General features: G+C 67.4%; 179 protein-coding genes and 1 pseudogene (1 of these 180 running past the window's edge). 85 read left to right on the forward strand and 95 right to left on the reverse strand.

Annotation, left to right across the window (positions count from 1 at the left end; all coding sequences use genetic code 11):
- Positions 1–357 carry the 3' portion of a pullulanase gene (locus EH231_RS32395; RefSeq protein ID WP_124714054.1) on the forward strand. The gene continues 135 nt to the left of window position 1, outside the view, so the window shows 357 of its 492 coding nt (coding positions 136–492); its start codon lies off the left edge, out of view; it ends in the stop codon at positions 355–357.
- Positions 358–367: 10 nt separating this feature from the next.
- On the opposite strand, the gene EH231_RS32400 is transcribed toward EH231_RS32395, so the two are convergent.
- The gene (locus EH231_RS32400) at positions 368–1,144 is read right to left on the reverse strand and encodes a TIGR03084 family metal-binding protein (protein ID WP_164481114.1); all 777 of its coding nucleotides are present in this window, start codon (positions 1,142–1,144) and stop codon (positions 368–370) included.
- Positions 1,145–1,167: 23 nt separating this feature from the next.
- Entirely contained in the window at positions 1,168–2,451 is a 1,284-nt protein-coding gene (locus EH231_RS32405; protein WP_164481115.1) for an MFS transporter, read from the reverse strand.
- An 89-nt stretch (positions 2,452–2,540) separates the two neighbouring features.
- Between EH231_RS32405 and EH231_RS32410 the strand changes: the two genes are divergently transcribed.
- Positions 2,541–3,146, forward strand: coding sequence for a YqgE/AlgH family protein (locus tag EH231_RS32410; protein ID WP_044514282.1), 606 nt, complete (start codon positions 2,541–2,543; stop codon positions 3,144–3,146).
- Positions 3,147–3,156: 10 nt separating this feature from the next.
- On the opposite strand, the gene EH231_RS32415 is transcribed toward EH231_RS32410, so the two are convergent.
- Positions 3,157–3,507 (reverse strand): hypothetical protein, encoded by a 351-nt coding sequence (locus EH231_RS32415; protein ID WP_044514280.1) that lies wholly within the window; start codon positions 3,505–3,507, stop codon positions 3,157–3,159.
- Between the two features lie 58 nt (positions 3,508–3,565).
- The gene (locus EH231_RS32420) at positions 3,566–4,477 is read right to left on the reverse strand and encodes an LpqN/LpqT family lipoprotein (protein ID WP_090430687.1); all 912 of its coding nucleotides are present in this window, start codon (positions 4,475–4,477) and stop codon (positions 3,566–3,568) included.
- A gap of 210 nt (positions 4,478–4,687) precedes the next feature.
- Between EH231_RS32420 and leuS the strand changes: the two genes are divergently transcribed.
- Entirely contained in the window at positions 4,688–7,552 is a 2,865-nt protein-coding gene (gene leuS, locus EH231_RS32425) for a leucine--tRNA ligase (RefSeq protein ID WP_420891941.1), read from the forward strand.
- Positions 7,553–7,600: 48 nt separating this feature from the next.
- Here the strand turns inward: leuS and EH231_RS32430 are convergent, their stop codons facing one another.
- Positions 7,601–8,293, reverse strand: coding sequence for an SDR family oxidoreductase (locus EH231_RS32430; RefSeq protein ID WP_124714055.1), 693 nt, complete (start codon positions 8,291–8,293; stop codon positions 7,601–7,603).
- A 77-nt stretch (positions 8,294–8,370) separates the two neighbouring features.
- Between EH231_RS32430 and ggh the strand changes: the two genes are divergently transcribed.
- Positions 8,371–9,711, forward strand: a complete 1,341-nt coding sequence (ggh, locus tag EH231_RS32435; protein ID WP_090429465.1) for a glucosylglycerate hydrolase — start codon at positions 8,371–8,373, stop codon at positions 9,709–9,711.
- A gap of 5 nt (positions 9,712–9,716) precedes the next feature.
- Here ggh and EH231_RS32440 read toward each other — a convergent pair whose 3' ends face one another.
- From EH231_RS32440 to EH231_RS32485, 10 genes are all read right to left on the reverse strand, one after another.
- Entirely contained in the window at positions 9,717–10,199 is a 483-nt protein-coding gene (locus tag EH231_RS32440; RefSeq protein WP_090429468.1) for a MarR family winged helix-turn-helix transcriptional regulator, read from the reverse strand.
- Positions 10,200–10,275: 76 nt separating this feature from the next.
- Positions 10,276–11,013, reverse strand: a complete 738-nt coding sequence (locus tag EH231_RS32445) for an amino acid ABC transporter ATP-binding protein (RefSeq protein WP_090429470.1) — start codon at positions 11,011–11,013, stop codon at positions 10,276–10,278.
- A complete protein-coding gene (locus EH231_RS32450; protein ID WP_090429472.1) occupies positions 11,013–12,785 on the reverse strand; it encodes an ABC transporter substrate-binding protein/permease in 1,773 nt (590 codons plus the stop codon). The genes EH231_RS32445 and EH231_RS32450 overlap by 1 nt, the downstream gene beginning before the upstream one ends.
- A gap of 45 nt (positions 12,786–12,830) precedes the next feature.
- Positions 12,831–13,496: a GntR family transcriptional regulator gene (locus EH231_RS32455; protein WP_090429474.1), complete on the reverse strand. Its 666-nt coding sequence runs from the start codon at positions 13,494–13,496 to the stop codon at positions 12,831–12,833.
- Between the two features lie 103 nt (positions 13,497–13,599).
- Positions 13,600–14,406 carry an LLM class F420-dependent oxidoreductase gene (locus tag EH231_RS32460; protein WP_090429476.1) on the reverse strand — a complete coding sequence of 269 codons (807 nt, stop codon included), beginning with the start codon at positions 14,404–14,406 and terminating at the stop codon, positions 13,600–13,602.
- A gap of 14 nt (positions 14,407–14,420) precedes the next feature.
- The gene (locus EH231_RS32465) at positions 14,421–15,989 is read right to left on the reverse strand and encodes a GMC family oxidoreductase (protein WP_090429478.1); all 1,569 of its coding nucleotides are present in this window, start codon (positions 15,987–15,989) and stop codon (positions 14,421–14,423) included.
- 23 nt (positions 15,990–16,012) lie between these two features.
- A complete protein-coding gene (locus tag EH231_RS32470; protein ID WP_090429480.1) occupies positions 16,013–16,912 on the reverse strand; it encodes an Rv0045c family esterase in 900 nt (299 codons plus the stop codon).
- A gap of 90 nt (positions 16,913–17,002) precedes the next feature.
- The gene (locus tag EH231_RS32475) at positions 17,003–18,094 is read right to left on the reverse strand and encodes an inositol-3-phosphate synthase (RefSeq protein WP_044514262.1); all 1,092 of its coding nucleotides are present in this window, start codon (positions 18,092–18,094) and stop codon (positions 17,003–17,005) included.
- 57 nt (positions 18,095–18,151) lie between these two features.
- Entirely contained in the window at positions 18,152–18,697 is a 546-nt protein-coding gene (locus EH231_RS32480; protein WP_044519009.1) for a PadR family transcriptional regulator, read from the reverse strand.
- Positions 18,698–18,916: 219 nt separating this feature from the next.
- On the reverse strand, positions 18,917–19,789 hold the full coding sequence (locus EH231_RS32485) for a DUF1707 SHOCT-like domain-containing protein (protein WP_090429481.1): 873 nt from the start codon (positions 19,787–19,789) through the stop codon (positions 18,917–18,919).
- A gap of 69 nt (positions 19,790–19,858) precedes the next feature.
- Between EH231_RS32485 and EH231_RS32490 the strand changes: the two genes are divergently transcribed.
- The 3 genes from EH231_RS32490 (at position 19,859) to EH231_RS32500 (ending at position 24,505) form a co-directional block, all read left to right on the forward strand.
- Positions 19,859–20,281: a DUF5318 domain-containing protein gene (locus EH231_RS32490; protein ID WP_036443617.1), complete on the forward strand. Its 423-nt coding sequence runs from the start codon at positions 19,859–19,861 to the stop codon at positions 20,279–20,281.
- Positions 20,282–20,516: 235 nt separating this feature from the next.
- Positions 20,517–22,856, forward strand: a complete 2,340-nt coding sequence (locus tag EH231_RS32495; RefSeq protein WP_090429483.1) for a transglycosylase domain-containing protein — start codon at positions 20,517–20,519, stop codon at positions 22,854–22,856.
- Positions 22,853–24,505: a glycosyltransferase family 87 protein gene (locus EH231_RS32500; RefSeq protein ID WP_206429624.1), complete on the forward strand. Its 1,653-nt coding sequence runs from the start codon at positions 22,853–22,855 to the stop codon at positions 24,503–24,505. Before EH231_RS32495 ends, EH231_RS32500 begins: the two co-directional genes overlap by 4 nt.
- Before the next feature lie 12 nt (positions 24,506–24,517).
- Here the strand turns inward: EH231_RS32500 and EH231_RS32505 are convergent, their stop codons facing one another.
- From EH231_RS32505 to EH231_RS32520, 4 genes are all read right to left on the reverse strand, one after another.
- Positions 24,518–25,126 (reverse strand): DUF3824 domain-containing protein, encoded by a 609-nt coding sequence (locus tag EH231_RS32505; RefSeq protein WP_090429485.1) that lies wholly within the window; start codon positions 25,124–25,126, stop codon positions 24,518–24,520.
- A 33-nt stretch (positions 25,127–25,159) separates the two neighbouring features.
- Positions 25,160–25,780: a hypothetical protein gene (locus tag EH231_RS32510; protein ID WP_090429487.1), complete on the reverse strand. Its 621-nt coding sequence runs from the start codon at positions 25,778–25,780 to the stop codon at positions 25,160–25,162.
- Positions 25,781–25,846: 66 nt separating this feature from the next.
- Entirely contained in the window at positions 25,847–26,458 is a 612-nt protein-coding gene (locus EH231_RS32515) for a hypothetical protein (protein ID WP_090429489.1), read from the reverse strand.
- Between the two features lie 88 nt (positions 26,459–26,546).
- Positions 26,547–27,245, reverse strand: coding sequence for a hypothetical protein (locus tag EH231_RS32520; protein ID WP_175538018.1), 699 nt, complete (start codon positions 27,243–27,245; stop codon positions 26,547–26,549).
- Positions 27,246–27,402: 157 nt separating this feature from the next.
- Between EH231_RS32520 and rpsF the strand changes: the two genes are divergently transcribed.
- From rpsF to dnaB, 5 genes are all read left to right on the forward strand, one after another.
- Positions 27,403–27,693, forward strand: a complete 291-nt coding sequence (gene rpsF, locus EH231_RS32525; RefSeq protein ID WP_090429491.1) for a 30S ribosomal protein S6 — start codon at positions 27,403–27,405, stop codon at positions 27,691–27,693.
- 69 nt (positions 27,694–27,762) lie between these two features.
- A complete protein-coding gene (locus EH231_RS32530) occupies positions 27,763–28,269 on the forward strand; it encodes a single-stranded DNA-binding protein (protein WP_044514252.1) in 507 nt (168 codons plus the stop codon).
- A gap of 35 nt (positions 28,270–28,304) precedes the next feature.
- Positions 28,305–28,565 (forward strand): 30S ribosomal protein S18, encoded by a 261-nt coding sequence (rpsR, locus tag EH231_RS32535; protein WP_003884147.1) that lies wholly within the window; start codon positions 28,305–28,307, stop codon positions 28,563–28,565.
- Positions 28,566–28,576: 11 nt separating this feature from the next.
- Positions 28,577–29,032, forward strand: coding sequence for a 50S ribosomal protein L9 (gene rplI, locus EH231_RS32540; RefSeq protein ID WP_090429493.1), 456 nt, complete (start codon positions 28,577–28,579; stop codon positions 29,030–29,032).
- 500 nt (positions 29,033–29,532) lie between these two features.
- Positions 29,533–32,169 (forward strand): replicative DNA helicase, encoded by a 2,637-nt coding sequence (gene dnaB, locus EH231_RS32550; RefSeq protein WP_124714056.1) that lies wholly within the window; start codon positions 29,533–29,535, stop codon positions 32,167–32,169.
- A gap of 81 nt (positions 32,170–32,250) precedes the next feature.
- Here the strand turns inward: dnaB and EH231_RS32555 are convergent, their stop codons facing one another.
- Positions 32,251–33,630 carry an NAD(P)/FAD-dependent oxidoreductase gene (locus EH231_RS32555; protein WP_164481117.1) on the reverse strand — a complete coding sequence of 460 codons (1,380 nt, stop codon included), beginning with the start codon at positions 33,628–33,630 and terminating at the stop codon, positions 32,251–32,253.
- A gap of 121 nt (positions 33,631–33,751) precedes the next feature.
- On the opposite strand from EH231_RS32555, the gene EH231_RS32560 reads away from it, so the two are divergent.
- Together EH231_RS32560 and EH231_RS32565 are read left to right on the forward strand one after the other, a co-directional pair.
- Positions 33,752–34,531 (forward strand): SDR family oxidoreductase, encoded by a 780-nt coding sequence (locus tag EH231_RS32560; protein ID WP_241177846.1) that lies wholly within the window; start codon positions 33,752–33,754, stop codon positions 34,529–34,531.
- A gap of 88 nt (positions 34,532–34,619) precedes the next feature.
- Positions 34,620–35,639, forward strand: coding sequence for a VldE C-terminal domain-containing protein (locus EH231_RS32565; RefSeq protein ID WP_124714447.1), 1,020 nt, complete (start codon positions 34,620–34,622; stop codon positions 35,637–35,639).
- A gap of 32 nt (positions 35,640–35,671) precedes the next feature.
- On the opposite strand, the gene EH231_RS32570 is transcribed toward EH231_RS32565, so the two are convergent.
- From EH231_RS32570 to EH231_RS32595, 7 genes are all read right to left on the reverse strand, one after another.
- Positions 35,672–36,589 carry a serine hydrolase gene (locus tag EH231_RS32570; protein WP_124714058.1) on the reverse strand — a complete coding sequence of 306 codons (918 nt, stop codon included), beginning with the start codon at positions 36,587–36,589 and terminating at the stop codon, positions 35,672–35,674.
- A 65-nt stretch (positions 36,590–36,654) separates the two neighbouring features.
- Entirely contained in the window at positions 36,655–37,365 is a 711-nt protein-coding gene (locus EH231_RS32575; protein WP_124714059.1) for a class I SAM-dependent methyltransferase, read from the reverse strand.
- An 80-nt stretch (positions 37,366–37,445) separates the two neighbouring features.
- Entirely contained in the window at positions 37,446–38,489 is a 1,044-nt protein-coding gene (locus EH231_RS32580) for an alpha/beta fold hydrolase (protein WP_124714060.1), read from the reverse strand.
- 39 nt (positions 38,490–38,528) lie between these two features.
- On the reverse strand, positions 38,529–39,293 hold the full coding sequence (locus EH231_RS32585) for a DUF1906 domain-containing protein (RefSeq protein WP_090429505.1): 765 nt from the start codon (positions 39,291–39,293) through the stop codon (positions 38,529–38,531).
- 128 nt (positions 39,294–39,421) lie between these two features.
- Positions 39,422–39,562 carry a hypothetical protein gene (locus tag EH231_RS34055; protein WP_164481118.1) on the reverse strand — a complete coding sequence of 47 codons (141 nt, stop codon included), beginning with the start codon at positions 39,560–39,562 and terminating at the stop codon, positions 39,422–39,424.
- Between the two features lie 28 nt (positions 39,563–39,590).
- Entirely contained in the window at positions 39,591–41,720 is a 2,130-nt protein-coding gene (locus EH231_RS32590; RefSeq protein WP_124714061.1) for a DNA gyrase subunit A, read from the reverse strand.
- Positions 41,721–41,741: 21 nt separating this feature from the next.
- Positions 41,742–43,775 carry a toprim domain-containing protein gene (locus tag EH231_RS32595; protein WP_124714062.1) on the reverse strand — a complete coding sequence of 678 codons (2,034 nt, stop codon included), beginning with the start codon at positions 43,773–43,775 and terminating at the stop codon, positions 41,742–41,744.
- 223 nt (positions 43,776–43,998) lie between these two features.
- Between EH231_RS32595 and abc-f the strand changes: the two genes are divergently transcribed.
- Entirely contained in the window at positions 43,999–45,642 is a 1,644-nt protein-coding gene (gene abc-f, locus EH231_RS32600) for a ribosomal protection-like ABC-F family protein (RefSeq protein WP_090429511.1), read from the forward strand.
- Positions 45,643–45,659: 17 nt separating this feature from the next.
- On the opposite strand, the gene EH231_RS32605 is transcribed toward abc-f, so the two are convergent.
- The 8 genes from EH231_RS32605 to EH231_RS32640 all read right to left on the reverse strand — a co-directional run bounded on the left by EH231_RS32605 (position 45,660) and on the right by EH231_RS32640 (position 53,161).
- Positions 45,660–46,226, reverse strand: a complete 567-nt coding sequence (locus EH231_RS32605) for a dihydrofolate reductase family protein (protein ID WP_124714063.1) — start codon at positions 46,224–46,226, stop codon at positions 45,660–45,662.
- Between the two features lie 83 nt (positions 46,227–46,309).
- Positions 46,310–46,957 (reverse strand): zf-HC2 domain-containing protein, encoded by a 648-nt coding sequence (locus EH231_RS32610; RefSeq protein WP_090429518.1) that lies wholly within the window; start codon positions 46,955–46,957, stop codon positions 46,310–46,312.
- Entirely contained in the window at positions 46,954–47,502 is a 549-nt protein-coding gene (locus EH231_RS32615) for a sigma-70 family RNA polymerase sigma factor (protein WP_090429519.1), read from the reverse strand. Before EH231_RS32615 ends, EH231_RS32610 begins: the two co-directional genes overlap by 4 nt.
- A 2-nt stretch (positions 47,503–47,504) precedes the next feature.
- On the reverse strand, positions 47,505–47,957 hold the full coding sequence (locus EH231_RS32620; RefSeq protein ID WP_164481119.1) for a COG4315 family predicted lipoprotein: 453 nt from the start codon (positions 47,955–47,957) through the stop codon (positions 47,505–47,507).
- A 19-nt stretch (positions 47,958–47,976) separates the two neighbouring features.
- Positions 47,977–48,552, reverse strand: coding sequence for a cytochrome b (locus EH231_RS32625; RefSeq protein ID WP_124714064.1), 576 nt, complete (start codon positions 48,550–48,552; stop codon positions 47,977–47,979).
- Positions 48,549–49,649, reverse strand: a complete 1,101-nt coding sequence (locus EH231_RS32630) for a catalase family peroxidase (protein WP_124714065.1) — start codon at positions 49,647–49,649, stop codon at positions 48,549–48,551. Before EH231_RS32630 ends, EH231_RS32625 begins: the two co-directional genes overlap by 4 nt.
- 87 nt (positions 49,650–49,736) lie before the next feature.
- Positions 49,737–51,092, reverse strand: coding sequence for an MFS transporter (locus EH231_RS32635; protein WP_124714066.1), 1,356 nt, complete (start codon positions 51,090–51,092; stop codon positions 49,737–49,739).
- On the reverse strand, positions 51,080–53,161 hold the full coding sequence (locus tag EH231_RS32640; protein WP_090429526.1) for an AMP-binding protein: 2,082 nt from the start codon (positions 53,159–53,161) through the stop codon (positions 51,080–51,082). The genes EH231_RS32635 and EH231_RS32640 overlap by 13 nt, the downstream gene beginning before the upstream one ends.
- A 163-nt stretch (positions 53,162–53,324) precedes the next feature.
- On the opposite strand from EH231_RS32640, the gene EH231_RS32645 reads away from it, so the two are divergent.
- From EH231_RS32645 to EH231_RS34060, 4 genes are all read left to right on the forward strand, one after another.
- Positions 53,325–54,167 carry a DUF1906 domain-containing protein gene (locus EH231_RS32645; RefSeq protein WP_420891942.1) on the forward strand — a complete coding sequence of 281 codons (843 nt, stop codon included), beginning with the start codon at positions 53,325–53,327 and terminating at the stop codon, positions 54,165–54,167.
- Positions 54,168–54,178: 11 nt separating this feature from the next.
- The gene (locus tag EH231_RS32650; protein ID WP_124714068.1) at positions 54,179–54,937 is read left to right on the forward strand and encodes an SCO6745 family protein; all 759 of its coding nucleotides are present in this window, start codon (positions 54,179–54,181) and stop codon (positions 54,935–54,937) included.
- 13 nt (positions 54,938–54,950) lie between these two features.
- Positions 54,951–55,607: a maleylpyruvate isomerase family mycothiol-dependent enzyme gene (locus EH231_RS32655; protein WP_090429532.1), complete on the forward strand. Its 657-nt coding sequence runs from the start codon at positions 54,951–54,953 to the stop codon at positions 55,605–55,607.
- Positions 55,608–55,841: 234 nt separating this feature from the next.
- A complete protein-coding gene (locus tag EH231_RS34060; RefSeq protein ID WP_164481120.1) occupies positions 55,842–55,985 on the forward strand; it encodes a hypothetical protein in 144 nt (47 codons plus the stop codon).
- Between the two features lie 15 nt (positions 55,986–56,000).
- Here EH231_RS34060 and EH231_RS32660 read toward each other — a convergent pair whose 3' ends face one another.
- Positions 56,001–57,023 carry a fused (3R)-hydroxyacyl-ACP dehydratase subunits HadA/HadB gene (locus EH231_RS32660; protein ID WP_090429536.1) on the reverse strand — a complete coding sequence of 341 codons (1,023 nt, stop codon included), beginning with the start codon at positions 57,021–57,023 and terminating at the stop codon, positions 56,001–56,003.
- Positions 57,024–57,138: 115 nt separating this feature from the next.
- Between EH231_RS32660 and EH231_RS32665 the strand changes: the two genes are divergently transcribed.
- Positions 57,139–58,356 (forward strand): serpin family protein, encoded by a 1,218-nt coding sequence (locus EH231_RS32665; protein ID WP_124714069.1) that lies wholly within the window; start codon positions 57,139–57,141, stop codon positions 58,354–58,356.
- Here the strand turns inward: EH231_RS32665 and EH231_RS32670 are convergent.
- Positions 58,313–58,888, reverse strand: a complete 576-nt coding sequence (locus EH231_RS32670) for a PadR family transcriptional regulator (protein ID WP_124714070.1) — start codon at positions 58,886–58,888, stop codon at positions 58,313–58,315. The genes EH231_RS32665 and EH231_RS32670 overlap by 44 nt on opposite strands.
- Positions 58,889–58,991: 103 nt before the next feature.
- Here EH231_RS32670 and EH231_RS32675 point away from each other — a divergent pair, with 103 nt between their 5' ends.
- Complete coding sequence (locus EH231_RS32675; RefSeq protein ID WP_044514205.1) at positions 58,992–59,408, forward strand: nuclear transport factor 2 family protein; 417 nt, start codon at positions 58,992–58,994, stop codon at positions 59,406–59,408.
- 114 nt (positions 59,409–59,522) lie between these two features.
- Here the strand turns inward: EH231_RS32675 and EH231_RS32680 are convergent, their stop codons facing one another.
- Positions 59,523–61,361, reverse strand: coding sequence for a hypothetical protein (locus EH231_RS32680; protein ID WP_124714071.1), 1,839 nt, complete (start codon positions 61,359–61,361; stop codon positions 59,523–59,525).
- Positions 61,362–61,519: 158 nt separating this feature from the next.
- On the opposite strand from EH231_RS32680, the gene EH231_RS32685 reads away from it, so the two are divergent.
- From EH231_RS32685 to EH231_RS32695, 3 genes are all read left to right on the forward strand, one after another.
- The gene (locus EH231_RS32685) at positions 61,520–61,942 is read left to right on the forward strand and encodes a hypothetical protein (protein ID WP_124714072.1); all 423 of its coding nucleotides are present in this window, start codon (positions 61,520–61,522) and stop codon (positions 61,940–61,942) included.
- Positions 61,943–62,046: 104 nt separating this feature from the next.
- Positions 62,047–62,385 (forward strand): ArsR/SmtB family transcription factor, encoded by a 339-nt coding sequence (locus EH231_RS32690; RefSeq protein WP_044519001.1) that lies wholly within the window; start codon positions 62,047–62,049, stop codon positions 62,383–62,385.
- A gap of 3 nt (positions 62,386–62,388) precedes the next feature.
- Positions 62,389–62,871 carry an SRPBCC family protein gene (locus tag EH231_RS32695; protein WP_090429544.1) on the forward strand — a complete coding sequence of 161 codons (483 nt, stop codon included), beginning with the start codon at positions 62,389–62,391 and terminating at the stop codon, positions 62,869–62,871.
- 84 nt (positions 62,872–62,955) lie between these two features.
- Here EH231_RS32695 and EH231_RS32700 read toward each other — a convergent pair whose 3' ends face one another.
- The 5 genes from EH231_RS32700 to EH231_RS32720 are packed head-to-tail and all read right to left on the reverse strand — an operon-like array spanning position 62,956 to position 67,755.
- Positions 62,956–63,741: an MHYT domain-containing protein gene (locus EH231_RS32700; protein ID WP_090429546.1), complete on the reverse strand. Its 786-nt coding sequence runs from the start codon at positions 63,739–63,741 to the stop codon at positions 62,956–62,958.
- 40 nt (positions 63,742–63,781) lie between these two features.
- Positions 63,782–64,366: a GTP-binding protein gene (locus EH231_RS32705; RefSeq protein ID WP_090429548.1), complete on the reverse strand. Its 585-nt coding sequence runs from the start codon at positions 64,364–64,366 to the stop codon at positions 63,782–63,784.
- Positions 64,347–64,724 (reverse strand): DUF742 domain-containing protein, encoded by a 378-nt coding sequence (locus EH231_RS32710; protein ID WP_090429550.1) that lies wholly within the window; start codon positions 64,722–64,724, stop codon positions 64,347–64,349. The genes EH231_RS32705 and EH231_RS32710 overlap by 20 nt, the downstream gene beginning before the upstream one ends.
- Complete coding sequence (locus tag EH231_RS32715) at positions 64,721–65,176, reverse strand: roadblock/LC7 domain-containing protein (RefSeq protein WP_234927341.1); 456 nt, start codon at positions 65,174–65,176, stop codon at positions 64,721–64,723. The genes EH231_RS32710 and EH231_RS32715 overlap by 4 nt, the downstream gene beginning before the upstream one ends.
- The gene (locus EH231_RS32720) at positions 65,173–67,755 is read right to left on the reverse strand and encodes a sensor histidine kinase (protein WP_124714073.1); all 2,583 of its coding nucleotides are present in this window, start codon (positions 67,753–67,755) and stop codon (positions 65,173–65,175) included. The genes EH231_RS32715 and EH231_RS32720 overlap by 4 nt, the downstream gene beginning before the upstream one ends.
- Before the next feature lie 540 nt (positions 67,756–68,295).
- Between EH231_RS32720 and EH231_RS32725 the strand changes: the two genes are divergently transcribed.
- Together EH231_RS32725 and EH231_RS32730 are read left to right on the forward strand one after the other, a co-directional pair.
- Positions 68,296–68,556 carry a hypothetical protein gene (locus tag EH231_RS32725; protein WP_090429554.1) on the forward strand — a complete coding sequence of 87 codons (261 nt, stop codon included), beginning with the start codon at positions 68,296–68,298 and terminating at the stop codon, positions 68,554–68,556.
- Between the two features lie 168 nt (positions 68,557–68,724).
- Positions 68,725–69,534 carry a L,D-transpeptidase gene (locus EH231_RS32730; protein ID WP_090429556.1) on the forward strand — a complete coding sequence of 270 codons (810 nt, stop codon included), beginning with the start codon at positions 68,725–68,727 and terminating at the stop codon, positions 69,532–69,534.
- Positions 69,535–69,770: 236 nt separating this feature from the next.
- Here the strand turns inward: EH231_RS32730 and EH231_RS32735 are convergent, their stop codons facing one another.
- A complete protein-coding gene (locus EH231_RS32735) occupies positions 69,771–70,271 on the reverse strand; it encodes a hypothetical protein (RefSeq protein WP_090429558.1) in 501 nt (166 codons plus the stop codon).
- Between the two features lie 232 nt (positions 70,272–70,503).
- Positions 70,504–71,367: a DUF732 domain-containing protein gene (locus EH231_RS32740; RefSeq protein WP_090429560.1), complete on the reverse strand. Its 864-nt coding sequence runs from the start codon at positions 71,365–71,367 to the stop codon at positions 70,504–70,506.
- Positions 71,368–71,569: 202 nt separating this feature from the next.
- On the opposite strand from EH231_RS32740, the gene EH231_RS32745 reads away from it, so the two are divergent.
- The 4 genes from EH231_RS32745 (at position 71,570) to EH231_RS32765 (ending at position 74,822) form a co-directional block, all read left to right on the forward strand.
- Positions 71,570–72,013 (forward strand): hypothetical protein, encoded by a 444-nt coding sequence (locus EH231_RS32745; RefSeq protein ID WP_124714074.1) that lies wholly within the window; start codon positions 71,570–71,572, stop codon positions 72,011–72,013.
- A gap of 66 nt (positions 72,014–72,079) precedes the next feature.
- A complete protein-coding gene (locus EH231_RS32750; RefSeq protein ID WP_124714075.1) occupies positions 72,080–72,919 on the forward strand; it encodes an SDR family oxidoreductase in 840 nt (279 codons plus the stop codon).
- Positions 72,920–73,209: 290 nt separating this feature from the next.
- Positions 73,210–74,355, forward strand: a complete 1,146-nt coding sequence (locus EH231_RS32760) for a glycoside hydrolase 5 family protein (RefSeq protein WP_090430699.1) — start codon at positions 73,210–73,212, stop codon at positions 74,353–74,355.
- 14 nt (positions 74,356–74,369) lie between these two features.
- On the forward strand, positions 74,370–74,822 hold the full coding sequence (locus EH231_RS32765) for a hypothetical protein (RefSeq protein WP_090429565.1): 453 nt from the start codon (positions 74,370–74,372) through the stop codon (positions 74,820–74,822).
- 8 nt (positions 74,823–74,830) lie between these two features.
- Here EH231_RS32765 and EH231_RS32770 read toward each other — a convergent pair whose 3' ends face one another.
- On the reverse strand, positions 74,831–75,901 hold the full coding sequence (locus EH231_RS32770; protein WP_124714076.1) for an alpha/beta fold hydrolase: 1,071 nt from the start codon (positions 75,899–75,901) through the stop codon (positions 74,831–74,833).
- A gap of 75 nt (positions 75,902–75,976) precedes the next feature.
- Between EH231_RS32770 and EH231_RS32775 the strand changes: the two genes are divergently transcribed.
- On the forward strand, positions 75,977–76,873 hold the full coding sequence (locus EH231_RS32775) for a LysR family transcriptional regulator (RefSeq protein WP_090429569.1): 897 nt from the start codon (positions 75,977–75,979) through the stop codon (positions 76,871–76,873).
- Here EH231_RS32775 and EH231_RS32780 read toward each other — a convergent pair.
- Entirely contained in the window at positions 76,870–77,223 is a 354-nt protein-coding gene (locus tag EH231_RS32780) for a VOC family protein (protein WP_124714077.1), read from the reverse strand. The two genes, EH231_RS32775 and EH231_RS32780, sit on opposite strands and share 4 nt — an antisense overlap.
- 97 nt (positions 77,224–77,320) lie before the next feature.
- Positions 77,321–78,241 carry a TIGR03619 family F420-dependent LLM class oxidoreductase gene (locus EH231_RS32785; RefSeq protein WP_163666245.1) on the reverse strand — a complete coding sequence of 307 codons (921 nt, stop codon included), beginning with the start codon at positions 78,239–78,241 and terminating at the stop codon, positions 77,321–77,323.
- A gap of 111 nt (positions 78,242–78,352) precedes the next feature.
- On the opposite strand from EH231_RS32785, the gene EH231_RS32790 reads away from it, so the two are divergent.
- Complete coding sequence (locus tag EH231_RS32790) at positions 78,353–79,132, forward strand: SDR family NAD(P)-dependent oxidoreductase (protein WP_090429571.1); 780 nt, start codon at positions 78,353–78,355, stop codon at positions 79,130–79,132.
- On the opposite strand, the gene EH231_RS32795 is transcribed toward EH231_RS32790, so the two are convergent.
- The 5 genes from EH231_RS32795 to EH231_RS32815 form a co-directional block, all read right to left on the reverse strand.
- Complete coding sequence (locus EH231_RS32795; protein ID WP_090429573.1) at positions 79,097–79,732, reverse strand: TetR/AcrR family transcriptional regulator; 636 nt, start codon at positions 79,730–79,732, stop codon at positions 79,097–79,099. The genes EH231_RS32790 and EH231_RS32795 overlap by 36 nt on opposite strands.
- Before the next feature lie 7 nt (positions 79,733–79,739).
- On the reverse strand, positions 79,740–80,945 hold the full coding sequence (locus EH231_RS32800) for an FAD-dependent oxidoreductase (RefSeq protein ID WP_090429575.1): 1,206 nt from the start codon (positions 80,943–80,945) through the stop codon (positions 79,740–79,742).
- On the reverse strand, positions 80,938–83,103 hold the full coding sequence (gene helR, locus EH231_RS32805) for an RNA polymerase recycling motor ATPase HelR (protein WP_090430703.1): 2,166 nt from the start codon (positions 83,101–83,103) through the stop codon (positions 80,938–80,940). Before helR ends, EH231_RS32800 begins: the two co-directional genes overlap by 8 nt.
- A 115-nt stretch (positions 83,104–83,218) precedes the next feature.
- Positions 83,219–85,765: a DEAD/DEAH box helicase gene (locus tag EH231_RS32810; protein WP_090429576.1), complete on the reverse strand. Its 2,547-nt coding sequence runs from the start codon at positions 85,763–85,765 to the stop codon at positions 83,219–83,221.
- 90 nt (positions 85,766–85,855) lie between these two features.
- The gene (locus EH231_RS32815) at positions 85,856–86,329 is read right to left on the reverse strand and encodes a carboxymuconolactone decarboxylase family protein (RefSeq protein WP_090430705.1); all 474 of its coding nucleotides are present in this window, start codon (positions 86,327–86,329) and stop codon (positions 85,856–85,858) included.
- Between the two features lie 86 nt (positions 86,330–86,415).
- Between EH231_RS32815 and EH231_RS32820 the strand changes: the two genes are divergently transcribed.
- Positions 86,416–87,270, forward strand: coding sequence for an adenylate/guanylate cyclase domain-containing protein (locus tag EH231_RS32820; protein ID WP_170856371.1), 855 nt, complete (start codon positions 86,416–86,418; stop codon positions 87,268–87,270).
- Here EH231_RS32820 and EH231_RS32825 read toward each other — a convergent pair.
- Positions 87,224–87,916, reverse strand: coding sequence for a cutinase family protein (locus EH231_RS32825; protein WP_164481122.1), 693 nt, complete (start codon positions 87,914–87,916; stop codon positions 87,224–87,226). The two genes, EH231_RS32820 and EH231_RS32825, sit on opposite strands and share 47 nt — an antisense overlap.
- A 90-nt stretch (positions 87,917–88,006) precedes the next feature.
- Between EH231_RS32825 and EH231_RS32830 the strand changes: the two genes are divergently transcribed.
- Together EH231_RS32830 and EH231_RS32835 are read left to right on the forward strand one after the other, a co-directional pair.
- Positions 88,007–88,417, forward strand: coding sequence for a nuclear transport factor 2 family protein (locus EH231_RS32830; protein WP_090429578.1), 411 nt, complete (start codon positions 88,007–88,009; stop codon positions 88,415–88,417).
- A 52-nt stretch (positions 88,418–88,469) separates the two neighbouring features.
- Positions 88,470–89,189, forward strand: coding sequence for an NUDIX hydrolase (locus EH231_RS32835; protein ID WP_090429580.1), 720 nt, complete (start codon positions 88,470–88,472; stop codon positions 89,187–89,189).
- 3 nt (positions 89,190–89,192) lie between these two features.
- Here the strand turns inward: EH231_RS32835 and EH231_RS32840 are convergent, their stop codons facing one another.
- On the reverse strand, positions 89,193–89,690 hold the full coding sequence (locus EH231_RS32840) for a flavin reductase family protein (protein ID WP_409543851.1): 498 nt from the start codon (positions 89,688–89,690) through the stop codon (positions 89,193–89,195).
- Positions 89,691–89,709: 19 nt separating this feature from the next.
- Positions 89,710–90,438: a TetR/AcrR family transcriptional regulator gene (locus EH231_RS32845; RefSeq protein WP_090429582.1), complete on the reverse strand. Its 729-nt coding sequence runs from the start codon at positions 90,436–90,438 to the stop codon at positions 89,710–89,712.
- Between the two features lie 102 nt (positions 90,439–90,540).
- Here EH231_RS32845 and EH231_RS32850 point away from each other — a divergent pair, with 102 nt between their 5' ends.
- The 17 genes from EH231_RS32850 (at position 90,541) to EH231_RS32925 (ending at position 105,817) form a co-directional block, all read left to right on the forward strand.
- Entirely contained in the window at positions 90,541–93,309 is a 2,769-nt protein-coding gene (locus tag EH231_RS32850; protein WP_241177847.1) for an MMPL/RND family transporter, read from the forward strand.
- 65 nt (positions 93,310–93,374) lie between these two features.
- Positions 93,375–94,376 carry an AAA family ATPase gene (locus EH231_RS32855; protein WP_090429586.1) on the forward strand — a complete coding sequence of 334 codons (1,002 nt, stop codon included), beginning with the start codon at positions 93,375–93,377 and terminating at the stop codon, positions 94,374–94,376.
- A 7-nt stretch (positions 94,377–94,383) separates the two neighbouring features.
- Positions 94,384–95,250 carry a DUF58 domain-containing protein gene (locus EH231_RS32860; protein WP_124714078.1) on the forward strand — a complete coding sequence of 289 codons (867 nt, stop codon included), beginning with the start codon at positions 94,384–94,386 and terminating at the stop codon, positions 95,248–95,250.
- Positions 95,240–95,713 (forward strand): hypothetical protein, encoded by a 474-nt coding sequence (locus EH231_RS32865; RefSeq protein ID WP_090429591.1) that lies wholly within the window; start codon positions 95,240–95,242, stop codon positions 95,711–95,713. The genes EH231_RS32860 and EH231_RS32865 overlap by 11 nt, the downstream gene beginning before the upstream one ends.
- The gene (locus tag EH231_RS32870; RefSeq protein WP_090429593.1) at positions 95,704–96,666 is read left to right on the forward strand and encodes a hypothetical protein; all 963 of its coding nucleotides are present in this window, start codon (positions 95,704–95,706) and stop codon (positions 96,664–96,666) included. The genes EH231_RS32865 and EH231_RS32870 overlap by 10 nt, the downstream gene beginning before the upstream one ends.
- Positions 96,663–97,589 (forward strand): vWA domain-containing protein, encoded by a 927-nt coding sequence (locus tag EH231_RS32875; protein WP_090430713.1) that lies wholly within the window; start codon positions 96,663–96,665, stop codon positions 97,587–97,589. Before EH231_RS32870 ends, EH231_RS32875 begins: the two co-directional genes overlap by 4 nt.
- Positions 97,586–98,272 (forward strand): hypothetical protein, encoded by a 687-nt coding sequence (locus EH231_RS32880; protein WP_090429595.1) that lies wholly within the window; start codon positions 97,586–97,588, stop codon positions 98,270–98,272. Before EH231_RS32875 ends, EH231_RS32880 begins: the two co-directional genes overlap by 4 nt.
- Positions 98,273–98,305: 33 nt before the next feature.
- Positions 98,306–98,905: a TetR/AcrR family transcriptional regulator gene (locus EH231_RS32885; protein ID WP_090429598.1), complete on the forward strand. Its 600-nt coding sequence runs from the start codon at positions 98,306–98,308 to the stop codon at positions 98,903–98,905.
- A gap of 125 nt (positions 98,906–99,030) precedes the next feature.
- Complete coding sequence (locus EH231_RS32890; RefSeq protein ID WP_090430715.1) at positions 99,031–99,705, forward strand: hypothetical protein; 675 nt, start codon at positions 99,031–99,033, stop codon at positions 99,703–99,705.
- Between the two features lie 154 nt (positions 99,706–99,859).
- Positions 99,860–101,383, forward strand: coding sequence for a nitric oxide reductase activation protein NorD (locus EH231_RS32895; protein ID WP_170856343.1), 1,524 nt, complete (start codon positions 99,860–99,862; stop codon positions 101,381–101,383).
- Between the two features lie 16 nt (positions 101,384–101,399).
- The gene (locus EH231_RS32900; RefSeq protein ID WP_124714079.1) at positions 101,400–102,209 is read left to right on the forward strand and encodes a CbbQ/NirQ/NorQ/GpvN family protein; all 810 of its coding nucleotides are present in this window, start codon (positions 101,400–101,402) and stop codon (positions 102,207–102,209) included.
- Positions 102,209–102,337: a hypothetical protein gene (locus EH231_RS34690; RefSeq protein ID WP_036430807.1), complete on the forward strand. Its 129-nt coding sequence runs from the start codon at positions 102,209–102,211 to the stop codon at positions 102,335–102,337. Before EH231_RS32900 ends, EH231_RS34690 begins: the two co-directional genes overlap by 1 nt.
- Complete coding sequence (locus tag EH231_RS32905; protein ID WP_234927338.1) at positions 102,334–103,029, forward strand: hypothetical protein; 696 nt, start codon at positions 102,334–102,336, stop codon at positions 103,027–103,029. The genes EH231_RS34690 and EH231_RS32905 overlap by 4 nt, the downstream gene beginning before the upstream one ends.
- Positions 103,030–103,051: 22 nt before the next feature.
- Positions 103,052–103,480 (forward strand): hypothetical protein, encoded by a 429-nt coding sequence (locus EH231_RS32910; RefSeq protein WP_090429603.1) that lies wholly within the window; start codon positions 103,052–103,054, stop codon positions 103,478–103,480.
- 9 nt (positions 103,481–103,489) lie between these two features.
- A complete protein-coding gene (locus EH231_RS32915; RefSeq protein ID WP_090429605.1) occupies positions 103,490–104,740 on the forward strand; it encodes a cytochrome P450 in 1,251 nt (416 codons plus the stop codon).
- Positions 104,741–104,780: 40 nt separating this feature from the next.
- Positions 104,781–105,320 (forward strand): hypothetical protein, encoded by a 540-nt coding sequence (locus tag EH231_RS32920; RefSeq protein WP_090429607.1) that lies wholly within the window; start codon positions 104,781–104,783, stop codon positions 105,318–105,320.
- 74 nt (positions 105,321–105,394) lie between these two features.
- The gene (locus EH231_RS32925) at positions 105,395–105,817 is read left to right on the forward strand and encodes a hypothetical protein (protein ID WP_090429609.1); all 423 of its coding nucleotides are present in this window, start codon (positions 105,395–105,397) and stop codon (positions 105,815–105,817) included.
- Here EH231_RS32925 and EH231_RS32930 read toward each other — a convergent pair.
- Positions 105,796–106,416, reverse strand: a complete 621-nt coding sequence (locus tag EH231_RS32930) for a TetR/AcrR family transcriptional regulator (RefSeq protein WP_090429611.1) — start codon at positions 106,414–106,416, stop codon at positions 105,796–105,798. The genes EH231_RS32925 and EH231_RS32930 overlap by 22 nt on opposite strands.
- 75 nt (positions 106,417–106,491) lie before the next feature.
- Here EH231_RS32930 and EH231_RS32935 point away from each other — a divergent pair.
- The 3 genes and pseudogenes from EH231_RS32935 to EH231_RS32945 all read left to right on the forward strand — a co-directional run.
- Positions 106,492–106,813: pseudogene (locus EH231_RS32935) on the forward strand (PPE domain-containing protein); the annotation flags it as partial.
- A 237-nt stretch (positions 106,814–107,050) separates the two neighbouring features.
- The gene (locus EH231_RS32940; protein WP_090430718.1) at positions 107,051–107,968 is read left to right on the forward strand and encodes an alpha/beta hydrolase; all 918 of its coding nucleotides are present in this window, start codon (positions 107,051–107,053) and stop codon (positions 107,966–107,968) included.
- A gap of 78 nt (positions 107,969–108,046) precedes the next feature.
- On the forward strand, positions 108,047–109,408 hold the full coding sequence (locus EH231_RS32945) for an FAD-dependent oxidoreductase (protein WP_090429612.1): 1,362 nt from the start codon (positions 108,047–108,049) through the stop codon (positions 109,406–109,408).
- Here EH231_RS32945 and EH231_RS32950 read toward each other — a convergent pair.
- The 3 genes from EH231_RS32950 to EH231_RS32960 are packed head-to-tail and all read right to left on the reverse strand — an operon-like array spanning position 109,405 to position 110,907.
- Positions 109,405–109,857: a 6,7-dimethyl-8-ribityllumazine synthase gene (locus tag EH231_RS32950; RefSeq protein ID WP_090429614.1), complete on the reverse strand. Its 453-nt coding sequence runs from the start codon at positions 109,855–109,857 to the stop codon at positions 109,405–109,407. The two genes, EH231_RS32945 and EH231_RS32950, sit on opposite strands and share 4 nt — an antisense overlap.
- A gap of 9 nt (positions 109,858–109,866) precedes the next feature.
- Positions 109,867–110,628 carry an alpha/beta hydrolase family protein gene (locus EH231_RS32955; protein WP_090429616.1) on the reverse strand — a complete coding sequence of 254 codons (762 nt, stop codon included), beginning with the start codon at positions 110,626–110,628 and terminating at the stop codon, positions 109,867–109,869.
- Positions 110,629–110,637: 9 nt separating this feature from the next.
- Positions 110,638–110,907, reverse strand: a complete 270-nt coding sequence (locus tag EH231_RS32960) for a hypothetical protein (protein ID WP_090429618.1) — start codon at positions 110,905–110,907, stop codon at positions 110,638–110,640.
- Positions 110,908–111,127: 220 nt separating this feature from the next.
- Here EH231_RS32960 and EH231_RS32965 point away from each other — a divergent pair, with 220 nt between their 5' ends.
- Together EH231_RS32965 and EH231_RS32970 are read left to right on the forward strand one after the other, a co-directional pair.
- The gene (locus EH231_RS32965) at positions 111,128–112,021 is read left to right on the forward strand and encodes a mycobacterial-type methylenetetrahydrofolate reductase (protein WP_090429620.1); all 894 of its coding nucleotides are present in this window, start codon (positions 111,128–111,130) and stop codon (positions 112,019–112,021) included.
- 336 nt (positions 112,022–112,357) lie between these two features.
- Entirely contained in the window at positions 112,358–114,880 is a 2,523-nt protein-coding gene (locus EH231_RS32970; RefSeq protein WP_241178217.1) for an AAA family ATPase, read from the forward strand.
- Positions 114,881–114,938: 58 nt separating this feature from the next.
- On the opposite strand, the gene EH231_RS32975 is transcribed toward EH231_RS32970, so the two are convergent.
- From EH231_RS32975 to EH231_RS32990, 4 genes are all read right to left on the reverse strand, one after another.
- Positions 114,939–115,754, reverse strand: a complete 816-nt coding sequence (locus EH231_RS32975) for an SDR family NAD(P)-dependent oxidoreductase (protein WP_124714081.1) — start codon at positions 115,752–115,754, stop codon at positions 114,939–114,941.
- A 10-nt stretch (positions 115,755–115,764) separates the two neighbouring features.
- The gene (locus EH231_RS32980; protein WP_124714082.1) at positions 115,765–116,169 is read right to left on the reverse strand and encodes a nuclear transport factor 2 family protein; all 405 of its coding nucleotides are present in this window, start codon (positions 116,167–116,169) and stop codon (positions 115,765–115,767) included.
- Between the two features lie 186 nt (positions 116,170–116,355).
- Positions 116,356–117,063, reverse strand: coding sequence for a fumarylacetoacetate hydrolase family protein (locus EH231_RS32985; protein WP_090430720.1), 708 nt, complete (start codon positions 117,061–117,063; stop codon positions 116,356–116,358).
- Between the two features lie 24 nt (positions 117,064–117,087).
- Complete coding sequence (locus EH231_RS32990; RefSeq protein WP_124714083.1) at positions 117,088–118,917, reverse strand: acyl-CoA dehydrogenase; 1,830 nt, start codon at positions 118,915–118,917, stop codon at positions 117,088–117,090.
- A 138-nt stretch (positions 118,918–119,055) separates the two neighbouring features.
- Between EH231_RS32990 and hrpA the strand changes: the two genes are divergently transcribed.
- On the forward strand, positions 119,056–122,973 hold the full coding sequence (hrpA, locus tag EH231_RS32995; protein WP_124714084.1) for an ATP-dependent RNA helicase HrpA: 3,918 nt from the start codon (positions 119,056–119,058) through the stop codon (positions 122,971–122,973).
- Here hrpA and EH231_RS33000 read toward each other — a convergent pair whose 3' ends face one another.
- Genes EH231_RS33000 through EH231_RS33015 form a run of 4 tightly spaced genes read right to left on the reverse strand, consistent with a single transcriptional unit; the run spans position 122,974 to position 127,161 of the window.
- Complete coding sequence (locus EH231_RS33000) at positions 122,974–123,879, reverse strand: fumarylacetoacetate hydrolase family protein (RefSeq protein WP_124714085.1); 906 nt, start codon at positions 123,877–123,879, stop codon at positions 122,974–122,976.
- Positions 123,876–124,724 carry an alpha/beta fold hydrolase gene (locus EH231_RS33005; RefSeq protein ID WP_124714086.1) on the reverse strand — a complete coding sequence of 283 codons (849 nt, stop codon included), beginning with the start codon at positions 124,722–124,724 and terminating at the stop codon, positions 123,876–123,878. Before EH231_RS33005 ends, EH231_RS33000 begins: the two co-directional genes overlap by 4 nt.
- A 48-nt stretch (positions 124,725–124,772) precedes the next feature.
- Entirely contained in the window at positions 124,773–125,996 is a 1,224-nt protein-coding gene (locus tag EH231_RS33010) for an acyl-CoA dehydrogenase family protein (protein ID WP_420891943.1), read from the reverse strand.
- A complete protein-coding gene (locus EH231_RS33015; RefSeq protein ID WP_124714088.1) occupies positions 125,959–127,161 on the reverse strand; it encodes an acyl-CoA dehydrogenase family protein in 1,203 nt (400 codons plus the stop codon). Before EH231_RS33015 ends, EH231_RS33010 begins: the two co-directional genes overlap by 38 nt.
- A gap of 59 nt (positions 127,162–127,220) precedes the next feature.
- On the opposite strand from EH231_RS33015, the gene EH231_RS33020 reads away from it, so the two are divergent.
- Positions 127,221–128,357 (forward strand): FAD-dependent oxidoreductase, encoded by a 1,137-nt coding sequence (locus EH231_RS33020; protein ID WP_090429640.1) that lies wholly within the window; start codon positions 127,221–127,223, stop codon positions 128,355–128,357.
- Here EH231_RS33020 and EH231_RS33025 read toward each other — a convergent pair.
- From EH231_RS33025 to EH231_RS33035, 3 genes are all read right to left on the reverse strand, one after another.
- Positions 128,333–128,749: a cupin domain-containing protein gene (locus EH231_RS33025; RefSeq protein WP_124714089.1), complete on the reverse strand. Its 417-nt coding sequence runs from the start codon at positions 128,747–128,749 to the stop codon at positions 128,333–128,335. The genes EH231_RS33020 and EH231_RS33025 overlap by 25 nt on opposite strands.
- A 101-nt stretch (positions 128,750–128,850) precedes the next feature.
- Positions 128,851–130,146 (reverse strand): esterase family protein, encoded by a 1,296-nt coding sequence (locus EH231_RS33030; RefSeq protein WP_420891944.1) that lies wholly within the window; start codon positions 130,144–130,146, stop codon positions 128,851–128,853.
- A gap of 65 nt (positions 130,147–130,211) precedes the next feature.
- Positions 130,212–131,090: a helix-turn-helix domain-containing protein gene (locus tag EH231_RS33035; protein ID WP_124714090.1), complete on the reverse strand. Its 879-nt coding sequence runs from the start codon at positions 131,088–131,090 to the stop codon at positions 130,212–130,214.
- Between the two features lie 74 nt (positions 131,091–131,164).
- Here EH231_RS33035 and EH231_RS33040 point away from each other — a divergent pair, with 74 nt between their 5' ends.
- The gene (locus EH231_RS33040; protein ID WP_420891945.1) at positions 131,165–131,758 is read left to right on the forward strand and encodes a class I SAM-dependent methyltransferase; all 594 of its coding nucleotides are present in this window, start codon (positions 131,165–131,167) and stop codon (positions 131,756–131,758) included.
- On the opposite strand, the gene EH231_RS33045 is transcribed toward EH231_RS33040, so the two are convergent.
- The 3 genes from EH231_RS33045 to EH231_RS33055 all read right to left on the reverse strand — a co-directional run bounded on the left by EH231_RS33045 (position 131,727) and on the right by EH231_RS33055 (position 134,881).
- A complete protein-coding gene (locus tag EH231_RS33045) occupies positions 131,727–133,676 on the reverse strand; it encodes a CocE/NonD family hydrolase (RefSeq protein WP_206429625.1) in 1,950 nt (649 codons plus the stop codon). The genes EH231_RS33040 and EH231_RS33045 overlap by 32 nt on opposite strands.
- Positions 133,677–133,741: 65 nt before the next feature.
- On the reverse strand, positions 133,742–134,140 hold the full coding sequence (locus tag EH231_RS33050; protein ID WP_124714092.1) for a heme-binding protein: 399 nt from the start codon (positions 134,138–134,140) through the stop codon (positions 133,742–133,744).
- Positions 134,141–134,443: 303 nt separating this feature from the next.
- Positions 134,444–134,881, reverse strand: coding sequence for a DUF4383 domain-containing protein (locus EH231_RS33055; RefSeq protein ID WP_124714450.1), 438 nt, complete (start codon positions 134,879–134,881; stop codon positions 134,444–134,446).
- A gap of 85 nt (positions 134,882–134,966) precedes the next feature.
- On the opposite strand from EH231_RS33055, the gene EH231_RS33060 reads away from it, so the two are divergent.
- A complete protein-coding gene (locus EH231_RS33060; RefSeq protein WP_090429651.1) occupies positions 134,967–135,452 on the forward strand; it encodes a GNAT family N-acetyltransferase in 486 nt (161 codons plus the stop codon).
- Positions 135,453–135,455: 3 nt separating this feature from the next.
- Here EH231_RS33060 and EH231_RS33065 read toward each other — a convergent pair whose 3' ends face one another.
- A complete protein-coding gene (locus tag EH231_RS33065; RefSeq protein ID WP_090429653.1) occupies positions 135,456–137,003 on the reverse strand; it encodes an acyl-CoA carboxylase subunit beta in 1,548 nt (515 codons plus the stop codon).
- 49 nt (positions 137,004–137,052) lie between these two features.
- Between EH231_RS33065 and EH231_RS33070 the strand changes: the two genes are divergently transcribed.
- A complete protein-coding gene (locus EH231_RS33070) occupies positions 137,053–137,493 on the forward strand; it encodes a PPOX class F420-dependent oxidoreductase (RefSeq protein WP_090429655.1) in 441 nt (146 codons plus the stop codon).
- 1 nt (position 137,494) lies between these two features.
- Here EH231_RS33070 and lipE read toward each other — a convergent pair whose 3' ends face one another.
- The 5 genes from lipE to EH231_RS33095 form a co-directional block, all read right to left on the reverse strand.
- A complete protein-coding gene (gene lipE / locus EH231_RS33075; RefSeq protein WP_090429657.1) occupies positions 137,495–138,739 on the reverse strand; it encodes a lipase LipE in 1,245 nt (414 codons plus the stop codon).
- On the reverse strand, positions 138,736–139,245 hold the full coding sequence (locus EH231_RS33080; RefSeq protein WP_420891946.1) for a peroxynitrite isomerase: 510 nt from the start codon (positions 139,243–139,245) through the stop codon (positions 138,736–138,738). The genes lipE and EH231_RS33080 overlap by 4 nt, the downstream gene beginning before the upstream one ends.
- 32 nt (positions 139,246–139,277) lie before the next feature.
- Complete coding sequence (locus EH231_RS33085) at positions 139,278–139,913, reverse strand: SRPBCC family protein (RefSeq protein WP_124714094.1); 636 nt, start codon at positions 139,911–139,913, stop codon at positions 139,278–139,280.
- Positions 139,910–140,263: an ArsR/SmtB family transcription factor gene (locus EH231_RS33090; RefSeq protein WP_090429662.1), complete on the reverse strand. Its 354-nt coding sequence runs from the start codon at positions 140,261–140,263 to the stop codon at positions 139,910–139,912. Before EH231_RS33090 ends, EH231_RS33085 begins: the two co-directional genes overlap by 4 nt.
- 140 nt (positions 140,264–140,403) lie before the next feature.
- On the reverse strand, positions 140,404–141,039 hold the full coding sequence (locus tag EH231_RS33095) for a class I SAM-dependent DNA methyltransferase (protein ID WP_124714095.1): 636 nt from the start codon (positions 141,037–141,039) through the stop codon (positions 140,404–140,406).
- A gap of 62 nt (positions 141,040–141,101) precedes the next feature.
- Between EH231_RS33095 and EH231_RS33100 the strand changes: the two genes are divergently transcribed.
- From EH231_RS33100 to EH231_RS33125, 5 genes are all read left to right on the forward strand, one after another.
- On the forward strand, positions 141,102–141,644 hold the full coding sequence (locus EH231_RS33100; protein WP_124714096.1) for a hypothetical protein: 543 nt from the start codon (positions 141,102–141,104) through the stop codon (positions 141,642–141,644).
- 108 nt (positions 141,645–141,752) lie between these two features.
- Positions 141,753–143,153 (forward strand): PepSY-associated TM helix domain-containing protein, encoded by a 1,401-nt coding sequence (locus tag EH231_RS33105; RefSeq protein ID WP_124714097.1) that lies wholly within the window; start codon positions 141,753–141,755, stop codon positions 143,151–143,153.
- Positions 143,146–143,652 (forward strand): copper chaperone PCu(A)C, encoded by a 507-nt coding sequence (locus EH231_RS33110; RefSeq protein ID WP_090429668.1) that lies wholly within the window; start codon positions 143,146–143,148, stop codon positions 143,650–143,652. Before EH231_RS33105 ends, EH231_RS33110 begins: the two co-directional genes overlap by 8 nt.
- The gene (locus EH231_RS33115; RefSeq protein ID WP_124714098.1) at positions 143,645–144,865 is read left to right on the forward strand and encodes a Dyp-type peroxidase; all 1,221 of its coding nucleotides are present in this window, start codon (positions 143,645–143,647) and stop codon (positions 144,863–144,865) included. Before EH231_RS33110 ends, EH231_RS33115 begins: the two co-directional genes overlap by 8 nt.
- A gap of 304 nt (positions 144,866–145,169) precedes the next feature.
- Positions 145,170–145,838: a GNAT family N-acetyltransferase gene (locus EH231_RS33125; protein WP_090429672.1), complete on the forward strand. Its 669-nt coding sequence runs from the start codon at positions 145,170–145,172 to the stop codon at positions 145,836–145,838.
- An 11-nt stretch (positions 145,839–145,849) separates the two neighbouring features.
- Here EH231_RS33125 and EH231_RS33130 read toward each other — a convergent pair whose 3' ends face one another.
- On the reverse strand, positions 145,850–146,440 hold the full coding sequence (locus EH231_RS33130) for a TetR/AcrR family transcriptional regulator (protein ID WP_090429674.1): 591 nt from the start codon (positions 146,438–146,440) through the stop codon (positions 145,850–145,852).
- A gap of 119 nt (positions 146,441–146,559) precedes the next feature.
- On the opposite strand from EH231_RS33130, the gene EH231_RS33135 reads away from it, so the two are divergent.
- The 5 genes from EH231_RS33135 (at position 146,560) to EH231_RS33155 (ending at position 151,810) form a co-directional block, all read left to right on the forward strand.
- Complete coding sequence (locus EH231_RS33135; RefSeq protein WP_124714099.1) at positions 146,560–147,567, forward strand: NAD-dependent epimerase/dehydratase family protein; 1,008 nt, start codon at positions 146,560–146,562, stop codon at positions 147,565–147,567.
- Positions 147,564–149,822 (forward strand): acyl-CoA dehydrogenase family protein, encoded by a 2,259-nt coding sequence (locus EH231_RS33140; RefSeq protein WP_124714100.1) that lies wholly within the window; start codon positions 147,564–147,566, stop codon positions 149,820–149,822. Before EH231_RS33135 ends, EH231_RS33140 begins: the two co-directional genes overlap by 4 nt.
- Before the next feature lie 79 nt (positions 149,823–149,901).
- The gene (locus EH231_RS33145; protein WP_164481291.1) at positions 149,902–151,053 is read left to right on the forward strand and encodes a thiolase family protein; all 1,152 of its coding nucleotides are present in this window, start codon (positions 149,902–149,904) and stop codon (positions 151,051–151,053) included.
- A 5-nt stretch (positions 151,054–151,058) separates the two neighbouring features.
- Positions 151,059–151,481: a Zn-ribbon domain-containing OB-fold protein gene (locus EH231_RS33150; RefSeq protein WP_090429682.1), complete on the forward strand. Its 423-nt coding sequence runs from the start codon at positions 151,059–151,061 to the stop codon at positions 151,479–151,481.
- A gap of 44 nt (positions 151,482–151,525) precedes the next feature.
- Complete coding sequence (locus tag EH231_RS33155; RefSeq protein ID WP_170856345.1) at positions 151,526–151,810, forward strand: hypothetical protein; 285 nt, start codon at positions 151,526–151,528, stop codon at positions 151,808–151,810.
- Between the two features lie 30 nt (positions 151,811–151,840).
- On the opposite strand, the gene EH231_RS33160 is transcribed toward EH231_RS33155, so the two are convergent.
- The 4 genes from EH231_RS33160 to EH231_RS33175 are packed head-to-tail and all read right to left on the reverse strand — an operon-like array spanning position 151,841 to position 156,646.
- Positions 151,841–153,031 (reverse strand): cytochrome P450, encoded by a 1,191-nt coding sequence (locus EH231_RS33160; RefSeq protein ID WP_090429686.1) that lies wholly within the window; start codon positions 153,029–153,031, stop codon positions 151,841–151,843.
- Positions 153,028–154,578 (reverse strand): bifunctional 3-(3-hydroxy-phenyl)propionate/3-hydroxycinnamic acid hydroxylase MhpA, encoded by a 1,551-nt coding sequence (mhpA, locus tag EH231_RS33165; protein WP_124714101.1) that lies wholly within the window; start codon positions 154,576–154,578, stop codon positions 153,028–153,030. Before mhpA ends, EH231_RS33160 begins: the two co-directional genes overlap by 4 nt.
- Complete coding sequence (locus EH231_RS33170; RefSeq protein ID WP_090429690.1) at positions 154,575–155,513, reverse strand: fumarylacetoacetate hydrolase family protein; 939 nt, start codon at positions 155,511–155,513, stop codon at positions 154,575–154,577. The genes mhpA and EH231_RS33170 overlap by 4 nt, the downstream gene beginning before the upstream one ends.
- Positions 155,510–156,646, reverse strand: coding sequence for a VOC family protein (locus EH231_RS33175; protein ID WP_090429692.1), 1,137 nt, complete (start codon positions 156,644–156,646; stop codon positions 155,510–155,512). Before EH231_RS33175 ends, EH231_RS33170 begins: the two co-directional genes overlap by 4 nt.
- A gap of 143 nt (positions 156,647–156,789) precedes the next feature.
- On the opposite strand from EH231_RS33175, the gene EH231_RS33180 reads away from it, so the two are divergent.
- On the forward strand, positions 156,790–157,464 hold the full coding sequence (locus EH231_RS33180) for a TetR/AcrR family transcriptional regulator (protein ID WP_090429694.1): 675 nt from the start codon (positions 156,790–156,792) through the stop codon (positions 157,462–157,464).
- Between the two features lie 4 nt (positions 157,465–157,468).
- Here the strand turns inward: EH231_RS33180 and EH231_RS33185 are convergent, their stop codons facing one another.
- Positions 157,469–158,125, reverse strand: a complete 657-nt coding sequence (locus tag EH231_RS33185) for an enoyl-CoA hydratase-related protein (RefSeq protein ID WP_090429696.1) — start codon at positions 158,123–158,125, stop codon at positions 157,469–157,471.
- Complete coding sequence (locus tag EH231_RS33190; RefSeq protein ID WP_090429698.1) at positions 158,122–158,754, reverse strand: TetR/AcrR family transcriptional regulator; 633 nt, start codon at positions 158,752–158,754, stop codon at positions 158,122–158,124. Before EH231_RS33190 ends, EH231_RS33185 begins: the two co-directional genes overlap by 4 nt.
- A gap of 102 nt (positions 158,755–158,856) precedes the next feature.
- On the opposite strand from EH231_RS33190, the gene EH231_RS33195 reads away from it, so the two are divergent.
- From EH231_RS33195 to EH231_RS33215, 5 genes are all read left to right on the forward strand, one after another.
- Complete coding sequence (locus tag EH231_RS33195) at positions 158,857–159,576, forward strand: TetR/AcrR family transcriptional regulator (RefSeq protein ID WP_090430728.1); 720 nt, start codon at positions 158,857–158,859, stop codon at positions 159,574–159,576.
- On the forward strand, positions 159,576–162,167 hold the full coding sequence (locus EH231_RS33200) for an ABC transporter ATP-binding protein/permease (protein WP_124714102.1): 2,592 nt from the start codon (positions 159,576–159,578) through the stop codon (positions 162,165–162,167). Before EH231_RS33195 ends, EH231_RS33200 begins: the two co-directional genes overlap by 1 nt.
- The gene (locus EH231_RS33205) at positions 162,164–163,900 is read left to right on the forward strand and encodes an ABC transporter ATP-binding protein (protein ID WP_090429702.1); all 1,737 of its coding nucleotides are present in this window, start codon (positions 162,164–162,166) and stop codon (positions 163,898–163,900) included. Before EH231_RS33200 ends, EH231_RS33205 begins: the two co-directional genes overlap by 4 nt.
- Before the next feature lie 119 nt (positions 163,901–164,019).
- Positions 164,020–165,228: a cytochrome P450 gene (locus tag EH231_RS33210; protein WP_124714103.1), complete on the forward strand. Its 1,209-nt coding sequence runs from the start codon at positions 164,020–164,022 to the stop codon at positions 165,226–165,228.
- On the forward strand, positions 165,225–165,728 hold the full coding sequence (locus tag EH231_RS33215) for a hypothetical protein (RefSeq protein ID WP_124714104.1): 504 nt from the start codon (positions 165,225–165,227) through the stop codon (positions 165,726–165,728). The genes EH231_RS33210 and EH231_RS33215 overlap by 4 nt, the downstream gene beginning before the upstream one ends.
- A gap of 4 nt (positions 165,729–165,732) precedes the next feature.
- On the opposite strand, the gene EH231_RS33220 is transcribed toward EH231_RS33215, so the two are convergent.
- Complete coding sequence (locus EH231_RS33220; protein WP_124714451.1) at positions 165,733–166,995, reverse strand: amidohydrolase family protein; 1,263 nt, start codon at positions 166,993–166,995, stop codon at positions 165,733–165,735.
- 86 nt (positions 166,996–167,081) lie between these two features.
- On the opposite strand from EH231_RS33220, the gene EH231_RS33225 reads away from it, so the two are divergent.
- Positions 167,082–167,900, forward strand: a complete 819-nt coding sequence (locus tag EH231_RS33225; protein ID WP_241177848.1) for an AraC family transcriptional regulator — start codon at positions 167,082–167,084, stop codon at positions 167,898–167,900.
- Here the strand turns inward: EH231_RS33225 and EH231_RS33230 are convergent.
- Together EH231_RS33230 and EH231_RS33235 are read right to left on the reverse strand one after the other, a co-directional pair.
- Positions 167,809–168,627: a DUF2127 domain-containing protein gene (locus tag EH231_RS33230; protein WP_090429709.1), complete on the reverse strand. Its 819-nt coding sequence runs from the start codon at positions 168,625–168,627 to the stop codon at positions 167,809–167,811. The genes EH231_RS33225 and EH231_RS33230 overlap by 92 nt on opposite strands.
- Before the next feature lie 27 nt (positions 168,628–168,654).
- Entirely contained in the window at positions 168,655–169,314 is a 660-nt protein-coding gene (locus tag EH231_RS33235; RefSeq protein WP_090429711.1) for an O-methyltransferase, read from the reverse strand.
- A gap of 29 nt (positions 169,315–169,343) precedes the next feature.
- Between EH231_RS33235 and EH231_RS33240 the strand changes: the two genes are divergently transcribed.
- From EH231_RS33240 to EH231_RS33250, 3 genes are all read left to right on the forward strand, one after another.
- Positions 169,344–170,036, forward strand: coding sequence for a histidine phosphatase family protein (locus EH231_RS33240; protein ID WP_090429713.1), 693 nt, complete (start codon positions 169,344–169,346; stop codon positions 170,034–170,036).
- Positions 170,037–170,154: 118 nt separating this feature from the next.
- Positions 170,155–170,442, forward strand: coding sequence for a hypothetical protein (locus EH231_RS33245; RefSeq protein WP_090429715.1), 288 nt, complete (start codon positions 170,155–170,157; stop codon positions 170,440–170,442).
- Between the two features lie 115 nt (positions 170,443–170,557).
- Positions 170,558–171,484, forward strand: coding sequence for a DMT family transporter (locus tag EH231_RS33250; RefSeq protein ID WP_124714105.1), 927 nt, complete (start codon positions 170,558–170,560; stop codon positions 171,482–171,484).
- 8 nt (positions 171,485–171,492) lie between these two features.
- Here EH231_RS33250 and EH231_RS33255 read toward each other — a convergent pair whose 3' ends face one another.
- From EH231_RS33255 to EH231_RS33265, 3 genes are all read right to left on the reverse strand, one after another.
- The gene (locus EH231_RS33255; RefSeq protein WP_090430732.1) at positions 171,493–172,644 is read right to left on the reverse strand and encodes an MCE family protein; all 1,152 of its coding nucleotides are present in this window, start codon (positions 172,642–172,644) and stop codon (positions 171,493–171,495) included.
- Positions 172,645–172,887: 243 nt separating this feature from the next.
- Positions 172,888–173,604, reverse strand: a complete 717-nt coding sequence (locus tag EH231_RS33260; protein ID WP_090429719.1) for an SDR family NAD(P)-dependent oxidoreductase — start codon at positions 173,602–173,604, stop codon at positions 172,888–172,890.
- Positions 173,605–173,647: 43 nt separating this feature from the next.
- On the reverse strand, positions 173,648–174,223 hold the full coding sequence (locus EH231_RS33265; protein WP_090429721.1) for a TetR/AcrR family transcriptional regulator: 576 nt from the start codon (positions 174,221–174,223) through the stop codon (positions 173,648–173,650).
- A 105-nt stretch (positions 174,224–174,328) separates the two neighbouring features.
- Here EH231_RS33265 and EH231_RS33270 point away from each other — a divergent pair, with 105 nt between their 5' ends.
- From EH231_RS33270 to EH231_RS33280, 3 genes are read left to right on the forward strand one after another with little or no spacing between them, the layout of a single operon-like run.
- Positions 174,329–174,889 carry a carboxymuconolactone decarboxylase family protein gene (locus EH231_RS33270; RefSeq protein WP_124714106.1) on the forward strand — a complete coding sequence of 187 codons (561 nt, stop codon included), beginning with the start codon at positions 174,329–174,331 and terminating at the stop codon, positions 174,887–174,889.
- 1 nt (position 174,890) lies between these two features.
- Positions 174,891–176,165, forward strand: coding sequence for a cytochrome P450 (locus EH231_RS33275; RefSeq protein ID WP_124714107.1), 1,275 nt, complete (start codon positions 174,891–174,893; stop codon positions 176,163–176,165).
- The gene (locus tag EH231_RS33280) at positions 176,162–176,350 is read left to right on the forward strand and encodes a ferredoxin (RefSeq protein ID WP_090429727.1); all 189 of its coding nucleotides are present in this window, start codon (positions 176,162–176,164) and stop codon (positions 176,348–176,350) included. The genes EH231_RS33275 and EH231_RS33280 overlap by 4 nt, the downstream gene beginning before the upstream one ends.
- Here the strand turns inward: EH231_RS33280 and EH231_RS33285 are convergent.
- Both EH231_RS33285 and EH231_RS33290 read right to left on the reverse strand, forming a co-directional pair.
- Entirely contained in the window at positions 176,347–178,509 is a 2,163-nt protein-coding gene (locus tag EH231_RS33285; RefSeq protein WP_090429729.1) for an elongation factor G-like protein EF-G2, read from the reverse strand. The genes EH231_RS33280 and EH231_RS33285 overlap by 4 nt on opposite strands.
- 105 nt (positions 178,510–178,614) lie before the next feature.
- The gene (locus tag EH231_RS33290) at positions 178,615–179,043 is read right to left on the reverse strand and encodes a TIGR03668 family PPOX class F420-dependent oxidoreductase (RefSeq protein ID WP_090429731.1); all 429 of its coding nucleotides are present in this window, start codon (positions 179,041–179,043) and stop codon (positions 178,615–178,617) included.
- Between the last annotated feature and the right edge of the window lie 115 nt (positions 179,044–179,158).

Here is a 179,158-nt window from a genome sequence, read left to right on the forward strand (position 1 = left end):
ATGGCCGATTTCGACGGCGACGGCATCGCCGAGCGGGCGGTGCTCGATGCCGACGACGACGGGCAGGCCGAAAGCTATTTCTCCGACGACGGTTCGGGCACCTGGGCGGTGCACGTGGACCGGTCCGGACAGGTGCGCTGGTTCGGTTTGGACGGGACCGAGGCGACCGGGGGACCGACGGTCGATTTCGACGGTGACGGTGCCGCCGACGACCTGTTGATCGACGTCGACGGTGACGGTCTGGCCGACCGGGTGCTGGCCGGGGGCCTGGCGTACGTCGACACCGACGGCGACGGGCGGTGGGACATGAAGCTGGCAGACACCGACGGGGACGGCCGCGCCGACGCCGTCTCCTGACTCCGAGCGCTCAGCCCCGCCCCGCCCCCGGCGGTCCGGCGAAGGCCTGCGCGATGGTCAGCCACTTGGCGGCGTCGTCGCCGACCGCGGTCACGTCCAGTTCGGCAGGTGCCCGGCGCTGGGTCACCAGCATGCAGAAGTCCTCCGCCGAACCCGTCACGCGCTGCTGCGCATCCTCGGGTCCCCACTCCCACAGCGTGCCGTCGGGCGCGCGCAGCTCGACCCGGAACGGTTCGGCGGGCGGGGTCAGTCCGTGCACGGTGAACGCGAAATCCCTTGTGCGCACCCCGATGTGGGCAATCGAGCGGAGCCGCTCGGTGGCGGGCCGGCGGACTCCGAGGGCGTCGGCCACGTCGAGGCCGTGCGCCCAGGTCTCCATCATGCGGGCGGTGGCCATGGACGTCGCGCTCATCGGCGGGCCGAACCACGGCAGCTTGCGACCCTCGGCCACGTTCACGAGTTCGGTGTGCAGCCTCACGCGCGTCTCACGCCAGTCCGCCAGTAGCCGCTCGGGTGGCGTCAGCGCGAGTTCCTCGGCCGCGGCGTCGACGAACCCGGTCGGGTTCTGCATCGCTTCGGCGAGGACGGCCTCGAAGCCGGACTGGTCGGTGATCGCGATGACCGAAACCCGATCGGTCCACAGCAGGTGGGCGATCTGGTGCGCGATGGTCCAGCCCTCGGCCGGGGTGGTCGTGGCCCAGCGCTCGGGCGGGAGGTCGGCCACCAGGGCATCGAGTGCGTCGCTCTCGGCGGACAGGTCGGCCACGATCGGCTCGGCGCTCACCATGGCGGTCAGCCTAGACCGGAGGGTCACACCCGCTTCGGGGATGCCACTGCGGCGTGCAGACCGAGTCCGACGAGGTAGGCAACGGCGCCGGCGACCACCAGGGCCGGGGAGTGCCCGTCGGCGGGGATCACCGCGGCCGCCGCGGAGATCGCCGCGACGAACGACATCCAGAACAGTGCGTCCTGCACCGTGAAGACGTGGCCGCGCAGCGCGTCGTCGACGTCGATCTGCATCGCCGAATCCGCGCACAGCTTCACCAATTGCCCCGCGGCACCGAGCAGCAGGCCGCAGGTCACCATCACCGGCACGTGCAGCCCGATCGCCGCCAGCTGAACCACCACGGCGAAACCGAGGGCGCCGTTGGCGGTGGCGTAACGCCCGAACCGGCCGATCACCGCGGGAGCGGCGACCGTGGCCGCGAACTGCCCGATACCGCCGGCGGCCATGAACAGCACCGCGGTACCCAGACCCAGCCCGGTCACATCGGGGTTGTCGCTGTGCCGGACGATCACCAGCACCAGCAGCGAGTTGATCCCGAACGCCATCCGGTGCGCGGCCAGCCCGGCCAGAGTGCCCGCGACGGGCGGCACCGCCCACACCGTGCGGGCACCGTGCACCCAGCCGGTGGCCACCGCATACGCCACCGAGCCGTGGATGGTGCGCTTGCTCTCGTGCGGGCCCAGCACATGCGGGCCGAAGCGCACCGACAACCAGAGCGCCAGCGCCACCGGGACCGCCACGATCAGCATGACCACCGAGGCACCGGTGTCGTCGGCGCCGAACACCTTGCGTGGCACCAGCATGAAGTCGGCTCCGAGGAACGCCGCCAGTGCGCCGACCGCGGTAGCCACCGAGTTCATCGTGATCACGCGGTCGGCCGGCACCACATCGGGCAGCGAGGCCGAAAGTCCGGATGAGACGAACCGGGTCAACCCGTTGACGATCAGCGCGCAGCACAGGATCGGCAGGTCGCCGGCACCGAAAGCCAGCAGAGCGGCCACGAGCACCACCACCAGCAGCCGGCCCAGGTTGGCACCGATCAGCACGAGGCGCCGGTCCCAGCGGTCCAGCAGGGCTCCGGCGAACGGGCCCAGCACCGAGTACGGCAGGAACATCACCGCGAACGCGGCGGCGATCTGCCACGGTTCGGCCTGGCGCTCCGGGTTGAACAGGATCGCGCCGGCCAGACCGGCCTGGAAGAGCCCGTCGCCGAACTGGCTGACCGCGCGCAACTCCAGGAGCCTGCGGAATTCGGTCATGCCGCGCAACGAGTGCCAGAGGGCACGGGGAGCACGCGCATGAATCACCCGATCAACAGTACAAAGCTGAGCCGAAATCCGACTCCGCCCGGCCTTGTTCGCCACCTCTGGGCAGTTACGGTGCCATGATGTAGGGCGTGGCGCACTCAGAAGATCCGGAGGATTTCATCGCGCCTGCGGCGCACCGGGTACGACCGGGCACGCTGCTGCTGGCCAATACCGATCTGCTGGAGCCGACGTTCCGGCGCAGCGTCATCTACATCGTCGAGCACAACGCCGGCGGAACCCTCGGTGTCGTGCTGAACCGGCCCAGTGAGACAGCGGTCTACAACGTGCTGCCGCAGTGGGCGAAGCTCACCCACAAACCCAAGACCATGTTCATCGGCGGTCCGGTCAAGCGGGACTCGGCGTTGTGCCTGGCGACGCTGCGGGTCGGTATGCAGGCCGAGGGTGTTCCCGGCCTGCGGCACGTGCAGGGCCGGGTGGTGATGGTCGATCTCGACGCCGACCCGGACACGCTGGCCCCGGTCATCGAAGGTGTGCGGATATTCGCCGGGTACTCCGGCTGGACCATCGGTCAGCTGGACGGCGAGATCGAACGGGACGACTGGATCGTGCTCTCGGCGCTGCCTTCGGATGTGCTGATCGAGCCGCGGATCGACCTGTGGGGCCGGGTACTGCGTCGTCAGCCGCTGCCGATGTCGCTACTGGCCACCCATCCGATCGACGTGAGCCGCAACTAGTCGGGGCTGGTCACTTACAAGACAACGTGCAGCTGGCACACGAGCCGGCGCAGCCCGCACCGGAAGCCGAACCGGCCTCCGCGGCCGCGACGGCCTTGGCGCTCTGCCAGCAGCCGGCGGCCACGGTCGCGACGGCCCCGATGATGCACACCATGACGACCATCAGGCCGGTGTGGGGCGCGGCGGCCAGGGCGGCGGCGCCACCGGCGGCGAGCATCACCGCGGCGGCCAGTTGGGTCGGGGCCACAGCCCTCAGGACCGAGCGCACGGGATCACCGGTACGAGGCCTGGTCAACAACCACAGCCCGAACACACCGACGATGACGGCGGCGCTCAGGCACAGCAGCGCGGCGATCAGCATGCGCCACACAATACGAGGCGCCGGACGGGAATGCGAGGTCGGGGAGGGCCCTGGTGATTCACCCCTGCAGGCCCAGGAGCTGGGGCAAACCCGGCGCCGGAGCCGGCGCGGGGGCGGCCGGGGTAGCTGGCGGCGGGGGGGCCGCCGGGGCCGGAGCGCTGACCTTGAAGCCGGACACGATCGCGTCGGCGGCGTCGGCAGCCGCGGAAACACCCTGGTTGGCGGCCGAGGAGTTCACCGACAGCGACACCAGATAGTGGTCGGGCCCCGCGGTGGCCAGGATGTGTCTGCGTGAGGTGTTGAGCACCTGGCTGCCCGACAGATAGCTACCTTCGATAAAAGCTGACGGGAAGCCGTTGAAGTCGCCCATGGCCATGTCGGTGGGGCGCCAGTTCTGCAACTGCTGGGTGTCGACGAAGCCGTGGCTCGCCGCTTCGACCGGATCGAAACTGCCGACGAGCTTGTAGACCACGACCTGTGCGTTGGGGGTGTACAGGTCGGTGCTGGATCGGTCGGCGATCACCGCGAAGGCGTCGGGCACGTTGGGGTCGGGCACCTTGGTCCAGCCCGAGGGCAGCGGCAGGACGATGCTCAGCGCCTTGAAATCGTGGCTGGTCTGCGGCTCCATCTTCACGCCCTTGCTCTTGAAGAACTCGGCGAAGGTGCCGGACGTGGCGGGGGTGATGGTCCGGGCCGGCGTGGCCGGTGCCGCGACAGCGGGTACGGCATTGGCTGCCGCACCCGGGGCGACGGCGCCACCCGGGACGCCGGGGGCGGCCGGCGCGGGAGCAATCGGAGCGGCGGCGGGGGCGACCGTGACGGTCTGGGTAACCGTCACCGGGCCGGGAACGCCAGGAGCCGGCACAAGGGGTTCGGCTGCCGCGGGCTGACCGGCAAGGCCGACAACCCCGGCCACGCCGACGGCCGTGCCTGCTGCCAGCACCCGCCACCGGCGGGCCAACTCGATCATCACTCGTTCCCTCCGCAAACCGTGCCCTCACCAGGGCAACCTTCACTAGGCGCCGAGACTATCCACGGGTCACCGCCCGCCACCAGCAACTCAACCGACCTGGAATCAACCCCTGACAGAGCCGCGACGCAACCGATACCAAGCTGTGGCCAACGGAAGCGTCAGACGGGTGGTGAGCTGCTCAAACCGTGGCCTTATACCCTGAACGTCGTGATCGAACCCGCCACCACGTCCCAGCCAGGGCCTTCAGAGGACACCCCGCAGCACCGCTACACCGCGGAACTGGCGGGCCAGATCGAACGCACCTGGCAGCAGACCTGGTCGGACCTCGGCACGTTCAACGTGGCCAATCCGGTGGGCTCGCTGGCACCGCAGGACGGCTCGGCAGTGCCCGCCGACAAGATGTTCGTCCAGGACATGTTCCCGTACCCGTCCGGTGACGGCCTGCACGTCGGGCACCCGCTGGGGTACATCGCCACCGACGTCTACGCCCGGTACTACCGGATGACCGGACGCAACGTGCTTCACGCGCTGGGCTTCGACGCGTTCGGCCTGCCTGCCGAGCAGTACGCCGTGCAGACCGGTACGCACCCGCGCACCCGGACCGAGGCCAACATCGTCAACTTCCGCAGGCAGTTGGGCCGTCTCGGCCTGGGCCACGACTCGCGGCGCAGCTTCGCCACCACCGATGTCGATTTCTACAAGTGGACGCAGTGGATCTTCCTGCAGATCTACAACGCCTGGTTCGATACCGCAGCCAAGAAGGCCCGGCCGATCACCGAGCTGGTCGCCGAATTCGAGTCCGGGGCAAGGTCTCTCGACGACGGCCGGGCGTGGGCCGAGCTGTCGGCCGCAGAGCGTGCCGATGTGGTGGACGGCTACCGGCTGGTGTACCGCGCCGACTCGATGGTGAACTGGTGCCCGGGCCTGGGCACTGTGCTGGCCAACGAGGAAGTCACCGCCGACGGCCGCAGTGACCGCGGTAACTTCCCGGTGTTCCGGAAGCGCCTGCGGCAGTGGATGATGCGTATCACCGCCTACTCGGACCGGCTGCTCGACGACCTGGAAGTGCTGGACTGGCCCGACAAGGTCAAGAGCATGCAGCGCAACTGGATTGGCCGGTCCACCGGTGCGTCAGTCGAATTCGGCACCGCGGCAGGCGATGTCGAGGTGTTCACCACCCGCCCGGACACGCTGTTCGGCGCCACCTACCTGGTGCTGGCTCCTGAACACGATCTGGTGGATGCGCTGGTCGGCGACGCCTGGCCCGAGGGCACCGATTCGCGGTGGACCTTCGGTGCGGCGACGCCGGCCGAGGCCGTCGCCTCCTACCGGGCCGGGATCGCTGCCAAGTCGGATCTGGAGCGTCAGGAGAACAAGACCAAGACCGGTGTGTTCCTCGGTGCCTACGCCACCAATCCCGTCAACGGACAGCAGGTTCCGGTGTTCATCGCCGATTACGTGCTGGCCGGTTACGGAACCGGCGCCATCATGGCGGTGCCCGGTGGCGACCAGCGGGACTGGGACTTCGCCACCGAGTTCGGCCTGCCCATCATCGAGGTGGTCGCCGGTGGCGACATCACCGAGGGGGCCTACAACGGTGACGGCACCATGGTGAACTCCGACTACCTGAACGGGTTGTCGGTGGCCGAGGCCAAGGATGTCGTGATCGGACACCTGGAGGCCGACGGCCGCGGCCGCGCCCGGATCGAGTACAGGCTGCGGGACTGGCTGTTCGCCCGGCAGCGGTACTGGGGCGAACCGTTCCCGATCGTCTACGACGCCGAGGGCCGCGCCCACGCGCTGCCGGAATCGGCTCTGCCGGTTGAACTTCCGGACATCCCGGACTACTCGCCGGTGTCCTTCGACCCCGACGACGCCGACAGTGAACCGTCGCCGCCGCTGGGCAAGGCCACCGAGTGGGTGCATGTCGAGCTGGATCTCGGTGACGGGCTGCAGACCTACACCCGCGACACCAACGTGATGCCGCAGTGGGCGGGCAGTTCCTGGTACGAGCTGCGCTACACCGACCCGCTCAACTCGGAAGAGCTGTGCGCCAAGGAGAACGAGGCCTACTGGATGGGCCCGCGCCCGGCCGAGCACGGGCCGAATGATCCGGGCGGCGTCGACTTGTACGTCGGCGGCGTCGAGCATGCGGTGCTGCACCTGCTGTACTCGCGGTTCTGGCACAAGGTGCTCTTCGACCTCGGCTTTGTCAGCTCGAGCGAGCCGTTCCGGCGCCTGGTCAATCAGGGCTACATCCAGGCCTTCGCCTACACCGACGCCCGCGGGAGCTATGTGCCCGCGGCCGAAGTCGTTGAGCGCAAGGGGAAGTTCTACTGGACCGGCCCGGACGGCGAGATCGAGGTCAATCAGGAGTTCGGCAAGATCGGCAAGAGCCTGAAGAACTCCGTCTCACCGGACGAGATCTGCGACGAGTACGGTGCGGACACCCTGCGGGTCTACGAGATGTCGATGGGCCCGATCGAGGCATCGCGTCCTTGGGCGCCCAAGGACGTCGTCGGTGCGTACCGGTTCCTACAGCGGGTGTGGCGTGCGGTCGTCGATGAGGAAACCGGCACCGAGCGCGTCGGCGCCCATGAGGCACTCGACATCGACACCTTGAAGATCCTGCACCGCACGATCGCCGGAGTGACCGAAGACTATGCGGCGCTTCGCAACAACACCGCCGCAGCCAAGCTGATCGAGTACACCAACCACCTGACCAAGGAGGGGGTGGCGGCCCGCGCCGCGATCGAACCGCTGGTGCTCATGGTGGCCCCGTTGGCCCCGCACCTGGCCGAAGAGCTGTGGAAGCGCTTGGGCCACGACACCTCGCTGGCACACGGGCCGTTCCCGGTGGCCGATCCGCAGTACCTGGTGGACGACACCATCGAGTTCCCGGTTCAGGTCAACGGCAAAGTGCGCGGCAAGATCACCGTCGCCGCCGATGCGGACAAGGCGGCGCTGGAGGCCGCGGCGCTGGCCGACGAGAAGGTGCAGGCATTCCTGGACGGCGCCACACCCAAGAAGGTGATCGTGGTGCCCGGCCGGCTGGTCAACCTCGTCGTCTAGTGATCTGTGCACCTCCGGTAACGCTCACCGTTACCAGAGGTGCACAAATCACCCTGGGCGGACCACGATTTCGTGTACGTGGCCGTCGGGCGGGGTGGTGACAGCCGTCGCCACCAGTCCGGCGACGGTCTCGGGCTTGAGGAATTTCGCCGGGTCGTAATCGCCGACGCCTTCGGTCCCGTCGCTTACTGCAGCCTCGTAGGCCACCAGGTCGCGTTGCATCTCGGTGTCGGTGCGTCCGGGGAAGATCGAGGTGACCCGCAACGACGGTTCGTCGGCGCGCAGCGAGTCGGCGAACGCCCGCAACGCGAACTTGCTTGCCGAGTAGGACGCCATCCCGGGTGAAACCTTCTGTCCGGCACCGGAGTTGATGAAGACGACATGTCCGCGCGCGGCCCGTAGTGCCGGCAGCAGGGCCAGGGTGAGCGCCACCGCGCCGGTGACGTTCACCTCGAAGGATGCCCGCCACTGTTCGGCGATGGATTCGCAGACCCGGCCGGGGTAGAGCACGCCTGCGTTGTGCACCAGCACATCGAGCTCGGCGAGCACCTCGGTGGCCGATTCGATCGAATCGGCATCGGTCAGGTCCAGCGGCCAGGTGGGCGCGCCGAGGCGTTCGGCGAGCGCATCGAGGCGGGCCGACGGGCGCCCGGCCAGAAACAGCGTGTGGGTGGGAGCAAGGGCGGCGGCGATGGCCGAACCGATGCCGCCAGCGGCTCCGGTGATCAATGCAGACGGCACGACTGCAACGTTACTGTGACGCTCAACAGCACGGGGCCGACCTGCGGACCGGGGCGCGGCGACGCATCATGGTAGGGATGCCACCGGACCCCAGCTTCGCCCCCACCCAGCTCGCCGCGCGGGCCGCGTACCTGTTACGCGGCAACGACCTGGGTGTGATGACCACTGCCGCGCCGTTGCTGTATCCGCACATGTGGAGCTGGGACGCGGCGTTCGTCTCGATCGGGCTCGCCCCGCTCAGCGTCGAGCGCGCTGTGGTGGAACTGGACACGCTGCTCTCGGCACAGTGGCGCAACGGGATGATTCCCCACATCGTGTTCGCGAACGGCGTCGACGGCTACTTTCCCGGCCCGGCCAGATGGGCCACGTCGGCCCTGGCGGCCAATGCGCCGCGGGTCCGCCACACCTCCGGCATCACGCAGCCGCCGGTGCACGCGATCGCGGTGCAGCGCATCCTCGACCACGCGCGCAGCCGTGGCCGGTCCACCCGGGCGGTGGCGGCGAGCTTCCTGGATCGGCGGTGGGCGGATCTGGTCCGCTGGCACCGCTGGCTGGCCGAGACGCGGGATCAGGACGGACGCGGCCGCATCACGCTGTATCACGGGTGGGAGTCCGGTATGGACAACTCACCGCGCTGGGACAGCGCCTACGCCAACGTGGTTCCCGGCAACGTGCCGGAGTATCAGCGCGAGGACAACGCGATCATCACCGACGCGACGCAGCGGCCCAGCGACCTCGAGTACGACCGGTATCTGTGGCTGCTCGAGGAGATGAAATCCGTTCGCTACGACGATGATCTGCTCCCCAAGGTGATGAGCTTCGCGGTCGAGGACGTGTTCGTCTCCGCGATCTTCTCGGTGGCCTGCCAGGTGCTCGCCGAGATCGGGGAGGATTACAAGCGCCCGCATGCCGATGTCCGCGATCTCTACTCCTGGGCGGAGCGCTTCCGGGTCGGGGTGGTCGAGACCACCGATGAACGTAGCGGTGCGGCAAGGGATTACGACGTCCGCGGGAACAAGTGGGTGGCCACGGAGACGGTCGCGCAGTTCGCACCGCTGCTGTGCGGCGGGCTGCCGCACGAGCGCGAACGCGCACTGCTGCGGCTGCTGGAAGGTCCACGCTTCTGTGGGCATCCGGACCTGCGGTATGCGCTCATCCCGTCGACCTCGCCGGTGTCGCGGGATTTCCGCTCGCGTGAGTACTGGCGTGGCCCGGTATGGCCGGTGATGACCTGGCTGTTCTCGTGGTGCTTCGCCCGGCGCGGCTGGGCCGAGCGCGCCTCGACGCTACGCCGGGAAGGCTTGCGTCAGGCCAGTGACGGGACTTTCGCCGAGTACTACGAGCCGTTCACCGGCGAGCCACTCGGCAGCATGCAGCAGTCGTGGACCGCCGCGGCGGTGTTGGACTGGTTGGGATAGCCCGGCTACTCCGACTTGGCGTGAGCGGGCTGGGTCTGCTCGTTCTGGCTGGCCAGCCGCTCCAGCGGGGCCAGTGCGGTGGCGAGGGTGGTGAGGTCCTCCGGGCTCAGGTTGGCTAACCGGGCGGCCAGGTCGGCCCGACGCGCGGCCAGCGATTCGCGGTGCTGCACCAGTCCGCGTGGGGTGACCTCGACGAGGACGGCACGCAGGTCGGAGGGGTCGCGAGACCGCTTGACCAGGCCGAGCTTCTCCAGCCGGCGGATCGCCACGGTGGTGGTCGGGGTGCGGACGCGCTCGCGGGCGGCCAGTTCGGTCATCCGGATCGGGCCCTGGTCGAGCAGGGTGAGCAGGATCGAGAGCTGGGCCAGCGTGAGCTCTCCGGCCGTGCCCTTGTTGGTATCGCCGCGGCGCAGCACCGAGAACACCTTGGAGAGAACGCGTTGCAGCTCCCCGGCCAGCTCTGTGACCTGTGAATCGGGCTCCACCATAATTCGCTAGTCTAACCTGTCTGAGGCTGCCAGGTCGGCAGCTTGTGGGGTTTGGCGCTGGGCTTTCCCGTTGCCCTCACAGGACCTGCGACAGGAAGCGGCGCAGGCGATCTGTCTCGGCCGCTTCGAAGATCTGGTCGGGGGCGCCCGACTCGACCACTTTGCCGTGATCCATGAACACCACCGCGTCGGCGGTGGAACGGGCGAATCCCATCTCGTGGGTGACCGCCAGGATCGTCATCCCCTCGGCGGCCAGCTCGGCGATCAACTCCAGGATTCCCTTGACGAGCTCGGGGTCCAGCGCCGAGGTGGCCTCGTCGAAGAACATCACCTCCGGAGCCATGGCGAGCGCCCGCGCGATCGCCACGCGCTGCTGCTGGCCGCCCGACAGCGTGATCGGACGCACATCGGCCTTGTGCCGCAGACCAACCCGCTCCAGTTGCTCGAGCCCCAGCGTGCGGGCGTGGTCGGCGCTGAGCCCCTTGAGCTTGCGCGGTCCCAGGGTGACGTTGTCGAGAACGGTCTTGTGCGGGAACAGGTTGAACTGTTGGAAGACCATGCCGATGCGCTGGCGCAGCCGGTCGGGATTGTCGGCCAGCACCGACCGGCCGTCGAGCAGGATGTCGCCGCTGTCGGGTTCGTACAGGCGGTTGAGGGTGCGCAGCAGCGTCGATTTCCCGGAGCCGGACGGGCCGATGATGGCCGTCGTGGTGCCGGCGGGCACGTCCAGATCCACCCCGCGCAGTACCGCATTCGGCCCGAACGACAGGTGGATGTCCTTGGCGGCCAGCGCGACTGGCTGTGGTGCCGACATCAGATCATCTCCTGGTTGGTCACCGCGGGCAGGGGATCTTCCTCAGCCGGCGGGCGACCTCTGCGCAGCCGGTTGTCGACGAAGTTCACCAGATGGGTCAGCGGGATGGTCAGCAGCAGATAGAACAGTCCGGCTGCCACCAGCGGTGACAGGTTTCCGGTCTGCGCGTTGAGATCTCGGCCCACCTGGAACAGTTCCCGCTGGCTGGCCACCAGGCCGAGGAAGTACACCAGCGACGAGGCTTTGAGCAGCGAGATGAACTGGTTCATGAGCGCCGGCAGCACCCGCCGGATGCCCTGTGGCACGACGACCAGCCGCATGGACGAGGCGTAGCTGAAGCCCAGGGCGCGTGAGGCTTCCAGCTGCCCGGGCTCCACGCTCTGGATGCCCGAGCGGAAGATCTCCCCGACGTAGGCCGCTGCCATCAGCCCGAGCGCCGCGATGCCGAGGGGGTAGGGGCTGTTGCCGGTGAGCGATCCGACCACGGGGCCGATGCCCAGGCCGATCAGCAGGATGATCACCACTTCGGGCAGTCCGCGGAAGATGTCGGTGTACACCCGGGCCGGCCAGCGCAGCCACCGGGACCGCGAGATACCCGCCACTGCCAGGACCATCCCGAGTACCAGCCCGATGACGCTGGCGCACACGGTCAGGATGAGCGTGTTGGGCAGGCCCGTGCGTAGCAGGTCGGGGATGGCCTGCTTGTAGAGATCCCAGTCCAGGAAGGAGTCCGCCAGTTGCGCCAGTGTCGATTTGGGCGCCACCGGGGCTCCGGCGGCGGGTTTCTCCTTGGCGGCGGCGATGGCGGCGAAATCAGGCAGCTGGGGAACCGGTGCGGCCTTGGAGCCGGGCTTCCAGCCGGGCGGCAGTGCGCGCGGCACCCAGTCGGAGTACAGCCGGGCCCAGGTGCCGTCGGCGATCACGGCGTCCAATCCGGAGTTGAGCGCGTCGATCAGCGGCTGGTTCTCCTTGGCCACCGCCCACGCCACGAAATTGTCCAGGCTGAAGGTGTTTTCGATGATCTGCGCCGGGTCACCGGGCTGCACCGTGCCCGAGGCCTGCTGCGACGGGGCCACCCAGGCGTCGATCTGGCGGGTCTTGAGGCTGGCGTAGACGGTGTTGTAGTCGGGGAACTTCACCGGCTGCAGGTGCAGCGTGTCGATGACGTAGGCCTCCTGCACCGTGCCCTGCACCACCCCGATGCGTTGTCCGGGGGCGAGCTGGCCGAATCCGGTGATCGGTGAGCCGGTCGGAACCACGAGCGAGAAGTAACCGAAGTCGTAGCCGTTGGTGAAGCCGACGGTGCGTCTGCGGGCGTCGGTGGTGGTGATCGACGAGGACGCCACGTCGAAGCGCCGGGAAGCGGTTTGGGCCAGCAGCCCCGAGAAGTCGGTGCCGACGAAGTTGATCCGCAGGCCGAGCTTGTCGGCGATGGCGCGCAGGAGCTCGTTGTCGAAACCGGTGAACTGTCCGGCCGAGTTGATGCAGATACTGGGCGGTGCGTCCGACAGCGTGCCGACGGTGAGCACCCCGGGGGTCCCCAGGCCGAGGTTCTCGGCCCGGGTCGTGTTCAGCGGGGCGACGGTGGCGGTCGTGTACTTGTCGGCGCCGGGCCCGGTGGCCGCGGCGGCAAGGTTGGTGGGCAGCGCACTGGCGCTGTCCACGCCGGGGGGAGCGCATTGGTCGACGTCCGCGCCCGCCGGCGCCGCCCACACCAGCCCGAGCAGGATCAGGACCGTGGTCAGCAGCGCGGCCGATCGTCTGGCGTCCATCTGTTGCAACCTAGTGGGCGGACGCCCGGCGATCAGGGATTCCGCTCAAGGGGACCGCAAGTCGCCGAGCACTCCGCGTCGGGTGAGCTCGGCGATCATGATCTCCGCCATCCGGTCGGCGCGCTCGGTGCAGGCCTTCCGGGCCGCCTCGGGGTCGCGGGCGTGAATGGCGGCGGTTTCCTCCTCGTAGCCGGCGAGAAACTCGGCCTTGGCCTTCGGGTAACTGATCCAGAACTCCGATGGCGCGAAGCTCTTGCCGGCGCGGATGGTGGCGTGCAGGCGAGGTCCCGCGTACTCGTCGTTGATCGAGTCGCGGAAGACCCAGCAGGCCTCCTGGAAGGTCTTGGTGTCCTTTGCTGAACGCATCACGCGCAACGTGTCATCGAGATGGGCGATGATGCGCGGGGTCGGGTTTGTGGCGCAGCGAGCCGAGGCGATGCCGTTGAGAATCCCGTACAACTCGTGGTGCTCCGCCACGGTCGCTTCGTCGAATCGGGAGACGAATGCGCCGCGGTGGTACCGCGTCGACAGGATTCCGTCGTGCTCGAGCTGGACCACCGCCTCCTGGATCGGGACGCGGCTCAGCCCGAGGTCACGGACGATCTCGTTGCGGTCGATGCGGTCCCCGGACCGCAGCTTGCCCGTCATCACCAGGTTGATGATGTGCGTGACAACCTGGTCCTTCTCCTTGACCCCGTAGTTTTTCGGCACCCTTGTTAGCTCCCCCTTTGAGTTGGGACGCACACCCCCCGTGCGTTGGCGATGCGCAAGTTTCTCACGGGTGGCTCCAAAGGGTGAAGCGAGTGGCCTCAGCTCATCCGCTGAACTTTGCGTGGCGCCCGTCGCGCCACCGGCAGAGCGCCTCGGCAGCGGTGAGGTCGTAGTCCGGTCCGTTGACGCCGACGGTGACGATGCTGACGCCCAGGTCGGCCAGTGCGTCGGCCTCGGCGAGCATGGTGTCGATCCCGCCGGTCTCCTGCACTCCGGCCGAGCGTTGCACGGTGGACGGATCGCGGCCGGTGGTGGCGCAGTGCTCGGCGAGCACCGCTGCCTTACCGGGGTAGGTGTTGCGGTCGACGAACGCATGCCAGATGTGGGCATGTTCTGCCACCAGGCGCAGTGTCTTGCGTTCGCCCTGGCCGCCGATCAGGATCGGGATCTCCCGGGTGGGAGCCGGGTTGAGCTTGGCCAGCCGCGCCTCGATGCGGGGCAGCGCTTGGGCCAGGTCGTCCAGGCGGCTGCCCGCGGTGCCGAATTCGTACCCGTACTCGTCGTAATCCTTTTGTTTCCAGCCACTTCCGATGCCCAGGATGAGCCGGCCATCGGAGATGTGATCGACGGTGCGGGCCATGTCGGCCAGCAGTTCGGGGTTGCGGTAGGAGTTGCAACTCACCAGCGCGCCAATCTCGATGCGCGAGGTCTGTTCGGCCCAGGCGCCCAGCATCGTCCAACATTCGTAGTGCGCGCCGTCGGGATCGCCGTAGAGCGGGAAGAAGTGGTCCCAGTTGAAGGCGATGTCGACGCCGATGTCCTCACAGCGGCGCACCGCATCGCGGATATGGCTGTACGTGGGGGAGTGCTGCGGCTGCAGTTGTACACCGATGCGGATGGGATGGCTCACATTTCCGAGCCTACTCACGCGGTCTGCTCGATGAACTCGGCACAGCGTTCGCCGATCATGATGGCCGGAGCGTTGGTGTTGGCCCGCGGGATGCGGGGCAGCGCGGAGGCGTCGGCTACCCGTAGTCCTGAAACGCCACGGACCCGCAACTTCTCGTCCAGCACGCTGTCGTCGCCCGGCCCCATGGCGGCCGTGCCCGCCGGGTGCCCTGTCACGCAGACGTTCCCGCGGATCCAGCGACGCAGTTCCTCGTTGCTGTGTACCTCGGGGCCCGGGTTGATCTCGGCGGCAACGGCCTCGGCGAGCGGTGCCGTCGAAACGATCTCACGGGTACGGCGTACCGCCCGCACGAAGGCCTCGAGATCGGCGGCATCGTCGAAGGTGTTGAGCCGGATGGCCGGAGCGGTACCGGGATCGGCGGAGCGGACCAATACGCTGCCGCGGCTGGCCGGTGTCCACAGGGACTGCAGGATGCTGATCGCAGGCCGCGGATGGCGGTCGACGTCGAATCCGCTCGCATACATCGGCGCGAAGATGAGCTGGAAGTCCGGGGCGCCGAGTTCCGGGGCGGTGCGGATGTGGGCGACGGCCTCCATCAGATTGCTGGCCAGCATGCCGGTGCGACGGAACAGCCACTGCAGCAGCCAGCGGGGATTCGCGGCGTCGGCCAGCCCGCGGAACCCGGGCGCCAACTCCCAGTTCATGAACGTCGCGGGGTGATCGGTGAGGTTGCCGCCGACATCCGGGCTGTCGACCAGCGGCTTGATCCCCACCGTGCGCAGGTGCTCGGCAGGTCCGATACCGGACAGCTGTAGTAGCTGTGGGGTACCGAATGCCCCTGCGCTGAGCACGATCTCGCGTCTGGCCCGGGCGAGGTGGTCACCACCGCGGCGGGTGTACTGCACGGCCACGGCCCGTCCGCCCTCGAGGACGATCCGCTGCACCAGCGTGCCGGTGAGCACCGTGAGGTTGGCCTGGTGCCGGGCCGGGTTCAGGTAGGCGCGGGCGGTGTTGAACCGCCGGCCCTGCCACACCGTCACCGGTGAGATCGCGGCGCCGTCCAGATCGGGGCCGCCGACGTCCTCGTTGGCGGCCACTCCGGTGGCCCGGGCCGCGGCCACGAACCGGGTCGAGGTCTCGTCGGGGTTGGCCGCGCGGGTGACGCGCACCGGGCCGTCGGTGCCGTGGTCGGGTCCGCCGAGATAGTGGGATTCGATGCGACGGAACACCGGGGCGACGTCATCCCAGGACCATCCGGGCAGCTGCCAATCGTCGTAGTCGGACCGGGTGCCGCGGACCCACACCATGGCGTTCATGGAACTGGTGCCGCCGAGGACGCGGCCACGCGGCTGGGGGATGGCCCGGTCCATGAGGTTCGGTTCCGGTTCGGCGACGAAACCCCAGTCGGTGGAGCCACCGATCTGAGATCCGTAGGCCAGCGGCGCCTGCACGGCCAGCTTGCGGTCGGAACCGCCTGCTTCCAGCAGCAGTACCGTGCGCTCCGGGAGTCGTTCGGCGAGGCGCGCTGCCACAGCGCATCCCGCCGAACCGGCTCCGATCACGATGAAGTCGTATTCCGTCATGCTGTTGTCCGCGCGGCTTCGGGTCAGCCCAGAAGACCGCGCAGTATCTCGACCAGCTTGGCCGGCTGATCGCCCTGTACGGAGTGCCCGGAGTCGGCCACGACGTGGGTGCGCTGGAAGCCGGGCGCGGAGCGGGCGAAGGTGTCGGCATCCTCGTCGTTGACGAAGAACGAGTTGGCGCCGCGGATCAGGGTGGTGGGCATGGTGATCGAGGGCACGTCGTCCCACAGGCCCTCAAACCCATCACCCTTGCGGAACGAGTCGTACCGCCATGTCCAGGTGCCGTCATCGAGTTGTTTGGAATTGTGGAAGACGCCGCGCCGCAACGACTTCGGATCCCGGTTGGGGGCGGCGGCGACGGTCAGGTCGAGCATGGCCTGGAACGTCGGGAAGGTGCGGTGCTCCTGTACCAGGGCGACGGTGCCCATCTGGGCTTTGGTCATCTCGTTGTGCCGCTCGGGTGCCGACGGGGTGACGTCGACGAGTGCGAGTTCGGGTACCAGTCGGGGTTCGGTCGCCGCGATCCGCAGCGCAGTCAGGCCGCCCAGCGACATGCCGACCACCAGTCGGGGATTGGGAGCGTGTGTCTCGAGCACCGGAATCAGGCTCGCCGCATTGAGTTTCGGGCCGTAGTCACCGTCCTCGCGCCAGGCAGAACGGCCATGGCCGGGCAGGTCGACGGCCAGGGCAGGCTCGCCGAGGCCCAGGATCACGGTGTCCCAGGTGTGGGCGTTCTGCCCGCCGCCGTGCAGGAACACGATCCGCGGGGCGTCGGTGCCGAACTTCAGCGCGCTGATCGGCCCGTGCTCGATGCGCTCGACCGGCGGGATCGCGGTTGCGCCGATCTGTTCGGCGTTCTCGTGCAGCAGGCCGAACTCGTCAAGCCCGAGTAGTTCGTCATCGGAGATCTGGGGGTTGGCCACACCGGGACCCTAACCCGTAAACGACTCTGCGCCCAGGGCGTAATCGTGCGAGAAGCACACGCCCTGAGCGCAGAGTGAAAGAGAAGAAAACTAGCCCTCGATGAAGGTCTCCAGCTCGACGCGCGCGACATCGTCGGCGATCTGCTTGGGCGGGCTCTTCATCAGATAGGCCGAGGCCGCCTCGATGGGGCCGCCGATGCCGCGGTCCTTGGCGATCTTGGCGGCGCGCACCGCGTCGATGATGACGCCGGCCGAGTTCGGCGAGTCCCACACCTCGAGCTTGTACTCCAGGTTCAGCGGCACGTCACCGAAGGCGCGGCCTTCCAGGCGCACGTAGGCCCACTTGCGGTCGTCGAGCCACGCGACGTGGTCGGACGGGCCGATGTGGACGTTCTTGTCCTCGACCTTGCCGGCCAGCGAGCCGGTCAGGTTGGAGGTGACGGCCTGGGTCTTGGAGACCTTCTTGGACTCCAGGCGCGAGCGCTCCAGCATGTTCAGGAAGTCCATGTTGCCGCCGACGTTGAGCTGGTAGGTGCGGTCCAGCGTGACGCCGCGATCCTCGAACAGCTTGGCCATGACGCGGTGGGTGATGGTGGCGCCGACCTGGCTCTTGATGTCGTCGCCGACGATCGGGACACCGGCGTCCTCGAACTTCTTGGCCCACACCGGATCGGAGGCGATGAACACCGGAAGCGCATTGACGAAGGCCACGCCCGCGTCGATGGCGCACTGGGCGTAGAACTTGTCGGCCTCTTCGGAGCCCACCGGCAGGTACGAGACCAGCACGTCGACCTTGGCGTCCTTGAGCGCCTTGACCACGTCGACGGGCTCGAAGTCGGAGATCTCGATGGTGTCGGCGTAGTACTTGCCGATGCCGTCGAGGGTCGGGCCGCGCTGCACCGTCACGTTGGTCGGCGGCACGTCGGCGATCTTGATGGTGTTGTTCTCGGAGGCGAAGATGGCCTCGGACAGGTCGAAGCCGACCTTCTTGGCGTCCACGTCGAACGCGGCCACGAACTTCACGTCACGAACGTGGTACGGGCCGAACTTCACGTGCATCAGGCCCGGCACAGTCGTGTTCTCGTCGGCGTTGTGGTAGTACTGCACGCCCTGGACCAGGGACGATGCGCAGTTACCGACGCCGACAATGGCGACCCGGATTTCTCCTGCGTGCTCAGACATGGACGATCTCCTTACTCGTTCTGTGTGCTCGGCCTGGGGCCATGTGCGGGGCAGTGCTCATGTGTTTTCCGAGCGTCCCTGCGCCGAACGTTCGGCTGCGATCAACTCGTTGAGCCATTTGACTTCTCGTTCACTGGACTCCAGGCCCAGCTGGTGCAGCTGACGGGTGTACCGGTCGAACGAACTGCTGGCCCGCGCCACGGCTTCACGCAGACCTTCCCGGCGTTCCTCCACCTGACGACGCCGCCCCTCCAGGATTCGCATCCTGGCCTCGGCCGGGGTGCGGTTGAAGAAGGCGAGGTGGACACCGAACCCGTCGTCGGAGAAGTTCTGTGGCCCCGTATCGGCGACCAACTCGGTGAATCGCTGCTTGCCGGCATCGGTCAGCTGGTAGACACGCCGAGCCCTGCGCACCTTGGTCGGTCCCAAGGGTGCGGCGTCCTCGACGATCAGGCCGTCAGCCTGCATGCGACGTAATGCCGGGTAGAGCGAGCCGTACGAGAACGCTCTGAACGCCCCCAACAGACCCGTCAATCGCTTGCGCAGCTCATAGCCGTGCATGGGTGACTCGAGCAAGAGACCCAGAACTGCGAGCTCAAGCATCAAGACCACCCCTTTCGACAGATCAGATGGAATTGATCGCTACGACGGATCAACACCTCGCCAAACTGTATCGCGCCGATATATTTGGCGCCAAGTGAATGCCGATGATCACGCTGGAGTGGTTGCCGGACGCGAGCGTCATGCCGGTATGGCAAAGGCAGCCTGAACAGCGCCTACGGTGGCCCGGAAGGGACGACGGCAGCTCAGGGCAGCGCCGGCTCAGCCGTTGTTGCGGTACATCCCCTTGACGGTGCCGTCGGGGTAGAGGTTGATGGTCCCGCCGCCGAAATCGCTGCTGACGATGACATCGATGTTGATGGCCTCAGGTGTCGACGGATCTTCGGACGGGGTCAGCCGCAGCCACGTGCTCTTCACGTCCGCGCGTTTGGTGTTGAGCGTGTCGGGCGCGCCGCGGAGAACGGCGAGCGCCTTCTCGTAGTCGAACGCCGAGAGGTCGACGAGGCGGTCGTGGCTGTCGACACTGCTGGGCGACGTGCTCGGATCACCCCAGCCGCCGGTGTACCGGTAGTAGACCTTCTGGCGGCTGTCCTGGGGATTCGGTCGGTAGAGCAAGGCCGAGTCCGGATCGATGTGCAGCTCGAAACCCATGGTGTTGCCGAACTTCTGGCGCATCTGCTCGAACAGTCCCTTGACCCCGTTGAGCGATTGCAGCTGTGTCGGTGGGGTCAGCACCACCGGGGCGATGCCGTCGGGCACCGCGCCCGGGTCGGGGTTGAAGCTCAGCGGCGAGGAGGTGTTTCCGTACACACCCCAGCCGATTCCCATGCCGAGCAGGACCAGCACGACGGCCGAGGCGAGCCGCAGCCCCCACCCGGGGCCGGAGGGTTTCCGGACGCGGGGCACGCGGGGCTTGACCAGCGTCGGCAACTGCACAGGTGCGTCCGCGTTCTGCAGATCTTCGACGAGGCGGGCGAGATCCCCCAGGGTCGTGGCGTTGGTGGCCGCCGACACCCGTTGGCGGTGCTCTTCCATGGACAACTGGCCCTCACCGAGCGCGTTGTCGAGCACCTTGCAGGTGTCGTTGCGATCGCTGTCTTTGGCCCGGGTCGTCGAGGTCTGCCGAGTTGCCACGCCGATGATCGTAAGAGGTGTGACGCGGTCGCGCCTCGGTGCGTAGGGGGTCGACGTACTCTGGTCATCGTGCGATTGCAGAGACAGGTGGTGGACTACGCGCTTCGGCGGCGGTCCCTGCTGGCTGAGGTCTATTCGGGGCGCACCGGCGTCTCGGAGGTCTGTGACGCCAACCCGTACCTGCTGCGCGCGGCAAAGTTTCACGGCAAGCAGAGTTCGGTGATGTGTCCGATCTGCCGTAAAGAGCAGCTCACGCTGGTGTCGTGGGTATTCGGTGATCATCTGGGCCCGGTGTCGGGCTCAGCGCGCACCGCGGAGGAGCTGGTGATGTTGGCAACTCGTTACGACGAGTTCGCAGTCCATGTGGTTGAGGTATGCCGCACCTGCAGTTGGAATCATTTGGTCAAGTCATACGTCCTGGGCGCGCCTCGGCCGCCGAAGGCACGTGGCACTCGAGGCACGCGCAAGTCGGCGCGTACGGCCAGTGAATAGCGAAGGGCGCCACAGCCGGTCAGCCAACGACATCCGTAATGCGGCTGATCGCCTCGGTGCGCGCGAAAATCGGCCGCCTGCACGGGAGAAGCCTCCGGTGCGGGAAAATCCGCCCGCGCGGGAGAAGCCCCCGATGCTGGAGAAGCCTCCGGTGCGGGAGAACCGCCCTCCGGCCCGCGAGAACGGCCCCACGGGACGGGAGAACGCTCCGACGGGACGTCCAGGTCGTCCGGCGGTGCCGCCCGACGATCGGCTGACCACGGTGCTGCCGCCGGTGCGTGACGGCGGGCCGGCGCCGCTCGATGTCGTCAGGGCGGCGATGGACGGCACTCCGCCGCCGAAACCGCAGCCACCCAAGTCTCCGCCTCCGCCGCCGGGAGGCGGCCGCGGATCGGGCCCCTCGGGTCCGTCGGGGCAGGGGCCCGAGCCGACTCGGCGGTTCCACATCAACTGGAAGCTGGTCCGGCGTCTGTCGATCGCCGCGGTGGTGGCGATGATCCTGCTTCCGCTGGTGACGTTCGGTATGGCGTACATGATCGTGGACGTCCCGCAGCCCGGCGATATCCGGACCAACCAGGTGTCGACGATCCTGGCCAGCGACGGCAGCGAGATCGCCAAGATCGTTCCGCCCGAAGGCAACCGGGTCGACGTCGGCATCGACAAGATCCCGGAGCACGTCCGCAACGCGGTGATGGCCGCAGAGGACCGCGATTTCTATACCAATCCGGGCTTCTCGTTCACCGCGCTGTTGCGCGCGATCAAGAACAACCTGGTCGGCGGTGATCTCCAGGGCGGATCGACCATCACCCAGCAGTACGTCAAGAACGCACTGGTAGGTGACGAGCGCTCGGGTATCGGCGGTTTGATCCGCAAGGCCAAGGAGTTGGTCATCTCGACCAAGATGGCCAGCGAGTGGTCCAAAGACGCTGTGATGCAGGCGTATCTGAACATGATCTATTTCGGTCGCGGCTCGTACGGGATCGCCGCGGCCGCCAAGGCGTACTTCGACAAGCCGGTCGAACAGCTCAACGTCGCAGAGGGCGCACTGATGGCCGCGCTGATCCAGAGGCCGTCGACGCTGGACCCCGCGGTGGATCCCGAGGGCGCCGCCGAGCGGTGGAACTGGGTGCTCGACGGCATGGTCGACATGGGCGCGCTGTCAGCCCAGGAACGTGCCGGGCAGGTGTTCCCGCCGACCGTGCCACCAGACCAGGCCCGCCAGCAGAACCAGACCTCCGGCCCGAACGGACTGATCGAGCGGCAGGTCACGAAGGAACTGCTCGATCTGTTCGACATCAGTGAGCAGGCACTGAACACCGAAGGTCTGCAGGTCACCACCACGATCGACCCGCAGGCCCAGCAGGCCGCGGAGAACGCGGTGACCAAGTACATGGACGGTCAGGACCCCGACATGCGGACCGCGGTGGTCTCCATCGATCCACGCGACGGCGCGGTCAAGGCCTACTACGGCGGATCGGATGCCAACGGCTTCGACTTCGCCCAGGCCGGGTTGCCGACCGGGTCGTCGTTCAAGGTGTTCGCGCTCGTCGCGGCCCTGCAACAGGGCATCGGCCTGGGCTACCAGGTCGACAGCGGGCCGGTCACGGTGAACGGCATCAAGATCACCAACGTCGAGGGTGAGGGCTGCGGGGTCTGCTCGATCGCCGAGGCGCTCAAGCGGTCGCTCAACACCAGCTACTACCGGCTGATGCTCAAGCTCGAGCACGGTCCCGAGGACGTGGCCAAGGCCGCGCACGATGCCGGCGTGGCGGAGAGCTTCCCCGGCGTCGAGCACACGCTGTCCGAGGACGGCAAGGGTGGCCCGCCGAACAACGGTGTGGTGCTGGGCCAGTACCAGTCCCGGGTGATCGACATGGCCTCGGCGTACGCAACGCTGGCGGCCTCCGGCGTCTATCACAAGCCGCACTTCGTGCAGAAGGTCGTGAACTCCTCGGGGCAGGTGTTGTTCGACGCATCCAGCCAGGACAACGGTGAACAGCGCATCGACAAGGCGGTCGCCGACAACGTCTCGGCGGCCATGCAGCCGATCGCCGGCTGGTCGCGCGGGCACAACCTGGCCGGCGGACGCGCCTCGGCCGCCAAGACGGGCACCAACCAGCTCGGCGACACCGGCGACAACCGCGACGCCTGGATGGTCGGATACACGCCGTCGCTTTCGACCGCGGTCTGGGTGGGTACCTCCGACGGCGTGAACCCGTTGAAGACACCAGGGGGCGGGCCGGTCTACGGATCCGGACTGCCGTCGGACATCTGGAAATCCACCATGGACGGTGCGCTGAAAGGTACCGACAACGAGACGTTCCCGAAGCCGACCGAGATCGGTGGCTACGCGGGTGTGCCGCAGGCCCCGCCGCCCCCGCCCGCTCCCGGTACACCGGGTGGCCCGCCGATCGCGGTGATGCCGTCGGAGACCGTGATTCAGCCGACCATCGAAGTGGCCCCGGGCATCACGATCCCGATCGGGCCTCCGACGACCGTGCCGATCGGCCCGCCGCCGGGAGCGCCCGTCGTGCCCGGCGCGCCGGGTGTCCCGGTGCCACCGCCGCCTCCGTGACGGACCGGGTATCGCCGGCTCCGCTCGCCGAGCTGAATTCGCCGGCTCCGCTGGCAGAAGACCAGCGGAGCGCCGACGACCGCGATCTGCCCAGCCGCAACGACCGGCTGGCCGAGGCGCTGTCGCAGACCGTGGGCGGACCCGTCGGCCGTCACGCGCTGATCGGCCGGGCGCGGTTCATGACCCCATTGCGGGTGATGTTCGTGATCGCAGTGGTGTTCCTGGCGTTGGGCTATACGACCAAGTCCGCCTGTCTGCAGACGACCGGCAGCGGCACCGCGGGCCAGCGGGTGGCCAACTGGGAGAACAACCGCGCCTACTACGAGCTGTGTTACTCCGACACGGTGCCGCTGTACACCGCAGAGTTGTTGAACCTGGGCAAGTTCCCCTACAAGTCCAGCTGGGTCGAGAACGACGCGACGGGCAAGCCGCGCATGCAGTACGACGGCAGCCCGGCGATCCGCTACATGGAGTATCCGGTGCTCACCGGGCTCTACCAGTACGTGTCGATGTCGCTGGCCAAGACCTACACCGCGGTGACCAAGCTGGTGTCGGTGCCGCTCATCGCCGAAGTGGTGATGTTCTTCAACATCTCGGCTTTCGGCCTGGCACTGGCCTGGTTGGCCACGGTCTGGGCCACCTCGCGATTGGCCGGCCGGCGGGTGTGGGATGCCGCGCTGGTGGCGGGCTCGCCGATCGTGATCTTCCAGGTGTTCACCAATTTCGACGCGCTGGCGACCGCTGCCGCCGCGGGCGCGATGCTGGCCTGGGCCCGCCGAAAACCGGTGTGGGCCGGGGCGCTGATCGGAATCGGTGTGGCGGCCAAGCTGTATCCGCTGTTGCTGTTCGTCCCGCTGCTGCTGCTCGGGCTGCGCACCGGGCGCCTGCGCGAGGTCGGTAAGGCCGCGCTGACCGCAGTCGTGACGTGGTTGCTGATCAATCTGCCGATCATGGTGCTCTTCCCACGGGGATGGTCAGAGTTCTTCCGGCTCAACACCCGTCGCGGCGATGACATGGACTCGCTGTACAACGTGGTGAAGTCGTTCAGCGACTGGCGCGGCTTCGATCCGGATCTCGGTTTCTGGCAGCCGCCGACGGTGCTCAACACCGTCACCGCGGTGTTGTTCGTGGCCTGCTGTATCGCGATCGGCTACATCGCGTTGACCGCACCGCAGCGGCCGCGGCTGGCGCAACTGGCATTCCTGGTGGTGGCCGCGTTCCTGCTGACCAACAAGGTGTGGAGCCCGCAGTTCTCGCTGTGGCTGGTGCCGCTGGCGGTGCTGGCGCTACCGCATCGCCGAATCCTGTTGGCGTGGATGACGATCGACGCCCTGGTATGGATACCGCGCATGCTCTATCTGTACGGCGAACAGAACAAAGGTCTGCCCGAACAGTGGTTCACCACCACGGTGTTGGTTCGCGATCTTGCGGTGATCGTGTTGTGTGCGTTGGTCATTCGCCAGATCCACCGTCCGCGGCTCGATCTGGTCCGGCACGGCGGCCGTATCGACGATCCCACCGGCGGGGTGTTCGACCGCGCGCCCGACGCTCCGCCGCGTTGGCTGCCGGACTGGTTGCGTCCCTCGGCGGACCGCGTCCGGATCGAGCCGAGGCCGGACCCCGAGCCGGAGCTGGCCGGTTCTCGGTAGACGCCCGCGATCTCAGCCCGGATAGGGCGGGTAGAACTGGGGCGCAATCGCATTCCGCTTCGCCCGGATCCACGCGGTCGTCGACGGCAGCATGGCCAGCACGAGCGTCAGGACGGGCACGACAATGCCCACGATGACGGCGACGCCGATGGAGACGGGCTCACGGCTGGGTTCGCCCGAGATGCCGATGACCATGTCGCCGATGGCGGCCATACCGAACAAGATGGCCACGGCGCATCCGCCCACGACGAGCCGGCGCCCGATCGTCTTGCGCCGAAACAGCAGTATCGCTCCGATGAAGAGTGCCAATGCGAAGGCGATGCCCAACAGACCGAAGACGGCGCCCGCGACGTCGAATTCACCGTCCATGATCATGATGATCACGGAGAGCACGGCGAAGCAGGTACCGACCAATCCGCCCACCAGTCCCAGGAGCCCGGCGATGATCCCCGTGGCACCGCTGGGACCGCCCGGCGGCTTCGGCTGATAGCCGCTCGGATAACCGGCAGGCGGATATCCGGGTTGGTGCGGCCACCCCGGTTGTTGCGGGTAGCCGGGCGGGCGGCCGTAGACCGGCTGTCCGGGGAACCCCTGCCCATGAGGTCCGTGCGGGTAGTTCATACATCCCTCTCGAAGGCACGATCAAAGCGCGGTTCAGCTTGAAAGGGTAGGGGGAGAAGGAGATACCCCCGGATTCGGCTTCACCTGGATCCAGGCCGCGGTCGACGGGAGCACGGCCAGCACGATCGTGGCAATCGGCAGCACGAGACTCAGGACTGCGAGCCCGCTGGTGCCGGGGGCGCCGTAGCGGGCTGCCGCGCCGAGACTGAGCCCCAGGCTAATGAGGCTGCCCAGGACGATCAGCACACAGCCGCTGACAATGAGCGTGCGGCCGATCATCTTGCGCTGCAGCAGCGTCACCGTTCCGGCCAAGAGCAGGAGTCCGCACACCACGCTGAGCAGGGTCGCGAGGACGGTCAGTGCGAGCACGCCGGGGGACCTCAAGGCCAACGTCCGCAGGCCCGCGTCGCCGGCGAGCGCGGCAAGTCCGATCAGCCCGACGATTCCGTTGCCGAGGGTCATCGCGGCGCCGAGCCCGGCCAGGACGGCTGTGAGGATCGCCGTGACCCGGCTCGGCGAGACCGCCGCCTCGGGCTGCGGTGCATCCGGCGGGGTGTCGCCCAGCGGATACTTGGGCTGTTGATGGCCGAGCTGCTCCGGATAACTGGGCTCGCCGGGATACTCCGGGCCCTGGGGCGCGTGGGGAGAGGTCACTGCTGCTCCGATCCTGGGTGATTGGCGGGTCCGCACAGAGGGATTCGCAGATCAGCCGGTGTCAGCTCAGCCCGGATAGGGCGGGTAGAACTGGGGTGCAACCGGATACTGTCTCGCCTTGATCCACGCCGTCGTCGACGGGAGCAGGACCAGAACGATCGTCGTGATCGCGAACATGACACCCACGAGGTCGGGCCCCACCCCGCGGTCGTACTCATAGTCCGCGATGAACGAGGGCAGCAACGTCAAGTTGATCAGGGTGCTCAGAATGGACACGGCACACCCCGCGACCACGAGCCAGCGGCCAACCATCTTGCGTAGCAACAGCGTCACCGTTCCGATCAGAAGCAGCAGCCCGGAGACGACGTTCAGCACGGTAATGGCGATGAGCCCGGTCCACGGGTTGTCGGTTGATCCGGTGGCATCGGTCGACGCGCCGATCATGATGGCGAGTCCGAAGGCCATGGCGATGCCGCCGACGAAGTTCGCCAGGCCGCCGAGCCCGGCAAGGACACCGGCGATGATGCCCGTGACCCCGCTGGGTTTCTGGGGCGCCGCGGCGAAGGGCTGCTGTGGAAAGCCTGGCTGCGGAAAGGGTTGCGGCGGAAAGCCCGGCTGCTGCGGCCCGCCGGATTGCGGTGGAAATCCCTGCCCATACGACCCGTACGGATAGCTCACGGACCCCCCTCGACGACACGATCACGAGGCCCGGCGAATCGACAGTGGTCGACCGCGTGCGGCACTCGTAGCTCGGGAAGTTACCAGCTCAGCCCGGATAGGGCGGGTAGAACTGGGGTGCAACCGGATTCGGTTTCGCTTTGATCCACGCGGTCGTCGACGGCAGCATGGCCAGCACGAGCGTCGCGACGGGGAAGACGAGACCGAACAGTGTGAACACACCGCCGCCGCCGTAGGAACCGTAGGCGGCGGATGTCGCGGCGGCAGCCACGCCGAAGCTGATCAGGCTGCTCAGGATCGCCAGGCCGCAGGCGCCGACCACGAGCCAGCGGCCGAGCATCCTTCGTTGGAACAGCAACACCGCTCCGACGGCGATGATCAGGCCGAAGACGAAGTTGAACAGGATCGCGACGATCAGCACCGCGTACACCCCGCCGGAAAGGCTGGCCTCGGTGCCTGCTGCGGCGAGGCCGATGGCCGCGAGCACTCCGCCGCCGAGGCCTGACACGGCGCCCAGGGCCGCGAGTACCGCGGCGATGATGCCCGTGACACCACTGGGTTCGGGCCCCGGCATCCCGTAAGGCTGGTGTTGGAAGCCACCCTGCTGCGGGTACCCGGGCGGCGGGAAGCCTGGCTGCTGGGGAAAGCCGGGTTGTTGTGGGTAGCCAGGCTGCTGTGGGTAGCCGGATTGCTGTGGGTAGCCGGCCTGCGGCGGGAAGCCTGGCTGCTGCGGTTGACCGGGTTGTCCCGGAACCCCCTGCCCGTAAGGCCCGTACGGATAGTTCACGCATCCCCCTCGACTCCAGGACCAAGGAGCTCACCCTATACGGATTTCGCAGATCAGGACGGTTTCGGGTAGCCTGGGCCGGTTGCCGACGCAGGCGACCCTCCTGCCACGGAATCCGCCGTGGCCGTACACGACCAGAGGAGGTGATGAGGTTCTAATGCGTCCATACGAAATCATGGTCATTCTCGACCCCACACTTGACGAGCGCACCGTAGCTCCATCGTTGGAGGCGTTCCTGAACGTCGTCCGCAAGGATGGCGGTTCTGTCGACAAGGTCGACATCTGGGGACGCCGCCGGCTGGCTTACGAGATTGCCAAGCACGCCGAGGGCATCTACGCCGTTGTCGACGTCAAGGCTGAACCGGCCACCGTGTCCGAGCTCGACCGTCAGCTCAACCTGAACGAGTCCGTGCTGCGGACCAAGGTGATGCGGACCGACAAGCACTAAAGGCTGTCAGTCGTCGGCGGGGCTACGTAGGCTTCGCGCAAACGGACATGCCTATCCCAGGAGGATCTCGTGGCTGGTGACACCACCATCACAGTTGTCGGAAACCTGACTGCTGACCCGGAACTGCGTTTCACTCCGTCTGGCGCAGCCGTCGCCAACTTCACCGTTGCCTCGACGCCGCGAATGTTCGATCGGCAGAGCAACGAGTGGAAGGACGGCGAGGCGCTGTTCCTGCGGTGCAACATCTGGCGTGAGGCGGCCGAGAACGTGGCCGAGAGCCTCACCCGGGGTTCGCGGGTGATCGTCACCGGTCGGCTCAAGCAGCGTTCGTTCGAAACCCGTGAGGGTGAGAAGCGCACCGTTGTCGAGGTCGAGGTCGACGAGATCGGTCCGTCCCTGCGCTACGCCACGGCCAAGGTCAACAAGGCCAGCCGTAGTGGCGGCGGCGGCGGTGGCGGCGGCTTCGGCGGTGGTGGCGGCGGTGGTTCGCGCCAGGCCGAGCCCAAGGACGATCCGTGGGGCAGTGCACCGGCGTCCGGCTCCTTCAGCGGGGCCGACGACGAGCCGCCGTTCTGATCAACAACGAAATTTTTGCAAGGAAGAGATAACCAATGGCCAAGTCCACAAAGCGACGGCCGGCACCGGAAAAGCCGGTCAAGACTCGTAAGTGCGTGTTCTGCTCCAAGAAGGGTAAGGGGCAGGTCATCGACTACAAGGACACTGCGCTGCTGCGCACCTACATCAGCGAGCGCGGCAAGATCCGTGCCCGCCGGGTGACCGGCAACTGCGTCCAGCACCAGCGCGATGTCGCCATCGCGGTGAAGAATGCCCGCGAGGTGGCTCTGCTGCCGTTCGGCTCGTCGACGCGGTAGGAGATACACCAATGAAGCTGATTCTCACCGCTGAGGTGGAACACCTGGGCGTCGCGGGCGACGCCGTCGAGGTCAAGGACGGCTACGGCCGTAACTACCTGCTGCCCCGTGGGCTGGCCATCGTGGCCTCCCGCGGTGCCGAGCGCCAGGCCGACGAGATCCGTCGGGCGCGCGATGCCAAGTCCATCCGTGGCGTCGAGCACGCCAACGAGCTCAAGACCGCGCTGGAGGGTCTGGGCGAGGTGTCGCTGCCGGTTCAGGCCGCTGCCGACACGGGCAAGCTGTTCGGCTCGGTCACCGCGGCCGATGTCGTGGCCGTGATCAAGAAGGCCGGCGGCCCCAACTTGGACAAGCGCACCGTGCAGCTGCCCAAGGCGCACATCAAGACGGTCGGCACGCATCCGGTCACCGTGAAGCTGCACACCGGGGTGGAAGCCAAGGTGTCGCTGAACGTCGTCGCGGAGTAATCCCGTAGCGGAGTAATTCCGCCAGCACTCGATCGCCCGGGTGGGAGCCTGCAGAGGTTTCCACCCGGGCGTTTGCTGTGGCTCTGGCGAACGCGTTGCGGAAAACTCTGGACAGCGAAGCTAACTCGGTGTTAACCCGCCAGGTCCCTGGGCGCAACACAACACGCCCGGGATGGCAACCCGGGACGACACGCCGAAGAACTTCCCATACACAATCACTGACAACCTCTATGGCACTCTGACCTGGGAAAACTATAGATTGCTCGGGAATGATCCACAGGTTCTCCCCAGAGGCTCAACACTGCGACCGAGACCTATCCACATGCCATCCACAGCTTGATTAACAGGGGTGGTTTCGGGAGGCGCCAGCAACGTCTAGCGTGATGCGTCGCAGCGCCGTCACAAAGCTTTGTCGGAGCCCTGTTTTACAGTTGCAGTACCGATTCGAATAAACGTTCGAGCCCGTTGTGAGGCGGGTCTCGGAAGGGGGTGGGGAGTCCGTGGCGGTGGTGGACGACCTGGGGCATCCGGATTCGGAGATGGATGGCCCTCCGCCTGGGGAGGACTTCGGCCGGCAGCCGCCGCAGGACATGGCGGCCGAGCAGGCGGTCCTCGGCGGCATGCTGTTGAGCAAGGATGCGATCGCCGACGTACTGGAGCGGTTGCGCCCTGGAGACTTCTACCGTCCGGCGCACCAGAACGTGTACGACGCAATCCTGGATCTCTATGGCCGGGGTGAACCGGCCGACGCCGTCACCGTCGCCGCCGAACTCGATCGCCGCAGCCTGTTGCGCCGGATCGGTGGTGCCCCCTATCTGCACACCCTGATCTCCACGGTGCCCACTGCGGCCAACGCCGGTTTCTATGCCGGCATCGTCGCCGAGAAGGCCCTGCTGCGTCGGTTGGTGGAGGCAGGGACCCGGGTGGTCCAGTACGGCTACGCCGGGGCCGACGGGGCCGATGTCACCGACGTGGTGGACCGGGCGCAGGCCGAGATCTACGACGTCACCGAGCGCCGCGCCTCGGAGGACTTCGTCGCGCTCGAAGACCTGCTGCAGCCCACGATGGACGAGATCGACGCGATCGCCTCACAGGGCGGTATCTCGCGCGGTGTGCCGACCGGGTTCACGGAGTTCGACGAGATCACCAACGGCCTGCACCCCGGGCAGATGATCATCATCGCGGCTCGTCCCGGTGTCGGGAAGGCGCTCGCGCTCGACACCCCACTGCCGACCCCTAGTGGCTGGACCACGATGGGTGACGTTGCGGTAGGTGACCACCTCATCGGCGCCGACGGTGAACCGACGCGGGTTGTGGCCGCCACCGAGGTCATGCTCGACCGCCCATGCTTCGAGGTCGAATTCTCCGATGGCACAGTGATTGTCGCCGATGCTCAGCATCAGTGGCTGACGGAGACACGGGCTTCGCGGCGGTCCGCACAGTCGGCGGCGACGGGCTACAATGGTTACAAGAATCAACGGACGTTTGCCGCCATCCGCACCACTGCGGAGATCGCGGACTCGTTGCGTTGTGAGACCGCGGACCATCGGCTGAATCATTCGGTGGTCAACGCTGCGCCCGTCCGGGGGGAGGAGCGCGACCTGCTTGTCCCGCCGTACACGTTGGGTGCGTGGTTGGGCGACGGGACATCAGCATCAGCACAAATTACGACGGCGGATCCGGAGATCATCGTCCGTATCGAGGCCGAAGGATTCATCGCACGAAAGTCGGATTCCTCGCCCTACCGCTACCAACTCCTGCTGGCCGACGAGCCTGGGCCGACGACACGATCCTGTGTGGTCTGCGGTACGGACTTCGTGCCGCAGACCAGCCAGGTCCGTACCTGCGGCCGCGCTTGTGGTGGACGTGCACGGTTCGTGTCAGAACCGGTGCCTGCTCCCCAGTGCCCGAGATGCGGTCAGCCATCGAGTGGGCTGCGGCTGTGCCAGACCTGCCGAAACGCCGTGGGGACGCTGCAGGCCCGCTTACGGACGATCGGCGTATTGGGCGCGAAACACATTCCCGCTGAGTACCTTCGAGCATCTGAAGCGCAGCGTCGCGCAGTCCTGGCAGGCCTATTGGACACGGATGGAACAGTTACCGCCGGAGGGGCGGTGCAGTTCGCTGTGACCGACCGTCGGCTTGCCGAAGACTTCGCCGAGCTCGTGGTGAGCCTGGGCTACCGATGCCAGACATCGACCAAGCGGGTCAAGGGTCGCAGCGAGTCCTCTTCGACGTCATTCACCATCACGTTCTCGACGTCCGATGAGGTCTTTGGCTTGCACCGGAAGACGTTGCTGCACAAGGAACGCCGACATGCCGTCAGCACGGCTCGGTCGAACTCGCGCTTCATCGTGGACGTACGCCGTGTCGACTCGGTCCCAGTGCGGTGCGTAGAGGTCGACAATGCGGCCCACATGTACCTCGCGAGTCGTTCGATGGTGCCGACGCACAACTCGACGCTCGGTCTCGATTTCATGCGGTCCTGCTCCATCAAGCACCGGATGGCCAGCGTCATCTTCTCGCTGGAAATGAGCAAGTCCGAGATCGTCATGCGACTGCTGTCGGCCGAGGCGAAGATCAAACTGGCCGATATGCGTTCGGGCCGGATGAGTGATGACGACTGGACGAAGCTGGCCCGCCGGATGAGCGAGATCAGTGAGGCCCCGCTCTACATCGACGACTCACCGAACCTGACCATGATGGAGATCCGGGCCAAAGGCCGGCGGCTGGCCCAGAAGGCGGACCTGAAGCTCGTGGTCGTCGACTACATGCAGCTGATGAGCTCGGGCAAGAAGTACGAGTCGCGCCAGCAGGAAGTCTCGGACTTCTCCCGAAGCCTGAAGCTGATGGCCAAAGAACTCGAAGTGCCGGTGATCGCGATCAGCCAGCTGAACCGTGGTCCGGAGCAGCGCACCGATAAGCGTCCGCAGGTCTCGGACCTTCGCGAATCGGGCTCGCTGGAACAGGATGCCGACATGGTCCTGCTGCTGCACCGCCCCGACGCGATCGACCGTGAAGATCCGCGTGGTGGTGAAGCTGACATCATCCTGGGCAAGCACCGTAACGGCCCGACGGCGAATATCACTGTGGCGCACCAGCTTCACTTCTCGCGGTTCACCAATATGGCGCGCTAGGCCCGTAAGAGTCACCGGACCTGAGCGCGTTTGAGCCGGCGCGACCGCACGACGCGAATACGGGCGTTGCGATATGACGCGTCAACTATGGGCTTTCGTCCTCAAGCACGACGCGGATAAGGGCAGAGCCTTGCGGAGGTGGTATGCGGCGACCCGGGCGAGTATGCGCGGTTCGAGGAGTCGCTGCGGTGGGTCGACCATGTTCACGATCCGGACGAGGCGCTCGGTGACGACGATGTCGTCAGCGGCTTCCAACATCTTGCGGAGGCTCCACTGGAACGCGCGCCGGCGGACCTTGTCCTTCACACCACGGTCGGAAGTGTGCCCGGGCGGCTGGTTGCTGGCCCATACCGGGGCGATCATCCGCGTCAGTGACTGGTAGAACCGTTGCGGGTCAACGCCTTTGCGCTCACGGAGATGGGTGCGCAGCGCCTGGGCGTGTCGTGCCGCCATGGTGATCCCTTGCCCGTGGATGGGGTCCAGGCAGCAGAGGGCGTCGCCGATGACGAGCAACCCGTCAGGGTTTCTGGCGCAGCGGTCATAGCGGTGCCAGGTGCCACCGGGGTAGCGGTAGACCTCGACGTCTGACAGCGGTACGGCCCGGCGGAGTGCCGGATGGATGTGCGATGGCGCGAACTTCACGGCGAGGGCGAGCATGTCGGCCAACGTTGTGGGTGGTGCCGAGCGCTCGTCTGCGTGCGTTGCGATGGTCAACGTCCAGGTGCCGTGTTCGCCGGCGGCCAGGCCACCGCGGCCGGCGCTGCCGGGCGGCACGACCAGGACAAGGCGTTCAGGGAAGGAGTCCTGATCGGGGATGGCTAGCTGTTGGCTGTAATACACGCCGCGCACCGTGAACGACTGCCGCGGTGCCCGGTCGTAGCCGAGCGTCTCCAATAGCCGGGGCGTGCGTGTTGCCCGCCCGGTGGCGTCGATGACCAGGTCGGCGTCGAGCGTCTTCATCGCACCGGTGCGGCGGTCGTTGATGGTGACACCGGTTATGCGGCCCGGCTTACCGGAGACGAGTTCGCCGATGTCGTGACCATCTTTGATGATGACGTTGGGCAGGGCAGCGACTCTATGGCGCAGGGCCCATTCCAGCAGAGGTCGTGTCACGAGGTAGGTGGCGAGTGCGGCTGGATCCGCGACCGGGTCGGTGCGGTTGAAGGCGTACGGGCCGTTCTGGATGTGCATGCGTGCACCCAGACGGGCGTCGTCGAGAACGTGGCCGCCGGCGGCGACCACGTCGTCGATCAGGCCTGGGACCAGCTCCTCGATGGTGTGCCAGCCCCGGGACAGCAGGCTGTGCAGGTGTGGCCCCTGCGGTATGCCGCGGCGCTGGGAGGGGTTGTCCGGCAGGCGGTCTCGTTCGACGACGGTCACGACGCGGCTGGTGTCGGCGAGCGCGGCCGCAGCCAGCAGGCCGGCGATACCCGCGCCGAGGACAACAGAGTGGTCAGTCATGTCGCGCACGCCTCCCCTGCGTGTCGAACTGAGCGATGTGGTCGACGCTAGCATGAAAATAAGAAAAATAAGGCTAAAATAAGACAATTCTAAGGCTCGGGATCTGCATGAGGAGGGGTCAGTGAACCGACGGGGTGCAGGAGTGGACGCGGGCGATGAGGTCGCCAACCGGGTCGCGCTGATCACGGGAGCCTCCCGTGGAATCGGTGCCGAGGTGGCCCGACTACTGGGTGCGGCAGGCCTCCATGTCCTGGTCAACTATCGCGAGAAGGCCGCGCGGGCGAACACTGTGGTCGACGCCATTCGCATGGCTGGGGGACACGCGTCGGCGGCCGGTGCCGATGTCTGCGACGAAGCGGCCGTCAAGGCGCTGCTGGCAGATGTCGGTGAGCGATTCGGCACGCTCGATGTGTTGGTACTCAACGCCTCTGGTGGTCTCGAGCGCGGAGCTGACCCGGGATACGCCATGCGCCTCAACCGCGATGCACAACTGCGTCTGGCCACGCTGGCCCTGCCGCTGATGCCGGCGGGGGCGCGGATTGTCTTCGTCACCAGTCATCAAGCGCACTTCTACCCGGCCAAACCGGTGCCCGATGGCTACGAACCCATCGCGCAAAGTAAACGTGCCGGCGAGGATGCGCTGCTCGCAGTGAAGCCTGCTCTCGCCGACCGCGGAATCGCGCTCAAGGTCGTATCCGGCGACATGATCGACGGGACCATCATCGTTCGACTGCTGCAGCGGCGTGACCCCGCCGCCGTCGACGCCCGCCGCAACCAGGCGGTACTGCCGACCGTCGATGAGTTCGCCGCCGCCATCGCCCAAGCGGCGTTGGATTCCGACCATCGCGACACGACCTACGTCGGCGGTGCGGACTATCTGATCGCAGTGGCGCATGAGTAGACATCGCCCGTGCCAGTTCGTAGCCTGTCCGGGACATACGTAGCCGGACCACGAGCGGTCCCCGCAGCGAAGGACCGTGACGATCCGAATGACCCGGGTACGCCATTCACTTCGGCGAGCGGCGTACGGTTCGGCAGCCGCGGTGCTGGTGTTGGGGATGTCGATGGGCGACGTGAAGGCGGACCCCGCGGCTGACGCACTGTCCAAGCTCAACGAGTTGTCGCGGCAGGCGGTGGAGAGTCGCGATGCCGTCACAACGGCCCAGCGCGACGCCGATGCCAGACTGGCTGCCCAGACAGCGGCCGAAGACCGCCACCGCGCCGATCTCACGGCCCTGGATGTCGCGAACGCCCAGCTGCAGCCCCATCAGGCCGCTGCCAACCGGGTGGCGGCAATGACGTACATGAGTGGTGGCACCGGACAAATGGCGGCGGTGCTGACCGCGGGCTCCCCGCAACAGCTGATAGGTCACCTGTCCCTGCGGCGGGTGGTGGCCACAGAGGCGACCGAGCAGATGAAGGCCTTTCAAGCAGGACGTGAGCGCGCGGCCGCCGCCGTCCGGGCCTCAGAGGTATCGGCCGCCGAGGCCCGCGCCGCAGCCGAGCAGTCGGCCGCGGTGCGCTCAGACCTGCAGGCGAAATGGAGTGAACTGCAGCGTCAGATCGCCGCCGCGGAGGCGCAGTATGCCGCGTTGACTCCAGGTCAGCGGGCGGTGATCGACAACGCGGCCGCGGCGCCGCCCGTCGATCTCCCGGAGTCGTTGCCCGTCGGCGTCGCGTCCGAGGCCGGGTTGCAGGCCAACACCATCGTGGCCGCCCGGGCCGTCAGCGCGAGGTTTCCCCAGATCGCCGACATCGATGGGGTGCGGCCGGATTCGAAGCCCTGGCATCCCAGCGGTCTGGCGATCGACATCATGATCCCCAACCCCAGCAGCCCCGAGGGCATCGCGCTCGGAGACGAGGTTCTCGCGTTCGCGATGAGCAACGCCGCCCGGTTCGGGCTACAGGATGTGATCTGGCGTGGCACCTACTACACGCCTTCGGGCCCGCAAGCATCTGGTTACGGCCACTACGACCACGTGCACATCACCACGACACCTCGCCACTGACCCGCGGCTCGGCAATCTCCCCGCAAAGGGGTCTAGATGTGCCCGCCGGGGAACATCGTCTTGACGGCCTGAGTCACGGTGTTGCGTGCGGAGGCGGCGTCGCCGGGTTCCAGGGAGCTGATCGCCATGACGTAGCGGCGTTCGGGTCCGATCGCGCCGGTGGACACGTGCAACTGGTTGGAGCCGTTCCAGCAGCAGAACCAGCCCTGCTTGACCGCGACCGGCTCGGCATAGAGCCCGTCGGGGATGCCGAAGCGCTGCGGGTAACCGTCGGTTCCCGTCGGCGTGGATTGCGCGAGGTTGCTCATGATCACGTCGGCCTGCTCGGGGGGCAGCCCGCCGCTGCCGTCCAACAGCATGTCGTAATAGCGGACCAGGTCGCTTGCGGTGCTCTGCGTGACGTCCCAGTGTCCGTTGTAGGGCGCCGTGGTGCCCTTCAATCCGTACCGCGCCACGATGCGCGAGATGACGGCGTTTCCTCCGCTGCGGTCCCAGAAGGTCTGGGCCGCGCCGTCATCGGAGGAGCGCAGCATGATGTCGAGCGACTTGCGGTCGGCGGGAGACAGTTTCGTCTCGCCCTTCGATTCCTGCAGCAGCAGGTCGTCGGCGATGAACAGCTTCACCACAGAGGCGATCGGGAACGGTTGGTTGGCGCCGTTGGAGATGATCTGGCCGGTGTCGCGGTCCAGCACGACAACCTCGATGTCGGCCCCGGACGTGGCCGCGTCCGCGGTGGCCCGACGGATGCGGACGTCGAGGTCGTCCAACTCGGCCGGCGGAGTCTGAGGAAACACGGCACGCGTGGCCAGCGGCGCGACACCTGTTGCCCGGGCGGTGTTCGCAGGGTTTGACGGCATGCTCGTGACCTGTGCCTGACAACCATTGACGAGCATCGCGGCGCCGAGGACCGCCATGCTCGTCATCGCCCGCTTGGACAGTCGCCGCCGCATACGTCTCCCGAAGATTCTGAGCCAGGTGAGCCGGGATGGACGCTGCGCCCACCGGTTATCCCAGCTTAACCGGGCATTGCACGGCCAGCGACACGGCCCGGATCAGCCGGTGTCGCGCGGCCGACTGCGAGTGGACGGACGATCGCCGGCATGCGGCGCCACGCGTCGTCTCGAGCCGCGACTTGGAAACCGCAGGCGCGCATGAACTCAACGGTGGCGCGGTTGCACCGGCAGCCGCAGGCGAAGCGGCGCCACGGCTCGTGCAACGTGTCTTGGCATGCCGCCAGTAGGCGGGAACTCGCCCGCACGTGTTCGATGAACAGCAACTGCCCCTCCGGGCGGAGTACGCGGGCAATCTCGCGCAGCGCTCGTTCGGGCTCGTCGACCGTGCACAGGGCGAGCGTCGAGACGACGGTGTCTACGGACGCGTCGGCGAGTGGCAGATGCTCAGCCGGCGCATCGACGATTCGCGCGGCGCAGTCATGCCGCGCGACACGACGCGAGAGTCTCCTGCGCATCCCGGGCTCCGGCTCGGTGAGCACCACCTCGGTCACTGCCTCCGGATAGTGCGGAATGTTCAACCCGGTCCCGGCGCCGATCTCGACGACGTTCCCGTAGGCGTGGCTCAGCAGAGTGCTACGCCGGCGGCGCATGCCGGCGATCTCACCCAGCCAGAGGAGCGAGTCGTACGCGAGGGCGAAGGTCCGCAGCCACGCGGCAGATGACGGACTCGGCTGGGATTGGGTTCCCGGTTGCGGGGCGGCGATCTCGGTCATGTCCCAAACGTAGGAACGGCCGCATGGTTCGCGCATCGCCCGATCCGGCCATCTTCTGCCGATGGCCCGTTGCGGCTATCTCACAAGAGGCCGAGCCGGCCGGCTTCCGCGACGGCAGCGGTTCGTGAGGTCCGGCCCAGCTTGCGGCGGATGTTCGCGACGTGGCGGTGCACGGTGTGTGGGCTGAGCACCAGGTGATCGGCGATCTCGCGGTCGCTGAGACCGCGTGCGACGCAAGCGAGGATCTCCTGCTCGCGACCGGACAGTACGACCTGTTCCGGCGCGCTCGTGTGGTGCGGTGGCGGCTGACCCGGAGCCAGAGCTTCGCGGCACGCGCGGACGACGGAATCGACGTCACCGTGCCAGGGGAAGTGAGCGCTCCCTGTCAACGGGATGAATGCCGCGTGCGGGATCGCGGCAGCCACCTCGCGCCCCAGCTGGTACGGCACGGCTCGGTCGTCCCGGCGATGCACCACCAGCGTCGGAGATCGGACGAGCGCAAGATGATCGCCGACGTCGAGGCGATACACCATGGCCAACAATGCGGCGGCGGTCTCGGCCGTCGCCGCCTCTCGCTGCAACCGCGCGAAGCGGTCCTGATCGTCGCCGTCGGCCCCGCTGAGGAAGATGTCGCTGAGCAGGCGCGAACCCAGTCCCCAATGTGCTTGTAACGCAGTCAATATCGCGTCCCCCACACCCGGCGCCGTAAGTGCCGTCCCATTCGGGTACGACCCGTACAACACCAAGCGCTCGACGCGTTCGGGGAACGCCGCGGCGAATGCCACAGCGGTGCAACTGCCGGATGAACCGCCGATGAGCGAAACCCGATCGAGCCCCAGCTCGTCGAGAACCGTACGCAGTGTCGAGACTTCGCAGTCGAGGTTCAGGTCGGATTCGAGGAGCGTGCGGTCCGACATGCCGACGCCGACCCGGTCGTAGCGGATCAAGGTGTATCCGTCGGCGACGCCATTCCAGAATCGCCGGTAGCCCGCATCCTGCCAGTCGAGTTCTAGGTGGCTCACCCACCATGCCGGGGCCACCAGCGGTGGTCCTTGCCCGCGCACCTCGTACGCGACGCGGCGTCCGCCGACGCGCAGAAACTGGATCCCGGACTTTTCCAGCACGCCCACGAGCGTAATCCGGTCCCTACCTCGACGGTGTCGTCACGGATGAAGGTTCCACTGGCCGACATCGGAGGCCAAGGCGTCGTTGACGTCGACTTCGAGCCCGCCGACCACGGGGCCCGGATTCGACGCGGTGCTCACCACGCGCTGGTAGAGAACAGCGGCAGGGTGGATCTGGCCGCGAGACCAGGACCGGGTCTGCCATGCCCACGCGCGGCCGGGCGAGCTCGACCTCCCGACAACGCCATCGGCAATGGCCCACTGGCACGGGTTGATACCCGCGTAGATGCCGGTGCGCTGCACGCCGATCACCGAGTTGATTCCGCGAAACCACTGCAGCGCGACGGTGTTCCAGGTGTTGCGGTCGATATCGTCGTCGACGCTGAAGAAGACCGGGGCGCTCTGGCCTCCACCTGCCGCGGTGTGCAGCTGCCAGGCGGTGCGAGCGTCGGCGACGCCGCCGGCGAACCCGCGCGTGAAGTCTGACGGTGCCGTCCCGCCCGGCTTGCCGTATTGGTAGTTGCTGACGATCACCAAACCGGCGGCGGTCAGCTCACGGGCGTAGGGCAGGGTGATCGGCTTGGCGCCCATGGAGGAGCCGGGCCGTGAAGTCGAGACGTAGTTGATCACCCCGGAGTGGCCGGCGGCCCGGATGTCCCGCGCCGGGATCTGGCGCATGGCGAAGTCGATCAGCGTGGGGGCGGCGGCCGATGCGACGGGCATAGCTGCCGATGCCACGCCGAGACCGGCCAGCGCTGAGGCCGCGGCGGCGTAGCGCAAGGCGTCACGCCTGGAAACCTGCACGGCGTGATGTTAACAAAGTGACTGCTGTGACTCGTGTTGCCTCACGCACCGGTTTCAGTTCGATGCCGCACTGTTATCCAGGTGGTGCTGTGCCCGTTCCGGCGCTCGGGACCGTCACGACGACAAGTTCACGACAACACGAAGGCCACCGCCGCGAGCAGCACTGCGGCAGCGACGAATGCCACCGCGACGGCTGTCCAGCGGTTGTTCTTGACCCAGATCCGTACCGACGGCACCGTGATGTAGATGTGTGGTTCCGCGCTGACCATGGAGCCCCCTCATGCTGTTAGCGCCAGGCTACGGCGCCGGTGTCACGTCCGTCCCGGCACCCTTGACAGACGCCTTCGCCCGATTCTCCGCACGTACCGATCTCTTGCCCCGGACGAACCCGGTCGGGGAGATCGATACCGACAGCAGTGCGTTCTCGCCGTTGACGAACGGGTGGAACCCGACGCCGGCGCCGCCGCGGCCCTTGACCGGGATGTCGGCGACTTCGGTGACCTTCCAACCTTTTTCGGAGATCGACAGCATCGCCTCGCCGTTCTGGCATGAAATCGGCAGCGCCGCGATCACTTCGTCGCCATCGCCTGCCAGCTTCACCCCGGCCACACCGTTGCCGGCCGCGCCTTGGGGATTCACCGCGGCGGGGTCGATCCGCAGGATCTTCCCGCGACGCGTCACCAGGGCCAGGTGGTAGCCCTCGGCGAGCACGCCGGAGCGCAGCAGCCCGGTGATGTCCGGCGCCACCGGGATATCGCGGATCTTGAACGGCAGGCCGTTGCCGGTGGTGAACTTCACCCGCCCGTCGGTCCACACGGCCCAACCGAGACCCGAGGTGAGCAGGTCGCCGTGGCTGTCGGAGAACACCCCGCGATCGTCGAGGCGCCATGCGGCGTTGACCTTGCGCTCGCGCGGCCCGTCCTCGTCGGCAGACGAGGTCACGGGTGTGGCCTCTGAGTCGAGCACGGTGCGGCGGTCGAACTCGGGCCCTTTGAACAGTTTGGCGGTCTCCACAAGTTCTTTGTCGATCACCACCCGGCGCGCGTCGGGGTTGGACACCAGCTCGGTCAGCTCGGCGAACTCCGCGTCCAGTTTGTCCGCCTCGGCCTGCAGCTCGATCACGTCGAGCTTGGTCAGCCGGCGAAGCTGCAGTGCCAGGACGTAATTGGCCTGCTCTTCGTCGATGTTGAAGTGTTCCTGCAGACCCTGGCGGGCGTCATCGACGGTGTCGGAACCGCGAATGACCGCGACGGCGGCGTCGATGTCGAGGTGGATCTTCATCAGGCCGGCCACCAGGTGCCGGCGGGCGGTGACCTTCTCCAGCCGGTACTCGCTGCGGTGCAGCACAACAGAATCGCGCAGGTGCAGGAAGGCACCGATCAGTTCGCGGACGTTCCACCAGCGAGGCACCCGGTCCTCGTCGAGAGCGACCAGGCTGGCGGCGAATGTCGACTCGAGCGGGGTCAGGGCCAGCAGCTGCTCGCGGATCTGCTCGGCGCTGTAGCCGCGTTTGGCGGTGACCAGGATGCGCAGTCCGTTGCGGCGGTCGGTCAGGTCCGACATATCGGCCACACCCGACATCTCGCCGGATTCGACAAGGGACCGGATCCTGTCCTGCACAGTGTTACTCGCGACGCCGGGCGGCAGCTCGGTGATGATGCAGTTCTTGCCGTCGACAGACACCGTGCCGCGTACGGTGAGCGCGCCGCGGCCGGTGGTGATGTACTCCCGCAGTCCGGCGGTGCCGACGACGGTGGCCCCGCATCCCCAGTCGGGGCCGGGGATGAGTTTCAGCAGCCTGTCGTCGGTCATGTTGGGGGTTTTCAGCAGCGCCCGGCACGCGGCCATGACCTCACGCGGATTGTGCGCGGGCACCTTGGTGGCCCAGCCCTCGGCGATGCCCATGGCGCCGTTGCACAGCAGCACCGGCCACTGCGCCGGCAGCATCGTCGGCTCGGTCCACTCGCCGTCGAACGTCTGCACCATCGGCACCGCGTGGTCGTTGAGTTCCGCGGTCAGCGCGGCTCCGGGTGCCGACAGCCGCATCTCGGTGTACCGGTCAGCCGCGGGAATGTCACCTTGGATACGCGGGAACGCACCTTGTCCGTCAATGACTTTCACACGCTGGAAGTCGGCGGCCATCAGGGCGGCGGCGCCGTACATCGACGCGCCACCGTGCGGGTGCAGGTTGCCGGTGACTGCCGAGCAGATCTTCGAGGACTTCTGCGGTTTGTTTCCGGGTTGCAGTCCGGAGTCGTGCATCTGGTAGAGCAGACGGCGCTGACCCGGCTTGAGCCCGTCGAATGCCGACGGGATGGCGCGGTCGCTGACGCTGTAGAGCGCGAAGGTCAGCTGGTAGTGGTTCCAGTAGTCGTCGGCGCTCTGGTCGAGGACCAGGTCGGGGTTCTGTTCGATAAGCGATGTCACGGCCGGTCTCTCCTACGTTCCCTAGCTCAAGTCCAGCGTGGAGGTGTCGACGCGGGCGGCGACATCGGCCATCCACGTACGTCGGCCCTCGGGTGGCCCGCCGAACAAGGTGTGGTGCAGTTTCTTCTCACCATCGTCGAGATGAACCCGAATCACTGTGCGGCGCTGTGGATCCAGCACGGTGTTCCAGAAGTCGTCGGCGTCCATCTCGCCGAGACCCTTGTTGCGCTGCACCTCCACCTTGCGCTTGGAGGTGGCTTTCAACTGGGCCACGGCGGTGTCACGCTCGGACTCGTCCTGGCAGTAGATCCGCTGTGTGCCGTCCTTGACCACGAACAGCGGCGGCAGCGTCACGTAGACCATCCCGGCCTCGACGAGCGGCCGGTAGAAATCGAGGAACATCGAGATCAGGCTGGAGTTGATGTTGCCGCCGTCGGGGTCGGCGTCGGAGGCGAACAGGATCCGGTCATACCGGCACAGTTCGGGGTCACAGCTGTCCCGGAGCCCGCAGCCCAGGATGCGTTCGATCGAGTCGAACTCGTCTTTGGCCCGCGCCTTGCTCAGGGCGAAGCCATAAACGTTGGGCGGCTTGCCTTTCAGTGGGAAGGCCGCCTGAAATGTGGCGTCGCGCGCCGCCTTGATGGTGCCCAGCGCCGAGTCGCCCTCACACAGGAACAGCTCGGCACCGGACCCACGGCCGGTCTCCCGGCTGGGCAGCAGTTTGGGCGGCAGCGACAGATTCGTGCCAAGCCCTTTGGCTTTCGACGCGGCACGAGAACGGGCCTTGGCGCCTTCGGCGCTGCGGCGGGCGCGGGCCGCTTCCAGTGCCAGCTTCGTCCACAGCGTGACGGCGTCGCCGTTTCCGGGGTTGGCCGCCCAGATGGTGACGCTGCGCGCCACATCCGGGGCCATCGCCACGTTCAGCGATCGTGATGACACCGCGGTCTTGGCCTGGGAGTCCCATGCCACGTCGGGTGCGCGGGTGTCGACGGCCAGTGCGGTGACGGCAGCGAAATCCTGTGCCTCGGGCCCGTCCTCGCCTTTGGCCAGCCCGAGGTCGCGGATCCGGGACGCACGGTCGGCCAGGGCTTCGGAGAATCCCTTCACCGCCGCGGTCAGGTGTGATCCGCCGTTCGGGGTGCGCACGGTGTTACAGAACGCGGCCACCGTCGCGGGTTCGGCCGGGCCCGCGGTCAATGACCAGCGGAACGGGGTGGGGCCGCGCCCGGTGGAGTATTCACCGCGGCCCTCCACCACCGCGCGCACGCCGGGCAGGGGAGTGCCTGCGGCGGTGCACATCAGGTCGAGCAGGGCATCGGTGCCCCAGGGGCCGCTGAACGGCTCGAGCAACGCGGGCGGGACGTCTCCGCCCGGCCAGCCTTCGTCGACGACGATCAGGTTCACCCCTGGCGACATCCGCGATGCGGCGTGCGCCCGCAGCAGCACCTCCCCGACATCCAGGCTGGAGTCGGGCACCACGGCCGGGTCGAACAGGATGCGCACCGTGGTCCCGTGTGCGTCGGGTTTGCGGTTGCCGGCGCCGCGCAGTTTCTGCGTGTCGGCACGGGTGAACTCCGCGTCCGGGTCGAACTCTTTCCCCTCGAAGACCCCGGGGTAACCGTGACCGAAGCTCTGCAAGTAGGTCTTTCCGGCGCGGCGCACCGTGACGTCGGTACGGGCGGAGATGAACACCGCTGCGGCGGCCCCGATCCCGTTCAATCCGGCACCCGTGCTGGTCGCGTCGCTGTGGGCGGAGAACTTGCCGCCGGCCCGAGCGGTGCCCAGTGTTTTGACGATGCCGTTCTTCCCGGTCACCGGGTCGGAGTCGACGGGAAGGCCGCGCCCGTCGTCGGCGACGCTGACAGATCCGTCGGCGTGCAAGGTGATGGTCACGGTGGACCCGCCGTGGCTGGGATCGGCGACCTCTTCGATCGCGTTGTCCACCAACTCGCGCAACGCGGTGTTGAGCACGTCGAGGCCCAAGTTCACCGCCGGCCGCAGGCGCGTGTGCTGGACATCATCGAGCTCGGTGATGTCTGCGGCGTTGTAACTCACTGCTGATCCTTTCCACCAGGGCCGATGTCGCAGCGATCGGGTCCCGTCGGAGTGTCACTCGCGCGCGGCGAGCTCGCTCCCGCCGTGCCAACCACCCCCGGATCCCGCGGGTGGCCTAAGCATTCTGCCTTGGTCCGCCGACGCCCGGTCTCACCGCCGCGGCTGAAACGGCGCTGAACCTGGCGATGCAGGCTGAGATCCCGGCAAATGCGACGATGAGGCCATGACCGCAACGCTTGTCGCGAAGAATGTGGCAGGCGGATTCGCCCACCGCACGCTCTTCGAGGGGCTGGACCTGACCGTGGCACCCGGCGACGTCGTCGGGGTCGTGGGGGTCAACGGTGCGGGCAAGAGCACACTACTGCGCATCCTTGCCGGAGATCTCAATCCGCTCGACGGTGTGGTCAATCTCGCTCCGGCCGACGGGTTCGTCGGGTGGCTGCCCCAGGAGCACGAGCGGGTACCGGGGGAGACCGTGGCCGCCTATATCGCGCGGCGTACAGGTTGCACCGCGGCCACCCTGGCGATGGAAGCCGCGGCCGAAGCCTTGGCGGATCCGGCGGCAGATGCCGACGCCTACTCCACCGCGCTGGACCACTGGCTCGCCACTGGTGCCGCCGACCTCGATGAACGGTTGCCCGCCGTGCTGGCCGATCTGGGGTTCGATGCTGCCGTGCGGCCGGAATCGACCCTGATGACCGCCCTGTCGGGCGGGCAGGCGGCGCGAGTCGGACTCGCGGCGCTGATGTTGTCGCGCTTCGACATCGTCCTGCTCGATGAGCCGACCAACGATCTGGACCTCGACGGACTGGCCCGGCTGGAGGATTTCGTCCGGGACCTCCGCGGCGGCGTGGTGCTGGTCAGTCATGACCGGGAGTTCCTGTCCCGCACCGTAACCCGCGTCTTGGAGCTGGACCTGGCGCAGAACAGAACCACCGTGTACGGCGGTGGGTACGAAAGCTATCTGGAAGAACGGGAAGTCGCCCGCCGGCACCGCCGCGAGGAATACGACGAGTTCGCGGAGAAGAAGGCCGATCTGGTGGCGCGGGCCCGAACCCAGCGGGAGTGGTCGAGCCAAGGTGTGCGCAACGCGATGCGCAAGGCGCCCGACAACGACAAGAACCGGCGCCGGGCGCAGTCCGAGTCCAGTGAGAAACAGGCGCAGAAGGTCCGGCAGATGGAGAGCCGGATCGCCCGGCTGGAGGAGGTCGAAGAGCCTCGGAAGGAATGGGAGCTGCAGTTCAGCATCGGGGCCGCGCCCCGGTCGAGTTCGGTGGTGGCGACCGTCGACAATGCTGTTGTGCGGCAGGGCGATTTCGTCCTGGGACCGGTCTCGTTACAGGTGAATGCCGGCGAGCGGATCGGGATCACCGGTCCCAACGGGGCCGGCAAGTCGACGTTGCTGCGGCTGCTCCTCGGCCGCAGGCAACCTGACGACGGGCGGGCGAGCATGGGTGCGAACGTCGCCATCGGCGAAATCGACCAGGTCCGTTCTGTTTTCACCGGGCCGGATCGACTCGTCGATCGGTTCGAGCGGCATGTGCCGGAATGGCCGACGGCCGATGTCCGGACCCTGCTCGCGAAGTTCGGGCTCAAGGCCGACCACGTGGAACGTGCGGTGGACGATCTCTCGCCCGGTGAGCGCACCCGCGCCGGCCTCGCGTTGTTGCAGGCCTGTGGCACGAATGTGCTGGTGCTCGACGAGCCGACCAACCATCTCGACCTTCCCGCCATCGAGCAGCTAGAGCAGGCGCTCGAAAGCTATGACGGTGCCCTGCTTCTGGTTACGCATGACCGCCGAATGCTGCAGAACGTCCGGCTGGATCGTTCGTGGTCCGTCGAAAACGGCCAGGTAGCGGAGTTGTAATCGAAGCAGACGAGTGTTCAGCGCCTCGTCTCGTACCTGGTCAGCACCACGCCGCCGGGGAACGTCCGCGTCTCGACCATGTTCAGGTTCACCCAGCTGTCCAGCGCGGTGAACAGCGGCGTGCCTGCGCCCACCAGGACCGGGTAGGTGGCCAGCATGTACTCGTCGATCAGCCCGGCTCGCATGGCGGCTCCGGCGAGCGTTGCGCCGCCGATGCTCATCGGGCCGTCGTCTTCGGCCTTGAGCCGGGTGATCTCGGAAACCGCATCGCCGGTGACCAGGCGGGTGTTCCAATCGACCTTCTCGATCGTGGAGGAGAACACCACTTTCGGTGTATCCCGCCAGTTGCGGGCGAATTCGATCTCCGCCGGGGTTGCGTCGGGTTGCTGGTCGCCGGTCGGCCAGTAGGAGCTCATCGTCTCCCAGAGCTTGCGGCCGTACAGTGCCACGCTGCTGGCGCGGTCCTGGTCCAGCCACCACTGGAACAGTTCGTCGCTCGGTGGCCCGCCCCATGCGATGTCGTCGCCGGGCGCGGCGATGTAGCCGTCCAGAGTCACGTTCATGCCGTAGCGCAGCTTGCGCATGGTGTCAGCCTCCCGGGTGTTGCTCTCAGGCGTAATGACCGGTGCCGTGCGGGAAACTCATCGATGCGCGGGGCAGGCCGTGACTAGCGTTCCACGGTGGCCAGGACGGTGTTGTTCGCATCGACGATGTTGAGCTTGCGCAGCTTCGGCATCGGGATGGATGTCGCCCCTTGCACGACCCCTTTCCCGGTCGGCATCGCCGCCCAGGTGGCCGCGGGCTGCATCTGCCCGCTGTCGTCCATCGTCCGCAGCGTGAACACACCTTCGGCGGGCAACTGCTTCAGGTCGAGCACGATGGCGGTCCCCCACGGCTTGGGCGTCAGGGTCACCGACCCGGAGGCGCCGGTGGCCGCGACCGAATGCATCGCGAAGGTGCCCGTGCCCGGCGGGGTGGTATCGCCGCGCGGGATGACCAACACCAGTGCGACGGCGGCGAGCACCGCGGCGCACGCCCCCAGCGCCACCCGGCGGCGAACGCGGCGCTTAGCTGCCGTACGTCGGGTGGCGAGCATGTCGCGCAGGATCAGTTCCGACTCGCCACCGTCGGTGGGTCCGGTTTCCAGGTCAGCCGGGTCGACCTTGCTCAGGAGCGCCGGCAGCGGCGCGAAATCGGCGGCTTGGGCGCGGCATTGGGCACAATCTTTGAGGTGCGCCTCGAAGCGTCCGCGTTCCTCGGCGTCGAGGCCGCCGAGGATGTAGGCGCCCAGAAGGACATGAGGTTCGTCGATCACAGCAGCCCCATCTCGTCGAACACCGCCCGCAGTGCGCGCACTGCGTAGTAACTGCGTGACTTCACGGTACCCACAGCAACATTGAGCCTATCGGCTGCTTCGGCAAGGGTGAGGTCATCGAAGTACAGCGCCTTGACCACCTCGCGATGTTCGGGGGACAACCGTTGCAGGGATTCACCGATGACGATCCGCTCCAGGGACTTGTTGACGGCATCGGCACTGGGCAGTGCGACATCGGTGTCGACAAGCACCTCGCCCCGCCGTGACCTCCGCCGCCATTGATCGACGATGACGTTGCGGGCAACCGTGAACAGGAACGATCTGGGATTGCCTTCGGCCGCGTCGATCTGGTCGATGTTCTTCCATGCCCGCGCGAACGTCTCCTGCACGACGTCCTCACGGTGCTGCACATCGACGACGTGGCCGGCGACGAATCGCCGGACGGCATCGCCGTGGACGGTGTACAGCGCGGTCAACAGCCGGTCGTCGGCCGCACGACCACGCTGTGCGGCCGACGATCTGCGACGTCGTGGACGGTTCGGCACGGTCAGTACCGCGGGAGCCCGTCAGATTGCATGACCCCCCACTTGGAGTTGCTCAACTGCTTACCCACGCCGTTGTGCTGCCCGGCCGCCTTGTCTTGGACGAACGTGTAGAGCGGGTGCGAATTCAAGGTCAGCTGGCGGGTGCCATCCGGACGTAGGTACACACCCAATACTCCCTCAACGCCCGCCACCTGTGCCGGCAGCGGGTCGGGGGCGAGCACGGCGGGCCACTTCTGCAGGCAGTCCTCGCCGCATCCACTGCTCGCGGGAGTATCGCCCTGGAACGCGTACACCGTCATTCCTTCAGCGTCGACGATGATCTCGCCAAGGTCCGACGCGTGTTTTGCGAGGACCGGTTGCGGCGTGACCGGCTCGTCGGCGTTCGCATGACCCGGCGCGGCGAGTCCGGCCACCAGGCCGGCGGTAAACAGCGCTGCACCAACAGTTCTTCTCATCCGATTGATATCCACGGCCTTACGTACGCCGGCGGAGTTCGAGAGGTTCATCGTTCCCGAAACTCATCCGGCGCAGCATGCCGTCGCGCAAGGTCAGTGTGTGCAGCAGCACCGCTGACACGTGTGCGGCGATCATCGCGACCAGGGCATAGGCCACAACCGAGTGGCTGTTGCGAAGCAGGCCGTACAGCTCGGCGTCCACGGGCGCGATCGGTGGCAGCCGAAGCGCGCCGCCCAACCCGACCGGAACCCCACTCGCCGACACCATCGCCCACCCCAGCAGCGGTTGCGCCAACAGCAGCACGTACATGGCGAGTTCGGAGCCGATCACCGCGATGCGCTCAGCCCGGCCGACCGTGGCGGGCAGGGCGGGCCCGCGATCGGTGAGTCTGTTGACGACGCGGATCACGAACACCACGAACACCAGTGCGCCCAGAACCTTGTGCACGCTGAGGAGTACCGCGTAGTCCGCAAGCGAGTTGGCGAGGAAGAACCCGACGAGCAGCGTGCTGAACACGAGCGCTGCGGCAGACCAATGCAGGACGCGGGTGCCGAGGGCATAGCGGGAGCCGGAGCGGGTGACCGACGCGATCATCGCGCGACCTCCCCGGCATCGACCTGCGGGGCGGCTCCGGTGACGCCGGCACGTCGGCGAAACGACGCCGCGTACACCGCCGAGCGGGCGGGCAGTAGCGGGTCCTCCGAGGGCTCGATCCCGTCCGGCAGCACCATGGGGTCGAAATTGACGTCGCGGGCGTTCCCGGCCGACTCCGTCGCGATGGAGTCGAGCACCACGGTCCCGGTGTCGATCGTGCGCCGGTCGGCCGGCCACGCGATGGTCGCGTCACGCACATCGTCCTCCGGTTCGCCCATCGTCACGAGCAGCCGCCAGCGCAACGGCCTCGACCTGATATCGCGAACGACGTTGTCGAACAGCCAGTTCGGTCCGGCCGGCGATGTGGGTGGCGGCTTCACCTCCCGCATCGGGCTCAGTGACCATCGCACCGGTGTACGCTCGCCGGCCGCGTTGACGAAGTAGAAGGCGTTGAGCCCCCGAAAGGTGCTGTCGGCGAAACCGGAGGTGGGCGGTTGCTGCTTGATCGCCGACATGGCGACGGCGGTTTCGGGATGGGCGGCCAGAAAACGTGCCATGGCCGTGGGATCGGGCTTGCCGGTGCCGGGCACCGGTTTGGATGCCAGCAGCCGGTCGTAGAAACCCTGCACCGAATTGTCCTGGAACACGGGCAGGTTCAGCATCGCGGTGCGCCATTGCCCTGCGCCGGGATATCCGATCGCCAGGCCCAGGCCGCGCGGGGCGCCAGTGGTGTCCGAAACGGTGGGATTACCCCCGGGCAGCGAGAACCGGCCGACGAGAGGGGAGCGGCCGGCGCGGAAGGCTGCGGCCTTGGTCACTTCGGCGCCCGCACCGTTGCTGTCGAAGTAGCCGCTGACCGCAACCCCTTTGGCATGGTTGAGGCGGTAGCCGGGATGGATCCCGGCAACCGCGTGAAAGGCGTCGACGAATGCCTGTGGCGTCAACCGCCGTTGCGATCCGAGCGGACCACGTCCATACAGCACCGCGCCGACGTCGGCGGCCAGGAAGGCGCCGACGGCCGCGATGCCGATGACGACGCTGCGACGGTTGGCTGAAGCGCTGCGCCACGATGGGGGAACGATCGATCTGCGGTCCATGAGCGACCTTCCAAACTTGTGCCGGGATGGGGTTACCCGGGGCATACGCCCGTGGGGGAGAAAAAGTTCACCGCGGCCGAGGGCCAGCTAGCCCACCGGACTGCGCCGGGCCCTGATCCAGACGGCCAACCCGGCGACCGCCAACGCCAAGGCGATGGCGGTCAAGATCGCGTTGATGCCCGCGCCGGTCCCCATCCCGCCGAGTTGGAGCACCTCCAGGACGGTGCCGGACACGGCGACGCCGACGCCGGCCAGCGTCACCAGCGCGGTCAGGGTGACCCCGGCCGCCTCACCGGCCCGCGCCGGCGCGACCACCGCTTGAGTGGCGACAGTGGTGAACGCGTAGACGAATCCCATGGTGAAGCCGCACGCCGTGAGCGCGATCGCGTACCCCACCCATCCACCGGAAACAGTCAGTGCGGCAAGGGAAACCGCGGCTGCGATACATCCGGTCGCCATCACGCGGACCGGAGAGGACGCCGACGGCAGCCGGCCGGAGAGCGTGCCTCCCAGCGCGGCGCCGGCCGACGGCCCCAGGAACACCACGCCCGCCATCAGTGGATCGAGACCGCGGACCTGTTGCAGATTCAGCGTGGTCAGGAAGACCGTGACCACGTACGCGATATTGGCGACGGTGCCGGCAACGACAAGCACCGCGAAGCCCGGGTTGCCGAACAACCCGAGATCGACCAGCGGGTGGCGCGTTCGTCGTTCGACTGCCACGAACGCCGTGAGCAGGACAACCGCGGCGATTCCGGCACCGATGGTCGCCGGCGACAGCCAACCCCAGGTGGGCGCACGATCGAAAGCCAGGGTGAACAGGCCGATGCCCACCGTGATCAGCGCCAACCCACTCAGATCGATTCGGCGCGGGGCGGTTTCGTCGAAACTCTCGGGGATCACGCGCGCACCGATGACCAGCGAGATGAGGGTGAAGGGTACCAGCAGCCAGAACACCGCGCGCCAGCCAACCGTTTCGGTCAGCACGCCGCCTACCAACGGACCGGCAGCGTTCCCCAGCCCGGCGATGCCGTAGGCCGTGCCGATGGCCCTGCTCGCACTGGCCGCGGGGTAGGCATTGGTCAGGACGCTCACCGAGACCGGAAAGATCATCGCCGCGCCGATACCCTGCAGCGCGCGGAATCCGACTATCGCGGCCGGCGTCGGAGCCACGGCGCACAGCACCGACGCCACCGCGAACAGCGCGATGCCGGACAGCAGCACACGTCGTCGGCCGAAGATGTCTGCGATGCGACCCGCGGGCACCATGAAGGCGCCCAGCGTCAGCATGTAGATGCTCACCACCCACTGCAGGTCGGTGGTGCTGCTGTGCAGATCCGCCGCCATCCGGGGCAGCGCCAGGTTCACCGCGAAGTAGTCGATCTGCACGCAGAACAGCGCGATGGAGATCGCCGCGAGTATCCAGCGAGTCAGCCCGGCCACCCCATCTCCAGGGGAAACTGGCCCTCGATCAAATGACGTTTCAGGACCTTCCCCGTGGCGGTGCGTGGCAGCTGGTCGACGAATGTGACGTCCCGCGGAATCGAGAAGCGGCTCAGGCGGTTTCGGACATAGTTCTTGACGGTGTCCGCGTCGAGCGACGACCCCTCGGTGCGGACGACGAACGCCGCCAGACGCTGGCCGAACTCCGGATCCGGAACGCCGACCACCGCCACGTCGGCGACCTGTGGCAGCACGGCGATGGCTTCTTCGACGGGCCGCGGAAAAACGTTCTCGCCGCCGGAGATGATCATGTCGTCGTCGCGTCCGGCGACGAAGAGACGCCCGCTGCCGTCGAGGTAGCCTAGATCGCCGGTGTCCATCAGCCTGTCCTCGACGGCAGGCGACGCCGCATTCGTGTAACCGTCGAAGAGCATGTCGTTGCCGACGAAGATGCGACCCACGGCGCCGGCCGGCGCGATGGCGCCCGCGTCATCGAGGATGGCGATGCGGGTGCCCAGGGGTGGCCGGCCCGCCGTGGTCGGGGCGACGCGCAGGTCGGCGGGATCGGCGATCGTCGCCCAGGACACCTCGGTGGATCCGTAGAAGTTGTAGAGAACGTCGCCGAAGATCTCCATGAACTTGGTGACGGCTGCGCCCGGAATCGGTGACCCGCTGCTGGCGACCACCTTCAGCGACGAGGTGTCGTAGCGGTTGACCACGGCGGCGGGCAACTCGAGAATGCGCTGCAACATCACCGGAACCAGGATCACCACCGTGCAGCGATGGCGCTCAATGGCTTTGAGGCATTCTTCGGCGTCGAACCGGTCCATCAGCACCACCGTTGCCAGCAGCGGCGTGCTCACTTGCAGTGCGGCCAGACCCCAGGTGTGGAACATCGGTGCGCACATCAGCATGACCTCGCCGTGACGCAGCGGCATGCGCGACAACATCGCGGCGATGGCGCCGAAGCCGGGTGGCGTGGGCCGTCGGGCTCCCTTGGGCGTGCCGGTGGTGCCCGAGGTGAGCGCCACCAGCTTGCCGGGTTGTTTCGGTGGTGCCACCGGTGCGGCGCCGGTGCCGGTGGAAATGAGATCGTCGATCGAACGCCGATGCCGCGTAGCCGAATTGGCGTGGATCGAGATTCGCGGGATGTCCGCGGAGACGTACCGCACCTCCGGTTCGAAGTCGCCGTCGAGGAATATGGCGTCGACGTCGTGGCGTTTGACGATCTCTTCGATCGCGCGGGCGGCGAGGCCGGTGTTGAGCAATACCAGGTCCGCACCCAACTTGCTCGCGGCCACCATGCACTCGACCATCGCCGAATGGTTGCGGGCGAGAACCGCGAACGTGCTGTCACTGCTGAAACCGATTACCGCAAGGCCCGATGCCAAGCGGTTGGTGCGCTCGGCCACGTCCGCGTAGGTCGAGGTCCCGTACCGGTCGATCGACGCGATTGTGCGCGGTGAGCGCGCGGCGGCAGCAGCAAGTCCGCCCGCGAGCGTGAATCCCCATTTGGCGAGCGAATTGAGCTGGCGAAGTCCACGATCGGGTCGAGACGCGCGCACCACACCGCTGGTGATCATGGTCTTCAAGACGTTGAGTTGCAGGGAACGCCCGTCGCCCATGTTGACCAGTTGTGAGGACGGTTTATCCGCGAGGGAGTCCGAGATTCGCTGGAGCCCTTCGCGGATCCAGCTCTCGACGACGCTGTCGCTGGCTTTCGCGATGTCGGGGTGGAGCGTGCCGACCGCGAAGATCCGCAATGCGATCCGGGCGCCGGCCCCTTCGGGAGTCAGGCGAATCGAGGCGAAACAGCGACCCGTCTGCGTCGCGTCGAGGCGCAACTCCATGCCCGACAGGCGGATGGTCCGGCGCATCTCCTGCACGACGACGGCACCGCGGGAGGTGGACAGACGCACCTCGAAGAGATGCGGGTCGCCGGCGACGTGTTCGCACGAACCGAGGCCACGAAAGAACCGTGGGTACAGCTCCGGCGCCTCCAGGATGGACCAGATGTCCGGACATGGGTGATCGAGCGTCGTGTCGACGGCGATCACGTCTCGGGCCACTGTGGTTTCTGCCAGGGTGTCGGTAGTTAGCTGCGACTAGCCATTGTGGTTCATCTTTCCCTGGCACGGGCCTGTTTCGCCGACGAACGCAGATGTAACCGTTTCCCTGAGCAAAGTTCGGCGCCCGGCGGATCCCGGGGATTCCGCTGGTAGGCGTTGGACCATGGAAATTTCCGATATCAGGCGGGGGTGGAGTTGCGCCAGATCCGCGGATACGCTTCGGTCCGTGACGCGATCCGCTTCGCGGCGTGAAGTCCTCAGGTATGCAGCGCTGTTTGCCCCGGCGTTGGCAGTCCCAGGTGCGCTGGCCGCGTCGGTCGGCACCCAGACCGCATCGGCCGACGGACTGCAGCTCGTCGATTTCGCCGACCGGCTGGTCCAGCCCGAACAGATCAAGTCCGCGGGCTTCGGTGGCGCACTGGTCTACGTTTCCGAATTGCGGCCGGGGGCCACGTTCGATTTCAAGCCCGTGACCCGCGACTACGCCGACCGGCTCCGGTCGGCAGGGCTGCAGGTCGTCAGCTGCTACCAGTTCGGCAAACCCGGATGGCCGACGCCGTCGGACTTCACCCGCGGCTACGACGGGGGAGTGGCCGACGCCCAGACGGCACTGAGCCTGCACACCGCGGCCGGGGGGCCGGCGTCGGCGCCGATCTTCTTCAGCGTCGACGAGGACATCGATGCCAAGACATGGAAAAGTCTGGCAGTCCAATGGTTTCGGGGAATCCACTCGGTGCTGGGAGTTGGCCGCACCGGAATCTACGGGGGCCGTAACCAATGCGGTTGGGCCATCGCCGACGGTGTCGTCGGGGCATCGACCAGTCCGGGTCACCGGTGGGCGTGGCAGACCAAGGCATGGTCGCGGGGGGAGCGGGAACCGGCCGCCGTACTGTTCCAGAGGGAAGTCGTCACCGCGTCCGATCCGGGCTTCGTGATCGACGGCATCCATGTTGACGTGAACGACGTTCTCGCAGCCGATTACGGCCAGTGGGATCTCGCCAGATAGGAGTCACTGTCATGAGCAACACCGACATGCTGGACGCTGCCGCCACCACGGGAACGGCGATGGAGCAGGCCGTCGCGGTCTTCATGCTGCACCCGGAGAACTTCGGTGCCAGCGTCGCCGCCGGGTATGAGAACCCGTTGGCCGGTTATGTCGCCGGCCGTGGCGGAGTGCTCGGTGAGGCCTCCGGCGCCACCGTCAGCGCTGTCTTCGCGGTGTTCGAGCCCAACGGGCTCGCGGCGATGTGGGACGAGGGCGTCGCGGTGCGTGGTGCTGCCGGTGCGGCGCAACAGTATTGGGAGCAGGCAGCCGAGTTCGGGCACAAGTACCTGTCGGATGCCCAGGGTCTGGATCGGATCGCCGCGCTGGGGGAGAAGATGATCGCCGCGACGCCGATCGCGGGCCTGCCGTTGTTCGCCGGCTGGCGTGCGATGCCGCTGGCCGACGATGCCGCCGCGCGCGCGTTGCAGGTGATGTTCGTGCTCCGCGAGCTGCGCGCCGGGGTGCATTTCAATGCGTTGACGATTTCCGGGATCGCCCCGGTGGAGGCGCACATGCTCAACAAGGGGCCGCAGTACACCACGATGTTCGGTTGGCCCGAGCCGTTCGCCGACGGTGCGGACAAGAAGGACCGCTACACCGAGATCGAGCAGGCGACCAACCGGCGAATGGCGGAGATCTTCGCGGCCGCTCTCGATCCGGCCGAGGCCGAGGAGCTGGCCAAGTTGAGCACAGCGGCACTGGAGACGTTGAAGGCGAACGTCCCGCGCTGAGCGGGTCGATCCGATGCGGCTGAGCCCGGAGGAACGCGAGCGGGTGTTCGCCGCGGTCGCCGACGAGCGGCGGTCGATCGCCACCCTGGTCGAAGGGCTCGATGCGGACCAATTGGCCACGCCGAGCCTGTGCGCCGGATGGGACGTCAAAACCGTTGCGGCACATCTGGTCAGCGATTTCACCGACGGGTTCTGGGGCTTTATGGCCAGCGGTGTCCGCCACGGCAGCATCGACCGCGGAATCGACGCGCTGGCCCGTCGCCGGGCGCGAGCGTCGGCCGCCGAGATCGCCGAGACGCTGCGCAGCCGGGCCGATCATCGGCTGAGCCCGCCCATCACCGGTCCGCTGTCAGGCCTGACCGACGTGTTGGTACACGGCGCCGATATGCGGATGCCACTGGGGCTTCCGCATCACCCGGATCCACAGCATGTCGCGCGGGTGCTCGATTTCCTCACCAGCCGAACGCAGCTCGGCTTCTTCCCGCACCGGCGCCTGCGCGGTATCGCGTTGCACGACGCGGATACCGGGCGGATATGGGGTCACGGCCGGGCCATTGCCGGCCCGGGCGTCGCGCTGATGCTGGCGGCGTGCGGACGCACCGTCGCGTTCGACAGTCTCGCGGGCCCGGGACTTCCCGTACTGCGCTCGCGCCTGCACCTGCCGGATTGAGCTCTCTACCACGCATTTCGTTGCGTTTTCATCCGGCAGCAGAGGTTTGCTCCTTAAGCTGACCACGACCACCAAATCCTGTGGCCATTCGGAACGTCGAAGGGCCTGGACGATGACAGCTGCCAATAGGTTTCCGACACGTGTGCCGCGGTCACGTGTTCGATGGCCTTGGAAAAAGGGCCGGGTCGTCGGGTGGCCGAAGGTTGCATTCGTCAACTTCGGGAGGCAGCGGCGATGACAAAAGTGTTCCGGAAGACACCGTCCATCGCCACCCTGCTCGGACGGTGGTTCTGGTGGCCCCAGCGGGTGCGTCCCCGCCCGCCGCGCTCGCCGTGGCCCCAGCCCATCCAGCGCGATCCGGCCGAGGTGGCGTCGTGACGCGGCGTCAGCGGGTCAGCTGAAGCGGATGTTCATCGTCGCCAGGCCGAAGATCTTCTTGCCGTCGGCCTTGGCGGCGACGATGACGACACCGGTGCGGGTCTCCGGGTCCAGCGACTTGATCTTGCCGCTGAACTCGATGTCAGCGCCTTCCTTGGCGGACACGATCGCGGGCTGGGACAGCCGCACGGCGTAGCGGGTGACGGCCCCAGGATCGCCCGACCAGGTGGAGACGAATCCGGCACCCAGGCCCATGGTGAGCATTCCGTGCGCGATCACGTCGGGCAGGCCGGCCAGCTTGGCGATGTCCTCGTCCCAGTGGATCGGGTTGGCATCGCCGGCCACGCCGGCGTAGTTCACCAGGTCGCCGCGGGACAGCCGGGTGTGGTGCACGCCGATCTCGTCGCCGACCTTCAGGTCATCGAAGGACGGGGTGCCCGGCGTCCGGGTGGTGTCCTCGGCGATCCGGATCTCGCCCTCGGGGCGGACGGTCTTCTCGTACTCGTCGTCGCTGATGCCGAAGATGTCGACGTCGTGCATCATCGCCCGCTGCACGGCGGTCTTGATCTCCGGATTGAGATCTTCGGCGGTGACGCCGACGACGGTGGTGTGCAGGGTGTGCACGCGCTCGCCGGCCCGGTCCGTGAAGGTGTTGGTCACGGTGATCATGTCCCGACCGGCGATCCTGCGGACCGACGTCAGCTCGACGTCGACGTGCAGTTCGTCGCCGGCCACGATCGGGCGGTGCTGCTCGAAGACCTCTTCGGTCTGCAGGTAGGTGTCATAACCGACGACGATCGACTCGAACATGCGCCGGTTGCAGGCCATGGCCGGGGTCGAGGTGAAGGTCAGCGGCGCGACCAGGCCCGAGTAGCCCAGCTTCGCGGCGGCGTCGACGTCCCAGTGTGCGGGGTTGTAGTCCTGCACGGCACGGGCGTACTCGCGGACCTTCTCGCGGCCGACCAGATAGAGGCCGTCTGCCTCGTAGTAGTGGCCTACGCGGGCTTCGAGCGCCGATGCTTCTGGTGCTGCGGTCATGAATTTGCTCAACTTTTCTATCGGCCTGTTCGCTGAAGCCGACGAAAGCACAGTAACGTCTGGCCGCCATTACGCGTACAACCGGCAACGTTCGATCAGCAGATATGGTGCGGCCATGCCCGGCCTCAGTAACCCCGAGATCGTGTCTGCCTACGCTGCCCCGTTCAACCAGTCAGTGCTCAAAGGGCACACGGTGGCCTCGCCGCTGGGTCTGTGGCTGCTGTTGGCGTTGGTGGGGCCGGCGACCGCGGGAGAGCCGCGCCGCGGTCTCGAAGCGGTCCTCGGCACGACGGTCGACGACGCTGCCGCGCGGGCCGGCGCCCTGCTGCGTGACCCGCACCCGGCGGTGTCGGCACTGGCCGCGGTGTGGGACCGCAAGCTGGGGCCGGCGTTCGACGAATGGGCGCAGACCCTGCCCGACGTGGTGGAGCGGGGAGCGGTCCCGGATCAGGCGCAGGCCGATGCCTGGGCGCGGTCCCGGACGAACGGGTTGATCGACCGCTTCCCGCTGCAGCTCGATGAATTGACCAGGCTGGTACTCGCGTCCGCGCTCGCCACCGACATCAGCTGGGCGGAGCCGCTCGGCACCACGGACGAACTGGGCGGGTCGTTCGGCGAACAGATACGCACGGCGTTGACGTTCCGGGACGGAATTCATCTGGTGGTCGACACCGATGCCGCGGGTCTGGTCGCGGTGGCCGCACCGCCTTCGTCGTCGGCGCTCGACGTCTTCACCGTCATCGCGGAGCCCGGCGTAGCGCCCCACGATGTCGACACCGCGGCACATCAGGTGGCGGCGCTGCTGCGCGGCGATGACCGCGCCGCCCGCCGGACCCCGATCGAAGAGCTGACCGACGGGCACGCGTGGACTGTGACGGAGCGACGGGAACGCCGGCTCGGTGGACCGGGCGTACACGCCGAGTGGCGCAGCTACCTGCCGGCCTGGTCGGCGACCAGCGACCATGATCTCGACAACGCACCCGGGGTGGCCCCGGTGTTCGAGACGATCACCGGCTTCGTTCGAGACGAGGAGCAGCCGGCCGGCTTCGATGCGAAGCAGGCGGCCGTGGCCTCCTATTCGAGGACTGGGTTCAAGGCCGCGGCCGTGACCGCGATGGGTATCCGCGCGGCGGGAATGCCGTCCTTCCATGAGGTGCTCGTCCGCCGGATCGACGTGCGGTTCAACCGCCCGTTCGCGGTACTGGCGTGTGCGGGCCGCTACGACGGGCCGGAGCCGTGGCGCGGGGTGCCCATATTCAGCGCGTGGGTCACCGAGCCACAGGAGACGGTCATCGAAGCCGCCGGGCCGCCGCGCCCAGTCGCTGTTCGATGACGGCCAGTGCCCGGGCCGCCCAGTCGATGTTCTCCTCCTCGAACCGGATTCCGCGCAGCAGCGTGAGATACGGACCGATGCGCTCGGACTCGGCCAGGTAGGCAGCTTCGGTGCGGCCGGCCAGCAGGTGTTCCTGCATGCGGCGGTAGCGCGCGAGTTTGGCGGTGGCCCATTGCCGGCGTTCGGTGAGCGCGTCGCGGACCGACTCGATGTTGCCCGAATCCACCGCCTGGACCTGGACCAGGAGATCTTCGCGGATCGCGCCGGGCTTCGGCGGCACCTCGGTGAACTCGAGCAGGGCGTGTCTGCCTTGTTCGGTCAGGGAGTACAGGCGCTTGTTGGGGCGCCGGTCCTGTTCGACGAGCCGCGCGGCGATGAGTCCCTCCGAAGCCATGCGATCCAGTTCGCGGTAGAGCTGTTGGGGCGTGGCCATCCAGAAGTTGGCGACCGACGCGTCGAACCCTTTCGCCAGGTCATAGCCCGATGCCTCGCCGTCGAGGAGCGCGGCCAGGACTGCGTCGCGTAACGCCATGAGCAGATGTTAGCAGCGAAGTGATTATTCAAAATGTTGACTATTGAAAGGGGTCGCGCCTAGCATCGCCGCTAGTTGACGAATCGGGTATTGGAGGTGGCATATGCATCCGTTCAGGAAGGCAGTCGAGGCCCGCGACGAGGTCGCGATCGAGGCGCTGTTGGCCGACGACGTGGTGTTCACCAGCCCGGTGGCATTCAAGCCGTACCCGGGCAAGCCCATCACGGCAGCGATCCTGCGCGCCGTCATGCGGGTCTTCGAGGACTTCCGGTACGTCCGGGAAATCGCGGACGCGTCGGGGCAGGATCACGCGCTGGTTTTCGAGGCCACGGTGGACGGCAAGAAGATCACCGGATGCGACTTCCTGCATCACGACGCCGACGGCAAGATCGACGACTTCATGGTGATGGTCCGGCCGCTGTCGGGTGCGACCGCCCTTTCCGAGGCCATGGCCGCGCAGTTCGAGCGGATCAAACAAGAAGCCGCAGAACAGATTCAGCGAGAGTCCGCTCAGGCCTGATCAGCGGCCTGCCGCTACGGCCTGATCAGCGGCCTGCCGCTACGGCCTGATCAGCGGCCTGCCGCTACGGCCTGATCAGCGGCCTGCCGCTACGGCCTGATCAGCGGCCTGCCGCTACGGCCTGATCAGCGTCCCCGCGTCCGACGCCGCCTTCTGCAGCTCCGGGATCGTCATGTCGGCGTAGTCGGCGTTGACCGGACCCGACGCGTTCCCCAGCCACGGCACCACCCCGGGGTCCGGGGTGACGCCCAGGTGATAGGCCTGGACGCCGGGCAGGTGGTACTGGAGGAAGTTGACCAGGATGTCGACGACGAAGATGGCGCCTCCGATCGGTCCGGTGCTCAACAGCGCTGCCGAGTTCATCAGCGGGATGGCGGCGTCGGGATTGCCGATCATCACGATCGAACCGTAGTGCGGCTTGCTGCCTCCGCCGGGCACGTACTCGGGCATGAACGGCTGCAGTCCGGGCAGGTCCGTGGAGAAGTAGGCCGCGGTGTCCCCGTAGGTCAGGACGTTGACGAATCCGGAGTCGGCACCGTTGCCCGGCACCGTGGTGTTGAGGCCGGGGCTCTCGAAACCGATGCCGCCCACGCCCGTCTGCTGTGCCACGTATGCGGCTTCCCATCCGCCGAGTGAGTGGCCGGTGACAAAGATGTCTTCCTTGCGGTAGCCCTGCGCGATGGCGGCGGCCTCCACCTCTTGCTCGAAGTCCACTGCGTCGAAGAAGGCCTGGGGCGGTGTGTCGGTAAAGATCACCTGGGTGTCCGCGATCACCTGGGAGATCGCGATCAGCGGGTTGTGCAGTAGGTTCGTGCCACCCGTCGTGCCCTGGTAGGCGATGATGATCTGGCCTTCCGGCGTGACCCACGCCTTGCCGGACATGCCGGTCAGCACATTGGTGGATTCCATCTGCTTGCCGTTGACCACGAACGGTTTCAGGTCGCCCGGGGCGCCGCCCCACACGTACGCGGCCGTCGCGGCGTTGAGGAACTGCGACACCGTCGGGGTCTTGCCGGTGGTGGGCCCGTTGTACGTCATCGTCGGCGGTACCGGTTGTACGGCAGGCGTTTTGGTCAGCCCCAGCTGGCCTTCGATCTCACGGAACGCCGCGAAGAGGGCGTCGTTGACCGGTGCGAAATTGATCGGGCTCTTCGGGCCGTTGGCGGACACCGTGATGTCCAGCACCTGCAGCACCGTGTTGACGATGCGCCCGGGCAGCTCGGCGATCTTGGCGATCGGCGACAGCGGCTCCGGAGGGTTCGGAGTCGTCTTGGTCGTGGTGGTTACCGCGGCGACCTTCGCGGTCAGGGGGATCGCGTTCGCGGCTGTCTTCGGAGCGGCTTGGATGACCGCCGTGATGTCCGGCAGTGCTGCCTTGCGTTCCGGGGTGAGTGCGGGCGCCGACGATACCGCGGAGCGGATCTCCTCGCGGTCGGGAACTGCCGACGGGGAGAGCGCCGCCAGGCGCTTCGCGGTCGCGCCGGGCGAGAAGTCGGACTTGGCCAGACGCGTGCCGCCGGCCCGGGCCGGGATGGAGGGCTTGATGTCGCGGAGCTTTTCGCGAACGATGTCGGCGATCGACTCCTGCTGCAGCGGTGTCGAATTCGGCTGTGTCTCGGGGGAGCTGTCGTCGTTCGACGCCGTCGCGTCGGGAGCCGTGGTGTCAGTGCCCGAGTCGTGGGTCTTCGCGGACGTCGAAGGCCGGTTCGGACGTGTGCCACGCCGGTCGGCCGGCTTCTTGGGCCCGCGCCCGGTTCCCGCACTCGATTGGCTCGACGACTGGCCCGATGAGGCCGACGAGCCGGATGAACCGGTGGTGCCGGGGGCAGCCCACGCCACCGGATGCCCGCTCGCGCCCGCGATGCCGATGCCGACACCGATGGCCATGATCGACAGGCCATACCGCAGCGGCATGCGTCTGGCGTTCTCCGGGCAGCACGAATTCTTCACCATTACCGATGTCCCCCTTGACATTCCGCGATGGTGTCCGGATCTGCCGGTGACGGGAATGCCAGCCGCCGCGAACACACGCCGGCCCAATATATGACAACGTGTGATGCCAGTCTTGGTTTTGGCGGCCAATGTGGCAGGCAGTCGTCGTAGTCTCGGGTATGCGTCGGTTCAGAGGCTTTTCCTGGCTGGGTATCGGTGTTGCGTTGGCCGCTGCGGCGGCCACCGGATGCACCACGACCACGGGAACACCCGTGGCGAAGACGACGAGTGCCACGGTGTCCGAGTCGCCGAAGGCGGCCGAGCCGACCGGTGCGCCCGTGGGCACCGCGGTCATGAAGGTGATCGGGGGCAGTGCCCCGGTGACCATCCGCTACCGGATCAATGGCGGTGCGGAGCAGACCGAGACGAATGTGACGCTTCCGTGGGAGAAGCAGTACTCCGTCTACGACGAACTCAAATCGGAGGTCGCGGCGGACGGCGGGAGCGCCGCGCTGACCTGCACGATCACGATGGATGGCGACAAGCTCGTTTCGTTCAAGACGGAAGTGAAGCCCGTGTGCAGCTTTTCCTACTGGGGTTAGCGCTCAATCGAAAGGCCCAGTGCCACAGTTTCGTTGCCTGTAGGCGCCGAGGAGATGCGCAAACCCCTTGACAACATACAACCGATTGGTTGTATGTTGGTGTGGTGACCGAGAGCGACGAGGACAAGGCCGATGCCCTGTTCCACGCGCTCGCCGACCGGACCAGGCGGGACATCATGCGCCGGGTTCTGGCGGGGGAGCACTCGGTCTCGGTGCTCGCGGCGAAGTACGACATGAGCTTTGCCGCAGTGCAAAAGCACGTCGCCGTGCTGGAGAAGGCCGGGCTGATCACCAAGCGACGCAACGGTCGTGAGCAGCTGGCCAGCGGTGACGTGGAGGCGGTGCGGTCGGTGGCGTCCATGTTGACTGAGCTGGAACAGGTTTGGCGTGGCCGCATCGCACGCATCGATGAACTGATCGCATCCGATCCCATGGAGGACTGAGCCATGCCCGTTACCGATGTCCAACACGACCTCGACAATCTGACCCTGACGATCACCGCCGAATTCGCTGCGCCGGTGCAGCGCATCTGGCAGGTCTACGCCGACCCGCGTCAGCTGGAGAAGGTGTGGGGGCCACCGACCTACCCGGCGACCGTGGTCGACCACAGCCTCACTCCCGGTGGCCGCGTCACCTACTTCATGACCAGCCCGGAGGGCGACAAGTACGCGGGGTACTGGGTGGTCACGGCCGTCGATGAGCCGACGAGCTTCTCGTTCGACGACGGATTCGCCGACCAGGACTTCAACCCGAACCCGGAGATGCCGGTATCGAAGAACGTCTACACCTTCGCCGAACACAACGGTGGCACGCGTGCGATCTACGTGAGCACCTACGAGTCCGCCGATGCGCTTCAACAGGTGTTGGACATGGGCGTGGTCGAGGGTGCTTCGTCGGCGATCAACCAGATCGACGAACTGATCGCCTAGCCCCCGCGAGCAGACGTGGATGTGCCCGAAAACGGTGAAATACGGGTACTTTCGCGTCTGCTCGCCGGGTGAAGGGTGCCGCGTCTAGCGGTGCCGCCCGGCCGTCGCCGCCACGGGGCGTGACTCGGCCGCGGCCTCCTCGGCGTCGCGATCGGGTGCCAGCATCACGGCGGTGATCGGGACGCCGAGTGCGAGCAGGCCGATCACGAAGACCGGGAACAGAAACGAGAACACTTCGGGCCCACCGGGAACCGGCATCGTGTGATCGACATTCACCCGCACCGCGGCCATGCCGGTGTAGTGCATGCCGACGACGGCGACACCCATCACCAGGCCGGCCACGAAACGCAGTCCGCGTGATTCGAGGACGAGCGTGAACCACAGCGCCGCGGTGGCCGCGACCACGGCGATCACGAAGGACAGGACGACGAGAGTGGTGTCGTAGGTCATCGTGCCCTGCATTTGGACCGCCCACATGCCGGTGTAGTGCATCACCGCGACCGCCAGACCGGTGATCACGCCGCCGGCCAGCAGCCGGCGCAGATCGAAGTCCCGGCCGATGGTGATCAGCCCGACGAACACCGCGGCGATCGCGATCACGGCCGAAGCGACCGTCCAGCCGAGGTTGTACCGCACCATGCTGCTGGGGATCGCGAAGCCGAGCATCGCGATGAAGTGCATGAGCCAGATGCCGACGCCGCCGATGGCGATCGAGGCCATGAGCAGCCAGCGGAGCCGGTCGCGTCCACTGGTTGCGGTGGCGCCGCAACGAGTGCAGGCCAGGCCGACGACCGAGCCGGTCACCGAGACGATGTATGCCAGGAACAGCAGCCAGAGGCCCATGTCGAAGTGATGTACTTGGTGGTTCATGACGGGTTCCTCGAGACTGTGAGACTGACGGGCGGTGGATCTAGAAGGCTGTCGACGGAAGGCGTTCCAGCGCGAACGAGGTGATGGCGATCAACGCGTTCTTCGCCGAATCACGGTCCCGTGCATCGACGTTGATGATCGGGACGTTGGGGGACACCGACATCGCTTCGCGCAGCTCTTCGATGCTGTGGGTCGGGGAGTCGTCGAACTCGTTGACGGCGATCAGGAACGGCAGGCTGCGGGCCTCGAAGAAGTCGACGGCCGCGAAGCTGTCCTCGAGCCTGCGGGTGTCGACGAGCACCACCGCGCCGATGGCGCCGTGGACCAGGTCGTCCCACATGAACCAGAACCGCCGTTGCCCGGGTGTCCCGAACAGGTACAGCACGAGGTCGTCCGCGATCGTGATACGGCCGAAATCCATGGCGACCGTGGTGGTCTCCTTGCCGGGGATCGCCTCCAGGTCGTCATGGCCCTGCGACGCGTTCGTGACGAGGGCCTCGGTGCGCAACGGCACGATCTCCGACACGGCGCCGACGAACGTGGTCTTGCCGACGCCGAAGCCGCCGGCTATCACGATCTTCGTCGACGACACCGTGGGGCCGGAGTCAGAGTGCGCGTAATCCACTGAGGGTCCTTTCGATCAGTAGGCGCCGTTCTGCAACGGTCGAGCGGTCGGTCAGGGTGGCGTGAACACGAAGGTGGCCGCTGTCCACCAGGTCGCTCACCAGCACCCGGGTCACCCCGATGGGCAGACCGGCATGCGCCGAGATCTCGGCGATGGACGGTCGGCTGCCGCACAGCCGAACGATGACGGCGGGGATATCGCCTGGCGCGCAGTCGAGCTCACCGGCTGACAGCAGGGCCTCCACCGGAGCTTCGATCGGCACCTCGACCCGTGCGCGGGTCCGCCCGCCGGTCAGGGTGTATGGCCGCGCGCGACTGGCGGACTGTTTCTGCTCAGGCCTGTCCATACTCAGGGTCATCGAGCCCCATGTGTGGCGCGCGGTGTCGCCTCGACGGTCTTGCCGACCCGGTCGACGAGCAGCGCCATCTCGTACCCGACCTGCCCGATGTCGCACGAGATCGACGCCAGGGTGGCCAGATACGAGCCGTTGCCGACGCCCATCAACAGCAGGAACCCGTCGTCCATCTCGACGATCGACTGGCGCACGTTCCCGGCCTCGAACAGCCGGGCCGCACCGGCCGACAAGCTCGCCAATCCGGATGTGACAGCGGCCAATTGCTCGGCACGATCGGCCGGGAGGTGGGAGTTCGAAGCCATCAGCAGACCGTCGGCCGACACCAGAATCGCGTGTGACACACCCGGTACGTCACGCACGAAGTTGGACACGAACCAGTCGAGGGTTCCGGAGGTCCCTGACGGCGTTGCAGCAGAGCCCGCGGACCGGTCATGTGGTTGCGTGCCGGTGTTCATCGATCTCCTTCGATTCGGCTTTGTGCTGCGTCGGTTTCAGCCCGGCCCCTGCGTACGCCCGCCAACTGTCGGCTGAGGATGTCTCGGATCGCCGCGGGATCGTTCCCGCCGTCGGGCCTGGCTTGGGCTTCCGATCTTGCCTCATCCGGCACCAAGCGCGCTCCGCGTTCGCGAATCGGCAGTCCGGATGCGGTGTGCCGCTTGGGTTCCTGCTCGGCGGCCTTTGCGGCGGCGGCCCAGCCGGCGTCGGCGGCGCTGGCCCAGACGCGGTTGCGGGATTCCGGCGTCGTCGGGTCCATCAGCCACTCCGAGGCCATCCGCTCGAAGATGGGCGCACTCTCCAAACTCTCCGTCTCGATATCCACCCAACTGGATTTCTTGGCCGGTGCGGGTTCCGGGCTCGGCGGTTTCGAATTGCCCGGGTCGGAATTGCCCGAGGTGAAATAGGAAAGCGGATTTCCTCGCTGCTGGGGTTCGGGTTCCTCGGGGACGGCGGCCTGAGCGGGAGCCGGGACGGTCGCCGGATGTCCATTGACGCCGCTGGCACCGGGCGATCGTTTCGGCAGCCCGCTGGCGGTCGCCTTCGCTGGGGTGTCCGATCCACGTTCCGGCTGCGACGTGGTCTGCGAACCGTTCGGCTCGGGGAGTGCCGCAAGACCTGCGCCGGTGCGCGCACCGAGGACGGCTGCGGCGGCTCGCGGTCGTGATTCGGAAAACGAACCGGTCCGCAGATCGTCGAGCGTTTCACCCATACCGATGGGCGAGACCAGCGTGCCCGGAAGGTGCACGCTCGCCGTCACGCCGGGCCGCTCGGTCAACGCCGAGGTGGTACGCAGCCGCACCGTGGCCTCATGGCGTCGAGCCAACCGGCCGACCACGAAAAGACCCATCCGCTTGGCGGTTTCGGAGGTCACCTCGCCGCCGAGCGCGAGGCGTTCGTTCGCGGCGGTCAAGTCTTCCTTGGACATGCCGAGTCCCCGGTCGGCAACCTCGACCAGCAGGCCGGCGTCGACTGCGCGGCCGACCGTCACCATCACCGGCGAGTCCGGCGGCGAGTATCGGAGGGCGTTGTCGAGGAGCTCGGCGATCAGGTGGCCGATATCGCTTGCGGCCGAGCCGGCGATCGAGACGTCGGCTACGTGTCCGACCTGGACCCGGCGGTACTCCTCGACCTCGGACATCGCGGCACGCAGCATGTCGGGCAGTGCGACGGGTGCTGACGCGCGGTGACGTTCCACAGTGTCGGCGAGGACCAGGAGGTTGTCGCCGTTGCGGCGCATGCGCGTCGCGAGGTGGTCGAGGCGGAAGAGGTGATCGAGCCGGACCGGATCTTCCTCGTCCAGCTCGAGCGTCTCGATGAGTGCCAGCTGCTCTTCGACGAGTGAGCGGCTCCGGCGGGACAGGGTTTCGAACATGTCGCCGATCTGCAGACGGACACCGTGCTCACTGGCCAGGCGCACCGCCTGGGAGTGGATGTCGTCGATCGCGCGCGCGAGCTGCCCGACCTCTTCATTGGTACGGAACGGCAGCGTGTGGATCTCCGGCATGCCGCCGCCCTTGCTGAGGCGTTCGATCTCCTCGGGCAGCTCGACCTGCGCGACCTGCAGCGCGCCCTGGCGCAGCCGGCCGATCGACCGGATGAGGGAGCGGCCGACCGCGAGTGCGAAGACGAGGGCGGCCAGCACGGCGCCGAGGATGATCGCGGTGTCACGCAGAGCATCGGACCGCAATGCGTTGGCCCGATGGTGCAGCGTGCCGTCGAGGTCGGAGGACAGGCGCTGTGTCATGGCGCGGTACTGCTCGACGCTCGTGCGCATCGCGTCGGTGAACGCGGGCGTCTGCACGCTGTCGCCGGACGGCTGCGTGTAGCTGTCGCGTCGAACGTCGGATTCCTTGGACAGGGCCGCGACGTCGTCCGTGGGCGTCAGCCGGTTGAGCCGATCGATGGCGGCCGCCTCCGCGCCCGCGGCGTCGGCCGTCTCGGTACGCAGCTCGTCGGAATCGGCGAAGTCGGGTGCCGCGATCAGTACCCGCTGCGTCGTCAACGCTCGCTGGGCCGCGAGCGCGTCCACGAGTTGGTCCGCGAGCGGGCGCACGGTGCGGTCGTCGACGGTTTTGGTGGTCGTGGCGATCGCGGAGACGACACCGGACGCGACGGTGGATGCTCGATCGGCGATCACCCGCTGCGGCAATGGGCCCGATGTGATGTCGTCGCGCAAGGTCTTGGCGGTCGAGGATGCGGTTGTCAGCTGTGCGGCCACGGCCGGGTCGAACTCGGCGGACGTGATCAACGAGTCCAGGGCCTTCGCGCTCTCGTCGAACTGTGCGAGCGGTTCGTCGAGCGGCGCGCCCGAAGCGGCGGCATAGGCCAGCCCGTCGAGCCGGTCGACCAGCTCCACCGCCGGTACGACGATCACGGCGTTGTCTGACGCGAGGTTCAACCGCGATGCGGCCGACAGTTCGTTGTAGATGCGGACCGCGCCGAACGTCGCCGCGAGCAGGATCGGCAACACCAGGGTCGCGGCGACCTTCCACCGCAGCGGCCAGCTCTCGATAGACGTGCGAGACGTCCGAATCACGGTCGGATGCCCATGTTCTCCGACGCTCGGATCATGTGCATCCACAGCCGTACCACCCTTCACCGAGCTAATTGACGTTCCAGCAGGGATGCTCGGCCACGGGACAGGGTAAATGACGGGTAACGATTCTGCATCGACGGGGCTAATGGCGGCGCGTTCGCTGGCGCCCGTCCTTAATTTGTGCGTGCCGCCTACGTGCGGGTTTCTTGCGAATGTAAGAAACTGCCGCGATTGTGGCAGCCCCGACAGGCGGGGGTTCGAGGTTCTGGCCCGACTTCGGTAGCTGGCACCGCCGGTGGCGATGATCTTTATCGCTCGATCGCCCAAGCCCGGTTGCCGGGGGTAGCAAACAAGCGGACGAAAAAAAGTCAAATCCGGGAGTGTGAATTACGTCTCTGTGAGGCTCTTTCTAGTGTGTAAACGCCGTTTAAGAGCGATCCTTAATGTGTCCACGGCCAACTCAGTGCATCGTCTCAGCTTGGCCGAGCACTCTTGCCACTGTGTAGAAGTGTCGTGAAGCTCCGCTGGAGGTCATTGAAGATGGCGACAAAAGCTGCCGGCTCGACGGTCATCGAGTTGGCGACGCATCCGCTCTGGTGTTCGTCGCAGCGGTACTCGCGTGAGCTGGCCGCGGCCAAGCGCAGGCACCCCTCGTCCTATCGGCTTGAGGAAGACGACGACACCCTCGAATCTCAGCGGCTGCCTCAGTCGGGCCTGCGGACCAACGCTCTCGTGACCCCGCTCTCGTGCGCTCGGGTCCTCAAGCTGAACGCCGCCCGCGAGGAGGCCGTCGCGGACTGACGCTTCGGGAGATCGGAGCGTTCAGAACGTGCGACGGCTCGGCGCCGTGGCCGAAACGTGACGAACGCTTGACCGAATTGTCTACGTGTGACTGCACATTCGGGCCGCTGCGGACCAATACCATGACATCGTTCAAGATCATGGGGGCATCGCAGAGGGATCGAATTGATGCGCGCGGTTGTTCAGGGTGTTCTCGTTGTGGTCGTGGTTGCCATGACCTTCTTTTCCGGCGGTACGAATAGCGTCGACACGGCCGCGGTCAGCATGCCGTTGACGTCGACGATCGAATCGATCGCGCCCGCCGGAGGTGCCGTCGTCGGTGTGGGCCATCCGGTGGTGGTGACGTTCAAGAATCCGGTCTCGAACCGGCCTGTCGTCGAACGCGCCCTCGGGATGAAGTCGACGCCGGCACGCACGGGTACGTACGAGTGGCTCGACGCAAACACCGTGTCCTGGACCCCGGCTCAGTTCTGGCCGGCGCACAGCACGATGACGCTGTCGGTTGGTGGTTTGCGGACGGAATTCCAAACCGGCCCAGCCGTTATCGGTGTCGCCGACATATCCGACCACACCTTCACCGTGACCATCGACGGGTTGGGTGAAGACCCGCCGATCGCTCTGCCGGCGCCGCATCATCTGCCGCACGCCGGTGAACCGGGTGTGCTGCTGGCCTCCATGGGGCGTCCGGATTACCCGACCCCGGTCGGTACCTACACCGTGTTGGGGAAAGACCGCACGGTGAAGATGGATTCGAGCAGCGTCGGCATTCCCGTCGACGCCCCTGACGGCTATCTCCTCGATGTGGACTATGCGGTTCGCTTCACCCACCGTGGCCTGTTCGTGCATTCCGCGCCGTGGGCTGTCCCGTCGATGGGGCTGGACAACACCAGCCACGGCTGCATCAGCCTGATCCCGGCGGCCGCCGAGTGGTACTTCAACACGGTCAACATCGGCGACCCGGTGATCGTGCAGGAGTAGCGAATCCTGCTGGCGGCCAGTTGAACCGGCACACACCAGCCGCGCCGGTGACGACGGCAACGCAGCCGCCCGCGGGCAACCCTTGGCCTGTCTCGGCGCTCAGCGCCTCGGATTGCAGTCACTATCAGGCAGTGATCCGCGGCGTTGATGGTTGACAGAGGCGAACACCGAGGCACAGAAAAGGCGCCTGGCTCGCGGGCCAGGCGCCTTTTGTGACGCTGCGTTGTGGGGTTGGGCTAGCCGGCAGGGGATTCGTCCGCCGGACCGGGCAGCGTGGGCGTTCCGGCGACCGGTCCGCCCCCGGGCGAAACGGTCGGCACGCCCTTTCCGGTGCCTGCCGCGATGGCCACCGGGGCAGCGATGGGTGCCGCGGCGGGGACGGGGGCGGCGGCCGGTACGACTGGCACAGGGGGCGCCAGGGGTACCGGAGGGACCACCGGCGGCGGTACGAGAGGCACCGGCGGGACGGCCACTGGTGGCGGCGCGATGGGCACGGGCGGGACGGCTACCGGCGCCGCGGGAACGACGCCTGCGGCTTCCACTGCTGCGGCCGCACACGGTGCGGCCGGCGCCGCCCCAGCTGCCCCGGCGGCGGCGTCAAGGCATTTGTAGCCGCCGGTCTTGAGTTGGAGTGCCGCTGCCGCGTGCGGGCTCAGCGCTAGTGCGGCCCCGACTGCGGTCGCGCACAATCCGGCGCTGACAATAGTTTTGACCGTGATGTGAGCAAAGGTGGCCATCCCCGATCAGCTCCCTTGGGTCGTGCGGAAAATTACATCGATGAAAATTGTGACGAGCTGAACCGTAGAACTACCTGAAACCCGTGTCCAGGCAAGTTCTCAGATGGTTGCGGGGTCGACATGTGAGCGAGCCGTAGTCGTGACCGCATCGTGTCCGACCGGCGGCGTGCGCCGTGATAAGCAAGCGCGCATCAACAGCGAAATGCGTGGCACGGTGCGGATTTCGCAAACGTCAATGGCCGAGCTGCATGAGGATCCCTTTGGCTACAAGCTGTTCGAAGCTGTAGCTGAATTCGCCACGACGTCCGACGGACAGAACGTAGCGGTCCTCGCCTTCGGTCAGTGACACGGTGAAGGAGAACGTGCAGTTGGATTCGCCGCTCTTGCCCGGTCCCAGGGTGGTGCTCGCCAGGACAGCGCCCTTGCCGTTCTTGACGGTGACGAGGGTGCCGGAATTGACATCGGAGTATCCGTTGGCGCCCTGGCATGTTGTTCCGTCGGAGGTGATGCCCTCCACGCCGGCGTTGTCGGAGAGGACGAAAGTGCCATTCACCGTAGCTTTTTCGAGTACGCGGAAACCTTTGGAGAAATGCGGGCAGAACGTGTCGACCGCGATCTTGTCGGCCAGCAGGCCCTGTTGCGGTTCGCCGTCTTCCAGCCGGCGGCACACCTGCCGCCCGTGGGCGACGGCATTGGCGTCGGAATTGAACTGATCGCTGAGCCCGGCATCCCGCAGTGCTGCAAGGTATCCGGCTTCCGGCGGGGGTGGCGGCCTGCGGCCCGCCACGAGCAGGACCCACACCACCGCGGCGGTCATCACGATGATCACCGCCGCCGCGGTGGTTCCCAGCCAGGTCGACCGGATGCCCGCGGTCTTCAACTCCAGGTAATCGGGCAGCATCCGGCCGCCGGCTGGGTCGGTCGATACGGTCCGGCCGTCGCGGACCCGATTCGTGGGATGTCCGGTGACGAAGTAGCGACCTTCGTGGCGAGCCGTGGGGTCCGGGCGCCAGCCGGTCGACCTGGACCGGACCTGGCCACAGCGGCTGCAGGTGTCGCTGTCATCGAGTGGCGATCCGCAATACGGGCAGGTCATAGCGCGCGATCCGCCGCGGACAATCGACAACGGTTCGCCGGCGTCATCGTTGGGCCATCTGTCATCACTACCCGTTATATGCCGGTCGGTCCGCCTGCACAGCGCGCCGCTCAGATTTGGTTGCCGGGAAAATCGCAGGCGCCGCGTATTCGGGTAGCGCAGTACTCGCGATTGGGCGCGCATTCTGCCGAAAACTTCACCTATGGCCGAAGTCGAGCTCGTAGCACTTGTCGCTGTGGACGTGGCCGTAGCCGTGGCCGCGCCGGTCACGGCTGCCGCGCTGTCCACGTACTGCCCGCTTCAGATCGGGGCTGCCCTGGTCGGAGTATGGACTTTCCTGATGGTCTGGCGGATTCAGCACGGCAATTCCGAGCGGGAGAGGAAGCGTACGGCAGTGCGGGATGCGATCGTCTCGGCCTTCGTGGCGAGCTATCTGGTCATTGTCGGCTGGAGTCTGTTCGCACGGACGGACTCCGGGCATCTTGCGGGAAACCTCGACCCGCTCGCTCAAACTCTGCTGGCCCATTTCACTTACCTGACCGGGATAGTGGTCGCTGCCCATGTCGGTGCTGGTGCGGTGGAGGCGGTGGGTGCCAGGCGCTCGGGCACCCAACCCGATGTCGTAAGCGAAGGCACCCAGGAGTGACGCTGCTGAGCAGTCGCACGACCCCCTGAAGCTTGGCCGCGGATCTGCGGTATTACCGTGCTAGCCATGACACAGGTGACGGTGATCACTGGCGGCGCGGGTGGCATGGGTCTGGCGACGGCCAAGGTGGTAGGCCGCGACCGGGCGGTTGTGCTGTGCGATGTACGGCAGGATCGCCTCGACGACGCGGCTACCGCCCTGGGTGACCTGGGTATCCCGGCCACCATCGCCAACGCCGACGTCACCGATCGCGACGCCGTCGACCGGTTGTTCGAGACCGCGGCCGGGCTCGGCACCGTCAGCGCCGTCGTTCACGCGGCCGGGGTCAGTCCCAGCATGGGCGACGCCGAGTACGTCATGAGAACCAATGCGCTGGGCACGCTGCATGTCAACGAGTCCTTCTTCGCGTCCGCGCCCGAGGGCGCGGCGATCGTCAACGTGGCGTCGATGGCGGCACACCTGTTGCCCGAGGAAGTCATTCCCGCTCAGCAGTTTCCGCTGGCACTGCAGGATCAGGACCGATTCCTCGGCGAAATGCTGGCGGCGTGCGGCATGGCTCCGGAAGACATGAGATCGGGGTTTTCCTACGCCATCAGCAAGGCCTTCGTGAAGTGGTACAGCTGGTCGCAGGCCGAGCGATTCAATGGTCGCGGCCTCCGCATCGTGTCGGTTTCCCCGGGCTCCATCGATACCGAGATGGGCCGGCTGGAGGAGCAGGCCGGGGCAGGAGCGATGGTCGCCGATGCCGCGGTGCCGCGGTGGGGCAAGCCAGAGGAGATGGCGGACCTGCTGGCCTACTGCGTGAGTGAGCGGGCCGGTTACCTCACCGGCACGGACATCCTCAACGACGGCGGAGTCGTCGCCTCGATGCGGGAACGCGCGCGCTTGGCCGCTGCCGGCAGTTAGTCGGCCGCACACCGGCCGCACGGTCGTGGGATCATCGATGACGGCATGGGGGTGCCGGGCCTGAGCGGCCCGGTCGTTCAGCGTCAGCAGTTCGGTTTCCGAACGCCGGTCGGGGGGCTTGGCGTCGAACTTGTCGGGACATTGCCGGCGGACGCGTAGTCGATAACTCGCTGTGGAGTTGGGATCGCGGGTGCGACGGGTACCCCCTTTGATGCCGCCAGTGTTCGCACAGGGAGAAGCGTTTTATTCGTAAAGTGATGCAGGTCAACAGGAAAGACGACGGTGCCGGTATGGGCCGTCGTGCCGCGTTCAAGCTCTCGCTGCTCATGACCGCAGGGTTGTCGGTGACCAGGGCGCCGGGGGCCCATGCGCAGATCGACGGGCACGGGTCCCGCTGGTCACCTGAGCGGGCGCAACGCTGGTACGCCGCGCAGGGCTGGCTGGTCGGCGCCAATTTCATTCCGTCCAACGCGGGCAATCAGCTCGAGATGTTCCAGCCGGAAACCTATGACCCGCAGCGGATCGACAATGAGCTGCGCATCGCCAGGCTGGCCGGGTTCAACACGGTGCGGGTGTTCCTGCATGACCAGCTGTGGGCCCAGGGCCGCTCGGGCTTTCAGAACCGACTGGCCCAGTTCGTTGCTCTGGCATCCAGCCACGGCATCAAGCCGCTGTTCGTGCTGTTCGATTCCTGCTGGGATCCGTTTCCCCGGTTGGGGCGCCAGCGCCGGCCACGGCCCGGGATCCACAACTCGGTATGGGTCCAGAGCCCGGGTGCGCAGAACCTCGACGATCACCGCTACCGGCGAATGTTGCGCGAGTACGTCGTCGGCGTGATCAGCCAGTTCCGCCATGATGATCGGGTGTTGGGGTGGGACCTGTGGAATGAACCGGACAACCCCGCGGCCAACTACCGCGAGGTGGAACGGCAGGACAAGGTCGGCCTGATCGAGAAGCTGTTGCCGGAGGTTTTCGGCTGGGCCCGTTCGGTCGACCCCGTGCAGCCGTTGACCAGCGGTGTCTGGGACGGGGCCTGGGCCGACCCGCTGCAGCGCAGCGCGATGGCGACGATCCAACTCGACCTCTCGGATGTGCTGACCTTTCACAGCTACGACGACCCGGCCGGATTCGAGGCGCGGATCGGTGAGCTGGCACCGATGGGACGTCCGATCCTGTGCACCGAATATCTGGCCCGAGGTGAGGGCAGCACGGTCGAGGGTGTGTTGCCGATCGCCAAACGGCACAACGTCGGTGCCTACAGCTGGGGCCTGGTGGCGGGTAAGACGCAGACCTATCTGCCGTGGGATTCCTGGGATCATCCGTACAAGACGCCCCCACCGGTGTGGTTCCATGACTTGTTCCATGCGGATGGACGGCCCTATCGGGACGGTGAGATCCGCACGATCCGGAAACTGACCGGGCGGCCGTATCCCTGACGACGGGACTGTCCATGACGGGTGAGAAACGCCGTGCGACGGCGCTGTGGTTGCTGGCCGCAATCCTGCTGTTCACGACCGGGTGTGGTCCGGGACAGAGCAGGCCGGGCACGCAGGTCTCACCGGATACCGCAGCGCAATTCGGCGACGTGGTTGTCCCACCGGGTGTCGAGGTGCTGGCGGTCGACTCGGATTCGGGTATCGACACCCGGTACCGATTGGCGTTGCGGACCACGGATGCCCACTTGCCGGCATTGGTGTCGCAGTTCACCGCACAACCGCAGCCCTCGCAGATTCCGCGCACCACGCCGGTGATCGCCGGGCCGGAGTTGTCCACCGCGCCGAATCCCCTGTACGCCCAGGACCGGGTCACGACCAAGGCGGGCCGCAAGGTCCACCGCGAGATCATCGTCGACGAGCGGTCACCGGATGAGGTGTACGTGCACCTGGCGATGTACACCACCTGAGCCTGAGGTCAGCGGCCACCCATCCGGCTGACGTCGGTGATCGCGGCGACGAACTGCTCGGGCGCCTCCTGGGGCACGTTGTGTCCGATGCCGTTGAGGATGCGGTGTTCGTAGGGCCCGGTGTAGAGCGCGCGGTAGCCGGCGCCGTCCTTGGCCGCGCCGTCGAAGTCGGACCCGATCGTGATGGTCGGCACGGTGACGGGCGGCTTGGCGGCCAGCCGTGCCTCGTCGGCGTCGAAGCGGGCTTCACCGGGGGCCAGGCTGAGCCGCCACCGGTAGTTGTGCACGACGATGGCGACGTGATCGGGGTTGTCGAACGCCGCGGCGGACAGGGCATAGGCGGCGTCGTCGAAGTGCCACAGCGGTGAGGCCTTCGTCCAGATCAACCGGTTGAACTCCTTGGTGTTCTCGCGGTAGCCGAGTTCACCGCGCGGGGTGGCGAAGTAGTACTGGTACCACCAACCCAACTCGGCTTCCGGCGCCAGCGGCTTCAAGTTGGCGGCCAGGTTGACGGTGATGTAGCCGCTGACCGCGACCAGTCCCGCGCAGCGCTGCGGCCACAGGGCGGCGACGTTGTTGGCAGTGCGTCCGCCCCAGTCGTATCCACCGAGCACCGCCTCGGGGATGTTCAGGGCGTCCATCAGCGCGATGACGTCGTGCGCCAGTGCGGCCTGCTGCCCGTTGCGCACGGTATCGGCGGAGCGGAACCGGGTGGACCCGAAGCCGCGCAGGTGGGGCACGATGACGCGGAAGCCCTGATCGGCGAGCAGAGCCGAGGCGTCGGCATAGCTGTGGATGTCGTAGGGCCAGCCGTGCAGCAGGATCACCGGCTGTCCGTCCGCCGGACCGGCCTCGGTGTAGCCGACGTTGAGTTCGCCGGCGTCGATCTGCTTGACCGGGTTCATGGTGTGCGACGGCTTCGATGGGGCCCCAGTCGGCGGCCCCGGCGACGGCGCGGGTGAGGTGCCGCAGGCGGCGAGCGTGGCCGCCCCGGCGGCGGCCGCCGTGAGGAAGCCGAAGTTCCTTCTGCTCAAACCATTCACCGTTGCTGCTCCTTCTCGCGGGGTCTCGGTGTCCATCTCACCCGTCCGGACACATCAAGTCCAACGATTGAATGTGATGAGGCCCATCGACAGGATAGATAGGCTGACGCCGTGGAGTTACGACAGATCGAACACTTCATCGCCGTGGCCGGCGAGATGAGTTTCACCCGCGCCGCCGAGCGGGCGCATGTCGTGCAGTCGGCGTTGTCGACCTCGATTGCGAAGCTGGAACGTGAACTCGGCGTGGAGCTGTTCGACCGGTCGCGGCAACGGATCAGCCTGACCGCCGCGGGGGAGGCCTTCCGGTCGCATGCCTACGAGGTGCTGCACGCGGCCCGTGCGGCGGCCGAATCTGCCGGTCAGTTCCGCGGGTCTCTCATGGGAACAGTCGAATTCGGCTCGTTGATCTCGTATGGGCCGGTCGATGTCGGCGGTGCCCTCGGCGACTTCCACCGTGCCCACCCGTTCGTCAGGCTGCGGTTGAGGCTGAGCCAATCGGGTGCCTCGGCCTATCTGGCAGCACTCCTGGAGGGCTCGCTGGATCTGGCCCTGGTCTCGCTGCCCAACCGGTTCCCGGCGCAGCTGGACATGAAGCTGCTGTTCGAGGAGCCGATGGTGTTCGTCTGCCGCGACGACCACGCCCTGGCGCGTCGTCGCCGTCTGGAGCTGGGGGACCTGGCCGGCGAGGAGCTCGTCGGCTTCCCACCGGAGTTCGGGCTGCGACGCCTGATGGACGAGGCGTTTCACCGTGCCGGTGTGCAACCGCAGACGCAGTACGAGGTTCCGGCCGGGTTCGCCGCGATCGCCGAACTGGTCGGCAACGGACTGGGCACCGCCTTCATGCCGGCGTCCGAGGCGCGCCGCTACGGCGATCTGGGGACCGTTGTGCTGCGCGACCCGCCGGTATGGCAGGTCTATCTCGCCGCGCCGCCGGTCGAGCGGATGACACCGGCCGCGGCGCGGCTGGCCGAAACCCTGCTCGACGCCGCGGCTTCCGTGTCCGGCTAACGGGCCAGCGGGCTGTAGAACACCAGGCCGTTGCCCTTGTTGTCGTAGACCACGGCCCGGCGCTCGTGGGCATCGTCGTACGGGTGCTTGATGATTCCGCCGCCGCTCTCCTCGATGGCCTTGGCCGCACCGTCCACATCGGCGGTCTTGATCCCGACGACGACCTGCCCGGGGATCGGGTGATCCGCCGAAGTGGCCAGAGCGAGAGTCAGCGATCCACCGTCGAGCGCGGCGAAGTGGGCGCCATCGCGGAACTTCAGCGGCATTCCCAGCGTCTCGGTGTAGAAGCGGATCGACTCATCCAGGTCGTCGGTCGAGAGAATGATCATCCGCACGTCGTGGTCGCTCATCAGTGCCCTCCTATGGCTGAACGGTTTCAGGTTAGGGGCTGCACGGGTGCGGACATAGAGTCCTTGGTCCATCCGGGTCCCTTGACCACTACCAGTTCTACGGAACCTTCGGTTTGATCTCCTCTATCACCCACTGGGCATAGTCGAGATATTCGGCGACACCGCTGACGGCGGGCAGCGGCACGGCGCTGACCGTGACTCCCTGTTCCCCGAGCCAACACAACCGGTCGACGATTTCCTGCGCGCTCATCCCGGACCGGGCATCGGGGTCCTCGCGTACGGCATGCCCCTCGCCGACGCGCCTGGTCGCCATCCCGTGTACGACGTCGAAGTCCCGTCCGTCGTAATCCGGTTGGGACTTGATGAACTCGATCCGCTCGGCCAGTTGTTCCGGAGGGGTGAGAAACGACCACCATCCGGTGGCATGCTTCGCGGCGCGCCGTAGCGCCCCGTCGGCGTCCCCCCCGATCCACACCGGAAGGTGCGGTTTCTGAATCGGTTTGGGCTCGAAAGCGATGTCGTCGAAGGCCACGTATCGGCCTTCGAACCGTGGGGTTTCGCTGGTCCAGAGTTCGATGATGGCAGCCAGGTACTCGTCGGCAATCCGTCCCCGTTCGTGAAAAGGAACGCCGAGTAGTTCGAATTCCCGCTGCAGCCAACCGACTCCGAAAGTGACCATCATCCGCCCACTGCTCATCCAGTCGGCGGTTGCCAGTGACTTGGCGAGGACGAGCGGATGCTGGAGTGGCAGCACCGTGATGCAGGAGTTGAGCCGTATCCGTGAGGTGGCACCCGCGAGGTAGGCCTGCGCGGCGGTGGACTGCAGATAGTGCGGTCCGGACAACTCGACGTGTTCGCGCGGGATGGCGAAATGTTCGGGCACGGCGATCATGTCGTAGCCCAGCTCGTCGGCCCGCTTCGCCATGCGGGTCTGATCGGCGCCGGTGACTTCGGCCTCCCATGGCTGCATCGTCGCCTTGAGTCGCAGTGTGTGCGGCAGGTTGAAGATGAATTTCACCTGGTCTCCGTTCCGTCTTGCCGGGGCCGACGTGCAGGACTCTACATATATAGAGACTTTGTGGGGTAGGTTGTTCCAGATCAGGCCAACCACGGGAGACCTCGCCAAACGATGACGCTGCAATTCGATCTGTCGAACCGCCGGGTGTTGATCACCGGTGCCGGACAGGGTGTCGGCCGGGGACTTGCCGATGCTTTCGCCGCGGCCGGTGCCACTGTGCTGGTCAATGACCTCCGAGGCGAGCGGGCCGAGGCTGTGGCCACAGAGCTGCGGGACGCGGGCGGCGATGCGCTGGCGGTGCCGTTCGACGTCACCGACTACGAAGCGGTCACGCAGGCGATCACGAAGGCCGGGCCCGCCGACATCCTGGTCAACAACGCGGGCAACGCCGGGGCCGACGGATTCGCCGCCCGGATGCCTTTCGCGGACACCACCCCTGCGGATTGGGACCCGTTCCTGCAGGTGAATCTGTATGGGGTACTGCACTGCACGCGGGCAGCGTTGCCGACGATGGTGGAGCGGCAATGGGGCCGGGTCGTGACGATCGTGTCGGATGCCGGACGGACCGGAGATGCCAGCGGTGCGGTGTACGCGGCGGCCAAGGCCGGAGCCGCGGGACTGACGCGGTCGATCGCCTTGGAGAACGGCCGCTACGGCATCACCGCCAACAACATCGCGTTGGGCACCATGCGCACACCGCTGACCGAACCGCTGTGGGCTGAGATGGGCGACTCCCCGCAGGCCAAGGCGATCCTGTCGCGCTACCCGATCCGCAGGCCCGGCCTGCCCGAGGACGTCGCCTACCTCGCGGTGCTGCTGGCCAGCGACCACGGCTCCTGGATCACCGGCCAGACGCTACCGGTCAACGGCGGCTACTCCTTCGCGATGTGAGGCGGCCGGTGCCGCCGCGACGATCGCGGTGATGATGCCGTGCAATTCCTCGTCGGAGTTGATCGTGCGGTCGCCGCGAGCCAGGGCCAGCATCAGTCCGCTGATGAAAGTCAGCAGTACATAGGACTTTTCATCGATCAGGCCCGGGTCGGTATCGGACGGGCAGAGTGCGACCACCACGTTTCGGTGCAGCTCGAAGAACCGCTGCTGGTTGTGGCTGAACGCCTCGGCCAGGCCGGCGTCCCGGCTGGACGGCATCACCAGCTCGTAGCGGGCCTTGCTCCGCACCAGGCGCGCACCGGTTCCGGAGCGGATGACCAGGCGGGCCAGCCCGACCGCTGGTGACGGGCCGTCGCCGCCGTTGTCCGATCGGGTGGCCGCGGTGAGATCGGCCAGGTCGAGATCGGCGATGCGGTTGGCGGCCGCACGGATCAACGCCGAACTGGTGCGGAAGTAGAACGACGTGGTCCCGTCGGCAACCCCGGCCTTGCGGTCGACCTTCAGGTGGGTGACACCCTTGATGCCCTCACGGGCGAGCAGAGCGATTGCCGCATCGCACAATTCGCGTCGACGTTGCTCGGGGTTCTGTTTACCTCCCATGCTGGACCTAACGGCGGGCCGGCTCGGGCACGTGTTCCGGACGGACCCCGGTGCCCACCAGGTAGGCGGGGATCGCGGTGAGCTGGGGGAACCGGCGCACGATGCTCACCAGTGCCCCGGGTGGGGTGACCTCGGCGCCCGCCATCACCGGCGCCATCACCTGACGATGCAGGATCCGTTGAAAGCCCTGGGTAACGGCGGTCGGCAGGGTGCGCTGGCGCTGCACGGCGGCCAGGTCGGACTCGGTCACCCGGTGCTCGCGCAGCGGCTGGTACAGCAGGCGGGCGGCCGCGGCGGCGTCCTGGATCGCGACGTTGATACCGACCCCACCCACGGGCGACATGGCATGTGCGGCATCGCCGATGCACAGCACACCGTCGCGATGCCACCGCGGCAGGCGGTTGAGCTGGACGTCGAGATGTTTGACGTCGTCCCACGAGGTGAGTGTGTCCACGTCGGCCTCGGGGATCAGCCCGGCCAGCTCCGCGCGGAACGCGTCCAGCCCACGGGCCCGCAGCCCGGCGTCGCTGCCCTTCGGGATCAGGTAGGCGACCTGGAAGTAGCCCGTGCGGGGAATCATGATCAGCGCGCGTCCGGGTGCCGTGCGCGGGATCAGCGAGTACTGGCCGTCCTCGGTGCGCGGCAACCGGAACCACCACACGTCGAAGGGCACCGGGTAGTCCCGGGTGGTCAGCCCGGCCTCCCGCCTGACCACCGACGTACGGCCGTCGCAGGCCACGGTGAGCTCGGCGCGCAGCTCACCGTCGCCGTCGGGACCGGTGTAGCGCACCCCGGTGATCCGCTCGCCCTCGCGCAGCAGCCCGGTCACCTCGGTCCGCATGAGCAGCGTGAAGTTGGGTTCACCGCGGCCCGCATCGGCCAGCAGGTCGAGGAAGTCCCACTGCGGCACCATCGCCACGTACGGGTGAGGCTGGCGCAGCCGCCGGAAGTCGACGAGCGTCACCGGCTGACCGCCGACCGGGAACTGGGCCTTCTCCACCTTGCTGTAGCCGATCTTGCTGAACTCGCCGAAGAGCCCCAGCTCATCGAGCATGCGCATGGTGCTCGGATGCACTGTGTCACCGCGGAAATCGCGCAGGAAGTCGGCGTGCTTCTCCATGACGGTGACCGCCACCCCGCACCGCGCCAGGATCAGGCCGAGCATCATCCCGGCGGGACCGCCGCCGACGATCGCACATGTGGTGTCAGACATGGGCCAGACCGTTCAGCGCGTCGGGCAGGGGTTCGGTGTGCAGCACACCGAGGCGTTGCGTCGCGCGGGTGAGCGCGACGTACAACTCGGCGGCACCGCGGTCACCATCGGCCAGGATGTGTGCGGGTTCCACGACGAGTACCGCGTCGAACTCAAGGCCCTTGGTTTCCGAAGGGGCCACCGCGCCGGGCACCCCGGGCGGGCCGATCACCACAAAGGTGCCCTCGCGGGTGGCTTCATCTCGTGTGAATTCCTCGACAGCGGAAGGGATTTCGTCGGCAGTCAGCTGCTTCGACCACGGCTGCACGCCACACGCCCGCACCGACTCCGGAGGCTGAACCCCGGGTGCGAACTCGGCCAGCAGTGCTCCGGCCACCGTCATGATCTCGGCCGGGGTGCGGTAGTTCACCGACAGCGTCCGGTAGATCCACCGGCCCGGCACATACGGCTCGAGCATCCTGTCCCAGGACCGGGCGCCGGCGGCGGAGCGGCGCTGGGCCAGATCGCCGACGACCGTGAAGGACCGGCGTGGGCAACGGCGCATCAGGATCCGCCAGTCCATCTCGGACAGTTCCTGGGCTTCGTCGACCACAACATGACCGTAGGTCCAATCCCGGTCGGCCGCAGCACGTTCAGCGAGTTCCCGGGTATCGCGCTCGAGGAACCGGTCGGCCAGGTCCTCGGCGTCGATGAGGTCGCTGGCCAGCAGGTGATCCTCGTCGTCCATCAGATCCTCGCGGGCGATCATCAGGTCGAGCACCCCTGCGGCGTAGGCCGCTTCCTCCCGTCGTTCGCGTTCCGCGGCTTCGTCGGCCGCCTTGTCCCGGCCCAGCAGGTCGACCAACTCGTCGAGCAACGGCACGTCCGAGATGGTCCAGGCGCTGCCGTCGGCACGGAGCAGCCGGGGATCGGCGCCGGCCGCGGACAGCCGATCGGGTGACGAGTACAGCGGGGTCAGCAGGGATTCCGGGGTCAGGATCGGCCACAGCCGATCGAGTGCCTCGGCGAACGCGGCGTTCTCGTCGAGTTCGCTGACCACACTCGCCCGGAGCTCCTCCCATGCTGCCTTGTCCGCGCGGCTGAGCCATCCCTTGCCGATGCGGGCCACGGCGCGTTCGGTGAGGACGTAGGTGACGATGTCGCGGAACGTCGCGCGGGCCTCGTTGTGCGGCAGCCCGGTCTCGCGGGCCTCCTCGATGGCCCACTGCGCGATTTCGGCGTCGATGCGCACCGTGACGTCGGGCAGTTCGATGAAGATCGGCTCGGCGGGCACCTCCTGGCGGTCGGCCACCGCGGCGGCCAACACGTCGAGGATCTGCAGCGAGCCCTTGATCGCGGCCACCTCGGGCGCGTCTTCGGCGGTGACGTGCAGGCCGGGGACCAGGTCGCCGGGTGTCATGAACACCGCATCGGACTCACCCAGCGAGGGCAGCACCCGGCCGATGTGGTCCAGGAACGCCTCATTGGGCCCGACGACCAGAACGCCGTGGCGTTCGATCCGCTCGCGATGGGTGTAGAGCAGGTAGGCCACGCGGTGCAGTGCCACCACGGTCTTGCCGGTGCCCGGGCCGCCCTCCACCACGAGCACTCCGGTGTGTTCGTTGCGGATGACCTCGTCCTGTTCGGCCTGGATCGTCGCGACGATGTCGCGCATGCCCTCGCCGCGCGGGGCGTTCACCGCAGCCAGCAGTGCGGCATCACCTTCATCACCCTCGGTGGGCCGGCCCAGCACCTCGTCGGTGAAATCGAGCACGCGACGCCCAAGCGTGCGGAACTGGCGGCGCCGGCGCATGTTCTCGGGGTTGGCCCCGGTCGCGGTGTAGAACGGCCGGGCCAGCGGTGCCCGCCAGTCCAGCAGCAACGGTTCGTAGTCGTCCTCACGGTCGAAGAGACCCAGGCGGCCGACGTAGAGATGTTCTCCGGCAAGGGTTTCCAGCCGCCCGAAGCACAGGCCGTTGTCGGCCACGTCGAGCCGGTTGGCTTCCTTGGCCAGCGCCCGTACCTCGGCGTCGCGTTCCACCGCGGAACCGCCGTGCTCGCGCAGCGCGGTGCGGTACCGGTCACGTACCCGGATGCGCTCGGCGTCCAAGCGGGAGTAGAGCCCGTCGACATAGGTCTGTTCGGTCTGTACTTCGATGTCGTGCTCGTCAGTTGGCACGTTCCCCACAGTTACCTCGCTTATCCGTGGTTTGGTTCGGCCAGCGATTGTGCGCCATCACCGGGGCCTTGCCGCAAGGCCCGGGGTCCGCGATAAAATGGGGTTCAGCAACCGCTCACCCCATCCGGCCCACGTCCACGATACGCAGCACCGCGGCACCCTCCTCATCGCTGGCAGCCAGGTCGACTTCCACGTCGAAGCCCCAATCGTGATCTCCGGCAGGATCTTCGAGGATCTGTCGAATTCGCCACACCTGCGCCTGCCGGTCGAAGATCAGCAACGCCGGGCCACGGGCGTCGGCTCCGGTACCCACCTCCGCGTGCTCGTCGAAGTACGCCTCGCCCGCGTCGGCCCAGCGCTCGGCCGTCCAGCCGGACGCGGCGTCAAGCGCCCCGAGCTCGTCCCAGCGGGACCGGGCGAACAACTCGACCCGGCGGAACAACGCGTTGCGGACCATCGCGGTGAAAGCCCGCTCGTTGCCGGTCAGCGGGCGTGGCCGGGCCGGCACCGCGCGGATTTCTTGCACGGGAACGCCCGCCTCTTGGTCCGGGCTCGTCAGCTGCTCCCACTCGTCGAGCAGGCTGGAATCGACCTGGCGCACCAGCTCGCCGAGCCATTCGACGATGTCGGCGAGCTGCTCGGTGCGGGCGGCCGTCGGCACGCCCGAGCGCAGCGCCTTGAACGCGTCGGACAGGTAGCGCAGCACGGCGCCTTCGGAGCGGGTCAGCCCGTAGACGCTGATGTACTCGCGGAAGGTCAGGGCCCGCTCCCACATCTCGCGAACCACCGACTTGGGGGACAGGTGTCCGTCGGCGGCCCACGGGTTGGTCTGCCGGTACACCTCGTAGGTGTGTTCCAGCAGTTCTTGCAGCGGCTTGGGATAGGTGACCTCGTCGAGCAGCTCGATGCGTTCGTCGTACTCGATCCCGTCGGCCTTCATCTGCGCCACCGCCTCACCCCTGGCCTTGTTCAGCTGGGCGGCCAGGATCTGGCGAGGGTCTTCCAGGGTGGCCTCGATCACCGAAACCACGTCCAGCGCATAGGTTTCCGAGTCGGGATCCAGGACGTCGACCGCCGCCAGCGCGAAGGTCGACAGCGGCTGGTTGAGCGCGAAGTCGTCCGGTAGGTCGACGGTCAGCCGGTACCGGCGGCCGTCAGGTTCGGGTGTGTCGAGGCGCTCGATGACTCCGGCCTGCAGCAACGAGCGGGCGATCCCGACCGCCTCCCGGATGTGCTTGAGCTGACGCTTGCGGGGTTCGTGATTGTCGGTGAGGAGCCGTCGCATCGCCGCGAACGGGTCGCCCGGGCGGTCGACCACGTCGAGGATCATCGCCGTGGAGACCCGCATGTTGCTGGTCAACGGTTCGGGCGCGGCGTCGATCAGCCGGTTCATGGTGGCCTCGCCCCACGGCACCATGCCCTCAGGTGCCTTGCGCCGCACCAACTTCCGGCGCTTCTTGGGGTCGTCGGCCACCTTGGCGAACTGCTTGAGGTTCTCCACCTCGTGGTCGGGTGCCTGCACCACCACGGTGCCTGCGGTGTCGTATCCCGCGCGCCCGGCCCGCCCGGCGATCTGGTGGAACTCACGGGCGTTGAGCAACCGCATGCGGGTGCCGTCGTACTTGGACAGGGCGGAGAACACCACGGTGCGGATCGGGACGTTGATGCCGACCCCGAGGGTGTCGGTGCCGCAGATCACCTTGAGCAGTCCGGCCTGGGCCAGTTGTTCCACCAGCCGCCGGTACTTGGGCAGCATGCCGGCGTGGTGGACGCCGATGCCGTGCCGCACCAGTCGCGACAGGGTGGTGCCGAAGGTCGTCGAGAAACGGAAGCCGCCGATCATCTCGGCGATGGCGGCCTTCTCCTCCTTGGTGCAGACGTTGACGCTCATCAACGCCTGGGCCCGCTCGAGGGCGGAGGCCTGGGTGAAGTGCACGACGTAGATCGGCGCCTGTTTGGTGTCGAGCAGATCGGCGATGGTCTCGTGCATCGGCGTGGTGGCGTACGAGAAGAACAGTGGCACCGGCCTTTCCGCCCCTGCGACCAGCGCGGTCGGACGTCCCGTGCGGCGGGTGAGGTCCTCACGCAGGAACGTGACGTCGCCCAGCGTCGCCGACATCAGCAGGAACTGGGCCCTGGGGAGTTCGAGCAGCGGGACCTGCCACGCCCAGCCGCGATCCGGGTCGCCGTAGAAGTGGAACTCGTCCATCACCACCAGGCCGATGTCCGCTTCGGCCCCTTCGCGCAGCGCGAGGTTGGCCAGGATCTCGGCGGTACACGCGATGATCGGCGCGTCGGCGTTGACCGACGCGTCCCCGGTGAGCATGCCGACGTTGTCGGCCCCGAACACATCGCACAGCGCGAAGAACTTCTCACTGACCAATGCCTTGATCGGGGCGGTGTAGAAACTGACGCGGTCCGCGGCGAGCGCCGCATAGATCGCCCCGGTGGCCACCAGGGATTTGCCGGAACCGGTCGGCGTCGCGAGGATCACGTTCGCTCCGCTGACCAGTTCGATCAGCGCCTCCTCCTGCGCGGGATAGAGCGTGGTGCCGTTGGCCTCGGCCCAGCCGGCGAAGTCGGTGAACAGGGTGTCGGCATCGTTGCCCTTGGCATGCAGCGCCGACAGGTCGCTCGGGTCATCGAGGAGGGGAGTGGTCATGTTGATGACCAGCGTGCCAGTTCGCCCGTGCCGCCGTTCGCCCCGGTCGGCACCCCATACGGTGCGCCGACCGGGACTGCTTGAGCGCCGTTATCCGAACTGGCCGGGCTGGTAGTCGCCGGCGGGCTGCTGAATGATCACGTTCAAGCGGTTGACGGTGTTCATGAAGGCGATCAGGCAGACGAGCGCGGCCAGTTGATCCTCGTCGTAGTACTTGACCGCATTCGCCCACACCTCGTCACTGACCCCGCCCGCCGCGTCGGCGATCCGGGTGCCCTGCTCGGTCAGTTCCAGGGCCGCGCGTTCGGCCTCGGTGAACACCGTTGCCTCCCGCCACACCGCGACCAGATTGAGGCGCTGCTGGGTCTCCCCGGCGAGAGCGGCGTCCTTGGTGTGCATGTCGGTGCAGAAGCCGCAGCCGTTGATCTGGCTGGCGCGCAGTGCCACCAGTTGGTGCGTGGTGTCTGGAAGCGCCGAGTCGGTGATCACCTTGCCCGCCGAGGTGACGTACTTCAGCATCTTCACGGCGGTCGGGTTCTCGAACAGGTTCAAACGAGCATCCATGGTGCACTCCTGGTTGATGGTGACTACACCCTCAAGACACCGCGACTCGACGGAATGTGACATGCGGCGATAATCAGCGGGTGCAGATGCCGACCACCCTTGAGTCCGTCTTGTTGGTGGTGGTCGTCGTGCTGTTCGCGGCGTTCGTCACGTTCCTGGTGCTGTTCATCGTGAGCCGGCGGCAGCTCGCGAACGCCAGGCGTGAGATCGAGCGCATGAAGCTCGAGGACGATGACCGCAGGCGGAAGCGTCGTCGGGGTGTGGCGCCGTTGGCCATCAAGACGGTGTTTCAGACCGCGGACATGCTGATCAACAAAGGGCTGGGCGCTACGGTCCGCAACTCGATCGAGGACCTGGCCGGATGGGCCCAGGTGGAACGGCCGGATCTGGCTCGGCTGACCGCTGACGGCCGCGTCGTCATCGTCTTCTCCGACATCGAGGGCTCGACCGAGTACAACGCCGCGATGGGTGACCGGGCCTGGGTGAAGCTGCTGGAGAAGCACAACAAGCTCGTTCAGGCGCGCGTCGTCAAGCACGGCGGCCACGTGGTCAAGAGCCAGGGCGACGGATTCATGATCGCGTTCGCCGACCCGGAGAACGCGGTGCGGTTCGCCACGGACGTGCAGAGCGCGCTCGCGGAGAATCCCCAGCGGTGGCAGGCGATCCGGGTGCGGATCGGAGTGCACATGGGGACGTCGGTGCGCCGTGGTGACGACCTGTTCGGCCTCGACGTCGCGATGGCGGCCCGGGTCGCCGGTCAGGCCGACGGCGGCGAGATTCTGGTCAGCGAACCGGTCGGGGAGGCGGTCAGGCACCTCGATGACATCGTCCTGGGTGCGGCCCGCGAAGTGGAACTGAAGGGCCTTCCCGGGACCCACCGGCTCTATCCGGTGCTCACCGTCGAGCAGCGGGCGCTGGAGGCGGCTGGACGTGACGCGTGACCCATTGCGCGGCGAGCTTGATCAGGCCCGATTTCGGGTAGGTGATGTGCGCGTTCCAGTCCTGGCCGAGCGAACAGATGGGGTCGTTGGTGTTGCACAGGTCCGCGGTCCTGGCGCCGAAGTCCGGGCTCATCCGCGTCAGCGGCTGGCCGAGGCGCGCCGACGGGTTGCCGAAAACCACGACCGAGGCGACGCGCGGGACGACCGCGGCAGGAAGCGGCGCGCTGTAGCCGAGGCCGGCGACGGGGGAGGTGGCGACGACGTCGACCACCGCCGCGCCCTGTGAGTAACCGCCCATCACGATCTTGGTCTTGGGGCAGCGCGCCGCGGTGGCCTGGATGCGCTTGCTCATGTCGGTGGCCCCGGCGGCGGCCTTCATGAAGTCCCACGACGCGGGGTACTGCACCGCGTAGGTGTCGACAGTCGAGCCTTTGACCATGGGGCGCAGCGTGTCGACGAACGCCTTGCCGACATTGCCGATACCGGCGGGTTCGTCGGTGCCGCGCGCGAACACGACCTCGATGTCGGGACACTTCGGCGCGGCCGAAGACAGGGGAGCTGCGATCGGGCACACCGCGGCGGCGGCACCTGCCGCCGCAACTCCGGCCCGGCGGCCCGCGCGCCGGGCCCACCTGCCGAAAGGCATGCCTCTCCTCGAAGTGGACCTGTCCGATACCGGATGAACCGTTATCCCCAGTTATCACTTCTACCACTGTTTTAACAGCGGCGCCCAGACATGGCGGGGTCGCGCAGTGGGTACTCGATCACCGTGACCAGTCCAGTACTCGACGAACTTCTGCACATCGAACGGGCAGGGTGGGACTCGCTGTGCGAGTCGTCCGGCGCCGATTTCTACGGCGAACTGATGCTGCCCGACGCCGTCATGGTTCTCGCCAACGGCATGGTGATGGACCGCAATACCGTCGTCAGCGCGCTGGCGCAATCCCCGCCGTGGCGTGCCTATGAGATCAGCGGAGTTCGGCTGATCGCGCTCGACGACGACAACGCCGCTCTGGTCTACACGGGTACGGCCTACCGCGACGGGGATGAGCCCGCGTTCGTCGGTGCCATGTCCAGCGTCTATCACCGGGTCGACGGGGTGTGGAAGCTCACGCTGTATCAGCAGACCCGCAAGCCGGACCAGTAAGCGGGCGTGACCTCGCCGGTCGCGTCGTCTGTGTCCCGCATATGGTCGAGCGGTGACCATCGCCTATGACGAAGCCCTGCGGGAACGCATCGGTGTGCATCTGGCGGGCCACGACCGCCGCGCCGTGATCGACCCGAGCAAGCGGCACGCGGCCGTCGCGGTGGTCCTGGTCGATTCCGAACTCGGCGAGGACCGGGTGGATCCGGCTCCGGTCGACGAATGGATAGACGGTCGGCCCATGCCGGAGCCCGGACTCGACGGACGCATGGTCGATGTCTCCGGCGGGGCCGCTTTCCTGTTGTGCCGCAGGACTTCCCGGCTCTCTTCCCACGCCGCACAGTGGGCGCTACCCGGCGGCCGGCTGGATCCCGGTGAAACGGCGATCGAGGCCGCGCTGCGCGAACTGGACGAGGAGGTCGGGGTCAACCTGCCCGACTCGGCGGTGCTGGGCCTGCTCGACGACTATCCGACCCGCTCGGGATACGTCATCACGCCTGTGGTGGTCTGGGGCGGCGGCCGGCTGGATCTGCGCCCCTCGCCCGACGAGGTGGTGGCGGCATACCGGGTGGGACTGCATCAACTGCAGCGCGAGGATTCGCCGCGGTTCATCACGATTCCCGAGAGCCCGCGCCCGGTGGTGCAGATTCCGTTGGGCAACGATCTGATCCACGCACCGACCGGCGCGGTGCTGCTGCAGTTGCGGTGGCTGGCCCTGGAGGGACGCGCCGATCCGGTGGATGAACTCGAACAACCGGTTTTCGCCTGGAAGTAGGGCTCAGGCGTCGTGTCCGGGCTTGAGGTCGGCCACGTCGGTGAGGCTGACCCAGGGCCGCGTCTCGTCGGGCGCCAGGCCGTCAACCGGATTCAACAGGTAGCCGACGTGGTCACCGAGATCGAATCGGTCGAGGACGACGCCGACGAACCAGGCCGGGGCGGCATCGAGAATCGGTGTACCGGCGGGGCCGGCGTGCCAGCTGCACGCGGCGAACTTGTCGACCTCGTCACCGGTCTGCCCGCCGAACCAGCGGGCCAGCTCGAGGTCGTCACGGGCCAGCAGGTGCACACCCAGATGGGTGGCCGCTGCCGCGACGGTAAAGGTGTGGTTCTTCTTCGAAATCCCGACCAGGAACCGGGGTGGATCGATGCTGGCCTGCGTGGTGAACCCGACCAGACAACCTGCCGTCTCGTTCCCGGCCCGTGCCGTCACGACGAACATCGGGTAGTCGATGAGTTCGGTGAACCCGTCGAAGCCTTCCCAGCTCTGCGTCACCACATCATTGTGGGCCACCGCGCTAGCTGCGGGTCCGGCGCCCGCGGCGCACGGTCGCGGTGGCGGGTGCTGTCGGGTGCGGCGTCGACGGCGGGTCCAAGCGCTGAAAGGACTGCTGGATACGGTCCCGGTCACCGCCCAGGCCGACCAGCAGATTGGTGATGTGCGGGGCGAGCACCCACGAGACGCCCGCGCCGTCGGTGCCGAAGACGCCGATGATTTCGGCCAGCACGTAGCCGTGCATCATGGTCCAGATCTGCGCGGCGACGGCCACCGGATCGCCCTCGTCGATGGCGCCGATGTCCATGCAGCGCCGCACGAATACGGGGATCTGGGCGTAGACCGAGTTGATCTCGGACAGGGCTGCCGGGTTGCCGTCGACGGTGACGTCGCGGCCGATCGGCAGCGCGATGGACGGCGAGGTGATTCCGAACATCAGCCGGTAGCGCTGCGGATAGGTGAGCGCGTACTCGCGGTAGGCCAGTCCGGAGGCGAGCAGGTCGGCCACCGGATCGTCGGTGTCCGGACGCCGACGCAGGTGTTCGCCGAACCGGACGAATGACTCCCGGACGAGCGCCTCGTAGAGGCCGGGCATGCCGTCGAAGTGCGTATAGACCGCCATGGTGGAGGCGCCGATCCGCTTGGCCAGCATGCGCGCACTGAGTGCCTCCGGCCCGCTCTCCTCGAGCACCTGGAGGCTCTCCTCGATCAGGCTTTCGCGAATTCCCATGGTGGACATCGTCCTGGACATGCTGCCATAACAATGTTATACCTGCCAATAACATTGTTATGGACGGGGTGGGGAGCGGTGTTGGCGAGCATTGCGCGATGGGCGAGCAGGTACGCGGTCCTGGTGACAGCCGCATGGATGCTGCTGGCCGGCGCCGGCAACATCGCGGTACCCCAGCTCGAACACGTTGTGAAGGAACAGTCCCGGGCCTTCTTCCCGACCGACTCCGGCGCGACTCAGGCCGCACAGCGGATGGGGACCCTGTTCGGGGATTCCGACAGCAACAACATCGCCTACGTCGTCCTCGAAGCCGACCGGACACTGGGGGAATCCGACCGCGGCTACTACCGCGCGCTGGCCGACCGGCTGCGCAACGGCACCCCCGGCGTCGAATCAGTCATGGACCTGTGGGACGACCCCGCCGCTGCCGCCGTATTCGAAAGCCAGGACCACAAGGCGTCCTATCTGATGGCACGGCTCTCCGGTCAACTGGGCAGCAGCACCGCCACCGATGCCGTGGCCGCACTGCGCGCAGCGGTGGACGCCTCCGGCGCACCGGAGGGACTGCGCACGCATGTCACCGGACCGGGGCCCAGCCTGGTCGATGAATTCGATGCTCTGGATGCACAATTGGCGCGAATCACGGTGCTCACGGTCGCGATGATCGCCGCACTTCTGCTCTTCGTGTACCGATCGCTGATCGCGGCCGCCGTCCCGCTGGCCTCGGTGGGGCTGTCCCTGGCGGTCGCGCGTCCGTTGGTCGCGCTGCTCGGCGAGCACGGCGTGATCGAGGTGTCGGTGTTCTCGGTCGCATTGATGTCGGCGATGGTGCTGGGCGCCGGGACCGACTACGGCATCTTCCTGCTCGGCCGCTACCACGAGAACCGGCGGGCGGGCATGGCGCCGCCGGATGCCTTGGCCGACGCCTACCGCCGGGTTGCGCCGGTGATCGCCGGGTCGTCCGCGACCATCGCCACCGCGCTGTTCTGCCTGACCTTCGCCAAGGTGAATTTCCTGCGCAGTGCCGGAATACCCAGTGGGATAGGTGTTCTCGCGGCGATGCTGGGTGCACTGACATTGACGCCGGCTCTGATCGGCTTGTTCAGCAGGCGCGGTTGGGTCGAGCCGCGGGCGGCACGGATCAGCCGCCGGTGGCGCAAGATCGGCACGGCGGTTGCCCGCTGGCCGGGGCCGATCCTGGTGGTGGCCGCGGGCGCACTGATCGTCTGCACGGTGCCGCTGCTCGGCGCCAAGATCAGCTTCGCGGAGTTGTCCGCACAGCCGGCGAGCACCGACTCCAGCCGCGGATACCAGGCCGTCCACGGCCGGTTCCCGGACAACCGGCTGTTGCCGGAGATCGTCTCGATCCAGGCGGACCGGGACCTGCGGACGCCGGCCGGCCTGATCACAATCGAACGCGTCACCAGGAAGGTCCTTGAGGTGCGCGGGGTGCGCACCGTGCAATCGGCCAGCCGCCCCGCCGGAACCCCGGTGCGCCAGGGCACGCTGACCTACCAGGCCGGCCAGATCGGTGAACAACTCGACGGCACAGCGCAATCCGCGCTCAACGGGATGAACTCCGTGGACACCGTCACGGCAACCATCGGTCAACTCGATGCCGCTCTCGACGGTATGCAACGCGGGTTGACCGGTGCCGTCGACGGCCTGAACCGGGTCGGGGCCGGCTCGCAGGACATCGGTGCGGGCATGACCGGGTTGCAGGGCAACCTGCAGTCGGTGTCCGGCTATGCCGATCCGTTGCGCCAATTCGTCAACAGCAACCCCGACTGTGCGGCCAACCCGATCTGCGCGGCAGTACAGAAAATCGTCACACCCCTCGATGACGCGGTCAGCGCGACGGGCACCCTCGCCGGCGGGGCGGGCGCGCTCGAGGAGGGCGCGGCCAGCGCCACCAGCTCACTCGGCGGGGCGGCCAAGGGTGTGGCGACGATGCGCACGGCGCTGACCCAGCTACGCGGTCTCACCTCCACCTTGCGCTCCAGCCTGGGCAGTGTCGGGCCGCAGATGCAGCAGATGACCGGTTACCTGTCGCAGCTGAGCACCGATTTCGACGGCAGCTCCGAAGGGGGGTTCTACCTGCCTCCACGGACTTTCGACGATCCGGAGTACCGCCGGGTGATGGACATGATGTTCTCGCCCGACGGCCACGCCACCCGGCTTCTGGTCTACGGCGACGGCGAATCCTGGGGGCGTGACGGTGCGGACCGGTCTGCCGAGATCCGCGTTGCCGCCGCCGAGGCACTCAAGGACACCCCGCTGGCGGTCAGCGGCGTCATCGACCTCACGGGAGTCGGAACGGCGACCGCGGAACTCATCGAGTATGTGCAACACGACTTCGCCCTGCTCGTGATCGTCACGCTCATCTTGATTTTCGTGATCGTGGCCGGCATGCTGCGCAGCCCGGTCGCCGGGATCGTGGTGCTGGCCACCGTCACGATCTCCTACGCATCGGCGCTCGGGGCCAGCGCCGCCATCTGGCAGTTTCTGGTCGGCCAACCGCTGCACTGGGCGGTGCCCGCACTGGCGTTCATCGCCCTGGTCGCCGTCGGCGCGGATTACAACCTGCTGCTGGCGATGCGATTGCGCGACGAGGCCCGGGCCGGAGTGCGCACCGCGACTATCCGGGCATTCGCCGGAACCGGCAGCGTCGTCACCGTCGCGGGGATCGTGTTCGGACTGACCATGTTCGCGATGCTCGGTGCCAGTGTGGTGACGATCGCCCAGGTGGGTTCCACGATCGGCATCGGATTGCTGATCGACACCATGGTGGTGCGGACCTTCGTGGTGCCGCCCATCGCGGTGCTGCTCGGCCGCTGGTTCTGGTGGCCGCGTCGGGTGCCGGCGACGCCGGGCCCAGACAGCGGGGCATGAGATCGGCGAAGTCTGGGTACATCGTCTGGGTCTGGGGAAGGGGGACGACCGACCGGAGAGGATCCATGACGGCACCGCGATTGCAGGTTGACCAGCGCGACGCCGCCGAAGCCCAGCGCATCGCGGCCGCGGTGAGCTCGGCATTCGCCACCCGGGTGGTCGGCCAGGACCATCTGCGCGAATCGATGTTGGTCGCGCTCCTCGCCGGCGGGCACCTGCTCCTCGAGAGCGTCCCCGGGCTGGCCAAGACCACGGCGGCACGGGTGGTCGCCGAGTCCATCGACGGCAGCTTCCGGCGTATCCAATGCACGCCCGACCTGCTGCCCAGCGACATCATCGGCACCCAGATCTACGAGGCGGCCCGCAACACGTTCGCCACCCAGCTGGGCCCCGTGCATGCCAATATCGTGCTGCTCGACGAGATCAACCGCTCCAGCGCCAAGACCCAGAGCGCGATGCTGGAGGCGATGGAGGAACGGCAGACCACGATCGCCGGCGTCGAATATCCCATCCCCGAACCGTTTCTCGTCATCGCCACCCAGAACCCCGTCGATCAGGAAGGCACCTATCCGCTGTCGGAGGCCCAGACCGACCGGTTCATGCTCAAGGAGATCGTGGGTTATCCGTCGATCGAGGACGAGGTCGAGATCGCCGCCCGGATGGACGCCGGCCTCTATGACCGGGGCCACCGTGCCGCCCCGGTCGTCACCATCGACGACGTGCATCGCGCCCAGGACATCGTGCGCGCGGTGTATCTGGACCGCGCACTGGTCGAGTACGCCAGCCGGCTCGTCGCCGTCACCCGCGAACCCGGGCACCACCTGCCGGCCAATCTGGCCCGGGTGATCGAGTACGGGGCCAGCCCGCGGGCCACCCTCGCGTTCTGCCGGACGGCGCGCGCCCTGGCGGTGCTGCGTGGCCGCGACCATGTGGTGCCCGACGACATCGCCCGGCTCGCCCATCGCGTGCTGCGACACCGGTTGATCCTCGGCTTCGAAGCTGCCACCGCCCGAATCACCCCCGACGTCGTCGTCGATGCGGTGCTGCGCGCGGTGCAGGTCCCGTGAGGCCGGGATGGGTAGATACCTGGACTCCGCCAAGGCGTATGCCGGCCGCGACGTCGGCGGGCTACTCGAAGGTGGCCGCTACGCCCTGGTGCACACCCGCAGCCTGGAATTCGACGAACTGCGCCCCTACGTCCCCGGAGACGACGTCGGCGACATCGACTGGAAGGCCACCGCGCGCTCCGGGCACACCCTGGCCAAGCGGTTCGTCTCCGAAAAACACCACAAGGTCCTGGTAGTCGCCGACGCCGGACGCAACAGCTGCGCGCTCGCACCGTCGGGCGAGTTCAAAAGAACTGTGGCACTGCACACCATCGGCGCGATCGGCTTGATGACGCTGCCCCGGTCCGACGAGATCGCCATGGTGCTCGGCGATCGCCGCGGCAATGTCGACGTCCGGCTGCGCCGCGGCGAGACCCACATCGAAAGCATGCTGCACCGGTACGACCACCACACCACCGACCGCCCCGGCCCGAGTGACATCCGGGTTCAGCTCGAGTGGGTCGCCCGGCACTACCGGCACCGGCTGCTGATCTTCGTGGTCTCCGACGAACCGGAGGTCAGCGACGAGTTGGCCGAGGTGCTCGGCTCCCTGACGGCCCGCCACGACGTGTTGTGGGCCCTGCTCAGCGATATGCCCGCGGTGAGCGCGCGCCGGAACAGCGGTCGCAGCTACGAGGTCGCCGACGGCCGGCAGATCCTGACCGGGCTGGACCCTGACGTCGTCGAGGCCTACCGGCGCGCGGAAGCGGAACGGCGCGAACAACTTTCCGAATTCCTGACCCTGCAGCGGATACCGCACGCGCGGGTCACCGGGAGCGTTCGGATCAGGGCGGCATTGACCGCGATGACCGGGGTGTACGCCCGTGCCGGATGATCTGCTGCACCACGTGATCGGCCCGACGCCCTACTCGCCGCTGTGGCTGTGGACCGCGATCGGCCTGATCGCGGTCCTGTGTGCCTGGTATGCGGCCGTGTTCGTGCTGACCTCCCGGCGACGTCCGGTGCGGGAGCTGCCCGTCCTCGGCGCCGCACGGGCCGAACTGTTGCGGCGGCGGTCTGCCCGTGCCGTCCGCGCCATCGGAAACCGTTATCGGGCCGGCGATCTCACGGCGGCGGGGGCAGGTGCGGCACTGAGCGGCGAACTTCGCACCTTCCTGCACGCCGCGACCGGGGTGCAGGCCCAGTACATGCAGGTCGATGCCATCGCGGACAGTGCGGCCGCGCGGGCCGCACCGATCCTGGCCGAGCTCACCGATATTCAGTTCAATCACCGCTCGGCACTCGACGCCGCCACGGCCAGCGCCACCGCGGAGGAGTTGATCCGCGGATGGACCTGATCTGGTGGGCGGTGGCGATCGCCGGCTGCCTCGCACTCGCCGGGTGCGTGGCGTCGGCCCTGCTCCTGAAGCCGTCGGCCGCCCCGGACGAATTCACGCCGCTGGCCAATACCGGCAGGCTCACCCGGCTGCCCGAGTATGCCAGGGCCGCGCGACGACGGACCATGGCGGCCGTGGTCGCCATGGTCACACTGACGGTCGCGTTCGTGGCGTCGGCTCTGGTCGCGGCACGCCCCACCGGCCTTCCGTCGTGGAATCGCGCCACCCACGTCGCGACCCCGGAGGACATCATGGTGTGCGTCGGCGGCCCGCTGACCGATCCCGCGGTCAGCGCCACACTGCAGTACTTCGCAGATCGGGTCGGCTCGTTCGGCACCGAACGGGTCGGGCTGACCTCGGCCAACCGCCGGGTCATCCCGCTCACCCGTGACTACCAGTACACCGCAGCGCAATTCGCCGCATTCGGTCGGCAGGAAGGTGCCCGGCCGTTCGTCGCGCCGGTGTCCTACGTCGATTACGCAGCCAGCGTCGAAGACGTGCTGGCCCTGTGTCTGACCGGATTCCCGTCGTTCTTGGAGCGGTCCGCACAACGACGGTCGGTGATCTACGTCGGACCTGAATCCCTGCCCCGCCCCGGTGAAGTCACACCGTTGTTCGGTCCGGACCGGCTGCGCGACCTGGCGATGACGGCAGGTGTCCAGGTCAACGCCATCACGCCCGGGCCCGGTGACGGGATTGCGGCGGACCTGACCCGAAGCACCGGCGGGCGGTGGTTTCCTGATTCGGCCGACGTGGCCGCGCATCTGGCGGAGATCCGGGATAACCCACCGCAGGCGGGGTCGACCGGCGAGACCGCCGACGTCCGATCCGCCGAAGCTCCAGGGGTTCCCGTGTTGCTGGCATTGCTGGCGGTGGCAGTGCTGTGGTGGTGGCCGGTGGTGATGCGGCGATGAGGCTCGAACCGGTACTTCCGCCATTGCTCGTCGCAGTGCTCGCGGTGGCGCTCGTCGTGGCTCGTGCGATCACCTTCGGGCGGGTTCGGGCGCAAGGCGGCGGCTGGTCGGTGGTCTGGCGGTGGTCGTCACTCACCACGGCGGGATTCCTGCTGCTCGTGGCCGCCCTCGGTCCCGTCGCCGGCGGGACCGATGACCTCGTGCCCCGGCCGGCCGGCGATCGCGACCCCAACATCTTTGTGATCCTTGACCGTTCGCCGGACATGTCGGGGCCGGATCCCGACGGCCGTTCCCGGATCTCGGCGGCGCGGGGCGACATCGCGGCCCTGATCGAACGCCATCCACAGGCCCGCTTCGCGCTGATCGGCTTCGCCGACCGGCCGTCCGTGGACTGGCCGCTGTCCGCCGATACCTGGAGCCTGCGCCCGGTGGTGGCTGCGACGAATGCGCGCCCCGCGACGGCGGATGCCCCGGATCCCAACGTCGGCGCAGCCGCCAGCATCCTGCGCTACCAGCTGATCAGCGCGGTGCAGCAGTTTCCGAGGGCACAGAACCTCGTCTTCTATCTCGGGGCTGGCGCCCCGGAATCGCAAGCACCGCAACGCGAATTCCAGCTGCCCGAGAATGCCGTGGACGGTGGCGCGGTACTGGGGTACGACGACGCCGGGGCGCAGGCACTTCGCGGGGTCGCCGAACAGATCGGGGTGCCGTTCGTCCCGCGCACCGACGCGACACCGTTGGATGAGGCACTCCCCGATGACGACACGCGAAGTCAGGCACCTGCGGCCGTAGCGGTGGCCGCCGCCGTCGAGCTGTACTGGGTCTTCGCCGGGGTGGCGGCCCTGCTCATCCTGGTCGAGCTCTATCTGGTGCTGCGCGAATTCCGCCGCACCCAGCCGATCGACGTGGAGCCGCGGTCATGAGCACGGTCCGTCGTCGGCTTCTGGTGTACTCGGCCCCGGTGGCGCTGGTGCTGGTCATCGCGGTCGTCAAACTGCTGTCGGTCGTGGTGATCGGTAACTCGGCAGCCGCCAGTTTCGCCGACCGTGACACCGAGGCACTGGCGGGCGAGGTCGCGCGACTTCAGGTGCTCAACGTCGTCCAACCCGGCAAGGCGAACTTCGCCGCGGGCGCGCTGGCAGTTCTGGAGGACCGGCTGGCCGATGCCGATCAGGACTTCGCCGTGGCGGTCGAGCGGCTCGACACAGCTGAATCATGTTCGGCCAGGGTGAATCTGGAATTGGTCCGGGAGACCCTCGGCGACCGTGCGGCCGCGGCGTCCAACAGCCGGATGGCACTGACCCATTACCTCGCCGCACGAGATGTGGTGGACCGGGCGCCCGTCGGGTGCTTTGTCGGCAATGCCGACCCCGATCCGGATCGGCGCACCGTGCGCAACGATGCGCCGGCGCGGTTGAGCAGCAAGATCGATGGGGCCGGCGTCATCCTGCCGCCGAACTCGCCACCGCCACCACCGGCAGCACAGGCCCCGCCGCCGGGGCCGGCCGGCGCGGCGACCACGCCGCCGGGCAACCGGCTCGACCCCAAGGCCGGCGATCCGCTGGACCGGCTGCAACAGATCCTGCGGGATGCGGCCAGAGGCTAGATTCGGGGAGTCGGATCCGAGCGAAGGAACGGAATGGCTGTGGCAGACGGGTTGTCTGCGCGTGAGGCGAAGCGCCTGCAGACGCGTGAGCGGTTGATGGGTGCGGCGATCGCGGAGTTCAAGCGTGCGGGGATGGCCGAAGCGGACGTGGGCGCGATCGTGACCGCCGCCGGCGTCGCACACGGCACGTTCTTCTTCCATTTCCCCACCAAGGAGCACGTGCTCCTGGAACTGGAACAGCGCGAGGAGCAGCGGATCGCCAAGCAGTACACCCAGTTCCTCAAGAAGCCGCACAGCCTGGAGGAAGGGCTGCGCGAGGCCATGCGGCTGGTGGTCGGCCTGGAGCGCAGACTCGGTGGGGTGTTGTTCAAAGACTTTCTGGCCCTGCACTTCTCACAGACCCGGCCACCTGCCCAGGACAGCCAGGAGCACCCGGTGATCTCCGGGGTGGCCCGCGAGATCGAGCTGGCCCAGCAGCAGGGTGAGGTCGCCGCCGACGTCAACTCGTGGAACAGCGCGGTGTTCTTCCTGCTCGGTTTCTATGCGCTGCTGATCACCACCAACGATTGGCCGACCCGCGACGCCCTGCTGGAGGACTACGTGGTCAGAACCATGCGGAGCCTGTCCCCCTAGACCCACCGGGGTCCCTGTCCAGCCGGCGAATCGTTGACTATAGTCAGTCAACAGTTCGGGACCGGCTAGCAGGAGGACCCTTGAATCTGCCGACCATCAGACCGCGCCGCACGGTCGCGGCAGGTGTGCGCGCGCCGTCGATCGATGACCACGACGAGCAGTCCCGGCTGGCTCAGCGCCAGGCGGACAAGTGGCTGATCGCCGGATCGCTACTGATCGGCAGCGCCGTCCTCGGCATCTTCGGGCTGCCCGTCTTCCTGCGCGGCGTGTGGTTGCTCCGGCAGGCCCAGCGGGACGGTTTATCGGTGCGGCCGATGATGGTCACGCTGCTCGGCTATCTCGTCATCATCGATGCGGCGATCAACGCGATGGGTTGGTCGCTGGACCTGATCGGCAACCACTCCTTGCTGGCCAGGGTCCTTTTGACCGGCTGGGGCAACATGTTTGACGCCGGCTACTTCTGGCATTTCAACGAGCTCTGGGTGGGCGGTGCGGGTGGTCCGGGGGAGAAGGCCTGGGAGGTCGCCCTCATCCTCACGGTGTTCACCATGCGCATCGCCGCCGGCATCGGGTTCCTGCAGATGAAGCGCTGGGGACAGCAGTGGATGATCGTCACCTGCTGGATGGGCGTGGTGATCTGGTGCGGCTACGTCTTCAACATGACGATGTTCGCCGACGTCCGCTACGCCGGGGTGATCTTCCCGGTGATCGGCTGGTGGCTCTACGACATCTTCTACATCACCCCGTTCCTGGCGATCCCGTACCTGCACACGGTCAACCGGGAGATCTTCACCGATTAAGGCTCTCAAATATTGACTTAAGTCAGAAATGTGACCATGAAGGAGAACGCATGTTCTGGGAAATCTGCCGCTACATCGGCGCGTGGGGCGGCACCGCCCTGATCATCTGGTTCTGGTACTGGATGTTCTCCAACATCGGAACCTTCTGACTTCGATGGCCGATCACGACGCGATCGCCGTCGAACGCAGCTGTGCCCTGACCGCCGTCGCGCTGAGCGGCGGGCGGCGCGACGGGGCGCGGCTGGTCACCGGCGAGCAGCGTGGTTTCGGGTTGACCGCGGCGCTCGACCTCGTGCTCGTGCCTTACCCGGCCGGGGTTCCCGGCTGGACCCGGCGCTCGTTGACCTGCGGGGTGGCGCTGCAGTGCGCACCGTCGAAGGAGCGGCTCCTGGAGTACCGGCTGGGCGAGCTGTCCGGCCGGGAGCTGCGTGCCCTCAGCGTGGTGGAGGCCGGGGTGGCGCTGGGCTGGATCACTGCCCGGTGGCCCGGCCTGGTCGGCGAAATCCGAAGACTCCTACCGGAACTGGTGCATGCCGATGGCGATACGCCGGCCACCGAGATGCTGCGCCAGGCGGTTGAACTGGCGCGCAGCAACAGGTCCCTCGATGTCGATCCGCTGCTGGGCCGGCTGCCCGTGGCCCACACCGCCCCGGCCGGCCTGGCCGACGGGCTGCGCCGCAGATTCGGCCGGATGCCGTGGACCAGTACCCAAAAGCGCATGCCCAGGCCCTATTCCGTACCGGTCGGCGGGGACGGCGGAGTACGCAACCCCAACCTCCCGCCGCCGAGCCGGCCACAGGACAACGACCTCGACGTCACCCCGCAGCACCGCCCCGGGATTCCCTACCCGGAATGGAACACGTGGACCGACAGCTTCCTGCGCGATCACGTCGCCGTCGTCGAGCATCCGAAGCCGCCGCGCGGCCGCCAGTCGGTGCCGGTGTCGGCCGATCTGCGCGCCTGGTTCGCCGAACACACCCACCGCGCGATGACCGACGGCCTGGAGGACGGATCCGATCTGGACGTGGATTCCTATGTGCGCCATCACATCGACCTGGCCACGGGCGAGGCGGGCGAACCCCGGGTGTTCCGGGAGCTCTTGCCCGGCAACCGGGACGTGTCCACGGCGCTGCTGCTCGACGGCAGCTCGTCGCTGGGGGTGCACGGCGGCCGGATCTTCCGGCTTGAGCTGGCCTGCGCCGATGCGCTGTCGCGGGCGATGACCCAGGCTCGTGAACGCCACGGCATCTTCGTGTTCACCGGGAACACCCGTCACCGGGTGGAAGTCCAGTGCCTCAAGGACTTCGAGGACCGGCGGTTCGTCCCGCCGAGTGCGGCCGGCCTGGTCACCGGGGGATACACCCGCCTGGGCGCGCCGCTGCGACATCTGACCAGTCGCCTGCTGGCCCAACCCTCGGAGCGGCGGCTGCTCATCGTCATCGGCGACGGCCTGATCTCCGATGAGGGCTATGAGGGCCGCTACGCCTGGGCGGACACCGCGCATGCGGTCGAGGAGGCCAATGACGCCGGGGTCGCCGTGTACTACGTCGGCGTCGGGCCGACCCGCGTCGACCCGTTGCCCGAGGTGTTCGGACCACGGCGGTCCCAGCGGATCCGCCGGGTGGAGGAGCTGCCGCGCGTGCTGGCGCACGTGCACCGCGAGCTGGTTTCGGCCTGAGGACGGAAGGAACACCGTGAACACAGATGTCTATTACTCCAACGGCAACGAGATTCAGCTGTTCGAGCAGGCGTACGCCCGCCGGATCCCGGTGATGCTGACCGGGCCGACCGGCTGCGGCAAGACCCGGCTGGTCGAGCACATGGGCTCGTTGTTGCAGCGCCCGGTGGTGACGATCAGCTGCCACGACGACCTCACCAGCTCGGATCTGGTGGGCCGGTTCATGGTCACCGGCGGCGACGTGGTGTGGACCGACGGGCCACTGACCCGGGCGGTCAAGGCCGGCGCCATCTGCTATCTCGACGAGGTCGTCGAGGCCCGCCACGATTCGCTGGCCATCCTGCATTCGCTCACCGACCACCGCCGTGCGCTCTATCTGGACCGGGCCGGCGAGGTGGTGCGGGCACCGGAGACCTTCATGCTGGTGTGCTCCTACAACCCGGCCTATCGCAGTTCTCTCAAGGAGCTGAAACCGTCCTTCCGGCAACGGTTTGCCACGCTGCCGATGACCTACCTGCCGCCCGATCGCGAGGCCGAGGTGATCGTCGCGGAGACCGGCGTGGGCCGCGACACCGCGCGGCGCCTGGTGGCCTGCGCGACGGCGATCCGCAGCGCGGACGCCGCCTTCCATTTCGAGCCGCCATCGACCCGGGTGCTGGTCACCACGGCGCAGCTGGTTGCCGAAGGCGCCACCGAACTGGATGCCGCACAGGCCTGCGTGCTCGCACCGCTGAGCACCGACGGCGCGATCAGCGACGGGCTGCGCGAGGTCGCGGCGGCCGGCCTGCTCGACGGCACGACCCGGAACCGAGGAAAGGAAGTCTGATGAACGAACAGGAGCGAAAGCGCAAGCGGGCGTTGATCGTTCTGCAGGTGGTCATCTACGGCTACCTGTTCGCGATGTTCTGCATCCAGCTGTACATGTCGTTCGCCCGAGGCTGGTGGGATCTGTGAACCTGCCGTTGGCCCAGCCGGATTCGGTGTCGCTCGAAGATCATCACGAGCAGTCCCGGCTGGCTCAGCGCCGGGCCGACAAGTGGATGATCGTCGGGGCGCTGCTGATGGGCATGTGGATTCCCGGGCTGATCGGCTTCCCGATCTTCATGCGCGGGGTATGGCTGCAGCGGCAGGCCCAGCGCGACGGATTGTCGGTGCGGCCGATGATCGTCACGCTGATCGGCTACCTGGTGCTGATCGACGGCGCGCTCAACAGCCTGGGCTGGGCACTGGACCTGGTGGCCAACCACACCCTGATCAACCGCGTGCTGATGGTCGGCTGGGGCAACATGTTCGACGCCGGCTACTTCTGGCACTACAACGAACTGTGGGTCGGCGGTTCGGCCGGGCCGGGTGAGAAGTCGATGGTCTTCGGCATGATCATCACGGTCTTCGCGATGCGCTGCGCCGCCGCCATCGGATTCCTGCAGATGAAACGCTGGGGCCACCAGTGGATGATCGTCACCTGCTGGATGGGCGTGCTCATCTGGTGCGTCTACGTCTTCAACATGACGATGTTCGCCGACGTCCGCTACGCCGGGGTGATCTTCCCGGTGATCGGCTGGTGGCTCTACGACATCTTCTACATCACCCCGTTCCTGGCGATCCCGTACCTGCACACGGTCAACCGCGAAATCTTCTCCGACTGAACAACTTCGAAAGGAGCGCATTGTGTCGATCCCCGCAGAAAGTACTGAGACAGAACGAGACCCGGCCCAGGATCTGCCGCCGGGCACCACCCCGTACTACGCGAACATGCACAAATGGATCAAGCGGGCCGTGCTGGTGTGCCTGGTCGCCCTGGTCGTCGAAGGCGCGTTCACGTTGCCGTTCATGGCCGTCTACTACGGCTACCCGACGCTGAGCATGACCGAGATCTGCAGTGAACTGCTCAAGGTCCGCTACTCCGACGACACGCTCGAGTGCAAGCACCCGTACCCGATGTTCGGTCCCCCGGAAGGGGCTGAGGGCAAGGACACCGCCCGCGACGAGTGGGGTATCCAGCCCACGCCGAAGTACGACCGGTTGGGCTTTCGCGAACTGGTGCGCCGTCACGAGGAACGGCTGGCCCGCCAGGCTCAAGAACAGCAGCCAAGGTAGGGACCGGCCGTGCCCAAATCGCCTGAAGAGCATGCCGACAACTGGGATCTGCGTCACGAGGACTTCAACGATCACGACCTGCTCTACGAGGTGTATTCGGTGATGCGCCGGCGGGCACCGATCGCGCACACCGAGTCACCGTTCTTCCCGACCGACGACGCCTGGGTCGCGGTGGGTTACGACGAGTGCTACCAGATCGCGCAGGACTGGCAGCACTTCTCCAGCAACCCGACACCCGAGGGTGCCCTGCAGGCCGGCGGTGATCTGGTGATCACCCTCGACCCGCCGCGACAGCAGAAGTTCCGAAAGGTGCTCAACCCGTACTTCTCTCCGGCCCGGATGAAGGCGCTGGCACCGCAGATCCGGGCCGAAACCGACGAGCTGATCGATGCATTCATCGAGCACGGCTCGGGGGACCTGGCTCAGGTCGCCTGGCAGCAGCCCGGCGTCGTGTTCTTCAAATATCTGCTCGGCATGCCTGTCGGCGATGTCCCGTTGTGCATCGAGCTGGTCGACACCGCGCTCAACGGCGGCACCGAGCAGGCCCGCATGCTGGCCTGGGGCGGGTTGTATCAGCATCTGCACGATGCGGTGTCGGCCCGGACCACGGGACCGGCCCGCGACGACATGATCGACGTGCTGCTGCACGCCGAGATCGACGGGGAACCGTTGCCGTTCAACGACATCGTCGCCAATGCGATCCTGCTGGTCCAGGCCGGGCTCGAAACCACGGCCAGTGCAATGTCTTTCGCATTCCACTACCTGGCCACCCACCCCGGCGAGCGTGACCGGCTGATCGCTGAGCCCGAGATCCTGCCCAGGGCGGTCGAGGAGTTCATCCGCTTCGCCGGGTCGATCCACAGCCTGCCCCGCACCGTGGCCAAGGACGCCGAGCTGGGCGGGCAGCGGTTCTGCCCTGGCGATTCGATTCTGATCAACTACGCGGCGGCCAACCGGGATGCCAACCAGTTCCCCGACCCGGATCGCTGTGTGCTGGACCGCTCGGCGAACCGGCACCTCGGCTTCGGGGCCGGTGTGCACCGGTGCCTCGGCTCCAATCTGGCGCGCCTGGAGTTCGCCGTCGGACTCGAGCAGGTGCTCGCCCGGATGCCCGATCTCGCCTTGGATCCCGGGGCCACGGCGGTGTTCCACGGCAACTCCGTGACGCGTGGCTACCGACGGATTCCGGTCGTGTTCACCGCGGGCGAGCGGTCGACTGTATTGCGGGGACCTAACGATTCGGTGGTCTCTCGGGGTTGACGCTCGTGTAGGCAGCAAAGCCGTGGTTCAGTGGTAACCGATGTCTGGTACCTGGTCCCCGCGTCGCCTTATCACCGCTGCGGTGACGGCGGGTATTACGTTGCTCGCGGTGGGGATTCCATCGGCCACGGCCGCCCCGGCCAATGATGCGCGGGGATATGTGGATTCGACGGCGCGGTGCGACAGTGCGGACGCGACCGTGTTGTTCGGCAGCACCGACGCCTCCCGGGTGGCGATCTGTTCGGTGCCGGGCGGCAAGTACGAGTACCGCGGTGTGCGGTTGCGCGACGGTGCCAAGCTGATCGTGCCGGCGACGCGCAACGACGACGGTGCGTTCCGCGTGGAGAACGCCGGGATCGAATACCTGGTGACCTCGAAGTCGCTGGTGCTCAGCGTGGGGGAGAAGGTGATCCGCGAGGAGGCGATGACCGACTTCCACCGTCCGGGGGCACCCGCCGCTGCGGACTCGCCGAAGTCTCCGGGCGCGGCCCCGGCTCCGGCGACGGCGGCGCCCACGCCGACGACCCCGCTGCCGCCGCCGCTGGCGGCCGAAGTCGGTGGCGGCGGCGCCCGTCGCTGACCATTTAGCTCGCTGACCTGCGCCATTGCTCGTGCCGTTGAACGGGGGCAATGAAAATGATAATCATTAACGGTATGCGTGAGTGCTCGTCGTACCTGCAGGCACCGGATCTGGACCACCTCCGACCCGGAACGATCTGTCTGACGGTTCCGCTCGTCGACGACGTCATCCAGGTGGGTATCGGCGGCGACTATCCGACCACCGTCGTCGCCGTCTCGGTGACCGCATCATCGGTGCGGGTGCGCCGGCTCGATGGCCGGCGTCTGCAGGTGCACATCGTCGAGGACTGGCGGGGTGCGAACCACCCGGGGACGGCGACCCCGGTATTCGGCGAGCCGGTCGAGGCGCTGGTGCTCGAGCGCCGCGGCGAGCGCTGGGTTCCCGGCCCGGCCCTGTGCCGTCGGGTCGTCGACCTCGATCGGTTTGTCGGCACGCTCGCCCGATTCGCCCTGGCGAAGCAGGAACGGACCGCCGATCAGGCGGTGGGCGCGGCGTAGGCCTGCAGATACTGGGTCAGTGCCCGTTCACCCTCGGTGAGGATCGCGCGGTCCTGTCCCGGGCCGGCGTGGAAGGCCATCTCCAGCAGGCGATCACCCATCTCCACCGCGACCATCGTCACCAGGGGGTCGGTGCCCTCGCGCAGCAGACCCCAGTGCATCAGTCCGGCGTGCAGGGCGTTGGCGAACTGGGCCCGGCGCGCACGCGGATCGGCCAGCAGCCCGCTGGCCAGGCTGGTGTAGTGCAGGTTGACCAGGTGCGGGTGGTTGCGAAGGTGCTCGTAGTGGAATTCGAAGATGCCGTGGGCAACCTCGGCCAGGCTGGTGGGGGCCAGGGCTGCCAGGATGGCCGCGCCTTCGGCGTCGCGCCGGTCGAGGTGGTCGGCGACGATCTCCTGCAGGATCGCGTCGCGGTTGGGGAAGAACTGATAGACGGTCGCGACCGGGACTTCGGCCCGATGGGCGATGGCGCGGGTGGTGACGGCGTCTACGCCTTGGGTTTCGAGGAGTTCGAGTGCGGCAGCCCGGATTCGTTCGACCCGTCGTCTGCTGCGCTCCTGCACCGGCTGTCGTCGCCGTAGTGGCTTGTGGGTGACCACCTACAAATCGTCGCACATAGTTAACATGAACCCGATTCATGTTAACGATTGTCCGAATGGCCCAGGAGTGGCCAGATGACCGCACCGACCTGGTTCGCCGCGCCGCCCGAGGTGCACTCCGCGCTGCCGGCCAGTGGTCCAGGGCCTGGATCGCCGCTGGTCACCGCGGGCGCCTGGCATGACCTGGCCACCGAGCACGCATCGGCGGCGTCCGAGCCGACCGCAGTGCTCGGTGTCGTGCGGGCCGGCGCATGGGCGGGGCCCAGCGCCGAGCGCTATGCCGCGGCACACGGTCGCCACCTCGCGTGGTTGAACTCACAGAGCGCGAGCAGTGTCGGCGACCGACTTCTTCGGCATCAACGCCATCCCGATCGCCCTCAACGAAGCGGACTACGTCTGGACCCGGCGACACCGGGCCTGCCGTCACCGTGCCGCAGCTCGTCGAGGCATCTGACGGTGGCTTCGGAAAGCGGGGTGCGGCAGGGGGATTCGCCGGGACGCGGCACCCCGCCGGGGTTGCCGACGCCGAGGGCTGGTGACGCTGGTGTGCGACCCACTTCGCGGCGGCCCGACCAACCCGCTGCTGCCCGGAAGCCGGCGCGAGGGATGACTGGGCATTGGTAGCGTGGAGGCGGTGTCGATACTGTCCACGCCGATTTTGGCGGATGCCCTGGCCCGTCTGTTCTCGGTCGGGGTGAGACCGGGGCCCATGCGTGGCGTCCGCTTCCCCGAAATCCCCGGTCGCACAACGCTTGTGCAGATCCCGACCCGTCACGGTGAGGTTGCCGCGACGGTGTATCACCCGCCCTCGGGTGAGGAAGAGCCCGCGGTATATGTGAACGTGCACGGTGGGGGTTTCGTCGTCGGGCACCGCGAACAGGACGATCCGTGGTGCCGGTTCCTGGCCCAACACGCGAATGTCGTTGTGGTCAACGTCGATTACCTGTTGGCCCCGGGGCACCGGTTCCCCACGCCGGTCGAGCAGATCTATGACGTGCTCGGCTGGGCCGCGGCGCCCGAGCGGGATTGGGACGGCACCCGGCTGTGCGTCGGAGGCCAGAGTGCGGGTGGCAGCCTGTCCGCGGGGGCCGCCCGGCTTGCGTTGGAGAACGGCACAGCGAACGGCGGGCCGAAGATCGCATTGCAGGTTCTGCACTACCCACCGCTGGACCTGGTCACCACAACCAAGGACAAGCATTCCCCGATCGGCGCCAAGGCGGTGTTGAAGCCGTGGATGGGCGAGGTGTTCGACACCGCGTACGTCCCCGATCGCGCGCAGCGCACCGACCGTTTGGTCTCCCCGGTCTGGGGGACCAACGCCGACGGCCTCGACGGGATCGCCCCGGCGCTGATCGTCACCGCCGAGTACGACCGGCTGCGCGACGAGGCGTGGCGGTACGCGCAGAAGCTCGATGCGGTGGGTGCCCTGGCCGAGTATCACGAGGTGCCCGATGTCGATCACGGCTACAACATCATGAGCAGTGCGGCCGAGGTCACCCGGCGCGTCTACGAGCGGATCGCCGGGCACGTCCGCCGCGCCACCGCACCGTGACGCGGATCTCGTTGGGGAGGTCTTGCGGGAAACCGCCCTGTATTTAGGCTTGCCTTACCTAAATATGTAAGGGCGGTCATGAGGAAGATCCAGGTAGCAGTCATCGGCGCGGGCCCGGCAGGCATCTACGCCGCCGACATTCTGACCAAGGAGTACGAGCACGCGCGCGTCGACGTATTCGACCGGCTGCCTGCGCCTTACGGGCTCGTGCGCTACGGCGTGGCCCCGGATCATCCGCGGATCAAGGAGATCATCAAGGCGTTGCGCCGGGTGCTCTCCCGTGACGAGAACGCCGTGCGATTCATCGGCAACGTCCACTACGGGACCGATCTGACCCTGGCCGATCTGCGCCGTCACTACGACGCGGTGATCTTCTCCACCGGGGCGCGAGCGGACCGGGCCCTCGACATCCCCGGCATCGACCTACCGGGCAGCTACGGCGCGGCCGACTTCGTGTCCTGGTACGACGGACATCCCGACGTGCCGCGCACCTGGCCGCTCACCGCGAAGCACGTCGCGGTACTCGGTGCGGGAAACGTCGCACTCGACGTCGCCCGGATGCTCGCCAAGCCGGCCGACGAGCAACTCGGCACCGAGATCCCCGGCAACGTCTACCAGGGCCTTGCCGCCAATCAGGCCACCGACGTCCACGTGTTCGCCCGCCGCGGGCCGGCGCAGATCAAGTTCAGCCCCATGGAGTTCCGTGAGCTGTCACACTCGCCGAGCGTCGACGTCATCGTGCATCCCGAGGGTTTCGAGATCGACGAGGCCAGCCAGCACGCCATCAACACGAGCAAGTCGACCCGACTCGTGGTGGACACGATGATGAAGTATCTGCAGCGTGAGCCGACTGGCGCGCCGCACCGGATCCATCTCCACCTGTGCCAGGCGCCCGTGGCGGTGCTGGGCACCGACCGGGTCGAGGGGCTCCGTACCGAACGAACAGAGCTCTGCGGGGACGGAAATGTCCGGGGGACCGGCGAATTCACCGATTGGCCGGTCGAAGCCGTGTACCGAGCCGTCGGTTACCTGTCCACCCATCTGGCGAACCTGCCGTTCGATCACCATGCCGGGGTGGTGCCGAACGACGCGGGCCGGGTGCTCGACATCGACGGCGGGTTGATCGATGCGGCCTACGTGACGGGATGGATCAAACGTGGACCGATCGGCTTGATCGGGCACACCAAGTCCGACGCGGCCGAAACCGTCACGAGTCTGCTCAATGACCTACCGGGCCTGCGGGCCCCCGAAACCGCCGACCCCGACGCGATACTCGCGCATCTGGCAGCCGGCGGTGTCGACTACACCACCTGGGCCGAGTGGGAGCGCCTCGACGCCCACGAGGTGTCGCTGGGCGAGGTGCAGGGCCGTGAACGCGTGAAGGTGGTGCCGCGCGAGGACATGGTCCAGGCGGGCCGCGACGCACTCGTGCGCGACTAGTTCAGTGAGCTGTGCAGGGCCAGGGTGGCCGCGACGGCGTTGGCCGCCTCGGCGCCCTTCTTGACGAAGTGCTTCGTGAAGTAGTCGACGTGCTCGTCGTGCTCGTGGAAATGGTGCGGGGTGAGCACGACCGAGAACACCGGCACGTCGGTGTCGAGTTGTACGCGCATCAGCCCGTCGATCACCGCGGTGGCCACGAAATCGTGGCGGTAGATGCCGCCGTCGACCACGAGTCCGGCCGCGACGACCGCCCGGTAACGCCCGGTGAGCGCCAGACGCTTTGCGGTGAGCGGAATCTCGAAGGCGCCGGGAACCTCGAAGAACTCGAGGGCCGCGGCGTCGAAACCGTGGGTGCCGATCTGCTCGGTGAATCCCTCGCGGGCCTTGTCGACGATGTTGCGATGCCAGGTGGCTTGCACGAACGCGATCTGAGTGGCTGCGTCAGACATGTAGCGACGCTATCGCACGCCGAGGTAGGCGTCCGCCCAGGCGCCGATGATCCGGCCGGCGCGTTTGGCCTGCCCGGGCCCGGTCAGCAGGTGCTCGGAACCTTCCAGGGAGACGAAGCTGCGCGGATGGCGGGCGGCCCAGAAGATGTCGCTGGCGTTCTGGATGCTGACGGTGTTGTCGGTCGGGGAGTGCAGGATGAGCAACGGCATCTTGAGGGCCTCGATCTTGTCGCGCAGTTCGGCGGCCCGGACATCTTCGACGAACGACCGCTTGAGGGTCAGCGTCTTGCCTCCGACCATCCACTGGCCGCTGCCCTCGGCGAACACCTGCTCCAGGCACGCGTCGTATTGGTGTTCGACGTGCCCGACGTCGAACGGCGCGCCAACGGTCACTACGGCCCGCACGCCGGGGGATTGCCGGGCCGCGGCGATCACCGCTGAACCGCCCCACGAATGCCCGATCAAGATCTCTGCGGGCGTACCGCGTTCGGCCATGAACGTGCAGGCCTTGATCACGTCGTTGACTTTCACGGTGAACGAACCGTCGCCCCAGTCGCCCCCGGAGTCACCCAGGCCCAGCGCGTCGAAGCGCAACATCCCGATGCCGTCGGCGGCCAGCTGCTTGCAGATGCGCGAGGAGGCCGGAGAGTCCTTGCCGAGCGTGAAACCGTGCGAGAACACCCCCCATCCCCGCACCGGCCCGTCGGGCCGATCGATCACACCGGCCAGCGTCGGGCCGGTCGAACCCGCGAACGTGACGCGCTCACCCATGACGGTGGTCTACCACGGGGCGAGCAGCGCCGCGACAACGCCACGGAGCTCGTCGGCATCCAGTTCGGTGCCGCCCAGTCCGTGCAGGATCAACCGAGACAGCAGATCGTCACCGATGCGCCGGCACCGGTCGGCGATCATCACATCGATGTAGGTGTCGAGCGCGTCGCGCACGTGGGGGTCCCGCGGAGCGTCTGCCCAGCGGGTCATCTGGGGCCAGTCGTGGCGCGGTATCCCGAGTGCGGCGTAGATATCGGGCTGAGTCGCTGAAGTCGTCATGTCCGGACCATTCTCCCGGCCCGGTGCGGCGACCACCCGCCTGGCACGTAGTTAGCCTGGCACCGTATGTAGCCCGAAATGCGGCGTTGAGTGGAGGTACCCGCGCGGTTGCCAGCCCGGCTCCGTAATGTGGAGTCTCCGGCGGAATGCGGGCATCGGTCCGTGACGGGCAATGTGGCCCGCCCGCCGGGTAGGTATGTCGTCAGATGTGGAGCAATAGGTGCCCCTGAACACCATCGCGCTGGAACTCGTCCCGCCGAACCTGGAACGCGGCGTGCAGTACCCGGTCGACGAGGCGCGGAAAGTGCTCGCCCTGGCTGCCGAAACCGGCATCGAAGGCCGGATACAGCACGTCATGATCCCCGGGATGATCGACGAGGACGACGACCGTCCGATCGAGATGAAGCCGCGGATGGATGTCCTGGACTACTGGAACATCCTGCGCCCCGAGCTGCCGGGCCTGCGCGGCCTGTGCACGCAGGTCACCTCGTTCCTGGATCAGGAGTCGCTGGGCAAGCGCCTGACCGACCTCAGCGGGGCCGGTTTCGACGGCATCGCCTTCGTCGGCGTGCCCCGCACCATGAAGGACGGCGAAGGTGAGGGCGTCGCCCCTACCGATGCCCTGTCGATCTATGAGGAGCTGGTGCCCAACCGTGGCGCCATCCTGATCCCGACCCGTGACGGCGAGCAGGGCCGGTTCAACTTCAAGTGCGAGCAGGGCGCCACGTACGGCATGACCCAGCTGCTGTACTCCGACGCGATCGTCGGATACCTGACCGAGTTCGCCAAGGCCACCGATCACCGGCCCGAGATCCTGCTGTCGTTCGGTTTCGTGCCGAAGATGGAGACCAAGGTCGGTCTGATCAACTGGCTCATCCAGGACCCCGGCAATCAGGCGGTGGCCGCCGAGCAGGAGTTCGTCAGCCGGTTGGCCGAACTCGACCCGGCCGACAAGCGCACGGCGATGGTCGACCTCTACAAGCGGGTGATCGACGGGGTGGCCGAGCTCGGCTTCCCGCTGAGCATCCACTTCGAGGCGGCCTACGGGGTGTCGAAGCCGGCCTTCGAGACCTTCGCCGAGATGCTCGCGTACTGGGCCCCGGACCGGGTTTAGTTCTCGGTTGGCGGCCGGCTATGCCAGCCGCTCTCAACACACAGCGGAGCTATTACTTCGCGATGGTGGCGGCCTTGTGTGGGGCAGGTCCGAGAATCTCGCCTTGAGGTACATCGCTCGGCGACTGTCTTGTGGGGCGCGCATGATCCAACAAACCGCGACAAGCGAGAACGCTATCCACGCTGGGACGTGCAGATTGTGTCTTGCGTGTCGGCGTGGCGTCAGCGAGATCATCTACGTTGGGGTAAATATCGATCACCTGATCCCCAAGCGCATTGAGGTGCTGATTTGAATCAACCCGGTGGTGGCACGTCGTCGGTAGTTACCGATCCACGGGTGCTCTTGGCCGAGTGGGCGAACCAGAACGATGAATGGGTACGATTTCTGGTCGCCGAAGTGATCAGCACCGGTCGAGCTATAAGCGACTCAACGATCGAAATGGCCTACCAACTGTTTCGTCAGGAAAAGTCGATCGACAGGCGGGAATTGCCCCCTGTTGGGCTTCTGAGCACCGAAGCTCGACGCGATGAGGCCGTCCCTCCGCTGCTCTTGAAGAAGCTCGGCAATGTGCGTGGCGTGAATGCGCTCGTTGCTGGTGCGGTGATTGAGCCGCATGAAGGACTGACGATCCTGTACGGAGAGAACGGAACTGGCAAGACTGGTTACTCGCGCATTTTTAAGGCGCTGGCAGACAGTCGGACTGCGGACGCAATTCTCGGAAATATCGAGGCAGAGGCCGAGGAAGATCGATCGGCAACGCTCGAGTACACCCTAGGCTCTGCTGCGGAGGTGCTGCAGTGGACTGGTGAACAGGGAGTATCTCCGTTCACTCGGATGTCAATCTTCGACACGCCAGCAGTAAGCACACACGTTGATGAGGACTTGGCTTACGTCTACGTGCCGGCGTCACTCGCCATCTTCAACCACATGGTTGCTGCTATCCAAGCTGTCGTTGCGCGCCTTGATGCTGCGGCGAAATTGCTTCAACCGGGTAACTCCGGTCTGCTAAACCGATTTCAGCGTGGCTCGGCGATATATCCACTCATCGAAACCCTTGGTGCATCGACCGACCTGTCAGATTTGAGGTCTCGGGCCGCCAGTGACGATAGCGTCGAAGGGCGGATTGAAAGCCTGACGCAAGCCGTTGCAGCTCTGAGCGCCAATACAATCAGCGTGCAGATCAACTTGAAGAAACGGGATCGACGGGTCCTTGAAGAAGCTCTGCGGGCAGCAGAATCGCTGCTGCTCTTCGACACAACGGTTTTCAACAATGAGCTGTCCAAGCGGGCGCGGCTTATTGCCGACTACGAGACATTCCGAAGCCAGTTGTTTGCTGCAGCAGATTTGCCGGCGGAGCCGGACGACACGTGGAGCCGGTTTGTAGACGCAGGGGAGGCATATCGGCAGCACCTCGTGGGGCTCGGCGTCCATGACGCCAGCCGTTGTCTGTATTGCCGCCAGCCGATGGGCACGGCGGCGCAGGAGCTGATTTCCCGGTATGCGAGCTACCTCGAGGACAAGATTTCGGCAGACATCCGTGATTCGGATGGCGTGCTGGGCCGACTGGCAAACGCCGTCACGTCGATCCAATCCAATGAGATTGTCAGCTTCATAAAGGAATTCGAGGATCGTGACGACAAGCCCGCGTTCTTCACCTCAATAACGGTGCTGGACGAGCTCAGACGCGCCCTCTTGTCAGCCACTAGTGCAGGCCATCCGGTTGACGCCGATGTTCGGCAGGTAGCGACTGCTGCGAAGACTGTGGTCGTTGCCGCACTCGGAGCGTGTGTTGATGACATCGAGGCGCTCGAGCTTCAGTCTCAGAACCGCGTGCAGGCCCTATCCGACAAGCAGCGGGAATTGCTTGAGTTGAAGGACAGCGCGGAGCTGGCCAAATCATGGCCCCTGATTGAGACGGCCGTGAACAACGCCAAGGAAGTCGATCGGCTTGGCGCACTAAAACGTCCGCTACCGGCGCTTGCGCGAGCTGTCACAGCATTGGCTAAGACGGCCAGCGACGAGTTGATCAACCAGAGCTTCGACACACTTTTTCTGGAAGAGTGTGAGGCGCTGCGCGCCCCAACACTCAAGGTCCAGTTCGTCGGGCGTGAGGGAAAGGCCCAGCGACGCAAGGTGCTAAGCGGCCGTCATAAGCCGTCAAAGGTCCTGTCGGAGGGCGAACAGAAAGTACTTGCGATTGCGGACTTTCTAGCTGAAGCGCGGCTCGCGGGCATCACTGCGCCGATCATCTTCGATGATCCCGTGTCAAGTCTGGACCACCGGCGAGTAAATGAAGTTGCGCAGCGTATAGCGCGCCTTGCTGAGAACAATCAGGTCATCGTATTCACGCACGACGTACTCTTCGCTACTACGTTGCTAGCGCTGTTCGAGACTACGAAACGTTGCGTGTACTACCAAATCACCGATGAGGATGGTAAAGGGAAGGTTACCCACGCGACGGGCCCGCGTTGGGACACGCTGAGCGGGATCAGAGGGAAGATCAATTCAATTATTCAAGCGGCCAAGGGGCAAGATGGCGAGGCGCGTGACGCGCTTGTTAGGGCTGGTTACGGCTGGCTCCGATCATGGTGCGAGGTGTTTACCGAGACTGAGCTTCTGCAGGGTGTCACGCAGCGATACCAGCCTAATGTCGGGATGACCCGCCTGCCGAAGATCAACACCAGCAAGCTCGGCACGATCGTCCCTGTGCTGACTGAAGTTTTCGAGGAAGCGTGTCGCTATATCGACGGCCACTCGCAACCTTTGCCAACGCTAGGTGTCAGTCCGACCGTCGGAGGGCTGGAGCAACATTGGGCGCAGCTTCAAGATTTGAAGAAACAAAACGACGGACGAACGTGAGAGAAAGTCGAGCGCAGTTGTCGGGTTTCTGACGGCATCAATACAGAAAGGTCATTCGTTAGTTCTCACCCATCGCCGCGGTGACCGCCTGTGCGATGAACCGCACGGCGTCGTTGCGACTGACCGAGGCCATCAGTTGTGCGGCGGCCTGGGTCTCGGGGCCGACCAGACACGTCGGTCCCTCAGCGAGGTTGGCGAACGCGGCCGCCACCACGTCGTCGGCGGCGGCTGCCCCTGATGGGGTGCGGTCCGTGGATTCGATCCGGCCTCGTTCGTGCTCGAGCCTGCGCAGTGCGGGGGTGTCGGTCTTGCCGAGGATCAGCCCGAGCACATCGACGCCCTCGTCGTGCAGTTCGGTCCACAACGCCTCGGCGAACACCATGTCGAAGGCCTTGCTCGCACCGTAGGCCACCATGTTCGGGCCGCCGGCGAATCCGGCGCCCGACCCGAAGATGATGATGCCGCCGCGGCCCCGGTCCACCATCGGCTGTGCGTAGTGGTGGCACAGCTGCATCGGCACCATGCAGTTGCGCTGCACCAGTGATTTGGCGTCCGAGAGCGGCCCGGACAAGAACGGTGCGAACTTGGGATCGGCGCCCGCGCAGTACACCAGGAAGCCGATGTCCAGATCCGCGGTCGCCGAGATCACCTCGTCGGAGGCCCCGGGTGCGGCCAGATCGATTGCCAGCGTGCGGGTTCGCACCCCGGTGCGGGCCGCGATGCCTGCCGCGACGTCATCGAGGACGGCCTGGCGCCGGGCCAGCAGTGCCACGTTGAGGCCGCGCCGGGCCAGCTCCTCGGCCATCGCCGAGCCTACCCCGTCGGAGGCCCCGGCCACGAGTGCCCACGGCCCGTACTTGTCCGCGAACTGCATTGACATCTCCCTAGACAGCTGTGACTCGGACCGGGGTGAACTGCCGTCGTGCGATGCGCCAACCGTCGGCGGTGCGCACCAGTTCGTCATCGTAGAAACCGACTGCGTTGACGCCGGAGTTGTTGTCGGCAGCCATGATCAGTCCATCGACATAGGTCCGCGCCGTGGCCGCATCGCCATCGACGGCGACGGTGTGGTTGCTCAGCCGGTGCATGGTGTGCCCGGCGATCGCGTGGGATCGATCCATGAATTCGGTGACCGCGTCCACTCCGTTCCATGCGCCGATCTGGCCGTAGTCCAGCACGCAGTCATCGGTGAACACGGTCCGGAACAACGGCCAGTCCCGCCGGTCGATACCGGTCGCGTAGCGGATCAGCACGTCGACGATGTCCAGGCGGTCTTCGTGGTTGGTCATGCGTGATCTCCGTTCGGATGCGCAATGATTCGGGCCAGACGCCGACCGTAGAAGTGTTCAGGCTGCCGACGGTCCGCGGCAGCGGCGTGCGTACCGTGGTCGGCGAGAGCGACCAGTGCACGCAGGTGGCGCACACTCGACCTCCATACCTGGAGCGTATCGGGCTTCGCCGGTGCAAACGGTGGGTCAGGCGTGCCGCCGATCGGCTGAGCCGACCGTGAAGCTGAACTCCGCAACCCCGTCGACGCCACCGGACACCACATCGCCGGGTTGCATCGGACCGACCCCGGCCGGGGTTCCGCTGTAGATCAGGTCTCCGGGAGCCAGGTCGACGGCAGCCGAGATCGCGCTGATGACCTCCGGCACCGACCAGATCAGGTCCTTGAGGTCACCGTGCTGCTTGAGCTCGCCGTTGACCCGCAGCCAGATCTCGCCGCTGTCGGGGTGACCGACTTCGCCGACCGGATGGATCGGGGTGCACGGGGCCGATGCGTCGAACCCCTTGGCCCAATCCCAGGGCCGGCTGAGTTTCTTGGCCTCGTCCTGCAGATCGCGCCGGGTCAGGTCGACGCCGACACCGTAACCCCAGACCAGGCCCAGCGCGTCGTCCGGTGCCACGTCGCGGCCACCGGCACCCAGCGCCACCACGAGTTCGATCTCGTGGTGAAACGACGAGGTCAGCGACGGATAGGGGACCGTGCCCTCCGCATCGATCACGGCGTCGGCCGGCTTCATGAAGAAGAACGGCCGGCGGCCGGGGTCCTTGCCCATCTCACGCGCGTGGGCCGCGTAATTGCGTCCGACACAGAACACCCGTCGCACCGGGAAGCGTTCAGGCCCGGTGCTCACCGGGAGCGAAGCCTGCGGTGGGAGTGGGATCACGAAGTCGGCCATGGGAACCATCTTCCCCGGCCGGTGTCAGAACGCGTCGTTGTCCAGTCGCATGACCTCGTCGTCGACCGACTCGACAACCTCGCGAACAGCTGTCAGCAGCGGCAACATGTTGTGCGCGAAGAACTTCGCCACCGCGATCTTGCCTTCGTAGAACGGCCGGTCGCGGTCGGTCGCGGTCGCCAGCGCGGTCTGGGCGACCTGCGCGCCGACCAGCAGGCGCCAGCCGATGAGCAGATCGCCCACCGCCAGCAGGAACCGCACCGAGCCGAGGCCGACCTTGTACAGCTGCTCGGGCTGTTCCTGAGCGGCCATCAGGTAGCCGGTGAGCGTGGCCGCCATCGACTGCACATCGGCCAGCGCAGTGGCCAGCCGCGCGATCTCGGGTTGAAGCCCATCAGTGTTGGCCTCGATCGTCCCCGAGATCTGGGCCGCGAGGTGAGCCAGCGCTCCGCCCTGGTCGCGGACGATCTTGCGGAAGAAGAAGTCCAGCGCCTGGATCGCGGTGGTGCCTTCGTAGAGCGAATCGATCTTGGCGTCGCGGATGTACTGCTCGACCGGGTAGTCCTGCAGGTACCCGGACCCGCCGAGGGTCTGCAGCGATTCGGTCAGGATCTCGTAGGCCCGCTCGGAGCCGACACCCTTCACGATCGGCAGCAGCAGATCGTTGACGCGGTGCTCCAGGCCGGCATCGGCGCCCGAGACATGTTGCGCCACCACGGAATCCTGGTGCGCGGCGGTGTAGAGGTACACCGACCGCAGGCCCTCGGCGTAGGCCTTTTGCGTAAGCAGGCTGCGTCGCACATCGGGGTGCTCGATGATCGCGACCCGCGGTGCGGTCTTGTCGGTCATCTGGAGCATGTCCGAACCCTGGATGCGGTCCTTGGCGTACGCCAGCGCGTTGAGGTAGCCCGTGGACAGGGTGCCCGCGGACTTCACGCCCACGGTCATGCGGGCGTTCTCGATCACGCGGAACATCTGCGCGATGCCGTTGTGCACGTCGCCGACGAGATAGCCGACGGCCGGGGTGCCGTGCGCGCCGAAGGTGACCTCGCACGTCGGCGACGACTTGATACCCATCTTGTGCTCGACCCCGGTGACGAACACGCCGTTGCGCTCCCCGAGTTCGAGGGTCTCCGGGTCGAAGTGGAACTTCGGGACGTAGAACAGGCTCAGCCCCTTGGTGCCCGGCCCGGCGCCCTCGGGGCGGGCCAGCACGAGGTGGAAGACGTTCTCGGCGGTGTCGCCGACCTCGCCGCCCGAGATGAAGCGCTTCACCCCGTGGATGTGCCAGGTGCCGTCGGGCTGCGAGATGGCCTTCGTGCGCCCGGCGCCGACATCGGATCCGGCATCGGGCTCGGTCAGCACCATGGTGCCGGCCCAGCCCTTGTCCATGCTCATGCGCGCCCAGCGCTGCTGCTGTTCGGTGCCGACCTCGGCCAGGGTGTGCGCCATTGCCGGGCCCAGACCGTAGAAGAACATCGCCGACGGGTTGGCGCACATGATCATTTCCTGGATGGCCCACACCAACGACGCGGGCGCCGCTGTGCCGCCTGCGTTCTCGGCGAGGCCGATGCGCCACCACTCGGCGTCCTTGACGGCCTGCACGGTCTTGGCGAGCGGTCCGGGCACCGTGATCTCGTGGGTGGCGGGATCGAACTCGGGCGGGTTGCGGTCGCCGTCGGCGAACGATTCTGCGACGACACCTTCGGCAAAGCGGGCGACCTCGTCGAGCATGGTCTGTGCGGTCTCGGTGTCGAGGTCACCGAAGGCGCCCGAGTCGAGGACCGGACCCAAGCCGAGAACCTGGAAGAGATTGAATTCGATATCGCGGACATTGGCGATGTAGTGAGCCACGATGGGCAAGCGTCGACGAGGCCCGATGGGGTACGCAAGCGTAGGTTGCAGCAACCTACGGCTACGGAACCGGAGGTTGCCAGCTCCGCGCGGGATGTGAGCTACATCACATTTGCTCGTGCACCTATCCTTGACCGAGTGTCCGAACCGTCAGTCGCCGAGCTGCGCTCCCGTCTCGACGACCTGACCATCCGCGACGCGGACCGGCTGCGCCGGCGCCTGCGCAATCTCCGCGGCACCGAGCCGGCCCAGATCGAGAAGATCGCCGAGCAGGTCGCGGCAGCGGAAGGCCTCGTGCTCACCCGTCAGGCCGCCGTCCCGGTCATCACCTATCCGGACCTCCCGGTCAGCCAGCACCGCGATGAGCTGGCCAAAGCCATCAGCGAGAACCAGGTGGTCGTGGTCGCCGGTGCGACGGGCTCGGGCAAGACCACGCAGCTGCCCAAGATCTGCCTGGACCTCGGTCGCGGGATCCGCGGCACCATCGGCCACACCCAGCCCCGCCGGCTCGCGGCGCGCACGGTCGCGCAGCGCATCGCCGACGAACTCGGCACCCCGCTCGGCGACGCAGTCGGCTACACCGTGCGCTTCACCGATCAGGCCAGCGATTCGACCCTGATCAAGCTGATGACCGACGGCATTCTGCTCGCCGAGATTCAAAGAGACCGCCGGCTGCTGCGCTACGACACATTGATCCTCGACGAGGCGCACGAGCGCAGCCTCAACATCGACTTCCTGCTCGGCTACCTGCGCGAGTTGTTGCCCCGCCGTCCCGACCTCAAGGTCATCGTCACCTCGGCCACCATCGAGCCGGAACGGTTCGCGGCACACTTCGGCGGTGCCGAAAATGGGCTCAGGGGCGATGCTCCGATCGTCGAGGTGTCGGGGCGGACCTATCCCGTCGAGATCCGGTACCGGCCCCTGGAAGTCACGGTCAGCAGTGAGGACGACGCCGAGGATCCCGACGACCCCGACCACGAGATCGTCCGCACCGAGGTCCGCGACCCGACCGAGGCCATCGTCGACGCGGTCCGTGAACTGGAAGCCGAACCGCCCGGTGACGTGCTGGTGTTCCTGTCCGGTGAACGCGAAATCCGGGACACCGCAGAGGCATTGAAGGACCTGCGGAACACCGAGGTGCTGCCGCTGTATGCCCGACTGCCCACCGCCGAACAGCAGAAGGTCTTCCAGCCGAGTCGCAACGGCCGGCGAATCGTGCTGGCCACCAACGTGGCCGAGACCTCACTCACCGTGCCGGGCATCCGCTATGTCGTCGACCCGGGCACCGCGCGGATCTCCCGCTACAGCCGTCGCACCAAGGTGCAGCGCCTGCCGATCGAGCCGATCTCGCAGGCCTCAGCCGCCCAGCGGGCGGGCCGCTCCGGGCGTACCGCGCCCGGCGTCTGCATCCGGCTGTACTCGGAGCAGGATTTCGAATCCCGGCCCCGCTACACCGATCCGGAGATCCTGCGGACCAACCTGGCCGCCGTCATCCTGCAGATGGCTGCCCTGCAACTCGGTGACATCGCCGAGTTTCCGTTCCTCGACCCGCCGGATGCCCGCAGCGTCCGCGACGGTGTGCAGTTGCTGCAGGAACTCGGCGCGTTCGACAACGCCGGCGCACTGACCGACGTCGGACGACGGCTGGCCCGGCTGCCGCTCGACCCGCGGGTCGGGCGGATGATCCTGCAGGCCGACACCGAGGGCTGCGTGCGTGAGGTGCTGGTGCTGGCGGCCGCGCTGTCGATCCCCGATCCGCGCGAGCGCCCGGCTGACCGGGAGGACGCGGCGCGGCAGAAGCACGCGCGGTTCGCCGATGCGCATTCGGATTTCATCTCATACCTCAACCTGTGGAACTACCTGCGGGAGCAGCGAAACCAGCGTTCCGGCAGTGCTTTCCGGCGGATGTGCCGAGAGGAGTTCCTGCACTACCTGCGGATCCGGGAGTGGCAGGACCTGACCGGCCAGCTGCGCAGCATCGCCCGCGACATCGGGATCCGCGAGGGTGACGAGCCTGCCGAGCCGGCCAGCATCCACGCCGCGCTGACCGCGGGCCTGCTGTCCCACGTCGGGCTGCGTGAAGGGGAGTCCCGTGACTACGCGGGCGCGCGCAACTCCAAGTTCGTGCTCGCGCCGGGCTCGGTGCTGACGAAGAAGCCGCCGCGCTGGATCGTGGTGGCCGACCTGGTCGAGACCAGCCGGCTGTTCGGCCGCATCGCCGCAAAGGTCGAACCCGAGGCGATCGAGCGGGTGGCCGGACATCTGGTGCAACGCAACTACAGCGAGCCGCACTGGGAGGCCAAGCGGGGCGCCGTGGTGGCGCTCGAGCGGGTCACGCTCTACGGGCTGCCTCTGGTTCCGCGCCGGAAGATCGGATACACCGAGATCGATCCAGAGCTGTGCCGGGAGTTGTTCATCCGGCATGCGCTGGTGGAGGGGGACTGGCAGACCCGGCACCACTTCTTCCGCGACAATGCCCGGCTGCGGGCCGAACTCGAGGAGATCGAGGAACGGGCCCGTCGGCGTGACCTGCTGGTCGGCGACGACGACATCTACGCCCTCTATGACGCCCGCATCCCGGCCGGCATCGTGTCCGCCCGTCACTTCGACGCGTGGTGGAAGAAGCAGCGGCACAAGACACCTGACCTGCTCACCTTCACCCGTGACGACCTGCTGCGATCCGAGGACGGTGCGGACAATCCCGACACCTGGCAGACCGGCGATCTCGAACTGCCGCTGACCTACCGGTTCGAGCCGGGGGCCGCCGACGACGGCGTCACCGTGCACGTGCCCGTCGGCGTGCTGGCCCGGCTCGGCGGTGACGGCTTCGCCTGGCAGGTACCGGCTTTGCGGGAGGAACTGGTCACCGCCCTGATCAAGTCACTGCCCAAGGATCTACGGCGCAACTTCGTCCCGGCTCCCGACACCGCGCGCGCCATCCTGGGTGACATCGATCCGTCCGCGGGGTCCCTGCTGGACGAGATCCAGCGAGAACTGCGCAGGCGCAGCGGCATTCTGGTGCCGATCGACGCGTTCGATCTCAGCAAGGTCCCTGACCATCTGAGGATGACGTTCGCCGTGGAGTCGGCCGACGGCAAAGAGGTGGCCCGCGGCAAGAACATCGACGCGCTGCGCGAGCAGCTGGCCGTGCCCGTTGCCCAGGCCGTGGCCGAGGCGCTGGGCGGCGACCTGGAACGCACCGGTTTGCGGGCTTGGCCCGAGGACCTCGACGAGCTGCCGCGCACAGTGGAGAACGTCAGCGGCGGGCACACCGTGCGCGGATACCCGGCCTTCGTGGATACCGGAAAGGCCGTCGACATCAAGGTGTTCGCGAACCCGGCCGATCAAGCCGCGGCGATGCGCCCCGGTCTTCGCCGGTTGTTGCGGCTGACCGCGCCGTCCCCGGTCAAGGCGATCGAACGGGGACTGAGCACCCGGACCCGCCTGGCGCTCAACGCCAATCCCGACGGCACTCTGGCGGCGCTGCTCGATGATTGCGCCGATGCGGCCGCTGATGTGCTGGTTCCCAAACCGGTGTGGACGAAGGCCGAGTTCGCCGGCGTCCTGGCCAGGGCCGGCAAGGAACTCGGCCCCACCACGCAAGCCGGGGTGAGCCGGGTCGAGAAGGTGCTGGCCGCCGCGCACGAAGTGCAGGTCGCGCTGCCTGACAAGCCGTCACCCGCCCAGGCCGATGCGGTCGCCGATATCCGGTCGCAACTGGACCGCCTGTTGCCCAAGGGTTTTGTCACAGCGACCGGCATCGCGCGACTGAACGACCTGACCAGATACGTCACCGCGATCACCCGCCGGTTGGAACGGTTGCCGCAGGCACTCGGTGCCGATCGGGAGCGGATGTCGCGTGTGCACGCCGTCGAGGATGCCTATGACGAACTGGTGCAGGCGCTTTCGCCGGGCCGCGCGGCGGCTGCTGACATCCGGGACATCGCGTGGCAGATCGAGGAGCTACGGGTCAGCCTGTGGGCCCAGCAGCTCGGCACGCCACGGCCGGTCAGCGAGCAGCGCATCTACAAGGTGATCGACGCTGTCGTCAAGTAGTCAGGCGATGGTGTGTTCGATGCGGCCGATGTCGTCCAGGGTCAGAGTGAGGGTGTCCCCGGGGCGCAGCCAGTGCCCCGTCTCCATACCGCTTCCACCGGGGAGTGTCCCGGTGCCGAAAAGTTCACCGGGATAGAGCGGTTCGCTGCGTGACGCGTGCGCCAGCACCTCACCCAGGCTGTGCTGCATCCCGGCGCTGTCGACCGTGCTGACCACCGCCCCGTTGAGCGCGACGGAACCGGTGAGGGAATTGATCCGGAGCAGGATCTCATCGGCGGTGACCGCGGTGTCCGACATCGAGCTCGCGAAATGCTTGGACTTCTGCGGCCCGAAGCCGCTGAGCATCTCCGGGCGCTGCACGTCGCGGGCGCTGAAGTCATTGAGTACCACGAATGCGCCGATGGCCCCGGCCGCTTCCTCAGGTGTCGCGTTGAACAACGGTGCGGCGAGGACGAATCCGATCTCCAGCTCGAAGTCGAGTGCCTGCGAATAGTCCGGTATCGCAACCGGCGTGCCGGTCGGGACGAAGGTCTGAGCGTTGGACATGTAGTAGATCGGCTGCTGGTAGAACAGCGGCTTGGGCTTGAACTGCGGCACCGGGCGGCCGGTCACGCGCTCGTACAGCGACTTCACCCGGTACAGGCCGGGATGGAAGCGCCTGACCAGCCCGCGGGCGGCGTCGACGTTGTGCTGTTCGTACAGCATGAAGTCGCGGAACGACAGCGGCTGGAACGGCAGCAGATGGTCGCTGTGCTGCAGTTGACGGTCGGCCGAGGCAGCGAGCCACGCGTCGTCGAATACCCGGCCGCCGAGCGGTGTGAGGTCGGAATGCGCAGTCCAATTGCCATCGGAATCAAGCGTTTCCACGCTCAGTCCGGTGGCCGTGCGGACACGACGCAGCTTCACTGGGCACATCCGAGTTGCCTGCGCAGGAACGCGGTGAGGTACCGTGCCACCACGTCGGGTTGCTCGAGCCAGGGCCAATGGCCGGTCCCGGGAATCGGCTGCACCTCACAGTTCCGGAAGATCCGGCGGTAGTCGTCGGTTTGTGCGAACGGCACGTAGCGGTCATCGGCACCCCACACCACCAGGACGTCGCCTGAGTATTCGGCGAGCCGATCGACATAGGGCGCGAGGGCATTCGGGCCAGTGGACCGGTACAGCTTCAAGACCGCATCGGGTGTACCACGGGCGAACATGTGCTCGGCGATCGATTCCAGCGCATCGGCCGGCAGCCCCGGGTCCCGCATGGCGAGCACGCGACGTAGGACGGCCGGGTTGCCGATCCGCGACAGGGCCTCGGCCAGCACGGGTGTCCGCCACAGCTTGGCGGCGAAGTGGTTGATCACCACCGGGGCGTTGATCAACGTGATGCTGGCGACCGAGTCGAGATGGTCGGCGGCCCACGCGAGTGCCCAGGGCCCGCCGAAGTCATGCGCGACCAGATGCACGCGTTCGACGCCGAGCTGGTCGAGGATCGCGTCGAGGTGCGCCGCGTAGGCAGCCACGGTGTACGGCCACTGGGCCGGCTTGTCGGCCGCGCCGAATCCCGGCATCTCCGGAGCGATCACCCGCGCGAAACCGGCGACCGGCGTCAGCAACCGGTCCCACTTGGCCCCGGCATTGTTGCCGTGCACGAACACCACTGCTTCTGGTGCTTGTTGCTGGTCGGGGCCTGATGGACCGGCAACAAGCACCGGCGACCGCACCCCGTCGACAGCCAGCGTGCGGAGTTCGGCAGCGCTGTCCATCAGCGGGATTTTACGGTCGCGCAACGCTTGCCGCGCGTTTTCAACCGATCATGGCGTACCCGTGGCCACCCACGGCACGCGCTCGGCCTCCACGTCGTCGAGCACCAGTTCGGCCACCCGCGACCGGTGGGCCTCCGCACTGCCCAACAGTGCGGCATCGGTGGTGGCCCGCTTGAAGTACAGATGCGCCTGGTGCTCCCAGGTGAATCCGATCCCGCCGTGCACCTGGATGGTGTCGGCAGCAATCTTCGCGAACGCCGCCGATGCGGTGGCCTGGGCGATGCTGGCCGCCAGCGCCGGGTCGTCGGTGCCGTCGGTCAGTGCCCACGCCGCGTGATAGGTCGCCGAGCGGGCGTGCTCGAGATCCACCAGGCAGTCCGCCAGCCGGTGTTTGACGGCCTGGAAGGAGCCGATCTGCCTGCCGAACTGCAGCCTCGATTTCGCGTATTCCACCGACAGATCCAGCAGATGCTGTGCGGCGCCGACCTGTTCGGCGGCCAGCAGTGCCGAGGCCACCTGGAATGCGTGGGCGATGACGCGATCGGCCTCGTCCGTGCCGGCCACCAGTTGGGCGGGCGCAGCGGTCAAGACGATGGTGGCCTGCGGCCGGGTGAGGTCGAGCGTGGTCAGCGGGTTGCGCTGCACGCCAGGGCCCGTCGCCTCGACGGTGTACAGAGCCACGCCGTCGGGTCCCGTGGCCGCCACCAGCAACACGTCGGCGGCATCGCCGTCCACGACGCGCTCGACCGTGCCGGTGAGTGTCCCGTCCTCGGCGACAGTGACATTCACCGCCGCGGGATCGAATGCGCCGGCCCGATCCGGGACCGCGAACGCCGCGGTGCGGGTGCCTTCGGCGAGTGAGCCGAGGAGTTCGCCGCGCACCGGACCGGCCGAGGAGGCGACCAGCGCCGGGATCGAGAGCAACACGGTGCCGAACACCGGGCCGCACGCCAATGCCGCGCCGAGTTCCTCGACCGCGATGGCCTGGTCGACGAGCGTGCCGCCGGCTCCGCCGTCGGCCTCGGGAACCGCCAGACCGAGCACGCCGAGCTCGGCGCCCAACCGCGCCCACACCGACGGATCGAACCGGGGTTCGGACTCCATCAGGGTCCGCACGGTCTGCTCGTCGAAGTTCTCGGCACAGAACTTGCGGACCGCCGTCCGCAGCTGGGCCTGTTCGTCGGTGAACCTGAACTCAGAATCAGCCACATCTCTGGGTTGATCCGCAAGCTTCTCAACCACGCGGGATCTCCTTCCACGGCATACCGGCATCGGCCCGCAGATCGCCGGGCAGCCCGAGGATCCGTTCGCCGAGAATGTTGCGCATCACCTCTGAGGTGCCGCCTTCGATGGTGTTGGCCTTGCTCCGCAGGAAGCGCTGCTGGATGGGGCCGCGCCAATCGGTGCTTTTCTCGTCGTCATCTCGATCGCCCGTCCCGTACCCGTGATACAGGATCCCTTCGGGCCCAAGAAGATCCATGCACCACTGGTAGATGTGCTGGTTGAGCTCGGCGCCGACGAGCTTTCCGATCGACCCTTCGGGACCCGGCCCACCGACGGTGGCGGCCGCACGCGAACGCTCTGCGGTCAGGCGCTGAGCCTCGGAGCGCAGCCATAGCCGGGTCAGCCGATCCCGCAGCACCGGGGTGCGCAGATCCGGGCGTGATGCCCACAGTGCCACGGCATCCGAGATGGTCCCGGCGCCGCGACGGTTGCCGCTGCCGCCGAGCGCGCTGCGCTCGTTCATCAGCGTTGTCATCGCGACGTTCCAGCCGTTGCCGACCTCCCCGAGCCGATGAGCATCGGGGATACGGGCGTCGGTGATGTACACCTCGTTGAACTCGGCCTGGCCGGTCATCTGCCGCAGCGGCCTGGTCTCGACGCCCGGCCCGTGCATGTCCAGCACGAAGTACGTGAGGCCTTTGTGTTTGGGCACATCGGGATTCGAGCGGGCCAGCAGCAGACCCCAGCGCGCCCGGTGCGCCAGGCTGGTCCACACCTTCTGACCGTTCAGCACCCACTCGTCACCGTCGCGAACCGCGGACGTGGCCAGCCCGGCCAGGTCCGATCCCGCACCCGGCTCGGAGAACAGCTGGCACCAGATGTGCTCGGTACTCGCCAGCGGGCGCAGCCACGACTTCTTGAGCTCGTCGGACTGAGCGTGTTCACGCACCGTCGGTGCGGCCATGCCGTAGCCCATCGGATTGAGGCCCAACGGTATGGGGCCGCCGGCGCCCTGCAGGATGCGGTCGGCCACGACCTGCAGACCGCGCGACACCCCGAGACCGCCGAGGCCCTCGGGGAAGTGGACCCAGGACAGGCCCGCGTCGTAACAGGCGGCCAGGTACTCGGGGATCGGGACTTTCTTGGGGTCGTGGTCGGCCACGACCCGGCGGGCGAGGTCGGAGACCCGGTCCGCATCAGCGACGCTGCTCATCCAGCCACGATAGGGAAAGGGATTCAGCGGCCCGCGCGCGGGCGGTAGCGTCACCGGACATGGACCGAAAGCGCGTGGTGATCGCCGGCCTCGGTGACACCGGCGTGCTCACCGCGATCCGGTTGGCACGCCGGTTCGACGTCGTCGGTATCTCGGTGAACCCCGGACTGGTCAGCGGTCAGGAGCTCGGCACGCGGCTGGCCCGGCCCGATGACTGGGCACGCGATTACTGGATCGGCTTCGACCGGTTCCGCGAACTCGATCGCGTCCGCACCGTGCACGGCGCGCTCACCGGCGCCGACTTCTCGGCCCGCACGGTCAGTGTCCGTGAGGCCGACGGCAACGAGCGGGTGGAACCCTACGACGCGCTGGTCATCTCCACCGGTGTGACCAACGGCTTCTGGCGACGAGCCGTGCTGCAGTCCGTGGGGGATGTCGATACCGGGCTGCGGACCGCGCACGAGCGGTTGGGCTCGGCAGGGTCGGTCGCCGTCATCGGCGGCGGCGCGGCGGCGGCCAGCAGCGCGGCCAACATCGCCCTCCGGTGGCCGGCCACCCGGGTAGGCCTTTACTATCCGGGCGAACACCTTCTGCCACAGCATCATTGGCGGGCCCGCAAGCGGGTCGAAGACAGGTTGGCCGCGGCGGGCGTGACACTGCACCCCGGACATCGAGCGGTGGTGCCCGAGGGCTTCGACTGCGCGGCCATCACCTCCGAACCCGTTCACTTCAGCGGCGGCCAGGCTCCGGTGCAGGCGGATGCCGTGCTGTGGGCCATCGGCCGGGTACGGCCCAACACGGCCTGGCTGCCCGCGGACATCCTCGATGAGCGCGGGTTCGTGCGGGTGACACCGGAACTGCGGGTGCCGGGGCACGACAGTGTCTTCGCCGTCGGCGACGTGGCTGCGACCGACCCGCTGCGCTCCTCGGCCCGCAACCGGGCCGACGGGCTGTTGGCCCGGAACGTGAGCGCCTACTTCACCGGCGGCCGCATGCGCGGTTACCGTCCGCCGGCCAGCCGGTGGGGATCGGTACTGGGTGTGCTGCCCGACGGGCTGGAAGTGTTCGCACCCAACGGGTTTGCGTTCCGATTCCCGTCCTGGTCGATCGACCGGGTGCTGCAGCCATGGATCGTCCGCCGCGGCATCTACCGTGGCGTGCGGTCCGACGATCAGTACATCGTCACCAACGGCTGATCGACGGGCACCACGTAGGTGGACAGCATCAGGGTCCGCACGGTGCCGACGTTGTGTGCGTTGTGGACGACGCCGGGCGGGATGAGGAACGGGTCTCCCGAATGCAGGTGCTGGGTCGGCCGATCGTCGAACACCATGTCCACGTCTCCCTGGACGATATAGCCCACTTCCGGCCCCGGATGACTGTGGCGGCCGGACTCCTTGCCGACCGGGATCTCGAACCTGGTCTGGACGATCTCGAATCCCGGCGTGGGAGCGGCGGAACGCTGGAGCTCGGTGCGCGATACGCCCGCGGTCGGGTCATCGGCGAGCGCGGCCGGGGCGGTGATCAGAGCTCCGGTCGCGGCGGTGCTCACGGCGAAGGCGGCCAGGACGAGACGTGTGCGTGTCATGCCTCCATGGCACCCGTCTCAGCTCATCGAGTCCAACGATGCTTTTCGATGACAGTCATCTGTATCGGTGATGACTCCCGCACGTGTTAATACGCGATCCGCTACCGCGGCAGTGCGACGGGCACCGTCTGCAGGCCGGGATATACCGGGGCGGGCGCAGCCGGTGCCGGAACCACACCCGGTACCCCCGCCACTCGGGGCACCCCGGCCACTCCGGGGACCTGGCCGGGTACGGCCGGTGCCGCGGGGGCTGCCGCAACTCCGGGGACCTGGCCGGGCACCGGAGCGAGCTGGCCCGGCACGGCTGGAATTGCGGGGGCTGCCGCAACGCCCGGTACCTGGCCGGGCACCGGCGCGACCTGTCCGGGCACTCCTGGTGCCGGAGCCGCTGGTGCAGGCGGAGCAGCCGCCGCTGCCGCGTTCTGGCTGAGCACCCGCAGCAGGTCAGGTTTCATCTGCTGCAGCTGCGATCCCCAGTAGTTCCAGTTGTGGGTGCCGTTCGGCGGGAAGTCGAACTTCGCGTTGCGCCCACCCGCGGCCACGTACTTCTGCTGGAACTCCTTGTTGGAGTTGATGGTGATGTTCTCCAGGAACTGTGCGCTGTACAGGGTGCCGAAGTTGCCGCCGGAACCGTCCAGTTCGGAGGGAACGCCGTTGCCGCAGTACACCCAGATCGCGGTGTTGTTGGCCACCAGCCGGTTGATGTTGACCATCGGGTCGTTGCGACGCCAGGCGGGGTCGTTGGAGATGCCCCACATGTCGGTCGAGTTGTAGCCGCCGGCATCCTTCATCGCGAAGCCGATCATGGTGGGCCACAGGCCTTGTGACGGATTCAGGAACCCGGACAGGGCACCGGCGAAGATGAACTGGGCGGGATGCCAGATCGCCAGGGTCAGCGCCGCGCCGCCGGACATCGACAGTCCGACGACGGCGTTTCCGGTCGGCGCCACGTCGCGCTTGGCGGCCAGGTAGGCCGGGAGTTCCTGGGTCAGAAAGGTTTCCCACTTGTAGGTGGTGGTGCCCGCGCTGCCGGCCGCAGGCCGGTACCAGTCGCTGTAGAAGCTGGACTGCCCGCCCACCGGCATGACGACCGAGATGCCTGAGTTGTAGAACCACTCGAACGCGGCGGTGTTGATGTCCCAGCCGTTGTCGTCGTCCTGGGCGCGCAACCCGTCGAGCAGGTACAACGCGTGTGGACCGCCGCCCTGGAACTGCACCGTGATATCGCGGCCCATCGCGGCTGAAGGGACCTGCAGGCGTTCCACCGGTAGCCCGTCGCGCGAATACGCCGCAGCGGTCGGAGCCGGTCCGGCCATCACCAGTGCCGGCAACATCAACCCTGCCATCGTCGCGGCTGCCACGCGGCGCGACATCCGACCGAACATTCTCAGTCTCACACCGGCACGCTAACAACGCCTGAGCAGCGCCTACTGGGGCCGCGCCTGGCGTAACCCCTCCGTTATCAAGGTGATTCGGTTCCGATGCCGGAGGGGCCGGATCGGCGCCACTCGCGCGGTGACCGGCCGTGCGTCCGCCGGAACTGGCGGCTGAAGTACCCAGGGTCGAGCATCCCCACCCGTGCGGCGACCTCGGCCACTGAGAGGTCGGTATCGCCGAGCAGGGCACGAGCCCGACTCATCCGGCGCTCGTTGATCCACTCGCCGACCGTGCGCCCGGTCCGTCGGCGCACCAACGTGGTGAGATGACCCGCTGTCATTCCGACCTCGTCGGCGACGTCGCGCAACGACAGCGGCTCCGACAACCTGCGGTCGATCGCCGAGAACACCTCGGCCAGTAGCGGCTCTCCACTGCGCCGTAGGCCGCTGACCACATCGTCGGCGAGACGCGCCAGGTCGATGAGCAACAGGGTCAGATGGGCCAGCGTGGCTTGGCGATAGCCCTCGCACCGGCCGGTCAGCTCCGCCTCGATCGATCGGATCGTGCTGTCCCAGAGCGGCTGCCGATCGGCGGGTATGTGCAATTGCAGTAATCCGCCGGACTTCCCGTGGATGAACGGGAACAGCAGGGGGTGGGCCTGCCAGGTGGGCCATGGCGCGCCGGTGTCGTCGCCCAGCGCGGTGGGGTCGAAGTACACGCCGATCCCGTCGGACTCGGTGGTCAGTGGACGGGGGTCGATCACCTCGCCCGCTGACACCACGTAGACCACCCCTTCGGTCGCCACGTACCAGAGCACCGGGAAGTCGTGGATGTGCGGACGGTGCTCGGGGATGTCGGCGCGGCGGCCCCGGGTCACCGAAACCGGCGGCGCGTCGCGGTCCGTCCAGTACCGGTAGACGGGGACGCCATCGCGGTGGCGGACCAGTCGAGACACGTCGGACATGAAACCAAAGATAATCCTGATTTGCCCAATCTTCGCCCAACTATCCTTGCGACAACCGATGGATCATGGAATTCATGACCGAACATCGTCCACATCGTCTGAAGAACCGGCACGACTACGTGCCTGCCGCGGGTCATGACGCGTTCCTGCCCGGCTACGACCTCCTGACGCGGGTCCTGGGGATGAATCCCGCCTACCGCGACCTGGTCGCGCAGGCCGGACTCGCAGACGGCCAGCGGATCGTCGAAATAGGTTGTGGAACAGGAAACCTCACTGTCCGCGCCAAGAAGGCATGTCCCGGCGCCGACATCGTCGGGACAGACCCTGATCCCCGGGCGCTGCAGCGGGCAGAACGAAAAGCCAAGGGCATGACCGGTATCGGATTCACAAGGGCCTACGCCCAGGAACTGCCGTTCGGCGGCGGCGAATTCGACCGGGCGCTGTCGTCGATGATGCTGCACCACCTCGACGAAGCGACCAAGCTCGCGGCCGCCCGCGAGCTGTTCCGGGTGCTGCGGCCGGGCGGCAGCTTGCACGTCGTCGACGTGCGCGGCGACGCCCTCTACGGGCTGTTCGAGGACGCCGGATTCGATTGCGCGGTGGTGGGATCCGGGCACATCCGGCTGGCCGGAAGGCTTACGTACCTCCGCGCGACTCGTCCGGCGTGAACGCCGCGGGATCGGCCAGCGGGATGAGCAGACTCGACGGCGCGTCTCCGCCCTGACGGATCCGGTAGGTGCCGCCGGCCAGCGCCTGCCGGGCCGGCTCGGTGGGCACCAGGTGGGGGAAGTCGTAGGTGGTCAGGGTCAGCCGTAGCCGATGGCCCGGTTCGATCAGCGCCGCGGTGGGGAAGACCTCCAGGTCGTAGCGGGTCAGCTCACCGGGCACCACCGGCTCGGCGGCGGCGCGGGTGCTGACGTGATGCGGCCGTAGCACTGTTCCGTCCGGCTGATACCAGGTCTTCTCCGGATCCAGCGCCCGGTGCGATCCGAGCAGCGCACCCTGGGTCAGCGGTCGGCTGGCCCCGTCCGGCGCCACGTCGTCGAGGTGTGCCACCCACAGGGTCTCGGAGCTGTCGGCCGTCGCCTGCACGGTCAAAACGACTGGGCCGGCGATCAGTTGGGCCTCGGTGAACTCGGCCGTGGTGTAGGTCAGGGCCTCTCGCTGAAGCCGGCGGTTGTCCAGGTCGTAGCGGATGCGCCGGCCCGCCTGAGCGGCCATGAAGCTGCCCATCCCCAGGGTCCACTGTTCGAGGCTGCGACCGGATATCGGACCACGCACCGCGTAGCGCAGGATGGCCTCGGTCTGCTCAGCGGCTGGTTCGGCGGCGAGGTGCCCGCCCGCGGCCAGATACAGCCGCGTCGGCATGGCCTCGGGGAACGGATAGTCCTGCGCCTGGAACCACGACTGGCTGCCGATGGCCTGGAAGCGGATCGGAGCACCGGTCACCTCGGCATCGGTGTCGTCCTTGAGCCACCGGTCGAACCAGCGAAGCTGCAAGGCATGGACATGCAGCCCGTCCATGTCCGAGACGTGATACCAGGGGCCCATGATCAACTGCACCCGGTCCGAGAGCGGCTGGCCGGGCGCCATCGGAGCATTGGGTGGCCGGCCGGTGTAGGCGTTCTGAAGCGCGGCGTAATTCAGTGGCGCGCCGCGCTGGAAGGCGTCGTGCCAGCCGCCGATCAGAAACACGGCGACCTTGTTCTTCGCGATCTCCGGCAGTACGTCCGAGGCCCGCATGGTGTCCCAGAACGGCCCGTCGAAGGCGGTGTCCCCGCCGGCTGTGGCGTCGCCGATCATGGTGCGGAAGTACTGGCGCTGGGCACGCCCGCGTTGGCGGACCGCAGCCAGGCCACCGGCCCGGGGCCGCTCATGAGCGCCGCGCTTGGCGAACTCCAGCGCCGGGTTGACCACGTTGAGCAGCGAGTAGACCGCGCCGTAGGCGCGCACCGTACGCATGTGCGGTACCCCGCCCATGGTGACCACGTCGCGGTAGAAATCGTTGGCGGCCATCACCGGGAAGATCGCCTTCAGTGGTGAGTCGGGGCCGACCGCGGCGGCGGTGAGAAGCTGGTTGATGGCCAGGTAGGAGATCCCGAACATCCCGACCCGGCCGTTGGAATTCGGCAGCCGCGCAGCCCAATTCACCAAGTCGACGCCGTCTTGGACCTGTACGGCGCTCAGCATCTCGAACGATCCGCCCGAGACGCCGGTACCCCGTACGTCCGCCATCACCTCGATGTAACCCCGCCGGATCAGGTACGGGGTGGCTCCGCCGCCGATCTGGGCGGCCGGCGGCGGTGCCTTCTTGCCGTAGGGCGTGATGGACAGCAGCACCGGGAACGGTCCGACCGCCGGCGCGCCCGTCTCGGGGACCGTCGGATAGTGGATGTCGGCACGGAGGACGGTGCCGTCGGACGCGCGGACCGCCACGTTGTGGTGGACTCCGACACCGTAGCGCGCAGGCGGGGGAGTCCAGACCGGTTCGAGCGGCGACGGGTTGCGCTTACGGACGCGCGTCGCCGATCGTCCGGCCACCTTGTTGCCGCGGTTGCCTCGGACCGTCTGCCACTGGTTCGCCATCCGTCCTCCTTGACGTGTCGGCCTGGCTCCACGGTATCCAGTGGGCCGAACATCGTGCCGACGGACTACCCGGCCATGAACTCCGAGTAGGCCGATGCCAGTTCGGGTGACAGTCCCGTCACGTTGCACGCGCGCTGGGTGTCCCCGATGGGTGCCAGGATGCCGCGCAGGTCGTAGTACTCCTGCGGGTTGGCGGTGAAGTAACCGCGCAGCGTGGCCGCGGCCTGCGGACGCGGTTGGGCGAATGCGGCGGTCACGGCCTGGTTGGCGCCCGGGTGGCTGTCCAGATAGGCGCGCGCGGCGCCGGTGGTGCTGCTGACCGTGCCGGCCACCCCGCTGGCGCTGCAGTCGGGTGCGGCGGACGCCGCCGGCGCGCCGATCATCGCGGCGGCCACCCCGCCGAGCAGGCCGGCGGCGCAAGCGCCGGCAATTCCACGGCGCGCGGTGATATCAGTGAACTTCATGATCAATTTCCTTCGGGATTGTGGGATTCTCATTGGTTCGCGATTCGTGATCGCTGATGTCCCCGGCCCGAACTCGAAAGTAACCGCGACGCGGTCGAGCAAACATCTGCGCTGTGAAACGGCTGTGACGGGTGTGGTGGTGTTACCGCTGCCACCGTGAATTACGCCTCAATGTCGTCGAATTGCGGCCATTGATCTTGAAATGTCTCAGAGACCGGTCGCCATTCTTAATTGATCGTGATCTGTGGCGCCCGATGTAGTGACCGAATTGTTATCCGGAAGACGTCCAGCTAACCGATCCGTTCATCGCTTGAGAGTTAGCCCGGACAAGGAGTTGCGCAGCCCGCCATCGCGGTAGATCTGCACACCTGCCACGGCCAGCATCACCGCGGCGGTTGCCATGTGCACGACGGCGTCGGTGATGTTGTTGGGAAAGGCGAATACGTAGGCCACCTGGTTGGAGAAGAACGCCCAGATTCCCGGCAGGGCCCCGGCCACCGCGGCCAGGAGGAGATAGAGCACGGCCCAGGATTTCCGCCAGCACAACACCAGGCCGGGGCCGAACAAAGCCAGGCCGGCCACTGCATGCCAGCCGTTGTAGTCCATGCCCAGAATCGGGGCGGTCGGTGCATCAGGGCCGATCGCGAAACTCGGCTCGGCAATGAAACCGATGATTGCCTGCACCACATGGAACAGCGAGATGATCAGCAGTCCCCACTGGGCGAAACTCCACCTCTGCACCCGCACGCGAGGAGGACGAGTAGGCACAGTCGGACGTTACGTCTACTACAGCGTGTAGTCAACGGTCCGGCCGTATGGTCGGGACGTGGAGATCCGTACCGCCAGGGCCGATGACATAGCCGACATCGCGCCGTTCTTCCGGGCCATCGTCGCCGACGGCGAAAGCTACACGTACCCCGATGACCTGACCGACGGGCAGATCCAAGAACTCTGGCCGGCTCCCGCACCCGGTCACACCATCGTCGCCGTGGTCGACGGGGCCATCGTCGGCACCGCGCGGATGGGGCCCAACAAGCCCGGCCGCGGTGATCATGTCGGCACCGCGAGTTTCATGGTCGATCCGGCGTCGTCGGCGCGCGGCACCGGGCGGGCCATGGCGCGGTGGGTGATCGATTGGCACCGGGAAAACGGTTACCGGGCAATCCAGTTCAATGCGGTGGTGGAGACGAACGTACGGGCCGTGGCGCTCTGGCAGGACCTGGGCTTCCGGATCATCGGCACCGTGCCGAAGGCCTACCGGTCCCGGACCCAGGGCCTGGTCGGGTTGCACATCATGTACCTGGAGCTGTGAACGTCACCAGGTGTCGACGAACCGTGACCGGGCCGCGGGACGCTCGTGCACCGCGGCCGCGGCCAGCGTGGCGGCGATCAACCCCCGGGTCTCCGCCGGGTCGATGACGTCGTCGATCTCGAACAGCGAGGCGGAGTTGAGTGCCCGCGCGTTCTGCTCGGCCGCCGCGGTGGCGGCCCGCACGGCCTGCTCGCGTTCGTCGTCGTCGGCGATGGCCTCCAATTCCTTCCGCAGGCCCAGGCGGACCGCTCCCTCCAGGCCCATCGGGCCCAGGTGAGCACCGGGCCAGGCCACCGTGAGCAGGGGCTCGTGCAGGCTGCCCCCGCACATCGCCTGTGCCCCAAGGCCGTAACCCCGCCGCAGGATCACCGCGACCAGTGGCACCGTGAGCGCCGCTCCGGCGACCAGCAGCCGTGAACCGCGCCGCACCAGGGCTTCGGCCTCTGCCGCCGGGCCGACCATGTAGCCGGGGCAGTCGACCAGGGAGACGACCGGCAGGCCGAAGGCGTTGCACAGCTGCAGGAACCGGGCGGCCTTGTCGGACGCCGCGGCCGTGATGGCACCGGCCATCACCATCGTGTTGTTGGCGATGATGCCCACCGGCCTGCCGTCGATGCGGGCCAGGGCCGTCACCATCTCCGGGGCGAACTTCTCCCGCAGGACGGTGACCGAGCCGGTGTCGGCGAGCGTCTCGATGATCGGCGCGACCGGGTAGGCGCGCCGGGCGCGTTCGGGAACCATTGTGCGCAGGACGGTTTGGCCGGCAACGGGGCCGGGTTCGGTCGGCCCGGTGAAGTAGCCCATCAAGGTCCGGGTGGTCGCGACCGCCTCCGCCTCGTCGGCCACCACGACATCGACCACACCGTTGGGCGCCTGCACCGAGATCGGGCCGACGTCGTCGGGCGCGACATCCCCGAGGCCGCCGCCGGCGATCATCGCGGGCCCACCCATCCCGATGGAGCTGTCCTGGGTGGCGACGATCAGGTCGGCCGCACCGGCGATCACCGCATTGCCCGCGAAACACCTGCCCTTGACCACGGCGATCCGTGGCACCACGCCAGACAACCCAGCCCACAACGCGAATGCGCGGATCTCCAGGGACGAGACCGTCGGAATGTCGGTGTCGCCGGGGCGTCCGCCACCACCCTCGGCGAAGAACACCGTCGGTAGTTTCAGCCGTTCGATGATCTCGAACAGCCGGTCCTTCTTGCGGTGGCCCAGAGCGCCCTGGGTGCCGGCCAGCACGGTGTAGTCGTAGGACAGCACCGCACACGCCGCGCCGCCGATCCGTGCGGTTCCGGCCAGCAGACCGTCGGCGGGCGTGCGTTCGATGAGATCGTCGAGGGCGCGACGTTGCCGCTGAGCCGCGATCGCGAACCGCCCGTACTCGACGAACGATCCATCGTCGACCAGGTCTGCGATGTTCTCCCGGGCGGTGCGGCCCCCTGCCGCGTGCCGGCGCGCGACCGCGTCGGGCCGGCCCGCATCCTGCGTCAACGCCCTTCGGCGCAGCAGTTCGGCGAGATCGTCGCGGAGCGGTTCGTCGGGCATCGGCAGGCTCCTGGAATAGCGGGCGTGCGGTCGGAGGTTGCGCACACATGTGACCGCCACCTCATCTAACCCGTTCGATCCGCACGAACTCTTGGCCGAGGCCCGGTTGGGCGTGTTGGCCACCATCAAGGCCTCCGGGATCCCGCAACTGTCACCGGTGACACCGTTCTACGACCGGGCCGCCGGCGTCATCTACGTCTCGATGACCGAAGGCCGCGCCAAGACGGTCAACCTGCGCCGCGATCCCCGCGCGGCGCTGGAGGTGACCAGCGCCGACGGCTGGGCCTGGGCCACCGCCGAAGGGCCGGTGACGTTGACCGGCCCGGGTACCGATCCGCATGGCCCCGAGGTCGAGGCGCTGGTCGACTACTACCGCCGCGCAGCGGGTGAGCACCCGGATTGGGATGAGTACCGGTCGGTGATGGTGTCCGATCGCCGGGTGCTGATGCGGCTGACCGTCGAACGGGCGTACGGGGAGAAGCTGCGCTGACTCAGCCGACCGGAATCTCGGCCGCGATCCGGTCCAGCACCGCGGGATAGCGGTTGGCCTCCCGGTGTGCCCCGGGCTTGCCACTGCTGACGATCGCCGCCGACAGGCTGCGTTGCGGGTCGGCCCACACCGCGATGTCGACCAACCCGGTGTGCCCGAATGCCGAAGGGGTGTTGCGGCCGAACGGCCCGAAACGCTTCCCGCCGAGCATGTAGCCGGTGCCCCAGCGCATCGGCTTGAGGCCGGTCGCCACGTCCGGGCGCATGCGCCGGCACGGCGCCGTCGCGGCCTGCAACGTCTCCGGTTTCATGATCCGGACTCCGTCGAGTTCTCCTCCGCGGCGCAGGATTTCGGCGAACCGCGACAGCTCGTCGGCGTTGGATACGGTGGTCGACGACGGGATGACACTGGTCAGGAACAATGGGGTGTTGCTGAGCGGGATGATGCGGTCCAGCGTCCCGCCCACTGCGGCCCGGAACGCCGCGGCGATCGGCGCGGGCAACGGCTTGCCCGTGACGTGGCTGGGTGCCACCAGCGGAACCTCTTCTGCGGCAACGCCGTAATTGGTCCACCGGAACCCCAGCGGGTCGAGAATCTCGTCGGCCAGGATGTCGCGGATGTTGCGGCCCGTGGCTGCCGAGACGATCTCACGGACCAGCGGACCCCAGGTCAGGCCGTGATAGATGTGCACGAGGCCGGGCCGGTAGACCGGTTTGAGCAGGGCGAGTTGCTCACGGGTGTACTCGCTGTCGTCCACGCGGGTGACGTCAGGTCGCGGTCCGGTGTGGATCGGCACGCCGGCGCTGTGGGTGATCACGTGCCGGATCGTGGTGCGGTCCTTGCCGTGGCTGGTGTAGCTGGGCAGGTAGTCGCAGACCCGGTCGTCGAGGGAAAAGTGTCCCTGCTCGACGAGCATGTGGACCACGGTCGTACTGATCGCCTTGGCCGCCGAGTAGACGCAGAACGGGGTCGCGGTCGTGACGGGGATCTTTTCGGCGTCCGGCGCATCGTCAGGGCCGTTGCCCCAGCCGTGCCCGATCGCGCGGTTCAGCACGGTTTTTCCGTTGCGCCGCAAGCACACCTGGATGGCCGGGTGCAGGCCGGATCCGTACCAGTACCGGACGGATTCCCAGATCCGCTCGACGGCCGCCGGGTCGATCTCCGAATGGTCCTCGTCGCCGATGTCGGTGACGGCGTCCAGGTCGGAGGGGAGGGCGATCTTGCCGGTCGGCGCTTGTTGGCTCATTCGCTCTTCCTGGTCAGGGTCGCGGAAAGGTGGTGCTGGAGTGGCTGTCCGACGGCGCCCATCCGCAGGTTGTACGTCAGTTGGTCTCCGACGACCTGGACGGAACGCGACAGTGCCGCAACATTTTTGGCTGACGCGGTCAGCCCGATGGTGGTCGCGGCCAGCTCCAGGTCGATGCGTCCGTCGACGGCGCGCACCGTGCCCTCCTGGATCTCGGTGATGCCGGTGGGATGCGCGAGAACCCACTCGACCCGGCCGGGTGCCGGGACCCGGAGGTATCCGGTCTCGGCGTGCAGCGGCCGGCCGTCGTCACGTGCCCTGGTGCGCTGGCTGTAGGTCAGGAACGGTTTGCCGACGTGGCCGAAGGTGATCTCTTCGAGGTACTCGAACGATTCGATCGTCGGATACTCACCGGCGCCGGGACCGGCCCAGGTACCGAGCAGCGGAGCCAGCACGGTCAGGTTCGGATGGAGGTCGGGCACAACGACAGGGTACGGCGGCGGCATGGTGGGGCCCCATCGCGTCGCGTCGGCCCAGGTCAGCTCGCGGTGTAGGCCTCGGCGGTGCGATCTGCCGCAGCGCGGGCCTGTGCCGGATCCTCGCCGGCCGCCAGGTCCGCCTGGTACCAGAGTTCACTCGCCGTGGTCATGAAGCCGCGGCCCTCCTCGCCGGCCGCCCAGGCCGCGCCCTCCTCCGGCGTGATGCGCTCACCGCCACTGAGGTATCCGGCCAGACCGAGAAGTGCCGAGTCCCAACCGACTCCGACCGCTCCCGGTCCGAACTGCAGCCAGAACTCGTCGTCGTCACCGGAGTGCATGATGTGGTCCAGCGTGAAGGTGGCCCGGTCCTCACCCGCGGCCGTGATGGTGACCTCCACCCAGCTGGTCGCCCCCATGGCCTCCCATGTGGTGGTGAACGACCGCGGCGGATCGCAGCTCAGCACCTCGCCGGACGCGTTCCCTTCCAGCTGGAAACGGCCTCCCAGCTGCAGGTCGCCCGTGACCGGCAGGAACCAGCGGGGGATCCGTTCGATGCTGGTGCAGGCATCCCACAGATCGGCGGCGTCGGTGTCGTAGGTCTGGCTGACGCTCACGACGCGCGCTTCACGGGCCTCGAACGTCTTGCGGCCCACGCTGCGCCGGACTGCGTTGAGCTGGTGTTGGACGTCGATCACGGGGAAGCCTCCTTGTTCGTCGTTCTTCTTCGTTCACGTTTGCCGCGCGCGATCTCGGTTGCCAGGGCATCCAGATGCGGTGTCCAGTTGTGCCGGAACCGCTCCAGCCACTGGTCGACCTCGCGCAGCGGCGCGGTGTCGACGCTGTACAGCCGGCGGGTGCCTTCTGCCCGCACGCTGGCGAAACCGTTGTCCCGCAACACCTTGAGGTGTTGTGAGACCGCGGGCTGGCTGATCTCGAACTCGGCTCGGATCACGTCGGTGATGGCACCGGATGACATCTCACCCGTCTGGATGAGCTCGAGGATCCGCCTGCGCACCGGGTCTCCGAGGATGTCGAAGGCGTGCACGTGACCCAGAGTAAAAGCTGTGACTTATATAAGTCAAGACTGAACCTTGCACCGCGACCGACCGTGTCTGTACGCAACACGCCGCGAAACAGCGACATTTTGGGGTCGCTCGCGGTGCAACCGACTGCGCACCGGCCTGGTTACGACGTGTGCGCGATGACCATGGCCTGGGCCGTGGGTTCATCCAGTTGCGCCTGACGCGCCCGCTTGGTCGTCGCGTACACGGTGAAGCCCGATGCCTCCAGCGCCGCGGATACCGCGGTGACGTCGTGTCGCAGGAACGTCAGCGCCACGTCCCGGCCGAACGCGTGGTCGTAGACCGCCGTCTCGCCGTCGGTCTGGAATCCCAACAGCAACCAGCCCGGATCGGTCAGGACCCGGCGGAACGCGGAGAACAGCTCGGGCAGTGCCTCGGCGGGGGTGTGGATGATCGAGTACCAGGCGCACACCGCATCGAAGGTCCCCGCCTCATACGGGAGGTCGAACATGTCGGCGGTGTGAAACCGCACCTCCGGCCACTGTTGCCTGGCGAGGGCGATCATCGCGGCCGAGCCGTCGACCCCCTCGGTCCGCAGACCGCAGTCGGCAAGCTCGGCGGCGGCCTCCCCGGGCCCGCATCCCGCATCGAGGGCTCTCGTGCCGCCGGACCGCACTGCCAGGTCTGCGAAGGACCGCAGGACAGCGCGATCGAAGGGGCGGGATTCGAACTCGCCGGCGAACGTCCGGGCGTACTCGTCTGCGATCACGTCGTACTGCTCATATGCCCGGCCACCCACTGCGCCAACTCTAGGGCCCGACGCCGGAAGCCCAGCTCAGGCCGCACGGTAAGGTTCCGCAGGTGAGCACCTCAGCCAAGCATGCCGCGCGTCTGCGCGGTGGTCTGGTCGGCGCGTGCTCGGCACTCACCGCAACGGTCGCGCACACCGCGGCCGGCGGGATGACCCCGACGAGCAGCCCGCTGATCGTGCTGTTGCTGCTGTGCGCGGCGCTCGGTGCCGCCGTCGGTGGCCTGAACCCGCAGACGCGCCCGGTCAAGACCGGCCTGCTCATCGCGGGCCTGGGCGCCGGACAGCTACTCGGTCACTTCGCACTGGCGATGTCCGGTGGGCACCATCACGCGGCATCGCTTCTCACCGCACCCATGATCGGGATGCACGCCGCGGCCGCGGTGGGTCTCGGGCTGGTGATCGGCATGGCCGAGTACCTGTTCGTGGTCGGCGCCTCGGTGCTGTCCTGGTTGCGGATCTTCGCCACCGCCCGGATCCGCCCGTTGGTGCGTGAGCTCTGGTGGCCTTCGAATGTGGTTGTGGCGCGGCCTGTTCTGCTGCACGCCGGCCTGGGGATGCGAGCGCCGCCAGCGGTGTCCGGCATGGGCGGCTGACGCCCACCCCTTCATTCTGAGCCCGTCGAACTGACGGGCTGTTACCCGTTTGTGCGCCCGCGCGCACTGTTCCGGTGTTCTCAAGATCTTTTCCGCGAAGGCATTTCCATGACCATCACCCCTGACGATCAACTACGGGACGCATCCCCTCCTCCCGTCAAGTCCAACTCCGTCCGTCCCCTTCTGGTGCGGCTGCACTTCTACGCCGGCGTATTCGTCGGTCCGTTCATCCTGATCGCGGCCGTCACCGGTCTGCTCTACGCGCTGATCCCGCAGATCGACACCTTCGTCTACCGACACGAGCTGACGGTCGCGCAGGTCGGGACCGAACGGCTGCCGCTGGCCGATCAGCTGGCCGCGGCGCGCCATGCCCATCCCGAAGGCACGGTGGAGAGCATCCGCCCGCCCGCAGCCCCCGACGAGACCACCCAGATCAGCCTGCTGGTGGGGCCGGAATTCAAGGACGTTCCGCCGGACTACTCGCGCACGGTGTTCGTCGACCCCTACACCGGCGAGGTGCGCGGGGCGCTGACCACCTACGGGCAGTGGATGCCGATGCGGGCCTGGTTCGACGAGCTGCACCGCAACCTGCATCTCGGGGCGTTCGGCCGCAACTACAGCGAGCTGGCCGCCAGCTGGATGTGGGTGATCGCACTGGCCGGGCTGGCCCTGTGGGTCATGCGGCGCCGGGAGAACCGAACGGTGCGCGATCTGGTTCTGCCCGACCGGACGGCCTCGGGCCGTCGACGCACGCTGTCCTGGCACGGCGCGGTGGGCGTGTGGATCGTGGCGGTCCTGTTGGCGCTGTCGGTGTCGGGCATCACCTGGTCGCGTTACGCGGGGGAGACGGTCAACGGCATTCAGGCACGGCTGAACACCACGGCGCCTGCCGTGGACACCTCGTTGTCCGGGGCCCCGGTGCCTGAGGCGGCACACCACGGGCAGCACGGCGGCCAGGCCGAGTTGCGCGGCGCCGATACCGTGCTGCGGGCCGCCGAGCAGGCCGGACTGCGTGGCCCGATGTGGCTGTACCCGCCTGCCGAAGCCGGTGAGGCCTGGAAAGTTGCCGAGCGCAAACGTGATTGGCCCACCCGTGCCGACGCGATCGCGGTCGACCCTGAAACCGGGGCGGTGACCGATCGGGTGAACCTGGCGCAGTGGCCCTTGCTGGCCAAGCTCACGGACTGGACGATCGATGCCCATATGGGCCTGCTGTTCGGCATTGCCAACCAGATCGTGCTGGCGATCGCCATGGTTGGACTGATCACCGTCATCGTGCGCGGCTACCGAATGTGGTGGCAGCGCAGGCCCACGCGCGGTTCGGCCTGGGCCGTGGGCCGCGCGCCGCTGCGCGGGGCGCTGCGGCAGTTGCCGCCTTGGGGCAGCGTGGCGATCGTCGCCGTCGCGGCCGTCATCGGGTGGTCCCTCCCGCTGTTCGGGTTGAGTCTGGTGGCTTTTCTGCTGGTCGATGTCGCTGTGGCGTGGTGGAAGGAAAGATCAAATGTCTAAGGTCGCAGCTGTTCTGACGGGGACCGCGCTGGCGTTGGCGGTAGGACTGGGCGCCTGCACCGAGCAACATCACGACGAGAAGATGGCCGAGACGGTGCAGGTCAGTGAGCAATGGGCCAGCGCCGCTGATACCGGGATGACCGCTGTCTTCGGCACGCTCAAGAACACCGGCCACCATGATGTGCGCATCGTGTCGGCGACCTCCCCGGCTGCAGGCATGGTGGAAGTGCACGAGGTGGTCAGCGATGGCGGCGGGTCGAAAACCATGCGGCCCAAGGAAGGTGGTCTCACCATCGCGGCCGGTGGCACCCATGAACTGGTCCCCGGCGGGGATCACCTGATGTTGATGGACCTGAAGGCGCCACTGCAGCCCGGCGCCGACGTTCCGGTCTCGCTGATGTTCGACGACGGGTCGTCATTGCCGGTCACGGCCCAGGTGCGGGATTTCGCCGGCGGTAACGAGAACTATCAGCCCCCATCCCCGCGCGGACATGGCTGAGCCGTCCCGCCTCGCGGTCAGCCGGAGGCGTCTCCTCACCGGGGGCGCTGCCGCGCTGGCCGGCGGCGCGGTGCTGAATCAGTCCGGCGCGGCCCATTCCGCCACTGTGCAAAGCGGTTTCGGTGTCGATGTAGAGCCGTTCCACGGACCGCACCAGGGCGGGATCGCCACCGCGCCGCAGTCGCACGGGCTGTTCGTGGCATTCGATCTGAACGAAGGCGCAAAGGCCGACGCACGCCGCACGGAACGGGAAACCGTCGCCGCGATCCTGCGATTGTGGACGGCCGACGCCGCCCGCCTGACCCGCGGCGCTCCTGCGCTGGCCGACACCGAACCCGAACTCGCCACCCGCCCAGCCAGGTTGACGATCACCGTCGGCCTGGGAGTCGAGTTGTTCGACCGGATCGGACCGGCGGGATCCCGGCCGCGGTCGGCCCGTGAGCTGCCGGTGTTCGACGTGGACCGGCTCGAAGACAGATGGTCCGGCGGTGATCTGGTGCTGCAGATCTGTGCCGACGATCCGGTGACGGTGGCCCACGCCAACCGCGTGCTGACCAAGAACGTCCGGTCCATGGCGACCCCGCGCTGGCGGCAGGCCGGGTTCCGCAATGCCCGCGGCGCCGACGCGAGCGGCACCACCATGCGCAATCTGATGGGACAGGTCGACGGCACCGCGAACCTCACCGCCGCCGACTTCGATGATCTGGTCTGGATGTCCGGCCCGGTGCACCCGGGTCTGGCCGGCGGCACGCTGATGGTCATCCGGCGGATCGCCATGCACCTGGACACCTGGGACGAGCTGGACCGTCAGAGCAAGGAGTTCACCGTCGGCCGGACCCTGGATTCCGGGGCGCCACTGACCGGTAGCCGTGAGGCGGACGAACCGGACTTCTCCTTGATGCACAACGGAATTCCGGTCATTCCGCAGAACTCGCACGTCGCGCTGGCGCACCATCGCGGCACGCGGGAACGCTTTCTGCGCAGGCCCTACAACTACGACGATCCGCCGGGACCTGGTCAGGCCTCGAACACCGGGTTGATCTTCGCGACCTTCCAACGCGATATCGACGAGCAGTTCCTGCCGGTGCAGCGCCGCCTCGCCAAGTTCGATGCGCTCAACCAGTGGACCACGGCCATCGGGTCGTCGGTGTTCGTGGTGCCCGGCGGGGTGCGGACACCCGACGGTTATCTGGGGCAGGAGTTGATCGGCTGAACTCAGGCCACCGTCGGCGACGTGTTTGGGGCCGGCGCCGTGGGCGACGCGCAGTGCGATGTCGGCCTCGGTACGGGTCAGGTGGTACAGGCGTTGCGGGAGTGCCGTGCTGGGTTCGGGCTCATGGGCAGGGTCGACCAGTATCACCAGCGCCCGCCGCCGGTCCGGCTCCTGGCGGCCATCCCCTTGAGTGCGGATCGAGGTTGGTCTATTTCGAGTGGTCGGAGATGGCGTGCGAAATGGACCGACGCTGAGCTGACGATTGCTCTGCACAGACCGCACACTGCTGATCTACTCTCGCGGTATGACCGATCACGACAAAGCCGCGGCCCGGCGCGAAATTGCCGACGCTCTGCTCAACGCCCTCAACCGGCGCCACGAAGTGCTCGACGTGATCGTGGACGCCGACGATCGCCCGGCGGCCATCGAAGCGGTTGCTGGTCTGCTCGGCACCTCGCACGCCGCCGCCGAAGCCGTGGTGGGGTTGTCGTTCGCGCAGATCACCAAGGACTCGCGGCGCGCCATCGCGGCCGAGCTCGACGACCTCAACTCCCAGCTCAGCTTCACGGTGTTGGAGCGTCCGGCGGCCTCGGGTGAATCCCTGGATCTGCGGCCGTTCGCCGCCGAAACCGACCGCGACATCTTCGTCGCCCGGACCACCGACGTCGGTGCTTCCGGCGACGGGTCGGGTGCGCCCGCGGCCGATGTCGACGACGAGATCCGCGCGGCGCTGGGCCGGGTGGACGCCGAAGAGGCTGCCTGGTTCGTGGCGTTGGAGGGCGACCAGAAGGTCGGCATGGTGTTCGGCGAACTGAGCCACGGCGAGGTCAACGTCCGGATCTGGATCCACCCGGACTTCCGTAAGCGCGGCTACGGCACCGCCGCCCTGCGTAAGTGTCGCTCCGAGATGGCGACGTACTTTCCCGCCGTGCCGATGGTGGTGCGTGCCCCGGGGGCCCTTCCCCGGTCGTAACGCGCCTGCGTTCAGCCGGTCTGGCTGTGCAGGCTCGCGACGATGATGCGGGCCAGACCTTCGGCGCGTTGCCGGGAGTAGTTCCGCCCCTCCGACAGGACCGGATAGACCACACCGCCGAGCAGGGCGTCGGCCGCGGCTGATGCCAGGTCGGCGTCGATGTGATCGGCCAGCAGCCGGTCGCGCACGGAATCGACCAGCGGGCGGCTGAAGCCCGCACGCAATCGTGCGGCGGTGTCCTCGTGCTCGAGTGAGGCCGCCGTCAGAATGCGCAGCATGGCATTGCCGCGCTTCGTGGTCAGGGCCGAGGCCAGGGTTCCGGCCCAGGAGGCCAGGTCCGCGGTGACATCGTCGGTGTGCGGCATGGTGGCCAGAATCTTGTCGGCGTCCTCCAAGAGGACATCGGCGACCAGTGCGGGCCGGCTCGGCCACCAGCGGTAGATGGTCTGCTTGCCGACCCCGGCTCGTGCGGCGACGGCCTCGATGCTCAGCCCGTCGAAGCCCCGCTCCAGCAGTAGTGCGCGGGTGGCCTCGATGATGGCCACTCGCGACTTCTCGCTGCGTCGCCGCGGAGGCGTCACCTCATCGGTAGTGGGGATCATCGGTACGTCCTCGTCGGTCCTCTGAACGGATCTTTACACGGCAAGCTACCCACCGTAGTCTCCCACAAGACGAGACGTAGCGTCTCGTGAATACCGGAGAACGACGGACGCAAGGGCGCATGGCAACAAAGAAACTGGTCATCGGGGCCAGCGGATTCCTCGGTTCGCATGTCGCCAGGCGGCTGGTGGAGCGTGGAGAGGACGTACGGGTGCTCATCCGCAGCACCAGTTCCACCCGTGGGATAGACGACCTCGACGTGGAGCGGGTCTACGGCGACATCTTCGACGCCGACTCCGTGCGTGCCGCGATGGACGACTGTGACGTCGTGTACTACTGCGTCGTCGACGCCCGGGCGTGGCTGAGCGACCCGGCCCCGCTGTGGAGGACCAACATCGAAGGGCTGCAAGAGGTCCTGGATGTCGCGGTCGAGGCGGGGCTGAGCAAGTTCGTCTTCACCAGCTCGATCGCCACCATCGGCATCGCCGAATCCGGCCTTGCCACTGAGGATCTGCCACACAACTGGCTCGACGTGGGCGGTGACTACGTGCACACCAGGGTGCTCGCCGAACAGATGGTGCTGCGGTACGCGCGTGAGCACGGATTGCCCGCGGTGGCGATGTGTGTGTCCAACACCTACGGCCCCGGCGACTGGCTGCCGACACCGCACGGGGGCCTGGTCGCTGCCGCGGTGCGCGGCAGGATGCCGTTCTACGTCGACGGCGCGGCCGCCGAGACCGTCGGCATCGCCGATGCCGCCGAGGCGTTGATCCTGGCCGGCGAGCGAGGCCGGGTCGGTGAGCGCTACATCGTGTCCGAGCGTTTCATGACCGCCCGGGAGATCTACCGAACCGCCTGTGCGGCTGTCGGTGTCGAGGCGCCTCGGCGCGGGGTCCCGATCCGGCTGCTGGCAGCGGCCGGCGCGGTGGTCGATCCCTTGGCCCGGCTGCGCAAGAAGGAGAACCAGCTCAGCCCGCTGACCGTGCGGCTGATGCATGTGATGTCGCCGATGGATCACGGCAAGGCGGTCCGCGAACTCGGATGGCAACCGGGACCGACGACCGAGGCCATCGCCGAGGGCGCACGATTCTTCACCTCCAGTCCCTTCGCATCCAGGCGGCGCGCATGACCACCCACATCTCCATCGCACTGACACCCGAACAGCAACAGCTGAGCCAGGCCGTCGAGCAGTTCGCGGGACGGCACGCACCGATCGACGTGACCCGGGCAGGACTCGACGACCTGGCCGCAGGGCGACTGCCGTCCTGGTGGAGCGCACTGGTGGACAACGGCTTTCATGCCGTGCACCTGCCCGAAGCGGTGGGTGGGCAGGGCGGCGGGCTGGAAGACATGGCCTGCGTGCTGGAGGCCGCGGGATCGACGCTGCTGCCGGGTCCGCTGCTCACCACGGCGGTCGCCGGGGCCGCCCTGGCCTCGCTGCAGGGCTCCGATGCCGAGCTTTTGCTCAAGGAGATCGCCGCAGGTGCCACCGCCGTCGTGGTGTCCAGCGAGCAGTCCGGCATCGCGGGCCGCCGTGACGGGGATGGCTGGCGCCTCGCCGGTTCGACCGGGCTGACCCTGGGCATGTGCTCGGCGCAGCGCGTCGTGGTGCCTTTCGCCGACGAGGGCGGTGCGCTGCGATGGGCGGCGTTGAGTCCTGCTGAGGGGCAGGTCGACTCCCGCCGCGGAACCGACCTGACCACGGATCTGGGTCTGCTGCACCTGCACGATCACGCGGTGCCGGCCACTGCGGTGCTGACCGGGTTGGACACCGGTCTGGTCACCGGGCTGACCGTTGCGTTCACCGCCTCGGTGGCCACCGGCATCACCCAGTGGTGTGTGGACGCCGTCACCGAACATCTACGCACGCGTGAACAATTCGGCAAGCCGATCGGGACGTTCCAGGCGTTGCAGCACAAGGCGGCGATGCTGCTGGTGAACAGCGCGTTGGCGACCGCGGCGGCCTGGGATGCGGTGCGCGCCCTCGGCGGCTCGACGGACACCGACCAGCACCGGCTGACCGTCTGCTCGGCCGCGGTGAGAGCGGTCATGCCGGTTCCCGGCCTGGTGCTCGAGGCGCTGACCATGCTCGGAGCGATCGGATTCACATGGGAACACGACCTGCACCTCTACTGGCGCCGGGCCATCAGCCTGGCCGCCTCGATCGGCCCGGTGTCGCGCTGGACCCGCGACCTCGGCGAGCTGTCGGCGACCGCCACGCGGGACGTGACGGTGAACCTCGGCGAGTCCGACGCCGATTTCCGGGCCCGGGTCGGCGAAATCCTGGACCATGCACTCACTTTGTCCGACAACGGTTTCGGACGACAGGGGGACTATCCGGAGTTCGCGACCGGCGCGCGGCGTGAACTACTGGCCGATGCCGGGCTGATCGCCCCGCACTGGCCCCCGCCCTGGGGATGCGACGCGACCGTGCGCCAGCAGCTCATCGTGGACGAGGAGTTCGGTAAGCGATCCGGCCTGGTGCGGCCGTCGGTCGGCATTGCCGAATGGATTCTGCCCAGCGTCATGGCGGCCGGATCCCCGGAACTGCAAGAACGTTTCGTGCCCGCCACGCTGCGTGGGGAACTGTCCTGGTGCCAGCTGTTCAGTGAACCTGGTGCGGGGTCCGACCTGGCGTCCCTGAGTACCCGGGCCGTGCGCGTCGAGGGTGGATGGCAGATCAACGGACACAAGATCTGGACGTCGCTGGCGCATCGAGCCGATTTCGGCGCGCTGCTGGCGCGTACCGATCCGGACGCTCCCAAACACCGGGGCATCGGTTACTTCATTCTCGACATGCGTTCACCCGGTGTCGAGTTCCGGCAGATCACCCAGTCCAGCGGGCGGGCCGAGTTCAACGAGGTGTTCCTCACCGACGTTTTCATTCCCGATGACATGGTGCTGGGCGAACCGGCGTCGGGCTGGCAGTTGGCCATCAGCACCATGGCTCACGAGCGGGTCGCGATCAGCGGCTACGTCAACATCGACCGGATGGGCGCACTGCGCGAACTCGTCGCGAATCCGAATTTGCTCCGCACGTGCGCGGCGAGCTCCGACCCCGATCCGGTGTTGCACGCCATCGGCGAGATCGACGCCTACACAAACGCTCTCAAGGCGCTTGGGGTGCGGGAGACCCTGCGTCTGCTCGACGGGCAGGCCCCGGGGCCGGCGTCCAGCATCGCCAAGGTGGCCACCAACGTGATGTTGCGCCGGGCGGCAGAGCTCACCCTGGGTCTCACCGGACCACTGGCCCTGGAACAGGACAGCCAACCCGCCGTGGTGGCGCCGTACCTGGATCTGCCTGCCGAACTGATCGGCGGCGGCACCACCGAGATCCAGCTCAACATCATCGCCCAGATGATTCTGGGTCTGCCCCGAAAGTAAGGAGACGACATTGGGATCGCGCAGGGGACTACGGGGCGAGGCCGCGATCGTCGGCTACGTCGAACTGCCGCCGGAGAAGATGAATAGGGCGGGTCCGGCACCGTTCACCCTGGAACAGTGGGCCCTGCTGGCCGCCGCCGCTTTGGAGGACGCCGGCCTGTCGGCCGAGCAGGTCGATGGCATCGTCACCTCGCACCTGGGTGAGTCGGAGATCTTCGTCCCGTCCACAGTGGCCGAATACCTGGGCGTACGAGCTAACTTCGCCGAGTTGCTCGACCTCGGCGGGGCCAGTGCGGCGGGCATGGTGTGGCGGGCGGCCGCCGCGATCGAACTCGGCCTGTGCGACGTGGTGCTGTGCGCCCTACCTGCCCGTTACATCACCCCGAGCTCGGAATTGAAGCCGAAGACGCTGACCGACGCGGTGTTCTTCGGTTCGTCGAGCAACCAATTCGGTTCGCCGCAGGCCGAATTCGAGATTCCCTACGGCAACCTCGGCCAGAACGGCCCCTACGGGCAGGTCGCCCAGCGCTACGCCTACGAGTACGGCTACGACGAGCGGGCGATGGCCAAGATCGTGGTGGACCAGCGGGTCAACGCCAACCACACCGACGGTGCCATCTGGAAAGACACTCCGCTGAGCGTCGAGGATGTGCTGGCCAGCCCGGTGATCGCCGATCCGCTGCACATGCTGGAGATCGTGATGCCGTGCGTCGGCGGGGCCGCCGTCGTCGTGGCCAGCGCCGAAGTCGCCGCCCGGGCCCGCAACCGGCCGGTGTGGGTCAAGGGTTTTGGTGAGCACGTGCCCTTCAAGACACCCACGTACGCCGAGGACTTGCTGGACACCCCGATTCGCAAGGCGGCTGATACCGCGTTCGGAATGACGGGGCTGACCCGCGATCAGATGGACATGGTGTCGATCTACGACTGCTACACCATCACGGTGCTGCTCAGCCTGGAGGACGCCGGGTTCTGCGAGAAGGGTAAGGGGATGTCGTTCATCTCCGATCATGACCTCACTTTCCGCGGCGATTTCCCGCTGAACACCGCCGGCGGCCAACTCGGTTTCGGGCAAGCAGGTTTGGCCGGCGGCATGCATCACGTTTGCGATGCCACGCGCCAGATCATGGGCCGCGCCGGCGCGGCCCAGGTCGCCGAGTGCAACCGCGCGTTCGTGTCGGGCAACGGGGGCATCCTGTCCGAGCAAACCACTCTGATCCTGGAAGGCGACTGAGACCGATGACCGGATTCGCCCGGCCGATGCCGGTGAAAACCCCTACCAGCGCACCGTTCTGGGATGCGTTGGCACAGCATCGCATCGTCATCCAGTACTCGCCGTCGACGCAGGCCTACGTGTTCTACCCCCGCGTATTGGCGCCCCGGACCCTGGCCGCTGACCTCGAATGGCGGGAGATCTCGGGAATGGGCACGCTCTACTCGTTCACCGTGGCGCGCCGCCCGGTGGGCCCGCACTTCGCCGACGCGGTTCCGCAAATGCCGGCGATCGTGGAATGGGATGAGGGGCCACGGTTCTCCACCGAGATCGTGGACGTCGCACCGGAGGATCTCAGCGTCGGTATGCGGGTGAAACCTGTGTTCTGCGATTACCCTGCTGCGTCTGCTGGGGCTGGTGTGACAATGCTGCGCTACACGCGGGCTTGATCACATCACTTGGCAGGAGGCTCACAGGAGAGGAATATGGAGTCATGCTAACCATACGAAAACTCTTGGGGTCAGTGTTCGTAGCGGGAGCCGCAGCGGTGATTGCAGCAGGACCTGCCGCCGCTCTCATCACCGACGCACCTGCTTCGACAACGACAATCAGTGCTCAGCCCAGCGGCGGCGGTGACGCCGGCGGTGGCGGTGGCTGTGACAGCGGGCCCGGCTGGAACGGCTGTGGCGGCTGGAACCCGGCCCAGGGTGGCTGGGGCCACGGCTGCCTCAACGGCATCTGCGGTGGCTGGGACGGCCAGCGCGGCTGGGGCAACTGACCTGTACCGCTGACCCCGTCGGCGACGGGGTCAGGCAGGGGTCAGCTTGACCGGCAGCGATGAATGCCGCCGGATGATGTTGTTGAGCGCCCAGACTGGGGTTGCCGTCAGTTCGATGCGGTCCACCCGCTCGATGAGTGCGCGCAGCATCGCCTGGGTCTCCAGGCGCGCCAGCCCCTGCCCGGCGCAGGCGTGGGCGCCATTGCCGAAGCCGAGCTGACGGCCCGCGTCGTTGCGGATGTCGAACGCGTCTGGGTCCGCCCATTCGAGTTCGTCACGGTTCGCGGATGCGTAGATCACCAGCACCCTCGCGCCGCCCGGCACGGTGGCACCGCCGATCTCGATGTCGTGGCGTGCCTTTCGGGTGAACGCGCGCAGCGGAGACGAATACCGGATGATCTCGTTGACCGCATTCGGGAGTAGCTCGGGCTGACTCTTGAGTAGCTCGAACTGTTCGGGGTGGGTGGCCAGCAGGTGTACCGCGTTGGCGATCGCGCTGATGGTGGTGTCCAGCGACGGGACGATGTAGTCGATCATCAGCGATGCGCAGTCGGCGTCGGAGAGTTCACCGTTGTCGGCAGCGAGCAGGAGGTCGTGTCCGAGGCTGCCGTCGAGGACGGCGCGGTTGTTGACGACGCGGCGGGCGAAGCGCAGCATCCTCGCGGAGTCCGGGATGGCCCGCGCAGCCCGCCGGTTGAGGGGCCCGAGCAGGTCAAAAGTGGCTCCGCCCCAGGCCATCAGGTCGGCTCGTTGGTCCCGCGGCCAGCCGACCAGGTCGGGGACGATGGCCAGCGGTAGCGCCGATGCGAGGTCGTCGATACCGTCCACCGAACCCTTCGCGACAGCCCGGTCGACGATGTCGGCGGCCCGTCGGTCGATGTCGTCGGCCATCGCGCGCAGCGCCCGCGGGAGCAGACGGTGGGCGACGAGCTTACGGCGCGCGTCGTGTGTCGCGCCGTCGCTGGTGAGGGTGGTGCCCCTGGACAAGGTATTCGGAATCGGGTTCAGCCCGACCCCGTCGCCGGAGATGAAGGTCTTGTCGTCGCGCAGGATCGCCTTGCATTCGGCGTAGCGGGGGATCGCATAGACCCGATGCCGGGTGAGTCGCACCACGGGGCCGAGTGCCCGGAGCCGGGCGTAGTGCGGGTAGGGGTCGATGATTGCCGCGGTGGAGTAGATGTCGGAGCGGTAGGTGGGAATGGCGGTGCGTGTCAGCGTCATTGGGGTGGAATCGCTTTCCGGATAGCGCCGCTGCAAGAACTGGGCAGCGAGTCGAACAGAACCGCCAGATCCCGGCCCGCGCGCATCACGGTGCGGTCGGGCCGGATGATGGCCGCGTCGGCGCGACCACGGCACAGCCAGGTCGCGAGTTCGGAATCTGGTGCGGCGACATGGACGACGGCGCCCCGCTTCTCGGCGAGGGCGCACTCGGTGGCACTTGGCGCGGTGCGGGTGATGACGGCGAAGCCATCTCCCAGGGCGGCGTCAAGCCGTGTCCCATCCGCCACCAATGGATTCGGGCAGAGCTTTCCGGCCAGTTGCCGGGGCCTCCTGGGCTTCCGGACGAGCGCCGAACGTTGCAACGCCGGTGTCTCGCTGTCGACGAGATTGGTGCTCAGGCCCGGCAACCAGTGCAGTCGTGGTACCACCATTCGACGGATGATGTTCCCGAACTCACCGCCTGCCGTCATCGCCCGGCCGACTGCGAGGGCCAGCCGGATCATGTGCCGCGCATGTGGCTTCCGTTCCTGCTCATAGGTTTCCAGGACATCGCTGGGCAAGGTCTCACTCAGCACACCGGCGAGTTTCCAGGCCAGGTTCATCGCGTCGCGCAGTCCGGCGCCCATGCCTTGGCCGATGAACGGCGGGGTGAGATGGGCGGCGTCGCCGAGCAGGAAGATCCTGCCCCGATGCCAACGGTCGGCAAGCTGGGCGCGGAAGGTGTACTCGGCCACGCGCACCAGGCGCAGCTCGGCACCCGAAACGTGTTGGACCCAGGGGCGAATCAGTGGGCCGAGGGCGTCGAGAGTGGCGAAGTCCGCCGCGGTCTCGCCATCCTGGAGTTGGAATTCCCACCGGTAGCGCGTCGCGCCGATCCGCATGTACGTACCGGCCCGCTCTGGGTCGCAGACCTGATCGACGCCCTCCCAGTTGGCGAGTTCGGCGGTGGTGGCGACGTCGACGACCAGCCAGCGTTGCTCGAATCCGAGATCTTCCATGCGGGAGCCGATCCGGGACCGCACGATGCTGTTGGCTCCGTCGCAGCCCAGCACGTAGTCCGCCTCGACGACATGTTCGCCGCCGTCGGTACGGTCGGCGTAGGTGACACGGACCCGGCCGCGGGCATCCTCGGCGACGTCGGTGACCTCGACGTCCCCGCGTAATTCTGCGGCATGCGAGTGGCGGGCCAGGTTGGTCCGTAACACGGCCTCGAATTCGGGCTGGTCGAACATGTTGGCCTGGGGAAAACCGTTGCGGCCCAGCGCGGCATCACGTCTGAACTCGGCGAGCACATGCATCGAGCTGTCGAGCAACCGAAGCCCCATGGTGGGACGCGAGATCGCGGCGAACTCGTCGGCGATGCCGAGACGGGCCACGATGCGGAAGATCTCGTCGTCCAGGTGCACAGCCCGCGGTTGCGGATACACCCGCGCCCAGCGGTCCAGGACCAGGCAGTCGATGCCGCACCGCGCGAGCAGGGTGGCCGCGGTTACCCCGGTGGGCCCCGCCCCGATGACGACGACGGGGACGTGCGGCACCGCTGTCATGCGTAGCGAACCACCGCGCGCTGGGTGCCCAGGTCGATCGTCTTGTCGTCGGTTGCCACGCTGGTCTCGACGATGTCGCCGTCGCGCAGGTACTTGGTGTTTCTGGCCTGGGCCTTGAAGAAGGCCTTCCACTTGAGTGCAGGTGGCAATAGCGCGCCGATCATCTCGATCGGCTTGGGCGGTGCACTCAACGCGGTCCCGACAGGCGTGCCGGTCAAGAGCAGATCACCGACGTCCATCCGCTGGAATCGCGTCAGTTCCTGAAGGGCGCGCAGCGGGAGGTAGATCATGTCGCCGGCCACCCTGGCGTCCTGACGAAGTTCGCCGTTGACCCGCAATTGGAGGCGCAGCTCGCCGAAGCGCTTGAGCTCATCGGCATCGAGCAGCACCAGCGCCGGTCCGACGGGCGTGAACGTCGGATACGACTTGGCTTCGTAGAACTGGGTTTTCGGCAGCTGAACGTCGCGCCCCGACACGTCATTGGTGACCACCAGCCCGGCGATGTAGTCGGGGAGATCCGCTTCGGTGAGGTGGGTGCCGACCGGGAGTGGGCGCCCGAAGACCAGGCCGATCTCGACCTCGTAGTCCAAGAGCTTGACGTGCTCGGGCTTGACGATGTCGTCGGTCGGCCCGTTGATCGACCCGGATGCCTTACGGAAGAAAGCCAGTGGGAGTGTCTTGGGGTCCAGGCCCGCGTCCTTGGCGTGGGATGCGAAGTTGGCCATCTGGGCGACGACTCGGCACGGTGCGGTCACCGGTGAGACGAGGTCGAGGGTGTCGACCGGGAGCGAGTCCGAGCCGGTGGTGGCCGCCTCGATGGCGGCCCGGTCGCCGAGCAGTTCGGCGGTGGTGGTTGCCGAGGTGTCGATCTTCACCGCGCCGCGGTCGGTCTGGACGTACCAGGCGTCGGCAGTGCGGAGGACGGTGGTGGTCATGAACTGGCTACTTTCAGCAGGCCGCGCAGGCGGGCGAGGGTGAATTCGTTGTCGTGGTCTCTGATGGCGGCGAGCATTGAGCGCAGTTCGTCGATCGACTCTCGACCGGGAGCGATCCCGAGGAAGTCCTTGGTGACGGGCGGCCCCCACTGGGCCAGCCCGGACGCGGTGAACGGCGCCCACCCGGGCTCGAGGGTGTTGTCGAACATGTCGCCGTCGGCGAAGTGTTCGACGAGGAAGCCGTCTGGGTCGCGCCAGTAGTCGAACAGTTGGCTGCCCTGCACGTGGCGGCCGATGCCCCACGATCGGTGATAGCCGCGCTCGCGCAGGTATTCGCCGCCGGCGGCCAGCGCATCGAGGTCGGCCACCTGGTAGGCGGAGTGCACGTAGCGGTTGCGCGGGCCGAGGGTCATCGCCAGCGTGTGGTGATCGGTGGGTACGTCGCCGCGGTCGCAGCGGATGAAGCTCATCGTCGGGCCGCGGTCGCGCTGGCCGGGGAAGTACTGGAAGTCGCTGACGATCATCCCGAGGTTGTCCAGATACCAGTTCAGCGTCTCGATGTACTTGGTGCTTTGCAGCACGACGTGGCCGAGGCGTCGCACGGCGGCGGGAACCCGCGGCGGACGCTGGGTTGCGTTGGTACGTCGCAGATCATGTCCGACGTTCAGGACCAGCGGGCTCTGCCCCGGCAGGGGCGCCAAGTCCCGGGTGCCGGCGATGACGTGGACCGGGACACCGCTCGGGTCGATCAGGTCGACGGTGAGTCCGCCGATGCACTCGGGCAGTGCGCGGGTCGGTGCGCCCGTTGCCTCGGCCAGCCGATGCACGTCGAGTTCGTCGCGGGCGGCGAAGGCCACGCCGGCGAATCTCGACCTGGGACCCCGGCGCACGATCAGGCACGGTGCTCCCGCGTCGGTGCCACGCAGGTGCAGTTGGTCGGATGTCTTTGCCGCCGTGGCGAAGCCGAATGCCCGCGCGAAGGCCTCGGCGCGGACGAGGTCTGGCTTCTCGAACTCCAGCCAAGCGATGTCGCGCACCTTGATCACCGGATTGCGGCACCGGCCCGGGTGCTCGCCTCGGCGCGCGCCCTGGTCGCTGTGCAGGTCGTGATGGGTGCCTGCGGTGTCGGTCATGGCCGCCTCCCGTTAATTCTGACGAAATCGTCACATACGCCGGGATCGTCAGTCAAGGTGTACTGACGAAATCCTCAGAATTGATGAGACGGATAGAATCAGCGAAATCCCGGAAGGATCTGCGCAGGGAAGGGGCCATCGCGATGACGACGCAGCCGGCTGATGGGCCTGGCGACCAGCCGAACCGATTGGCTCGGCGCAAACAGCGCACCCGCGCGGCCCTGATCGCGGCGGCGCAATCATTCATCGCGGCGGGCAAGCTCAACGTGCCGGTTCTGGAGATCACCCAGGCCGCCGACGTCGGCATGGGGTCGTTCTACAACCACTTCGACAGCAAGGAAGAGTTGTTCGAAGCGGCCCTCACCGATGTGCTCGACGTGCATGCGGACTTGTTGGACGCGTACACCAAGTCGCTCGACGACCCGGCCGAGGCGTTCGCCTGCAGCTTCCGCCTGACCGGGCGGATGTTCCGTCGGCGCCCTCAAGAAAGCCGGGTACTGCTGTCCAGCGGACTGTCACTCTTGTCCTCGGACAAGGGCCTGGCACCGCGGGCCCGGCGCGATATCAGCGCCGCCGTCGAGGCCGGCCGATTCCACGTCACAGATTTCAGCCTGGCCCTGGCCGTGGTCGGAGGGGCGCTGCTCGGGTTGGGCCAGCTACTCCACGACGAACCGGATCGCGACGACGCGCAGGCCGCGGACACGGTGACACAGAACCTGCTCGTGCTGCTCGGCATGCCGGCCGACGAGGCCGGCCGGCTCTGCCGGCAGCCGCTGCCCGATCTCAGCGCGATCGATCAATCGGGCCCGGTTGCGTGAGGGTCTAGACGGAGTGCAGCGCTTGGACCGCCGGTCCGAACATGCCCTGCTTGATCGCGCCCAGGGTGCCGGAGTCCTTGCCGGCCAACGGGCGCAGCAGCTCGGTGGCTGTCGTGGTCACCGAACCTTCGGGCGCGGTGGCGTCGACCAGTCCATAGGCCTTGGCATCGACGCCGCCGAACCGGCGGCCGGTGGTCATGGATGCGACCGCCGCCTGTGGGGTCAGCTTGGCCTGGATCAGGGCGGCCATTCCCGGGGTGAACGGGATCCGGATATCGACCTCGGGGAAGCAGAAGAAGCCGCGGTCGTCACGCATGACCCGGAAGTCGTGGGCGGTGGCGAGCATCGCGCCGGCGCCGAAGGCGTGTCCGACCACCGCGGCGGCCGTCGGGACCGGCAGCGTCAGCACCCGCGCCAACAAGCCCTGCACCCGGCCGACATACCAATCGCCCTGATCGCTGTGGGCGCCGAGCCAATCCAGATCCAGGCCGTTGGAGTAGAACTTGCTGTCGGCTGTGGTCACCAAACCGTGCGCGCCCTTGGCCAGGACGGCGTCGAGGTGTGCGTCGACCGTATCGAGGAACTCGGGGGAGAACCGGTTCTCGTCGTCGCCCAGGTCGAGGATGGCGATCTCGCCGTCGTAATCGAGGGTGGGGGTCATGAGATTCCTTTCTTGATGGGGAGTTTCGGCGTATGCCTGGGGCCTGGTCCCACCGCCAGCACAGCCGCCACCGCCGCATTGAGGTGATCGCGGGCGGTGGGGTCGTCTAGGCGGTTGCGGTGCAGCAGGATGGCCGTGGGCAGGTCCACGATGCACGTCGTCACGGTGTCCACGGCGGCCCGGTCGCGCCGGTCCCACGCAGCCACCGCGAGTTCGATCATCAAGTCCACCAACTGCTTTTCCAGCGCACGCGCCTGCTCGGCCAGTTCGGTCGGCAGATCGTGGCCGAGCACCTGCTCGCGCCGGACCTGCAGCAGTAGCCGCGCCGAGGCCGGGTGGCGCTCGGCGAAGATCACCGGAGCGTAGGCGGCCGCGGCGATCCCGTCGGCACCCTGTTGCGCCGCCTCGACCAGTTCACGCTGCAGGGCCAGGAACCGCCGCCCGGCACGAAGCCAGACCTGACCGAGCAGGCCGGCCCGCGAGCCGAACGAGTGGTACAGCGCGCCGTTGGACAGCCCGACGGCATCGCTGATGGCCCGGATGGTCACCGATGCCGGTCCCGAGTGCACGGCCAGGGATTCCGCGGCGTCGAGGACCGCATCCGGGTCGTAGACGCGAGGACGTGGCACTTGGCCACGATAACAGAGCAATCGCTCTGTTATCCACGGAGTGGTTGACGGGGACTAAGGTGACCCTTAGTTTGTGGGGGTAACTTTCCTGCGGAGGTGGTCGTGGCCGGATCCGGTGTCCCCGCGCGCGTGGCGCGCGTGGGTGGGCGCCCGCCGCTCATCGCGGTGTCCGACATCGTCGCCGCGGGACGCGACCTCGGCATGCGCAACCTGAGCGTCAACGCGGTGGCCGCCCGCCTCGGGGTGTCGGCGACCGCGCTGTACCGCCACATAAGCGGGCGCTGGGAGCTCGAACGCCTGGTCGGAGAGAGCCTGCTGGCCGAGCTTGAGTTCGTCGACGATCCGGCCAGATCCGTCGAGGACCATCTGCTGGCCTTCGGGGTCAGCCTGCACCGCTACACCCTGAACAATCCCGGCCTGGCCACCTACATGCAGGTGCTGTTCCCGCGCGGGGAAGCCGGTGCCCGGCTGCTGGCCGACGAGATCGCCGCGCTGGGCAAGCGCGGCTACACCGCCGAGGGCGCGGCGCTGCTGAGCAGCTCGGTGGCTGTGCTGGCCATCGGGCTGGCGGCCCAGCACGAGCTCAAGGCCGAGGCCAGCGGTGGCGACGAATTCGCCGTTGAGCGGGATGCCGCCGCCGAGCGCCTGGCCGGTGACGCCGCCCTGGGCCCGGTGCACACCGCGGGCATGCAACTGAGCAGTCCGCAGTATCTGGAACTTCTGATGACCGCGCTGATCCGGGGGCTGCTGACGTCCGTGGCACCCGGCAGGCCGATTACCGACATCGTGGCGGATCTGACCGCCAGGGGAGGGGACCGCTGATGGCACGTGGATTTCAGGGAGTGATGATGCGCGGCTTCGGCGCGCGCGATCACCAGGCAACCGTGGTCGAGACCATCTACCTGACGCCGAACATGCTGCGCCTGCGCATGGTGTCGCCGACGGTGTTCGAGGACGCCGTCGCCGAGCCGACGTCGTACCTGCGGTTCTGGGTTCCCGACCCTGACGGCTCGAAGACCGAGTACCAGCGCGGCTACACCATGTCCGAGATGGATCCCGAGACCGGGCATTTCGCGGTCGACGTGGTGCTGCACGAACCGTCCGGCCCGGCGTCCAAGTGGGCCAGGACCGCCAAACCGGGCGACACCATCCCGGTGATGAGCCTCGGTTCGCCGGGATTCACCGTGCCCGACGACCTGCCAGCCGGCTATCTGCTGATCGGTGACGCGGCGGCCATACCGGCGGTAAACGGGATCATCGGCGCGCTGCCACAGGACATTCCGATCGAGGTGTATCTCGAGAAGCACGACGAGAACGACCTGCTGATCCCCATCGCCGAGCATCCGCGACTGCGCGTGCACTGGGTAGAGCGTCGCGACACGACGTCGCTGGCCGCCGCGATCGAAGCCCGTGACTGGTCGGACTGGTACTGCTGGGTGACGCCGGAAGCCGGCTCGCTGAAGCATCTGCGTACGCGGTTGAAGGAGGAGTTCGGCTTTCCCAAGTCCGAGCTGCACGCCCAGGCCTATTGGACCGAGGGCCGGGCGATGGGCACCGATCGCACCGAAGCCAACGCCGAAGCCGCCCCGGAAGTCGCTGTGGCCGAATCCGCCGCGGCCCAACCTGTTCCCGCACCGGCCGCCGCCGCGCCGGCACGCGGAACCTGGCGGGCGCAGGGCGCGGGACGGTTGTTGTCCCCGCTGAAAACCCCGCTGATCGTGTCGGGTGTACTGCAGGCGATCATCACCCTGATCCAGCTCGCCCCGTTCGTGCTGCTGGTCGAGCTGGCGCGGCTGTTGCTGGCCGGTTCCGAGGAATCCCGGTTGTGGACACTGGGATTGACCGCGGTCTGGCTACTGGGCCTCGGTGCACTGCTGGGTGCCGGGCTCACCCTGTGGCTGCATCGCCTCGACGCGCGGTTCGCCCGTGAGCTGCGGACCAGGCTGTTGACCAAGATGTCGCGGTTGCCGCTGGGCTGGTTCACCGCACGTGGGTCGGGTTCGATCAAACAGCTGGTGCAGGACGACACCCTGTCGCTGCACTACCTGGTCACCCACGCGATCCCGGATGCCGTGGCCGCGGTGATCGCGCCGGTGGCCGTGCTGGTCTACCTGTTCACCGTCGACTGGCGGCTGGCCCTGGTCCTGTTCATCCCGGTGCTCACCTACCTGGTGCTGATGTCGGTGATGACCATCCAGTCCGGTGCCAAGATCGGTCAGGCGCAACGCTGGGCCGACCGGATGAGTGGGGAGGCCGGAGCCTATCTCGAAGGCCAGCCCGTCGTCCGGGTGTTCGGCGGTGCCGCTTCGTCGAGTTTCCGTCGCCGCCTCGATGAGTACATCGGCTTCCTGGTCGGCTGGCAGCGTCCCTTCACCGGCAAGAAGTCGCTGATGGACCTCGTCACCCGGCCCGGCACCTTCCTGTGGTTGATCGCCGCGGTCGGCACCCCGATGATCATCGGCGGCTCGATGGATCCGGTCGACCTGCTGCCGTTCCTGTTGCTGGGCACCACATTCGGGGTCCGGCTGCTGGGTGTGGGCTACGGGCTGGGCGGAATCCGCGGCGGCATGCTGGCTGCCCGCCGCATCCAGAACGCCCTCGACGAGGCGGACCTCGCCCTGCTGGAGAACGAGGGCGAACCGGGTGCCCCGGGCGCCGTGGTGTTCGACCGGGTGACCTTCGGGTACCGGCCGAGTGTCCCGGTGATCAAGGACGTGTCGCTGACCTTGCGCCCGGGCACGGTGACCGCGCTGGTCGGTCCGTCCGGATCGGGGAAGTCCACGCTCGCCGCGCTGCTCGCCCGGTTCCACGACGTCGACTCGGGGTCGATCCGGTTGGACGGCAAAGACATCCGGTCGTTGTCCGCCGACGAGTTGTACCGCCGCGTCGGCTTCGTGCTGCAGGAAACCCAGCTCGTGGCGGGCACGGTCGCCGAGAACATCGCACTGGCCGACCCGGAGGCCGACCCCGCACGGATCGAGCAGGCCGCCCGCGACGCCCAGATCCACGAACGCGTGTCGCGGCTGCCCGAGGGGTATCAAACGGTGCTCGGCGCGTCGTCGGCGTTGTCCGGCGGTGAACGGCAGCGGCTCACCATCGCCAGGGCCATCCTGGCCGACACCCCCGTGCTGATCCTGGACGAGGCCACGGCCTTCGCCGATCCCGAATCGGAATACCTTGTGCAGCAGGCACTCAACCGGCTGACCAAGGACCGAACGGTTCTGGTGATCGCCCACCGGCTGCACACCATCACCCACGCCGACCAGATCGTGGTGCTCGACGACGGACACATCGCCGAAACCGGCACGCATGAAGAACTGCTGGCCGCAGGCGGGCGCTACCACCAGCTCTGGCAGACCGGGCAGTCGCTGCACCCCGGCGACGCCGTCACGGCAGGAGAGGCCGCACGATGATCCGCACCCTGATCGCCCTCATCCCGGCCAACCGCCGCGGCAAGGTCGGCATCTACACCGCGCTCACGCTGGTCTCCGTGGTGATCCGTGCGGCGGGCACGGTGCTGCTGATTCCCCTCGTGGCAGCGTTGTTCAGCGACGCGCCGCGCGACGCGCTGCCGTGGCTGGGCTGGCTCACCGCCGCGACCGTCATCGGCTGGATCGTCGACACCGCGACCTCGCGGCTCGGATTCGACCTCGGCTTCGCGCTGCTCGATCACACCCAGCACGACGTGGCCGACCGGCTGCCCAGCATCCGGATGGACTGGCTGGGTGGCGACGGCGGCGCGAACACCGCCAATGCCCGCCAGGCCATCGCAGCCACCGGACCCGAACTGGTCGGCATGGTGGTCAACCTGCTGACCCCGCTGATCGGCGCGATTCTGCTGCCAGCGGCCATCGCGCTTGCCCTGCTGGTCATCTCGGTCCCGCTCGGGCTGGCCGCACTGGCCGGCGTGGTGATCCTGCTCGGGGCGTTCTGGGCCTCGGGCCGGCTGAGCCGCAAGGCAGACGCGGTGGCCGACGAGACCAACCGGGCATTCACCGAACGCATCATCGAGTTCGCCCGCACCCAGCAGGCGCTGCGCGCGGCCCGACGGGTCGAGCCGGCCCGCAGCATGGTCGGCGACGCCTTGGCCGCGCAGCACGGTGCCGGCATGCGACTGCTGCTGATGCAGGTGCCGGGACAGCTGCTGTTCAGTCTGGCCAGCCAGCTGGCCCTGCTGATCCTGGCCGGGACGGCCACCTTCCTGACGGTGCGCGGCACCCTCGGTGTGCCCGAGGCGATCGCGATGATCGTCGTCGCCGCGCGCTACCTCGAGCCGTTCACGTCACTGTCGGAACTGGCCCCGGCGATCGAATCCACCCGGGCCACACTCGACCGGATCCGCGCGGTGCTGGACGCCCCGGTGATGGTCACCGGCACGGCCACGTTGACCGCGAACAGCGCGCCCCGGATCGAATTCGATGGTGTCACTTTCGGTTACGGAACCACCCCGGTGCTGCAGGACATCAGCTTCGTCCTGGAGCCCGGTGGCACCACCGCGATCGTCGGGCCGTCCGGCTCGGGGAAGAGCACCATCCTGTCGCTCATCGCGGGTTTGCACCAACCGAGCGTCGGTCGGGTGTTGATCGACGGCGTCGACACGGCCCAGATGGACACCGAAACCCGCAGGGCGGCAACGAGTGTGGTGTTCCAGCATCCCTATCTGTTCGACGGGACGATCCGGGACAACATCCTGGTCGGCGATCCGGATGCCGATGCCGGGCAACTCGCCACCGCGGCGCGGCTGGCTCGCGTGGACGAGTTGACCGGGCGGTTGCCCGACGGGGACGGCACCAAGGTGGGTGAGGCCGGCACGGCGCTGTCGGGCGGTGAGCGGCAGCGGGTCAGCATCGCCCGTGCCCTGGTCAAGCCGGCGCCCGTGCTGCTGGTGGACGAGGCGACCAGTGCCCTGGACACCGAGAACGAGGCGGCGGTGGTCGATGCCCTGACCGCCGATGAGCGGTCGCGGACCCGGGTGATCGTCGCGCATCGGCTGGCAAGTATCCGGCACGCGGACCGGGTGCTGTTCCTCGACGGCGGACAGATCGTCGAGGACGGCAGCATCGAGGAACTGCTGGCCGCGCACGGACGCTTTGACGAGTTCTGGAACCAGCAGCGCGAGGCCGCGGACTGGCAGATCACGCACTAGGGCGCCGCGACGCCGACCGCGTACTAGCCGATCGGATAGTTGAACTGAACCTACTGTAACCATTACAGTTGGGCGTCCCAGAATGACATCGGGGCAGGTTGCCTATCCGGCCGGAGGTCATGTTGACGACGTCGCAGGTGGTGTTCGACCCGTTCTCGGCGGACTTCTTCAACGGTCCGTACGAGACGTATCGGCGCATGCGGGAGGAAGCGCCGGTCTATTACAGCGCCGAGTACGACTTCTACGCGCTGACCAGGCATGCCGATGTGGCCTTCGCGTTCAAGGACTTCGAGACGTACTCGTCGGCGTACGGCGTCGATCTCGCCATGGTGCGGACCGGGCAGAAAGTGCCGGCGAAGATGATCATCTCGATGGATCCGCCCGAGCACCGGCACATGCGCAGCCTGGTCAACAAGGTGTTCACACCGAGGGCCATCGGTGCCCTGCGGGGCATGGTGTCGCAGCAGATCGACCGCTATCTCGCGGGCGTCGATCCACAGGAATTCGATGTGGTCGCCGACTTTTCGGCGTTCTTCCCGGTCGAGGTCATCACCGCGATGCTCGGGGTCCCCGCGGAGCTACGCCAGCAGGTGCGGCTGTGGATCGACGAGCAGCTGCACCGCGAGCCGGGTCAGATCGAGGTGTCCGAGGCCGGCGTCGAGGCGATGGCCCAGACCTGGCTGATGTACTACGACCTGATCAAACAGCGCCGTGCCGAGCCGCGTGACGACATGATCAGCCGGTTGATCTCCGCCGAGATCGAGCGTGAGGACGGTGAGCTGACCCGCCTGCGCAATTCCGAGATCGCCGGCTTCGCCACCCTTCTCGGCGGTGCCGGAGCGGAGACCGTGACCAAGCTGGTCGGCGCGGCCGTGGTGATGTTCGCCCGCCACCCCGAACAATGGCAGCGCCTGCGCGAGGACCGCGGCAAGATCCCGGCCGCGATCGAGGAGCTGCTTCGCTACGAGGCCCCGGCCCAGTACAACGTGCGTCGCTCGCAGCGGGAGATTCACCTGCACGGCGTGACGATTCCCGAGGGCAAACCGGTGTTCCTGGTCGGCGGCTCGGCCAACCGTGACCCCGAGGCGTGGACGGACCCCGACACTTTCGACATCGACAGGGACCGCACCGAAGCCCAGAACCTCGGATTCGGATACGGGATCCACAGCTGCCTCGGCGCGGCGCTGGCGAGGCTGGAATGCAGTATCGCCCTGGACCGGCTCCTCGACTTCATGCCCCGCTACGAGGTGGCCTGGGACCGGTGCGAACGGGTGAGCATGCAGAACGTCGCCGGATGGGCACATGTGCCGGTGCGGGTGCTGCGATGAGAGGCGAGAAGAGCTGCGGCGCCGTGGGATACCGCATGCACGTGATGGCTCGCGATGCCGCGGAACTGGCCGTCAACGCCGGGGGACTGATCGTCGACCGGATGATGAGTGGCTGGCGGGTCAGCGTGCAGCTCCTCGACAACGCCGACGCGCCCGGGGACACTCGCCCGGTCCAGATCCTCGGCGCCGAGCTCGTCGATGCGGCGACATCACGGGGGCTCCCCGAGGAGGAACAGTGTGTCCTGGTCATGGGTGCCGACGCGTACGCGCGCGCGATTTCCGGTGACGGCCAACAGCTTCCGGCCGGGTACGTGGAGGCACTGGTCTGGGGAGAATCACCGGATCCGGCCCACCTGTTCGGGCACAGCCTGAGCGCGGCCGCACAGGCCTTCAAAACCCTGGCCGTCACCGCTGCCTGCCTCTCTGCCGACGAGGTGTCCGCCGCCGAGGCCTTCACGTCGGTGAACGCACAGGGCGGCGGCGTACCTCTTCGCGCCTGACGGGTCAGGCCTTGGTGAGCTGCTTCTGCTCGTAGAGGCGGGCCCACTCCGCGCGCGGACGGATCGAGGTGTCGACGTCGGTCGCCTTGGCGCGCAATGCGCCGACGGAGGCCTGATCACGCGCGGTGTGCTTGAACGGATCCCAGCTGAAGAACCGCGCCGAGTTCTCCCAGGTGATCTTGTTGATGTCGGAATCGCTCGCGCCCGCGGCATTCAGCTCGGCCAGCACCTGCTCGGGCGCATCAGGCCAGAAGCAGTCGCTGTGCGGGTAGTCGCACTCCCAGGCGATGATGTCGATGCCGATCTCGTGGCGCAGCTTCAGCGAGGTCTTGTCGGTCACGTAGCAGGCCAGCGAGTGCTCGCGGAACACGTCGGACGGCAGCTTGTCGCCGAAGTCGCGGCGCAGCCACTTCTGGTTGGTGTAGTGGCGGTCGCTGCGGTCCAGATAGAAAGGAATCCAACCGATTCCGCCCTCGGAGAAGGCGAACTTGAGGTCGGGGTAGTTGCGCATCGCCGGTCCCCACAACAGGTCCTGGGCGCACATCGCCGAGACCTGGGTGGCCAGGATGATCAGATTGTCGATCGGCGCGTCCTTGGCCATCGAGATCGCGCCGAAGCCGGTCCCGATGTGCAGGCACATCACCACGTTCTCCTCGGACAGGGTCCGGAAGACCGGGCCCCAGTAGTCCTCGTCGAAGTAGCTCGGAAGTCCTTCCAGGTGGGGCAGTTCCGGCATGGTGACTGCCCGGCAGCCCTTGGCGGCGACCCGGCGGATCTCGCGGCACATGGCCTCGGGGTTCCACGTCGGCAGGATCGCGATCGGGATGAACCGGCCCGGGTACGACCCGGCCCACTCGTCGATGTGCCAGTCGTTGTAGGCCGACACCATCACCAGCGTCGCCTCTTCGCGGTGCATGTTGAGGTGGCGTGCGGAGAACCCTGTGAAGGTCGGGAAACACATCGAGGCCAGGATGCCGTTGCGGTTCATGTCGCGGACCCGCTCGTGCACGTCGTACACGCCCGGGCGCATCTCGGCGAACCCGGCCGGGTCGCGACCCCACTCCTCGGCCGGCCAGGACACCACGGCGTTCAGGCCCGACACCCCCTGCGGGCGGCCCTGATACATCCACTGGTCGACGCCCTTGTCGTCGGTCACCACGATGGGTGCCTCAGGCTTGTACTTTGCCGGCACGTGGTTGAGGAACATGTCGGGCGGCTCGACGACGTGGTCGTCGATGCTGATGAGGATCAGGTCGTCAGGGCGCATGGTTTCGCTCATAAAAACAAGTAGTACCGTCTAGCGGTGTGACCGTCTCTGCACTTTCGGACAGAGGTTTGACTCAATCGGCCAACATGCCCAGGCCGGTCATCGAGCTGCGCCGGGGCGGTCGTGCGCTGGCCGGCAGCTACCTCTACGAGGGCGACGGGCTGATCACGGGCTGGCACTCCCACGAGGTACACCAGATCGAATACGCACTGCACGGCGTGGTCGAGGTGGAGACCGACGCCGCGCACTATCTGCTGCCGCCGCAGCAGGCCGCCTGGATTCCGGCCGGCCTGCAACACCAGGCGGTGATGAACCCCGACGTCAAAACCGTCGCGGTGATGTTCGATCCGCAGTTGATCGCCGATCCGGGGGACCGGGCCAGAATCATCGCGGTCTCTCCGCTGATCCGCGAGATGATGATCTACGGGCTGCGCTGGCCGGTCGACCGTGCGCACGGCGACGACACGTCCGATACGTTCTTCCGGACCCTGGCCAACCTCGTCGCCGACGCGCTCGATCACGAGGCGCCGCTGAGTCTGCCGACCACCGAGCACCCGATCGTGGCCGCCGCGCTGGCCCACACCAAGGAACACCTCGCCTCGGTGACCGCCGAGGATGTCAGCCGGGCCGTTGCGGTATCCGAGCGGACGTTGCGGCGCTTGTTCACCGAGACGATCGGAATCTCTTGGCGGACATACCTTCTGCATGCGCGGATGCTGCGGGCCATGGCGCTGCTGGCCGGGCCGGATCAGTCGGTGCAGGCCACTGCCACAGCCGTGGGATTCGAGAACCTCAGCTCGTTCACCCGATGCTTCAGTCAGTTCTGCGGGGAGACTCCGTCGGCGTATCGGTCTCGCGCCCGTGAGGAACACCTGGAGCGGCCAACCCGGCCCGCTCGACACTGAGCAGGCTCTCGGTGTGATGCTCGGCGCGGTAGGCCACGCCGCCGCCGTTGATCCCGAAAAGCCTTTTGCTCCAGAGCAACCAGATCACCGCGGCCAGGTTGATCACCAGCGCACCGAGGCGCAGTACGGTCACCTTCTCGGTGAGCTCATAGATCTCCAGCGGCAGGAACACGCCGGTGGCGATCACCGCGAAGTACTCGCCCCACCGTTTCATCAGCCACAGCCCCACGGCCTCGGTGAACTCGATCAGGGCATAGGCGGCCACACCGGCGGCGATCCACAGCAGGGTGGTCGACGACAGGGTGAACGCCTCGCCGATGTGTCGCACGATCTTGGAATCGTCGATGTTCCAGCCGATTTGATCGGCCAGCGGCCGCATCAGCGGAACGTCCTTCTCGAACGCGTCCTGCAGCTGACTCCGTGACTCACGGACTTTCAGGATGCCGACTGCCAGCAGTACGAAGACGATGCCGCGGACAGCCCGCTCGGTGGCGAGCAGCCGCATGATGGTGCGGTCGCGCAGCAGCCGGCCGCGGGGGATCTCCGGTGCGGTGTCGGCAGGCCCGTGACCGCGGGGAGGACCGACCACAAACGTCTCGCACCGCAGGCAACGCCACGCCTCTCCGACGGGCGTGTCCACCCGTAACCGTTCGCGCAGTTCCGGTTCATCGGGGGCGAACGTCGCGTGCCCGCGCAGCCCGCATGACCGCAGGGCGAAATCCACCATGCCAGCACCGTAGCGGTGCTGAACCGGCTAAGTGCGGCAGCTGAGCTCCATGCTGTCGCTGTCGCGGGCCAGGAAGTTCACGCTGACATACCCGTTGGCGGGCTCACGAACATGGTCCAGATAGGGCTGGGTGTCGGCCATCGACGTGTTGTCCGCGACCAGCAGCGCGCCCGTGGTGAGCTGAGGCTCCAGGAGCTTGAGCACCGGCAGGTAGAGCTCCTTCCAGCCGTCGAGCAGGACGAAGCCGATGTCGCCGGTCACCGACTTCAGTGTCTCCAGCGCATCGCCTTCGAGCACGGTGATGACGTCGTCGAGGCCGGTCTCGGCGAAGGTCTGCTTGGCCGCGGCGATCTTGGCGGCGCTGAGCTCGGTGGTGAAAACCCGCCCAGTTCCGTTGTCCCGCACAGCAGATGCCAGGTGCAGCGCCGAGAGACCGAACGACATCCCGAACTCGACCACGACCGCGGGCTTGGTGGCACGCACCAGCGAGTACAACAGGCGGCCGGCCTCCGGCGTGACCGGCATGTAGATGTCGCTGAGCGCATCGGCACGTTCCTGGGCGGTGGCATTGGAGAGGTCGGCGAACCGGCGGGACCCGTCCTCACGCATTTTCTTGAACTGTTCGGCGGATGCGGTGTACATCCGCTCCAGGGCCCGTGCGACCCTGTCATCGTTAAGGGTAGTCATGCTAATGAAACTACGCGGAGAGGCTGAGAATGGGTCGGCTACACATCCTGGGCGCGGTGATTGCGCTCGTCTTCGCGACCCTGCTGGCGCCGACGGCGGCCGCGGGCGGCTATCGGACGATCACCCTGACCTTCGTCCGGCACGCCCAGTCGGCGGGCAATGCCTCGGGACTGATCGACAGCTCCACCCCGGGCCCGTCGCTCACGGACCTGGGCCGGACCCAGGCCGTCGCCAGCGCACAGCGGCTCGCGTCCCACCACTACGACGGCATCTTCGCCTCGACCATGGTCCGGACCCAGCAGACCGCCCAGCCCATGGCGGACACCCTCCACGAGCCGATCACCGTGCTGCCCGGGCTCCATGAGGTCGAGGCAGGCGTCTACGAGGGTCAACCCGAGGCGAGCGCGGTCCAGACGTACTTCGCGGCACCGGAGCAGTGGTTGCGCGGGGATCGAAGCGCCCGGATACCCGGTTCGATCGACGGCAACGAGTTCGACGCCCGGTTCGACGGGGCGGTGCAACAGATCTACGACAGCGGCGACGACAACCCCGTCGCGTACTCGCACGGCGCCGCGATCATGTTGTGGGTCCAGATGAACGTCGGCAATCCCAATCCCCAACTGCTGATGCAACACCCGCTGGACAACACCGGCTACGTCGTCATCAAGGGCAATCCGACCGACGGCTGGACCCTGACCGACTGGGACGGGGCCGGAAGCTAGCTGCCGATGTGACCTGCCGGTCATAGACTCCCGGAATGCGGCGCCGGTCACGTCTGGTTCGAACCACGGCCGGGCGCGGATACTGTGTGCCAAGGCAATCGCAGATGGGAGCGGGGCTATGAGGTTTCGGTTGTTGCCATACGTGACCGTCGAGGTCGACGACCGAGTACGGCTGCGGGCACGCAGGGCCGGCGAGCGTCTCCGGGTCAACCTCAGGGCCTACCTGCGCAGTGCCGCCGACGAGGTCGAGACCGCCAGCGGCCGGGTCCGCGACCTGTGCGACAACGCGGTGAACCGCGTCGACCTGGCAGTCGCCAACGTCAACGACAAGATCGCCCCAGAGCCGCCTGCCGATCCCGCAAAATCCTCCGACGAGCCCCCGAAGCGGCATCTGCAGGTTGTCTAGATCCCGGTCCAACCCCGGGCGGCGCGCCAACCGTCAGCGCTCTACGGTTGGAGGGCACTGGCCTTCTCCCCTCTAGAGCGGGCCGACATACTGGCCCGAAAGGGGTTGACGAGGCTTGCTCGGCAACAGTCTTGCGGTGCTCTTCGCCCTGTGCGCAGCGGTCTTCGCGGCTGTCGGCATTGTGGTGCGACAGCGCGCCACCATGGACGTTCCGCCCGAGAAGGGTGTCAGCACAGTCATGCTGCGCACGCTGCTGCGCCGCAGGTTGTGGTGGGCGGGAACCGCGTCCGCGGTGGCCGGGTACGCGTTCCAGGCGCTGGCGCTCGGATTCGGCTCGCTGCTGCTCGTCCAACCGGTGCTCGTATCGGCGTTGTTGTTCGCGCTTCCGCTCAGCGCCCGGCTGGCCCACCGCCGGGTCAGCCGTGCCGAATGGCTGTGGGCCCTGCTGCTGACCGGGGCTCTGACCGTGTTCGTCGCGCTGGCCAGGGCCAGCACCGGAACCTATGGGGTGTCGGTGGCCACCACGGTCACCGTCGTCGTGGTGTGCGCGGCCGCGGTCGGCCTGTGTGTCCTGGCCGCCACGCGGAGCTCCGACTGGCGCCGCGCGGTGCTGCTGGCACTCGCGGTCGGCGTGATGTTCGGCGTCGTCGCGGTGCTGACCAAGATCGTGATGCACACGATCGCCGTGGACGGTGTCCTCGCCGTGCTGACCACGCCCGCCCTGTACCTGGTGGTGACACTCGGGGTCGTCGCGACGCTGCTGCAGCAGTCGGCATTTCACGCCGGATCGCTGCAAACCTCGGTGCCGACCATGCTGGTACTCGAGCCCGTGGTGGCGGTGGTGCTCGGCTCTGTCGTATTGGGTGAGCACCTGTCGATCACCGGTTGGGAACCGGTGGCCCTGTCGGTGGCGATCGGTGCGATGGCCGCAGCGACCATCGCACTGGGCCGTGACGAGGGCGCCTACGAGGAGAAGCTCGAGGCCGAGCTGGAGACCAAGACGGCCGGGCAGCACGTCCAGACGGCAGGCGAGGACCGCTAGGCGTACCGCTACGGGTTGATCGTGTTCTCGCCGATCTGGCGGCCCCACACATACTCGGACACCAGCGGCTGGCCGAGTTCGAAGTGGTTGTACGGCGCGATCGAGGCACCGATGTCCATGACCAGATACGGGGCCGGCCAGAGGTCCTTGGTGACGGGCTGCCAGCAGCCGGGCCGCCCCTCGGGACCACCGGTGGCGTTGACCCGGGGCAGGTTGTCCGGATACACCCACGCGTTGGGGGCGCCGACCAGGAAGTCCTGCAGCTCGAACCCGTAGCCGTTGCGGGTCTGCTGGGCGAACTTCGGGGCGGCCTCGGCGTAGTTGTGGATCATGCAGTACAGCGCCGGGCTGTTGCGGTCGAGCATCGCGCTGACCGGCAGCAGGTCCTGGGCGCCGCGGACCAGATAGGGGCCGCCGCGCTCGAAGATGTCGCCGCCGGTGTTGCCGAAGCCGACCGCCGCCACCAGGGCCTGGTCCAGGTTCCCGCGCTGCTGGTTGAGGGTGCGGGCGGTGGTGACCGCGTTGGTCAGGCCGTCGAACAGGTCGGGGGCCGCGTTGGCGTAGACCTCGCCCAGGTCGGCCAGTCCGGAGATGTCGCGGCGGATCTGGGGCATGCGCGGGTTGAGGTCGGCCAGGATGTCGTTGCCGTTGACGATCGACTGGCCGAACTTGTCACCCAGGCCGTCGAGGGCTTGGGCGGTGGCGGTCAGGGTCTCGTTGAGCTTGATCGGGTCGATCTGCTCGGAGATCGCGGTGATGGTCTCGAAAAGGGTGTTGAACTCCGTGGTCACACCCGCGGCCCGGATCGGGGTGGACGGGGAGACCCGCTGCGGCGACGGATTGTCCGGGGCGACGAACGAGATGTACTTGTTGCCGAACACCGTCGTGGCCTTCAGCTCGGCGGTCACGTTCTCCGGGATCAGCTTCAGGTACTTGGGCTTGATGTCCAGGGTCAATTTGGCCTGCTGCTCGCCGTCGACCTCGGCCACGTCCACGGCGGTCAGCCGGCCGATGGGCACCCCGTTGAAGGTGACCTTCGAGCCCGGGTCCATCGACAGACCGGATCGGTTGGACAGCACGGTGAGCTGCGTCTTCTCCTCGAACGCACCCCGGAACTGCATCCACGTCAACGCCAGCACCGCGACCAGCAGAATGGCCATGCCCGCGCACGCGGTCTTGTACGGCGGGTCGTACCGCCAGTGCTTGACCCGCTGTTGGAAGCGGTCCCGCAGTGTCGCGGTGGATGAGGCCACGCGCAAACCTCCGAATTATTGACGCAGCCAAAAAACTAAGTTCGGCAAACTGTCCCAAAAAACCAGAGATAAGTGCAACTACTGAGGCCCCGGTGCGTCGAAGATCAAACTCCCGGTACCGGGAGACCCCCGTCACAGCGTAGGCGCTGATCAGGTATTGCGACCGCCGTTCACGCCGACGATCTGGCCGGTGATATAGCCGGCTTCTTCTGAGATCAAGAATGAACACGTGGCGGCAATGTCCTCGGGCTTGCCCATTCGGCGCACCGGCGTGGCCTTGATGGTGTCGCGAATGTCGCCGAGTTCGCCCCGGGATTCCGCGGCGCGCAGCATCGGCGTGTCGATGAAACCCGGCGGTACGGCGTTGACTGTGATCCCGGCCGGACCGAATTCCAGCGCCAGCGACTTGGTCAGCCCGTTGACGGCGGACTTGGCGGCCACGTAGTCGGACATGTACGGGACACCGGAGTGCGTGCTCGACGACGAGATGTTGACGATGCGGCCCCAGCCGGCCTCGATCATGTCGGGCAGGGCGGCCTGCACGACATGGAAGACGCCGTTGAGATTGACGTCGATGACCTTCTGCCAGCGCTCGAAGGTGAGGTCGGTGAACGGCGTGAAATCGCTGAGACCGGCCGAATTGACCAGGATCGTGACGGGGCCCAACTGCTCGCGGACCGCCTTGAAGGCGGCATCGACCTGGGCCCGGTCGGTGACGTCGGCGGCGTAGGAGTACTCGGCCCCGGTCGAGTTGAGGTCGAGGGTGGCGACCCGGTATCCGTCGGCGGCGAGGCGGTCGGTGATCGCCTTGCCGATTCCGGATGCGCCTCCGGTCACCAACGCTGTCTTCTGCTGCGGGGTGGTCATGGGAGTTCCCTTCGGTAATTCGTTTGAATATCAATCGTTTTCGTCAGCGCCGGGGAGCCCGCAGGCCGAGGGTGCGGCGCGCCGCGTCGATCAGGTAGCGGGAGAGGTCCTCATCGGAGGTGTCCTCGCCGGCCACGCCCGCGCCCCCGGCGATGCCGGAGAACACCATGGCGGCCTTGACCGTCCCGGCCGGGCCCGGATCGACATCGGTCAGCAGGGCCATCTGCCTGCTGATCACGCCGTCCCATTCCGGCCGGTTCCGCAGCGCCTCGTTCACGCTCGGATCGCTGGCCAGGACCGACACCAGGGCGCGGTTGTGGACCGCCAGTTCGGCGTAGCCGCGCACCATCTGATCGGCGCGGCCGGCTGCGCTGCGCTGTCCCTCGGCTTCTTCGATCACGGTCTGTATCCGGGTCAGGAACGGTTCGACCACCGCGCTCAACAACTGTTCGCGGGTGCGGAAGTGGTAGTAGATCGCCGCCTTGGTGAACCCCAGTTCGTCGGCGATCATCTGCAGCGATGTGCCGGCGAAGCCGTGGCGGGTGATCAGCCGGACGGCGGCTTCGACGAGCCGCTCGCGGGTGGCGCCCGCACCGGCCGCGTCGTCGGCGTGGTCCATTCGGCCCTCCCTTCCATGTGCATTCTTAGCCGATCTACTTTACGATCGTAAAGTACGCTACTAGTCGATCGTAAAGCAGATCGGCACGTTGGAAGGACTGTGCGGATGCTGACGCCGTTGCCGGCAGAGGATTGGGACGATCAGGCACGCGAGGCGCTGGCCTCCACGGTGCCGCCGGAGCGGCGCAACCCCGACAACGCGGGTAACGCGCTCTCGATCCTGGTCCGCCATCCGGCTCTGGCCGGCGCGTTCCTGCCGTTCAACACCTACCTGCAGAAGGACTCCACGCTGCCCGAGCGCATCCGCGAACTCGTGATTCTGCGGACCGCGTACCACCACGGTTGCGTGTACGAGTGGGGACATCACAGCGCGATGGCCATGCAGGTCGGGCTCGCCGAGGATGATGTCGAGTCAACCCGAAGTGGCTCGGCAGCAGACGAATTCGACCAGGCAGTGCTCGATGCGGTCGACGAGCTGCACGCCGGGTCGCGGATCTCCGCGCAGACCTGGGAGCGCCTGGGACTGCGGCTCGATGACCACCAACGGATGGACCTGATGTTCACCTTCGGTGGTTACAGCACGCTGGCTTTCGCCCTCAACACCTTCGACGTCCAACTCGAGGACGGCGCGGGCACCGACGAGTTCTACGCCTCAATGGGGAGCTGAGATGACTGACAACCGGGATTTCTTTCGCGACGAGAGCCTCGTGCCCGACCCCTATCCGTTCCTGGCCGGGCTGCGGGAGCGTTGTCCGGTGCAGCGGGAACCGCACCAGAACGTGGTGATGGTGACCGGCTACGAGGAGGCCGTCGCGGTGTGCGGCGACCCTGAGACGTTCTCATCGGCCACCTCGGTGACCGGACCGTTTCCCGGATTCCCGGTCGCGTTGGAGGGACATTCCGATCAAGAGGTCAGCGATCTCATCGACAGGCACCGTGACGAACTGCCGATGAGCGACCAGATCACCACCTTCGACCCGCCCACCCACACCGAGCACCGCGCGCTGTTGATGGGACTGATCACGCCGAAGCGCCTCAAGCAGAACGAGGACTTCATGTGGCGGCTGGCCGATCAGGCGTTGGAGCCCTACCTGACACGCGGTGGCGGCGAGTTCATCTCCGAATTCGCCGGTCCGTTCACGCTTCTGGTGATCGCCGACCTGCTCGGTGTCCCGGAGGACGACCGCGACGAGTTCGCCGCCCGGATGGGTGGGCACGATCAGGCCGGCATCGGCAGCACCGCCGAGCAGTCGGTCGAACAGAACCCGCTGGAGTACCTGTACGAGAAGTTCTCGGCCTACATCGCCGAGCGCCGGGAGAACCCGCGTGAAGACACCCTCACCGAGATGGCCGCCGCGAAGTTCCCGGACGGCTCGACCCCGGAGGTCATCGACGTGGTGCGGTTGGCCGCCAACCTCTACCTGGCCGGCCAGGAAACCACGGTGCGGCTGCTGAGTTCCGCGCTCAAACTGCTTGCCGAACGCCAGGATCTGCAGGAGCTGCTGCGTGCCGAACCCGCCAGGATCCCGAATTTCATCGAAGAGGCGCTGCGGTGGGAGAGCCCCATCAAGGGTGACTTCCGGCTGGCGCGCAGCGCAGCCACGGTCGGTGGGGTCGACGTGCCGGCCGGGGCCACGCTGATGGTGTGCAACGGTGCGGCCAACCGGGACCCGCGTCAGTTCGAGAACCCGGACACCTTCGACGTCGACCGCCCGAATGCCCGCAGGCACATCGCATTCGGGCGCGGTGTGCACTCCTGTCCCGGTGCGCCACTGGCACGGGCCGAGGCCCGGGTGTGCCTGGAGCGAATCCTGGCCCGCACCAGCCAGATCCGGCTGTCAGAAGCCCAACATGGACCGGAAGGCGACCGCCGGTTCGACTACGTTCCGACATACATCCTGCGTGGCCTGACCGTCCTGCACCTCGAGGTCACCCCGCGATGAAGGTCCACGTCGACGACGACCGCTGCCGTGGCCACGGCGTCTGTGTGGCGGTGTGCCCGGACGTGTTCACCCTGACCGACGGTGGTTACGCCGAGACACTTGTCGACGATGTGCCGCCCGAACTGGCCGCCGAGGTGCCCGAAGCGGTCACCGGGTGCCCGGAGCACGCGATCACGCTCGGCTAGACCGCCTTGCGCACCCGGGCGGCGGCAGCCTCGGGCATCGGCTCGTAGCGGGCGAACCCCCGCGTGAAGGCCCCGGCGCCGTGCGAGAGCGACCGCAGGTCGATCGCATAGCGGGTCAGTTCCACCTCGGGAATCTCGGCCTTCACCACGGTCCGGCCCTCGTCCGCCTTGTCGGTGCCGAGTACCCGGCCGCGCCGGCCGGCCAGATCGCTCATCACCGCACCCACCAGATCGTCGGGCACCACCACGGTCACGTCGTCGATGGGCTCGAGCAGGTTCACGCCCGCAGCCGCGGCCGCCTCGCGCAGCGCCAGTCCGCCGGCCATCTGGAACGCGAAATCCGAGGAGTCGACGCTGTGGGCCTTGCCGTCGACCAGCGTCACCCGGATGTCGACGACGGGGTACCCGCCGTCCCCGTGGTCGCCGGCCATGCCCTTCTCCATCTGGGCCCGCACACCCTTCTCGACGCTCGGGATGAACTGGCGCGGTACGGCCCCGCCGACGACCTTGTCGACGAACTCGAATCCGCTGCCCTCCGGCAGCGGCTCGACCTCGATGTCGCAGACCGCGTACTGGCCGTGCCCGCCGGACTGCTTGACGTGCCTGCCATGTCCTTTTGCCTTGCCGCCGAGCGTTTCCCGCAGCGGTACGCGCAGCTCGACGGTGTCCACCGACACCCCGTAGCGCCGCGACAGGCCGTCGAGCACCACCCCGGCGTGCGCCTCACCCATGCACCACAGCACGATCTGGTGGGTTTCGGGATTCTGCTCGATGCGCAGGGTGGGATCCTCCGCGGCCAGCCGCTGCAACCCGACCGAGAGTTTGTCCTCGTCGGTCTTGGCGCGGGGCTGCACCGCGATGGGCAACAGCGGGTCGGGCATCGTCCACGGCCGCAGCACCAGCGGATCGGCCTTGTCGCTGAGGGTGTCACCGGTCTCGGCGTGACTGAGCCGGCCGATCGCACAGATGTCCCCGGCGACCACCGACGGAGCGGGGCGCTGCTGCTTGCCCAGCGGGAAGGACAGGGTGCCGATGCGCTCGTCCTCGTCATGGTCGGCGTGCCCGTGCGACCCGGCCGGTGCCACCGACCCGTTGAACGCAGAAAAATGGCCCGACACATGCACGGTGGCGTCGGGCCTGATGGTGCCGGAGAACACCCGGACCAGGCTGACCCTGCCGACATAGGGATCCGACGTCGTCTTCACCACCTCGGCCAGCAGCGGCCCCGACGGATCGCAGGCCATCGGCTTGCGGGCGGCTCCATTGGCGGCGAACACCTCCGGCAGGCGATGTTCGGGCGGTGAAGGGAAGCCTCGGGTGGCGATCTCCAGCAGCTCCAGCGTGCCGACCCCGGATCCGCTGCACACCGGGATCACCGGGAAGAACGAGCCGCGGGCCACGGCCTTCTCCAGGTCGGCGATCAGCACGGACTCGTCGATCTCCTCGCCGCCGAGGTAACGCTCCATGAGCGTCTCGTCCTCGGATTCCTCGATGATCCCCTCGATCAGAGAGCCCCGCAGTTCGGCGATCTCATCGTCGTAGGCGCCGTCGGGTGGCCGGGTGCTGCGGGTGCCGCCGCTATAGCAGTAGTACGTGCGGGTGAGCAGGCCGATCACCCCGTCCCCGGCGGGGAAGTACAGGGGCGCGACCTTGTCACCGAAGGCCTGCTGAGCGCCGGCCAGGGCGTTGGCGTAGTTGGCCCTGGCGTGGTCGAGCTTGGTGATGACGACGGCACGCGGCATGCCGACCGCCGCGCATTCCTGCCACAGCGACTTCGTCGGCTCGTCGACGTTCTCGTTGGCCGCGATGACGAAGAGTGCGCAGTCGGCGGCACGCAGCCCGGCGCGCAGCTCCCCGACGAAATCGGCGTATCCGGGGGTGTCGATCAGGTTGACCTTGATCCCGTTGTGCTGCAACGGAGCCAGTGCCAGGCCGACCGAACGTTGCTGACTGACCTCGGCGTCGTCGAAATCGCACACCGTCGACCCGTCCACCACCGAGCCTGCCCGGGTCAGCACCCCCGCGGCGACCAGGAGCGCCTCCACGAGCGTGGTCTTGCCTGCGCCCGACGGGCCGACCAGCGCCACGTTGCGAATGGCGGTCGGACTGTCCGCGGTGGGGACAGCCCCGTTGCCGGCTGAGTGCGTCTTGTCCGCCATGGCATTCCTCCTGGTGTCCCCGGGGCGCCCCGCTACGGCCCGCCGGACCTGCTCTCCACCATTCCCTGATGTGACCTACGACACAAGTCCCGCCTGAGCCGACGATCAGACCTGCCAGGAGGCCCAGTGGGTGACGTCGACGGTGATCACCGGACCGTTCAGCGCAATGCGCTCGTACTGCGGGTATTTCGCGCGCAGCAGCCCGTAACCGGTAGCCATCGCGTCACCGCTGTGATGGACCGCGGCCCGTCCGTCGGCCCGTACCCACCACAGGTGCGCCCACTCGTCGGTGTAGTGGTCGACGAGCAGGCTGACCCGGCCGTCGCCCTCGATGTTGGCCAGCCGCCGCAGCCGCTGGGTGGACTTCGGTTTGGCGTCGACCGCGGTGTAGATGGTGGCCGGGGCGTGCGGGTCGGCAGGCACGTGAACCGCGAACACCACCGGCACCAGGTGGGGTGCGCCGTCGGCACCCAGCGTCGCGAGCACCGCAGAGGGTGCGTTCGCGAACTGGGCGATGGCATCGAGCCCGGACATGGCCCCAGGGTAGGCGCACTCCGCTGGTCGGAGGCCTCAGTTGCGGGGATGTCGCGGCTGCGGGGCCACGCTGATCGGCGAGCGGGTGACCGGGGTGCGGGTGACGCCGATCTCG

Source organism: Mycolicibacterium nivoides (assembly GCF_003855255.1).
Classification (GTDB): domain Bacteria; phylum Actinomycetota; class Actinomycetes; order Mycobacteriales; family Mycobacteriaceae; genus Mycobacterium; species Mycobacterium nivoides.

Excerpts from the sequence above, each read along its gene's own strand:
- EH231_RS32760 (WP_090430699.1), top strand. The coding sequence starts at position 73,210 with ATGGGCCGTCGTGCCGCGTTCAAGCTCTCGCTGCTCATGACCGCAGGG.
- rpsF (WP_090429491.1), top strand. The coding sequence starts at position 27,403 with ATGCGTCCATACGAAATCATGGTCATTCTCGACCCCACACTTGACGAG.
- EH231_RS32555 (WP_164481117.1), bottom strand. The coding sequence starts at position 33,630 with ATGACTGACCACTCTGTTGTCCTCGGCGCGGGTATCGCCGGCCTGCTG.
- EH231_RS32845 (WP_090429582.1), bottom strand. The coding sequence starts at position 90,438 with ATGTCCAGGACGATGTCCACCATGGGAATTCGCGAAAGCCTGATCGAG.
- EH231_RS32625 (WP_124714064.1), bottom strand. The coding sequence starts at position 48,552 with ATGATCGCGTCGGTCACCCGCTCCGGCTCCCGCTATGCCCTCGGCACC.
- rpsR (WP_003884147.1), top strand. The coding sequence starts at position 28,305 with ATGGCCAAGTCCACAAAGCGACGGCCGGCACCGGAAAAGCCGGTCAAG.
- EH231_RS33240 (WP_090429713.1), top strand. The coding sequence starts at position 169,344 with ATGGGTCGGCTACACATCCTGGGCGCGGTGATTGCGCTCGTCTTCGCG.
- EH231_RS33110 (WP_090429668.1), top strand. The coding sequence starts at position 143,146 with ATGTCTAAGGTCGCAGCTGTTCTGACGGGGACCGCGCTGGCGTTGGCG.
- EH231_RS33025 (WP_124714089.1), bottom strand. The coding sequence starts at position 128,749 with ATGACACGCACACGTCTCGTCCTGGCCGCCTTCGCCGTGAGCACCGCC.
- EH231_RS32725 (WP_090429554.1), top strand. The coding sequence starts at position 68,296 with ATGGCGACAAAAGCTGCCGGCTCGACGGTCATCGAGTTGGCGACGCAT.
- EH231_RS32420 (WP_090430687.1), bottom strand. The coding sequence starts at position 4,477 with ATGATCGAGTTGGCCCGCCGGTGGCGGGTGCTGGCAGCAGGCACGGCC.
- EH231_RS33265 (WP_090429721.1), bottom strand. The coding sequence starts at position 174,223 with ATGGACCACGCCGACGACGCGGCCGGTGCGGGCGCCACCCGCGAGCGG.
- EH231_RS32945 (WP_090429612.1), top strand. The coding sequence starts at position 108,047 with ATGAGGAAGATCCAGGTAGCAGTCATCGGCGCGGGCCCGGCAGGCATC.
- EH231_RS33035 (WP_124714090.1), bottom strand. The coding sequence starts at position 131,090 with ATGTCCGACGTGTCTCGACTGGTCCGCCACCGCGATGGCGTCCCCGTC.
- EH231_RS32480 (WP_044519009.1), bottom strand. The coding sequence starts at position 18,697 with ATGCTTGAGCTCGCAGTTCTGGGTCTCTTGCTCGAGTCACCCATGCAC.
- EH231_RS32920 (WP_090429607.1), top strand. The coding sequence starts at position 104,781 with ATGTCTGGTACCTGGTCCCCGCGTCGCCTTATCACCGCTGCGGTGACG.
- EH231_RS32565 (WP_124714447.1), top strand. The coding sequence starts at position 34,620 with ATGACCCGGGTACGCCATTCACTTCGGCGAGCGGCGTACGGTTCGGCA.
- EH231_RS33115 (WP_124714098.1), top strand. The coding sequence starts at position 143,645 with ATGGCTGAGCCGTCCCGCCTCGCGGTCAGCCGGAGGCGTCTCCTCACC.
- EH231_RS33045 (WP_206429625.1), bottom strand. The coding sequence starts at position 133,676 with ATGGCGAACCAGTGGCAGACGGTCCGAGGCAACCGCGGCAACAAGGTG.
- EH231_RS34060 (WP_164481120.1), top strand. The coding sequence starts at position 55,842 with ATGACAAAAGTGTTCCGGAAGACACCGTCCATCGCCACCCTGCTCGGA.
- EH231_RS33145 (WP_164481291.1), top strand. The coding sequence starts at position 149,902 with ATGAATAGGGCGGGTCCGGCACCGTTCACCCTGGAACAGTGGGCCCTG.
- EH231_RS32895 (WP_170856343.1), top strand. The coding sequence starts at position 99,860 with ATGGCCGATCACGACGCGATCGCCGTCGAACGCAGCTGTGCCCTGACC.
- EH231_RS32655 (WP_090429532.1), top strand. The coding sequence starts at position 54,951 with ATGCGGCTGAGCCCGGAGGAACGCGAGCGGGTGTTCGCCGCGGTCGCC.
- EH231_RS33105 (WP_124714097.1), top strand. The coding sequence starts at position 141,753 with ATGACCATCACCCCTGACGATCAACTACGGGACGCATCCCCTCCTCCC.
- EH231_RS33080 (WP_420891946.1), bottom strand. The coding sequence starts at position 139,245 with ATGCCGCCGCCGTACCCTGTCGTTGTGCCCGACCTCCATCCGAACCTG.
- EH231_RS32870 (WP_090429593.1), top strand. The coding sequence starts at position 95,704 with ATGGACCTGATCTGGTGGGCGGTGGCGATCGCCGGCTGCCTCGCACTC.
- EH231_RS32660 (WP_090429536.1), bottom strand. The coding sequence starts at position 57,023 with ATGACCGCAGCACCAGAAGCATCGGCGCTCGAAGCCCGCGTAGGCCAC.
- ggh (WP_090429465.1), top strand. The coding sequence starts at position 8,371 with ATGCCACCGGACCCCAGCTTCGCCCCCACCCAGCTCGCCGCGCGGGCC.
- EH231_RS33125 (WP_090429672.1), top strand. The coding sequence starts at position 145,170 with ATGACCGATCACGACAAAGCCGCGGCCCGGCGCGAAATTGCCGACGCT.
- EH231_RS32695 (WP_090429544.1), top strand. The coding sequence starts at position 62,389 with ATGCCCGTTACCGATGTCCAACACGACCTCGACAATCTGACCCTGACG.
- EH231_RS33205 (WP_090429702.1), top strand. The coding sequence starts at position 162,164 with ATGATCCGCACCCTGATCGCCCTCATCCCGGCCAACCGCCGCGGCAAG.
- EH231_RS33065 (WP_090429653.1), bottom strand. The coding sequence starts at position 137,003 with ATGCCCGACGAACCGCTCCGCGACGATCTCGCCGAACTGCTGCGCCGA.
- EH231_RS33280 (WP_090429727.1), top strand. The coding sequence starts at position 176,162 with ATGAAGGTCCACGTCGACGACGACCGCTGCCGTGGCCACGGCGTCTGT.
- EH231_RS33020 (WP_090429640.1), top strand. The coding sequence starts at position 127,221 with ATGGACCGAAAGCGCGTGGTGATCGCCGGCCTCGGTGACACCGGCGTG.
- rplI (WP_090429493.1), top strand. The coding sequence starts at position 28,577 with ATGAAGCTGATTCTCACCGCTGAGGTGGAACACCTGGGCGTCGCGGGC.
- abc-f (WP_090429511.1), top strand. The coding sequence starts at position 43,999 with ATGACCGCAACGCTTGTCGCGAAGAATGTGGCAGGCGGATTCGCCCAC.
- lipE (WP_090429657.1), bottom strand. The coding sequence starts at position 138,739 with ATGAGCCAACAAGCGCCGACCGGCAAGATCGCCCTCCCCTCCGACCTG.
- EH231_RS33180 (WP_090429694.1), top strand. The coding sequence starts at position 156,790 with ATGACGACGCAGCCGGCTGATGGGCCTGGCGACCAGCCGAACCGATTG.
- EH231_RS32680 (WP_124714071.1), bottom strand. The coding sequence starts at position 61,361 with ATGGTGAAGAATTCGTGCTGCCCGGAGAACGCCAGACGCATGCCGCTG.
- EH231_RS32955 (WP_090429616.1), bottom strand. The coding sequence starts at position 110,628 with ATGGGTGAGCGCGTCACGTTCGCGGGTTCGACCGGCCCGACGCTGGCC.
- EH231_RS32440 (WP_090429468.1), bottom strand. The coding sequence starts at position 10,199 with ATGGTGGAGCCCGATTCACAGGTCACAGAGCTGGCCGGGGAGCTGCAA.
- EH231_RS33270 (WP_124714106.1), top strand. The coding sequence starts at position 174,329 with ATGCTGACGCCGTTGCCGGCAGAGGATTGGGACGATCAGGCACGCGAG.
- EH231_RS32630 (WP_124714065.1), bottom strand. The coding sequence starts at position 49,649 with ATGGACCGCAGATCGATCGTTCCCCCATCGTGGCGCAGCGCTTCAGCC.
- EH231_RS33290 (WP_090429731.1), bottom strand. The coding sequence starts at position 179,043 with ATGTCCGGGCTCGATGCCATCGCCCAGTTCGCGAACGCACCCTCTGCG.
- EH231_RS33150 (WP_090429682.1), top strand. The coding sequence starts at position 151,059 with ATGACCGGATTCGCCCGGCCGATGCCGGTGAAAACCCCTACCAGCGCA.
- EH231_RS32820 (WP_170856371.1), top strand. The coding sequence starts at position 86,416 with ATGCCGACCACCCTTGAGTCCGTCTTGTTGGTGGTGGTCGTCGTGCTG.
- EH231_RS32925 (WP_090429609.1), top strand. The coding sequence starts at position 105,395 with ATGCGTGAGTGCTCGTCGTACCTGCAGGCACCGGATCTGGACCACCTC.
- EH231_RS32450 (WP_090429472.1), bottom strand. The coding sequence starts at position 12,785 with ATGGACGCCAGACGATCGGCCGCGCTGCTGACCACGGTCCTGATCCTG.
- EH231_RS32765 (WP_090429565.1), top strand. The coding sequence starts at position 74,370 with ATGACGGGTGAGAAACGCCGTGCGACGGCGCTGTGGTTGCTGGCCGCA.
- EH231_RS33185 (WP_090429696.1), bottom strand. The coding sequence starts at position 158,125 with ATGACCCCCACCCTCGATTACGACGGCGAGATCGCCATCCTCGACCTG.
- EH231_RS32445 (WP_090429470.1), bottom strand. The coding sequence starts at position 11,013 with ATGTCGGCACCACAGCCAGTCGCGCTGGCCGCCAAGGACATCCACCTG.
- EH231_RS33140 (WP_124714100.1), top strand. The coding sequence starts at position 147,564 with ATGACCACCCACATCTCCATCGCACTGACACCCGAACAGCAACAGCTG.
- EH231_RS33215 (WP_124714104.1), top strand. The coding sequence starts at position 165,225 with ATGAGAGGCGAGAAGAGCTGCGGCGCCGTGGGATACCGCATGCACGTG.
- EH231_RS32670 (WP_124714070.1), bottom strand. The coding sequence starts at position 58,888 with ATGGCGTTACGCGACGCAGTCCTGGCCGCGCTCCTCGACGGCGAGGCA.
- EH231_RS32475 (WP_044514262.1), bottom strand. The coding sequence starts at position 18,094 with ATGTCTGAGCACGCAGGAGAAATCCGGGTCGCCATTGTCGGCGTCGGT.
- EH231_RS33285 (WP_090429729.1), bottom strand. The coding sequence starts at position 178,509 with ATGGCGGACAAGACGCACTCAGCCGGCAACGGGGCTGTCCCCACCGCG.
- EH231_RS32790 (WP_090429571.1), top strand. The coding sequence starts at position 78,353 with ATGACGCTGCAATTCGATCTGTCGAACCGCCGGGTGTTGATCACCGGT.
- EH231_RS33040 (WP_420891945.1), top strand. The coding sequence starts at position 131,165 with ATGACCGAACATCGTCCACATCGTCTGAAGAACCGGCACGACTACGTG.
- EH231_RS32675 (WP_044514205.1), top strand. The coding sequence starts at position 58,992 with ATGCATCCGTTCAGGAAGGCAGTCGAGGCCCGCGACGAGGTCGCGATC.
- EH231_RS33230 (WP_090429709.1), bottom strand. The coding sequence starts at position 168,627 with ATGGTGGATTTCGCCCTGCGGTCATGCGGGCTGCGCGGGCACGCGACG.
- EH231_RS32975 (WP_124714081.1), bottom strand. The coding sequence starts at position 115,754 with ATGCAGTTCGCGGACAAGTACGGGCCGTGGGCACTCGTGGCCGGGGCC.
- EH231_RS32620 (WP_164481119.1), bottom strand. The coding sequence starts at position 47,957 with ATGAGAAGAACTGTTGGTGCAGCGCTGTTTACCGCCGGCCTGGTGGCC.
- EH231_RS32860 (WP_124714078.1), top strand. The coding sequence starts at position 94,384 with ATGGGTAGATACCTGGACTCCGCCAAGGCGTATGCCGGCCGCGACGTC.
- EH231_RS32740 (WP_090429560.1), bottom strand. The coding sequence starts at position 71,367 with ATGACCTGCCCGTATTGCGGATCGCCACTCGATGACAGCGACACCTGC.
- EH231_RS33015 (WP_124714088.1), bottom strand. The coding sequence starts at position 127,161 with ATGAGCAGCGTCGCTGATGCGGACCGGGTCTCCGACCTCGCCCGCCGG.
- EH231_RS32960 (WP_090429618.1), bottom strand. The coding sequence starts at position 110,907 with ATGACGACTTCAGCGACTCAGCCCGATATCTACGCCGCACTCGGGATA.
- EH231_RS33200 (WP_124714102.1), top strand. The coding sequence starts at position 159,576 with ATGGCACGTGGATTTCAGGGAGTGATGATGCGCGGCTTCGGCGCGCGC.
- EH231_RS33220 (WP_124714451.1), bottom strand. The coding sequence starts at position 166,995 with ATGCGCCCTGACGACCTGATCCTCATCAGCATCGACGACCACGTCGTC.
- EH231_RS33255 (WP_090430732.1), bottom strand. The coding sequence starts at position 172,644 with ATGGCCATTCTGCTGGTCGCGGTGCTGGCGTTGACGTGGATGCAGTTC.
- EH231_RS34055 (WP_164481118.1), bottom strand. The coding sequence starts at position 39,562 with ATGGTCAGCGCGGAACCACACATCTACATCACGGTGCCGTCGGTACGG.
- EH231_RS32665 (WP_124714069.1), top strand. The coding sequence starts at position 57,139 with ATGCCCGGCCTCAGTAACCCCGAGATCGTGTCTGCCTACGCTGCCCCG.
- EH231_RS32575 (WP_124714059.1), bottom strand. The coding sequence starts at position 37,365 with ATGACCGAGATCGCCGCCCCGCAACCGGGAACCCAATCCCAGCCGAGT.
- EH231_RS32980 (WP_124714082.1), bottom strand. The coding sequence starts at position 116,169 with ATGACCAACCACGAAGACCGCCTGGACATCGTCGACGTGCTGATCCGC.
- EH231_RS33010 (WP_420891943.1), bottom strand. The coding sequence starts at position 125,996 with ATGCCGGTATGCCGTGGAAGGAGATCCCGCGTGGTTGAGAAGCTTGCG.
- EH231_RS33170 (WP_090429690.1), bottom strand. The coding sequence starts at position 155,513 with ATGACCACCACCGTCCTCCGCACTGCCGACGCCTGGTACGTCCAGACC.
- mhpA (WP_124714101.1), bottom strand. The coding sequence starts at position 154,578 with ATGACAGCGGTGCCGCACGTCCCCGTCGTCGTCATCGGGGCGGGGCCC.
- EH231_RS32415 (WP_044514280.1), bottom strand. The coding sequence starts at position 3,507 with ATGCTGATCGCCGCGCTGCTGTGCCTGAGCGCCGCCGTCATCGTCGGT.
- EH231_RS33050 (WP_124714092.1), bottom strand. The coding sequence starts at position 134,140 with ATGAAGTTCACTGATATCACCGCGCGCCGTGGAATTGCCGGCGCTTGC.
- EH231_RS32800 (WP_090429575.1), bottom strand. The coding sequence starts at position 80,945 with ATGTCTGACACCACATGTGCGATCGTCGGCGGCGGTCCCGCCGGGATG.
- EH231_RS32715 (WP_234927341.1), bottom strand. The coding sequence starts at position 65,176 with ATGAACACCGGCACGCAACCACATGACCGGTCCGCGGGCTCTGCTGCA.
- EH231_RS33135 (WP_124714099.1), top strand. The coding sequence starts at position 146,560 with ATGGCAACAAAGAAACTGGTCATCGGGGCCAGCGGATTCCTCGGTTCG.
- EH231_RS32875 (WP_090430713.1), top strand. The coding sequence starts at position 96,663 with ATGAGGCTCGAACCGGTACTTCCGCCATTGCTCGTCGCAGTGCTCGCG.
- EH231_RS32605 (WP_124714063.1), bottom strand. The coding sequence starts at position 46,226 with ATGCGCAAGCTGCGCTACGGCATGAACGTGACTCTGGACGGCTACATC.
- EH231_RS32855 (WP_090429586.1), top strand. The coding sequence starts at position 93,375 with ATGACGGCACCGCGATTGCAGGTTGACCAGCGCGACGCCGCCGAAGCC.
- EH231_RS32570 (WP_124714058.1), bottom strand. The coding sequence starts at position 36,589 with ATGCGGCGGCGACTGTCCAAGCGGGCGATGACGAGCATGGCGGTCCTC.
- EH231_RS32750 (WP_124714075.1), top strand. The coding sequence starts at position 72,080 with ATGACACAGGTGACGGTGATCACTGGCGGCGCGGGTGGCATGGGTCTG.
- EH231_RS32505 (WP_090429485.1), bottom strand. The coding sequence starts at position 25,126 with ATGAACTACCCGCACGGACCTCATGGGCAGGGGTTCCCCGGACAGCCG.
- EH231_RS33225 (WP_241177848.1), top strand. The coding sequence starts at position 167,082 with ATGCCCAGGCCGGTCATCGAGCTGCGCCGGGGCGGTCGTGCGCTGGCC.
- EH231_RS32880 (WP_090429595.1), top strand. The coding sequence starts at position 97,586 with ATGAGCACGGTCCGTCGTCGGCTTCTGGTGTACTCGGCCCCGGTGGCG.
- EH231_RS32770 (WP_124714076.1), bottom strand. The coding sequence starts at position 75,901 with ATGGACACCGAGACCCCGCGAGAAGGAGCAGCAACGGTGAATGGTTTG.
- EH231_RS33210 (WP_124714103.1), top strand. The coding sequence starts at position 164,020 with ATGTTGACGACGTCGCAGGTGGTGTTCGACCCGTTCTCGGCGGACTTC.
- EH231_RS33175 (WP_090429692.1), bottom strand. The coding sequence starts at position 156,646 with ATGACCGACACCGCAGGCACCCATCACGACCTGCACAGCGACCAGGGC.
- EH231_RS32825 (WP_164481122.1), bottom strand. The coding sequence starts at position 87,916 with ATGCCTTTCGGCAGGTGGGCCCGGCGCGCGGGCCGCCGGGCCGGAGTT.
- EH231_RS32745 (WP_124714074.1), top strand. The coding sequence starts at position 71,570 with ATGGCCGAAGTCGAGCTCGTAGCACTTGTCGCTGTGGACGTGGCCGTA.
- EH231_RS32700 (WP_090429546.1), bottom strand. The coding sequence starts at position 63,741 with ATGAACCACCAAGTACATCACTTCGACATGGGCCTCTGGCTGCTGTTC.
- EH231_RS32730 (WP_090429556.1), top strand. The coding sequence starts at position 68,725 with ATGCGCGCGGTTGTTCAGGGTGTTCTCGTTGTGGTCGTGGTTGCCATG.
- EH231_RS32815 (WP_090430705.1), bottom strand. The coding sequence starts at position 86,329 with ATGGATGCTCGTTTGAACCTGTTCGAGAACCCGACCGCCGTGAAGATG.
- EH231_RS32710 (WP_090429550.1), bottom strand. The coding sequence starts at position 64,724 with ATGACCCTGAGTATGGACAGGCCTGAGCAGAAACAGTCCGCCAGTCGC.
- EH231_RS34690 (WP_036430807.1), top strand. The coding sequence starts at position 102,209 with ATGAACGAACAGGAGCGAAAGCGCAAGCGGGCGTTGATCGTTCTGCAG.
- EH231_RS32795 (WP_090429573.1), bottom strand. The coding sequence starts at position 79,732 with ATGGGAGGTAAACAGAACCCCGAGCAACGTCGACGCGAATTGTGCGAT.
- EH231_RS33155 (WP_170856345.1), top strand. The coding sequence starts at position 151,526 with ATGCTAACCATACGAAAACTCTTGGGGTCAGTGTTCGTAGCGGGAGCC.
- EH231_RS33245 (WP_090429715.1), top strand. The coding sequence starts at position 170,155 with ATGAGGTTTCGGTTGTTGCCATACGTGACCGTCGAGGTCGACGACCGA.
- EH231_RS32985 (WP_090430720.1), bottom strand. The coding sequence starts at position 117,063 with ATGGCCGACTTCGTGATCCCACTCCCACCGCAGGCTTCGCTCCCGGTG.
- EH231_RS32830 (WP_090429578.1), top strand. The coding sequence starts at position 88,007 with ATGGCGGGGTCGCGCAGTGGGTACTCGATCACCGTGACCAGTCCAGTA.
- EH231_RS33260 (WP_090429719.1), bottom strand. The coding sequence starts at position 173,604 with ATGACCACCCCGCAGCAGAAGACAGCGTTGGTGACCGGAGGCGCATCC.
- EH231_RS32950 (WP_090429614.1), bottom strand. The coding sequence starts at position 109,857 with ATGTCTGACGCAGCCACTCAGATCGCGTTCGTGCAAGCCACCTGGCAT.
- EH231_RS32810 (WP_090429576.1), bottom strand. The coding sequence starts at position 85,765 with ATGACCACTCCCCTCCTCGATGACCCGAGCGACCTGTCGGCGCTGCAT.
- EH231_RS32650 (WP_124714068.1), top strand. The coding sequence starts at position 54,179 with ATGAGCAACACCGACATGCTGGACGCTGCCGCCACCACGGGAACGGCG.
- EH231_RS33160 (WP_090429686.1), bottom strand. The coding sequence starts at position 153,031 with ATGACGCTGACACGCACCGCCATTCCCACCTACCGCTCCGACATCTAC.
- EH231_RS32735 (WP_090429558.1), bottom strand. The coding sequence starts at position 70,271 with ATGGCCACCTTTGCTCACATCACGGTCAAAACTATTGTCAGCGCCGGA.
- EH231_RS33005 (WP_124714086.1), bottom strand. The coding sequence starts at position 124,724 with ATGGACAGCGCTGCCGAACTCCGCACGCTGGCTGTCGACGGGGTGCGG.
- EH231_RS32885 (WP_090429598.1), top strand. The coding sequence starts at position 98,306 with ATGGCTGTGGCAGACGGGTTGTCTGCGCGTGAGGCGAAGCGCCTGCAG.
- EH231_RS32780 (WP_124714077.1), bottom strand. The coding sequence starts at position 77,223 with ATGAGCGACCACGACGTGCGGATGATCATTCTCTCGACCGACGACCTG.
- EH231_RS32685 (WP_124714072.1), top strand. The coding sequence starts at position 61,520 with ATGCGTCGGTTCAGAGGCTTTTCCTGGCTGGGTATCGGTGTTGCGTTG.
- EH231_RS32465 (WP_090429478.1), bottom strand. The coding sequence starts at position 15,989 with ATGACGGAATACGACTTCATCGTGATCGGAGCCGGTTCGGCGGGATGC.
- EH231_RS33235 (WP_090429711.1), bottom strand. The coding sequence starts at position 169,314 with ATGACTACCCTTAACGATGACAGGGTCGCACGGGCCCTGGAGCGGATG.
- EH231_RS32400 (WP_164481114.1), bottom strand. The coding sequence starts at position 1,144 with ATGGTGAGCGCCGAGCCGATCGTGGCCGACCTGTCCGCCGAGAGCGAC.
- EH231_RS33130 (WP_090429674.1), bottom strand. The coding sequence starts at position 146,440 with ATGATCCCCACTACCGATGAGGTGACGCCTCCGCGGCGACGCAGCGAG.
- EH231_RS33275 (WP_124714107.1), top strand. The coding sequence starts at position 174,891 with ATGACTGACAACCGGGATTTCTTTCGCGACGAGAGCCTCGTGCCCGAC.
- EH231_RS32645 (WP_420891942.1), top strand. The coding sequence starts at position 53,325 with ATGGAAATTTCCGATATCAGGCGGGGGTGGAGTTGCGCCAGATCCGCG.